This window comes from Burkholderia sp. 22PA0099 (genome assembly GCF_047497165.1).
Taxonomy (GTDB): Bacteria; Pseudomonadota; Gammaproteobacteria; order Burkholderiales; family Burkholderiaceae; genus Burkholderia.
On the sequence record NZ_CP163165.1, the window covers coordinates 741,419 to 969,942 of the forward strand.

The following is a 228,524-nucleotide window of genomic DNA, read 5'->3' on the forward strand; positions in this document are numbered from 1 at the left end:
GCATCCGCCCGGTGATGTTATTTATTAACACGGACCCATTCTGCCATTGATCCGATGAATGCCGATTCACGCGACGACGCCCGCGATTTCGCTGCGCCGCACCATGCCGCCGAGCCCCTCGCGGCCGAACCCGCTGCGCCGGCCACGGCCCAGCTCGCGTTCGATATCGTGGCACGGATCGCCGAGTGCGCGCCCGCGCTGCGCGACGCCGAACGCAAGGTGGCCGCGCGCATCCTCGACGACCTGACCGCCGCCGCGCATGCCAGCATCGGCGAGATCGCCGCGCAGGCCGAGGTCAGTGTGGCCACCGTCACGCGGTTCGCCAAGGCGGTCGGCTGTCGCGACGTGCGCGAACTGAAGCTGCGGCTCGCGCAGGCTGCCGCGGTGGGCCGGCGTTTCCTCGCGCCGCCCGGCGAGGGCGACGCCGCCGATGCGCGCGACGGCCTGCCGGCCTCGGGCGTCTCGCGCGTGTACGACGACGTGCGCGTGACGCTCGAACATCATCACGCGCTGCTGCGGCAAACCGCGTTCGACGCGCCGTCCGAGGCGCTGGCGCGCGCGCGGATGATCTACGTGTTCGGGCAGGGCGGCGGCTCCACGGCGCTGGCCGACGAACTGCGCTTCCGGCTGGTGCGCTTCGGCCGCCCCGTCGCCAGCTACCAGGACGCGCTGCTGCAGCGCATGGTGGCCAGCACGGTCGACGAGGCCTGCGTGGTAGTGGCGCTGTCGGTCACCGGCCGCGTGCCCGAGCTGCTCGAAAGCTGCGCGCTGGCCAAGCGCTATGGCGCGCGCATCGTGGCGTTGACCGCGCCGGCCTCGCCGCTCGCGCAACTGGCCGACGACCTGATCCCGGTGGTCGCGTTCGAAACCGATTTCATCTTCAAGCCGTCCACCTCGCGTTACGCGATGATGATGGCGCTCGACGTGCTCGTCACCGAGGTCGCGCTGCGGCTCGGCGACGGCTGCCGCGAGACGCTGCGCCGCATGAAGCACGCGCTCGACGTGCATCGTGGCGGCGGCGACCGACAACCCCTCGGAGACTGACATGCATTCCCATCCCGAACTCGCGGATACGCTGATCGTCGATGCCGTGCTGATCGACGGCACCGGCGCGCCGCCCGCGCAGCGCGACGTGGCGATCCGCGACGGCCGCATCGTGGCGATCGGCAATTTGTCGAGCTGGCTGGCCGAGGACGTGATCGAAGCGAACGGCCGCGTGCTCGCGCCGGGCTTCGTCGACGTCCATACGCACGACGACACGCACGTGATCCGGGCGCCGCAGATGCTGCCGAAGATCTCGCAGGGCGTGACGACGGTGGTGGTCGGCAATTGCGGGATCAGTGCGTCGCCGGTGGCGCTGCGCGGCGATCCGCCCGATCCGATGAACCTGCTCGGCGATCGCGAGGCGTTTCGGTATCCGACCTTCGCGGCCTATGCCGAGGCCGTCGACCAGGCGCAGCCGGCCGTCAACGTGGCCGCGCTGGTGGGCCACACGGCGCTGCGCAACAACCAGATGGACCGGCTCGACCGCGCGGCCAGCAGCGAGGAAATCGCCGCGATGCGCGTGCAGCTCGAGGAGGCGCTGCTGAACGGCGCGCTCGGCCTGAGTTCGGGCCTGGCTTACGGCTCGGCGTTCGCCGCGCCGGTGGAGGAAGTCATGGCGCTGGCCGAGCCGCTCGCGCTGGCCGGCGCGCTGTACACCACGCACATGCGCACCGAATTCGACGCGATCCTCGACGCGATGGAAGAGGCGTATCGCGTCGGCCGCCATGCGCGCGTGCCGGTGGTGATTTCGCATCTGAAGTGCGCCGGGCCGTCGAACTGGGGGCGCAGCGCCGAGGTGCTGGCCTCGCTCGACCGGGCGCGCCGCATCCAGCCGGTCGGCTGCGACTGCTACCCGTACAGCCGCAGCTCGTCGACGCTCGACGTCAAGCAGGTCACCGGCGACATCGAGATCACCATCACGTGGTCCGAGCCGCATCCCGAAATGGCCGGCAAGAAGATCGCCGCGATCGCCGCCGAATGGGGCATCCCCGAGCAGGACGCGGCACGCCGCCTGCAGCCGGCCGGCGCGGTGTATCACAACATGTCCGAGGACGACGTGCGCCGGATCCTGTCGCATCCGTCGACGATGGTCGGCTCCGACGGCCTGCCCAACGATCCGCTGCCGCATCCGCGGCTCTGGGGCGCGTTTCCGCGCGTGCTCGGCCATTACGCGCGCGACGAGAAGCTGCTGCCGCTGGAGGAAGCGGTGCGCAAGATGACCTCGCTGGCGGCGCGCCGCCTCGGCCTCGACAAGCGCGGCGAGGTGCAGATCGGCTATCACGCCGATCTGGTGCTGTTCGATCCTGCCACCGTGATCGACGTCGCCTCGTTCGAAGCGCCGCAGCAACCGGCGCGCGGCATCGACGCCGTGTGGGTCAACGGCGTGCTGTCCTGGCGCGATGGCGCGCCCACCGGCACGCGCGCCGGCCGCTTCGTGAAGCGCGGCACGCGCGCGCTCAGCGACGCGGCGTTCTGAACCACCGAATCCGGCCGGGCGCGCCGCTGCCTGCGGGCGGCGCCCGGCCGAACCGAAATGGCCGGCGCATTGCGTGCGCCGGGCGAACCGGCCGCGCGGCGAACGCGCGGCCCGAACCAGCAAACCGAAGGAGAAAACGATGAAGCGTTACGGTGTGGGCGATGCGAAGGGAACCGGCGGCCAGGTGATGCCGTTCGCGAAGGCGGTGGAGGCCGACGGCTGGCTGTACGTGTCGGGCCAGACGCCGATGGTCAACGGCGAGGTGGTGGAAGGCGGCATCGTCACGCAGTCGAAGCAGACGATCGAGAACGTGATCGCGATCCTCAAGGAAGCGGGCTACGGCCTCGAACACGTCGTGCGCTGCGGCGTGTGGCTCGACGACGCGCGCGATTTCGCGTCGTTCAACAAGGTGTTCATCTCGTACTTCGGCGAGCATCCGCCGGCACGCGCCTGCGTGCAGTCGAGCATGGTCATCGACTGCAAGGTCGAGGTGGATTGCATCGCCTACAAGCCGCCCGTCAAGTAAGCCGGGCAGCATGAAAAAACGCGGCAGCGCGGGCCTCGAAGGCTCGCGCTGCCGCGTTTTGCTTGGGTGCTCGTTTACTGGCGCGCGGTGCGCGCGTTGTCGGGCATCGGCTGGTTGAAGTTGGTGCGGAACGGGTTGATGTCCAGGCCGCCGCGGCGCGTGTAGCGTGCGTACACGGCCAGCTTCACGGGGCGGCATTCGCGCAGGATGTCGACGAAGATCCGCTCGACGCACTGTTCGTGAAAGCCGGTGTGATTGCGGAACGAGATCAGGTAGCGCAGCAGCCCGGCCTGGTCGATCGGCGCGCCCACGTAATGCACCTGCACGCTGCCCCAGTCGGGTTGGCCCGTGACCGGGCAGTTCGACTTGAGCAGGTCCGATACCAGCGTTTCCTCCACCGGCGATTCGTCGTGCGAGGCCGACAGCAGCGACGGGTCCGGATGGTAGATGTCGGTATCGAGATCGAGGCGGTCGAGCGACTGGCCGTCGAGTTCCTCGAGCTTCAGCTTGGCGAACGCCGACGGCGAGGCCAGTTGCACCGACACCGTCGCGCCGCAGGCGGCCGAGACGTCGCGCTTGAGCGTGTCGCGCACGGCGTCGACCGAGTCGAACGCCGTTTGCGCGAACGAGCCGAGGTAGAGCTTGAACGATTTCGATTCGACGATGTTCGGCGATTCGGCCGGCACGAAGAACGTGGCCACGGCGATCTGCGGCTTGCCGCGCGCGTTGACCCACGACAGTTCGTAGGCGTTCCAGATGTCGGTGCCGAAGAACGGCAGCGCCGCGCCGATGCCAATCTGCTCGCGCGCGCCGGCACGCGGGATCGGAAACAGCAGCGAGGCGTCGTAGGCGGTGGTGTAGGCCGAGGCCTTGCCGAGGGGGGAGTGTTCGGGAGTCATCGATCGTCTCGCGGCGGTCAGGCCAGGAACAGCCGGTAGGCCGGGTTCGCGGTTTCTTCGTGGGAGGGATAGCCGAGCGTGGCCAGGAAGCGGTCGAACGCTTCGTGATCGGCGGCCGGCACCTGCAGGCCGACCAGGATCGAGCTGGTGTCGGCGCCCTGGTTGCGGTAATGGAACAGGCTGATGTTCCAGTTCGGCGCCATCGCCGACAGGAACTTCATCAGCGCGCCCGGCCGCTCCGGGAATTCGAAGCGGAACAGTCGCTCGTCGTGCGACAGCGGCGAACGGCCGCCGACCATGTAGCGGATGTGGTCCTTCGACAGTTCGTCGCCGGTCAGGTCGGCGGTGACGAAGCCGTGCGCGTCGAAGTTGGCGGCGATCTCGGCCGATTCGCCGCGGCGGCGCGTCTGCACCCCCACGAAAATGTGCGCCGAGCGTGCGTCTGCGATCCGGTAATTGAATTCGGTCACGCTGCGCTCGCCCACCAGCTCGCAGAAGCGCCGGAAGCTGCCGCGTTCCTCGGGAATCGTCACCGCGAACACCGCTTCGCGCGCCTCGCCCACCTCAGCGCGCTCGGCCACGAAGCGCATGCGGTCGAAGTTCATGTTCGCGCCGGAGGTGATCGCCACCAGCGTTTCGCCTTCGATGCCGGCTTGCTCGGCGTAGCGCTTGGCGCCCGCCACGGCCAGTGCGCCGGCCGGCTCCAGCACGCTGCGGGTGTCCTGGAACACGTCCTTGATCGCGGCGCACAGCGCGTCGGTATCCACGGTGATCACGTCGTCGAGCAGTTCGCGGCACAGCCGGAACGTTTCCTCGCCGACCAGCTTGACCGCCGTGCCGTCCGAGAACAGGCCGACTTCGGCCAGCGTCACGCGCTCGCCGGCGCGGATCGACTGCGCCATCGCGCAGGAATCGTCGGTCTGCACGCCGATCACGCGGATTTCGGGCCGGATCGCCTTCACGTAAGCGGCCACGCCGGCAGCCAGGCCGCCGCCGCCGATCGGCACGAAGATCGCGTGGATCGGCCCCTGATGCTGGCGCAGCACTTCCATCGCCACCGTGCCCTGGCCGGCGATCACATAGGGATCGTCGAACGGGTGCACGAAGGTCAGGCCGCGTTCGTTCTGCACCTGCACGGCGTGCGCGTAGGCGTCGCTGTACGATTCGCCGAACTGGATCACCTCGACGGTCGCGCCGCCGTGGGCCCGCACCGCGTCCACCTTGACCTGCGGGGTGGTGACCGGCACCACGATCACGGCCTTCACGCCGAGCCGGGCCGCCGAGAATGCCACGCCCTGCGCATGATTGCCGGCCGAGGCCGTGATCACGCCGCGCTCGCGGGCTTCGGTCGACAGGTGTGCCATGCGGTTGTAGGCGCCGCGCAGCTTGAACGAGAACACCGGCTGGTTGTCCTCGCGCTTGAGGAGCACGCGGTTGCGCACGCGGGCGGACAGGTTGCGGGCCGGTTCGAGGGCGGTTTCGACCGCCACGTCGTAGACGCGGGCGGTAAGGATTTTCTTCAGGTAGTCGTGAGCAGCCATGACGGTCGCGCGGGTATCGGCCGGCGCGGCAAAAGCGGGGAAAGCCGGGATTTTAGCCCCAACCCCGCTCGGGCGGGCCTGTGAGCCTCACGACCGACCGGACGGGTGGGCAATTCCCGGCCCGCGCCGCCGGGCCGGGAATTGCGGCCGATTCAGGCGTCCACGCTCGCGCCGATCATGGGTTAGAATTCCGTTTTGAATCAAGGACCGGAAGATGAAAAGGCAGTATCGGACCGCCCATTTGAAGCCGTCTCCGCGGGCAGCCTGTCCCTCGGCGGCTCGGCACGCGCACTGCGCGCGATCGTGCTGATGGCTCCGAGTGCCGCCAGGTATCGGCCGGCCGGGGCCTAGCGTACAGACGCTTGGCACGGGCCCCGCGCATAGTTGCTAGCCTGGTAACAGAAGATTTTCCCCAGATCCGCGCTCCACGCGCATGCCTCAGCCGTGCCCAGACCGCACGGCCGGCCCTCCGACTCGTCCGAACATGAACGCACCACAAGTTTTCGATCCGCATGGCGCGGCAATCGCCGTCGCAGCCGACCTGACGCCGCGCCTGCGCGAAATCCCGTACAACTACACGTCGTTCTCCGACCGTGAGATCGTCATCCGCCTGCTCGGCGAGGACGCCTGGTCGGCGCTTGCCGACCTGCGCGGCGAGCGCCGCACCGGCCGCTCGGCGCGGATGCTGTACGAAGTGCTCGGCGACATCTGGGTGGTGCGCCGCAATCCTTACCTGCAGGACGACCTGCTCGACAACCCGAAGCGCCGCCAGATGCTGATCGACGCGCTCGGCCACCGCCTGGCCGAGATCGACAAGCGCCGTCAGGCCGACCTGTCCGAGCACGGCGACGAAGCGGCCCGCGAGCGTGCCTCGCGCGTCGCGATGCTGACGGTCGCCGCACGTGGCGCGGTCGACGCGTTCGCGCGCGAGTTCGAGCAGATGGCCGACCTGCGCCGCCGCGCCACCAAGGCGCTGGGCCGCTGCACGCAGAAGGACAACATCCGCTTCGACGGCCTCGCGCGCGTTTCACACGTGACCGACGCCACCGATTGGCGCGTCGAATATCCGTTCGTGATCCTCACGCCCGACACCGAAGCCGAAATTGCCGGGATGGTGAAGGCCTGCTTCGAACTCGGCCTGACCGTGATCCCGCGCGGGGGCGGCACCGGCTACACGGGCGGCGCCGTGCCGCTCACGCCGTTTTCGGCCGTGATCAACACCGAAAAGCTCGAACAACTGGGCGCGGTCGAGCAGACCGAACTGCCGGGCGTCGCGCACAAGGTGGCCACCATCTTCTCGGGCGCCGGCGTCGTCACGCGCCGCGTGACCGAGGCGGCCGAAGCGGCCGGCTACGTGTTTGCGGTCGATCCGACCTCGCTCGATGCATCCTGCGTCGGCGGCAACGTTGCGATGAACGCCGGCGGCAAGAAGGCCGTGCTGTGGGGCACCGCGCTCGACAACCTGGCCTGGTGGCGGATGGTCGACCCGGACGGCAACTGGCTCGAAGTCACGCGCCACGATCACAACCAGGGCAAGATCCACGACATCGCCGTGGCCCGCTTCGAACTGAAGTGGTTCGACGGCGCTTACGCGCCGGGCGAGAAGCTGCTGCGCAGCGAAATGCTTGACATCGAAGGCAAGCGCTTCCGCAAGGAAGGCCTCGGCAAGGACGTCACCGACAAATTCCTGGCCGGCCTGCCGGGCGTGCAGAAGGAAGGGTGCGACGGCCTGATCACGTCGGCGCGCTGGATACTGCACAAGATGCCGGCCCATACGCGCACGGTCTGCCTCGAATTTTTCGGCCAGGCGCGCGAAGCGATCCCGAGCATCGTCGAAATCAAGGATTACCTGTTCGAAACGTCGAAGCAGGGCGGCGCGATCCTGGCCGGCCTGGAGCATCTCGACGAACGCTACCTGCGCGCGGTCGGCTACGCCACCAAGAGCAAGCGCAACGCGTTCCCGAAGATGGTGCTGATCGGCGACATCGTCGGCGACGACGCCGACGCGGTGGCGGCCGCCACCTCGGAAGTGGTCCGCATGGCCAACGGCAAGAGCGGCGAGGGCTTCGTGGCCGTCAGCGCCGAGGCGCGCAAGCGCTTCTGGCTCGACCGCAGCCGTACCGCCGCGATCGCGAAGCACACCAACGCGTTCAAGATCAACGAAGACGTGGTGATCCCGCTCAACCGCATGGGCGAGTACACCGATGCGATCGAGCGCATCAACATCGAGCTGTCGCTGAAGAACAAGCTGCAAATTCTCGATGCGCTCGAAGCGTTCTTCCGTACCGGCGACCTGCCGCTCGGCAAGAGCGACGACGCCAACGAGATCCCCAGCGCCGAACTGCTCGAAGATCGCGTGCAACAGGCGCTCGACCTGTTCAAGCAGGTGCGCTCGCGCTGGGAATTCCTGCGCGACCGGCTCGACATGCCGCTGCGCGAGGCCCAGCACTACCTCGTGCAACTGGGTTATGAAAAGCTTGGCGACACCTTCGCCGCGCGCGCCGATGCCCAGCCCGACGCCAACGTGTTCCACGTCACGCAGGACCGCACCGTGCGCGTGTCGTGGAAGCAGGAGCTGCGCGCCGAACTGCGCAACATCTTCAACGGCGGCGCGTTCAAGCCGATCCTCGACGAGGCGCAGGCGATCCACAAGCGCGTGCTGCGCGGGCGCGTGTTCGTCGCGCTGCACATGCACGCGGGCGACGGCAACGTCCACACCAACCTGCCGGTCAACTCGGATAATTATGAGATGCTGCAGGACGCCCATGCGGCGGTCGCGCGCATCATGGACATCGCGCGCTCGCTCGACGGCGTGATTTCCGGCGAGCACGGCATCGGCATCACCAAGCTCGAATTCCTGACCGACGACGAGCTGAAGGATTTCCGCGCCTACAAGCAGCGCGTCGATCCGCACGACCGCTTCAACAAGGGCAAGCTGATGCAGGGCGCGGATCTGCGCAACGCGTATACGCCGAGCTTCGGGCTGATGGGCTATGAATCGCTGATCATGCAGCAGTCCGACATCGGCGCGATCGCCGAATCGGTCAAGGATTGCCTGCGCTGCGGCAAGTGCAAGCCGGTGTGCGCAACCCATGTGCCGCGCGCGAACCTGCTCTACAGCCCGCGCAACAAGATCCTCGCCACCTCGCTGCTGGTCGAGGCATTCCTGTACGAGGAGCAGACGCGCCGCGGCGTGTCGATCAAGCACTGGGACGAGTTCAACGACGTGGCCGACCATTGCACGGTCTGCCACAAGTGCGTCACGCCGTGCCCGGTCAAGATCGACTTCGGCGACGTGACGATGAACATGCGCAACCTGCTGCGCAAGATGGGCAAGAAGAAGTTCAATCCGGGCCAGGCCGCCGGCATGTTCTTCCTGAACGCCACCAATCCGCAAACCATCAACGCCGCGCGCGGCGTGATGATGGGCGTCGGCTACAAGGCGCAGCGCTTCGCCAACGACGTGCTCAAGAAGGTCACGAAGAAGCAGACGGCGCGCCCGCCCGCCACCACCGGCAAGCCGCCGATGGTGGAGCAGGTGATCCACTTCGTGAACAAGAAGATGCCGGGCAACCTGCCGAAGAAGACGGCGCGCGCGTTGCTCGACATCGAGGACAACAAGATCGTGCCGATCATCCGCAACCCCAAGACCACCACGGTCGATTCGGAAGCGGTGTTCTACTTCCCGGGCTGCGGTTCCGAGCGGCTGTTCTCGCAGGTCGGCCTGGCCACGCAGGCGATGCTGTGGGAAACGGGTGTGCAGACCGTGTTGCCGCCGGGCTACCTGTGCTGCGGCTATCCGCAGCGCGGTTCGGGCCAGTACGACAAGGCCGAGCAGATCGTCACCGACAACCGCGTGCTGTTCCACCGCATGGCCAACACGCTGAACTACCTCGACATCAAGACGGTGGTGGTGTCGTGCGGCACCTGCTACGACCAGTTGGCCGGCTATGAATTCGAGAAGATCTTCCCGGGCTGCCGGATCATCGACATCCACGAGTTCCTGCTCGAAAAGGGCATGAAGCTCGAAGGCGTGGCCGGCACGCGCTACATGTATCACGACCCGTGCCACACGCCGATCAAGACGATGGACCCGGTCAAGCTCGTCAACGAATTGATGGGCGCCGAGAAAGACGGCTACACGATCACCAAGAACGATCGCTGCTGCGGCGAATCGGGCACGCTGGCCGTGACGCGGCCGGACATCTCCACGCAGATCCGCTTCCGCAAGGAAGAAGAGATCCGCAAGGGTGCGGCGCGTCTGCGCAACATCCCGGTGGTGTCGGGCGACGGCGTGAGCGCCGCTGCCGCGGCGCCTGCGCCGGCCGGCGAGACGCAGGTCAAGATCCTGACCAGCTGCCCGTCGTGCCTGCAAGGCCTGTCGCGCTACAACGAGGACGCCAACATCGAATCCGATTACATCGTGGTTGAAATCGCCCGCAACGTGCTCGGCGAGAACTGGATGGCCGACTACGTGAGCCACGCGAACAACGGCGGCATCGAGCGGGTCCTGGTGTAAAGTCGGGGCGTCCGATCAGCAAGGAACTGACGATGGATTGCGTATTCTGCCGGGAAGACGGCGGCGAGCTGTTGTGGAAGGACGATGCGCTGCGCGTCGTGCTGGCGTCCGGCGAAACCGATTACCCCGGTTTTTGCCGCGTGATCTGGCACGCGCATGTCGCCGAGTTCTCCGATCTCACCGCGGCCGAGCGCGCACACCTGATGCTGGTGGTCGCGGCGGTCGAGCGCGCGGTGCGGCGCGTGATGCAGCCCACCAAGGTCAATCTGGCGAGCCTCGGCAATCAGGTGCCGCATCAGCACTGGCACGTGATTCCGCGCTTCTCGAACGATGCGCACTTTCCGCAGCCGGTGTGGGCGCCGCGCCAGCGCTCGGTGTCGGACGCGCTGCTGCGCTTGCGCACGGCACAGGCCACGCTGCTGCACAATGCGGTGCACGAGGAAATCGAACAGGTTTTGAACGCGAGGGATTCATGAGCGGCTTGACGCCGACCACGCCGGTACCGTCCGGCGTCGTCGTGCACGCGGTGTCGCGCGTGCTCGAATTGCAGTATCCGAATGGCGACAGCTACCGCATCCCATTCGAATTGATGCGCGTGTTTTCGCCGTCGGCGGAAGTGCGCGGGCACGGCCCCGGCCAGGAAACGCTGCAAACCGGCAAGCGCACCGTGACGATCACGGCGCTCGAAGGCGTCGGCAACTACGCGTTGCAGCCGACCTTCTCGGACGGCCATTCCACCGGCATCTATTCGTGGGATCTGCTGTACGAGCTGGCCACGCGCCAGGACGCGCTCTGGCGCGAGTATTTCGACAAGTTGCAGGCGGCGGGCGTCGAACGCGATGCCCCGATGCCGCAGGCAGGCGCCTCGCGCGGCCACTGCCACTGACCATCACCGACTGAACCGACGGCGCCGCATCCGGCGCCGTCTTGCCATTTCCAGAGGATTCACGCGATGAGCAAAACCCATTTCGGCTTCGAAACCGTCGACGAGGGCGACAAGGCGAAAAAGGTGGCGGGGGTGTTCCACTCGGTCGCGAGCAACTACGACCTGATGAACGACCTGATGTCGGCCGGCATGCACCGCGCCTGGAAGGCGTTCACGATCGCGCAGGCGAACGTGCGCCCCGGCCACAAGGTGCTCGATATCGCCGCCGGCACGGGTGACCTGACCAAGGCGTTCGCGAAGGCGGCCGGCCCGACCGGCGAAGTCTGGCATACCGACATCAACGAATCGATGCTGCGCGTGGGCCGCGACCGCCTGCTCGACAAGGGCGTGGTGACGCCGTCGCTGTTGTGTGACGCCGAGAAAATTCCGTTTCCGGACAACCACTTCGATCTGGTGACGGTGGCCTTCGGGTTGCGCAACATGACGCACAAGGACGCCGCGCTGGCCGAGATGCGCCGTGTGGCGAAGCCGGGCGGCCGCGTGATGGTGCTGGAATTCTCGAAAGTCTGGGAGCCGTTGAAAAAAGCCTACGACGTATATTCTTTCAAAGTATTACCGTGGCTTGGCGACAAGTTCGCGAAAGATGCTGAAAGTTACCGGTACCTTGCTGAATCTATCCGGATGCACCCGGATCAAGACACCCTGAAGACGATGATGGAACAGGCCGGCCTCGATGCTGTCAAATATTACAATTTGTCAGGTGGCGTGGTAGCGTTACACCTGGGAACCAAGTATTAAGGGGTTCTATCCATACAATTGTCTTTCAATCTGGAGATGGTGATGTCTGATTCCCGTTCGTTCAACAACCGCAGCAAGCAGCCGGGGCCGTGGGCACGACGGATCGGCACGCTGTTCATGGTCGGCCTGCTGATGGCCGGCACATTCGCGTCGCTCGATGCCGAAGCCCGGCGGATGGGCGGCGGGCGCAGCATGGGTCGCCAATCCCAGATGGTCCAGCAACGTCAGGCCACGCCGCCGGCGCAGCAGCCGATGCAACAGGCCGCGCCGGCCCAGCGCGGCGCGCAGCCGACTCCGGCCGCGCAGCCGAACCGCTCGCGCTGGCTCGGGCCGATCGCCGGCCTGGCCGCCGGCCTCGGCATCGCGGCGCTGCTGTCGCACTTCGGTCTGGGCGGCGCGTTCGCCAGCATGATGGCGAACGTGATTATCATCGCTTTGCTTGCCTTCATCGGTATCTGGATCGTGCGTAAGATCATGAATCGCAACCGCAAGCCGGAACCGGCCTACGCGGGCGCGGGTTCGTCGATGAACCGCGGCGGCTACGGCACCGGTTCCTCGAACGCGAACGGCGGCCAAGCCAGCCCGAGCTACTCGGCGCAGCCCCAACCGGCCTCGTCGAGCAGCTATGCGAACGAGGCGGCCGGCGTGTTCGGCGGTGCGTCGGCAGGCGCGGCGGCGGGCGCGATGGCGGCACCGTCGGTGCCGGCCGGTTTCGACACCGAAGCGTTCGTGCGCAATGCCAAGGTCTACTTCATTCGCCTGCAGGCGGCCTGGGACGAAGGCAACATGGCCGACATCCGCGAATTCACCACGCCGGAAATGTTCGCCGAGGTGAAGGTCGATCTGTCCTCGCGTGGTGCGGGCAAGAACCAGACGGATGTGGTGCAGCTCGATGCCGAATTGCTCAATGCCGAGCAGAACGGCAGCCAGTCCGAAGCCAGCGTGCGCTTCCACGGCCTGATTCGCGAATCGGCCAACGCCGGTCCGGAGCCGTTCGAGGAAGTGTGGAACCTGACGAAATCGGGCAACGAAGGCTGGCTGTTGGCCGGTATCCAGCAGATCAACCTGCACTGAGCACTGCGGATTTCCGGCTTCGCTCGATCCGGCGCGAAGCTGGAGCGGGGCAGAGCCGATCCGACGTTACAATAGAAACCCGCGTGGGCACCCTGCCTGCGCGGGTTTCTTTACTCAGTCCGATGACCTTTGCCGCCAAGTCTGTCGCTGCTGCTGTCAACCATCTGCTCGCCCGCGAATCCTGGGCGCGCGATCGCCTGATTCCCTACGCAGGGAAAACCGCCAGACTTGAATTTTCCCCCGTCACGCTCGTGCTGCTGGTGCAGCCCGACGGGTATTTCGCGGCCGTCGAGGCGCACGAGGCGCCGCAGGTCGATGTTTCGATCGCGCTCGGTGGCGCGCAGCGCTCGCCGTTCGATGCCGTCACGGCCTTCGTGCAGGGCGGCCAGGCCGCCGTCATGAAGCACGTCAAGCTCGAAGGCGATGCCGAATTCGCCACGCAACTGGCCAAGCTCGCCGAACATCTGCGCTGGGAGCCCGAAGAAGATCTCGCGCGCGTGGTGGGCGACGCGGCCGCCTACCGGATCGCCACGCTGGTGCGCTCGGCCGGCGATCAGGCCCGCCGTACCGGCCGCAATCTGCTCGGCTCGCTGACCGAATATTTCCTCGACGAGGATCCCCAGGTCGTGCGGCGTGCCGCGCTGACCGAATTCGATGCCGAACTGGCGCGGGCCCGCGATGCGCTGGCCCGTGTCGAGAAGCGGGTCGAACGACTCGAACAAGGATTGGGCGCACGGGCGGGCAACAACTCGCGCGGCGCGCACTGAAGGACCGTCACGCATGCGCATTTTTCGTTTCATCAAAATCGTCTACACGCTGATCCGTTTCGGTCTCGACGAGGTCATGCTGTCGCGCATCGACGATCGCCGCGTCAAGCTGCTGTTGCGCATCACCACCATCGGCCGCCGCTTCTCCGACCCGCCCGCGGTGCGCCTGCGCCACGCGCTCGAAAGCCTCGGGCCGATCTTCGTCAAGTTCGGGCAGGTGCTGTCCACGCGGCGCGACCTGCTGCCGCCCGATTTCGCGATCGAGCTGGCGCGGCTGCAGGATCAGGTGCCGCCGTTCGATTCGGCGCTGGCCATGTCGCTGGTCGAGAAATCGCTCGGCGCGCCGATCAGCGCGGTGTTCGACGAATTCGATCCGGTGCCGATCGCGAGCGCGTCGATCGCCCAGGTCCATTTCGCCAAGCTGAAGGAAGGCGAGCACGCCGGCAAGGAAGTGGCCGTCAAGGTGCTGCGGCCGAACATGCTGCCGGTGATCGATTCCGACATGGCGCTGCTGCGCGACATCGCGATCTGGGCCGAACGGCTCTGGCCCGATGGCCGGCGTCTCAAGCCGCGCGAGGTGGTGGCCGAATTCGACAAGTACCTGCACGACGAACTCGACCTGATGCGCGAGGCCGCCAACGGCAGCCAGTTGCGCCGCAATTTCGCCGGGCTCGACCTGTTGCTGGTGCCCGAGATGTTCTGGGATTACAGCTCGAACTCGGTGCTCGTGATGGAGCGCATGAACGGCGTGCCGATCAGCCAGGTCGAGGTGCTGCGCGCGGCCGGCGTCGATATTCCGAAGCTGGCGCGCGAAGGCGTGGAGATCTTCTTCACGCAGGTGTTCCGCGACGGCTTTTTCCACGCCGACATGCACCCGGGCAACATCTTCGTGAGCCTCGATCCGAAGCAGCTCGGGCGGTACATCGCGCTCGATTTCGGCATCGTTGGCGCGCTGTCCGATTTCGACAAGAACTACCTCGCGCAGAATTTCCTCGCGTTCTTCAAGCGCGACTATCACCGTGTCGCCACGTTGCATCTCGAATCGGGCTGGGTGCCGCCCAATACGCGCGTCGAGGAGCTGGAAAGCGCGATTCGCGCCGTCTGCGAGCCGTATTTCGATCGCGCGCTGAAGGACATCTCGCTCGGCCAGGTGCTGATGCGCCTGTTCTCCACCTCGCGCCGCTTCAACGTCGAGATCCAGCCGCAATTGGTGCTGCTGCAGAAAACCATGCTGAACGTCGAGGGCCTGGGCCGCTCGCTGGACCCGGAACTCGATCTCTGGAAGACTGCGAAGCCGTATCTGGAGCGCTGGATGACCGAGCAGATCGGGCTGCGCGGCTGGTACGAGCGCTTCAAGGTCGAGGCGCCGCAGTGGAGCAAGACGCTGCCGCAATTGCCGCGCCTGATCCACCACGCGCTGTCCGAGCGGCACGACTCGCCGCGCTCGGCCAATGACGAACTGATGCAGCAGATCCTGCTCGAGCAGAAGCGCACCAACCGGCTGTTGCAGGCGCTGCTCGTGTTCGGCATCGCAGTGGGCGTTGGCGCGATCGCTGCACGCGTGCTGATTCTGCTGGCGGCCGGCGCCTGACGCGCGGCCGGCACGGCGTCCGATGCCACGGAGCGATCCGGGCTTTCGGATATAATTCAAGGTTTTGCAAGACGTTTCTAGTTTCCGCGGGAAAAGATCATGCCGATTTACGCCTACCGTTGCGATGCGTGCGGTTTCGCGAAGGACGTGCTCCAGAAGATGAGCGACGCGCCGTTGTCCGTGTGCCCTGAGTGCGGGAAGGATGCTTTCCGCAAGCAGGTCACGGCCGCCGGCTTCCAATTGAAGGGTTCGGGCTGGTACGTGACCGACTTCCGGGGCGGCTCGGGCGGCGCCAGCGCGCCGGCTGCCGGCGCGGCAAGCGGCGAGTCGTCGGGCAGCAGCGAGGCGGCCAAGCCGGCCGATGGCGCGGCGGCTCCTGCTGCGGCGCCCGCCGCGGCAGCGCCCTCCGCGGCCGCGAGCGCGGCCCCGGCCAGCGCCGCGCCGGCTGCCTCCAGCGACACCTGATCATCCGCCGCCCGGCGCGGGCGGCGGCCAGTTCGTGCCGGCAGCGGCGCGCTTTACCTGACGGCAGATGATGAAGAAGACGACCCTCAAAACCGTATTCCTGACCGGCCTGCTGGTCCTCGTCCCGCTCGCGATCACGCTGTGGGTGCTCGGGTCGGTGATCGGCATCATGGATCAGACGCTGCTGCTGCTGCCGGAATCGTGGCAACCCGAGCGCCTGCTGGGCTTCCATCTGCCGGGCATCGGCGCGGTGCTGACGCTGGCTTTCATCTTCGTCGTCGGTCTGGCCACGCAGAACTTCATCGGCCAGAAGCTCGTCACCTGGTGGAACGCCGTGGTGCGTCACATCCCGGTGGTCGGGCCGATCTACACCAGCGTCAAGCAGGTGTCGGACACGCTGCTGTCGAGCAGCGGCAATGCGTTCCGCAAGGCGCTGCTGATCGAGTACCCGCGGCGCGGCTCCTACACGATCGCGTTTCTGACCGGTGCGCCGGGCGGCGACGTGGTCAATCACCTGAAGGAAGAGTACGTGAGCGTCTACGTGCCGACCACGCCGAACCCCACGTCCGGCTTCTTCCTGATGGTGCCGAAAAGCGAAGTCGTCGAACTCGACATGTCGGTCGACGCCGCGCTGAAGTACATCGTCTCGATGGGTGTCGTCGCGCCGTCGGTGCCCGTGCCCGCACCCGCGCGTCCGCCCGTCGAACCTCCGCTGTAATGCCCGGGCGCGCGTTGCGCCCCGTTGATCAAACCGAACGAAAGCAAACATCATGTCGATGCGAACTGAATACTGCGGTCTCGTGACCGAACACCTGCTGGGTCAAACCGTGTCGCTGTGCGGCTGGGTGCATCGCCGCCGCGATCACGGCGGTGTGATCTTCATCGACCTGCGCGATCGCGAAGGCCTCGTGCAGGTGGTGTGCGATCCGGATCGCGCGGAGATGTTCGCGGCGGCCGAAGGCGTGCGCAACGAGTTCTGTATTCAGATCAAGGGCCTCGTGCGCGGCCGTCCGGACGGCACGATCAACGCCGGCCTCAAGAGCGGCAAGATCGAGGTGCTGTGCCAGGAACTGACGGTGCTGAACCCGTCGATCACGCCGCCGTTCCAGCTCGACGACGACAACCTGTCGGAAACCACGCGCCTGACGCATCGCGTGCTCGACCTGCGCCGCCCGCACATGCAGAACAACCTGCGCTTGCGCTACCGCGTGGCGATCGAAGTGCGCAAGTACCTCGACGCGCAAGGCTTCATCGACATCGAAACGCCGATGCTGACCAAGAGCACGCCGGAAGGCGCGCGCGACTACCTGGTGCCGTCGCGTACCAACGCCGGCCAGTTCTTTGCGCTGCCGCAGTCGCCGCAGTTGTTCAAGCAGTTGCTGATGGTCGCGAACTTCGATCGTTACTACCAGATCACCAAGTGTTTCCGCGACGAAGACCTCCGTGCCGACCGCCAACCCGAGTTCACGCAGATCGACTGCGAAACCTCGTTCCTCGGCGAGCAGGAAATCCGCGATCTGTTCGAGGAAATGATCCGTCACGTCTTCAAGACGACGATCGGCGCCGAACTGGCCGCCACGTTCCCGGTCATGCCGTATTCGGAAGCGATGGCGCGTTTCGGCTCGGACAAGCCGGACCTGCGCGTGAAGCTCGAATTCACCGAGCTGACCGACGCGATGAAGGACGTCGAGTTCAAGGTGTTCAGCGCACCGGCCAACACGAAGGACGGCCGCGTCGCGGCGCTGCGCGTGCCGAAGGGCAGCGAACTGACGCGCGGCGACATCGACGGCTATACCGAATTCGTGCGCATCTACGGCGCGAAGGGCCTGGCCTGGATCAAGGTCAATGAAAAGGCCAAGGGTCGCGATGGCCTGCAAAGCCCGATCGTCAAGAACCTGCACGACGCCTCGATTGCCGCGATCCTCGAGCGCACCGGCGCGCAAGACGGCGACATCATCTTCTTTGCGGCCGACCGCGCGAAGGTCGTCAACGACAGCCTCGGCGCACTGCGCCTGAAGATCGGCCATTCGGAATTCGGCAAGGCCAACGGCCTCGTCGAATCGGGCTGGAAGCCGCTGTGGGTGGTCGATTTCCCGATGTTCGAGTACGACGAGGACGACGCGCGCTACGTGGCCGCTCACCACCCGTTCACGAGCCCGAAGGACGAGCACCTCGAATACCTCGAAACCGACCCGGGCCGCTGCCTGGCGAAGGCCTACGACATGGTGCTGAACGGCTGGGAAATCGGCGGCGGTTCGGTGCGGATCTTCCAGGAAGCCGTGCAGAGCAAGGTGTTCCGCGCACTGAAGATCGGCCCGGAAGAAGCGCAGGCGAAGTTCGGCTTCCTGCTCGACGCGCTGCAATACGGCGCGCCGCCGCATGGCGGTATCGCGTTCGGCCTGGACCGCATCGTCACGATGATGGCCGGCGCCGATTCGATCCGCGACGTGATCGCGTTCCCGAAGACCCAGCGCGCGCAGGATCTGCTGACGCAGGCGCCGAGCCCGGTCGACGAGCGTCAACTGAAGGAACTGCATATCCGTCTGCGCCAGCCGGAACAGCCGAAGGCCTGAGTGCCGTGCGCCGCGTGAAGCGCGGCGCCGCAAGACAAAAACCCTGCCGGTGGCAACGCCGGCAGGGTTTTTTATTGCTGCCGCCGATCGTCCTCGCCGATTGCTGCGGGCAGGGTGCGGGCGCTCAGGCGAGCGCGAGAAAGCGTGCGAGGCACGGGTTGCGGTTCGACGGCGACCACACCAGCGCCTGCTCGATGGTCGGCGCGTCGACGAGCGGGCGGAACACCACGCCGGCCCATTGCGCGCGCTGCATCGAGGCCGGCACCAGCGCCACGCCCACGCCTTCGTCCACCAGCCCCAGCACGGTCTGCTGCAACTGCACTTCGAGGCGGATGTTCGGCTCGAAGCCACCCAGTTGCCGGCAATGATCGACGATCGCCGCCCGCAGCGTGGGCGACACGATCTCGACGGCCGCCACGAACGGCTCGTCGGCGAGTTCGGCGATCCGCAGCTTGCGCGCCCGGGCGCGCGGATGGTCACGCGACAGCGCGACGCACAGCGGTTCGGTCACCACCGTGCGCTGTTCGAGGCCCGCGAGCGGCGAGCCGGGAAACAGGATGGCGGCATCGATATGACCGTTCAGCACCTGTTCGGCCAGATCGTTCGAGACGGTTTCGCGCAGGTGCAGCGCCACCTCGGGCCAGGCCGCGCCGAATTCGCGCGCGTAGCGCGGCACCACGCTGTAGGCGGCGCACATCGTGAAGCCGATCGTCAGCTTGCCGGCCGCGCCCGAGGCGGCGGCGCGCGCGTGATGCGCGGCGCGCTCGATCGACGCGAGGATTGCCTTCGCGTCGTCGCGGAAGCGCTCACCGGCCGGCGTCAGCGTGACGCCGCGCGGCCCGCGCTCGACCAGCGTGACGCCCAGCGAGGCTTCGAGCGCCGCGATCTGGCGCGACAGCGGTGGCTGCGACAGGTTCAGCCGTGTCGCGGCGCGGCCGAAATGGCCGGTCTCGGCGAGCACGACGAAGTAACGAAGCGGCTTGATATCGATCACGATGCAGAAAAGGTATGGAATCGACCTAAAAATCGCATTGGATTGTATCAAGTTGGCGAGTTACCCTCGCGGCTTTCCGGCCCGCCGGGTGCCGTCGTGTGCCCGTGTCGCGTTGTGTGCCGGCCAGTTTTCGTTTATCTCGTCGAGTCTTGCCGTGTTCGCCACGCTGCCCATCCTGCTTCCCATCTTTGCGTTGATTCTCGCCGGCTTCCTGTGCCGTCGGCGCGGCCTGCTCGGCCCGACCGCCGCGTCGGAATTGAACCGCTTCGTCGTCTGGCTCGCGCTGCCGGCGCTGCTGTTCGACGTGATGGCGCATGCGACCTGGGCGCAGCTCGACCAGCCACGCTTCATCGCCGCGTTCTCGATTGCCTGCGCGGCTTTGTTCCTCGTGGTGCTGGCGGTGCGGCTCTGGCGCGGCCGGCCGCTCGCCGACGCCAGCGTCGACGCGATCGCGGCCGCCTATCCGAACACCGGCTACATCGGCTTTCCTCTGTGCCTGCTGGTGTTCGGTCCGGCCAGCCTGATGCCGACCACGATCGCCACGATCATCGTTGCCTGCGTGTTGTTCGGCTTTGCGATCGTGCTGATCGAGGTGGGCCTGCAAAGCGAGCGCGCGCCGCACCGGCTCGCGCTGAAGGTGCTCGGTTCGCTCGGCCGCAATCCGCTGATCGTTTCGCCGATCGTCGGCGCGCTCGTGTCGGCCGCGCATGTCGTGCCGCCGGCCAGCGTCGAGACGTTCCTCAAGTTGCTCGGCGGCGCGGCCAGCCCGTGCGCGCTGGTGAGCCTCGGGCTGTTCCTCGCCGAGAAGCGTCCCGCGCACGGCGTGCTGCCCGACGCCTTGCTGCTGACCGTGATCAAGCTGGTGAGGCAGCCGGCGCTGACTTGGTGGCTAGCCGCGCGCGTGTTCGATCTGCCGCCGGTGATGGTGTCGATGTCGGTGGTGCTGGCGGCGCTGCCGACCGGCACGGGGCCGTTCATGTTGGCCGAGTTCTACCGTCGCGAGCCGCAGGTGACCTCGCGCACGATCCTGATCTCGACGATCGCATCGATCGTCACGCTGACGGTGCTGCTGACGGTCGTGCCGCGCGCCTGATCGAGTGCATCGGTGAGTGCGTGACCGGCTGAAGAGACGGACGCCCGAACGGCCTCGCAATCGGGCAGGGTGCTTCAGATCCGCGGCTTGCCGATGCCTACACGCCCGCACCGCCGCCTTGCGATGCGGCAAGCGCCTGCCCGCCGCGCCGCTGGTTCGACACGCGGCGGCCACCGTTTTGCGGTACAGTCTGCCGGTTCCGAAGCCCCCGCCTGGCCGCCGCCCGTACTCGACGCGCGTTGGCCGAAGCCCCGCAAGTCATGACGAAGCCGCCAAAAATCCCCGAATCCGTTCTGGTCGTGATCCACACCGCCGCGCTCGACGTGCTGATCATCAAGCGCGCCGATCAACCCGGTTTCTGGCAGTCGGTGACAGGCGCGAAAGACTGGCTCGACGAACCGCTTGGCGCCACCGCCGCGCGCGAGGTAGGCGAGGAGACGGGCATCGTGGTCGGCAGCGCCGCCGTGCCGGCCGAGGCGCTTTACGACTGGCGCCACCAGATCGACTACGCGATCTATCCGCACTATCTCCACCGCTACGCGCCGGGCGTCACGCGCAACACCGAGCACTGGTTCAGCCTCGAAGTGCCGGCCGGGATTGCCGTCACGCTGTCGCCGCGCGAGCACACCGATTACGTCTGGCTGCCGTATCGCGAGGCGGCCGAGCGCTGCTACTCGCCATCCAACGCCGAAGCGATCCTGCAGTTGCCCGAGCGTCTCGCGGCGCGCGAGGCATGAGCGGCAGCCAGCGGCTGCGTCTGGCCCAGTTGCGGGACCTGTTCCTGCAGGAGCGCGGCTCGTCGTCGCGGCTCGCGTTTTCCTCCGGCAACACCGTCACGCTCTGCACGGGGGGCGCGGAGTTTTTCCCGCTGCTGGTGCGCCGTATCGATGCCGCCTCGCAGTCGGTACTGCTCGAAACCTATATCTTTTGCGACGATCCTGCCGGCCGCCTGGTGTCCGACGCGCTGCTGCGCGCCGCCGCGCGCGGCGTGCACGTGCGCGTGATCACCGACGGCATCGGCACGGCGCGTCTGCCGCTGTTCGAGCAATGGGCCGAGGCCGGCATCGAGCACCGGATCTACAACCGTTACCTGTTCGGCCGCTTCGGCTTCTCGCGGACGCACCGCAAGCTGGCCTGCGTCGACGATGCCTACGTGTTCTGCGGCGGCATCAATATCGTCGACGATTTCGACCAGAACGGCGAGACGCTGCCGTTCGCGCGCTGGGATTTCGCCGTGGAGCTGGCCGGGCCGGCCGTGGCCGACATTCGCGCCGCGTTCGAGGTGCAGTGGTATCGCGTGCGGATGGGCCACAAGCGCTACGCGCAATACGCGCCGCCGGTGGTGACCAGCGAGGCGTTCGCGGCGCGCTTCCGGCGCTGGATGCGCAGCCACCGCTGGATCAAGGCGGGGGCGCTGCGCCATATCACCGAGCCGAGCGTCGCGTTCGTGGCGCGCGACAACGTGCTGAACCGGCGCGCGATCGAGAAGGCCTACCTCGCCGCGATCGGCCGTGCGCGGCAATCGGTGGTGCTGGCGAACCCGTATTTCATGCCCGGCCGCAAGCTGCGCCGGGCGCTGACCAATGCGGCGCGGCGCGGCATCGAGGTGCGCGTGCTGATCGGGCGCAAGGAATTTGCCGCGCTCGATACCGCGGTGCCGTTCCTTTATCATGCGTTGTTGCGCGCCGGCGTGCGGGTGGCCGAGTACGACAAGACCATGCTGCACGGCAAGGTGGCGGTGGTCGACGACAACTGGGCCACGGTCGGTTCGTCGAATCTCGATGCATTGAGCCTGATGCTCAACAACGAAGCGAACGTGGTGCTGGTGAAGCACGACGACGAGATTCGTGCGCTGCGCGAGGCGATCGATGCGGCCTTTGCCGACGGTCGCGAAATCGATCCGGCCCGATTTGCGGCGCGCCCGGTGGGCGAGCGGATGTTGAACTGGCTGGCGTACAACGCGTACCGCTGGTCGATGAAGCTGCTGACGGTGGGCAGCTACGACTAGCCGCCAGCCGGCCATCGCGCCGCCGCCAGGCCCGTTCGTTGCGTGACGGGCGGCTTGTAATGCGGCTGTCGGCAAGCCCCCGGCAGGGGCGGACAAGCCCTGCTTCCGGTTGCGCCCGAACCTGACAACAATAGCCGGGCGGTTAGACACCGGTTTCTAATTAATTCCTTGTTTGAACGACGGCCGCACTCAATAATAGTACGGCCGTTCGATTTTCTGGATCACCCGTGAACGGTTTAGACATCAAGCTTATGCGAAAAGGCGAACAGACGCGTGCCGCGATACTCGAAGCAGCTTTGGACCTCGCCAGCCGTGACGGGCTGGAAGGTCTGACGATCGGCCTGTTGGCCGAGCGCATGCAGATGAGCAAGAGCGGCGTGTTCGCGCATTTCGGATCGCGCGAGGACCTGCAGGTGGAGGTCGTGCGCGAGTATCACCGCCGCTTCGAGAGCGAGGTGTTCTTTCCGAGCCTGCGCGAGCCGCGTGGCCTGCCGCGTCTGCGTGCGATGCTGGCCCGCTGGATCGAGAAGCGCATCCAGGAAGTGACGACCGGATGCATCTACATCAGCGGCGCGGTGGAGTACGACGACCGGCCGGACAGCCCGGTGCGCGAGCAGTTGATCGCGAGCGTGACGGCCTGGCGTGCGGCGCTGCTGCGCGCGATTTCGCAGGCGAAGGACGAAGGCCATCTGCGCCCGGATACCGATCCGGACGTGATGCTCTTCGAGTTGTACAGCTTCACGCTCGGCCTGCATCACGACGCCCGTTTCCTGCATCTGCCGGACGGTGTTCGCCTGACTTGGGCCGCGCTGGAAAAGACGATCGTTTCGTATCAGAGCGAGAGCCGGTAGCGGCGCAGTGACGCCGCGCGAGGCTCGAGCCATTGCCCTATCTTTGGAGAGAGTCATGGGACAGTACGTTGCCCCGCTGCGCGACATGCAATTCGTGCTGCACGAGTTGCTGAACGTCGAAGCCGAACTGAAGCAGATGCCGAAACACGCGGATCTCGACGCGGACACCATCAATCAGGTGCTCGAAGAGGCCGGCAAGTTCTGCGCCGAGGTGCTGTTCCCGCTCAACCAGGTGGGCGACCGCGAAGGCTGCAAATATGAAGGCGACGGCGTGGTCAAGACACCGACCGGCTTCAAGGAAGCGTACGCGCAGTACATCGAGGCGGGCTGGCCCGCGCTCGGTTGCGATCCGGACTACGGCGGCCAGGGCTTGCCGGCGTTCGTGAACAACGCGCTCTACGAAATGATGAATTCCGCGAACCAGGCCTGGACCATGTACCCCGGCCTGTCGCACGGCGCCTACGAATGCCTGCATGCGCACGGCGCCCCCGAACTCCAGCAGCAATACCTGCCGAAACTCGTCTCGGGCGAATGGACCGGCACGATGTGCCTGACCGAGCCGCATTGCGGCACCGATCTCGGCATCCTGCGCTCGAAGGCCGAACCCACCAGCGACGGCGCCTACGTGATCTCCGGCACGAAAATCTTCATTTCGAGCGGCGAGCACGACATGTCGAAGAACATCGTCCACCTCGTGCTGGCGCGCCTGCCGGACGCCCCCCAGGGCACCAAGGGCATCTCGTTGTTCATCGTGCCGAAGTTCATCCCCGATGCATCGGGCGAACCGGGCGAGCGCAACGGCATCAAGTGCGGCTCGATCGAGCACAAGATGGGCATTCACGGCAACGCCACCTGCGTGATGAACCTCGACAACGCGAAGGGCTGGCTCGTCGGCGAGCCGAACAAGGGCCTCAACGCGATGTTCGTGATGATGAACGCGGCGCGCCTCGGCGTGGGCATGCAGGGCCTGGGCCTGACCGAAATCGCCTATCAGAACTCGCTGACCTACGCGAAGGAACGCCTGCAGATGCGTTCGCTGACCGGCCCGAAGGCGCCCGAGAAGGCGGCCGACCCGATCATCGTCCACCCGGACGTGCGCCGCATGCTGCTCACGCAGAAGGCCTACGCCGAAGGCGCGCGCGCCTTCACGTACTGGTCGGCGCTGCAGATCGACAAGGAGCTGTCGCACGGCGACGAAGCGGCCCGCAAGGAAGCCGCCGATCTGGTCGCGCTGCTCACGCCGATCATCAAGGCGTTCCTGACCGACAACGCGTTCGAGTGCACCAACCACGGCATGCAGATCTACGGCGGCCACGGCTTCATCGCCGAGTGGGGCATGGAGCAGTACGTGCGCGACGCCCGCATCAACATGATCTACGAAGGCACCAACTCGATTCAGGCGCTCGACCTGCTGGGCCGCAAGGTGCTCGGCGACATGGGCGCGAAGCTGAAGAAGTTCGGTGCGATCGTCGCCGAGTTCGTCGAAGCCGAAGGCGTCAAGCCGGAAATGGCCGAGTTCGTCAATCCGCTCGCCGACATCGGTGAAAAGCTGCAGAAGCTCACCATGGAAATCGGCATGAAGGCGATGCAGAACCCCGACGAAGTCGGTGCCGCCGCGGTGCCCTACCTGCGTACGGCCGGCCACCTGGTGTTCTCGTACTTCTGGGCGCGCATGGCGCGTCTCGCGCTCGACAAGGAAGCGTCGGGCGATCCGTTCTACAAGTCGAAGCTGGCCACGGCGCGCTTCTACTTCGCGCGTCTGCTGCCCGAAACGGCGGCCACGATCCGCGCCGCGCGCGCCGGCTCGAAGACGCTGATGGAAGTCGACGAAGCGCTGTTCTGATGCCCGGCCCATGGCGGCGGCGCAAGTCATGCGCCGCCGCCATGGGCGCACCTCGCACTCTCATACGCCGCGTCGTCCGACTCCAAGCCCGCCGGGCACGACGCGCGTTTCCATCCGGAGGAATCCCGTGAGCAATTTCATCATTCGCAAGGTCGCCGTGCTCGGCGCCGGCGTGATGGGCGCGCAGATCGCCGCGCATCTCGTCAACGCGCGCGTCCCGGTGCTGCTGTTCGATCTGCCGGCCAAGGAAGGCCCGAAGAACGGCATCGCGCTGAAGGCGATCGAGAATCTCAAGAAGCTGTCGCCCGCGCCGTTCGGTGTGAAGGACGACGCGAAATACCTCGAACCGGCCAACTACGAAGACGACATCGCCAAGCTCGCGGAGTGCGATCTCGTGATCGAGGCCATCGCCGAGCGCATGGACTGGAAGCACGACCTCTACAAGAAGGTTGCGCCGCACCTCGGGCCGAACGCGATCTTCGCGTCGAACACCTCGGGCCTGTCGATCACCGCGCTGTCGGATGGCTTTGCCGACGAGCTGAAGGCCCGCTTCTGCGGCGTGCACTTCTTCAATCCGCCGCGCTACATGCACCTCGTCGAACTGATCCCGACCGCCCACACGCGGCCCGAGATCCTCGACCAGCTCGAAACCTTCCTGACCAGCGTGGTCGGCAAGGGCGTGGTGCACGCCAAGGACACGCCGAACTTCATCGCGAACCGCGTCGGCATCTTCTCGATCCTGGCGGTGATCACCGAGGCCGCCAAGTTCGGCCTGCGCTTCGACGAAGTGGACGACCTGACCGGCGCGCGCCTGGGCCGCGCCAAGTCGGCCACGTTCCGCACCGCCGACGTGGTGGGCCTCGACACGATGGCGCACGTCATCAAGACGATGCAGGACAACCTCGCCGACGATCCGTTCTTCCCCGTGTACGAAACGCCGCCGGTGCTCGCCGAACTGGTCAAGCAGGGTGCGCTCGGTCAGAAGACGGGCGCGGGCTTCTACAAGAAGGAAGGCAAGGCGATCAAGGTGCTCGATCCGAAATCGGGCAGCTACGTGGACGGCGGCGCGAAGGCCGACGAAACCGTGGGCCGCATCCTCAAGCGCCCGCCGGCCGAGCGCCTGAAGCTGCTGCGCGAGTCCACACATCCGCAGGCGCAGTTCCTGTGGTCGGTGTTCCGCGACGTGTTCCATTACATCGGCTATCACCTCGAATCGATCGCGGACAACGCGCGCGACGTCGACCTCGCGATCCGCTGGGGCTTCGGCTGGAGCGAGGGCCCGTTCGAAGGCTGGCAGGCGGCCGGCTGGAAGCAGATCGCCGAATGGGTGCAGGAAGACATCGCAGCCGGCAAGGCGCTCGCCAACGTGCCGCTGCCGTCGTGGGTGCTCGAAGGCGCGGTGGCCGAGAAGGGCGGCGTGCATACCGACGAAGGCTCGTGGTCGCCGGCCGCCGGCAAATTCGTGCCGCGCTCGACGCTGCCCGTGTATGAGCGCCAGGTGTTCCGCGCACCGCTGATCGGAGAGGCCGGACGCGATCCGAAAACGTGGGGCAAGACGCTGATCGAAACCGATTCGGTGCGTGCCTGGGTGGACGAGCGCGCCGGCCAGGACGACGTGGTGATCGTCTCGTTCAAGTCGAAGATGAACACCATCGGCCCGGGCGTGATCGACGGGCTGGTGCAGGCGATCGAGCTGGCCGAGAAGGACTACAAGGCCGTGGTGATCTGGCAGCCGACCTCGCTGAAGCTCGGCACGCCGGGCGGCCCGTTCTCCGCGGGTGCGAATCTCGAGGAGGCGATGCCCGCGTTCATGATGGGCGGCGCGAAGGGCATCGAGCCGTTCGTGAAGAAGTTCCAGGAAGGCATGCTGCGCGTGAAGTACGCGAACGTGCCGGTGGTGGTGGCCGTGTCGGGCATCGCGCTCGGCGGCGGTTGCGAGCTGATGCTGCACAGCGCCAAGCGCGTGGTGCACGTCGAGAGCTACGTCGGCCTGGTGGAAGTGGGCGTGGGCCTGGTGCCGGCGGGCGGCGGCCTCAAGGAAGCGGCGCTGCGTGCGGCCGAAGCCGCCACGGCGGCCGGTGCCACCACCGACATCCTGAAGTTCGTCACCAAGTCGTTCGAGAACGCGGCGATGGCGAAGGTGTCGGCCTCGGCGCACGATGCGCGTGCGATGGGCTACGTGAAGCCGTCGGACACCATCGTGTTCAACGTGTTCGAACTGCTCGACGTGGCGCGCAAGGAAGCGCGCGCGCTGGCCGATGCCGGCTACCGCGCGCCACTGAAGGCCCGTGAAATTCCGGTGGCGGGCCGCTCGGCGATCTCGACCATCAAGGCGCAGCTCGTCAACATGCGCGACGGCCGCTTCATCAGCGAGCACGACTACCGCATCGCCAGCCGCATCGCGGAAGCGGTGTGCGGCGGCGACGTCGAAGCCGGCAGCACGGTGGACGAGGAATGGCTGCTCGCGCTGGAGCGCCGCGCCTTCGTCGAACTGCTCGGCACGCAGAAGACGCAGGAACGGATCATGGGCATGTTGCAGACCGGCAAGCCGGTGCGTAACTGAGCGACCTAAGGAGCTTCAAATGAGCAAACAACTGCAAGACGCCTATATTGTCGCCGCGAGCCGCACGCCGATCGGCAAGGCCCCGCGCGGCGCGTTCAAGAACACGCGCCCCGACGAGTTGCTGGTGCATGCGATCAAGGCGGCCGTCGCCCAGGTGCCCGGCCTCGATACCAAGCTGATCGAGGATGCCATCATCGGCTGCGCGATCCCCGAAGCCGAGCAGGGCCTGAACGTGGCGCGCATGGGTGCGCTGCTGGCCGGCCTGCCGAACACGGTCGGCGGCGTGACCGTCAACCGCTTCTGCGCATCGGGCATCACCGCGCTGGCGATGGCGGCAGACCGGATTCGCGTGGGCGAATCCGACGCGCTGATCGCAGGCGGCTGCGAATCGATGAGCATGGTGCCGATGATGGGCAACAAGCCGTCGCTGTCGCCGCACATCTTCGATCGCAACGAGGATGTCGGCATCGCCTACGGCATGGGCCTGACGGCCGAGCGCGTGGCCGAGCAGTGGAAGGTGAGCCGCGAGGATCAGGACGCGTTCTCGGTCGAATCGCACCGCAAGGCGTTCGCCGCGCAGCAGGCCGGCGAGTTCGGCGACGAGATCGCGCCGTACCTCATCACCGAGCGTTTCCCGAACCTCTCCACCGGTGAAATCGACGTGCTGACGCGCGAGCTCAAGCTCGACGAAGGCCCGCGCGCCGACACCTCGCCGGAAGGCCTGGCCAAGCTGCGCACCGTGTTCGCCAACAAGGGTTCGGTCACGGCCGGCAACAGCTCGCAGACGTCGGACGGCGCCGGTGCGCTGATCGTCGTGTCGGAGAAGGTGCTCAAGGAATTCAACCTGACGCCGCTGGCGCGCTTCGTCAGCTTCGCAGTGCGCGGCGTGCCGCCGGAAATCATGGGCATCGGCCCGAAGGAAGCGATTCCGGCCGCGCTGAAGGCCGCCGGCCTCAAACAGGACGATCTCGACTGGATCGAACTGAACGAGGCGTTCGCGGCGCAATCGCTGGCCGTGATCCGCGACCTGGGCCTCGATCCGTCGAAGGTCAACCCGATGGGCGGCGCGATCGCACTGGGCCACCCGCTCGGCGCGACCGGCGCGATCCGCGCGGCCACCGTGGTGCACGCGCTGCGCCGCCGCAACCTGAAGTACGGGATGGTCACGATGTGCGTCGGCACCGGCATGGGTGCCGCCGGCATCATCGAACGGCTGTAAGCGGGCTTCGCAGCCGATCACGGCGGTGCGCGGGCAAACGCTCGCGCACCGCTTTTTTACGCACGAGATTTTTACGCACGAGATACGAGGAGACGGTGAGATGGATATCCAGACCGACGTCGCGGACGGCGTCCTGACGATCACGATCGCGCGCCCCGCGAAGAAGAACGCGATCACGGCGGCGATGTATCAGGCGATGGCCGATGCGCTGGCCGGCGCGCAGGACGACAGCGCGGTGCGCGTGATCCTGATTCGCGGCAGCGACGGCAATTTCAGCGCCGGCAACGACCTCGAGGATTTCATGAAGTCGCCGCCGAACACACCCGACGCGCCGGTGTTCCAGTTCCTGGACCGGATCAGCACGGCGGCCAAGCCGATCGTCGCGGCGGTGCCGGGCATCGCGGTGGGCGTGGGCGTGACGATGCTGCTGCATTGCGATCTGGTGTACGCGGCCGATACGGCCAAGCTGTCGCTGCCGTTCACGCAGTTGGGGCTGTGCCCGGAAGCGGCGTCGAGCCTGCTGCTGACGCGCCTGACGGGCCATCAGATCGCCGCCGAGAAGCTGATGCTCGGCGAGCCGTTCGACGCGCTCGAAGCGCACCGCATCGGCATCGTCAATCGCGTGCTGCCGGCCGCCGAACTCGACGCGTTCGCGGCGCGGCAGGCCGCGAAGCTGGCGGCGTTGCCGGCTTCGTCGTTGCGCGTGACCAAGGCGCTGATCAAGCGCACCGGCAGCTCGATCGAGGTGGCGCAGCGCATGGACGAGGAAGCGCGCCATTTCGGCGAGATGCTGCGCGGGCCGGAAGCGCGCGAGGCGATCAGCGCGTTCTTCGAGAAGCGCAAGCCCGATTTCCGTCAGTTCGACTGAACGCGTCGCAGGCGATCGACGATAACGGCCCGGCCATGATTGGCCGGCTCGTACCCGCGCGCGCGACGTCAGGCCGTGCCGTAATCCACGTAGCCCGATTCGCGGCAGAAGCTGACGAGCCGCAGGCCCGCTTCGCGCGCGATCGCGATCGCCAGCGACGACGGCGCCGAAATCGTCGCCACCAGCGGAATGCCGACGCGCGCGGCCTTGCGCACCAGCTCGTAGCTGGCGCGGCTCGACAGGAATACGAAGCCGTCGGTCAGATCGGCGCGCGCGAGCACCAGATGGCCGATCAGCTTGTCGAGCGCGTTGTGGCGGCCGACGTCCTCGAACGCGCAGCGGATCGCGCCCGTGGCGTCGCACCAGGCGGCGGCGTGCAGGCCGCCCGTCAGTTTGGTCAGCGCCTGATGCTCGGGCAGCGCGCGTGCCGCCTGCGCCAGCGCGTCGGGCGCCAGGCGATCGAGAAAGCCGGTCACGGGCACGCGTTCGGGGGCCAGGTCGAGCAGGTCGATGCTCTCGACGCCGCACACGCCGCAGCCGGTGCGCCCGGCCAGCGCCCGGCGCCGGTCCTTCAGCGCGAGAAACGCCTGCTGAATCACGTCGAGCTGGATTTCCGCGTGGGGAATGGCCGCGTCGGTGCGCAGCGTCACTTCGATATCCTTGATGTCGGCGCCGCGCGAGACGATCCCTTCCGAGATCGAGAAGCCCACCGCGAACGCTTCCAGGTCGCGCGGCGTGCACATCATCACCGCGTGCGAGATGCCGTTGTACACCAGCGCGACGGGCCATTCCTGGCCGACGTGATCGGCGGTGCCGGCGATCTCGTCGCCGCGATGACGCGAGATCGCGACTTCGACGGCGCCGTTCGGTTCGAGGGATTCGGGGGATGGGTTCAACGGAGGCTCCAGCGGGGGGCAGCGGGTTCTGCAGATTCATGGTGTGCCGGCACGACGCATGCACGGGCAAGCGCGGCCGCGCGGACGGGTTCTACAATACCGGATCGCGGCGAATCCCGTCGCCCGCCACTCGGCCTTTCACTACCGGAATACGCATGGAACTGAGCGACGCGCCGTTGCTGTTCGGCTTCGAAATCGATTCGTCGGAGGATTTCACCTACATCCCGATGATCGTGCGCTTTCACCTGGACCGTTGCGGGCTGCGGATCTCGCTCGATCAGTGGCAGCGGCTGCCGCTCGACGCGCGCAAGCGGCTGGCGCGGTTTCCGGTGGCGGCCGGCGCCGGCCCGGACATCGCTCCCGACAGGGAAAATCCCGAGCCCGATGTGCGCTTTGGCGAGGCACTCGCGGGGCTGTTGCTAGCGCAGGGCGTCGAGGCCGCCGAAACGTTCGAGCCGGAGCCCGCACCCGGCTGGGCGAATCGGGCGGCAGTGCCTTCGGCGCTGGTTTCACAGTGCGCGCTGGCCGGGCTGACGGCGCCGTCGCCGGCGCAATGGGCCGCGCTGGGGGCCTTCGAGCGCTACGTGCTGGCCAAGCTGTCGCGCAAGCCTAAGCTCAACCACGATTTCATCCCGGCCATGCGCGAGTTCGCGCTGGCGCCGGCCTGAGCCGGCAGCCGGCGATCGGCAGCCAGGTCAGGCGACCGGCGGCAACGCGCGCGGGCGGCGCTCCGAATCGGTCGCCACGTAGGTCAGCGTGGCCTCGGTCACCTTCACCACCTCGCCGGCCAGCCCCATGCGCTGCGCATACACTTCCACGCCGATCGTGATCGAGGTGTTGCCGGTCTTGACGATCTGCGCGTAGAAGCTGACCAGATCGCCGACGAACACCGGCTGCTTGAACACGAAGGAGTTGACCGCCACCGTCGCCACGCGGCCGTTGGCGCGGCGGCTGGCCGGGATCGAGCCGGCGATGTCGACCTGCGACATGATCCAGCCGCCGAACACGTCGCCGTGGACGTTCGCCTCGGACGGTTGCGGGACGACGCGCAGCGCGGGCTGCTGTTGCGGGAGTTGCGGCGACGATTCGGTCATGACGGGGGTTCCACTCGGTGATGGCCGGCGCGGCGCGACCGGAGGGCAGCGACGCGAATCGGCTTCTGCGACAATGCAGGCTTCCGAAATTGTACGAGAAAGCGCGTGTCCGGCCTTGCGCCGACGGCATGCGCACCGTCCCCCCATGCGTCGCTTCCCCGCTTCCTCCGAACCTGCGCCGGCCGCCACCGGGCCGCGCAACGACTGGCAGACGATTCGTTCGCTGCTGCCCTACCTGACCACCTACAAGGGGCGGGTGCTGCTCGCGCTGTCGTGCCTGATCGGCGCGAAGCTGGCCAACCTCGGCGTGCCGATCGTCATGAAGCGGATCGTCGACGGCCTCGCGCCGGTCCAGCATCTGCAGGCGCTCGGCCGCGCCGAACACTCGGCGCCGATCGTGCTGGCGGGCGGCATCGGCCTGCTGGTGGTGGCGTATGCGCTGGTGCGGCTGTCCACCTCGCTGTTTACCGAGCTGCGCGAGATGCTGTTCGCCAAGGTGACCGAGAGCGCGGTGCGCCAGCTTGCGTTGCAGGTGTTCCGGCATCTGCACGGGCTGTCGCTGCGCTTTCATCTCGACCGGCAGACGGGCGGCATGTCGCGCGACATCGAACGCGGCACGCGCGGCATCCAGCAACTGATTTCCTATTCGCTCTACAGCATCCTGCCGACGCTGATCGAGGTCGGGCTGGTGCTCGGCTTCTTCGTCGTGAAATACGACGCGTGGTACGCGATCATCACGCTCGGCGCGCTGGCCGGCTACGTGGTGTTCACGATCAAGGTCACGGAATGGCGCACGCACTATCGCCGCACCATGAACGAGCTCGATTCGCGAGCCAGTTCGCGCGCGATCGATTCGTTGATCAACTACGAAACGGTCAAGTATTTCAGCAACGAGGAATGGGAAGCGCGGCGCTACGACGAGAACCTGCAACGCTACCGGCAGGCCGCGATCCGTTCGCAGCGCTCGCTGTCGCTGCTCAATTTCGGGCAGCAGGCGATCATCGGCGTGGGCCTCGTGCTGATTCTCTGGCGCGCCACGCAGGGCGTGCTGGCCGGGCACCTGACGCTCGGCGATCTGGTGCTGATCAACACGTTCATGTTGCAGCTCTACATCCCGCTGAATTTCCTCGGCATCGTCTATCGCGAACTGAAGCAGAGCCTGACCGACATGGATCGCATGTTCGGGCTGTTGTCCGCGCCGCAGGAGGTGGCCGATGCGCCGGATGCGCCGGCGCTGGCGGTGAGTGGCGCGGCGGTGCGCTTCGAGCATGTCAACTTCTCGTACGAGCCGGCGCGGCAGATCCTCCACGATGTCAGCTTCACGATCGCGGCCGGCACGACCACGGCCGTGGTCGGTCACAGCGGCTCGGGCAAGTCGACGCTGTCGCGCCTGCTGTTCCGCTTCTACGATCTGCCGCGCGGCCCCGGCGGCGCGATCACGATCGACGGGCAGGACCTGCGCGACGTCACGCAGGCGTCGCTGCGCGCCTCGATCGGCATCGTGCCGCAGGACACCGTGCTGTTCAACGACACGATCCACTACAACATCGCCTACGGGCGGCCCGAAGCGACGCGCGAGGAAGTGATCGCGGCCGCGCGCGCCGCGCACATCCATGCGTTCGTGGAGGGGCTGCCGAAGGGCTATGACACGACCGTCGGCGAGCGCGGCCTGAAGCTGTCGGGCGGCGAGAAGCAGCGCGTGGCGATCGCGCGCACGATCCTCAAGAACCCGCCGGTGCTGGTGTTCGACGAGGCCACCTCGGCGCTCGATTCGCGCTCGGAGCGCGCGATCCAGCAGGAGCTGGAGCAGATCGCGCGGCATCGCACGACGCTCGTGATCGCGCACCGGCTGTCGACCGTGGTGCACGCCGCACAGATCATCGTGATGGATCGCGGGCGGATCGTGGAGCGCGGCACGCACGACGAGCTGGTGCGCGCGGGCGGCCACTATGCCCAGATGTGGGCGCTGCAACAGCAGCAGCGCGAGGTGCTGCCCGAGGTGCCCGGGGCTTGAGGGCTCAGGCGGTAGGCTTGCCGCGGCCGCGCAGCCGCGCGTCGAGCTCGGCGAGCTGCGCCGGCGTGCCGACGTTCTCCCACAGGCCGTCGTAGTGCTCGCCGGTCGCGCGGCCGGCGGCGATGGTGTCGCGGTAATAGGGCGTCAGCGCGCGGCGCGTGCCGTGCGGCAGGTCGGCGAACATGCGCAGGTCGTAGAGCCCGATGTTGCCGAACGTGAGGCGCGTTGCGTCGGTATCGGCGGCGTCGAGCGATAGCCGGCCGTGGCCGTCGAGCGCGAAATCGCCATCCGGATGGAAGGCCGGATTCGGCACCATCACCAAGTGCAGGCCCGGCGCATCGAGCGCGGCCATCGCGGCGGCGCGCTCGCGCAGCGAGGCGTAATCGAATTCACAGAACACGTCGCCGCTGACGGCCACGAAGATCGGCGACGGCCCGTCGAGCAGCGGCCGCGCCTGGGCGATGCCGCCGGCCGTCTCCAGCGCCTCGCCTTCGGGCGAATAGCGCAGTTGCACGCCCCAGCGCGAGCCGTCGCCGAGCGCGGCCTCGATCTGTTCGCCGAGCCAAGCGTGGTTGATCACGATGGTGGTGAAGCCGGCCGCGGCGAGCCGCTCGATCTGCCAGACGATCAGCGGTTTGCCGCCGGCTTCGAGCAGCGGTTTCGGGCAGTGGTCGGTGAGCGGGCGCATCCGTTCGCCGCGTCCGGCGGCGAAGATCATCGCGGTATCGAGCTTGACGGTCATCGGGGCAAGGGCTGGAAGGCTGGAGCGGAAATCGGAAGCGGGGTGCGCGTCGGAACGGTCAGAACGTATAGCCGACCTCGACGGATGCCTGCCCCTCGAGTTCGTCGAGCAGCTTCGCGAACGGCGCGAGCGGCCGGTAGCGCTGCGCAACCTTGCGCGCATAGCCGAGGAAGCGCGGCAGATCGTCGAGGTAGTGCGGCTTGCCGTCGCGATAGTGGATGCGCGGGAACAGCCCGAGCACCTTGATGTGGCGTTGCAGGCCCGTCCATTCGAGCTGGCGGTAGAACTCGCCGAAATCGGCATCGACTGGCAGGCCGGCCTTGCGGGCGCGTTCCCAGTAGTAGACGAAGCAGTCGAGCTCGAATTCCTCGTCCCAACTGATGAACGCGTCGCGCAGCAGCGAGACGACGTCGTACGACAGCGGCCCCCACACGGCATCCTGGAAATCGAGCACGCCGGGATTCGGCTCGGCGATCATCAGGTTGCGCGGCATGAAGTCGCGCAGCATAAAGCCTTGCGGCTGCGACAAGCCGTTCGCCACCAGCAGCGCGAAGGTGCGGTCGAGCACGCCGCGCTGGCGCTCGTCGAGCGCCCGGCCCAGATGGCGGCCGACGAACCATTCCGGCATCAGTTCCATCTCGCGGCGCAGGAACGCCTCGTCGAAGGCCGGCAGCACGCCCTCGCGCGAGGCGAGTTGCCAGCGGATCAGCGCGTCGAGCGCGTCGCGCAGCAGCGGCTTCGCGGCGGCGGTGTCGGCCGGGTCGAGCGCGCCGATGTAGGTGGCCGTGCCGAGATCGGTGACCAGCATGAAGCCCGCCTCGAAATCGTGTTCGAGCACCCGGGGTGCATGCAGGCCGGCCGCCTCGAGCAGGCCGGCGATCTGCACGAACTCGCGGCATTTCTCGGGCGGCGGCGCGTCGACCGCGATGACCGTGCCGCCGGCCGCCGTGCCGCTCGCGAGCCGGAAATAGCGCCGGAAGCTCGCATCGGCCGAGGCCGGCGCGAGCGTGGCGAGATCCAGCGCGTAACGGCTGCCGAAGCCGGCCAGCCAGGCGAGCAGTTGGTCGCGGCGCGGGTCGGTGCTGTCGGGAGTGGGCGAGGCGGGGGCGGTGGAAGGGAGCGTCATCGAACGAAACGGAAACTCGGGGGAGGGGGGAACGTCTTGCCATATAATACCCCACGACTTTTTTGACGCGTCCCGTGTCAATCCCCCGCCGGTTGCGGGGCCGCAGCCCGCCTGCGGCCCGTCGAGCTGCCCGCCGATCGCCCCCTTCGTGTGCGTCCGACGCAGTCACGGTTCGATTGCGCGGGGGGCTCGACGTGCGAACGCAGGGGTCTCCCGGGGCCGACTCGCCCGATATCGATGCCGCCTAAACCGATTTTCCCGTTTGTCACCCGCAGCGAGCCCGCGACGCGCAAACGGCGCCTCGCGGTTGCCCTGATCGCCGTACCCGGCTTCGTGCCCGTGGTCGCGCAGGCGCAGCTCGTGGGTTCGGCCGCGGTGCCGCAGCCGCTCGGCGCGTCGCCGTGGGATTTGCGCCTCGTGCCGCAGCTCGAGGAGCATCCGCTGCGCACCGGCAGCAAGCCGGCCGGCTTCGTGCTGGCCGACCACACGAACGGCACCACCGATCAGGATCTCGCCGCCAAGGGTTCGGCCGAGCTGCGGCGCGGCACGACCATCGTGAAGGCCGACGCGCTGCACTACGATCAGGACACCGACATGGCCGATGCCTACGGCAAGGTCACGGTGTCGGGCAACGGATCGACGTTCTACGGCCCGGAAGCGCACCTGAAGGTCGAGGCGAACCAGGGCACCATGAGCACGCCGAAGTACCGCTTCACGAGCTCCGGCGGCTCGGGCAGCGCGGCCAAGGGCGAGTTGCTCGACAGCGAGCGCTCGGTGCTGACCGACGCCACCTATTCGGCCTGCAACTGCGACAACCCGGCCTGGTACATCAAGGGCAGCCGTTTCGAATTCGACACCGGCGCCGACGAAGGCGTGGCGCGCGACGGCGTGCTGTTCTTCCAGGGCGTGCCGATCTTCGCCAGCCCGTGGCTGACGTTCCCGCTGTCGGGCGAGCGTCGCAGCGGCTTCCTGCCGCCCACGGTTTCGGTGAGCTCGACCAACGGCTTCGAGCTGGCCACGCCGTATTACTTCAACATCGCACCGAACCGCGACCTGACGCTGACGCCGGAGCTCATTTCCAAGCGCGGCTTCTTCACGCGCGCCGAGTTCCGCTATCTGTCGCCGAACTACGCCGGCTCGCTGACGGGCGAATACCTGCCCGACGACCACCTGACGCACCGCAACCGCTACGCGATCTACTGGCAGCACCAGCAGAACTTCGGCGGCGGTTTCGGCGGCTACATCTACTACAACAAGGTCTCGGACAGCACCTATCCGGAAGACCTCGGTTCGACGAACCAGTTCGCCAACGGCACGCAAACCCTGTATCAACAGGAAGCGGGCCTGACGTACAACAACGGCCCGTGGGCCGTGCTGGCGCGCTATCAGCACTGGCAGACGCTGCCGCCGTCGATCGCGCCGTACGGCCGCGAGCCGCAGTTGAACGTCAAGTACACGAAGTACGACGTCGGCGGCTTCGATTTCGGCGCGGAAGCCGATTACTCGCGGTTCCGCATCACCACCGCGGATCAGCCGGAAGGCGACCGCGTGATGTTCAACCCGTACGTGTCGTACGGCGTCTACGGCCCCGGCTACTTCTTCGTGCCGAAGGCGCAGATGCACATCGCATCCTACGACCTGACCACCACGACGGGCGGCATTCCGGGCCAGCCGAAGCGCTTCACCTACTCGATTCCGACGCTCTCGCTCGACAGCGGGCTGGTGTTCGACCGTTCGGTGCGGCTGTTCGGGCAGGACTTCATCCAGACGCTCGAACCGCGCCTGTTCTACGTCTACACGCCGTACCGCAACCAGCTCAACGCGCCGCTGTTCGACACGGCCGAATCGGATTTCGGGCTGGCCGAGATCTTCACGACGAACACGTTCGTCGGCAACGACCGGATCGCCGACGAAAACCGCCTGACGGCCGCGATCACCACGCGTTTCCTGAACCCGGCCACGGGCGACGAGCGCGCGCGCTTCGTGATCGCCCAGCAGTACTACTTCACCGATCAGCGCGTCACGCTCGGCCAGACCCAGGCCGCCACCCAGGCCCGCCATTCGGACCTGATCGTCGGCGCGTCGATCAAGCTGGGCGCGAATTTCGCGTCGGAAACGGCGTTCCAGTACAACGCGGACAACAACCAGCTCGTGAAATCGAGCGTGGGCTTCGGCTGGAGCCCGGCCGAGCGCCGCGTGATCAACGTTGCCTACCGCTACACGCGCGCCAACACCACGCTGGACAACGAACCGATCAACCAGGTGCTGATCTCGGGCCAGTGGCCGCTCACGCGCCGCCTCTACGCGGTCGGCCGGTTCAACTACGATCTGGCCAGCAAGCGCGTGGTCGACGGTCTACTTGGCTTCCAGTACGATGCCGACTGCTGGGCGCTCGGCGTCGGCATCCAGCGCATCGCGAACGGCGTGAACACGTCGGGGCAGCAGAACTCCGCGACGCGCTTCATGGCCCAACTGACGCTCAAGGGGCTCACGAGCGTCGACAACGGCCTCGTCGCCGCCTTCAAGGAAGGCGTCCCGGGCTACACGCCGCTGCCGCCGCAGGCGCCGCCGCTGGCCCGATTCAGCAACTATGACTAAAGCGTCCGCATCCGCTGCGGCGCGAGCCCAGCCTGCTTTCAATGGAGTTTCCGTGGCAATGAAGAAATCCCTTCGCTTCGCAGCAATCGTGTCCGGTCTGGTTGCCGTCATGTCGCTGCTGTCCGTCACCCCGGCGGTCGCGCAGGCGCTCGGCGCGCAAGGCGCGACGCTGGCCGACGAAGTCGTGGCGGTCGTCAACGACGGCGTGATCACGGGCCGCGAGCTCGATCAGCGCGTCAGCCTGATCTCGCGCCGCCTGCAACAGCAGAACTCCCCGGTGCCCCCGATGGACGAACTGCGCTCGCAGGTGCTGAACCAGATGGTGGTGGAGCGCATCCAGTTGCAGAAGGCGAAGGAAGACGGCATCACCGTGACCGATGCAACCGTGCAAAGCACGCTGCAACGTCTCGCCGCGGCCAACAACATGACGCTCGACCAGTACCAGGCTCAGCTCGAGAAGCTCGGCGTGCCCTGGAGCACGTTCGTCGGCGATGCGCGCAACGAACTGCTGCTGTCGCGCCTGCGCGAGAAGGAAGTCGACAGCAAGATCACCGTGACCGATTCCGAAGTGGCGGCCTACATCGCCAGCCAGCGCGGCCCGAACGCCGGTTCGCAGCAGGACGTGCGGCTCGAGCATATCTTCGTCGCCGCGCCGCAGAACGCGCCGGAAGCGCAGATCGACACCGCCCAGAAGAAGGCCGACGCGCTGCTCAAGCAGGCGCTCGCCTCGGGCACGAACTTCGAGAAGCTCGCCAAGAGCGATTCGGAAGCGAAGGACGCGAAAACAGGCGGCGATCTCGGCTTCAAGTCGCAAAGCGCGCTGCCGGCCGACGTCGTGCAGGCCGTCGCGCAACTGCGTCCCGGCCAGGTCAATCCGGCCCTGATCCGTGTGCCGGACGGCTTCGAAATCGTGCGTCTGGTCGACCGTCGCCCGGCGGCGGGCACCGCGGGCGCGTCGCCGAAGATCGTGCAAACCCACGTGCGCCACATCCTGCTGCGCGTCGGCGACGGCAAGTCCGAAGCCCAGGCACGCCAGCAACTGATCGACATTCGTAACCAGGTCGCGGCCGGCGGCGATTTCGCCAACTTCGCGCGTACCTATTCGCAAGACGGTTCGGCCTCGCAAGGCGGCGACCTCGGCTGGATCAGCCCGGGCGAGACGGTGCCGGAATTCGAACGCGCCATGAACCAGCTTCAGGACGGCCAGGTCAGCCAGCCGGTGCGCAGCGAATACGGTTACCACTTGATCCAGGTGCTGGGCCGCCGCGATGCGGAAGGTTCGGTGCAGAAGCAGATGGATATCGCCCGTCAGGCGATCGGCCAGCGCAAGGCCGAGCAGGCATATGCCGACTGGCTGCGCGAGCTGCGCGATTCGTCCTACGTGCAGATCAAGAACGCGCCGCTGGCGAACTGAGCCGTACCGCCATGTCCGACGCCCCGCTGCGCATCGCGATCACCACCGGCGAGCCGGCCGGCGTCGGTCCCGAGCTGTGCGCGCGGGCGCTGACGGAAGCGGCCACCCGCTGGCCCGACGCGCATTTCGCGGTGTTGTGCGACGCGGCCCTGTTCGCCGAGCGCGCGCAGGCCGCCGGCGTTGATCCCGCGGTGCTCGGCATCGGCGGCGGCGTCGACATCGTGCACCGGCCGCTGGCCGTGCCGTCGCAGGCAGGCCGGCTCGATGCGGCCAACGGCCTGTATGTGCTCGGCCTGCTCGACGCCGCGATCGATGGCGCCACGGCTGGCGAGTACGACGCGATCGTCACCGCGCCGCTGCAGAAAAGCACCATCAACGATGCCGGCGTGCCGTTCACCGGCCATACCGAATACCTGGCCGAGCGTACCGGCACCGCGCGCGTCGTCATGATGCTGGCGGGCACCGGCGAACGGCCGCTGCGCGTCGCGCTGGCCACCACGCACCTGCCGCTCAAGGACGTATCCGCCGCGCTGACCATCGACGGGCTGGTCGACACGCTGGCCATCATCGATCGCGACCTGCGCCGTCATTTCGGCCTCGCCGCGCCACGCATCCTCGTGACCGGCCTGAACCCGCACGCGGGCGAGAACGGTTATCTGGGCCGCGAGGAAATCGACGTGATCTCGCCGGCGCTCGCGCAGGCCCAGGCGCGCGGCATCGATGCGCGCGGCCCGTATCCGGCCGACACCTTGTTCCAGCCACGCCATCTCGAACACGCCGATTGCGTGCTCGCGATGTTTCATGACCAGGGCCTGCCGGTCCTGAAGTACGCGACGTTCGGCGAAGGCATCAACGTCACGCTCGGCCTGCCGATCGTGCGGACCTCGGTCGATCACGGCACCGCGCTCGATCTGGCCGGCACCGGCCGCGCCGATTGCGGCAGCCTGATCGCCGCGCTCGATACCGCCGTGGCGATGGCACGTCACCGTCGCGCCGGCTGAAGCAGCCGTCACACCTTTTTCGTTTTTTTCGTTTTCGATGTCGAACAGCAGACAGCACCAGGGACACTTCGCGCGCAAGCGCTTCGGGCAGAACTTTCTCGTCGATCACGGCGTGATCGATTCGATCGTCAGGACGATTCGTCCCGTGCGAGGCGAGCGCATGGTCGAAATCGGGCCGGGCCTCGGTGCACTCACCGGCCCCGTGATCGAATGCCTCGCCACCGCCGAATCGCCGCTGCATGCGGTCGAACTCGATCGCGACCTGATCGGCCGCCTCAAGCAGCGCTTCGGCGAGCTGCTCGAACTGCACGCCGGCGATGCGCTGGCGTTCGACTTCGGCGCGCTGGCGCTGCCCGGCGACAAGCCCACGCTGCGCATCATCGGCAACCTGCCGTACAACATCTCCAGCCCGCTGCTGTTCCATCTGATGACGTTTGCCGAACGCGTCGTCGATCAGCACTTCATGTTGCAGAACGAGGTGGTCGAGCGGATGGTGGCCGAGCCGGGCTCGAAGGCGTTCAGCCGCTTGTCCGTGATGCTGCAATACCGCTACGTGATGGACAAGATGCTCGACGTGCCGCCCGAGTCGTTCCAGCCGCCGCCGAAGGTCGATTCGGCGATCGTGCGGATGATTCCGTACGCGCCGCACGAAATCGCGCCGGTCGATGTCGAGGTGCTCGGCGAGGTGGTCACGGCCGCGTTCTCGCAGCGCCGCAAGATGTTGCGCAACACGCTGCATGGGTATCGCGACACGGTGGATTTCGATGCGCTCGGTTTCGATCTGGCGCGTCGCGCCGAGGATGTCGGCGTGGCCGAATACGTCGATCTGGCGCAACGCGTGGCGGCCGCGCGCGCATAAGGTGTTCGCGGCGCGCCCGGCGAACATCGGCCGGGTCTGGTAAATTCGGCCGTTCCCAAAAAACAGTCCCCACGGAGTCCCTCATCATGCGAATGCTGCACACCATGCTGCGCGTCGGCGATCTCGACCGCTCGATCAAGTTCTATACGGAACTGCTCGGAATGAAGCTGCTGCGCCGCCACGACTACCCGGAAGGCAAGTTCACGCTGGCCTTCGTCGGTTACGAGGACGAAACCACGGGCACGGTGCTCGAGCTGACCCATAACTGGGATACCTCGTCGTACGAGCTCGGCACCGGCTACGGCCACATCGCCCTCGAAGTCGACGATGCCTACGCGGCCTGCGACGCCATCAAGGCGCAGGGCGGCAAGGTCACGCGCGAGGCCGGCCCGATGAAGCACGGCAAGACCGTGATCGCCTTCGTCGAAGATCCGGACGGCTACAAGATCGAGTTCATCCAGGCCGGCACGCGCGGCTCGCGCGACTGAACGGTTGGCCGGCAGTTGCCCATGAAAAAAGCGCCCCGCGGGGCGCTTTTTCGTTGTGGGGTGCGTGAGCGGGCGCCTACAGCGCCGGCAGCAACTCGGGCGGATGGTTCTTGAGCGTGTGCCGCGCCTCGCGGAATTCCGGGAAGATCGATTCGACCGTTTGCCAGAACGCCGGGCTGTGGTTCATCTCGCGCAGATGCGAAAGCTCGTGCGCCACCACGTAATCGATGATCGAGATCGGGAAGTGCACGAGCCGCCAGTTCAGGCGGATCTTGCCGTCGCTCGAACAACTGCCCCAGCGCGTGGAGGCCGACGACAGCGCGTAGGCGCTGTAGCTGACGCCGAGCTTTTCGGCGTACACCACGAGCCGCTCGCCGAACACGCGCTTCGCCTCGCCCTGCAGCCAGCCCTGCACGCGATCCTTGATCTGCTGCGCGTCGGCATGCGCGGGCAGCCCCAGCGCGAGCACCGCGCGTTCGGCGTGGTAGGTGAGCGTGCCGTCGGCCGAGGCCAGGGCGATTTCCACCGGCTTGCCGAGGTACGGAAGGCGCGCGCCGTCCTTCCAGTCGATCTGCGGCAGCGCGCGTTGCTCGATGCGGGTTTGCCATTCGGCCAGCTTGGCGAAGATCCAGCGGCGCTTCTCGGCGATCGCCGCCTCGACGTCGGCCAGCGTGACCCAGCGCGGCGCCGTGATGGTGAGGCCGCTGCCGTCGATCGCAAAGCCGATCGTGCGGCGTGCGGAGCGCCGCAACCGGTATTCGAGCACGCGCCCGTCGAGCGTCAGCTTGCGCAGCGAGCGGTCGCGCTCCGGCGACGGCGATGCGGACGGCGAGGGCGGCGGGCCGTCGAACAGCGGCAGATCGAGTTGGTGATGATCGAGTGCGACCACGGCGGGCCGCGGCCTGGGACGCTTGGGCATCAGATCGATTCGTTTGGCAGTACGCAATATGAATGAAACCTTGAATCAGGATCGTGCGGCGTGTGCCGGAGGTGTACCGCCGTCCGCGCCACCGCTTTCGTGGCGGTAGGCTTCGGGATCGATGCGGCGCATTTCCGCTTCGATCCATTGCTCGACGCGCGTGTTCAACTCGTCGGGGCTCAGGCCGCGCGAATCGATCGGCTTGCCGATCGACACCGTGACTATACCCGGATACTTGGTGAACGAATTACGTGGCCAGACGCGTCCCGCGTTGTGGGCGATCGGCACGACCGGGGCGCCTGCGCCCACCGCGAAGCGGGCGCCGCCCGTCTTGTATTTGCCCTGGCGGCCGGTGGGCGTGCGCGTGCCTTCGGGGAACATGATCACCCACGCGCCTTCCGAGAGCCGCTTCTTGCCCTGGCGGATCACCGAATCGAAGGCGTACTTGCCTTCCTTGCGGTTGATGTTGACCATGTGCAGCAGGCCGAGCGCCCAGCCGAAGAACGGCACGTAGAGCAGCTCGCGCTTGAACACGTAACAGAGCGGGCGCGGCATCAGCGCCGGGAAGGCCAGCGTTTCCCAGGCCGATTGATGCTTCGAGAGCAGCACGGCGGGGCCGTCCGGCAGGTTTTCCATGCCCTCGATGCGGTAGCGGATGCCGTTCAGCACGCGCACCACGAAGAGCGTCGAACGGCACCAGCCGGCCGCCATCCAGTAGCGTGCGTCGGGGCGCAGGAACGGGAACGCGATGAAGCACGCGGTCGCATACGGCACCGTGTACAGCACGAGATAGAGAAGCAGCAACAGCGAACGGATGATGAGCATCGGCTTGGTTCGGACGTAGGCGAAACAGCGGAAACGACGGGAACGGAGGAGCGGGTGGCGCGCCGTCAGATCAGCCCGGCTCCCGTGACAGGAAATCGAGCGCGAACGCGCGCAGGTCGTCGTGCACGCGCGTGCCCTCGGGCAGGTTGCCGGCCGCGAGCGTTTTGCGGCCCTTGCCCGTGAGCACCAGATGCGGCCGGAAGCCGACCGCGACGCCGGCTTGCAGGTCGCGCAGCGAATCGCCGACGATCGGCGTTTCGTCCGCGTCGATCTCGAAGCGCTCCGAGATCATCGTCATCATGCCCGGCTTCGGCTTGCGGCAATCGCAGTTGTCGTTGGCCGTGTGCGGGCAGTAGAACACCGCGTCGATGCGCGCGCCGACCGTGGCGGCAGCCTTGTGCATCTTCAGATGCATGGCGTTGAGCGCCGCCATGTCGAACAGCCCGCGGCCGATGCCCGACTGGTTGGTCGCGACCACCACGCGGTAGCCCGCGTGGTTGAGCCGTGCGATCGCTTCGAGGCTGCCGGGCAGCGCGATCCACTCGTCGGGCGTCTTGATGAACGCATCCGAATCGACGTTGATGACGCCGTCCCGGTCGAGGACGACGAGCTTGCGGTGGGGCATGACGTTCTCCTGGCGCGCGTGACGTGGGGCGTGCCGCTTACGCGGCGAGCTTCGAGATGTCGGCGACGCAGTTCATCTGCTGATGCAGCGCCGACAGCAGCGCGAGGCGGTTCGCGCGCAGCGCGGGGTCCTCGGCGTTGACCATCACGTCGTTGAAGAAGGTATCGACCGGCGCGCGCAGCGCGGCGAGCGCCGACAGCGCGCCCGTGTAGTCGCGTGCGGCCAGTTGCGACTGCACGCGCGGCGTGACTTCCGCCAGTTGCGCGGCGAGCGCCTGTTCGGCCGGCTCGGCCAGCAGGGCCGGTTGAACTTCGCCCGGCGCACCGCCTTCCGACTTCTTCAGGATGTTCGAGATCCGCTTGTTGGCCGCGGCGAGCGCTTCCGCTTCGGCCAGACGCGTGAACTCGCGCACCGCATCGAGGCGGGCGATCAGGTCGTCGACGCGCGTCGGTTCGAGGCCGAGCACGGCTTCGATCTCGCCCGTCGAGTAGCCGCGCTCGCGCAGGATGCCGCGCAGGCGGTCGAGGAAGAACGCGTAGATCGCGGCGGTCGAATCGGCCACGCCGTCGATGCCGGCGAAGCTCGCGTAGGCCGTGCGCAGCAGTTCGACGAGGTCGAGCGGCAACTGCTTTTCGAGCAGCAGGCGCAGCACGCCGAGCGCGTGACGGCGCAGCGCGAACGGGTCCTTCTCGCCCGTGGGCGCGAGGCCGATGCCCCAGATGCCGACGATGGTTTCGAGCTTGTCGGCCAGCGCAACCGCCGTGCTGACCGGCGCGGCCGGCAGCGTGTCGCCGGAGAAGCGCGGCTGGTAATGCTCGGTGCAGGCGACGGCGACTTCGTCCGGCTCGCCGTCGTGGCGCGCGTAGTAGGTGCCCATCGTGCCTTGCAGCTCGGGGAACTCGCCCACCATGTCGGTCAGCAGGTCGGCCTTGGCGAGGCGCGCGGCGCGTTGCGCGAGTGCGGCATCGGCGCCGACGGCCGGTGCGATTTGCGCGGCGATCGATTCGATCCGCTCGACGCGCGCGAGCTGCGAGCCGAGCTTGTTGTGATAGACGACGTTGGCCAGGCGCGGCACGCGATCGGCGAGGCGGGTCTTTTTATCGGTCTCGAAGAAGAACTTCGCATCGGCCAGGCGCGGGCGCACCACGCGCTCGTTGCCTTCGACGATGTCGCCCGGCGTGGGCGTCTCGATGTTCGAGACGATCAGGAAGCGCGAGCGCAGCTTGCCGGCGGCATCGGTCAGCGCGAAATACTTCTGGTTGGTCTGCATCGTCAGGATCAGGCATTCCTGAGGCACGTCCAGGAATTCGTCCTCGAAGTTGCAGGCATACACCACCGGCCATTCGACCAGCGCGTTGACCTCGTCGAGCAGCGCTTCGGGCATCACCACCGTGTCGCTTTCGGCATGGGCAGCGAGCGCCGTGCGGATCGATTCGCGGCGGTCGACGAAGTGCGCGATCACGCGGCCCTTCTCGCGCAGCGTATCGGCATAGGTTTCAGCCGAGCGGATCGCGACGGCGCCCGTCGACAGGAAGCGGTGGCCGAGCGTGGTGTCGCCGGCGTCGATGCCGAACGCGGTGACCGGCACGACCTGCGTGTCGTGCAGCACGGTCAGGCGCAGCACCGGGCGCACGAAGCGCACGTCGGTGCCGTCCGGGCGTTGATACGTCATCACCTTCGGGATCGGCAGCTTGGCGAGCGTGTCGTCGAGCGCGGCCTGCAGGCCGTCGGCCAGTTGCGCGCCGGGCGCCGAGTAGTTGATGAAGAACGCTTCGGCCTTGCCGTCCTGGGCGCGTTCGAGCGAATCGATGGCGAGGTCGGGGTGGCCGAGCGCCGCGAGCTTCTTCGCGAGCGGCGGGGTGGGCTTGCCTTCGGCGTCGAGCGCGACCGACACGGGCAGCACTTTCTCGCGAACCTGGCGATCCGGCGCGACGGCGCGCACGTTGCGGATCACCACGGCCAGGCGGCGCGGCGTGGCGTAGCGTTCGAACACGGGTTCGCCGTCGGTCAGGTCGCGCGCGGCGAGGCGCTGCGCGAGGCCTTCGGCAAAGGCGTCGCCGAGGCGGGCGAGCGCCTTCGGCGGCAGTTCCTCGGTCAGCAGTTCGACGAGGAGGGGAGCGGTATGGGTGTGCGTCATGGTGGGAGGAATCTCGTCAGTCCTTGTCGATCTTGCGTTCGGCCTTCAGGGGCGGAACCCAGCCCGGCTGGGCCGCGTCGGCGGCCGTGGCGAGGCCCGGCACGCCGCGCACCGGATTGCCGATCATCGGGAAGCCGAGCGCCTCGCGCGATTCGTAGTAGGACTGCGCCACGAGCCGCGACAGCGCGCGAATCCGGCCGATGTAGGCCGCGCGCTCGGTGACCGAGATCGCGCCGCGTGCGTCGAGCAGGTTGAACGTGTGGCCGGCCTTCAACACGAGTTCGTAGGCGGGCAGCGCGAGCTTCGCCTCGATCATCCGTTTCGCTTCGGCTTCGTAGCTGTTGAAGAACGTGAACAGCAGATCGACGTTGGCGTGCTCGAAGTTGTAGGTCGATTGCTCGACTTCGTTCTGGTGATACACGTCGCCGTAGGTCAGGCGGCGCAGTTCCGGGCCGTTCGGGCCGAGTTCTTCCCACTCCGTCCAGATCAGGTCGTAGACGTTTTCCACCTTCTGCAGATACATCGCGAGGCGTTCGAGCCCGTACGTGATCTCGCCGAGCACCGGCTTGCAATCGAGGCCGCCGGCCTGCTGGAAATACGTGAACTGCGTGACTTCCATGCCGTTCAGCCAGACTTCCCAGCCGAGGCCCCAGGCGCCGAGCGTGGGGTTCTCCCAGTCGTCCTCGACGAAGCGCACGTCGTTCTGCTTCAGGTCGAAGCCGAGCGCTTCAAGCGAGCCGAGGTAGAGATCGAGGATGTTCTCCGGGGCCGGCTTCATCACCACCTGATACTGGTAGTAGTGCTGCAGGCGGTTCGGGTTCGCGCCGTAGCGGCCGTCCTTCGGGCGGCGCGACGGTTGCACGTAGGCGGCGCGCCACGGCTCGGGGCCGATCGCGCGCAGGAACGTGTGAACGTGCGAGGTGCCTGCGCCGACTTCCATGTCGATGGGCTGGAGCAGGGCACAACCCTGTTTGTCCCAGTAGGACTGGAGCGTCAGGATGATTTGTTGAAACGTGAGCATGAGGGGCCTTCGTAGGCGCTGGGCGTTCCGACGGGGGCTGGCGCGAGGCGACTCGGACCGGCGCTCCAGTCCGGTGCGCGGCTTGGATGGGCGTAAAACGCGTAATTTTACCGGATCGGCGCGACCGTGACGCCGGAACGGCCGGCACGCGTGTCGAGGCGCGAATCTTGCGCGGTATGGCGGCGCGCCGCACGGATGCGCGACGCGTTCGCGCGAGGCGGCGAGCGTGCCTCGTGAGCGTGTCGCGAGCGCATGCGCGATACAGCGGGCAGGCGTCGCGCACGTCGCTGTCGATGCGGCATAACAGCGCGGTAAGATGCATTCCATTGCCCTGTCCGCCGATGCCCGGCCCCCATGCCCGCCATGTTCAGACCGCCCGTCGATTCGCAGTTCCCGCTCTATCCGTCCTTGCTCGAATTCCTCCGCGAAGCCGTGGCGGCGACCGAATCCGGCCGCACCGAGGCGCGCGCCTTATGGCTCGACGCGGCCTCGCGGCTGCATGCGCTCGATTACGAATCGCTCGCGCGGCTCACCGTCACGCTGCTCGAACAGCAGCGCTACGGCGATGCGGCCGAGTTCGCGGCCTGCGTGTGGCGCATCGAGCCGGAGGTGGCCGCGCTGGCGTTCAATTGCGGCTATGCGCTGCAGATGGGCGGCCGTCACGCCGAGGCGATCGTGCCGTACCGGCGCGTGCTCGAACTGATGCCCGACTGGCCGTCGCTGCGCAACAACCTGGCGATCGCGGTGCGGATCACGGGCGGCGATCCGGCCGAGGAGCTGGCCTTGCTGGAGCAGGCCGTCGCGGCCAACCCGCGCGACGAGCAGGCCTGGATCAACCTGGTGGTGTCCTACCGCGCGCGTTACGACCTCGAACGTTCGGTGGCCGCGGCCGAACGCGCGCTGGAACTGGCGCCGGACAGCGCGCTGGCCCAGAACAACGCGTCGTGCGCCTACAAGGAAGCGCAGCGCTGGGACGACGCCGAGCGCTGCGCGCAGCGCGCGCTGGCGCTGTCGCCCGACGATGAAACATTCCGCTTCAATCTCGGCATCATCCAGCTCGTGCGCGGCAATTTCGCCGACGGCTGGTTTGGCCACGAATCGCGCTGGCACGGTTCGAGCGAGTTGCGCGGCACGCGCCCGACCATGGCCGCGCCGCGCTGGCATGGCGAATCGCTGGCCGGCAAGACCTTGCTGGTGTGGGGCGAACAGGGCATGGGCGACCTGCTGCAACTGGCGCGCACGATTCCGCTGCTGGCCGCGCGCGTGCATCGCGAGGGCGGGCGGCTGGTGTGGAATTCGTTCGCGCAGATGGGCGCGCTGCTCTCGCGCAGCCTCGGCCAGCATGTCGAGCTGTACAGCAACGACGGCGCGATCGAGCATCTGCCCGCCGCCGATTACCAAGTGCCGATCGGCAGCGTGCCCTGGCAGCTCGGTCTGCCCGATGCGGCGGCCGGCGCCAACGTGCCGTATCTGATGGCCGACCCGGGCGCCGTCGATGCATGGCGCACCCGCTTCGAGGCCGAGGCGCCGCCCGGCGAACGGCTGCGCGTCGGCCTCGCGTGGACGGGCAGCCCGTCGCATCAGCGCAATCCGTTCCGGCGCGTCGGCATCGAGCGTTACGCGGCCGCGTTCGCGGGCGTCGAGGGCGTGACGTTTCATTCGCTGCAGCCGGGCCTCGGCGCGGAGGTGGAGACGGCGCGCGCGGCGGGTTTGCCGATCGTCGATCACAGCGCCGAATGGCGGAATTTCGACGACACGGCCGCCTACGTCGGCGCGCTCGATCTGGTGATCACATGCTGCACGTCGATGGCGCACCTGAGCGGCGCGGTGGGACAGGCGACCTGGGTGCTGCTCGACGTGAATCCGCATTGGGTGTGGCAACTGGAGCGGCGCGACAGCCCGCTCTATCCGTCGGCCACGCTGTATCGCCAGCCGGCGTTCCTGCAATGGGCGCCGGTGCTCGACGCGGTCGCGCAGGACCTGCGCGCGCTGGCCGGGGCCGGCAGCGCGTGGTCGGATGCGGCCGATGCAGGCCGCTGACGCGTGAGCGGGTGGGTGGCGGGAGCGGCTACGCGTGCGTTCAGCCGCGCGCGCCGCGGCGCAGGCGCGGCCCGATCGCGAAGGCGAGCGCGAGCAGCACGAGCGCCACGCCCAGCACGATGGCATTGCCGTTCGCGACGAACGGCGTGATGCCCTGGGTGCCTTCCACGGTGACGTCGATCGCGCCGATCGTGAACGGCTTGAGCTGGTCGAGCACGCGGCCGTGCGCGTCGATCGCGGCCGTCATGCCGGTGTTGGTCGCGCGCAGCATCGGCCGGCCCGTTTCGAGCGAGCGCATCCGCGCGATCTGCAGATGCTGGTCGAGCGCGATGGTGTCGCCGAACCAGGCGAGGTTGGTCACGTTCACGAGGATGCCCGGCGACGGCGCGTTTTCGCGCACGGTTGCGGCAATGCCCTCACCGAACAGATCCTCGTAGCATATGTCGGCCATCACCGGCTGGTTGTGGACCAGGAACGGCTTCTGCACCAGCGCGCCGCGCGCGAAATCGCCGAGCGGCATCTTCATCAGGTTGACGAACCAGTGGAAGCCCCACGGGATGAACTCGCCGAACGGCACCAGGTGGTGCTTGTCGTAGTGGTAGATGTCCATCGAGCCGGGCGTCACGCCATACAGGCTGTTGGTGTAGTCGACGACGCTGCCGTCGGGCAGGATCGTGTCGCCCACCGCGCCGAACAGCACCGAGGTGCCGGTCTTGTCGACGAAGCTGCGCACCGCCTTGGCGAACGGCAGCGGCAGATCCTGGATCATCACCGCGATCGCCGTTTCGGGCGTGACCACCAGGTCGGCCGGCCGCTCGGTGATCATCTTCGTGTACATCTTGATGGCGGCGTCGATGCCGGCCTGCTCGAACTTGACGTCCTGCTTGACGTTGCCTTGCAGCAGCCGCACGTGCAGCGGTTGATTCTCGGGCTTGGTCCACGGCACCATCGGCAGCAGCAGGCCGATCGCGACCAGCGCCACGGCCAGCGTGGCCGGCGCGAGCGGGCCGCTCAAGGCCGTGCCGCGCCCGCGGCGCGCGCTGACGACCGCGTTGATCACCAGCGCCGCGAACAGCGCGAGCACCCAGCCCACGCCGTATACGCCGGCCACCGGCGCGTAGCCGGCGAACGGGCCGTCGACCTGCGCATAGCCGCTCGCGAGCCACGGAAAGCCGGTGAACACGGTGCCGCGCGCCCATTCGCCGAGCGCCCAGGCGCTGGCGAACGCCAACGCGCCGTGCCAGCTCGGCGCGAACGTGCGGCCCGCGCCCCGGCCCGAGGCAAGCGCCCAGATCAGCGCGGACAGCGCCGGATACACGCACAGGTACAAGCAGAACAGCGCGAGCGCGCCGCCCGCGATCCAGGCCGCCATCTCGCCATACACGTGCATGCTGATATAGAGCCACCAGATGCCGGTCAGGAAGTTGCCGAAGCCGAACGCCGCGCCGGTCAGCGTGGCCTGCCAGCGCGTGCCGGTGCGCGCGAGCTGCGCAAAGAACCACACGAACACCAGCAGTTGCAGCCAGCCGCCGTGCGGCGTGGGCGCGAAGCTCAGCGTGTTGGCCGCGCCGGCCAGCAGGGCCGCCGGGAAGTGCCAACGGGGCAGCGCGCGGCGGTCCGCCGCGAAGGTGGCGGCGCGCGGCGCGCGGGGCGTGAACGATTCGGCCATGGGGTCGAGCAGGGGTATTGACGGGGCGGCCGGACGATCAGTCGTCGGCCAATTCGTTGCGGCGGCCGGCGAGCGGATCGCGGCGCACCAGCAGCACGTGGATCTGGCGCGCATCGCCGCGCTGGATCTCGAAGATCAGCTTGTCGAGCCGCAGCTTTTCGCCGCGATGCGGCACGCGGCCGAAGTGATGGGTGATCAGCCCGCCGATGGTGTCGACTTCCTCGTCGGAGAAATCGGTGCCGAAGTGTTCGTTGAACTGGGCGATCTCGGTGAGCGCGCGCACGCGGAAGCGGCCGTCGGGCGCCGAGATGATGTTGCCGGCTTCCTCGTCGAAGTCGTATTCGTCCTCGATGTCGCCGACGATCTGCTCCAGCACATCCTCGATGGTGATCAGGCCGGCCACGCCGCCGTATTCGTCGACCACGATCGCGAGGTGGTTGCGGTTCACGCGGAAATCGTGGAGCAGCACGTTCAGGCGCTTCGATTCCGGGATGAACACGGCCGGGCGCAGCATGCCGCGCACGTCGAATTCGTCTTCCGCGTAAAAGCGCAGCAGGTCTTTCGCGAGCAGCACGCCGATCACGTTGTCGCGGTTTTCTTCGTAGACCGGGTAGCGCGAGTGGGCCTTTTCAAGCACGAACGGGATGAAATCCTCGGGCTTGTCGGCGATGTTGAGGGCGTCCATCTGGGCGCGGGGCACCATGATGTCGCGCGCGCAGAGGTCGGAGACCTGGAACACGCCTTCGATCATCGACAGCGAATCGGCGTCGATCAGGTTGCGCTCGTGCGCGTCCTGCAGGATTTCGAGCAGCTCGCCGCGGGATTCGGGCTCGGGCGAGATGAAATCGGTCAGGCGCTCCAGCAGCGAGCGCTTTTCGGGAGGTTTGTCGGTGGACTTTCGACTGGGATACGAATCGTTCATGGTGGTGCGCCCGGGCGGACCGCAGGCGCGTTGTCACGGAGTTGGCAAGGATACACCAAGGCCACGGCGCTTCCGTGTCGGCCAAATGGCCGACGCGACGGCCTGCCTGGCGGCGTGGACCCATCCTAACCCGGAATCGGTGCAGCGCCCATCCCGGGAAAAAATGCCGTGAGCGCGCGCGCGACCCGGCTCAGGCGCAGCGGGCCAGCAGCGATTCGAGCGAGCGGTCGGGGATGCCGCTTTCGCGCAGCGCGGCCACGGTGCGGGTGACGTAGTCGAGCGTGGTGCCGTAGCGGCCTTCGGCGCAAGCGAACACGGCGCGCACCACCTCGTCGGTCAGCTTGCCGGTGTAGGTGGGCGCGTCGCGGCGCATCACGAACGCCAGCGCGCGCACGCGTTCGCCGCTGGCGAGCGTGCACGGCAGCCAGGCGGGCCGGTACGAGCCCATCGGCATTTCGCGTTTCCAGAGCGTTTCGAGATGCGGCATGGCGGTGGGGCCGGCGATGCGGAACGCCACGCCGCTGCACGAGCCGCCGCGATCGAGCGCCAGCACGAGCCCGGGCCGTTCGGCCGAGCCGCGATTGACGCGCGACCACAGATACAGCCCGCGATGGTAGCCGTGCACGCGGCCGTGCAACTGCTCGGCCACCGGCAGGCCCGGATTCCAGATCAGCGAGCCATAGCCGAACAGCCAGAGATCGGAGCGGCGGTCCCAGTCGCTCAACGACGCGTCGAGCGAAACGGCCAGCTCGTCGTCGGTCAGCAGCCTGCCGTTGCCGATCGGCGGCGGATACGCAGAGGGAACGGGGATCGGTGTGCTCACGGCCGGGCGCGGAGAAGGTGAAGGGTGGGGGCGCTTATTCGTAGGGATTCGCGAAACCGAGCTTGGCCAGCATGTCGATTTCGAGCGCTTCCATCTCGGTCGCGTCTTCCTCGCTGCGCTCATGATCGTAGCCCTGCGCATGCAGCGCGCCGTGCACCAGCAGATGCGCGTAATGCGATTGCAGCGGCTTGTTCTGCTCGGCCGCTTCCTTCTCGACCACCGGGCAGCACAGCACCAGATCGCCGATGGTCGTGCCGTCGGGCGCTTGCTCGTAGGCGAAGGTCAGCACGTTGGTGGGGTAATCCTTCTTGCGGTAGCCGCCGTTCAGCTCGCGGCCTTCCTTTTCACCGACGAAGCGCACCGTGAGCTGGGCGTCCGAGGACAGCGTGGTGGCGAGCCATTCGGCGATCAGCTTGCGCTTGGGCAAGGTCTTGCGTACTTGCGCCGTGATTTCGTCGCCGTACTGCACCACCAGTTCTAGCTCGGGCTCGACCGCCGGCTCGGATTCGTCGTCCGAGTCGCCGTCATCGTCATCGTCATCGCCTTCCGGTGCGGCTTCGGCACCGACCGACAGCGTCAGGCTGTCGTAGTGCTCGGGGCGCAGCGTCAGGATGGCGCGCTGCGAGATGTCCGCGTGCTGCGCGACGATCGCGACCGAGGCTTCGCCGGAACTGCCGGACAGATCGAACATCAGCGAACGGCCGTCGGGGAAATCGATGCGCAGGGCTTGCGCGTCGACCGTCTTGACCTTGCCACGCTCGTCGAACAGCGATACGCGCGGCGCGCTCGGGTGGGAGGCTGGATTGGCTTTGCGGGAGGATTTCATGTGGACGGCGTCGAGGGCAACCGCACGAGGATACACCAAACGGCCAGGCGTTTTGGCCGGCGCGGCGCGTGCCGGCGCGTGCGTTTTTGCGGTTCCGCAGCGCTCGCGCGGGCCGTGGCGGTGCGTGCCGACCGGTGCTGGAGCGGCCGCACCGGCAGGGCCGCGGCGGACCGACGCGCGGCTGCCTGCCTCATGGGCATCGCACGGCTCGCCCGCTGCCGGGGCGCCGGCGGCAGGCCTGCGCAGGTCGCTCAGGCGTCCTTGTGCTGGGCGTGGAACTCGTCGTAGGCCTCGACGATTCGCGCGACCAGCGGGTGACGCACCACGTCGACGCTGGTGAAGCGCGTGAGCGCGATCCCGCGCACCTGCGTCAGCACCTGCTGCGCTTCGACCAGGCCGCTCTTGTGGCCGCGCGGCAGGTCGATCTGGGTGGTGTCGCCGGTGACGACGGCCTTCGAGCCGAAACCGATCCGCGTCAGGAACATCTTCATCTGCTCGGGCGTGGTGTTCTGCGCCTCGTCGAGGATGATGAACGCGTGGTTCAGCGTCCGGCCGCGCATGTAGGCCAGCGGCGCGATTTCGATCATCTGGCGCTCGAACATCTTGGCCGTCTTGTCGAAACCGAGCAGATCGTAGAGCGCGTCGTAGAGCGGGCGCAGGTACGGATCGATTTTCTGCGACAGATCGCCGGGCAGGAAGCCCAGCCGTTCGCCGGCCTCGACGGCGGGACGCGTCAGCACGATGCGCTTGACCTGATCGCGCTCCAGCGCGTCGACGGCGCAGGCCACGGCCAGGTAGGTCTTGCCGGTGCCGGCCGGCCCGACGCCGAACGTCACGTCGTGCGCGAGGATCTGCTTCAGGTACTCGCGTTGCGCCGGGGTGCGGCCGCGCAGGTCGGCGCGGCGCGTGTAGAGCTTGGGCGTCGGCTCCTCGCCGGGGGCGTCGGCATCGGCGGCCAGCGCGGGCGCGTCGTCGAACGGACGGTCGGGATCGCCGCGAAAGCGCACGTCCGGCGCGCTGTCCGCCGCGCCGTTGCCGAGGTGGCGCGTCTCGACCAGAGCGAGCTGGATGTCGTCGAGCGACAGCGGATCGCGCGCGCGGTTGTAGAAGTTCTCGAGCGCGGCGAGCGCGAGCTTCGCACCACGGCCGCGGATCGAGATCCGGTGGCCGCGCCGCTGCAGCGTCACGTCGAGCGCCTGCTCGATCTGGCGCAGGTTTTCGTCCAGCGGGCCGCAAAGGTTGGCGAGGCGCGCGTTGTCATCGCGCGGGGCGGTGAATTCCAGGGCTTGGGTCGGCTTCAAGGTAGCGTGGGCTTCCTTCGGTTGGGCGCTCGGTTCAGTGGGTGGCGCGGCTGGCTTCGTCGTGGGCGAGCACGAGCTCGCCGCGCAGCGAATGCGGGTACGCGTGGTTGATCCGCACGTCGATCATCTGGCCGATCAGGCGCGGATGCGAGGCGACCGGCGCGGGGAAATTCACCACGCGGTTGTTCTCGGTACGGCCGGCCAGCTCGTTCGGATCCTTGCGCGACGGCCCTTCGACGAGAATCCGCTCGACCCGCCCGACCATCGACGCGCTGATCCGCGCGACGTTTTCCTCGATGGTGGCCTGCAGATGTTGCAGGCGTTTGAGCTTGACCTCGCGCGGCGTGTCGTCGTGCAGATTGGCGGCCGGCGTGCCGGGGCGCGGGCTGTAGATGAACGAGAAGCTGGTGTCGTAGCTCATGTCGTGCACGAGCTGCATGGTCTTCTCGAAATCGTCCTCGGTTTCGCCGGGGAAGCCGATGATGATGTCGGTCGACAGCGACAGATCGGGCCGGATCGCGCGCAGCTTGCGGATCAGCGATTTGTATTCGAGCACCGTGTAGCCGCGCTTCATCCCCATCAGGATGCGGTCGGAGCCGTGCTGCACGGGCAGGTGCAGGTGATTGACGAGCTTCGGCACGCGTGCGTACACGTCGAGCAGGCGCTGCGTGAATTCCTTCGGATGCGAGGTGGTGTAGCGGATTCGCTCGATGCCGGGCAGGTCGGCCACGTATTCGATCAGCGTGGCGAAATCGGCAATGTCGGGCGAGCCCTGGGTGAGCGCGCCGCGGTAGGCGTTGACGTTCTGGCCGAGCAGCGTGACTTCGCGCACGCCCTGGTCGGCCAGGCCGGCGATTTCGGTCAGCACGTCGTCGAGCGGGCGCGAGACTTCGTCGCCGCGCGTGTAGGGCACCACGCAGTAGCTGCAGTACTTGCTGCAGCCTTCCATGATCGACACGAACGCGCTCGGGCCATCGACGCGCGCCGGCGGCAGGTGGTCGAATTTCTCGATTTCGGGGAACGTGATGTCGACCTGCGAGCGGCCGCTCGCGCGGCGCGCGTCGATCATCTGCGGCAGGCGGTGCAGGGTTTGCGGGCCGAACACGACATCCACGTACGGTGCGCGCGCCACGATCGCCTCGCCTTCCTGGCTGGCGACGCAGCCGCCTACGCCGATGATCAGGTTCGGGTTCGCTTCCTTGAGCTCGCGCACCCGGCCGAGATCCGAGAACACTTTTTCCTGCGCCTTCTCGCGCACCGAGCAGGTGTTGAACAGGATCACGTCGGCGTCTTCGGGCCGATCGGTTTTCACGAGGCCTTCGGAAGCGTTGAGCACGTCGGCCATCTTGTCCGAGTCGTACTCGTTCATCTGGCAGCCGAACGTCTTGATGTAGATTTTTTTCGTCATGGGGTTCGCCGTTCGCAGTGGTTGACCTGGGGGCGTCAATGCGGGTGAGTCGGGACGGTCGGTTCCGGGCCGCCGCCTGTTGCCCGGGCGGCGCGCGAGGCGCGGCAGGCGGCAAGGGCGAGGCGGCGGGCGGCCGCGGCAGGCGCCTCGGGCGCCGGTGGATCTACCGTCGGGGAAAGCTTTCCATTATAGCTTTTGGAATTCCGGGCCGTCGCAGGTGCGCGCCGGGCGGCGGCGGCGCGGTTGCGCCGACGCGACGGCTGGCGGTAACCGGCGGCGGCTGGCGAAGCGCGATCCGGCCCTGTTACGGCGATGGAATCCGGGCGGCGCGATCGGCCGGCCAAGCCGGCCGCATACGGCTTGCCGGCACTGACGATTCCTCTGCGATGCTGATAACAGTGTGAAGATAACTTCGTTTGCCGCCCCCAACCCCGATGCTAGTCTTGCCTCCAATCAAGTTCGCTGCGCGCATCCTGCGCGCTGGAGGCTAACCATGCATTCATCCCTCGCGCTGGTGCGCGACCGCGAAGCCGCCGATCGTGCGGCCACGCCGGCGCCTGGCGCCCCGCAGGAATCGTTCGACGCGCTGGAGCGCCAGGTCGGCGTCAATCTGGCCCGGCTGCGTGCCGAGCGGCAACTGTCGCTGGATGCGCTGGCACGCCTGTCCGGCGTGTCGCGGGCGATGCTCGCGCAGATCGAATCGGCCCGCAGCGTGCCGTCCATCAAGGTGCTCTGCAAGGTGGCGGCGGCGCTGAAGGTGTCGGTGGCCGCGTTCCTGCGCCGTCACGCGGTGCTCGGCTTCGAGCATCTGCCGGCCGAGCGCGCGGTGCGCGTGATCGGCTCGAACGGCCGTTTCTCGTCGCGGGCGCTCTATCCGGAAGGCGAGCCGGCCACGGCGGAATTCCACGAGCTGCGCGTCGCGCCGCTGCATACCGAAACCGGCGTGCGCCGCGCGCCGGGCACCTCGATCAACCTGGTGGTGAGCGAAGGCACGCTCGAAGTGGCCGTCAACGACCGTCGCCAGTTGCTGGCGACCGGCGACGCGATCGTGTTCGACGCCGACCAGCCCTACACGCTGCGCAATCCCGGCGATTCGGAAGCGCGCGCGTTTCGCGTGACGATCAACGCGGAAACGCCGCCGCGCTGGGATCTGCCGCAGTAAGCGCGTTTTTGCATGTGGCCGACGCGCATCGCGCTTCGGCCGCATGCCGTTCGATCTCGACGTGCAGGGCACGCCGCCGCCAGCCGGGTAACCGGCGCGGCGGCGTTGTCGTTTTTGGGCGGGGAGATGAAGCGAGGAAATCGCCCCAAGCAGGCGATTGGCCGTCGCGGCGCCCGAGGCGGAACGCCGAAGGCGGGGGCTGAAAGCGAAGAAAGCCGAACAAGGCAGGTTCGCGGCGCGGGCCGACCGATGCCCCCGCCCGCGCCGCGAACCGGGCGCTCAGTGCGTCTGATGCAGCGCCAGATACAGCCAGGCCGCCGCCGCTCCGCCGGCCAGCGGCCCGAGCACCGGAATCCACGCATAGCGCCAGTCGCTGTCGCGCTTGCCCGGAATCGGCAGCAGCGCGTGCATGATGCGCGGCGACAGATCGCGCGCCGGGCTCATCGCATAGCCGGTCGGGCCGCCCAGCGAGATGCCGATGCCGAGCACCAGCAAGCCCACCGGCAACGCGTCGAGCGCGCCGAGCCCCACCTGCGGCGCGGCCAGATACAGCACGCCGAGAATCAGCACGAACGTGCAGATCGCCTCGGTCAGCACGTTGTGCGCGACGCTGCGGATCGCCGGCGCGGTGCAGAACACCGCGAGCTTGAGATCGGGATCGACCTCCTTGGCGAAGTGCTGCCGATAGGCGAGCCAGACCAGCAGCGCGCCCGCCATCCCGCCGAGCATCTGCGCGGCCACGTAGCCGGCCACCTTCGACCAGGCGAACTTGCCCGCCAGCGCGAGGCTGATGGTGACGATCGGGTTGAGGTGCGCGCCGCTGAACTTCGCTGTGACGTAGACGGCGACGAACACCGCCATCGCCCAGCCCATCACGATGACGATCAGGTCCGCGCCGCGGCCCTTGGTCTTCGCGAGGAGCACGTTGGCAACGGCGCCGTTGCCGAGCAGCACGAGGATCGCCGTGCCGATGAACTCCGCAATATAAGGTGACATGTCGAGTGTCTCTCTACCAATGCGGCGGACTCGCGCGTTGCACGGTCCGCCTGCTCGTTATGAAGGGTGGCTGCTTGTATCGCCCGCCGCGCGGGCCTGGTGCACGCGGCGGCGGGCGCGCAGTTTACCGCCTGTCGTCGGCCCAGGTCTTGGCGGCGCGCACCGCACGCTGCCAGCCGGCCAGCGCGGTGCTCACCTGATCGGCGGGCATCGACGGCGAGAAGCGCCGGTCGAGCTGCCACTGGCTGCGCACCGCGTCGAGGTTCTCCCAGTAGCCGGTCGCCAGGCCCGCCAGGTAGGCGGCGCCGAGCGCGGTGGTTTCGGTGATCTGCGGACGCACCGCGTCCACGCCGAGCAGGTCGGCCTGGAACTGCATCAGCAGGTTGTTGGCGCTCGCGCCGCCGTCCACGCGCAGCTCGCCGATGCTGAGGCCCGAATCGGCTTCCATGGCGGCCAGCACGTCGAGCGACTGGTAGGCGATCGCGTCGAGCGCGGCGCGTGCCAGATGCGCATCGGTGGTGCCGCGCGTGACGCCGAACAGCGAGCCGCGCGCGCGGGCGTTCCAGTGCGGCGCGCCGAGGCCGGCGAACGCCGGCACGAGATACACGCCATCGGTGTGCGGCACGCTGGCCGCGAGCTTTTCGATCTCGGTGGCGGACTTGATGATGCCGAGCCCGTCGCGCAGCCACTGCACCACCGCGCCGGCGATGAAGATGCTGCCTTCGAGCGCGTAGTTGACCTGATCGCCGATCTGCCAGGCGATCGTGGTGACCAGGTTGTTCTTCGATTCGATCGGCTTCTCGCCGGTGTTCATCATCAGGAAGCAGCCGGTGCCGTAGGTGTTCTTCACCATCCCCGAGCTGGTGCACATCTGGCCGAACAGGGCCGCGTGCTGATCGCCCGCGATGCCGGCCAGCGGCAGCTTCGACGCGAACACGGTGGTCTTGGTGTGACCGTAGACTTCCGACGACGCCTTGACCTCGGGCAGCATGCTGCGCGGGATGTCGAGCGCGGCCAGCAGCTCGTCGTCCCATTCGCGCGTGTGGATGTTGAACAGCATGGTGCGCGACGCGTTGGTCACGTCGGTCACATGCAGCTCGCCCTTCGTGAAGTTCCACACCAGCCAGCTGTCGACCGTGCCGAACGCGAGCTTGCCTTGCTTCGCCTTCTCGCGCGCGCCTTCGACGTTGTCGAGAATCCAGCGGATCTTGGTGCCGGAGAAGTATGAATCGATCGGCAGGCCGGTCTTGGTGCGCACCATCGCCTCCAGGCCGTCCTTCTTCAGCGAATCGCAGAAATCGGCGGTGCGGCGGTCCTGCCAGACGATCGCGTTGTAGATCGGCTGGCCCGTTTCGCGATCCCAGACGATGGTCGTCTCGCGCTGGTTGGTGATGCCGATCGCGGCGATCGACGTGCCGTTCAGGCCCGCGCGCGTGACGGCCTCGGCGGCCACGCCGGCCTGCGTCGACCAGATTTCGCGCGGGTCGTGCTCGACCCATCCCGGCTGCGGATAGATTTGCTCGAACTCCTTCTGGGCAATCGACTTGATGTTGCCCTGGCGATCGAACAGCATCGCGCGCGAGCTGGTCGTGCCTTGATCGAGTGCGAGGATGTATTGATCCTGCATCTGTCTCATCTCCATTCGTCAGTAATTTTGTTTCGCGCCGGCCTCGTCGCGGCGCGTGCTGCGGTCGATCCCGCGCGGCGGCTGGTTGGCGCGCCGCGCGTTGCTGCCTTCGGTGTTGCCGGTGCGTCAGTGAACCGGGCGGACCTGCGCCGGTTCGGCGGCCAGCGCGCGGGTGGCCGTGAACCAGGCCGCCACCGCCGCCGTGACCGCGTCGAGCGTGCCGGGCGCGACATGCAGCCCCAGCTTCGAGCGGCGCCAGAGCACGTCCTCGGCGCAGGTCGCCCATTCGTGATCGCGCAGGTAACGCAGTTCCGCTTCGTACAGGCCCGGCGCGATCGCCGCGCCCAGCCCGTCGACCGATCGGGCGCCGGCCACCACGCGCTCGGCGCGGGTGCCGTAGGCGCGCGCGTAGCGGCGCGCGAGCGCGGCCGGCAGCCAGGCATGGCGCTGCGCGAACGCATCGGCGAACGGCGCGAAGCGCGCGTCGGCGATGTCGCCGCCCGGCAGCGGCTGGCCTGCTGTCCAGGCCGGCGCGGGCGAGCCGAGCGCTTCGCCGAGCAGGCCGGCCGCATCCTCGGCCAGCTTGCGGAAGGTGGTGATCTTGCCGCCGAACACCGACAGCAGCGGCGCGCCCCGGCCCGGGTCCATCTCGAGCCGGTAGTCGCGCGTGACGGCCGACGGGTTGTCGGCGTTTTCATCCTCGAGCAGCGGGCGCACGCCGGAGTAGGTCCAGTGCACGTCGGCCGGCGAGATCTTCTGCTTGAAATAGCGGTTGATCGAGTCGCACAGGTATTGCGTCTCGTCGCCGTCGATCGCCACCTTCGACGGATCGTCGTGGTATTCCACGTCGGTCGTGCCGATCAGCGTGAAATCGTGTTCGTACGGAATCGCGAAGATGATCCGCTTGTCCGGGTTCTGGAAGATGTAGGCGTGATCGTGCTCGAACAGGCGCTTCGTGATGATATGGCTGCCCTTGACGAGCCGCACGCTGTGGCGCGCGTCGCGGCCGAGCGCGCCGTGCAGCACCGAGCCGACCCACGGGCCGGCCGCGTTGGCGATCGCGCGGGCGCGCACCTCGAACGTCGAGCCGTCGGCGCGTTGCAGGCGCGCGAGCCATTCGCCGTCGGCGCGTTCGGCCGAGATCAGCCGGGTGCGCGTCAGGATGGTGGCGCCGCGCTCGCGTGCGTCCATCGCGTTGAGCACCACGAGGCGCGCGTCGTCCACCCAGCCGTCGGAATAGACGAAGCCGCGCTTGATCGAATCGATCAGCGGGCCGCCGGCCGCGTGACGGGCCATCGTGATGCCGTGCGAGCCGGGCAGCAGTTCGCGGCGGGCGAGGTGATCGTAGAGGAACAGGCCGACGCGGATCAGCCAGGCCGGGCGCAGGTTCGGCATGTGCGGCATGACGAAGCGCAGCGGCCACATGATGTGGGGCGCGGCGCGCAGCAGCGTTTCGCGCTCCTGCAGCGCCTTGCGCACCAGCCCGAATTCCTTGTATTCGAGATAGCGCAGGCCGCCGTGGATCAGCTTGGTGCTGGACGAGGACGTGTGCGAGGCGAGGTCGTCCTGTTCGCAAAGAAGTACCGACCAACCGCGCCCGGCCGCGTCGCGCGCGATGCCCGCGCCGTTGATGCCGCCGCCGATCACGAGTACGTCGTAGTGCGTCTGTTCGGTCACTGCTGCCCTTTGTCCCATAGTCGAACTCGATATTTTCGAATTCGAAATTTAATGAACAAAAGCGAAAAAGTAAAGTTCGTTTAAGAGGGTCGGTAGCGCGCGCCTTCATCCCGGACGATACTGGCGGGATTGTCTTCATCGAGGAGGAAACATGCGTCAGATCATGGTGGCCGGCGCGCTCGCGCTGCTCGCGGGCTGCTCGACGGCGTTGCTGCCCGGCGGCTGGGGTGCGCAGCCGAGCTTCGACACGCTGCAGCGGGCCTGCGGCGAGCCGCACGATTACGGCCGCGATCGTGCATCCGTCTACTCGGCGCTGGGCGACGCGTGGGTGGCGAAGCGGCACGGCCGCTTGAGCGAGGCGGATTTCTGCGCGTTTTCGAACGGGCTGGCCGCGCATCACGCGGCGCTCGGCGCGCAGCCCGACGCGGCGGCGCGCACCGGCTGGATCGACTATCTGAACACGATGCGCGCGCAGGCCGTCACTTGGCGCTCGAAGGCCGATCCGACGCTGCGCGGCGGCTGAGGGCCGGGCGCGGGCGTGCATCGGGCCGCCCACGCGGCGCGGCTGCGCTCGAATGAAAACGAACCCGAAAACGAACGCCGCAACTAAAACGGCCGTCGTCCGGAGACGGCGGCCGCGATGTTGGCGGAACCGGTGTGGCGTTCAGGAATAGCGGACCTTGATCGACCTGAGCGCGGCGTCGCCGCTCTCGGTCACGCAGTAGCGGCGGCCCGAACCGAGGGCCTCCAGCCGAACCAGTTGCTGCTCCAGCAGCGCGTCCAGTTCGTCGCGTTCCATTTCGGCCTGATCGGGCGCGTCCTTGACGAGCAACAGGGTGGCGAATTCATGCGGACTCAGCATCGTTCTCTCCAGACAAACCGTACTTCTCACGGCCGGACAGCATCCGGGGCGCGTTACCCAGCAGGGAAGGCTCGGGGGGAAATGCTCACGACAGCGTTCGCGGTGCATGAACGCCGGGGATTGGGAGTGTAGTCAACGGTTTCGGGAACCCCAAATGCGGCCCCAAAAATAATTCGATTGACAATTCGTCACAATTCCAACGGCCGGCTCGACGCGGCAACTTCTTGATTTCACTTGAAGTTTGCGCTGCGATGCAGCACGGGGCGCGAGGTTTGGGGTGGTGGTGAAACGCATCGGAGGGGCTTGCCGGGAGAGGGCACGCGCGATGCGAGCGCCGCCCGCGCGGCGCAACGGTTCGACTCAATCGGCCACGTACACCTGCGTGCCGGCCGCGGCGATGGTTTCGGTCATGTCCTCGGGCAGCGGCTTGTCGGTGAACAGCGCATGCACCTGCGACAGGTGGCCCTGACGGACCAGCGCCGGGCGGCCGAACTTCGAATGATCCGTCACCAGATACACGGTGCGCGCGTGCTGGATGATCGCCTCGGCCACACGCACCTCGCGCGTGTCGAAATCGCGCATCGTGCCGTCGGTCTCGATCGCCGAGGTGCCGATGATCGCGTAGTCCACCTTGAACTGACGGATGAAATCGATCGCCAGCTCGCCGACGATGCCCTTGTCCCACGGTCGCACGATGCCGCCCGTGATCAGCACCTCGCACTCCGGATAGCCGCTCATCATGCTCGCGACGTTCAGGTTGTTGGTGATCACGCGCAGGCCGCGATGGCGGTTCAGCGCGCGCGCCACCTCCTCGGTGGTGGTGCCGAGGTTGATGAACAGCGAGGCCTGATCGGGGATATGCGAGGCCGCGAGCGCCGCGATGCGTCGTTTCTCGTCGTGGAACATGCGCTGACGCGCGCTGTAGGAGACGTTCTCGGAGCTGGTCGGCAGGCTCGCGCCGCCGTGGTAGCGGCGCAGCAGGTTCAGATCGGCGAGCCAGTTGACGTCGCGGCGGATGGTTTGCGGCGTGACGTCGAAATGGTTGGCCAGATCGTCGACGGTCACGAAGCCGTCGCGTTGCACCCAGTCGAGCAGTTCCTGCTGGCGGGCATTGAGCGAAAGGCGCGGGTCGCGGGTCGTCATGGTTCGTTCGAAGGCAAGTGAAACGGATGTCCATTGTAAGCAAGCACGCGAACGAACATTTCGTTTTCGCGACGCGAGCGTGCCGGCTTGCTCCGCGCGCGCATTCGCGTTGGAATGGCAGTTTGCGCGCGCGGCCAATGGCCGCATTGGTGCGCCGAGCCCCGCTTTTCCCTTTTTCTCCAGGAGCCGTTGCATGACCCGCTTCAACTGGCAGAACCCCTATCCGTCCGTCCGACAGCCCGTGTTCGCGCGCAATGTCGTTTCGACCTCGCACCCGCTGGCCGCCCAGGCCGGGCTGCGGATGCTCTGGAAGGGCGGCAACGCCGTCGATGCGGCGATCGCCGCCGCCGCCGCGATCACGGTGGTCGAGCCGGTGTCGTGCGGGCTCGGCGGCGATGCGTTCGCGCTGGTCTGGGACGGCGCGAAGCTGCACGGCCTGAACGCCTCGGGCGTGGCGCCGGCCGCGTGGAACCCCGACTATTTCCGCCGTCGCCACGGCGAGGACGCCAACGGCCTGGCGCGCCAGCCGCAGCGCGGCTGGGACACCGTCACGGTGCCCGGCGTGATCGCCGGCTGGGAGGCGTTGCACGCGCGCTTCGGCTCGCTGCCGTTCGCCGACCTGCTGGAGCCGGCCATCGAGCTGGCCGAACGCGGCCATTCGGTGGCCTCGATCGTCGCCGCCAAGTGGGCCGCCGCGGTGCCCGCGCTGCGCGACCAGCCGGGCTTCGCCGAGACCTTCCTGCCGCACGGCCGCGCGCCCGAGGTGGGCGAGCGCGTGGTGCTGGCCGGCCACGCGCACACGCTGAAGACGCTGGCCCGCGAAGGCGCGCGCGCGTTCTACGAGGGCGCGCCGGGCGAGGCGCTGGCCGCGTTCGCGCGCGACACCGGCGGCGCGATGACGGCCGAGGATCTGCGCGCGTACCGCCCCGAATGGGTCGAGCCGATCGGCAAGTCGTTTCGCGGCCACACGGTTCATGAAATCCCGCCGAACGGGCAGGGCATCGCGGCGCTGATCGCGCTGGGGATCGTCGAGCGCTTCGATATCGAATCGATGCCGGTGGATTCGATCGAATCGCAGCATCTGCAGATCGAGGCGATGAAGCTGGCCTTCGCCGATGTTTACCGCTACGTGGCCGATCCGCGCTCGATGGACGTGACGCCCGAGCAGATGCTCGACGACGCCTACCTGGCCGAGCGCGCCAAGCTGATCGATCCGGCCCGCGCCACGCACTTCGCGCCGGGCATGCCGCGCTCGGGCGGCACGATCTACCTGTCGGCGGCCGACGAGCGCGGCATGATGATCAGCTTCATCCAGTCGAACTACATGGGCTTCGGCTCGGGGCTGGTGGTGCCGGGCCACGGCATCGCGTTGCAGAACCGCGGCTGCGGCTTCTCGATGGACCCCGCCTCGCCGAACGTGGTGGCGGGCGGCAAGCGGCCGTTTCATACGATCATTCCGGCGTTCCTCACGCGCGAGCGCGATGGCCGCCAGGAAGCCGTCATGAGCTTCGGCGTGATGGGCGGCGACATGCAGCCGCAAGGGCACCTGCAGACCATCGTGCGGATGCTCGCCTACGGCCAGCAGCCGCAGGCCGCCTGCTGCGCGCCTCGCTGGAAGGTCAACCGCGATTTCACGCTCGACCTGGAAGCCACGCTCGACCGCGAGGTGGCGGCCGGGCTTCAGGCGCGCGGCCACCGCATGCAGTCGATCGACGATCCGTATATGGATTTCGGCTCGGGCCAGTTCATCTGGCGTCTCGACGCCGACGATCCCGAGCGCGGCTACGTGGCCGCCAGCGACAGCCGCCGAGACGGCCTGGCCGCCGGTTTCTGACGGTCGGCGCGGGCACCGGCGATGCGCGTCGCAGGTGCCCGCCAGCATGGAGAGGACGCCAAAATACCGCGCCATCACGCGCTTTCGCAGATTCGAATTGAATTGCAAGCGACTTTCGAATTAATTGCCTGATGCGGCGCAATAGGCAGCGCGGAACTGCGTGTCGCGGGAGAGGTCTGTGACTGAAGGCACATTCGAGAAGTTCCGGCTAAGATAAGCGGATCCAGATCGAAATAATTCATTCATATCCGCTTTGTCCGACAGGCCGTGCGGCCGCTGGGCCGGCTTCGCCGCCGTGCCGCAGCCGGCCGCGCCATCGGGGCAAAGTGCTTGGGAGCGCTACGATGCTGGCCGAAACGAAGCATGTGATGCCCTGGCGCATCGAAGACATCGACCTCACGCGGATCGACCGCACGAAGGCCGCCGCCAATGAAGACTTGCTGCTGCTGCTGTGCGCGGCGTCGTTCATCGAGAGCGGCTCCGATCTCTACACGAGCAATTTGAGCCAGTTTTTCGGTGAGGACCCCGAAGTAGCCGACTGGCTCAACGAGCAGTGGGAACACGAGGAGCTGCAGCACGGCCGAGCGTTGAAGGCCTATATCGGCTACGTGTGGCCCGAGTTCGACTGGGATCTCGCATTCCACAATTTCTTCGACGAATACTCGAAAACCTGCTCGCTCGAAGCGTTCGAGAAAACGCGCGCGCTGGAGATGGTGGCGCGCTGCGTGGTCGAAACCGGCACCGCCACGCTCTACCGCGCGATCAACGAATGCTCGGACGAGCCGGTGCTGAAGGAAATCACCAACAACATCCGTTCGGACGAAGTGCGCCACTACAAGCACTTCCTCAAGTATTTCAAGAAGTACAACGCGGTCGAGGGCAATGGCCGGATGGCCGTGCTCGGCGCGCTGCTGCGTCGCCTGCTTGAAATCCGCAACGAGGATTCCGAGATCGCGCTGCGCCACGTGTTCGCGATTCGCTATCCCGAGAAGGTGCGCGATACGGCCTACAACCGCGAGCGCGTGGTGCGGGTCAACCGGCTGGTGCGCCGCCATCTGTCGGCCGACATGTGCGTGAAGATGCTGCTCAAGCCGCTCGATCTGCCGTCGCGCATTCAGCCCGGCTTGCAATATCCGCTGACCAAGCTGACCCAGCACGTGTTCTTCCGTTGATCCCCGCCCTGGTCCCGGGCGCGCTCGCGCCCTTCCTTCGGAGCCCGGCATGAGCGCGGCCGATCGCGCCGCGCTCGATCGCTGGACGTTCGACGCGTGGCCGCCCGCCTGCCTCGCGCTGTTCGACGGCACGGCGCTTGACGGCAAGCTGCCGTTTACGGCCTCGCTGGTGATCGTCGATCGGGAGGTCGAGCCGCCCGATGCGCGCACCACGTTGTTGAGCGTCGGCGAGCTGTACGCGCCCGATGCCGGTTCGCTGTATCTCGCGCTGTGGCCACGTTCGCGCGGTGCGCAATTGCTGGTGCGCGAGCGCGCTGCGGTGCTGAGTTTCGTGGCCGACGGCGCGTTTTACCAGGCGCGGCTGCGCGTCGAGCCGGCCGGCGCGACGGGCGACCGCCCGGCCGACGACGGCACCGGCGTGGCGGGCCTGGCCTGCTTCCGCGCGACGCTCGCCAACGGCGACGCGCAGCGCGTCGGCTATGCGCGGCTGACTTCGGGCATTACGTTCGAACTCGATGAAAAGCGCGACGCCGTGGTCGCGCGCTGGGCGCGCCAGATCGAGCAGATCCGGCTGATTGCGGCCGCCGCGCCGCGTTGACGCGCGGCTGAAACGGCCTGTTGGACGGGAAGCGGCACGCGCCTTGCGCTCGTGCCGTTCGGCTTCCCGCCCGTCACTTCCGGCTATCGAAACAGAAACAGCCTGACGGCACACGGCGGCGCGGCTTGCGTAGCGCCGCCGTGCACTGCCGCCTGACGCGGCTTGGCGCCGATCAGTTGCCGCGCGAACCGCTGCGCGAGGTGCGGCTGCGGTTGGCGTGCCCGGCGTTGCCGTTACCGCTGCCGGCCGGGCGTGCGCCGCCCGGTTGTGCCGCACGCGGCTTGGCTGCCGGCTTGTTGCCGCCGGCATTGCCCGCACCTTGCGCGGCCTTGACCGGCTTTGCGGCGGGCTTGGCTGCCGGCTTGCTGCCCGCCGGTTTTGCCGAGGGCTGGCCGCCACGTGCCGTCTGCGCGCGGCCCTGGCCGCCGCCCTGCGGCTGGCGATTGCCACCACCGCCGCCACCGCCACCGCCACGTTGCGGCTGCTGCCCGCTGCGGCGCTGGATCGGCTCCGGCTTGGCGTTCGGATCGGGTTCGAAGCCGGCGATCACTTCCTGCGGAATCTCGCGCTTGATCAGGCGTTCGATGTCGCGCAGCAATTGCTTTTCGTCGACGCACACCAGTGACACGGCTTCGCCCGTCGCGCCCGCGCGGCCGGTGCGGCCGATGCGGTGCACGTAATCTTCCGGCACGTTCGGCAGCTCGTAGTTGACGACGTGCGGCAGTTGGTCGATGTCGATGCCGCGCGCGGCGATGTCGGTGGCGACCAGCACCTGCAGCGTATTCGCCTTGAATTCCGTGAGCGCGCGCGTGCGGGCCGACTGGCTCTTGTTGCCGTGGATCGCCAGCGCGCTGATGTCGTCCTTCGCCAGTTGCTCGGCCAGGCGGTTCGCGCCGTGCTTGGTGCGCGTGAACACCAGCACCTGGAACCAGTTGTGTTCGCGGATCAGGTGCGTGAGCAGCTCGCGCTTGCGGTCGCGGTCCACCGGGTAGATCTTCTGAGCGATCGATTCGGCCGTGGTGTTGCGGCGCGCCACTTCGATCAGCGCGGGCGAATCGAGCAGGTTGTCGGCGAGCGTCTTGATCTCGTCGGAGAAGGTGGCCGAGAACAGCAGGTTCTGGCGCTTGGCCGGCAGCTTGGCCAGCACGCGCTTGATGTCGTGGATGAAGCCCATGTCGAGCATGCGGTCGGCTTCGTCGAGCACGAGGATGTCGAGCTGCGACACGTCGATCGTCTTCTGCTGCATGTGGTCGAGCAGGCGGCCCGGCGTGGCCACCACGATATCGACGCCGCGCTTGAGCGCATCGATCTGCGGATTGATGCTGACGCCGCCGAACATCACGGTGGAGCGCAGCTTCAGGTACTTGCCGTAGGCGCGCACGCTTTCCTCGACCTGCGCGGCCAGCTCGCGCGTGGGCGTGAGGATCAGCGCGCGCACCGGGCGCTTCGCGCCGGCTTGCGGGGCCGGCATGTCGTTCAGACGTTGCAGGATCGGCAGCGTGAAGCCGGCCGTCTTGCCGGTGCCGGTTTGCGCGCCGGCGAGCAGGTCGCCGCCGCCGAGCACGGCGGGAATCGCCTGGGATTGAATCGGAGTGGGTTCGCTGTAGCCGAGTTCGTTGACGGCTCGCACGAGGGGTTCGGCGAGGCCGAGGGAAGCAAAAGACATAAACTCTCTTGGGGTTCGGAAAGACGCCGCCGCGGCGCCGGTAGGCACCGCGAGGCATCGTCATACAAAAAAAGCAAAAAGGGCGTGGCCGCGGTGTCGCGCGGCCACGCCCCCGTGTTCATGAACCGTCCGTCAGTCGAGCGGCGCCGAACGCAAATCGCTCACTTGTTGCGGCGAAATCGGCGAACCTTTGTTGCCCCAGGCCGATCGGATATACGACACGACGGCGGCAACCTCTTGATTCGAAAGGGCTTGTGCGAACGGAGGCATCCCGTAAGGACGCGGATTCCGGAACGTGCTGGGCGGGTATCCGCCGTTCAGCACCATCCGGATCGGGTTCACTGCAGACTCCATCATAATCGAATGGTTCTGCGCGAGCGGCGGATAGGCCGGCGGCTTGCCCTGTCCGACCGGTCCGTGGCACGTCGCGCAGTTGTCCGCGTAGATCTTTCGGCCCTGTTCGAGCAGCTGATTGCCGAACTGCTGCGAGGGTTCGTATTGCAGGTTGGTCGGCGCGTCGCCCTTCTGCGGAATCGACTTCAGATACACCGACATCGCACGCGCATCGTCGTCGCTCAGGTATTGCAGGCTGTTGTGGACCACGTCCGCCATCGGCCCGAACACCGCGCCGCGATTCGATACGCCGGCCTGCAGCAGATCGGTCAGCTCCTGCACGTGCCAGTCGCCCAGGCCGAACTCGGTGTCGTTGGTCAGCGACGGCGCGTACCAGTTCTGCATCGGGATCAGGCCACCGGCGAACGCCGACGAGCTGCGCGGCGCGCCCATCAGGTTGATCGAGGTGTGGCACATGCTGCAATGCCCGAGCCCTTCCACCAGGTAGGCGCCACGGTTCCATTCGACCGACTTGGCCGGATCGGGCTTGAAATCGCCTTCCTTGAAGAACAGCGTGCGCCAGCCGATCAGCAGGTTGCGGTTGTTGAACGGAAATTTCAGCTCGTGGGCGCGGCTTGCCGCGTGGATCGGTGGGACCGAGCGCAGGTAGGCGTAGATCGCGTCGGAATCGGCGCGCGTCACCTTGGTGTAGCTCGTGAACGGGAAGCCGGGGTAGAGCAGGCTGCCGTCCTTCGAGCGGCCGGCGTGCATCGCCCGATAGAAGTCGTCGGCGCTCCATGTGCCGATGCCGTATTGGTTGTCGGGCGTGATGTTCGGCGTGTAGAGCGTGCCGAACGGGGTCGGCATCGGCAGGCCGCCGCCGAACGGCTGGCCGCCGCGCACCGTGTGGCAGGCCACGCAGTCGCCGATCCGGGAAAGATATTCGCCCTTCTTCACGAGCGCCGCGTTGCCGGCAGCGGCGGCCGGCGGCGCGGCGTGGGCGAGTTCGCTGGACCAGCGCGCGACGCCGGGCCAGAGGGCGGTGCCGAGCGTCGCGGCCGCGACCAGCAGGAGGGCGGAGCAGGCATACAGGGACTGGCGTTTCATGGCGTCTGTCTCCTGGTTCTTATTGCGGTTCGCTGCCGCAGGCGAGCGGCAGCTTCGACGATCCGGCCGGCGCGGGCACCGGGTTGGCCGGCGCCGGTTGCGCGGCGAGCCAGGCGGTCACGGCGGTCACGTCCTCGTCGGTCAGGTGCGCGGCGATCTCGCGCATGCAGTCGGGCGCCTTGGCGCGCCGGTTGCCGGAGCGCCAGGCGCCGATCTGCGCGCTCAGGTAATCGCTGTGCAGGCCGACCAGGCCCGGAATGGCCGGCTGCATGCCGGTCAGTTGCGCGCCGTGGCAGGCGATGCAGGCGGGGATCTTGCGGGCCGGATCGCCACGCGTGGCGAGCGCCTGCCCGCGCGCGACCACATCGGCGGACACGTTCGGCTGCGTGGGCGGCGGGTAAGGTGGATGCTCGTTCGAGAAGTGGACGGCGATCTCGTGCAGATAGTCGTCGCCGAGATACGTGAGCAGGTAATTCATCGGCGGATACTTGCGCCGCCCGTCACGGAAATTCATCAACTGGTTGTACAGATACTCGGCGGGCTTGCCGGCCAGGCGCGGGAAGTAGTCGTTGGCGGTGCCCTGGCCGTGCACGCCGTGGCAGGCGGTGCAGCCGCGCACGCGTTCGGCCATCGTGTCGGGCGCCTTGAGCGGCGCGGGCGTGGCGTTCGATGCGGCCCCGGAGGCGGGGGTGGGCGTTGCGGGAGCCTGGGCCTGCGAGGCCACCGGCAAGCATGCGGCGCCGATCGCCAGCGCGGCGAGCAGGGGGCGGAATACACGTATTGAAGACACGCGAGGCTCCAATTTTTTATTCGTCGGGGACCTGGCCGGCTCATGTCGGCTCGGGCTTTGACTACACGTGTTTCGGCAGCCCTGGTTGTCTCCTGGCGGCTGCGCTGCGAAGTTTGGCATCGGCGCCTGGCCGCCATGCACCGCGAGACAGGCCTCGATACCGCGCATTCAATGCGCATCGGCCGCCGCGAAACCACGGCGACCCATGCGGGAATCCTACGCTTTTTGATGAACCCGCGTGCCTCTATTGCGTCGAAGGCCGTACACTCGCTGCTCGCGCATGGCCGAGGCGCCCTATCGGCGTTTTATGTCGTTTTGAGCCGTACTGCAAGATCGTTTCCACTCCGAAATACCGACGAAACCCCCACCTCACTTGCCGATGTCCTCGATCTCCTCGATGTCCCCGCTGCTCCCGTTGCCTCCGTTGCGTTTTGCGTCAGACGATTGCCGTCTCGCGGCGTCGGTGTTTTCCCTCGCAGCCGGCCCGTTGCCGCAGCGCGCCATGACGGCGCGAGGCGGCGCGCGATGATGCCGAAAATCGACAGCCTCTGGCTCGGCCAGGTCGCGATGGCCTCGCTCGCGCAGATCGCGTTCGCGGTGGCGGTCGGCTCGCTGCTGTTCGGCGCATGGCTCGCCGCGGAAGGCGCGAGCGTCAAGCTGTCGCCCGCGCATCTGGCCTGGCGGCGCGCGCGCGGTTCGTTGACGGCCGCCGCGCTGGTGTTCGTGCTGGCGGAGGCGGGCTGGATCGTCTACGAGGCGGCGTCGATGAGCGGCGCCGGGCTGGGCGGCGCGTTCGGTGCGCTCGGCACGGTGTTGCAGATGACGCACGTCGGCCACGCCTGGGGCCTGCTGTTCGGCGGCGCGCTGGCGCTGCTGGTGCTGGCCTTGCTGCGGCCCGGCGGCGCGGCGGGCGATGCGCTGCTGTGGCTCGCAATCCTGGTGGTGGAGGCCGGCAATGCCTCGATCGGCCATGCGGCGGACGCGGGCGCGTTCTCGCCGGCGGTCGGCGTGCAGATGCTGCATCTGCTTGCCACGGCGGTGTGGGGCGGCATTGTGCTGGCGGGCGGCCTGGTGGTGGTGCCGGCGCTCGGCGCATCGATCGCGCGCGGCGTGCTGATTCGCGTGGCGCAGCGCGTGTCGCGGCTGTCGATGGTGTCGGTGGTGCTGGTGCTGGCGACCGGCGCGTTCAACGGCTATCGCGGCACGGGTGGTGATCTGGCAGTGCTGGACGCAAGCACCTGGGGCCACGTGCTGCTGCTGAAGCTGGCGCTGGTGGCGCTCGCGCTGGTGCTGGGCGGCCTGAACCGCTTCTCGGCGCTGCCGCGCCTGCGCCGCACGGCGGCCACCGAGGATGCGCGCACGTTCGCCAACGTGCTGAATCTGGAGTCGATCGCGATGATCGGGGTGTTCGTGGCGGCGGCCGTGCTCGCATTCAGCGTGCCCGGCGCGGCGGCGATCGTTCAGTAAGGACTGCAAAACCGGCGCAGGCGCGCGCCGGTTTCAGCGGGCCGATGCGCGCCGGTTTGCGGCGGCGCATCGGTATCGGATCGGCGGCGCGAACCGGCGCCGATCCGTGGGGGCGTAGACAACCCCGGCAATTCAGCCGATCACCACTCCGCCACGCTGCCGTCCGCGTGACGCCACACCGGATTGCGCCAGCGGTGGCCGACCTTCGCCATCTCGCGCACCTTCTCCTCGTTGACCTCGATGCCCAGGCCCGGCCCTTGCGGGATCGACACGAAGCCGTCCTCGTAGCGAAACACTTCAGGATTGCGAATGTAATCGAGCAGGTCGTTGCCCTGGTTGTAGTGAATGCCGAGGCTCTGTTCCTGGATGAACGCGTTGTAGCTGACCGCGTCGATCTGCAGGCAGGCGGCCAGCGCGATCGGGCCGAGCGGGCAATGCAGCGCCAGCGCCACGTCGTAGGCCTCGGCCAGCGACGCGATCTTGCGGCATTCGGTGATGCCGCCCGCGTGCGACGCATCGGGCTGGATGATGTCCACGTAGCCGCCCGCGATCACATGCTTGAAATCCCAGCGCGAATAGAGCCGCTCGCCCAGCGCGATCGGCGTGTCCGTCTGGTTGACGATGTCGCGCAGCGCCTCGGCGTTTTCCGACAGCACCGGCTCCTCGATGAACATCAGGCGGTACGGATCGAGTTCCTTGGCGAGCACCTTGGCCATCGGCTTGTGCACGCGGCCATGGAAATCCACGCCGATCCCCACGTGCGGCCCCACCGCCTCGCGCACGGCCGCCACATTGGCGATCACCTTCTCGACCTTGTCGTAGGTGTCGACGATCTGCAATTCTTCCGAGCCGTTCATCTTGACGGCCTTGAAGCCGCGATCGACCACCGCCCGGGCGTTGCTGGCCACGTCGCTCGGGCGGTCGCCGCCGATCCACGAATAGACCTTGATGCGGTCGCGCACCTGGCCGCCGAGCAGCGCGTGCACGGGGGCGTTGTGGTACTTGCCCTTGATGTCCCAGAGCGCCTGGTCGACGCCCGCGATCGCGCTCATCGTGACCGGACCGCCGCGATAGAATCCGGCGCGATACATGACCTGCCAGTGATCCTCGATCAGCAGCGGATCGCGGCCGACCAGGTAATCGGACAGCTCCTGCACCGCCGCCTCGACCGTGTGTGCGCGCCCCTCGACGATCGGCTCGCCCCAGCCGACGATGCCCTCGTCGGTCTCGATCTTCAGGAACAGCCAGCGCGGCGGGACGACGAACGTTTCGAGGCGGGTGATCTTCATGGGTGTCTCCGTGAGATGGACGCGTCAGGGCAGCGTCGATGGCGACGATCCTACACGATGTCGCCAAAAAGTAGTATTAATAGCACTATTGCGCACATAGTGATGCGGCCCCGCTATTCGGGGCCGCGCCGACCGGGAGAAATGTGATTCAACGCGATCTGCATGGAAAAACCGCCTTCACGCTGGCCACGGCGATCCTGCGCGGCGACTACGCGCCGGATTCGATCCTGCCGCGCGAGGCGGAGCTGATGCTGGCGTTCGGCGTGAGTCGCACGGTGCTGCGCGAGGCGCTGCGCACGCTGACCTCGAAGGGCCTGATCGAATCGCGGCCGAAGGTCGGCACGCGCGTGCGGCCGCGCGAGGCGTGGAACCTGCTCGACGCGGAATTGCTCGACTGGTATTCGCAGGTCGCGCCGCCGCTGGCGTTCGCGATGAAGCTGCAGGAAATGCGCGAGATGGTGGAGCCGTACGCGGCGGGGCTGGCCGCGCACGCGCAGACGCCGGCCACGTTCGCGGCGATCGAGCGCGCACACGCGGAGATGTGCGCGGCGCGTCACGTGGACGAATGGGTGCGCGCCGATCTGCGCTTTCACCTCGGCGTGCTGGCCGCCGGCGGCAACGAACTGCTGATGCCGCTCGGCGCGCTGATCGCACGGACGCTCGAGGCGCAACTGCATCTGAACGCGAAGCGCGCCGACGTGTACAACGCTTCGCTGGCCGAACATACGCGCGTGGTGGAGGCGATCCGCGCGCGCGATGCGCGAGCCGCGCGCGACGCGATGGCGGCGCTGCTCGGCACCACGCGCGAGCGGATCGAGCGCTGACCGAGCGCGGCGGGCCGGATCAGCTTGCCGGTTTCGCGTCGGCGGGCTTGGCCGTGCTGGTTGCGCTCGTCGCGTTCGTCGCGCTGGCCGGCTGCGTGCCGGCGTCGGCCGCCGCCTCGGTCTGCCAACCCAATCCCAGGCTCTTCTGCAGCGACACGTAATCCTTGATCAGCTCGGCTTGCCCGGCGATCACGTTCTGCTGCGCCGACAGCGATTCGCGCTGCGTGTCGAGCAGATCGATCATCGACGAAACCCCGGCGCGGTAGCGCTGATCCATCAACGTGGCCGAATGCGTGGCCGAGGTTTCCACCTTGGCCAGCGTGACGACGTGATCGCGCTGGTGCCCGTAGCGCGACAGTGCCGTGTTCGCATCCTGCAACGCGCCGAGCACCGACTTCGTGTAGTTCGCCTCGGCTTCGTCGCGCGAGGCCTCGGCGGCCCGCACCGCGCCGCGCGTGCGGCCGAAATCGAAGATGTTCCATTGCAGGTACGGCGCGCCGACCCACGAGTAGTTCTGCTTGCGGAACAGGTGGCCCGGGTCGCCCGCGCTGAAACCGATGTCGCCGAGCAGCGTGACCTTCGGGAAGTAATCGGCGATGTGCTCGCCGATCTGCGCGTTGCTCGACGCGAGCCGCCGCTCGGCCGCGCGCACGTCGGGCCGCTGCTTGAGCAGCGCGGCCGGATCGCCGATCGGCACCGAGGCGGGCAGCGTCGGCAGCGCGGCCGTCTCGCTGGCCAGTTGCGCGTCGAGCGCGCCCGGCGCGCGGCCGGTCAGGGTCGCGAGCCGGTCGAGCGATTCGGTCACCTGAGCATCGAGCGGGATCAGCGTGGCGCGGGTGTTTTCCACTTGGGTGGTCAGGCGTTCCACATCGGCATCGGCCGCCACGCCGCGCGCGCGGCGTTGCAGCGTCAGATCGAGCTGGTTCTGTTGCAGATCGGCCGTGCGGTGCGACAGCGCGAGGCGCTGCTGCTGGTCGCGCAAGTCGATGTAGGCGTTGGCGACTTCGGCCGCGATCGACACCTGCGTGTCGGCCAGGTCGGCCGTGACCGCCTCGGCCTGCGCCGAGGCGGCTTCGATCGCGCGCCGCGTGCCGCCGAACAGGTCGATTTCCCAGGTCGCGTCGAAGCTGGCCGAATAGAGCTGGATCGGCCCGCTGCCGGCCGTCGAGCTGCCGGAACTGCCCGAGCCATTGCTCGAATTGTTCGAGCCGGTCAGCGCCGACAGCGCGTTCATGTCGGGCGAGCGGGTGCGGATCGCGGCCAGGTCGGCGGTGGTTTTCGGCAGCGCGTTGGCGCGCTGCTGGCTCAACTGGGCGCGCGCTTCGCGCAGGCGCGCCTGCGCCGCGTGCAGATCGGGATTGTGGGCCAGCGCGGCGGCGATCAGTTCGTTGAGCTGAGGATCGCCGAGCGCTTCCCACCAGGCGCTCGGAGTGGGCGCGTTGGCGTCCACACCGGCTTGCGGCGCACGCACGAAGGTGGCGGCGCTCGGCGCGGCCGGCGCGCCGTGGTAGTTCGGGCCGACCGTGCAGCCGGCGAGCAGGCTCGCGGCGGCGATCAGCGTCAGGGCAGGGCGGCGGGGCAAGGAGAAGGACGTCATCGAATCAATCGGTTCAGTGGCCGGACGAGTTGGGCGGCGGGGCGCCTCGGCGCGGCGGCGTGCGCAACAGCAGCGCGAGCGGCACGCAGGCGATCAGCGCCAGTCCGAGCAGGTAGAAGGTTTCCGAATAGGTCATCACGGTGGCCTGCACGCTGATCTGCTGCGCCAGTTGCCCGAGCGCGCGCATCTTCGCGTAGGCCATGTCGCCCGTGTACGAGAACCAGTTCGACGCGTATTGCGAAATGCGATCCTGGCCGATCAGCGAGTTGTTGCTGACCGATTCGCGGATCACGGCCGTGTGATAGGTGGTGCGGCGGTCGATGATGGTGCCGATGATCGCCAGGCCGATCGAGCCGCCGAGGTTGCGGGCCATGTTGTAGAGCCCGGCCGCATCGCCCGATTCCTCGCGCGAGACGGCGGCCATCGAGGCCTGGTTCAGCGGCATCATCGCCAACATTTGCGCGACGCCGCGAATCAGTTGCGACCACACGAAATCGTGGCCGACGCTTTGCGCCGTCAGCGAGATGTCGAGCATGCAACTGAGGAAGAACAGCAGCAGCCCGGTGATCACGAGGATGCGGAAATCGACCTTGCCGAGCAGCCTGGGCAGGATCGGCATCATCAGGAACGCGGGCAGGCCCGACAGCAGCATGATCTCGCCGGCCTGCTCGGCGTTGTAGCCCGAGACGATCGCGAGGAACTGCGGCAGCAGGTACGAAATGCCGTACAGCCCGGCACCCACCGCGGCCACGATCACGATCACGCTGGCATAGCGCGGGTTGCGCATCAGCGAGAGCCGCAGCATCGGCCGCTTCGCCGTGAACTGCGAGATCGCGATCAGCACGAAGCCCGCGAACGTCACCCAACTGAGCGCGACGATCATGCTCGATTCGAACCAGCGCTCGCGCTGGCCTTCTTCCAGCACCACCGTCAGCGACGACAGGCCGACCGACAGCCCGGCGATGCCCACCCAGTCGGCGCTGAAGAACTGCGGCCATTGCGGCTTGTCGGACGGCAGGCCCAGCACCAGCAGCGCGATCAGGATCAGGCAGACGGGCAGGTTGATGAAGAAGCACCAGCTCCAGCTGACGTTCTCGGCCAGCCAGCCGCCGAGCACCGGCCCGAACAGCGGCCCGAGCAGCACGATCAGGCCGAACAGCGTCATGCCGACCGGCAACTGCGAGGTGGGCAGCCGGGTGCGGATGATGGTCTGCGCGGTGGGAATCATCGCGCCGCCGGTGAAGCCCTGGCCGATCCGGCCGACGATCATCAGCGCGAGCGTGTTCGACCAGCCGCACATCATCGAGAACGCGATGAACAGCACCGCCGACACCAGCAGGAAATTTCGCAGTCCGAACACGCGCGTGAGCCACGCGGCGAGCGGGATCATGACGATTTCCGACATCAGGTAGCCGGTGGAGATCCAGGTGCCTTCGGTGCCGGTGGCGCCGATTTCACCTTGAATTTGCGGCAGCGCCGAGTTGGTGATCGAGATGTCGAGCGTGGCCATCAGCGCGCCGAGCGAGCCGGCCGCAACCGCGATCCAATCGGTGGCGCTGGCGCGTTCCTCGGCGTGTGGCGCGGGCGACGGCGCGCCGGCGGGCGGCGTGACGGCTTCAGCCATGGTGCTGCCCGTCGTCGCGCGTATCGACGTTCACGTCCACCGACAGGCCCGGCAGCAGCACGCGGCGCGTTTCGTCGTTGGCCTGCACGTGGATGCGCACCGGCACGCGTTGCACGATCTTCGTGAAGTTGCCGGTGGCGTTGTCGGCCGGCAGCAGCGCGAACTGCGAGCCGGTGCCCGGCGAGAAGCTTTCCACCGTGCCGTGCAACTCCTGGCCCGACAGTGCGTCGACGCTGAGCGTGACCGGCTGGCCCACGCGCATGCGGCCGACCTGGGTTTCCTTGAAGTTCGCGACCAGGTAGATGTCCTGCACCGGCACCACCGTCAAGAGGCGCGTGCCGGGCTGCACGTATTGGCCGACGCGCACCGTGCGATCGCCGACGCGGCCGTCGAGCGTGCTGCGCACCACGGTGTTGTCGAGATCGAGCTGCGACTGCGCGGCGCTGGCCTGAGCGGCTTCGAGCTGGGCCTGCGCCTGTTGCAACTGCGCCGTGCTCGAGGCGATTTGCGTGCGGGCCGCCGCGATCGATGCGTTGTTCGCCGCGAGCGTGGCCTGCGCCTGATCGCGGGTGTTCTTCAGGTCGGCGATGCGTTCGTGCGTTTCCGCGCCGGTGGCCGCCAGCGGCGCGTAGCGCGTGTATTCCTCGCTCGCGTGGCGCAGGTTGATGCTCGACACCTGGGCCTGGGCTTGCGCCTGTTCGAGGTTGGCGCGCTGCTGGCCGATGTCGGCCTGGGCGCGCGCAATGTCGGCGCGACGCGAATCGACGGTGGCCTGCGAGTTCTGCAGCGACACCTGGTACTGGCGCGTGTCGAGCTTCACGAGCGGATCGCCGGCCTTGACCGTCTGATTGTCACGAACGTAAACATCGGTGATGTAGCCGGACACCTTTGGCGCGGCCGTCATGCTGTCTGCCTGCAGATAGGCATCGTTGGTGTTTTCGATGAAGCGGCCGACGGTCCACCAATGGACGAGCCAGATAGCCCCGCCGATCAGCGCGACCACGGCGATTGCGATCAGGACGATCCGACGCGATGGGCGCTTCGCGGCGGGTTCTAAGGGTTCCTGACGATTGCCTTTCGGCGGTTCTTGAAGGGTCGACGACATTCGGGTATCCAAATTATTCCGAGCGGAAGAATTATTCCACTTGGAAAAATTGTGTCAAGTAGAATGTCGCAAGTACGAATGTGAGGGGTCTATGACGGACGCGAAGAAACTGCGTCGCACGTCGGCATGTGGTTATGCGCGGGGCGACGAAACACGCGGGCGGATCATCGAAGCCGCCATCGAATTGTTCGGCGAGCGCGGCTTCGCCGGCGCATCGACGCGGGACATCGCCGCGCGCGCGGGCGTGAATGCGCCTGCTTTGCAGTACTACTTCGAGAACAAGGAAGGCGTGTTGCGCGCCTGCGTCGAGGCGATCGGCGATCACGCGAGCGAATCGTTCGGCCCGGCCGTCGAGCACGCGCGCGCGATGCTCGCCCAGGATGCCGACCTCGACACGCTGATCGACGCGTTCGTGGGCGTCATGCAGGTGATCGCGTCGAAGATGTTCGACACGCCGAAAACCGTGCACCAGCGCATGTTCTTCGCGCGCGAGCAGGCCGGCCTGGAGCCGGCCTTCGCCAGCGAGATGCTGATGGAGCGCGTGCGCCGCCCGGTGAATGCGATCTGCGCCGAGCTGGTCGGGCGCATCTCGGGCACCGACCCGAAGCAGCCGCTCACGCAACTGCGCGCGTTCAGCCTGCTCGGGCAACTGACCGTGTTCCATATGGCGCCGCGCTCGGCGCTGGCGTTGCTGGGCTGGGACGCGTTTACCGGCGAGAACGGCGAGCTGCTGAAATCGACCGTCTATTCGCAGACGCGGCAACTGCTGCAGATGTGGCATGCGGAGCGCACGCCGGCGGCCAAGCCGGCTTTGAGGTCCGCTGCGAAGCCGGGCTCGAAGCTCACGGCGAAACCGATCTCCAAACCGACCTCCAAACCGGCCTCCAAGCCCGCGTCGAAGCGGGTGGCGAAGCCCGCCGCGCCGTCCACGCAAGCGGCCCAACCCGCTGCCGCTCGCCCCGTTGCAGCGAAGCGCAGTCGCGCCGCCGCCGGCAAAACCTCCTCGCACTGAGCGGCGAGTACGTTCCACCCCGCGCCGGCTCCCGCCGGCGCGTCTGTCCGCCTCCCCACCGAAGCCCGCCGGAATTACCGGTGAAATCCTCGGTAATCCTGATCATCGCCGGCCCCTTACCGTGCCGTCTTTCGGAAAGGTTTCGCTCGCGGCCGATGACATGCGGGTGTCACGATTGCCGGTCTATCGTCGCGATCCGAGACGGTGATTGCGCGTTGCGCGCGTCGCCGCGTGCCCCCCGTCGCGAACCATAAGATCGGAGCGAACCGATGTCGAAACCGAATCATCCCGAAACGCCCGAGGCCGGCCAGCATGCGCCGGTCTCGCGCCGCGGCTTCCTGAAGCTGGCCGGCGTGTCCGGCCTGGCGACCGCGAGCGGCCTGGCCGCCACGCGCGCGTCGGCGGCGTCCACGCCGGACGGCACGCCCGAACAGATCCACCTGACCTGGGGCGACGATCCGTCGTCCGAAGTGACCGTGTCGTGGGCGTCGCTTACGCCGGCCGCGAACCCGCGCGTGCGCGTGTCGAGCGACTACGGCCGGCCGTTCTCGGTGCACGCGGTGCAGCGCACCTACACCGACGGCCTGAACGGCGCCGTGGTGTTCACCTATCACGCACGCCTGCACGGGCTGCGCCCCGGCGCGACGTTCCGCTACGAGGTGACGGCCGACAACGACGCGAACGCCGCCCACCCGTTCTCGGCCAGCTTCCAGACCGCGCCGCGCGGCCGCACGCCGTTTCGCTGGACCAGCTACGGCGATCTCGCCACGCCGAACACGGGCTGGGTGCTGTCGTCGCCGCAAAGCCGCTTCGCGGTGCAGGCGGTGGAGCGCTTCCAGCCACTGTTCCACCTGCTCAACGGCGATCTCTGCTACGCGAACCTGAACCCGGCGCATCAGCCGGACGTGTGGCGCGACTTCGGCAACAACAACCAGACCTCGGCCGCGAACCGCCCGTGGATGCCGTGCCCCGGCAATCACGAGATCGAGTTCAACAACGGCCCGCAGGGCTACGATTCGTATCTCGCGCGCTACGTGCTGCCCGAGAACGGCACGCGTTTTCCGGGCCGCTGGTACAGCTTCCGGGTTGGGGCGGTGCTGTTCGTCTCGCTCGACGCCGACGACGTGGTGTACCAGGACGCCGCCGCGTTCGTGGCCGGCCCCGCGCCGCTGGTGCCGGCGCCGAGCACCGGCAACCAGCCGATCCAGCCGGGCACCTCGTTCTACGTGCGCGGCTACAGCCGTGGCGAGCAGACGCGCTGGCTCGAAGCGGTGTTGCGCCATGCTTCGCATGACGAAGCCGTGGATTGGATCGTGGTGCAGATGCACCAGGACGCGCTCAGTTCGTCGAAGTCGGGCAACGGCTCGGACAAGGGCATTCGCGAGGCGTGGCTGCCGCTGTTCGACCGCTACGGCGTGGATCTGGTGCTGTGCGGCCACGATCACGATTACGAGCGCAGCTTCCCGGTGCGCGGCTGCCGCCATCATGCGGGCGTGGATGCGTCCACCGGATCGGTGGTCGATACGTTGCAGCCGCAACCGGTGGTGACGTCCGACCCGGAAGACCGCACGTTCGACACGCGCCACGGCACGATCCACCTGATCCTCGGCGGCGGCGGCACCAGCGCGCCCACCGATACCTATGGCGACGACACGGCCACCGGCTTGCCGCAGGCGATGGTGTTCACCAAGCCCAACCGCCCGGTGCCGGGCACGACGACCGGCGTGTTCGCGCGGCCCGGCCCCGATGCGCGCGAGGATGCGATCTGGTCGGCGCGGCGCGATGCCGGCAATGCCTACGGGATCGCGGTGTTCGACTACGACCCGGGCGAGGCGGGCAAGCACACGTCGATCACCGTCAACTACTACCACGCCACCGGCGGCGATACGCCGAGCAGCGAGTACGTGCTGTTCGAGACGATCGTGCTGAGCAAGCCGCATCGCGGCTGATCCGGCAAGCCGAAGCACAGCGCGGGGCGGCGGTCCTTGACGGGCCGCCGCCCCGCGCGCGTTTCGGGTTCCGGATTCGTTCGATTCAGCCGTGCTTCGCCGTGGCCACCGTGGCGGTTTCGGCCGCCGCGGCCGGCGAAGCCTGCGGCTTGCCGGCCTGCGTCGGCTTCGCTCCCGCCTCGCGCGTTCCGGCCGGCGTATCGACCAGCGGTTGCAGCGCCGGCGCCAGCGACTTCAGCAACTGCACCGCCAGCGCGCTGGTGTATTCGTAGCGCGCCGCATACGGCTCGTGCGCATTGGCTGTCAGGACCCCGAAGAACCGGTCGCCGATGCCGAACACGAACGTCGCGCTGCGGTTCACCTTGCGCGATTCGATCAGCCGCGCGCCGGGCGCGTACACGTTGAAGCGCTGGTCGCCGGTGCCGGTCTTGCCGTAGACGTCGAGCGTCTTGCCGTCGGGGAAGCTCAGGCCCTGCGCGAGCCGCTTGGCCGTGCCGTTCGCCACCACGTCGCGCAGCATCGGCTGCACGGCGGCGGCGATTTCGGGCGATACCAGTTGATGCGGCGGCGTGCCCGTATGCACGAAGCGCGTTTCGTACGGCGTGTCCTTGGCGAAGTCGAGCCGCACGATGCTCTCGGTCGGCATCTGCGCGCCGTGGTTGCCGATCAGGCCGATCAGGCGTGCCAACGAATCGGGTTGGTCGCCCGACGCGCCGATCGCCGCCGCGTACGACGGCGTGAGCGCGGCGAACGGATAACCGAGCGCCTGCCACGACTTGCCGATCGCATCGTAGGCGCGCAGCTCGACCATGCGGCGAATCCGGCGATCCTGGGTGGCGTGGTATTTCGTCTTGTAGAGCCAGGCGTAGGACGCGATGCGCACGTCGTGGCTGGCCGTCTGCACCGTGTCGAGCGGCGCGTCGGGATGCGCGCGCAGGTAGGCCAGCGTCCAGAGCGCCAGCGGATGCACGCTCGCGATATAGCCGCGATCGTTGAGGCTGAAGCGGTCGGCGCCGTATTTCGCGTAGAGCGTGGCCAGGTCGTCGTCGGACAGCCCGGCGGCCGGCGTGCCCTTCAGCGTCGTGCGCATGGTGGCGTCGAACCACGGGCGCGGCGCGTCGGGCGCCACGCTGCGCAGCACGGTGGCCACCTTGGGCGGCGACTTGCGTACCGTCTTCAGCATCAGCGCGAGCGCGTCGTCGGGCGGCTTGCCGGCGTATTTCGTATAGAAGCGCTTCACGTACACGCGGCTTTCCTGGTCGACGAATTGCCCGAGGTAGTGCGCGCGCAGTTCGGGATCGTTGAGCCATTGCGCGGAAACGCCAGTCGTCCTGACCATTTCGTAGCGGACGATGTCGCGCATCAGGCGCACGAACACCAGGTTCACCGAGTTGCGGAACGCGAGGCGCAGCGTCAGGATCTGGCCGTTTTCGCTCTTGTCGAAATTGGTGAAGGTTTGCGCGCCGCCGCCGGTGTAGAACGTCTCGCCGGCCGAGGCCGAATACTTGCGCTCCAGCGCGGCGTCGAGCATGGCCGGCAGCGAGCGGTCGCGCGCGGCGATCAGATAGTCGAGCGCCCAGCGCGACAGCGCGTCCTGCGGGTCGGGCTGCACGCGCTTGAGCGCCTCGGTGGGCTGGTCGGCGTAATCGCGATGCAGTTGCGACACGATCTGCAGGTAGGTCACCACCGTGCGCAGCTTGGCCGTGGAGCCGAGGTTCAGGCGCGCGCCGCGATTGACGTCGAACGGCTGATCGACGCTGTCGGTCTGCACGCGCAGCAGGTTCGCGCCGCCCTGGCGTTCGTAGAGCGTGAAGCTGTAGGCGATCTTCGACGGATCGTCGCCGGGCCGCAGCATCTGGAAGCCGATCAGGCCGGCCTCGCGCGCGCCGTCGCGGGTGGTGATGGCGGCGAGCTTGTCGGCCACCGCCTGCTGCACCGCGTTGTCGAGCGTGACGGTGGCGTCGAGGTCGAGCCGGTCGAGCTGATAGACGCTCGACAGCCCGAGCGCGCCGATCAGCCGCGAGCGCGTGGAGGTGATCGCCTTGCGCGTGACGTAGGACGTTTCGGCCGGCAGCGCGGGCGGCGGATGCTTGTCGATCTGCGCGGCCAGCGCGGCGTCGCGCAGCGCCGGCGTGATCGCGCCTTCGGTGGCGAGCAGGCGCAGGTAGCTGTCGGTCAGTTTTTGCAGGTCGGCGTAGCCGCGGTTCAGGAAGAACGACGGCGCGCGCTGCGCGATCAGCAGCGACAGCACCTCGCGATAGGCTTCGGCCTGCTCGGGCAGGTTCGCGGCCGTGCTCGGCGCGGAGAGGATCCGGTTCACGTCGGTGAAATCGCGGCCGTACCAGGCGGCGAGGCCGTCGCCGATGCCGGTCACCTCGCCCATGTGGGCGCGCGCCGCGAGCGGCACCGAGTTCAGATAGCGCACCACGATCTGGCGGCGAGCGGGCAAGGTTTGCGGGCCGTCGAGGTAGGCGCGCACCGAGGCCGAGGCGATCTGCCGGAGCTTTTCGGTGGGCTTGGCGGTGCGGCCGTCAGGCGAGTGGCGGAATTTTTCGATCTGCGTGGCGAGCGTGCTGCCGCCCGGCGCTGCCTGATGCGGATTGACGAAGCGCAGCGCCTGATCGGACAGCGCGCGGCCGAAGCGCCGCCAGTCGATCGCGGGGTTGCGGTTCGGTGCGTCGGGGTCGAGCAGGTAGCGATCCTCGATGAACAGCAGCGAGCGCACGATCAGCGGCGGGATCGCATCGAAATCGCGGTAGACGCGGTGCGGGAAGGTGGCGTCGAAGATCGGCGCGCCGGTGGCGTCGCGCAGCGTGAGGCCGGCCTGGTCTTTTTCGTCGTACGGCGGGAACAGGCCCTGGTCGGCCAGCGCGAGCAGGCGCTCGGAGCCGCGCGCCTGCGCCTCGATGGCGTAGCCGCGCGCCGCGAGCCGTTGCTCGATGGACGGCAGCAGCGCGTAGCCGAGGCGGGTGTCGTAGGGGCCGTTCAGCGGATAGCGGATGCTGTCGCTCGGGCCGTCGCCGACCGTGTAGCCGACGTCGCTCGCCACCGAGGAAAGGTAGCGGGCCTGCCAGCGCGAGGTCGCGAATTCGATCTGGAAAAGCCGTATCACCACGACCAGTGCGATCAGCACGGCCGCGATGAGCAACCATTTGACGCGTTTCCACACCGGTACGGGTGCGGAGTCGCGCAGCGAGATCCGGATCACGGGCCGATTCATGGCATCTCCCCGCGGCGCAAATCGTCCGACCCCCGAGCGCCGCACTGGATGCAGTGTAGTCCTGAATGATGCGCGTCGTGGCACAGAAAATCGGCGACTGTGACGCCGATGCAACCGGCCGATCGTTACGAAGAACTTGACGTGCGAACGCGCGTCTGGCGGGTAGCCCGAGCGGGCAATTGGGGGCGGATTTAGCGTGCCGCGAGGCGTTTCGTCGGATCAGTGCGGCGCTTCGGTGGCGGCGTGCCGATAGGCAGACACGCCGTGCCCGCGCCCGCCGATCCTCAGCAGTCCGAGAAGGTCGAGCAGACGATCCGCACGTCGAACAATTGCGCGATGTGGGTCAGCGCCTGAAGCAGTGCGAACGAATGGCGATCCGCATAGGGCAGCGACGGCTGGAACGCGCTGCCGTGGCGCTGCCATTCCGAATCGGCCTCGGTGTCGCGATGCGGGCGGTCGAAGATCGCCTCGATTTCATAGCCGCCCGGCCCGCGCGCCGGGATGCCGACGTTCAGCGCGAAGCCGGCCAGCCGGTCGAGCGGAAAGCGGAAGCTGTCGCGGCCGAGCCGGAAGCCGGCCCATTCGGCGTCGCGGCTGCGAAACGCGACGAACAGCGTGTCGTCGGCGCGATGCCGCGCGTTGAAGTGTTCGGGCAGGTCGTCGAGCGGCGCGATCTCGGGCGAGGCTTCGGCGACGTTCGATTCGACCTCGATGTGCTGCTCGCACACGCCGCGCAGGCCGTCGTACAACTGGCGGAACACGACGGCGGCCGAAGTGGCGCGCGCGTCGGTGTCGATGAAGATGCGCTGATAGCAGGCGTAGGCGCCGAGATAGCCGGGCAGCCATTGGCCGTCGTCGAGTTGCGGCCAGGCCGAGCGGGCGCCGAGCGGGGCGGGCAGCAGGTCGATCGGGCGCGTGCGATCGCCGAAGCGGCGTGCGCGGAACGCGGTGAGCTGGTTGGGTGGCGGGGCGTCGGTCGGGTAGGCGGCGTTCGCTTCGGCGGCGTGGGCGTGCGGGGCGGGGTTGGTCGCGTTGTCGGCGGACGCCGCCGAGGCCTCCGGCAACGGGCCGTTTTCGGCCTCGCGCAGCGCGGCAGCGGCCTGCCGTTTCGTCTCGCGCCGTTTCGCGACCACGCCGGCGATGAACAACAGCAGCAATTCGAGGACGGTCGCGGCCGCCCCGGCGGCCAGACCCGACAACACGCCGTCCCGGGCGCCGGCAATCAGGCCGGCAAGGAGCGGTATCAGCAACAGGAGCGCGAGCATCGATGGTCGAATATGGGTGTGGCGGCGCGCCTGAGCGGCGCGGCGGGTTTCGCACGATGATAAGCGCGCGGCGGCCCGCCGAACAAGTGGAGAACGCAGGCGTGGCGTGCGTCCGACGCCGGCGCGTTCAGGCCTCGCCGCGCGCGTGGCGCAGGAACGCGCGCACCGCCTGCGAGCGCTCGTGGCGGCGGAACAGCAGCGCGATCTCGGAGGCCACCGGCTTGCCGACCAGCGGGCGGCAGACCACGCCCGGCAGGCGCACGCAGTCGAACACGGCGCGCGGCACGATGCCGACCGTGTCGCCGAGCGAGACGCGCGCGATCACCTCCACCAGCCGCCCCGGCCGCGATTCGATCTGCGGCGCGAAGCGCCCGCGCCGTGCGACTTCCAGCGTGCCGCCTTCCTGCTCGGGCACGGTGAAGCGCGCGTCGCGCAACTGGCGCGGCGCGATCCGCTCGAACGCGGCCAGCGGCGAATGCTCGGGCAGCGCCACCACGAACTCGTCGGCGTGCACGCGCACCGCCTGCAGGCCGTCGGGGCAGGCCACCGGCGGGCGCACGTAGGCGAGGTCGAGCCGGCCGTCGTCGAGCATGGCGGGGATCGTGTCGAGCGGCTGTTCGGTCACCTGAACGTCGAGCAGCGGATGGAGCGTGCGAAAGCCGATCACGGCCTGCTGCATGACGCCCGTGAACGCCGCCGAGCCGACGTAACCGATCCGAATCCGGCCGATTTCGCCGCGCTCGGCGCGCTGACCCAGCTCGTGGGCGCGCGCCAGTGCGGCCAGCGCACGGGCCGCTTCGGGCAGATAGGCGCTGCCGGCCGCCGTCAGCGCCACCGAGCGGCGCGTGCGGTGGAACAGCCGGAACTGCAACATGCTTTCGGCTTCCTGAACCAGCTTGGTCAGCGAGGGCGGCGCGATGCCGAGCGACTCGGCCGCGCGCGCGAAGTGCAGATGCTCGGCGACGGCCAGCACGCTGCGGATATGACGGAGTTCGAGCTTCACGGCGGCTGTTAACAAATTCGTGAATGAAGTTGCGATTTTATGGCATCGACTGGAAATACGGGCGTCGCTAGCATTTCGACCGTCAGTAACCCGAATCAAGGAGCGATGCGATGGGCAGGCAGCAGGCAGCGGACAGTTCGACTCAGCCCGGAGGCGCGGCGGCGGCCGGCGCGCGTGTATCGGAGCCGCCGCCGCGTCGCGTGTCGCCCGGCTTCCTGCTGGCCACCGCCTCGGCCACCTGCGCGCTGATCACGCTCGACACCAATATCGTCGCGGTGTCGCTGCCGTCGATCGCGCGCGCGTTCCATGCCGGCTTCGCCGACGCCGAATGGGTGGTCAGCGCCTACATGGTGTCGTTCGCGTCGTGCCTGCTGCCGATGGGCGCGCTGGCCGACCGCTACGGCCGCAAGCGCATGATGCTGCTCGGCCTGCTGGCGTTCGCGGCGGCTTCGCTGGCGTGCGGGCTGGCGCCTACGGTGCTGTTCCTGAACCTGGCGCGGGCCGCCAAGGGCGTCGGCGCGGCGATGCTGCTCACGGCGGCGCTGGCCGTGATCGCCAACGCGTTCCCGCAGCCGAAGGAGCGCGCGCGGGCCTGGGCGATCTGGGGCATGACGATGGGCATCGCGGCCACTGTCGCGCCCCTGGTGGGCGGCGTGATCTCGCAGTGGATCGGCTGGCGCTGGATCTTCCTGCTGAACCTGCCGGTGTGCGCGGTGCTGTTGATGTGCGCGTGGCGCGCGGTGGGCGAATCGCGCCATGCGCAGGCCAAGCGCGTGGACGCGCTCGGCAGCGCGCTGTTCGGCGGCGGCCTGGCGAGCGGGATCTGGGCGCTGATCGGCACCCAGGACGACGGCTGGGCCAGCACGGCCACGCTGCTGCGCGCCGCGATTTGCGTGCTGCTGCTGGTGGTGTTCGTGCGGGTCGAGCGCCGCCGCGATCACGCGATGATCGATCTCGCGCTGTTCGCGCAGCCGCGCTTCGTGGCCGCCGTGCTCGGCATGGCCGGCTATGCGGCCTGCGCGCAGGTGATGATGACGTTCCTGCCGCTCTACCTGCAGAACGCGTTCGGCTGGCCGGCGGTGCGGGCCGGCGTCGGCATGCTGCCGTTCGCGGTGGCGATGGTGGCCGGGCCGTACCTCGGCGCGTGGCTCGCGCGGCGTCGTGCCGGCTCGCCGATGCTGGCGGCGGGGCTGGTGCTGGTCGGCGCGGGCAATCTGCTGACGGCGGCGGTGGCCCCGGCGGCCGGCTATGGCTGGGTGGCGCTCGGCATGATCGTCACCGGCCTCGGCGCGGGCGTGCTGAACGGCGACACGCAGAAGGCGATCATGGCCTGCGTGCCGGCCGAACGCACCGGCATGGCCTCGGGCATCAGCACCACCACGCGCTTCGCGGCGATCGTCACGTCGATCGGCGTGCTCGGCGCGGTGCTGGCCGCGCGCACCCATACGGCGCTGGCTGGCGCGCTCGCCGCGCATCCGGCCGCGCTGCCGCATCTCGACGCCGGTTTCATGTCCGACCTGCTGGCCGGCGATCCGGCCCATGCGATCGCCGGTTTGCCGGCCGGGTTGCGCGACGCGGTGGCGGCCGCCGCGCCGGGCGGTTTCGCGAGCGGGTTCGCGGCGGCGCTGGCCGTGGCGGGGGGGCTGGCGATCGCGGTGGCGGCGGCGGTGGGGTGGCTGGGCGCGCGTGAGCCGGTTCATGCGGGCGAGCCGGGGCTGGCTGTTTCGGCCTCGGCTTCCGGGCAGCGCGAGCGCGTCTAGCCTAGCTGCTGACCTGCAGGCAGCCGTCGATCACGGCGATGCGCGCGCCGCTGTTCGACAGCGCGGCGCTCGCGTGCCGGAACGGATGCTCGGGCGCGTCGGTCGGCCGCCAGGCGTAGCGGCGCAGCAGTTCGAGGTATCCGCCGCGAATCACGAAGCCGCCGCACTTCTCGGCGTAGGCCGCCTGGCGCATCCGGTAGGCGCGCGGCAGGTCGAACCACGGCAGGCCCGGCAGGTCGTGATGGACGAGGTGGTAGTTGTTGTTGAGGAACAGCAGGCGCATCGCGAAGCCGGCCTCGTTGATCACGATGCGCGCCTTCGGATGCACGGCCGCGCGGTGCTCGTACAGCGAGCGCACCATCGCCAGCGACAGCGCCGGCCAGCTCACGGCCAGCAGATACGCCCACCACGCGATGCCGGTGGCCCACTGCACGGCGGCCAGCAGCGCCGCCACCGCCACGCCGTGCGCAAGCCACATGCGCAGCGTGGCGCGGTCGCCGCGGCGGATCTTGCGGAACGCGTCGAGTGCCATCGCCGCCACGCTCATCGGCGGCCCGATCACGAGCCGGCCGAGGAACGTCTTGCGCAGCACCCACAGCGCCTTGAGCCAGCGCGGCAGCGCCGCCCACTGGCCGCGCGGGATGTAGTTGCCTTCCGGGTCCACGCCGGGCACGGTCAGATCCTCGTCGCGGTGATGGGCCAGATGCGTATCGCGATAGAGCGGATACGGATACCAGATCGCCAGCGGCGGGCTGGCGAGCAGCCGGTTCAGCCAGTCGATGCGGGTGGGGTGGCCGTGCATCAGTTCGTGCTGCAGCGACATCTGCCAGGTGACGATCGGCACCAGCAGCGGCACGGCCGCCGCGAACGGCAGCGTGCCGATGCGCACCCCCTCCAGCACCGCGAGCCAGCCGCCGTAGATCGTCGCGATCAGCAGCCAGGTCGGCCACTCGGTGCGCGCGTTCAGACGCGTTCCGAGCGCGCGGATCGCGTTGGCGTGGTCTACGTCGAAATATTCGGCCATGGTGCGGGGGGCGGCGATGCCTGTTCAAGCAAAAACTCTAACGAAGCAGAGGCCGCGCGCCAATCAATGGATTCGCATTTGCTTATCAGGCGGTGCGTGGCTTGCTTCGCTGATCAGGCCTCCTTATAGTCGGTGCGGCGGGCGCTCTTGGCCCGCGTTGTCGTCATTGACCCTATGGGGAGCTGCATCGCATGGATCGTCGCGTCGCCGGATTGCCGATGTACAACGTCACGCCTCGCCTTGGCGCGCTCTGGCGCGGGTTGCTGGCCGATGCGCTCGACGCGTTCGCGCGCGCGGGCGGCACGCGCGAGGTGACGCTGCTCGACGAACCGTTCGGCGAGTTGATGCCGCTGTGGCGGCGCGATGATCTGCTGCTGTCGCAAACCTGCGGCTACCCGTTTCGCATGCTCGGACTGAACGCCGTGACGCAGGCGATCGCCACGCCGGTGTTCGACGTCGAAGGCTGTACCGGCGCGCAGTATTCGAGCGTGCTGATCGTGTCGGCCGCCGCGCATGCGGCCGGCGCGACGACGCTGGCCGATTGCCGTGGCCTGCGTGCGGCCTACAACGGCGACGATTCGCACAGTGGCATGAACGCGCTGCGGCACGCCGTGGCGCCGTTCGCGCGCGACGGCCGCTTCTTCGCGTCGGCCACGCCGTTCGGCGCGCACCGCCTCGCGCTGGCCGCTGTGGCCGACGGGCGGGCCGATTGCGCGGCGATCGATTGCGTGACGTTTTCGTATCTGCGCGACGCGCAGCCCGAGCAGGTTGCGACCGTGCGCGTGATCGGCGCGACGGCCAGTGCGCCGGGCTTGCCGCTGATCGCGTCGAATACGCTCGACGCGCGCCAGGCCGGGTGGCTGCGCGATGCGCTCGATTGGGCGCTGGCGGCTGACTCGGCGCGGGCGCAGGCGTTGCGGCTGCGGCGCTTCGAAACGCTGCCGGTCGGTGCTTACGACGCGATCGCGCGGTTTGCCGACGAGGCTGTGGCGCTTGGGTATCCGAAACTGGCTTGAGGCGCGCTAAAAGGGAAGCCGTCCGGACCTGTCCGCATCGCGGCCCCGGCGCTGCGGTTATCCACACAGGCCCGGCTTGCCGATTCGATTTCGCCCTGTCTGGTGTGCGAGCCATCGCGGCTTGTCCACAGCCGTTGGTCGCTCGCGCCCTGTGATCCGCCCCGCGCCAACCATCCGCCCACCAGCCCACCAGCCCACCAGCCGCGTCCGCACCCGCACCCGCACCCGCACCGCCCCCCACCACCTACGTCACAATCCCACCGTCCACCCGCACCGCCGTCCGATCTCGCCCCGCGCCGAGGGTAAATACCGAGAAAACTCCGGAATCGCAGAAGGGAATCAGAAGGCGTCGGATTTCTATACTTGGCAACGTTGACGCGGCACCTGCCCGCCACGGCCCGGCACGACACTGCCAGCCGTCCGGCAAGGATGCCGCGAGAAGGAGACAGATCCCGATGCATTCCCTGGTCCGCCCGCTCAGTCGTCCGCTTGGACGCCTGCTGCTGCTCGCCGCGCTCGTCGGCGTGGCCGCGCCCGCCAGCGCCGAGCCGATCGAATTGATGGTCGGCGGGATGTCCAAGATCGTCTACATGCCCGCCATGCTCGCCTCGCAGCTCGGCTATTTCCGCGACGAGGGGCTCGACGTGCGCGTGCTGTCGGTGCCGGCCGGCATCGATACCTCGACCGAACTGATCGCCGGCGCGGTGCAGGGCGCAGTGGGTTTCTACGATCACACGATCGATCTGCAGAGCCGCGGGCAGGACGTGCTGTCGGTGATCACGTTCGTGCGCGCCGCCGGCCTGGCCGAGCTGGCCACCACACGCCCCAAAACGGGCGAGCCGATGCGCTCGATCGACGACGCGCGCGGCCGCCGCTTCGGCGTGACCGGCTTCGGCGCGTCGACCTGGGCGCTGACGCGCTACCTCACGACGCGCGCCGGCATCGCGCCGGGCGAATACACCGTGGTGCCGCTGGCCGCCGATACGCGCTTCGTCGACGAGATCACGCACGGCACGATCGACGCCGGCATGGTCGAGGAGCCGACCGCCACACGCCTGCTGTCGAGCGGCGCGGCGCGCGTGCTGGTCGATCTGCGCAGCGTGGAAGGCACGCGCGCGCAACTGGGCGGCACCTACGTCGGCGCGTGTCTGTACATGCGCCGCAGTTGGGTGCTGGCGCATCGCGACGAAACCGAGCGGATGGTGCGGGCGCTCGCGCGCACGCTGCGCTTCATCGCCGGCCACGACGCGCGGCAGATCGCCGATGCGCTGCCCGACAGCGCGGTGGGCGCCGATCGCGCGGCCTACGTGAAGGCGCTGACGCTGGCGAAGCCGTCGTTTTCGCCGGACGGGCGCATGCCCGACGACGCGCCGGCGACGGTGCTCAAGGTTCTGGTGTCGAACGGGAGCGGGCTGATGGCCCGGCACGTCGACTTGTCGCGTACCTACACGAATGCGTTCGTCGACGGCACGCAGCGCGACACGTTCCACTGACCGCTCAAACAGCGGCAGCCGGCGCGGCGCGGATGATTGAGGAGTGAAGGCGGGCATGAGAGCGATTCGAATCGAACGACACGGCGGACCGGAAGTGCTGCAGCGTGTGGAGCTGGCGGTGCCGGAACCGGGCGCCGGCGAGGTGCTGGTGAAGGTCGCCTATGCCGGCATCAACTTCATGGATGTCCACACGCGCCAGGGCAAGTATCGCGATTCGCGCACGTACCCGGTGCGGATTCCGTGCACGCTCGGCATGGAAGGCTCGGGCGAGGTCGTGAAGGCCGGCGCGGGCGTGACGGGCTTCGCGCCGGGCCAGCGCGTGGCCTGGTGCATCGCCTGGGGCGCCTACGCCGAATACGCGGTGGTGCCGGCCGCGCGGCTTGCGAAGCTGCCCGATGCGATCGCACTCGACGTGGCCGCCGCCGCGATCTTCCAGGGCTCGACCGCGCATTACCTGCTCGACGACGTGGCCGATATCGGCGCGGGCAGCACCTGCCTGGTTCACGCGGCCTCGGGCGGCATCGGCCAGTTGCTGGTGCAGCTCGCCAAACGGCGCGGCGCGACGGTGTTCGCCACCACCAGCACCGACGAGAAAGCCGCCGTGGCCAGGGCGCACGGCGCCGATCACGTGATGCTCTACGAAGACGGCCGCTTCGCCGACCGGGTGCGCGAGCTGACCAATGGGCGTGGCGTGGACGTGGTGTTCGACGCCGTGGGCCGCCCGACGCTGCGCGACAGCTTCCGCGCCACCCGCGTGCGCGGGCTGGTGGTGAATTACGGCGCGGTGGCCGGCTCGCTGAACGATCTCGATCCGTACGAGTTGGGCGAGGCCGGTTCGCTGTTCCTGACGCGCCCGCGCCTGGCCGATCACCTGGCCGACGGCGACACCGTGCAACGCCGCGCCGACGAGATCTTCGCGGCGCTGGCCGAAGGCGCGCTGACCATCGAGATCAACGGGCGCTACACGCTCGACGACGTCGAACTGGCGCATGCCTCGCTCGAGGAGCGCCGCCAGCTCGGCAAATCGGTGATGCGGATTCATTGAAGACGGGCCGTGCGCGGCCCGTCCGAGTTCAGATAGATACAACGCCGCAATGGTGGCCCGCCGGGCCGCCGCGGCACGATGCGACGCAGTCGCGAGGATGTTCCCACCATGTCAGCCACTCCTGTCGTCGAACGCCGCGATTCGCGGGCGCGTTCGGTGTTTCGCGCCGTCAGCGGCAACTTCCTGGAAATGTACGACTTCACCGTGTACGGCTATTACGCCGCCGCGATCGGGGCGACGTTCTTTCCGGCCGGCAACGAGTTCGTCTCGCTGATGCTGGCGTTCTCGGTGTTCGGCGCGGGCTTCCTGATGCGTCCGATCGGCGCGATCGTGCTCGGCGCCTACATGGACCGTCACGGCCGCCGCAAGGGCCTGATCCTGTCGCTGTCGCTGATGGCGGTCGGCACCATGTGCGTGGCCTTCGTGCCGAGCTATCACGCGATCGGCCTGATCGCGCCGGCCATCGTGCTGTTCGGGCGGCTGCTGCAGGGCTTCTCGGCCGGCGCGGAACTGGGCGGCGTGTCGGTCTATCTGGCCGAGATCGCCACCAAGGGCAATCGCGGCTTCTTCTGCTCGTGGCAATCGGCCAGCCAGCAGGTGGCGGTGGTGTTCGCCGCCTCGCTCGGCGTGCTGCTCAACGCGTTCGTGCCCGCGCAGGAGATGACCAGCTGGGGCTGGCGCGTGCCGTTCGTGATCGGCTGCCTGATCGTGCCGTTCCTGTTCTACATCCGCCGCACCCTGCAGGAGTCCGATGAATTCGTCGCCCGCAAGCATCATCCGGGCATCGGCGAGATCACGCGCGCGATTCTGGCCAACTTCGGCCTGATCGTGGCCGGCATGGGCCTGGTGATCATGACCACCACCTCGTTCTACCTGATCACCGCGTACACGCCCACCTTCGGCAAGGTCGTGCTGAAGATGTCGTCGTTCGACGCGCTGCTGGTGACGGCCTGCGTCGGCATCTCGAACTTCATCTGGCTGCCGATCTCGGGCGCCGTGTCGGACCGCTTCGGCCGCCGCCCGGTGATGCTCGCGTTCACGCTGCTGACCGTGTTCACCGCGTATCCCGCGATGCAGTGGCTGGTCGGCTCGCCGTCGTTCGGCAAGCTGCTGGCCGTCGAGCTGTGGCTCTCGCTGCTCTACGCGTGGTACAACGGCGCGATGGTCGTCGCGCTGACGGAACTGATGCCGGTGAACGTTCGCACCACCGGCTTCTCGATGGCCTATAGTCTCGCCACGATGGTCGGCGGCTTCACGCCGGCCATTTCGACCTGGCTGATCCACGCGACGGGCGACAAGGCCGCGCCGGGTGCGTGGATGGGTGTGGCCGCCGTGTGCGGCTTGATTGCGACGCTGCTGCTGTACCGGACGAAGACCGCACGGGAACAGTACAAGCTCGCGTAGTGGCAAGTTCGGAGGGATGCGTGAGGCTGTTGCTCGTCGAGGACAATGAGGAGCTGGCGCACTGGCTGGCCAAGACGCTGACGGACGACGGCTTCGCGCTCGATCGCGTCGGCGGCGGCGAAACGGCCGAGGATGCGCTGCGCGCGTCGACCTACGACGTGGTGCTGCTCGACCTGAACCTGCCCGGCATCTCCGGCAAGACCGTGCTGCGCCGCATGCGCGAGCGCGGCGACGCCACCCCGGTGCTGATCCTCACGGCCACCGGCGCGGTCGACGAGAAGGTGATCTGCCTGGGCGCCGGCGCCGACGACTACATCGTCAAGCCGTTCGATGCGCGCGAGCTGGTGGCGCGCATCAAGGTGCTGGCGCGGCGCCAGGCGCCGTCGCGCTCGAACCGGCTGCGCTGCGGCAACCTCGTCTACGACATGGATCGCCTGCAGTTCGCGATCGACGATCTGCCGCTGGTGCTCACGCCGCGCGAACACGCGGTGCTCGAAGCGCTGATCCTGCGCGCCAAGAAAACCGTCTCCAAGACCACCCTGGCCGAATCGGTCAGCGCCGCCGACGCGCCCACCAGCGAGGACGCGATCGAGATCTACGTGTCGCGCCTGCGCAAGAAGCTCGAAGGCAGCACCGCCACCATCATCACGCTGCGCGGCCTCGGCTATCTGCTCGAGGACGGCGCGTCCGATGAATAGCCTGCGCGTCAGGCTGCTGCTGTGGCTCGCGTTGCCGATGACGGTGTTCATCGTCGCGGCCGGGCTGATCACGCGCAGCAACGCGTGGCATACCGCGAATCTTCTGCAGGACGAAGTATTGCTGTCGGCCGCGCGCGTGATGGCCGGCAACGTGGGCTGGGACGGCAAGGACCTGAGCGCGTCGATTTCGCCGAGCGCGATCGAGATTCTCGGCACGCCGCGCGCCGATCAGGTGTTCTTCCGCGTGCAGGAGATCGGCGGCCCGATGATCGCCGGCACCTCCGATTTTCCGCAGAGCGTGCCCAAGGTGTCGCCGACCTGGTACGACGCGGTGGTCAACGGCGAGCCGGTGCGCGCCGTGTCGGTGATCCGGCCGATGTACGACGCGGGCGTGACGCGCCGCGTGGTGATCTCGGTCGGGCGCACGCTCCGGCAGCGCGACGCGCTGGTGCTCGCGCTGTGGCGCCCGCAGATGTTCTATTTCTCCGCCATCCTGACGATCGCCGTGGTGCTGGTGTGCCTCGGGCTGACGCTCGAACTGCGGCCGCTGGCACGGCTCGCGCGGCGCATGCCCGAGCGTGTGCAGACCTCGTCGGTACGCCTGAGCGTCGAGCCGCTGCGCAGCGAGCTGCGTCCGATCGTGCGCGCGTTCAACCAGTGCCTCGAAATCATCGAGAAGCAGACCGCCATGCAGCGGCGCTTCATCGCCGACGCCGCGCACCAGTTGCGCACGCCGCTCACCCTGCTCGGCACGCAGTTGCAGTACGCACGCCGGCAGAACGATCCCGAGCAGGTGCACGACACGCTCAAGGCGATGGATCGCAGCAATCGCCTGCTGGTCGCGCTGACCAACCAGTTGCTCACGCTCGCGCAGGCCGAGGCGGCCGATTACGCGCAGTACGCGGGCGTGCGCGTGGACCTGCGGGAAATCGCCACCGGCACCATCGAGCAGCTGGCCTTGCTGGCGCAGCGCCGCCGCGTCGAGCTGGTCGCGACGCTGGCCGATGCCGACGCGGTGTCCGTGTCGGGCAACGAGCAGTTGCTGTCGGTGCTGGTGTTCAATCTGGTCGACAACGCGATCCGCTATTCGCCCGAAGGCGGCACCGTGACCGTTGCGATCGAGGCCGGCGAGACGATTCGGCTGCGCGTCAGCGACGAGGGCGAGGGCATCGAGGCCGCGCTGCGCGAGAAGGTGTTCGAGCCGTTCTTCCGCGCCTCGCCGCAGCCGGGCAGCGGGCTCGGGCTGGCGATCGTGCGCGAGATCGCGCGGGCGCATCGCGCCACGCTGCGGCTCGACGACGGGGCGAACGGGCGCGGCTTGACGGTGACCGCGGAGTTTCCGCGCGCTTGAGATCGGGGCGGTTTTTCTCCGCGTTTTATTGCCCTGTTTTTCGTCGCGGTCTTCCCGCCGCGTATCGACCTCCGCCGTTCCCCCTGTTTTTCAGCCGTGCGCGCCGGGCGTCCAGTCCAGCACCTGCCGTGCTTTCCGGTTGGTCACCTCGCCGTTGTCGTCGACGATGTTGAACGCGCCCGCTGCCTCGGTGCGCAGCGCGAGCAGGGCGGCGCGCGCCGCATCGTCGACATGCACTGCCGGCGCGGCCGGCGGCGTGTCGGCGCCGGTGCCGGGGCCGTACAGCCGGCCGTAGCGCAGCACCGCGCCGCGCAGCGGCGGCGTGTTCAGCACCGCTTGTTCGAGCGCGGCCACACCGCCCACCGAAATGCGCCGGCCGCCCTCGGCATTCAGATCGAGCGGATGATCCTCGTCATATGGTTGCGCGCCGGGCGCATAGGCCCAGGCGATGCTCTGCGCGACCATGCGCCGGCAGCCCGCCGCCAGCGCGGCCTGCACCAGGCTCAGCGTGCCTTCGCTGCGCAAGCGGGCGTTATTGGCGATCGCCTGCGCCATCTGCGCCGGATCGAGGCCCGCGGGCAGGTCGGTCAATTGATGGATCACGGCGTCGGGCGCGATGCGTTCCAGCTCGCGCGTCAACCTTGCCTGATCGAACACGTCGACAATCACCGGCTGCGCGCCGAGCTGCGCGATCTGCCCGGCTCGCTCGGCCCGGCGCGTCGCGCCATGCACGGCGTAGCCTGCCTCCACCAGCAACGGCACCAGCACGCGGCCGATCACGCCGCTTGCGCCGGCCACGAATACGGTCTGACTCATGAGAAACACTCCCGATGGCGTTCGTTGAGGCCGTGGCGGTGCGCCACGGCACAGGGATGACGCCAGCGTAGCGGTGTCGATGTCCCGTGCGATAGAGCCAAATTTTCGTCAATCGGCTGGGACATCGGGCGCGGCCGGTTCGTTGCCTGCCGCCGGCCCTTGTGCGAAGCTTGGCGCCCCGGGCGCGGCGGCTTCGCGCGCGCCGTCATCGAGCCAGGAGTTCACCGAATGCGCCATTCATGCCGAATCGCGACCAAGCTGCCGCAAAGCGGCATTTCCGTGTTTTCGAGCATCGCCGAGCTGGCCGCTCGACACGAGGCCGTGAATCTCTGGCAGGGCGCGCCGTCGTTTCCGACCGATCCGGCGTTGATCGCTCACGCCGGGCAGGCCATGCAGGCCGGCCTCAACCAGTACGCACCGATGGCCGGCTACGGGCCACTGAAGGCCGCGATTGCCGAGAAAACCGAGCAGTTGCACGGCGCACGCTACCACCCCGACAGCGAGATCACCGTGACCGCCGGGGCGAGCGAGGCGATCTATTCGGCCATCGCCGCGCTCGTGCATGCCGGCGACGAGGTGATCTTCTTCGAGCCCGCGTTCGAGGTGTACGAGCCGTCGATCCGCCTGCAGGGCGCCACGCCCGTGGCGATCGGCATCCGGCTCGACACGTTGCGGATCGACTGGGACGAAGTCGCCGCCGCCGTCACGCCGCGCACCCGGATGATCATCGTCAACACGCCGCACAACCCCACCGGCATGTCGTTCGACGCCGACGACATCGCACGCCTGACCGCCATCACGCGCGGCACCGACATCGTGATTTTGTCGGACGAGGTGTACGAGCACATGGTGTACGACGGGCGCGAGCACCTGAGCCTCGCGCGCTACCCCGAGCTGGCCGAGCGCAGCGTGATCGCACTGTCGCTCGGCAAGACGTATCACGCCACCGGCTGGCGCGTCGGCTATTGCCTCGCGCCGGCCGAACTGAGCACCGAGATCCGCAAGGTGCATCAGTACGTGGTGTTCTCCGCGCCGGCGCCGCTGCAGGCCGCGCTCGCGCAAATGCTCGCCGCGCCGCGCAGCTATCTCGACCTGGCCGCGTTCTATCAGGCCAAGCGCGACCTGCTGACCGAATCGATGGCCGGCACGCGGCTGTCGCTGCTGCCGTGCGGCGGCAGCTTCTTCATGCTCGCGCGCTTCGACGGCCTCTCCACGCTCGACGACAACGCGTTCGTGTTCGACCTGCTGAAAACGCATGGCGTCGGCGCGATTCCGCTGGCGAGCTTCTACCAGGACCGCCGCAATACCGGCATCGTCCGGCTTGCATTCTGCAAGGATGACGCGACGCTGCGCGAAGGCGGGCGGCGGTTGGCGCGGGTGTAGGCGCGGGCGATGGCACGGTGTGCCGGTCGTGCCGGAAGCGGCGTGGCGGCACTTGCGTGGTGCGCCGCGCGCACCATTCGCGGGCCTGCGAGCCGCCGGCCTGAGGCGCGCAACGCGCCTGGCGCGATGCGGTGGTGGCCCCGCTGTTCTTTCGGCGCGCCGCCGATTCCAACATTTCCTATGTAAATACAATCCTGTAGCGACGCCGCGCGCGTTTCACCCGTGGTCATGCGAGATCGAATTGTGCAAATTGGTCTGTTGTTTGCTTAAAACCGACAGCAGCACACGCAAGGCAACACAAAACATACGGGTGACACACATGGCCAATCCACGCGCAATCGTCGACCTGACGCATGAAGTCCGCAGGCTTGCCACCGGCAAGATCGGGGACATCAACGACATCAACCGCGAGACCACCTTTCTCGCCCTCAACGCGCTGATCGAGGCCGCGCGGGCCGGCGAGGCGGGCAAGGGCTTCGCCGTCGTGGCCAATCAGGTCAAGCATGTGTCCAAGCGCATCGGCGAGATCACCGACATTCTCAACAAGGAGCTGGCCGGCTCGCTGACGCGGCTGACCGAGCTCGGCGACACCATGATCGACCGCATGCACGCGCACGACGGCCAGCGTTGCGCCGATCTCGCGCTGAACATGATCGACATCGTCGACCGCAACCTCTACGAGCGATCCTGCGACGTGCGCTGGTGGGCCACCGATTCGGCGCTGGTCGATTGCGTGACCTACGACAGCGACGAGTTGAGCCGGCATGCGAGCGAGCGGCTGTCGGTGATTCTCGACAGCTACACCGTCTACAAGGATTTGTGGGTGGTGGACGCCGAGGGCACCGTGGTGGCCAACGGCCGCGCCTCGACCTACCCGGTGGCCGGGCAGAAGGTGAACGGCGCGCGCTGGTTCCAGGCCGCGATGGGCACCGCGAGCGGCGCCGATTACGTGGCGTTCGACGTCGAGACGATGCCGCAATTGCAGAACGCGCAGGTCGCGTCGTACGCCACCGCGATCCGCGAGGGCGGGCAGGCCGACGGGCGCGTGCTCGGTGCGCTGGTGATCTTCTTCGACTGGGCGCCGCAGGCGCTGGCGGTGGTGAAGGGCGTGCGGTTCAGCGACGAGGAGTGGTCGCGCACGCGCTGCATGATCGTGGACGCGTCGTTTCGGGTGATCGCCAGCTCGGACGGGCAGGGCGTGCTGCAGGAGACGTTCCGGCTGCGCACCAACGGCGCGGCGGCGGGGTTTTACCAGGAGAGCGACCGTACGACGGTGTCGTTCGCGGCCACGCCGGGGTATGAAACTTATAAGGGGTTGGGGTGGTATGGGGTGATTTGTCAGAAGCCGGCGGCCGCTGACGCCAAGGCAGTCGCCGCGCACTGAGGCGGGCTCGTCCCGCAAGCGTCCTGCTTTCCCGCGAGCCAGCCTCGCCGTGCGTCGGGCGAGCCGCTTCGCGGCGTGGGATGTGCCACCGCAGCCTCGCCCGTCGTCGACGGCGCCAGGCATGATCGAATGCCTCGCCGTAACCGAACCATGCTGAACCACGCGGGATTCACGCGGCCGTCCTGCGCGAATCCCGGGCCTTGCCGCGTTCAGTTCGTTGCTCGCCCCTTCCTCACCGCCCCCGCCCCGGTGCTCGCTGCATTCAGCCGGCGTCCCCCTTTAGCTTCTATTGAGATTTCTCGCGGCGCCGCCTGCCGCTCGACACAATCGCCCCCCTGACGACCACATCCCCAGGGGGACCCTGCATGAACGCCGACCTGACGAGCCCGATGCTCGACGCGATCCGCGCGCCCCGAGCCCTCGCGCCCGAGCCGCTCGACATTGCCGCGAACGGCGCATCCGCCGACGGCACGGGGGCCGGCTTCGCGTCCGCCATCAAGGATGCAGTCACGCACGTCGACGGCCAGCAGCAGGCGGCCGATGAACGGCTCGCCGCCGTCGATGCCGGCGACAGCGACGATCTGGTCGGCGCGATGCTGACCAGCCAGCAGGCCAGCCTGTCGTTCTCGATGATGATCCAGGTCCGCAACAAGATGATGAATGCGTTCGACGACATCATCAAAATGCCGGTCTGACGGCGGACCGGCCCGTGCTAGATACCCTCAAGTCCCTCCTGTCGCGCGTGCTGCCGGTCGGCCGCGTGCGCTGGCCGTCGGTCGCCTCGCTGACGAAGCTGACGCCGCTCGTGATCCTCGCGATCTGCCTCAGCGCGCTCGCGATGATGGTGATGCAGCACCGCGACGCGCGCTTCCGGCCGCTGTTCGGCGCGCAGGAATCGATCCCCGTGGCCGACATGATCGCGGCGCTCGACACCGACGCGATCCGCTACCGCATTCACCCGACCACGGGCCAGGTCATGGTGGAAGAGGATCAGCTCGGCGCGGCGCGCATGCTGCTTGCCGCCAAAGGCGTCGTCGCCCGTTCGCCGGCCGGCCTCGAACAGGTCGACCGCAACGATCCGCTCGGCGTCAGCCAGTTCGTGCAGGACGTCCGCTTTCGCCGCGGTCTGGAGGGCGAACTCACGCAGAGCATCACGACGCTCGATCCGGTGGCCGCCGCTCGTGTGCACCTGTCGATCGCGAAATCGTCGTCGTTCATTCTGGGCGACGGCGACAAGAGCACCGCGTCGGTGATGCTGACGCTCAAGCCCGGCCGCACGCTCACGAAGGAACAGATTTCGGCGATCGTCGCACTGGTCGCCGGCAGCGTCGCGAATCTCGATCCCGCGCACGTCGCGGTGGTCGATCAGCGCGGCGATTACCTGTCGGCGCGGATCGACCCGTCGCTCGGCGGCACGGCGCTCGACAACGAGGTCGGCAACCGGGTGCGCGACGACACGCTGCGCAGCATCCGCGAACTCCTGCTGCCGACGCTCGGCGAGAACAACTTCCGCGCGAGCGTCACGCCCGAGGTGGACAACGATCGCGTGGAGGAAACCCGCGAGCAGTACGGCGAGGCGCCGAAGGTCACGCAGGAGGCGGTGCGCGAGGAAAGCGACACCGGCCGCAGCGCGCTCGGCGTGCCGGGGTCGCTGTCGAATCGCCCGGCGCCGCCGTCGGCCGCAAGCGCCGCGCAGGACGCGCCGCGTTCCGCGAGAAACGCGAAGACGCGTCAGTACGCCTACGACCGCAATGTCGTGCAGATCCGCCGCAGCCCGAGCCGGCTGAAGAAGCTCAACGTCGCCGTGGTGCTGAACAACGCGGCCGCGCCGGGTGGCGCGAAAACGTGGAGCCCCGAACAGATCGCGAACATCGAACGCCTGCTGCGCAACGGCCTCGGCATCGATGCGCAGCGCTCGGACAGCCTTGTGGTGTCCGCGCTCGATTTCCGCGCCGTGCCGCGGGCGCCCGAGGTGCCGTGGTGGAAGGAGCCGGACACCCTCGTCTCGGCCGGCACCTGGGCCGCGTATGCGCTCGGCGCGCTGCTGGCGTTCCTCTTCGTGTTCCGCCCGCTGCTGAAGCTGGCCCGCCAGTGGGCCGACAACGGCCGTCGCGACGATCGCCCGGGCGATGGTGACGGCACTGCGAATCCGCCGCCCGCCCCCGGCCTGCTCGACCGTGGCCGGCCGGCGACGGCAGGCGGCGCGCCGATGCCGCTGCTCGCCGCGCATCCCGACCTGCCGCCCGCCGGCTCCGACGTCGACGTACTGATCGACCATCTGCGCCTGCTGTCGGGCCAGGACCCGGAGCGCGTCGCCGAAGTGATCAAACCGTGGATCAGGAACCATGACCAAGCGGAATAAAGCGCCGGCTGCCGGCACGAACCTGGTGGACGCCTCCCGCGGCGCGGCAGCGACCGATGCTACCGGTGCGCTTGCCGTGCCCGCCGTGTCGGCGGCCAGCCCGACCCCGCTGTCGCCGGTCGAGCGCGCGGCGGTGATCCTCCTCAGCATGGGTGAGGAAGCGGCTGCCGGCGTGCTGCGCTGCCTGTCGCGCGAGGAACTGCTCGGCGTGACGCTCGTGATGTCGCGCATGAACGGCGTGAAGGTCGAGGCCGTGCAGCAGACGATCCACCGCTTCTTCGACGCGTTTCGCGCGCAGAGCAGCGTGCGCGGCGCGTCGCGCTCGTTCCTGCAGCGCTCGCTCGACATGGCGCTCGGCGAAGTGGTGTCGAGCAGCGTGCTGAACCGCATCTACGGGGACGTGATCGGCCCGAAGATCGCGCGGCTCCAGTGGGCGCAGCCGCAATGGCTCGCCGATCGTCTCGGCCGCGAGCACGAGCGGATGCAGGCGATGTTTCTCGCGTTCCTGCCGCCCGAGCAGGCGAGCCAGGTGATTCATGCGCTGCCCGCCGACGCGCGCGAAACCGTGCTGCTGCATATCGGCCGGCTCAAGGAGATCGACTTCGAGGTGCTGCGCGATCTGGAATCGGTCGTCGATGCGTGCATCGCGAATCTGGATACGCAAAGCACCGCCGTTGAAGGCACGCGGCAGGCGGCCGAGATCATCAACCGCTTGCCGGGCGATCGCGCGCAACTGATCGAACTGCTGCGCGCGCACGATCCGGCGCTGGTGGCCGAGGTCGAGGCGCGGATCTACGACTTCTCGATCCTCGCGCGCCAGAGCGACGCGACCATCGCCGCGATCCTCGAGGCAATCGGGCTCGAACCGTGGGGCGTCGCGTTGCGCGGCGCCGAGCAGAGTTTGCTCGATGCGCTGCTGCACTCGATGCCGCGCCGTTCGGTGCAGGCCTTCGAGGAGATGCTCAAGCGCACCGGCCCGGTGCCGGCCAGCCGCGTCGCGCAGGCACGTCGCGACATCATGGCTCGCGTGAAGGAACTCTCGGACGACGGCGATATCGAGTTGCAACTCGTCGCCGAGGATGCCGCGTGATGCAGCGTTATCGCCGTCATGTGTTTCCGTCGCTTGCGCGCCGGGCCGAACCGTCGGGCGGCTCGAGCGATACCGGGAGCGCGCCGCTCGGCGGCATGCCGGGTCGCGCGTGCGAGGCCGGTGAACCGGACGCGCGGGTTGCCGCCGAGGCGCTCGATGCCGCGCGCCGCGCGGGGTTTGCCGAAGGTCGCGAGGCCGGCTACGCCGAAGGCGAGCAGGCCGGCGCGGCTGCCGCGCAGCGGGCGGCACGCGACGCGCTGGATGCGCTCGCGCAGCCGCTCGCGTCACTCGTGGCGGGCTTCACGGAGGCGCAGCATGCGTCGCGGGCGGCGGTGCGCGAGCAGATCGCGCAACTGGTCGAACAGGCGGCGCGGCAGGTGATTCGCGGTGAACTGGAGGTGCGCCCCGAGCGTCTGCTCGCCTGCGTCGACGAGGCGCTGACGTTGCTGCCGCAGGTGCCGGAAGCGGTCGCCGTGCGGCTGAATCCGGACGAATACCGCCGCATCGTCGCGGTGTTGCCCGAGCACGCGGCACGCTGGACGTTGACGCCCGATCCGTCGCTCGATGGGGGCGAGTGCCGCGTCAGCGCGGGCGGCCAGGAACTCGACGCGGGCTGCGCGCAGCGCCTCGCGGCCTGTATCGAGCGGATCGGTGCGCATCTGGCCGCGCCGGAGATGGCGATGGCGACGAAGGTGGAGATGCCGGTGGCTGACGCATTCACGACGGCGCCGCCGTCCGTGGCCGCCACATCGGCGACGCCGTCGAGCACGCCGGTGCCGGAGCCGACCCCGGAGCCGACAGCCGCCCCAACGCCGGAATCGAATCTCGCGCGGAGCCCCGAGCCAACGCCGAAGCCGCCAGCGCAACCCGGCGCCCAAGGGGCACATGCAACCGTGCACGCAGCCGATCGCGCGGCGCCCGGCCCCCACCCCGCCATCGCCCCCGATCCGGATCGCCCATGACCCGCACGCCCTCTGCGCCCTTCGCCCCGTTCACGCTCGGCGACATTCCGGTCGCCCGGCCGGTCGGCCGCCTGAGCGCCGTGTCCGGGATGATGCTCGAAGCTACCGGCTACGCGTTCGAGACCGGCCGGCGCGCGCGGATCGAAACCACCGGCGGCGGCTGGCTCGACGCGCGGGTGGTCGGCTTTCGCGAGAACACGTCGTATCTGATGCCGTTTCGCCGCGCGAGCGGCCTCGTTGCCGGCGCCCGGGTGATCGCGGACGCCGAGGAACGCACGCTGGCGATCGGCCCCGCATGGTGCGGTCGGGTGATCGACGGCGTGGGCGAGCCGCTCGACGGCCTCGGCGCGCTGACCGGCGACGCCATGCTGCCGCCCAGCGCGCCGCGTGTGAACCCGATGCGCAAGCGCCCGGTGGCGGGCGTCCTGGATGTCGGCGTGCGCGCGATCGATGCGCTGCTGACGCTCGGGCGCGGCCAGCGCGTCGGGCTGTTCGCGGGCAGCGGCGTCGGCAAGAGCGTGCTGCTCGGCATGATCACCCGGCACACCGCGGCGGATGTCGTGGTGGTCGGCCTGATCGGCGAGCGGGGCCGCGAGGTGCGCGAGTTCGTCGAGCACGCGCTCGGCCCCGACGGCCTGAAGAAGGCGATCGTGGTGGTCGCGCCCGCCGACGAATCGGCGGCGATGCGGATGGCCGCGACCGAGCTGTGCCACGCGATCGCCGCGCATTTCCGCGACGCGGGGCAGCACGTGCTGCTGCTGGTCGATTCGCTCACCCGCTATGCGATGGCCCAGCGCGAGATGGCGCTGGCGCTCGGCGAGCCGCCGGCCACGCGCGGCTATCCGCCGTCGGTGTTCGGCCTGCTGCCGCAACTGGTCGAGACGGCCGGCAACGGTGAGGGCGCCGGCACGATGAGCGCGATCTACACGGTGCTCGCGGAAGGCGACGACGAGCAGGACCCGGTCGTCGATACCGCGCGCGCGATTCTCGACGGCCACATCATGCTGTCGCGCGATCTCGCGACCGACGGGCATTTTCCGGCGATCGACGTCACGCGTTCGGTCAGCCGCTGCATGTCGCTGGTCGCCTGCGACGCGCAGCGCGACGCCGCGCGCGACGTGAGCGCGATGCTCTCGCGCTATGCGCAGATCCGCGACCTGATCCCGCTCGGCGGCTACGTCGCGGGTGCCGATCCGCTGACCGACCGCGCGGTCGAGCGTTATCCGCGGATCGCCGATTTCCTGCGGCAGCGTCCCGACGAGCGCGGCACCCATGCCGACACGCTGGCGCGGCTCGCGGCGCTCGTCGCATGAGCACCGGACGCACCGTCGCCAGCCTCGCGCGGCTCGTCGCGCTGCGCGATCGCGAGGTCGAGCGCCTGCGCCGCGAGCTGGCCGACCAGGAAGCGCTGCGCGAGCGGTACCGGCGCAACCTGGCGAGCATGGAGCACCTGCTCGCCGACGCCGCGGCGAGCGGGCACGCCGGCCTCGGCGCGGCGCACGCGGCGCTCGCGCTCAACGGCGCGAACTACCGGATGCAACTGATCACGATGGTCCACGCCCATGCCGACGACCTCATGCGTCACGAAGCCACGCTCGACGCGCACCGCGCCGCGCTGACCGGTGCGCTGCTGAAACACCGTCGGCTGACGCACGTGCTGGCGTCCAAGCGCGCGGCGCTGCGCGAAGACGCGCAGCGCAAGCAACAGAAGCAGCAGGACCAGCTCGCCACGCAGGCGGCACTGCGCCGGCACGTCACATCCACTCCTTTTTCCTGACAGGAAGCCTCATGCTCGATCTCGGAAATCCCATCGATACGGCCAAGAGTCTCGCCGACATCACGATGTCGCATGCGACGAGCCGTCTGAAGAACCAGCAGGCGCGCAACGCGGCCACCCGCGCCGCGCTGACCAAGCTGCAGACGGCCCTGACGACGTTCCAGGGCGCGATGAAAGGCCTGGCCGGCACCGCCGGGATGCAGAAGCACGCGGCGGCGCTGTCGGATTCGGCGGCCGGCAGCGTGTCGGTCGCGGCCGGCGCGCGGCCGGGGTCGCACGCGTTCTTCGTCGAGCAACTGGCGTCGGCACATCAGGTGGCGTTCGCCGGCATGCAGCCGGTCGCGGCGGCGGGTGCCGGCACGCTCGGCGTGTCGCTCGCCGACGGCACGACGTTCGATGTGGATCTGTCCGCCGCGAAGGCCGACGCGTCCGGCAACCTCAGCCCCGCCGAGATCGCCCGCGCGATCAATACCGCGGCCGGCAACGACGGCCGGGTCAGCGCGTCGATTCTCACCCTGAACGGCACGCAGCAGCTGGTGCTGAACGCCGGCCAGACTGGTGCCGGGGGGCGCATCACGCTCGATACGTCGGGGCTCGGCGACGCCGGGCTGGCGGCGTCGCTGAACGCGCCGTCCGAACTCGCCGCCGCGCGCGACGCGATCATCTGGTACGGCGGCAAGGCCAGCGGCACGCGCGTGCAGCAGGCATCGAACACCTTCACCGGCATCGAGGGCGTGAGCGTCACGTTCACCCGTGCGATGCGCGACGGCGAAGCACCGCTCGGGCTCGAGATCAAGGCCGATGCCGACGGCACCGCCGAGAACGTGCAGGCGTTCGTCGACGCCTATAACGCGCTGATGAGCGAGATCTCGGCGCTGTCGAAGAACGGCGGCGAGACGGGCGAGGCAGGGCCGTTCGCGGGCGATGCCGGCGTGCGCGCGTTGCAGCAGCGGATGAATGCCCTGCTGCGCGGCGATGTCGACGGTGTGCGCCTGCTCGACTACGGCATCTCGGCGGATCGCAACGGCACGCTGTCGCTCGATCGCAAGCAGCTCGATGCGATGCTCGCGAAGCAGCCGCAGGGGCTCGATGCGCTGTTCTCGGACGATACCGACGGCCTCGCGCGGCGCATGGACGATTACCTGAAGACCTGGACCTCGGCCACCGATGGCCATATCCACAGCCGCCAGACGTCGATGCAGGAGATTGAGAAATCGTTGAGCAAGAAGGCGGTGTCGCTCGAGGATCAATACATTCGTGTCTACAACCGCTATCTCGCGCAGTTCACGCGCGTCGAAACGTTGCAGACCAACATGAAGAACACGCTGGCGATCCTCGAAAGCCTGCCGTCGTTCAGCGGGGGCAAATCGTGATGAGCGCGATCGGCTACGGTGGTTATCACACGGCGGATCTGGACGCGCGCACGGCGAGCGCTTCGCCGGTGCAACTCGTGATCGTGCTGATGGACGGCCTGCTCGACGAAATGGCGCGCGTGCGCGGCCATATCGAAGGGCGCCGCTTCGAGGCGAAGGGCGCCGGCATCGCCAAATGCATCGGCATGCTCAACGGCCTGACGAGCGCGCTCGATTTCGACTCCGGCAGCGACGTCGTGCGCGATCTCGCGCGGCTCTATGAATTCTGCTCGTGGCGGCTGAACGAAGCCGGCCTGACGCTGAACACGGCGCTCGTCGACGAAGTCAGCGTGCTCGTCACCACCTTGCGCGACGCGTGGGCCGGCGTCGACCGACATTATGGATAACACCATGGACGACACCCGAAATCTGCTGGAACTCGCCGCGCGCGTGCGCGCCGCGACCGAGCGTTGTGACATTGCCGCGCTGACGATACTCGATCGGCAGGCGCGCGATGTCGCGAGCGGCATGGCTTCGCGCTCGCGCGTGAACGTGACCGAACACCGCGCGGTTGCGCTGTTGCGCATCGCGCACCGCGACGCGATCGACATGCTCGACATCGAATCGGCGCGGCTCGCGCACGACCTCGCCGCGCTCGGCATGCGCCGCGCCGGGTGGCACGCGTATGCACACGGCGGCGTCGGCAACGACAGCGGCGAGCGGGTGGCGCGGTCATGATCGCGCTGAATGCGATGCCGGGTGCGATGCGCGGCGATGGCGTGGCGGGGTGCGGCACGTCGGCGTCGAAGCCGGGTTCGCGCGTGGCGCAGGCGTCGTCGCCGACGCCGGCACGCACCTGCGATGGTGCGGCGCTCGCGAGCGCTCGCGTGGCGTTCCGCGCGCCGGGCCGCGAGTCGATCGACGCTGCCGATGTGCCGGCCGACACAGCGCTCGACGCGCATGACGTTGCGCAGGATGGCGACCTTGCCGACCTGCCGGGAGATGCGGCTGCTGACGTCGCGGATCGCGCAGGGTTGCCGATGCCGTCGATCGGCGCCGCGTTTGCCGGCATCGCGCCGGCGCTTGCGATGGCGCTCGACGCGGGATCGGCTGCCGGCGGCGAGCCGGCCGCGATGGCCGCGATGGCCGACCCCGATGTGATCGCGCCCTCGCCGGCAGGTCGCGCGCCGGTGTCGCTCGCGGATGTCGTGCATCGGATGGTGGACGCGCAGGCCGACGTCATGGGGCGCGCGTCGTCGGCTTTGCGCTCGCGTGCAGGGCAAGGGATGGCCGATGCCGCGCTGCAAGCCGCACCCGCCGCGCCCGCCGTGTCACCGCTGCGGCCCGCGCAATCTGTCATGTCGGCCGAGACGGCGTTGCCGGCCGCGTTCGCACCGGCGGCGCCGAGCGCGCTCGCCAGCCAACTGCCGGCCGAGCCCGCGTCGTTCGCCGTGCGCCGGCAGCCTGCGGCCATTGCGGGCGATGCACCGTCGGATGCTGCGCCGCGCCTGCCGACGGGCACCGTCGACGTGTCGCCGACGCAACCCGCCACACCGGCGGGTGTCATCGCCGCGCCCGTTACGAACGCGCCTATCGCAGCCTCCGCGTCGACGGCGGCATTCGTTGCGAAAGCCGATGCCGCGTCGCCGGACGCGTCCGAGCGCGCGCTGCTGAGCGCGCTCGGCGATCGCATCCATATGCAGGCCGCGCAGGGCGTACAGCGCGCGGTGATCCGGCTCGATCCGCATCTGGCCGGCAGCGTGGTGATCGATCTGCGTCACGAGGCGGGCGCGGTCAGCGTGCAGTTGTCCGCGAGCCACGCGGATGTCGCGCGACAGTTGCAGACGATGTCCGAAAGCCTGCGGCAGGACCTCGCGAGCCGTCAGTACACCGAGGTCAGCGTGCAGGTCGCGCCGCATCGCGGCACCGGTCGTGAGCCGGGCGCCGGCTCTGGCGGCCCGGGCGAAGGCCGCGATCCGCAGCAGCGCGACACACGCCGGCCAGGCAGGGCGCTTGGCGAGGCCGATGCCGCCCACGCATTCGAATTCGCATCGCGCTGAGCGATGCACGAGGAGTCACCGGAATGAAACGGAAACTGATTGTGATCGCGATCGTGCTCGTCGCGGCCATCGCAGCGGGCGTGGCGACGGCCGTGCTCGGCGGCATCTGGTCGCCCGGTGCGTCGCGTGCGAAGGCGCCGGGCACTGCGGCGGTCAGCAAGGCCGCGGCCCCCGCCGCGACGATCCGGCCGCACTACGTGACGCTGGAACGGCTGATCGTGATGCTGCGCGATCGCGTGCCGGCCGCGCATCCGCATTACCTGTCACTCGATCTGGTGTTCGGCGCGGCCGATACCAAGCAGGAAAAGCGGCTGCGCGAGCAACAGCCGATGCTACGTGCGCTCGCGTACCGCACGCTCGCCGGCTACGACGTCGACCAGGTGCGGCAGATGCCGGTCGACACGCTCGCCGCAAAGCTGAAGGCCGGCTACCTGGCGGCCTACGGCACGACCGAGGCGCTGCCGTTCGCGGACGTGCTGATCAGCAAGATGATGGTCGACTGAGCACCGGCCATGAACGTGTCGACCATCCTCGAATACCGGAGCGTGCAGCGCGCGGATTCACTCCAGCAACGCGACGACGAGCAGCGCTGGCTGCTGCGTTACACGCCGCTCGTCACGCGCATCGCGCGCCGGCTGAGCCTGCATGCCGGCGGCACGATGGAGCGCGCGGATCTCGAACAGCTCGGCTTGATCGGTCTGCTCGAAGCGCTGCGGCGCTACGGCGAGCCCGACGGCGATTTCGAGCACTTCGCGGCCGTGCGCGTGCGCGGCGCGATGCTCGACGAGCTGCGGCGCCAGGACTGGCGGCCGCGCGGCGCGCGCCAGGGTGCGCACCGGTTGCGTGCCGCCGAGCGCGAATTGCGGGCGTCGCTGGGTCGCGACCCGTCGGAAGCGGAGCTTGGCGAGGCGCTCGACGCCGACGCGGACACCATCGCGCGCTGGCAGCGCGACGATTGCGCGGACGCGTTCCTGAGCTTCGACGAACTGTTCGAGCAGCAGGGCGACACGTTCGCGCACGACGGCGCCGAAACGCAGGTGCAGAACCGGATCGACCTGACTCACGCGCTGCTTGCACTCGATCCGCGCGAGCAGCGCGTGGTTCAACTTCACTACGCATTCGAGCTCGGGCTCGCGGAAATCGCCGCGGTGCTCGATCTCACGGCGGCGCGCGTCTGCCAGATCAACAAGGCGGCATTGCGAAAGATGCGCGCCCATCTGATGCCGCGCTGATGCGGCGCGACTGACAAGGAACGGATCATGCAACAGATAGGCGGCATTCTCATCGTGCTGGCCTGCGTTTTTGGCGGCTTCACGCTCATGGGCGGCGAGTTCGCCAAGCTCTGGCAGCCGGTCGAACTGCTGGTCATCGTCGGTGCGGCGGTGGGCGCGCTGGTGCTCGGCAACCCGCGCCACGTGCTCACGGAAATGCTGATCCAGCTTCGCAAGATGGTCACGCTGCGCAAGCGCACGGCGGGCAAGGCGTTCCAGCGCCAGTTGCTGTGCCTGATGTATGAATTGCTGCTGGTCGGCCGCGATCTGAAGGCGCTCGACGAGCACGTCGAGGCGCCGCAGGACAGCCCGTTGTTCCAGCGTTATCCGATGGTGCTCGCGGAGCCGAAGCTGCTGGCGTTCATCGTCGACAACTTCCGGATCATGGCGATGGGCAAGATCAGTGCGCACGAGCTGGAAGGCGTGCTCGAACAGGAGCTCGAAGCGGTGGAGAACGATCTCGAACAGCCGTCGCGCTCGATGAAGAAGATCTCCGATGCGATGCCGGGCTTCGGGATCGTCGCGGCGGTGCTCGGCATCGTGATCGCGATGAACAGCGTGAGCGCAGGCGCCACCGCCGGCGAGATCGCCGAGAAGGTGGGCGCCGCGATGGTCGGCACGTTCATCGGCATCTTCTTCTGCTACGGCGTGCTCGATCCGCTCGCCAACATGATCAAGCAGATCGTGACCGCCGAGATTTCCGACATGGAATGCGTGAAGGTCGCGCTCGTCGCGTATGCGGGCGGCAAGCCGCCGCTGCTTGCGATCGACGCCGGCCGCCGGCTCGTGCAGTTGACCAACAAGCCCAGCTTCGCGCAGCTCGAGGAATGGATCAACGAGATCGAGGCGACGACATGAGCGGCGTGCGCGACGAAGGCCGGCGCCGTGGCGGCGACCGTCACGACACGATCGTCAAACGTGTCGTGCGTGCGAATCACGACGACGATCATGGCGGCACCTGGAAGGTTGCGTTCGCGGATTTCTGTCTCGCGCTGATGTGCCTGTTCCTGGTGATGTGGGTGCTCGGCGCACGCGACGAGGAATCGACGCGCGCGAAGCTCGACCAGATCGAGAAGAGTATCGAGAGCCCGGGGTCGGTGCGCTTCTTCGACGGCGCGAGCGCATCGCTCGACCGCGCGATCGAACTCGATACGCCAACCCCGAAAGCCGCGTCGCACGGGTTTCAGACCGCGGGCGATGCAGGTTCCGGTGCCGATGCCGCGGCGCTTGCGGCAACCAACGACGAGCTGCTCGAACTTGCGCAGCGGATCGACGCGCTCGGCCGCGCCGCGCATCTGGAGCCGCACATCGGCACGGTGATCACGCCGTTCGGCTTGCGCGTGATGCTGCACGACACCGACGAGCGAGGCCTGTTCGAGCGCGGCAGCGCGCGCGTCGCGGCGCCGTTCGACCGGCTGCTGACCGATATCGCCGGGCTGTTTCGCACGGTCGGCAATCCGCTGCTCGTGATCGGCCATACCGACGCGGTGCCGTATCGCGGCACCGACGCGGCCTCGCGCTCGAACTGGGATCTGTCCGCCGATCGTGCGATGAGCGCGCAGCGGATGCTGCGTCGCGGCGGGCTGCCGGCCGGACAGATCCTGCAGGTGATCGGGATGGGCGATCGGGCGCCGATTGCACGCGATGCGCACGATGCCTCGAATCGTCGCATCGAGCTGCTGATCGTCACGCCCGCCCATGCGCGGATGCTTGCCGCAATGTTCGGTGCGCCGCGTGCGGCCACGCCGATCGCGGACGGCGTCGATGCGGTGTCGTCGCAACATACGACCGATCGCAGCCTGCTCGCGGCGCAGGTCGCGCGGGCCGCGCGGGCATTCACCGAGGCGCTGTCGCCGGCGCTGCAATCGGGCGCGGAATCCGGGGCGCGACCGGCGCCGCAATCGGGGCCGCAATCGGGGCCAAACGGCGCCGACGGGCAGGCGAAGTCGCCCACGATTTAATCGACGCAGGGTTCCGGTCGTTCAATGAGGACGATGCGGTTCCGGTAATCAGGCAGCCCTTAGGGGCAAAGGGCAATCATGCGAATCACACCTAGCGCGGGGCATTCCGCGACCGACGACGTGGCCGCCACGGCGCGCGACGCGCGGCCGGCACTCGCACCCGCTGCGCGCGGCGGCGTGCAGCGAACCGAGGCGCACGAGCTGCGCGATGCCGGCCTGATGAAGGCCGCGCATGCGGCGCAGCGCGCGATGCCGGCTATCGATACCGCACGCGTCGAGCAGATCCGCGCGGCACTCGCGGCAGGCGAGATGCCGTTCGACGCGGGGCGTCTCGCGGCGGTGATCTCCCGCTTTCACGGCGGCTCGCGATGAGCGACACACAACGGGCCGCGCGCCTGCTTGCCGATCTCGCCGCGGACCTGAGCGCGTATCGCGAGCTTGCGCGGCTGCTCGACGAGCAGCACACGATCGCGCTGCGCTTCGACGGCGGCCGGCTCGCGCAGCTCGCGACCGTGATCGGCGATCAGATCGCGCAGATCGACGCGCGCCGTCGCACGCGTGCCAGCGAGCTCGGCCCGGCACAGGGCAGCCTGGCGCGATTGCAGGCGTGCGTGTTCGGCGATGGCGGCACCGTGGCGCAACGGCGCGAATTGCAGCGGCACTGCGCGGAGCTGGAAGCGCGCGTCGCCCACTGCGCGAAGCTGGCCACGCGCAACGGCAATCTGCTGGCCGCGCAGGTCGAGTCGGTGCAGCGGGTCCTGTTCGGAGAGCGACACACCTATGCACCCGCCTGAGTTCGCTTCATGGTCCACGCTGGGCGCCGGCGGCCGGTTTGGTGCGTTCGCGCCGGCAGCCGCGACGGTGCCGTCCAGGCCGATGGCACCGTCGCGGCCGAGCGTGCCGATGGCGTCGATCGCATCGATGGGTGCGCCGGCACCATCCGGCTCGCCGGCATCGACTTCATCGGCGGGCGAGCAGGCAAGCAGTGGTTTTGCGTCGGTGTTCTCATCACTGACGCGGGACATCGAAGGCACGCTCGCGAACGGCTTCGGCCCGTCGGCTTCGTCCGAGGTCGATTCCGGCGTGGCAGCGGCGGCCATCGCGTTCGCGCGCAGCCGTGCCGATCGCGCATCGGCCGAGGCGGCGATGCCGGGCGGCATCCGCGCGGGCGAGGCCCGGCTGACCGGGCTTGCGCTCGCGGGTTCGCTGGATGCGCAGCGTCAAGCGTTTCTTGACGAGATCATGCCGTTCGCGGCCGATGCGGCGAAAGCGCTCGGCACGTCGCCGCGGCTGGTCGCGGCCCATGCGGCGCTCGAATCCGGATGGGGCAGCAAACCGCTGACCACGGCCACCGGTGCGACTACGCACAACCTGTTCGGCATCAAGGCGACGGGGGGCTGGCAGGGCGCGTCGAGCGACGCGATCACGACCGAACACGTGAACGGCCATGACGTGAAGACCACCGGCCGGTTCCGTGCGTATCCGGATTACGCGAGCGCGTTCCGCGACTACGCGGGGATGCTGGCCGGCTCGTCGCGTTATGCGGGCGTGGTCGGCGCTGGCGATGACGCGCGCTCGTTCGCGCGTGCGCTGAGCCGAGGCGGCTATGCGACCGATCCTGCCTACGAGGAAAAGCTGGTCCGCATCGCGCGTCAGATCGACGGGATCGCCCGATAAGTCGCGAGAGGCGGCCGGTGCGACGATCCGCGCGAATCACCACACCGATCGGCTGATCTACGCCTCGCCTTCCCCGCTCATCGCACCGGTTCGACGACATCCGGCGCGACGATGCGTGCCGCAATGACCTTGCCCGTTGTCACGTTGCGAACGCGGATCGTGTCGCTCTGCGCGCCGTTTTGCAACGCGGTGCCGGTCGTGCTGACTTCGATGCCGGCGGCGCGCGAGACGATCCGCACCGCCTGGCCGCGCCGCACCGCGTCCGCGCCTTTCAGCGCACGCGTCTGAATCATCTGGCCTGCCTTCAGCGCGCGGCGGCTGATGCGTCCCGCGAGCGCGGCCGGGTCGGTCAGGGCATCGGGTGCGCCGGCAAGATCGCGCGACGCGAGCGTCGCGTCGGCCGCGCTCAGTTGCGTGCCGGCGGGGATCGCGGCGGTGGTGACGAGCACGTCCGCGCGCAGCGTCGCGCGCACCTGATAGACGGTTGCGCGCGCCTGGCCGGGGCAGCGCACCGCGAAGCGCAGCCGGTCGGGCCGGCTCGCGTCGGCAGCCGCGATCTCGTACGGACGATCGCAGGCGGGCGCGGCGCGGTGGTTCGGCAGCAGCGCGACGGTCACCTCGGCGTGCCGCAGATCGCGTCGTTGCACGTAACTGTCGAGCCACGCGCGTGCCTGCCGCAGCACCTGCGTATCGACGTCGGTGTCGCCATTGGCGTTTTTATTGCTGCCGTCGTGCACCGACGCGTTGGCGGCATCGCTGCCGTGCGTGGCCATGTCTGCTGCGGCTACCGCGAAGCTGCCATGCATCGCGCAACTCATCGCGATGACCGTGGCCAGCATGCAGCTCGATGCGGTACGGGGAAATGTCATGGTGTGGATGCGCTCGTGTGCCGGGGTGGCGATGCTTCGCATTATAGGGAGCGCGTCGCCCTGTCTGCGCGGGCGATTCGCGAACGTGCTGCCGCATTCAGAAACCATTCAGATTGTTCGCCGCCCGCGCGGCGAGTCCTTACGCTTGCATTTGACGATCGGCCGCCGGCTTCGCGTCGCGTGCATTGCGCGCGTTCGCGGGCGGGCGCTACCAACAGGAAGGGTGACACGATGGGACTCAATCTGGACCACGCGCTCGGCGTGCATCCCGCTGCACTGAAAGTGCGGGCGGAGCGCACGCGGATTCTCGCGTCGAACATCGCGAACGAGAGCGTGCCGCACTACCAGGCGCGCGATCTCGATTTTCGCGCGGCGCTCGAGGCCGAGCGCTCGGACGCCACCTTCGGCGCCGCGCTTGCATTCGGGGGCGACACGGCGCGCTATCGCATGCCGAGCAGCCCGTCGCAGGACGGCAACACGGTCGAGCTGGGCGTCGAGCAGGCGGAATTCTCGCAGAACAGCGCGGATTTCCAGGCCAGCCTGACGTTTCTGAACCTGAAGTTGAAGGGCTTGCACGCTGCGATCACAGGGAACGGCTGACCATGGGCTTCAAGGATATTTCGCGCATCGCCGGCTCGGCGATGGCCGCGCAAACCGTGCGCCTGAACACCATCGCGAGCAATCTCGCGAACGCCGGCACGACGGGCACCGAGGACACCGCGTATCGCGCGCGCAAGCCGGTGTTCGCGTCGATCTTCGAGCAGGGCGGCGACGTCGCGCGCGTGCAGGTGCTCGATGTCGTGACGAACGACGATCCGCTGCCGATGCGTCACGAGCCGGGCAACCCGCTCGCCGACGAGAACGGCATGGTGTACGACACCAACGTCAGCGCGGTCGAGGAGATGACCGACATGATGGACGCATCGCGCGCGTTCTCGACGAACGCCGAGGTGCTGGCCCGCGTGAAGAGCATGCAGCACGACCTGCTGAAGCTGGGCGAGGGCTGACATGAACGGCATCCCGAACGACTTCACGCGCGGCACCGGCGCGCTCGGCGGTACGCGGGGCGTCAATGGCGCCGGCCGCGCCGCCGGTGATCAAGGCGCCGCGCCACCCGCCCCGGCCGCCGATGATGCAGGCGGCCTGTCGCAGATGTTTACGCAGTTGCTCGTCGCGCAGATCCGCAACCAGGACCCACTCGCGCCGATGGAGCCGGGCCAGTTCGTCACGCAGTTCGCGCAGATGAGCCAGGTCGAGGCGATGCAGTCGCTCGCGAGCCTGGGCGCCGCGAACGCCGCCATGCAGGAAAGCATGCTGGTCGTCACGCTCGGCGCGCAGGTGGGCTCGGACGTGATGGTCGCGACCGATTCCGTCGAGCTGGCCGACGCGCCGGTCGACGGCGCGTTCACGCTGGCGTCGTCGGCCGCGGACGTCTCGCTGCGCGTGAGCGGTGCGGACGGCGTCGAGCACACCATCCCGCTCGGCCCGCAGCAGGCGGGCAATGTCGGTTTCACGTTCGATCCGGCCGAGCATGGGCTGCCGCCGGGCCACTACACCGTGCGTGTGGCGACCGACACCGGCGAGGCGCCGCGCGTCGAGGTGAAGGGCGTGTTGCAGGGCGTGCGGCTCGGCGCGGACGGCCGCGTGGTGTTGAGCGTCGCCGGCGTCGGCGAGCGCGATACCGCCGATATCACCCGCTTTCTCGGACGGCCCGATCTGGCCGGCCCGACCTCGTTCACTCGAAAGGACATCGCTTCATGAGTTCCAACATCGCGCTCTCGGGCATCAACGCGATCAACGGCCAGCTCGGCCAGATCAGCAACAACATCGCGAACAGCGGCACCTACGGCTTCAAGTCGGGCCGCGAGAATTTCGCGTCCAGCTACATCAACGCGCAGCCGGGCGGTGTGACGATCGGTTCGACGTCGCAATCGATCGACATCGGCGGCAATTTCCTCTCGACCGGCCGCGGCATGGACGTCGCGATCCAGGGGCGCGGCTTCTTCGTGTCGCGCGAGGCCGACGGCTCGACCGTGTACTCGCGCGCCGGCATCTTCGGCACCGATCAGGACGGCCATCTGGTCGACTTCATGAAGCGCCGCGTGCAGGGTTACAGCGGCGGTGGCGGCCAGCTCGGCGACCTGACGGTGCCGACCGGTGCGATTCCCGCGCAGGCAAGCCGCGCGCTCGATTACGCGGGCAACCTGTCCGCCGACTGGGAACCGCCGGCGGTCGCGACCTTCGACAAGAGCGATCCGAAGTCGTACAACCACATGTCGGTGGCGACGGTGCACGATTCGCTCGGCCGCGAGCACAGCGTCACGCAGTATTTCGTGAAGGGCGCGGGCAACGAGCTGGAAGTGCATTACACGATGGACGGCGCCGATGTCGGCGCGCCGACGCAACTGAGCTTCGACACCAACGGCGCGCTGATCGGGCCGAGCGGCACCGTCGCGCTCGATCTCGGCACGCCCGATGGCGCGTCGGCGATGTCGCTCGATGTCGACTACACCGGCACGACGCTGTTCGGCGGCGCGCAGACCACCACCAAGAACCGTGCGGATGGCTATGCCGCCGGCACGTTCACCGGCGTGACGCTGACCGAGAACGGCTCGATCGAGGTGCAATACACCAACGGCCAGAAGCAGATCGCCGGGCAGCTTGCGCTGGCGACCTTCGCGAACGAGCAGGGGCTCGTGCCGGCCGAAGGCTCGGCGTGGCGTGCGACGACGGACACCGGCGAGCCGCTGTTCGCCGCCGCGGGCACCGGCACCGCCGGGCGTCTCGCGGTGGGCGGGCTGGAGGAATCGAATGTCGACATGACGGCCGAGCTCGTGCATCTGATGTCGGCGCAACAGGATTACCAGGCGAACTCGAAGGTGCTGTCGACCGAGAACGAGATGATGCGCACGCTGATCCAGACGCTGTGACGCCATGGATTCCCTGATCTACACCACGATGACCGGCGCGGGCAACGCGCTGCGTGCGCTCGAAGTGCGGGCGAACAACCTCGCGAACGTGCAGACGGCGGGCTTTCGCGCCGATCTCGCACGCGCGCAGACCCGGCCGGTGGACGGCTACGGCTACGACTCGCGCCACGCGGCCGATCTGCCGGAGACGGTCGTCGATCACACGCCGGGGCGGCTTACCGATACCGGCCGCGTGCTCGATGTCGCGATCGAGGGCGCCGGCTATCTGGCGGTCGCGACCGACGACGGCGAGGCCTATCTGCGCGCCGGCAGCCTGACGCTCGACGGTGAGGGCGCGTTGCGTGTCGGTGGGCGCGCCGTGCTCGGCGAGGGTGGCCCGCTCGTGGTGCCCGAGCACGAGCAACTGACGATCGGTGCGGACGGCACGATCTCCGCCAAGATCGCCGACACCGCCGAGGTGCAGGACGTCGGCCGCCTGAAGCTCGTGAATCCCGATCCGGCCGATCTGCGCAAGGACGTGAACGGCCTGCTGATCTCGCGCTCCGGCGCATCGTATCCGGCCGACGATCAGGTGACGGTGAAGGGCGGCCATCTGGAGGGCAGCAACGTTTCGGCGATCGACGAGATGATGCAGACCATGTCGCTGACGCGCTCGTTCGAGATGCAGATGCGGCTTTTCAAGGTCGCGGACGAGATGGCCGATTCCGGCAATCGCCTGGTTCGCGCATAACGTCAGGATAACGACATGAATCATGCTTTGTGGATCAGCAAGACCGGCATCCAGGCACAGGACGCGAAGCTGCAGACCATCGCGAACAATCTCGCGAACGTGAACACGGTGGGCTTCAAGCGCGATCGCGCGATGTTCGAGGACCTTTTCTATCGGCAGGATCGCCTGCCGGGCAGCCAGGTTTCCGATAACGCGACCGGCCCCGGCGTACAGATCGGCAACGGCACGCGCCTCGTCGGCACGCAGAAGGTGTTCACCAACGGCAACGTGCAGACCACCAGCCAGCAGCTCGATGTCGCGATCGTCGGCAACGGCTTCCTGCAGATCGAAATGCCGAACGGCGAGACGGGCTATACCCGCGCCGGCCAGTTGCGACTGAACGACGAAGGCCGGCTGACGAATGCCCAAGGGCTGCCGGTCCTGCCCGCGATCACGATCCCGCCCGAGGCGATCGGCGTGACGATCGGCGAGAACGGTGTGGTCTCGGTGCAGACCGCGAACGAGGCCGCGCTGTCCGAGGTGGGGCAGTTGCAGGTGGCGAACTTCGTCAATCCGGCCGGCCTGCAGGCGCTCGGCGACAATCTGTTCGCCGAAACCACCGCGAGCGGGCCGCCGACCGAAGGCGAGCCGGGCATCGACGGGCTGGGCCGGCTCAAGCAAGGCGCGCTGGAAGCATCGAACGTGCAGGCCGTCGAGGAGATGGTCGAGATGATCGCCGCGCAGCGCACCTATGAAATGAACACGAAGGTGCTGTCCGCCGCGGACAACATGATGCAGTACCTGTCACAGGCGGCCCGCTGATGCGTGCGTGGCTGCCGTCGTGTTCGCGCGCGGCGCTCGTCTGCGCGCTCGCGCTCGCGTGCGGCGCCTGTGCGACGATCGGCATCGGCCCGCAGCCGGGGCCGGACGACGACATGCCCGACGCCGCGTGGGAGGTCGATCGCGGTACGGCGGGCGGCGTGTTCGTGTCGTCCCAGGGGTGGTCGCTGACCTCGGACAGCCGCGCGTTCCGCGCCGGCGACGTGCTGACGGTCGAGCTGCTGGAATCGACCCAGGCGAGCAAGAAGAGCGGCACGCAAGTCGGCAAGACCAGCAGCGTGTCGCTGCCGAAGCCGAGCGTGTTCGGCGCGACGTTGCCGATCGACGCGGAGGCCGGCGCGAAACGCCGCTTCGACGGCACCGGCGCCAGCTCGCAGCAGAACACGCTGCGCGGCTCGGTCACGGTGATCGTGCAGCGTGTCATGCCGAACGGCCTGCTGCAGGTGCGCGGCGAGAAGCGTCTCGTGCTGAATCAGGGCGAGGAAACCGTGCGGCTGTCGGGCTATGTGCGCGCGCCGGACATCGATTCGAACAACCGCGTGTCGTCGCAGCGTGTCGCGAATGCGCGTATCCGCTATTCCGGCCGGGGCTCGCTCGCGGATGCGAACGCGCCCGGCTGGCTTACCCGTTTCTTCAACAGCCCGTGGATGCCGTTCTGACGCGCGGCCGGCGTATCGTCGGCTGCCGCGCGGGCGCCTTGCACGGGCGCGACGGCACACGCGTGCCGTCGCCTCGACCGGAGTTCCCATGACTTTCCCCGCTAGCCGGACGATCCGGCTGCCCGCTGCCCGGCTCATGCACGCGGCAACCGGCGTGCTGCTCGCGATCGCGCTGCTGCTCGCCGGGCCCGCGCCTGGCCGCGCGCGGACGATCGGCAGCCTCGTCAGCGTCGAGGGCATGCGCGAGAACGCGCTGGTCGGCTACGGCATCGTCGTGGGCTTGCCCGGCAGCGGCGACGGCACGCAGGCGAAATACACCACGCAGTCGATCGCGAACATGCTCAAGCAGTTCGGCACCCGGCTGCCCGAAGGCATGAGCCTGCGCGCGCGCAATGCGGCGGCGGTGATGGTCAGCGCGACGTTTCCGCCCGGCTATCGCAAGGGGCAGACGATCGACGTGACCGTGTCGTCGCTCGGCGATGCGAAGAGCCTGCGCGGCGGCACGCTGCTGATGACGCCGCTGCGCGCGGCCGACGGCGAGACCTACGCGCTCGCGCAGGGCAATCTGGTGATACCGGGGCTCGCCGCGCAAGGCCGCAGCGGCTCCAGCATTGCGATCAACACGCCGACCGCCGGCCGGATTCCGGCAGGCGCCACGATCGAGCGCGAGATCGCCACCGATTTCGCCGCCACGCCCACCATTCGCCTGAACCTGAAGCGCCCGGATTTCCAGACTGCGTCGAATATCGTCGATGCGATCAATCGCGCGATCGGCTCGAACGTCGCGCGCACCGCGGATGCCACGTCGGTCGATGTCGATGCGCCGGAGGATGGAACCGGGCGCGTCGCGTTCGTCGCTCGGTTGACGGCCGTCAGTGTCGAGCAGGGGCGGTCGGTGCCGCGCGTCGTGCTGAATTCGCGCACCGGCACCGTCGTGATCAGCCAGGGCGTGACCGTCAAGCCGGCCGTCGTGTCGCACGGCGCGCTCAGGGTGACGATCGCCGAGGGCACCGCGGTCAGCCAGCCGAACGCGTTCGGCGATGGCGACACGGTGGCCGCGCCCATCAGCGAGCTGAACGTGTCGCAGCCGGGCGGCAATGCGTTCCAGTGGAAATCGGGCACCAGCCTGCAGGCGATCGTCGATACGATCAACGCGACCGGCGCGTCGCCGGACGACTTGATGGCGATCCTGCAGGCGCTTGCCGAGGCGGGCGCGTTGTCCGCCGAGCTGGTTGTGATTTGAGGCCCGGCCGATGAACGACTTCCCACTTTTGACGCGTTCGCTGGCGCGATCGTTACCGGCGGCGGCACCCGCGCCGGCGGCATCGCAATCGGCATTGTCGTCGCCACCGGCGTCGCCGTTACGTGCGCCGGCGCCGCCCGCCGGCAATGCCGCCGACGCGCGCGAACGCGCGGCACTCGAACACGCGGCCGTGCAGTTCGAGGGCATGTTCATCGCGCAGATGCTCGGCGCGATGCGCCAGGCGACCGCGACGCTGGGCGCCGCCAACGGCGAGCGCGACGACACGGCCGGCGCGCTGCTCGACCACGCGTATCGCGAGGTGGCCAACGGCATCGCGACGCAGCGCGCGTTCGGCATTGCCGACACGCTGATCGCGCAGATGCTGCCGGCCGCTAGCACGCCGAGCGAACCCGTTCACCCATCGACCAAGGAGCAGGGATCATGAGAATCAGCCAGATCGGCTTGTCCGGCACGCACGCCGCGCAGGCGGCGCTGGGCATGTCGGCACGCAACACCGCGAATCTGATGACGACCGGCTATACGCGCCAGGGCGTGTTGCTGACGCCGCGCATCGGCGGCGGCGTGACCGTGCAGTCGCTGATCCGTTTCGCGGACGACGCGCGCACGCAGCAGATGTGGCAAAGCCACTCGGCGCTGGGCCGTCACGCGGCCGGTGAATCGTATTTCAATCAGCTCGAACAGGTGATGGGCCTCGAGGACGGCAGCGTGAAGTCCGGCCTCGACGGCCTGTTCGCCGCGCTCGACGAGGCGAGCGTCGAGCCGATGTCGGCGCCGCTGCGCCAGCAGGTGATCACGTCGGCGGATGCGTTCGCCAAGAGCATCAACGGCCTGCTGCAAACCCAGGGCCGCCAGCTCGACACGCTGCGCCAGCAGGCCGGCGCGACGGCGCAGCAGATCAATGCGCTGTCGGGCACCGTCGCCGACCTGAATCGGCGCATCGCCGAGGGGCAGGCGAGCGGCAATGCGCCGTCCGAGTTGATCGATCAACGCGATCAGGCGCTCGACGCGCTGGCCGGCCTCGCGGATATCCGCACGCTGCGGCAGCCCGACGGCACCGTCGACGTGTCGCTCGCCGCCGGGCCGCCGCTGGTGGCCGGGCGTCAGGTCGCCACCCTCGACGTGCGCACCCGCGGCGACGGCACGTTCTCGCTCGCGGCGGACCTGGGCGGCACCACCTATCCGCTCGACGGCGAGGCGACGGGCGGCTCGCTCGGCGGCCTGTTCGCGTTCGTGGACGACGTGTTGATGCCGCAGATGGCCGGCGTGAAGTCGCTGGCGGGCGAGCTGGCGCAGCGCATGAACGCGCAGCTCGCGGCCGGCTTCGGCACCGACGGCCAGCCCGGCGAGCCGCTGTTCGACATCGACGCGGCCAGCGGCATGCTGCACGTGCGCGCGGGTGTGACGCCCGACCGGCTGGGTTTTTCCTCCGATCCGGCGACGCCCGGCGACAGCGGCAACCTGCTGGCCATGATCGCGCTGCGGCAGGAACGGATCGACGTGCCGGGCCTGGGCGAGACCGCGATCAACGACGTGTACACGATGCTGGTGGGCCGCCTCGGCTCGCAGAGCCGGCAGAACCAGGCCTCGCTCGCGACGGCGGACCAACTGCGCACGCAAGCCGAGCAGGCGTGGCAGTCGGTGAGCGGCGTCAGCATGGACGAAGAGGCGGTCAACATCTCCGAAACCATGCAGATCTACAACGCGAACATGAAGGTCATTTCGGTGGCGAACGATCTGTTCGACGCCACGATCCACAGTTTTTGAGGAGCACGACGATGCGTATCGCCAGTCAGTCCTTTGGCAACTCGATGGTTTCCACGCTGCGCGGCTCGAGCGCGAAGATCGTGGATCTGACCGCGCGGCTTGCGAGCGGCCAGCGGATTCACGTCGCGTCGGACGATCCCGTCGGTGCGGTACGGCTGATGCGGCTCGAACGCGATTCCGCGATGCTCGCGCAATATCGCCGCAACATCGGCACGCTGAACGGCCAGTTGCAGAAGAACGAGCTGCATCTCGACAGCATGCAGACGCAACTCGGTGCCGCACGCGAGACGATGCTGCGTGCGATGGACGGCACGAACTCGGCGGACGATCTGCAGGCGCTGGCGGGCTCGCTGCGTTCGCTGCGCGACGATCTCGTGGCTTCGGCGAATGCCAAGGACAGCGAAGGACAGTACCTGTTCTCCGGCACGCTGACGGCAAACGAGACGGTCCGTTTCGATGCTGCCGCGCCGGCGGGGTCGCGCTATGCGTTCGGCGGCAATCTCGAGCAGCGTCAGGTCGTGGTCGGCAACGGGATGACGCAGGCGGCGAATGTCGGCGTCGACGATCTCGCCGATACGCTGAACCAGTTGGATATCGCGCTCGAGCATCTGGCGGCGAGCGACGCCAATGCGAGCGACCCGGCCACGCGCGCCGCGATGAGCACCGCGCTCGACGCGCTGGGCGCGAGCTTCGATGCGGCCGGCAACCGGATCGCGGGGCTCGGCGGGGCGCAGCGCACGCTCGATCTGCTCGACGACAACCACGAGGCGATGCTCGTCGCGAACGGCCAGGCGGCGGATCTCGTCGGCGGGCTCGATTACGCCGAAGCGACCGATGCGCTGAACAACTATCTGGTGGCGGTGAAGGGCTCGTATCAGATCTATGCGCGCGTGCGGCAGCTTTCGCTGTTCGACGTGCTGTAACGCGGGCCGGCGATGAACGTGCAGGCTTCCGGAATCGGGCGCGAACACCTCGGGCCGGTGCGCTCCGACGATGTCGTGCGGGCGGCGCGTGGCGCGGCGTCGGCGCCGGTCGCGCGTTCGGCGCAGGCGGCGTCGCCTGCCGCGGTCGCGACGTACGCCGAACGCGGATGCGTGGCGCGGGTCGGCTTCGTCGCGCGTCAGGCCGCGCTCAATGTGACGGTGACCGGCGCGCAGCGCGCGGCCGGGTTTCTCGACACGGCGCGCACGCGGCTCGGCGAGCTGAAGGCGACGCTCGCTGCGAGCGCGGCGGGCCGTCCGCTGCCCGACGGCATGCTCGATGCCTCGCTCGCGCGGGTGCGCGCGCAATGGAATGCGCGGCCGGCCGTGACGGGCGGCGCGCTCGATGCGTCGCTTGCGTTTCACGCGGCGGGCGACGCGCGGCAGTCCTTCCGGTTGCGCGCGCTGGATGCCGAGACCCTGAGCGCGGGCGGCACGGAGATGCTGACGTTTCATCCGAACGGGCTCGGCAAGGCGTGTGCGTCGGTGACGTTCGACGATGAGGCACTGGCCGGCGACGGGCTGGTCGATGACGAGGTGGCGGGCGGCGCGACGCTATCCACTGCGGTGCGAGCCGGCAATGGCCCCGAGGGCGCCCGGCGGCCCGCTGAACGGCGTGCCCATGACGCAATCGCCCGGCGGCTCGATCGTGCGCTTGCACCGGTCGGGATTCGCGTGGCGTGTGACGACGCGAACGGCCTGACGTTCACCACGCCGGAATCGAACTGGCCCGCCGTGCGCGATCGGATGATGATCCAGGGCGGCGGCAAGCGGTTCCCCGGTGGCCGCCCGAGCCGCGCGCAGGCCGATGCGTTGCCGGCCGGCGTCGATCCGGCGTCGTGGTGTGTCGACGGCCCTGCCGCGCGACACGCCACCCTGCGCGAGGTGGTGCGCACGCTCGACGAGGTGAAGCGTGCGCGGGCCGACGTGCAGCGCACGCTCGATCGCGCGAAGGCGGACGTTGGCGATGCGGTGTCTGCGCGTGGCGAGGCGCGCGAGGTACGTGAGTCGGCGGGGTCGATCGCCGCGGCGTTCGGACAGGATCGCGCGTTCGGCGTGTTCGCGTCGGTTGCCTCTACCGTGAAGGGGATGAGCCGCGCGCGGGTCGCGGCGCTGCTGACGCGCGCGTGATGCCTTCGCGGCTTGCGCGTGTCGATCCCGTTCAGGGCGGCCCGCAACGACATGACGAATTTTTTTGTCGTTGCACTTAATCGATGGCGAGGTCGGGTCGTTCAGCTTTCTCGTAGCCGGTACGGAAACCGACGGCAACAGCGAGTCCACCCATCCTGACATCAAGGAACAATCATTATGTTGAGCCTGCACACCAACTCGGCAGCGATGTCGATCCAGAAGACCCTCGGCAACACGCAAACCGACCTCAGCACGTCGATGACGCGCCTCGGTACCGGCTATCGCATCAACTCGGCCAAGGACGACGCGGCCGGCCTGCAGATCGCCACGCGTCTGTCCGCGCAAACTCGCGGCATGAACGTCGCCATGCAGAACACGCAGAACGCATCGTCGATGCTGCAAACCGCCGACGGCGCATTCGGCGAAGTGTCCAACGTGCTGCTGCGCATGAAGGATCTCGCAACCCAGGCCGCCGATGCTTCCTCGAGCGACGACGACAAGACGGCGATGCAAGCCGAATACGACGCGCTCGGCAAGGAACTCGCGAACGTGATGGCGAACACCTCGTACGGCGGCTCGAAGCTGCTGAACGGCGGCAAGCTGGCCGCCGAACTGACGTTCCAGATCGGCGCGGCCTCGGCCGAAACCATGACGGTCGATTTCAGCACGCAACTGACGTCTGTCGATACTTCGCTGACGGCCGTCAGCGGCGCGTACAAGACCCCGGCCACGCCGGGCACCGAACTGACGACCGACGCGAACGCGCAGATCGACCTGCTCAGCAAAGCACTGAAGGATGTCGGCTCGCTGCGTTCGTCGCTGGGCGCGTCGGAAAACCGCCTCGAGCACGTGTTCAACAACCTCGGCAACATGTCGACCAACACCGGCGATGCGGAAGGCCGGATCATGGACGTCGACTACGCGTCGGAAAGCGCGAACATGACCTCGAAGCAGATCCTGATGCAGGCCGGCACGGCAATGCTCAAGCAAAGCTCGAGCATGACGCAGATGGTGATGTCGCTGATCCAGTAAGGGTCGTATCGCAACAATGTTGCATCCCCGCCGGCTGCCGCGCTCTCCGCGCGGTGTTCCGGCCGGCCGGGTCACCCACGTGCCACGTTGAGACTTCCTTGAGAGTACTCGCGTGGCCGTGTCTCCATCCCGAAAATGGCGTCATTCGCCTATCGGGACTCCATCTTGTCCACGCATTCCTCCTCAGCCCGTCGATCGACCGATAAGCGCCTGCCTGTTGTGCTGGATTCCTGCACGCTCGGCCGGCCGTTTCATTTGCTCGATACGTTTCATCAGGCCTTGCAGCGGCGGCTCGCTCGCTACCTGCATGCGCGTTTCAACCGTCGCCATGGTGCCGCGCTCGACGTAACCGGCGTCTCGGCCGTCGCGGCTGCGGCGATCTCGGACGATGCGCCGTGGCGAGCGTTCGTGGCGGCGCGCGATGCGCATGGGGGCCTGCCGGGCGGCACGTCTGGCGATGACGCGGGCGATGGCCGGATAGCGGTACGGATCGAACGCGGCCTGCTGATCGCGCTGCTCGCGTGGCATTACGGCGACCAGCCGGCCGCTGCGTCCGCCGGCCTGCCTGCGGAAACCGAAACCGAGCAGCGCTTCGGCGCCGCACTCGCGCTCGCGCTGGCCGACGAATTCGCCGCGTGCGTCGCGCCGCTGGCGGCGCCGGGCTGCATGCCGTGTCCGTCGGCGTTGCCGGCGCGTCCCGCGCGCGGCGCGCATGTCGTGCGCGTGAACATCGTGAATCGCGCACACCAGCCGCCCGTGGCGCACGAGGCAGGCACGCCGGACGCGATGCCCAAGGTGCCCGACACCCTCGACAGCGCGGCAGGCACCGACCGCTCGACCGATCCCGACCCCGTAGCCAAGCCTGCACCATCCCCCCCCATTGCCGGCGCGATCGAATTCGCGCTGGACGATCGCTGGCTCGCCCGGCTGTTCGCGTCCGTGGCACCGCGGCGCGGGCCGCCGGCGAAGGCCGCCGCGGCCGGCGCCGACACGGCGCTCGAGAGCCGTATCCCGATCCGCGTGACCGCCCGGATGCTGACCCGCGATGTGTCGCTCGACGACGTGATGCGCCTTGCGCCCGGCGACGTGATGCCGGTGCGCCTACCCGACACCGCCGACGTGCTGGTCGAAGGCGTGTGCCTGTACCGGGCCGTCGTCGCGGAGCACGGCGGCACGCTTTGTCTCACCGCATTCGAAGAAATGGAGTAACCGATGAGCACGAACCCCGAACTCGATGTCGACGCGATGCTGGCCGATCTCGGCGACCACTCCGCCGGCCTGTCCCCCGACCCGGCTGCCGCACTCGCGCCGCGCCGCGCGTCGCCCGGCTTGTTGCGCAAGATCTCCGTGCGCCTGACGCTGGAGGTCGGCGGCGCGACGTTGCCGCTGTCCGAACTCGCCGCGCTCGGGCCGGGCTCGATCGTCGATCTCGACCGGCTGGCCGGCGAGCCGCTCGTGATGAAGGTGAACGGCGAGGCGATCGGCACCGCCGAGGTCGTGGTGGCCGGCGAGCACTATGGCCTGCGGATCGTCTCGCTCGACGATCTGACGGCGCTCGCGCGATGACGGGGGGCGATCCCTCGCCGGCGTGCGCGCACGCGTGCTCGCGGCTGGCGTCGCGCTCGCGCTGTGCACGCTCGCGTCGCCCGCCTGGGCGGACGCGCTGACGCTGGTGAGTGGCGCCACGAACGGCCAGCCGTTCACGGTGAAGACGCAGATCCTCGTACTGATGACGCTGCTCGGCCTGCTGCCGGCGCTGCTGATGACGATGACGAGTTTCCTGCGCTACGTGATCGTGCTGTCGCTGCTGCGGCAAGCGCTCGGGTTGCAGCAGGGGCTGCCTGCGAGAATCGTGACCGGCGTTGCCCTGGTGCTGACGATGCTGACCATGCGCCCGGTCGGCGAGGCCATCTGGAAGGACGCATTCGTGCCGTACGACCAGGATCGCATTTCGCTGCAGCAGGCGCTGCACAAGGCCGAGCAGCCGTTGTCGCGCTTCATGCTCGCGCAAACGAACAAGGCTTCGCTCGCGCAGATGGCGACGCTGTCCGGCTCCGCCGACGTCGCCAAGGCCGAGGATCAGCCGTTTGTCGTGAAGCTGTCCGCGTTCGTGCTGAGCGAGCTGAAAACAGCCTTCCAGATCGGCGCGATGCTGTTCATCCCGTTCCTCGTGATCGACATCATCGTGGCGTCGGTGCTGATGGCGATGGGCATGATGATGCTGTCGCCGCTGGTGATTTCGCTGCCGCTGAAGCTGCTGCTGTTCGTGCTGGTCGACGGCTGGGCGCTGACCGTGACGACCTTGATCACCAGCGTGAGGAGCGTCTGATGCTCACGCCCGACATTGCGGCCGATCTCGCAACCGATGCGCTGCGGCTCGTGCTCGTGGTGCTGCTCGTGCTGATCACGCCGGGGCTGATCACCGGCATTCTGGTCGCGCTGTTTCAGGCCGCCACGCAGATCAACGAGCAGACCATGAGCTTCCTGCCGCGCCTGGTCGTCACGCTGATCGCGCTCGCGCTGGCCGGCCCGTGGGTGGCGGATCGCGTGATGCACTACACGGTGGCGATCTTCCAGCGCGCGGCGCAGCTCGCCGGCTGAGATGGAGATCGTCCTCGACAGGCTGCTGCCGTTCGGCGTCGCGCTGCTCTGGCCGTTCTGCCGGATCTTCGCGGCGCTCGCGACCACGCCGGTGCTGGGCGAGGCCATGGTGCCGATGCGCGCCCGCGCGCTCGCCGCGCTGCTGCTCGCGTTGGTCGTGCAGCCCGCGCTGCCGCCGATGCCGACGCTCGATCCGTTTTCGTTCGCCGGCATCGGTGTGGTCGCCGAACAGATCCTGATCGGCGGCCTGCTCGGCTTCGTGCTGCATCTGGTGCTCGCGGCGATGCTGATGTTCGGCACGCTGCTGTCGTCGCAGATGGGCCTGTCGATGGCCGCGATCAACGACCCGGTAAGCGGCCAGACGGCGGACGTGCTGTCGAGCGTGATGATGGTCGTATTCATGCTGCTGTTCTTTTCGATCGATGGGCACCTGATGCTCGTGCAGGTGCTCGCGCGCAGCTTCACTGCGTGGCCGGTGGGCGCGTTCGCGTTCGATACGGACGCGCTCAGGCAGCTCGTGTTCGCGGTCGGCTGGATGTTTTCCGCCGCGCTCGCGCTGGCGCTGCCGGTGGTGTTCGCGACGCTCGTGGTGCAGGTCGGGCTGGGGCTGCTGAATCGCGCGGCGCCGTCGCTGAACCTGTTTTCGCTCGGTTTCTCGGTCACGACGATGTTCGGGCTGCTGCTCGTCACGTTGCTGATGCCGTCGCTGCCCGACCACTACGGCCGCATGATCGCCCACGCGCTCGACCTGTACGACCGGCTCGCGCCGGCCGCCGGAGCCGTGCGGTGAGCGCGCAGCCGGGCAGCGGCGACAAGACCGAGAAGGCCACCCCGCGCAAGCTCAGAAAGGCGAAGCAGGAAGGGCAGGCGGTGCGCTCGCGCGATCTCGCGACGGCGATCGGCGTGCTGGTGTCGATGAAGCTGATGATCGCGCTGCTGCCGGGATGGGTTGGCGACCTGCGTGCGCTGTTCGCGCTGTCGATGGCGGATCTGTCGCGGCCCGACGCGCTGCCCGATGCGGCATCGATGCTGTTCCCCGCCACGCTGCTGCTGATCGGCAAGATGCTTGCGCCGCTCGCGGCGGTGCCGGTCTGCATCGTGCTCGGCTCGCTGTTTCCCGGCGGCTGGGTGATCAGCGCGAAGAACGTGATGCCGAAGGCGAGCCGCTTGAGCCCGGCGGCCAACCTGAAGCGGCTCGTGTCCGGCCGCCATTACGTGCAGCTTGCCACCACGGTCGCGAAGGCCGCGGCGCTGATTGCCGTGCTGGTGCTCGTCTGCCGCGCGAATCTCGATCGCTTCCTGCAGTTGCGCGCGGCGCCGCTCGCGGATGTGCTGTCGAGCGGCGCCGCGATGTTCGTCGATTCGACGCTGACGCTGTGCGCGGTGCTCGCCGCGTTCGCGCTGATCGATGCGCCGCTGCAGCGCATGCTGTTCCTGCGCGGCCAGCGGATGAGCAAGCGCGACATCAAGGACGAGATGAAGCAGACGGAAGGCAAGCCCGAGGTGAAGAGCCGCATCCGTCAACTGCAGCGGCAAATGGCGCGGCAGGGCATTCGCAAGACGGTGCCCGGCGCCGACGTGGTGATCGTCAACCCCACCCATTACGCGGTCGCGCTGAAATACGACGAAACGCGTGCACAGGCGCCGTTCGTCGTCGCGAAAGGCGTGGATGAAGCGGCGCTGTTCATCCGCGAGATCGCCAACCGGCACGGTATCGAGGTGCTGGAGCTGCCGCCGCTCGCCCGCGCGATCTATCGCACCAGCCAGGTCAATCAGCAGATTCCGGCCGCGCTGTATCGCGCGGTGGCGCAGGTGCTGACCTACGTATTGCAGATTCAGGCGTTTCGCCGCGGCGTGCGCCCATCGCGGCCCGCGCTGCCGGCCGGCCTCGACATTCCCGAGCCTCTGACGGAGATTCCATCGTGACGACTTCCCCCGCGCGGTTGCGCGCGAACCTGAAACGGATCCGGGTGGCCGCGCCGCTTGCGCTGCTGATGCTGCTCGTGATGATCATCCTGCCGCTGCCGCCGGTGGTGCTGGACATGCTGTTCACGTTCAACATCGTGCTGTCGATCGTGGTGATCATGGTGGCCGTCACGGTGAAGCGGCCGCTCGATTTCTCGGCGTTCCCCACGGTGATTCTCGCCGCGACGCTGATGCGGCTCACGCTGAACGTCGCCTCCACGCGCGTCGTGCTGCTCCACGGGCACACCGGCACGCATGCGGCCGGGCAAGTGGTCGAGGCGTTCGGCAACGTGGTGATCGGCGGCAATTTCGTGGTCGGGCTGGTGGTGTTCGTGATCCTGATGATCATCAACTTCGTGGTGGTCACGAAGGGTGCCGAACGGATCTCGGAAGTGTCCGCGCGCTTCACGCTCGATGCGCTGCCGGGCAAGCAGATGGCGATCGATGCCGACCTGAACGCGGGCGTGATCACGCAGGAACAGGCGCAGGTGCGGCGCCGCGAAGTTTCTTCCGAAGCCGACTTTTACGGCGCGATGGACGGCGCGTCGAAGTTCGTGCGCGGCGACGCGATCGCCGGCATTCTGGTGCTGGTGATCAACCTGATCGGTGGCCTCGCAATCGGCGTGATGATGCACGACCTGTCGATGGCCGATGCGCTGCATCAGTATGGATTGCTGACGATCGGCGACGGTCTGGTCGCGCAGATTCCCGGCCTGCTGCTGTCGGCGGCGGCGGCGGTGATCGTCACGCGGATCAGCGACGCACGCGATTTCCAGGAGCAGGTCGCGCAGCAGTTGCTTGCGTCGCCGGTGGTGCTGTACAGCGCCGCCGCGCTGATGGCGATGCTCGGCTTGATCCCCGGCATGCCGACCTTCACGTTCCTGTTGTTCGCCGTGATTCTCGGCTTTGCCGGCTGGCGGATGGCGCAGCGGCCGTCCGCCGCCGCGGCCGAGCAGATCCGCGAGGCGAACGAATCGGTGGGCGCCGCGCTGCTTGCCGCGCCGTCGGACGCGCTCGACTGGCGCAGCCTGCCGTATGTGGAGCCGCTGTCGGTGTCGCTCGGCTACAAGCTCGTCGCGATGGTCGACGAGAGCCAGGGGGCGCCGCTCGTGAAGCGGATTCGCGGCACGCGGCGCAGCCTGTCCGAGGCGCTCGGCTTTCTGGTGCCGCCGATCGGCACGCGCGACGATCTCGGCTTGCAGCCGTCGCAATACGCGATCGTGCTGAACGGCACCGCGGTCGCGCGCGCGCAGATCCACGCCGACCGGCTGATGGCGATTCCGTCGTCGACGGTGTACGGGGAACTCGACGGCATTCCGGGCGTCGATCCCGCGTACGACATGCTCGTCACGTGGATCGAGCCCGCGCAGAAGGCGCACGCGCTCGGCCTGGGTTACCAGGTGGTCGACGGCGCGACGGTGGTCGCGACCCACGTTGCGAAGGTGGTGCGCGACGCGCTGCCCGAGCTGTTCAGCTACGACAACGTGACCGCGCTGCTGGAGCGGCTGGCGGGGATCGCGCCGGTGGTGAGCGATGCGCTCGGCAAGAGCCTGACGCACGGCCAGTTGCGTCGCGTGTTTCGCCTGTTGCTGGCGGAGAGCGTATCGCTGAAGGATATCGAGACGATCGCCGCGACGCTCGTCGAGGCGGCGGACAGCACGAAGGATCCGATCCTGCTCGCGGCCGAAGTGCGCTGCGCGCTGCGTCGCCAGATCGTTGCGGATCTGACGGGCACGCAGCCCGAGATTCGCGGCTTCAGCCTGACGGGCGAGCTGGAAAGCCTGCTGCTCGGCTCGCTGGCCCGCTCCGAACAGGCCGGCGGCCGGGTGCCGCTCGACGATTTCGCGGTCGATCCGAACGTGCTCACGCAATTGCAGACGACGATGCCGGGCGTGCGCGATCAGATGAAGCAGGCGGGTGCGACGCCGGTGCTGCTGGTGATTCCGCGCTTGCGGCCGATTCTGGTGCGTTATGCGCGCTTGTTCGCGCCGGGGCTTGCGGTGTTGTCGTACAACGAGGTGCCGGAGGCGAGGGAGGTCAGTATCGTCGGCACGCTCGGATGAGCGTGGGCGTTGCGTGCCGCGCCCATTCAGTCGTCGACGATATCGATCGCGATCCGCTTCAGCCGGATGGTAAACCGGCTGCCGGCGCCGGGCGTCGACTGCACGTCGATCGTGCCGCCGTGCCGCTCGACAACCGCCTTCACGAACGGCAGCCCGAGCCCCACGCCCTGGCTCGCGTCCTTCGCGTCGTTGCCGACCTGGAAGAACGGCTCGAACAGATGCGGCAACGCGGTGCGCTCGATGCCGATGCCGTGATCCTCGATGCGCACCGCCGCGCTGTCGTCGTCGGCATCGATCCAGACCTCCACCGACGTGCCCGGTGCCGAATACTTGATTGCGTTGTCGAGCAGGTTCACCAGCGCGCGCAGCAGCATGTCCTGATTGCCCAGCACGAACAGGTCCGGCCCTTCGTGATGCGGCCCGTTCAACTGTATCCGCTTCGCGGTCGCGCCGTGCCATACCTGATCGATCGCTTCCGCCGCCAGGTCGTTCAGCGACAGCGGCGTGCCCGCCTGCGGGTCGAAATGTTCGGCGCGCGAAAGCTGCATGAAATCCTGCGAGACGCGCAGGCTGTAGTTCACCAGCCGTTGCAGATCCGCGAGGAACGCGGGATCGGCTGTCGAGCTCGTGCGGCCGCGCGCCTCGACGAGTGCGAGGATCGACGAGAGCGGATTGCGCAAGTCGTGCGCCATGTGGCGCAGCGTCTGCCGATCGCTCGCCACCGCTTCCTTCAGCGCGTGGACATCGACGAAACAGATCATGCTCGCGGTGCCCGCCGCGTCGTCGAACGGCGTGACCATCATCAGGTGATCGCGCTGCCGGAGCGTCATTTCGGCGGAGCGGATCTTGCCGGTGGCGTGCGCCTGCACGATCTCGTCATGCGCCAGGGCGAGGATGGCGGCGTCGCGCGCAGCGCCGTCCGGCTGCGGGTCGAGTGCCGCCAGCATCGCCGCGCCGCGCTCGTTGCGCAGGATCAGCCGGCCTTCGCGTTCCACGAAGACGGGGTACGGCAAGGTCTGGATCACGTCGACGTAGGTGGTCTGCCACGCGCGGATCTGACGCATCGCGTGCTGGAGCGTCGGCGGGCCGGCGCTGGCCTGCCCGACCAGCGGCGAGCTGGCGGATCGTTCGTTCAGCGAATGGAACTCGCCGAGCAGGAAGCCGCGAATGCGGTTCGCGTGCCGCCAGCCATACACCGCGAAGATGATCGCGCAGACCTGCACCGTCGGCCCGATCGGAACCAGGTAGTGCCGATCGATCAGCAGCAGCGTGGCGATGCCGATGTAGAGCGCGATCCAGGCGAGCGCGCAGCCGTACATGCGCCGGCCCGGCACGAATGCGCAGATCGCCAGCATGCCCAGCGCCGTTGCGAGACAGACGACGAGCTGCAGGCTTCGCGACGTGCGCTTGAGCACCTGGCCGTCGAGCAGGGCTTCCGCCACCAGCGCGTCGATCTGCACGCGCCGCAGCGGCTTGCTGACCGACGACAGGTTGAAGTCGCCCGACAGATCCGCCGTGATGTCGCCGACGAATACGATCCTGCCCGCGAATTCGGACGGGCTCACGCGGCCCTTCAGGACATCCACGTACGAGTACTGATCGAGATCGAAGTGCTGCGGGAACGCGAGCGCGAGGCTGTCCGGCACGATCCGGCCCATGGTCGCGACGTGATTCTGCAGATACGGGTGCAGATCGCCGACCGCCGGCTGCAGGCCGGCGACGCGCAGCGCCTCGAGCACCACGTGCGGGCGCCGCTCGCCGTGCGGACCGTCCGGGATGAACGGCACGATGCCGTACACCTGGTTATCCGCGCCGATCACGAAACTGCGCGGGCCGGTGGCGGCCGCCGCACTCGCGAGCGCGGGGGCGGGCGGAAGCTGGCTGCCCGGCGCGTAGCGCGCGTTCGATGCCGCCAGCGTCGGCAGCACCACGTGGCCCTGCTTGCGCATCGCCCGCGCCAGTACGGCATCGTCGGGCCGGCTGTCGGACAGCATGAAGTCGATCACCACTGCCGACGCCTCCGACAGCCGATCGAGCAGTTGCGCGTGCACCGTGCGCGAGAAGCTCGGGCCGGCGCCGAGTTCGGCCAGCGTGCGCTGGTCGACACCGATGACCGCGATTTCGTGATGGATGTGGTTGCGTGTTTGCTTCGCGACGAGATCGTCATACAGCCGGTCGAGCGGCGCGAATATCGATTCCGCCGTCGGCGTGGCCGCGAGCGCCGCGAGCACCAGCATGCCGGCGGCGAGCAGACTGCTGCGCCATTGCCGGACCGGCGCGGCGCTTCGGAGGGGCGTGAGCCATCGGCGCATGGTGGAGACAGGGTGAGGTCGGGACGGTCGGGGGTTCTGGCCTGCCCCGCTGCGCGAGACAGGCGCGGGGCGTGGTGTATCGCGTATCGGGAAGGGCCTGTCGATCATAGAGCAAGCGTGAGGCAGTCCGCCATCGGGGAATGGCGCCTTCAGGACTGCGATTTATCCGATTCGGCGGGCGGGCGTTGACAGTCTTTCAATAAGCTATCAATACGGGATTCGCGTTGATCCTCTGTTGAGGAATATAGGTATGCTGACGAATTGGCGAATAATATTCGGCTTGCGGGGGACGCAGCCGATGGCTTGGCTGCGTGCCTGTTCTGATCACGCAATCAACCATGGATGGATCATGATCGTCGGAATACTCGAGGACGTCGTCGCGCAGGCGAACACGGTTGCCGGCTGGCTGGAGAAGGCGGGCTACGAGGCGCTCGTGCGCCATGACGGCGACAGCTTCATCGAGGCCGTTCAGGCGCAGCGTGTCGATGTGCTGCTGCTCGACTGGGACGTACCCGGCAAATCCGGGATCGAGGTGCTGCGCTGGGTACGCGAGACGTTCGCGGCTGCCCAGCCGGTCATCATGATGACGCAGCACGACGGCGAGAACGACATCGTGTTCGGGCTGAACAGCGGCGCCGACGATTATCTGGTGAAGCCGCTGCGCGAACGTGAGCTGCTTGCGCGGCTCGGTGCGCAGGTGCGCAAGTACTACCCCGAACTGCAAGCACCAAAAGTGATCCGCCTTGGCCGGGTCGTGCTGGATGTCGGCGCGCGTGCCGCGGCGGTGGACGATCGGCCGGTCGAGCTGTCGCAACGCGAATTCGATCTGGCGACGCTGCTGTTCGAGAACGTCGGGCGGATCGTGTCGAAGGACGTAATGAGCAAGCGGATTTGGGGCGCGGTGGATCGCAAGTACGACGCGACGCTCGCGACCTATGTGAGCAAGCTGCGAACGAATCTGGGGCTCAGGCCGAAGAACGGCGTGGTGATCTCGACGGTGTACAACTTCGGGTACCGGCTGGAGCGTAGCGGGGAGGAGTAAAGGCGCTGGAGCGGTTGGCTGGCGGTGGCGAATGGGCTGAACCCGTCCACCTGCCATCCGGAGTTGCAAAAGGAAAAGCCCGCAACACTTTCGCGTTGCGGGCTTTTGAATTTGGTGGCGAATCAGGGATTCGAACCCCGGACCTGCGGATTATGATTCCGTCGCTCTAACCGACTGAGCTAATTCGCCAACAGAAAATCGATTATGAAGAAGTGGCCGAGGCCTGTCAACACCTTTCTGGAAAAATCTTCATCCGGCCCCGAACCACCTCTTCTCGCTTCGGCCTCCGCCGCCCGAGTCGTCGGTGCGCTCAGTCTTGCGCGTAGATATTCGTCCCCTTCGTCTCCTTGACGAACAGCAGCCCGATCACGAACGTCGCCAGCGCGATCACGATCGGATACCAGAGCCCCGAATAGATGTTGCCCTTCGCCGCCACGATCGCGAACGCAGTGGCCGGCAGGAAACCGCCGAACCAGCCGTTGCCGATGTGATACGGCAGCGACATCGACGTGTAGCGGATTCGCGTCGGGAACATCTCCACCAGCATCGCGGCGATCGGCCCGTACACCATGGTCACGAAGATCACCAGGATCGTCAGCACCACGATCGTCATCGGCCAGTTGATCTGCGACGGATCGGCCTTGGCCGGGTAGCCCGCGCCTTTCAGCGTGGCCGCCAGCGTCTTGTCGAACGCGCCGCCCTTGGCCTTGGCATCGCCGGACTTGCCGTCGTAGGTGTCCACCGCCGTGTCGCCCACCTTGATCTGCGCGAGCGTGCCGGCCGGTGCCGCCACGTTCTCGTAGTTCAGGCCGGCCTTGGAGAGCGCCGCCTTGGCGATGTCGCACGAGGAGGTGAACTTCGCCGTGCCGACCGGGTTGAACTGGAACGAGCACTCGTCGGGGTTCGCGATCACCGTGATCGGCGCCTTCTGCGTGGCGGCTTCCATCGCCGGGTTGGCGTAATGCGTCAGCGCCTTGAACAGCGGGAAGTAGGTCAGCGCCGCAATCAGGCAGCCGGCCAGGATGATCGGCTTGCGGCCGATCCGGTCCGACAGCGAGCCGAAGAACAGGAAGAACGGCGTGCCGATCAGCAGCGCCGCGGCGATCAGGATGTTGGCGGTGGTGCCGTCGACCTTCAGCGTCTGCGTCAGGAAGAACAGCGCGTAGAACTGCCCCGTGTACCAGACCACGGCCTGGCCGGCGGTCAGCCCGATCAGCGCGAGGATCACGATCTTCAGGTTCTTCCACTGGCCGAACGCTTCCGTGAGCGGCGCCTTCGAGGTCTTGCCCTCGGCCTTGATGCGCAGGAACACCGGCGATTCGTTCAACTGCATGCGAATCCACACCGACACGGCCAGCAGCAGGATCGACGCGACGAACGGCACGCGCCAGCCCCAGGCGCCGAACGTTTCCTCGCCCACCGCGGTGCGCACGCCGACGATCACGAGCAGCGACAGGAACAGGCCGAGCGTGGCGGTGGTCTGGATCCAGGCGGTGTAGAAACCGCGCCGGTTGGCGGGGGCATGTTCGGCCACGTAGGTGGCCGCGCCGCCGTATTCGCCGCCGAGCGCGAGGCCCTGCAGCAGCCGCATCGCGATGAAGATCACCGGTGCCGCGATGCCGATCGTGGCGTAGCCGGGCAGGAAGCCCACCACGAACGTCGATACGCCCATGATCACGATCGTGACGAGGAACGTGTACTTGCGGCCGACCATGTCGCCGAGCCGCCCGAACACAATGGCACCGAACGGGCGCACCGCGAAGCCGGCGGCGAAGCCGAGCAGCGTGAAGATGAACGCTGCGGTGGGATTGACGCCCGAGAAGAAGCTCTTGCTGATGTAGGCCGCGAGCGAGCCGGCCAGATAAAAGTCGTACCACTCGAACACGGTGCCGAGCGAGGACGCGAAGATCACGCGTTTCTCGTCGCTCGTCATCGGCGAATGCGCGATGTGCCCGCCTACTGTCGCCATGAGTCGTCTCCAGTTCTTGATATCGGTATCAGTTCGCCATCCTGACGAACTTGCGACGATTATTGGCGGCCAAACTTACGGTGTTCTGACTGGAAAGCCGATCAGGGTTTATTGGGAGCGTCGGGCGAGAATGCAGTGAAATTGCGTCAATGTCGCCCATCGATACTCGATGTTCGCGTATTTCTGCGCATGGTTCGCAGCGCCGTCGTGCGGCTCAGGGTTATTCCGGGGCGGCCTGGCGCAGCGCGAAGCTGACGCGCACCAGCGTGCCGGCCAGGCGGGGGGCGGCCTGATAGACGTGGTCGTCGATCGCGATCTCGCCGCCGTGCTGCGTGACGATCTCGCGCACGATCGCCAGGCCCAGCCCGCTGCCCTCGCCATCGCGGCCGAGGATGCGATAGAAGCGTTCGAGCACGCGCCCGCGTTCGTGCGCGGGAATGCCGGGGCCGGTGTCTTCCACATCGATGTGCACCACCCCGGTGGCGGGGCGGTGGGCGTGATGGGCGTCGTCGGCCAGCGTCGCGGTGGGGGCGATGGCCACGCGCACCGTGATCCGCCCGCCTTCCGGTGTGTAGCGGATCGCGTTGTCGATCAGGTTGCCGAGCATCTCGCGCAGCATCACGGGGTTGCCGTCGATGAGCGCAGGCGGCGAAGGCAGTGCGTTGCCGGCCGGTGGTTCGTCGGGCGGCTCGCTGTTTTCGGCGTCCGGCATGTCGTCCGGCCCTTCGTAGCCGAGATCCATGCGTTTCGCGAACGCAGCCTGTACCCAGTCGCGCACGGTCACGCGCGCCAGCGCCAGCGGATCGACCGGCTCGAACGTCAGCCCGCTCGCGCGATTCTCGGCGCGCGCCAGCGCCAGCAATTGCGTGACGAGCCGCGCGGCCTGCTCGGAGCTGGCCGCGATCTGTTCGAGCGAGTGCCCGACCTCGGCCGAAACCTCGTGACGCAGTGCGAATTCGGCCTGGGTGCGCAACCCGGCCAGCGGCGTCTTCATCTGATGGGCGGCGTCGGCGATGAAGCGCTTTTGCAGCGCGATGTTCTGTTCGAGTCGGGCGAGCAGATCGTTGAACGAGGTGACGAGCGGCTCGATTTCGGGCGGCGCGCGTTGCGCATCGACGGGCGAGAGATCGTCGGGGCGGCGGTTGCGGATGTGCGCCTGCAGGGCGGTCAGCGGCGCGAGGCCGCGCGACAGCCCGAACCACACCAGCACGATTGCCAGCGGCAGGATCACGAACTGCGGCAGGATCACGCCCTTGATGATGTCGTTGGCGAGCGCGTTGCGCTTGTCGAGCGTCTCGCTGACCTGCACCAGCACCGGTTGCGCACCGCTCGCGCCGGGCAGCGCGACGGTGGTGTAGGCGACGCGGATGTCGTTGCCGCGCAGCAGGTCGTTGCGGAACAGCACGAGGCCGGGCGGCGGGCGGTCGTCGTCGCGCGGCAGCGGCAGGTCGGCCTCGCCGGCCACCAGTTCGCCGCGCGTGCCGAGCACCTGGAAGTAGACGCTGTCGACGTTGTCGGTGCGCAGCAGGTCGAGCGTGGCCTTGGGCAGCACCAGCTCGGCCACGCCGTTGACGGGCGTGATCTGCCGCGCGAGCACGTAGGCGTCGGTTTCGAGCGCACGGTCGAACGGGCCGTCGGCGATGGTTTTCGCCACCAGATAGGTGACGGCGATGCTCATCGGCCAGAGCAGCAAGAGCGGCGCCAGCATCCAGTCGAGGATTTCGCCGAACAGCGAGCGCGGCCGGCCGGTATCGGTGGATTCGCCCTCGTCGGGCGGCGCGAACGGGTTCTCGTAGCGCGCGTCGCGTTCGGCGTCGTGCGGATCTTGCGGCCGAGGCTTGGGCCGGGCGCGCGGCGGGCGGAACGGCGTGGCCATCGCGGGGCGCGGCGGCCCGTCAGCGCAGCGGCGGGAGCGCCGCCGGTGCTTCCGACGTGGCCGCGGTGGCCGTGGCCACACTTGCGGCCGGTTCGGCCGCCGCTTTCTCCATGCAGTAGCCGAGCCCGCGCACGGTCAGGATGCGCACGCCGCTCGGCTCGATCTTCTTGCGCAGCCGGTGCACATAGACCTCGATCGCGTTGTTGCTGACTTCCTCGCCCCATTCGCACAGGTGATCGACGAGCTGCTCCTTCGAGACGAGCCGGCCGATCCGTTGCAACAGCACTTCGAGCAGGCCGAGCTCGCGCGCCGACAAATCGAGCACGCGTTCGTTGGCGTAGGCGAGCCGGCCCACCTGGTCGAAGCTCAACGAGCCATGGCGGATCACCGTCGGGCCACCGCCGGCGCCGCGCCGCGTGAGGGCGCGTACGCGCGCTTCGAGTTCGTTCAGCGCGAAGGGCTTGGCCATGTAGTCGTCGGCGCCGAGGTCGAGGCCCTTGACGCGTTCGTCGACGCTGTCCGCGGCGGTCAGTATCAGCACCGGCAAGACCGAGTTGCGTGCGCGCAGGCGCCGCAACACGTCGAGACCGGGCATTTTCGGCAGGCCGAGATCGAGAATCAGGAGGTCGAACGTCTGCATCGACAGCGCGGTATCGGCCTCGACGCCGTTCGCGACGTGATCGACGGCATAGCCCGATTGGCGGAGTGATCGGGTCAAACCGTCCGCGAGTATGCTGTCATCTTCGGCAATCAGGATTCGCATGGTGCGTGGCCGCGGCGCGCGAGGCGGCGTGCGGGCGCCTGCGCGGGTGTCTCCGGAGGGTCGGGATGAGTCGTGCGGAACCCGCAATTCGGGCTTGCACAAACTACTGTTTTTTTATACAGTGTCTGCATTCGTGCACCTAACGGCTTGTCGCCCGGTGTGCCCCAATCAGACGCTGCTCATCATAGCAAAGGACGATTCATGGAAGATAGTAAGAAAGGCGCCGGGCTGACCGCGGAAAAGAGCAAGGCGCTGGCGGCAGCGCTGGCCCAGATCGAGAAGCAGTTCGGCAAGGGCTCGATCATGAAGCTCGGCGATGCCGAGGCCATGGAAGACATCCAGGTCGTCTCCACCGGTTCGCTCGGTCTCGATATCGCGCTCGGCGTCGGTGGCTTGCCGCGCGGCCGCGTCGTCGAAATCTACGGCCCGGAATCGTCGGGTAAAACCACCCTCACGCTGCAAGTGATTGCCGAAATGCAAAAGCTCGGCGGCACGGCGGCATTCATCGACGCGGAACACGCGCTCGACGTCCAGTACGCCTCGAAGCTCGGCGTCAACGTGCCGGAGCTGCTGATCTCGCAGCCGGACACGGGCGAGCAGGCACTGGAAATCACCGATGCGCTGGTGCGTTCGGGCTCGATCGACATGATCGTGATCGACTCGGTCGCGGCGCTGGTGCCGAAGGCCGAAATCGAAGGCGAAATGGGCGATTCGCTGCCGGGCCTGCAGGCTCGCCTGATGTCGCAGGCGCTGCGCAAGCTCACGGGCACGATCAAGCGCACGAACTGCCTGGTGATCTTCATCAACCAGATCCGCATGAAGATCGGCGTGATGTTCGGCAACCCGGAAACCACCACGGGCGGCAATGCGCTGAAGTTCTACGCGTCGGTGCGTCTCGACATCCGCCGGATCGGCTCGATCAAGAAGAACGACGAGGTGATCGGCAACGAAACGCGCGTCAAGGTCGTCAAGAACAAGGTCGCGCCGCCGTTCCGCGAGGCGATCTTCGATATCTTGTATGGCGAAGGCATTTCGCGTCAGGGCGAAATCATCGATCTCGGCGTGCAGGCGAAGATCGTCGACAAGGCCGGCGCCTGGTACAGCTACAACGGCGAGAAGATCGGCCAGGGCAAGGACAACGCGCGTGAATTCCTGCGCGAGAACAGCGATGTCGCTCGCGAGATCGAGAATCGTATCCGCGAATCGCTCGGTGTGGTGGCCATGCCGCAAGGCGGCGTGGTCGCGGGCGCCGGCGCTGCCGAGGACGAGATCCTCGACGAAGAAGAGTGATGCGTCGCAGCCGGGAGCGCTCGGACGATTCGTCGGCCACGTCGTCGCGCGAGGATCGCGCGGCCGACGAACGGCAAACGAGCCGCCCGGTGCGCTCCGGTGCTGCGCAATCGCAGGAGGGGCGGCCGGATGGCCGCTCCGCAACGAGGGCATCCGACGATGCCCTCGTTGCGTTTCAGCGCGGGGTCGGCGCGCCCGGTGATCCTGCCGACCTGTTCGATCCCGACGAATCGTTCGACGCACACGATACGGCGCGCGGCATCCGCAGCCGTACCGTGCGCAACGGTGCGGGCCGGGCCGCCTCCACCGGCCTGTCGCGGGCGGGCGGCTCGTTTACCCCGGCAACCGGGGCATTACAACCGCAGGCGTCGCGTCGCGAAGCGCCGGCGTCCGAACCGTTCGAGCCGGCTGCTCGCGCTCCAGCCCGGCAGGGCCGCTTCGAAAATGCCGACGGCGATCAATATTCGCGCACCAGCGAGCAGGCCACGCGCCGCACGCGGCGGCGCACCAGCAGCCCGTTCGAGGCGCGAAGCGGCCGCGGCGAACGCGGCGAAGCCACGTCATCCGCCGATTCTTCCTCCGCTCGCGAAGCATCCGTGCCCGAGAACGACACGCGCCGCGCCGCGCCCGCGCGCCCGGCGCGCTCGCTGAAGGGCCGGGCGCTCGGCTATCTCTCGCGCCGCGAATACAGCCGCAGCGAACTGGCGCGCAAGCTCGCGCCGTACGTGGAGGAGGGCGACGATCCCGAGGCCTTGCTCGATGCGCTCGAGCGCGAGAACTGGCTGTCCGATGCCCGGTTTACCGAAAGCCTCGTGCATCGGCGCGCGTCGCGCCTCGGTACGGCCCGCATCCTGGGCGAACTGAAGCGTCATTCGGTCGATGGCGAACTGGTCGAATCGGTGACCGAGCAGCTTCGCGAAACCGAGTTCAGCCGTGCGCAGGCCGTCTGGCGCAAGAAGTTCGGCAGCCTGCCGGGCTCGCCGGCCGAGCGAGCCAAGCAGGCGCGCTTCCTGGCGTCGCGCGGCTTTTCCAGCAGCACGATCGTCAAGATCCTGAAGGGCGGCGAGGACGAGTTCGAGGGTGCCTAAACCCTTGTTTCGTGCTCTCTTTTTAGCCGGGTCCGGCCCTCGATGCTGCACTGCATCCTGTTGCCAATAAGGGTCTAACCGGATATTCGTGGCGATGCGGCAAACCCTCGATAATGCTAAGATCGTGCGGTTTTCCTTATCGGCTTCAACCTTGCGCATGCCGTCATCCAAGCCCGTGTCACGCCCGTCGCGCTTCTGGCGCGCCGTTCCGGCGTTCACCGACCGACGGGGTGGCGTGTGGGGCAGCGTCATCGATCCATCGGTCCTGTCGCATTGCGCGGCGGCGATCAAGGTGATGCAGCCGAGTGGACAGCCGATCCATGAACCCAGGCCCAGCATGCGCTCCGATCGCGAACCCCGTGTCGCCGGCGCCGCCGCGTCGTCCGGCCGGAATTGCCGTTCCGATCGCAGCAGCCAAGCCGTCATCCCCGCCTGCCGAGCACGCATCGCTCACCGCCTCTCTGTTTTTTCCGCTGTTCCCTGCCCCGTTTTCTCCCGCCGCTTCCCGCTTCGTTCCACCGTTCGATTCGCCGTTACCGGTTCGTGCCTTGCGCAACCGGCTGGGCGTCGTGCGGCGGAATCGGGCGCCGCGGCGCGACGGCGCGGTACGGCAGGGCGCGCGATGCGACGCACGGCCGACCGGGTGCTCACTCCGACATGGTCCGGCGTGGGCCGCCTTGCACTGGATGGTGCGGGCGGCTCGCACGAATAATCGGAAACTATTAGTAGAAAGAAGCGACGGTCAATCGACTTTTAATCCAACTCTCCAGACTGAAGGAATCACGCATGAAGATTCACGAGTACCAGGGTAAGGAAATCCTGCGGAAATTCGGTGTCGCGGTCCCGCGCGGCAAGCCGGCGTTCTCGGTGGACGAGGCGCTGAAGGTGGCGGAAGAGCTGGGCGGCCCGGTATGGGTCGTCAAGGCGCAGATTCACGCAGGCGGCCGTGGCAAGGGCGGCGGCGTGAAGGTCGCCAAGTCGCTCGAGCAGGTTCGTGAATACGCCGAACAGATCCTCGGCATGCAGCTCGTCACGCACCAGACCGGTCCGGAAGGCCAGAAGGTCAACCGTCTGATGATCGAAGAAGGCGCGGACATCAAGCAGGAACTGTATGTCAGCCTCGTCGTCGATCGCGTGTCGCAAAAGATCGTTCTGATGGGTTCGAGCGAAGGCGGCATGGACATCGAGGAAGTTGCCGAAAAGCATCCGGAACTGATCCACCACGTCATCGTCGAGCCGTCGACGGGCCTGCTCGACGAACAGGCCGACGACCTCGCCGCGAAGATCGGCGTGCCGGCTGCTTCGATTCCGCAAGCACGCGCGATCCTGCAAGGCCTGTACAAGGCATTCTGGGAAACCGACGCATCGCTGGCCGAAATCAACCCGCTGAACGTGTCCGGCGACGGCAAGGTGATCGCGCTCGACGCCAAGTTCAACTTCGATTCGAACGCGCTGTTCCGCCATCCGGAAATCGTCGCGTATCGCGATCTGGCCGAAGAAGATCCGGCTGAAATCGAAGCGTCGAAGTTCGATCTGGCCTACATCTCGCTCGACGGCGACATCGGCTGTCTCGTGAACGGCGCCGGCCTGGCGATGGCCACGATGGACACCATCAAGCTGTTCGGCGGCGAACCGGCGAACTTCCTGGACGTCGGCGGTGGCGCGACGACCGAGAAGGTCACGGAAGCGTTCAAGCTGATGCTGAAGAACCCGGACCTGAAGGCGATCCTCGTCAACATCTTCGGCGGCATCATGCGTTGCGACGTGATCGCGGAAGGCGTGATCGCAGGCTCGAAGGCCGTGAACCTCGGCGTGCCGCTGGTGGTGCGCATGAAGGGCACGAACGAAGACCTGGGCAAGAAGATGCTCGCCGAATCCGGCCTGCCGATCATCTCGGCTGACAGCATGGAAGAAGCTGCGCAGAAGGTTGTTGCAGCGGCCGCCGGCAAGTAAGCATCGTTGCATTGAACACGCATGGCGGCGCGCAGACGCGACGCCGATCGAACAGAGGTCAATACATGTCGATTCTGATCAACAAAGATACGAAGGTCATCACGCAGGGCATCACCGGCAAGACTGGCCAGTTTCACACGCGCGCTTGCCGCGAGTACGCGAACGGCCGCGAAGCCTACGTCGCGGGCGTGAACCCGAAGAAGGCCGGCGAAGATTTCGAAGGCATTCCGATCTACGCCAGCGTCAAGGAAGCAAAGGCCGAAACGGGCGCAACCGTGTCGGTCATCTACGTGCCGCCGGCAGGCGCGGCGGCCGCGATCTGGGAAGCCGTCGAGGCCGACCTCGATCTCGCGATCTGCATCACGGAAGGCATTCCGGTTCGCGACATGATCGAAGTGAAGGACCGCATGCGTCGCGAAGGCCGCAAGACGCTGCTGCTCGGGCCGAACTGCCCGGGCACGATCACGCCGGACGAGCTGAAGATCGGCATCATGCCGGGTCACATCCACCGCAAGGGCCGCATCGGCGTCGTGTCGCGTTCGGGCACGCTGACGTATGAAGCCGTTGCACAGCTGACGGCGCTGGGCCTCGGCCAATCGTCGGCAGTCGGCATCGGCGGCGATCCGATCAACGGCCTGAAGCACATCGACGTCATGCAGATGTTCAACGACGATCCGGATACGGATGCGGTCGTCATGATCGGCGAAATCGGCGGCCCGGACGAAGCAACGGCAGCCGAGTGGATCAAGTCGAACATGAAGAAGCCGGTCGTCGGCTTCATCGCGGGCGTCACGGCGCCCCCGGGCAAGCGCATGGGCCACGCCGGCGCGCTGATCTCGGGCGGTGCCGATACGGCCGAAGCGAAGCTGGAAATCATGGATGCGTGCGGCATCAAGGTCACGCGCAATCCGTCGGAAATGGGTCGCCTGCTCAAGGCAGCGATCTAAGCGCGCTCGCGGGCTCGTCCCGCGGCATTGCGTGCTTCGCCAGAACGCCGGCCTCGTGCCGGCGTTTTTTATGCGCGCGCAATGCGAACGTGCCGATGCGACGGGCCGCTACGCACCGCGCATAGGCCATCCGGCCGACTGTCCGGCGCGAGGCCTGCTGGCTACGATCGATCTGTCTGCCCTGTCGGCAGGCCTGTTTCGTTTCCGGAGCCCGTCATGTTCGAAGCGTTGTCCGTCACCCTGTTCCATCAATTCTCAAGGCGCCTGCGTCATGCGCCGGCCGGCATGTGCCGCTCGTGCCGCGTGCGTTTCGTGCCGCGTCTGCCTCGCGTGCGGCCGCGCGAGCCGTGCGGCTTCACGTTGATCGAACTGATGATCGTGCTGGCGATTGTCGGCGTGGTGGCGGCCTATGCGATTCCGGCCTATCAGGATTACCTCGCGCGCAGCCGGGTGGGCGAGGGCATGGCGCTGGCCGCATCGGCGCGGCTTGCGGTGGCCGAGAACGCCGCGAGCGGCACGGCCATGTCAGGCGGCTATGTGTCGCCGCCGGCCACGCGCAACGTCGAATCGATCACGGTGAACAACGATACCGGCCAGATCCGCATCGCCTACACCACGCGGGTCGCGCCGAGCGGTGCCAACACGCTGGTGCTGATGCCGTCGGCGCCCGACAACGCCGAAGCACCCACCGCGCGCGTGGCGCTCCAGCAGGGCCAACTGCAGGCCGGCTCGATCACCTGGGAATGTTTCGCGGCCGGCAAGACGGCCTCGTCGCTGCCGCCGCCCGGCTCCGGGCCGGTGCCGTCCGAAGCGCCGACGCTGGCCGGCAAGCTGTCGCCGCCCGAGTGCCGCACCTAGCCTGGCGTGGCGGCCACGAGCGCATGAATCGGGGGCAGACCGTGGCGTAACCGGCGATTTACTGTCGATGAGCCGACAGAACGGCACACGAGCGACTCAGCACCGGAAATTTTTTGTATAGTGCGCCGGTTGCTGACATCCGGTTCGCTCATGCCTTCTTCCGTTCTGCGTTCGTTATCGCTGATTGCGCTTGCTGTTGCCCTGATCCTGCCTTACGCGGTCACCAATCACACCTATCCGATCCCGACGTTCTATTCCGAATTCACGGCATTCGGCCTGTATGCGCTGCTCGGCGGGCTGGTGGTGCTGCTCGTGCGCGGCGAGCGAGCGGCGCAGCCGTTCGCCGCGCCGCTCGGCTGGGCCACCCCGCTCGCGTTCGGCGCGGTGCTGATCGTGCAGACGCTGGTGCTGCCGCTCGCGCAGCCCGCGATGAACTGGCTGGCCATCGGCTACCTGCTGGCGGCGCTGATCGCGATGCAGTCGGGCTATATGCTCGGCCGGGTGCATTCGGTCGAAACCGTCACGCGGATGATGGCGGGCGCGATGGTCGTCGGCGGCGTGTTCGCGGTGGCTTGCCAGGTCGTGCAGCTGCTGCATCTCGAACACACGTTCTCGCCGTTCGTCGTGAACTACGGCGTGACGGTCGAGCGCCGCCCGTACGGGAACATGGCGCAGGCGAATCACCTCGCCACCTACATCGCGTTCGCGCTTGCCAGCACGCTGTATCTGGCGCAGGCGCGCCGGCTGCCCGTGTGGGGCTGGCTGCCGCTGTCGGTCGTGTTGTCGGCGGGGCTGGCCTTCACGGTGTCGCGCGGCCCGTGGCTGCAGGTGGCGGTGATGGTCGTCGCCGGGCTCTGGACGGCGCTGGCCGCGGCGCGGCGCGGCCGCAGCCATCGTGCGGCATGGTTGTATCCGCTGGCGCTGGCGGTGGTGTTCGTCGTGGTCAATATCGTGGTGCGTTGGGCCAACCTGCGCTACCACCTCGGGCTGGCCGAATCGGCGGCCGAGCGCATGCGCGACGCCGGGCAGATCGCGCCGCGCCTCGCGCTGTGGAAGTACGGGCTGACGATGTTCCGCGAGCATCCGTGGCTCGGCGTGGGCTGGGGTGAATTCCCGCTGCATCAGTTCGAGCTGGTGCGCGCGCTGGGCGGCGTGGAAATCGCCAACAACTCGCACGACATCTTCATCGACCTGCTCGCCAAGTCGGGCGTGCTGGGCCTGGGCGCGCTGCTGGTCACGCTGGCGTTCTGGTTCGTGCGCGTGTTGCGGGTGCCGCACACGGGCGAGCGCCTGTTCGGCCTGGCGCTGCTCGGCGTGCTGCTGATGCACGCGCTCGTCGAGTATCCGCAGCAGTACACGTTCTTCACGCTGCCGGCGATGTTCGTGATCGGGCTGCTCGAAACACGGCCGATGCGCGTGCTGCCGGGGCGGATGGCCTATGGCGTGTTCGCGGTCGTGTCGGTCGCGGCGCTGCTGGCGCTGTATCCGATCCTGCGCGATTACCAGCGCGCCGAGGTGCTGTATTACGGTTCGAATCCGGCCGAGCAGTATCGCGAGTCGCCGTCGTTCCTGTTCGGCTCGTGGGGCGAATACGGGGCGGCCACGCTGATGCCGATCTCGCGAGACGACCTGCCGGCCAAGCTCGCCGCGCATCAGCATGCCATTGCGCTGCTGCCCGGCGAAACCGTGTTGCGTCGCTATGCCGTGCTCGAGGCGCTCGATGGCCGCGAGGGCGATGCGCTCGATACGGTCGCGCGCCTGAAGATCTTCGCGCAGGAGCTGCACGACTGGCCCGTGCAGCTTGCCGCGCTCTACAAGCTCCTGGATGCGCAGCCTTCGTTGGCCGGGTTCCGTCAATCGCTGGTGACGCGCTACGGCAAACCGGCCGGTGCGGCAAGCAGCGACGAAGACGACGACAGCGACGATTCCGACGACTGATCGGCTGGCTGTCTTGTCATGGCGCCGCGGCAGTCTCGCCGCGGTGCGTCGATGGCTGACGCAGTCACCCGCACCTACGCGCACCACGTCGGCGCGATGCAACGATCCGGTCGCCCACCGCCCACCGCCCACCGCCCATTCCGTCAAACATCGTCAATCCCGGCCTCGATCCGCGACTCGCGAGGCGCTTCGGTTATGCTGGCTGCCGGCATTCCGGCACATCGTGAATGCCGCCGTCATCTCGTAACCTGGGAGGATCATGATGAAGATTCGTACTGGCCGGGCGATTGCAGCCGGCGCCCTGATCGGCCTGTCGCTAACGGCGACCGGTGCCTACGCTCAACTCGGCGACATGCTGAAACAGGCCGGCAGCGGTGCCACGCAGAATTCCGGCGGCCTTGCCGGCAACCTCGGCGGCTTGAGTGGCCTGGGCGGCGCACTGGGCGGAGGCGGTTCGTCGTTGATGCCGTCGAGCCTCGGCAACGTCGCGGGCGTGCTGCAGTTCTGCATCCAGAACCAATACCTGGGCGGCGGCAGCGCCGGCTCGGTCAAGGATCAACTGTTGGGCAAGCTCGGCGGCAACCCGCAGTCGGACAGCGGGTTCACGAGCGGCAGCAGCGGCATCCTCGACGCCGGCAACGGCAAGACGCTCGACCTGAGCGGTGCGGGCGTCAAGCAACAACTGACCAAGCAGGTGTGCGACAAGGTGCTGACGCAGGCGAAGTCGCTGCTGTAAGCTGCGAACTCGGCAGCACACGAAAAAACGCTCATTACCCGCCACGCGGCGCCGAGACGCGCGATGCTCCGCCCAGCCGGGCGTCATCGCGCTCCCCGGCGCCGTTTGGCCATCGCGCCTGACCAACGCGACGTTCATACCCTGGGGAAGCCTCGTCATGATTCGCCACGCGAAGTATTTCGCCTTGCCGCTCGTTGCCGCGCAACTGGCCGGCTGCGCCATGTTCCTGCCGCACGAAAATACCTTGTCCTGCAAGATTCCCGTGGCCGTCTATCCCGACGATGCACGTCCGCTGGACCGTCAGGTCACGGTGCTGGTGCGCGCGCTGATCACCGCGGCGGGCGAACCCGAAAACGTGACGATCACGACCAGCAGCCGCAATCCCGCCGCCGACCGCGCGGCCGTGGCGGCGATGTCGCATGCCCATTGCACGCAGCAGGGCGCCTACGGTGCCACGCCCTCGCCGTTCACGCTGACGCAGCCGTTCGTGTTCGAGCCGAAAGGCGCGACGCAGAAATGACGCGACGCGCCGGGTGTGCGCCCGGCGCGTTGCCGTTCGATATTGCTGTGTATTTATCGATATTCGCTGCGTTAATCGATAAGCGCAGTCAATTTTCATTGTCGGGTTTTGCATTGAAAAGCCCCCGCGCCTTAAGCGCTCGGGCGCGGCAAGCCACGCCCTGAATCGCGTGATTGGCAAGCTGTTGCGCAACGGCGACACCGGTAATCGTGACGAAAGCTCATTTCTCTAGAATCCCGTTCGCCATATTCATGAAGCGCGCCACCAAACCATTAACCATGCGTGCGCTTCACTCCTTGGGGAAATCATGAGAATCGCAAAATCGCTGATCCCGGCGTTACTGGCCGTTTCCGCGGGCACGGCGTATGCACAGAGCAGTGTCACGTTGTATGGCACGATCGATGAAGGTTTCGATTACATCAGTAATCAGGCAGGGCATTCGAATTACGTGCTCGCCAGCAATCTCCGGCAACTCGGCGACCGCTGGGGCATAAAGGGCAGCGAGGATCTCGGCAGCGGTCTGCACGCGATTTTCCGGCTCGAAAACAACTTCAGCGTCAGCACCGGCCAATTGGCGGATAGCGGCGAGATGTTCGGCCGCCAAGCCTACGTCGGGCTGTCGTCGGACCGCTTCGGCACGGTCACGCTCGGCCGCCAGTACGATTCGGTGGTCGACTATGTCGCGCCCCTGAGCGCGGCCGGCAGTTGGGGCGGCGGCCTGTTCGGCCATCCGTTCGACGCCGACAACCTCGACGAATCGTTCCGCATCAACAACGCGGTGAAATACACGAGCGCGGAAATCTCGGGCGTGCAGTTCGGCGGCCTGTACGGCTTCAGCAATCAGGCCGGCCAGTTCGCGACCAACCGCGCCTGGAGCGTCGGTGCGCGCTACGACGGCGGCCCGCTGACGGCTGCCGCGGCGTACATGAACGCGGGCGGCGAGGATCAGAACACCTCGGGCGCGGTGGTCGGCTCGCCGTATCACGCGGGCACGCAGCGCGTGGCGGCGGCCGGCGTGAGCTACGTGCTCGGCTCGGCCACCCTCGGCCTGGTCTACACGCACACGATCCTCGATGCGGCGCCGCTGGCCGGCGTCCTGCGCAACGTGAAGTTCGACAACGTCGAAGTCAACGCGAAGTACGACTTCACGTCGGCGTTCTATGTTGGCGCGATGTATCTCTATACGAACTCGTCGGTGAAGATCGCGGGGCGCAGCAACGATCCGCATTACAACGAGATCGGCGCGACGGCCGGTTATCACCTGTCGCGCCGCACCGAGGTATATGCGCAGGCGCTGTATCAGCATACGTCGGGGAATCAGTTTGCCTCGATCGGCAGCCTGGGCGAGTCGTCCTCGCATAATCAGACGGTCACGCGCGTCGGGATTCGCACGGCGTTCTGATTGGCGCAGCGAGTGCTTGAAGAACCGGGCGGCATGTATCGCACATGCCGCCCGGTTTTATTTTGATATAAAAATTCGGCATTGAACGATGGCGATTTTCAAATGAATTGGATAGGCCTCATGTAGCGAATGCGCTATCGCCGTACGAATGTTCACGCTGAATACGTTTTTAGTGCCTTGCCTTTCATTCCCGTCTGTGTAAAATTCGCGAACACATATTTACAACGGCACTACGGGGGGATTAATGGCGCATTCCGCAATCATATTCAAGCATCCGACGTTCGGCTCGATCAAGAAAGCCCCGGTCGGCTTTTCCTGGACGACCTTGTTTTTCGGCTTCTTCCCGGCGCTGTTTCGCGGCGATTTCAAGTGGGCCGCCATCATCTTCGGCGCGACCTGCGCCATTTCGCTGGTCACGATGGGGATCGGCGCGATCGTCCCCGGCATCGTTTTCGCGGTGATTTACAACAAGATGTATATCCGCGATCTGGTGGCGAAGGGTTTTGAAGTGGAGCGCATCGAATCGTCGTTCACGATCGATCAACTGCAGTCGCAACTGGAAACCAAGCTCTCGTCGGCGCAAATCGCCTGAGTCGCGCAATACGGGTACGAGCCGCATCAGATAACCAGGCCGCTTCGGTATCGACGAAGCGGCCTTGGTTTTTTGTCAGGCGAGGCGGCGTTGTCTCACGCCTCGGCTTTCCAGTCGCCCGATTTTCCACCGCGCTTCTCGGCCACGCCCACGTCGGTGATGATCATCCCGCGATCGACGGCCTTGCACATGTCGTACACGGTCAGCAGCCCGACCTGCACGGCGGTCAGCGCTTCCATCTCCACGCCGGTGCGGCCAAGCGTCTCGACCTGTGCCGTGCAGCGCACGCCGGGCAGCGCGTCGTCGAACTCGAAATCCACGGCGACGCGCGTCAGGGCGAGCGGGTGGCAAAGCGGGATCAGGTCGGCGGTGCGCTTCGCGCCCTGGATCGCCGCGATGCGCGCGATGCCGATCACGTCGCCTTTCTTCGCACGGCCGTCGCGGATCAGCGCAAGCGTGTCGGGCAGCATGCGGATCGCGCCGCGCGCCACGGCGATGCGCCGTGTCTCCTGCTTGTCGCCGACATCCACCATGTGCGCGTGGCCGGCCGCATCGAAGTGAGTAAGTCCTGACATGATTCGCTCCTGAGATGGGCGCTCATCATAGCAGCGCCCCGCCATTACAATGGCAGCCGTTGCCGCCAGCCGGGCCTCGGCGCGCTCTGCCCGAGGCTCGGCCGGCGTATCGATCGTTGCCGTTCGCTTCCGATCCGCTTCCGCGTCCGATGCCGCTCATGCGTATCTCGTTCCGTATCTCGTCCCGTATCCCGTCGTCGCTGCTCGCCGTCTCGCTGTCGATCGCGATGGCCGTGCCGCCCGGCAGCCCGGCGCATGCGGCCACGTCCGACCCGCGCACGCCATCCACGCCCGGCGCGCCGCTGCCGCGCCTGCTCGACGGCCTCTCCAGTGCGCCCGAGATTCCCGACGCGATCGCCCCCGGCGTGTTCGGCACCTATGGCGGCGAGCGCGCGCGGCTGTCGGGCACGCCGGCCTCGACGCCGAGCCTGCGCCGCCCGTTGCAGACGCAGCAGTTGCCCGACCTCGGCGACGGCTCCGGCGGCGCGCTGACGCCGCAGGCCGAGCGCCGGCTCGGCGAGCGCGTGATGCGCGAGGTGCGGCGCGATCCCGACTATCTCGACGACTGGCTCGTGCGCGACTATCTCGACACGGTCGCGGCGAAGCTGTCGGCCGCCGCGGCCGCGCAGTTCATCGGCGGCGAGCGTCCCGATTTCGACCTGTTCCCGATGCGCGATCCGCAGATCAACGCGTTCTCGCTGCCCGGCGGTTTCATCGGCGTGAACAGCGGCCTGGTGATCATGACGCGCACCGAATCCGAGCTGGCCTCGGTGCTCGGCCACGAGATGGGCCACGTGTTGCAGCGGCATATCGCGCGGATGATCGGTGCGAACGAGAAATCCGGCTACGCGGCGCTGGCCTCGATGTTGGTGGGGGTGCTGGCCGGCGTGCTCGCGCGCAGCGGCGACCTCGGCAGCGCGATCGCGCTGGGCGGCCAGGCCTACCTCGTCGACAACCAACTGCGCTTCTCGCGCGGCGCGGAGCGCGAGGCCGATCGCGTCGGCTTCCAGTTGCTGGCCGGTGCGGGCTACGACCCGTACGGCATGCCCGGTTTCTTCGAGCGGCTTGACCGCTCGACGATGGGCGACGCCGGCGTGCCCGAATACGTGCGCACGCACCCGCTGACCACCGACCGCATCGCCGACATGGACGACCGCGCGCGTCGTGCGCCGTATCGGCAGCCGCGCCAGTCTGCCGAGTACGCGTTGGTGCGCGCGCGGCTGCGGATTTTGCAACCGCATACGCCGTCCGATATCGCCGCCGAGGTGCGCCGCATGCGCGGCGAGCTCGACGACCGCGTCGCACCGAACGTGGCCGCGAACTGGTACGGCATCGCGCTGGGCCAGATGCTGCTCGGCAATCTCGACGATGCCGACCGGGCGCTGGCGGCCGCGCGCGAGCGCTTCGAGACCGTACAGCGCGACGAGGGCGCGGTGGCGGCCGCTATGCCTAATTCATCGAGCGCGTCGAATGCATCGAATGCCCCGAGCACCCCGAGCCTCGACGTGCTGGCCGCCGAGATCGCGCGCCGCGCGGGCCGCACCGTCGACGCGGTGCGTCTGGCGCAACGCGCGCAGCAGCGCTGGCCGGGCTCGCACGCGGCGATCGTCGTGCATCTGCAGGCACTGGTGGCGGCGAAGCGGTTTGGCGAGGCGCAGGCGCTCGCGCAGCGGCAGGCCGATGCCGATCCGCGTCAGCCCGACTGGTGGGCCTGGCTCGCGCAGGCGGCGCAGGGCAACGGCGATGCGATCCTGCGGCGGCGCGCGCAGGCCGAAAAGCTCGCGCTGGACGGCGCCTGGCCGTCGGCGATCCGCCAACTGCGCGAGGCGCGCGACGACAAGGCGGTCAGTTTCTACGAGCAATCGATCATCACGGCGCGGCTGCACGATTTCGAGCGGCGCTACAAGGAAGAGCAGGACGACAAGGACGACGAGCGCGGCTGAGGCCGAGGCCGAGGCGATCCGCCGGGGACGAGATCAGCGCGCGGGCGGGGCGGCCTCGGCCTTTGCCTTTTCGGCCGGGCTGGCGACGAACGCGAAGTGCGCCGCCACCGCGTCGCGGCGAATTTCGGCGAGCGCGAGATCGACGCCGGGCCGCCAGTGGAAGCAGCCGCCGGTGCCGTCGTCGTCGAGCGTGGCGTGATCGGCGAACAGGTCGAGATCGTGGTCGTGCAGCGCGGCCACGCGCGGCGGATCGGCCGCGTCGGAGAACAGCACCCCGCCCGCGTCGTCAAGCCATGCGCAGGCCGGCTCGAACGGCTGGCCGGCCTGATCGGTGAGCGTCAGCGCGCCGTCCACGGCCGCGAGCCGCACGATCCACGGCGTGTAGGCCAGCTCCACGTACACGCGCTGCGGGCCGTTCTGGAAATACCACTGGCCTTGCGCGTCGCGCTCGTAGTTGCGCGCGATGAACGCGATCAGCGCCATGTGGCGGATCGGCGTGCCCGGTTCATGGGCGGCCTGCGCGGCCTCGTCGCGCATGCGCCAGTCGCCGCGGCGGTCGAGCAGCAGCCAGCCGGTGCAGTGCGGGACGTTGGGCCACTTCGCGATGGCCTGGCGAACGATCTCATCCATGGTCGAGAAACCGGGAAACGAAACCGAACACGCGCTGCGGCAGCCAGTCGTCCTGGCCGGGAAAGCGGCCGGACGTGAAGCCGACGTGGCCGCCGTGTTCGGGTTGATCGAGCTCGACGGCGGGCGACACGTCGCCGGGCCCCGGCAAGGCGGTGGCCGGCAGGAACGGGTCGTTGCGCGCGTTGAGGATCAGGGTGGGCGTGTCGATGGCGCGCAGCAGCGGGCGCACGGTCGCGCGGGTCCAGTAGTCGTCGGCGCTGCTGAAGCCGTGCAGCGGCGCGGTCACCACGTCGTCGTATTCATACATGTTGCGCGCGGCCAGCGCCGCGCGTTTGTCGAACAGGCCCGGGTGCTGTTCGAGCTTGACCAGCGCCTTGACCTTCAGCGTCTTGAGGAACGCGCGCGTGTAGACCATCGAAAAGCCGGTCGAGATCGCGCGGCCGCCCGCATGCACGTCGAGCGGGGTGGACACGGCCGCGGCGGCCGCGACGATGTCGCGCCCGCCGCGCTGCTGGCCGAGCCAGTGCAGCAGCACGTTGCCGCCGAGCGACACGCCGATCGCGAACACCGGCCCACGATGGCCGGCCGCGAGGCGGTGCAGGATCCAGTCGAGTTCGTCGGCGTCGGCCAGATGATAGAAGCGCGGCTGGCGGTTCATCTCTCCGCTGCAACTGCGGAAATGGGGCACCACGCCGTGCCAGCCCTGTGCCTGGGCCGCCGCCATCAGCAGGCGCGCGTAGCGCGAATCGGAGCTGCCTTCGAGGCCGTGGAACACCACCATCAGCGGTGCGTCGGGCGCTGGCTCCAGGCCGGGCGGCGGCGCGATCCAGTCGAGATCGATGAAATCGGCGTCGGGCGTGTCCCAGCGCTCGCGCCGGTAGCGCACCTCGGGCCGGCGGCCGAACAGCGCGGGGAAGATCGTCTGGGCGTGATTGGTCGGCAGCCAGCGCGGCGCCACGTAACGCAGCAGCTCGGCCGGCGTGGCCGGCACCACGGACGGCGAAGGCGATTGCGGCGGGGAGGGGCAGGCGGAACTCATGGCGCGTATCCGAGGCGAGGTGCCGAAGGCGCGAGGCCGTGTGTCAGTGCAGGGGCCCTTGGCCGTGGCGGATCTTGGCGGCGAACTGGCTGGCCGCCTGATCGGGAATCGGGCTGGCGTGGATGTGTGCGACCCGCCATTCGCCGCGCTCGTGGATCATCACGTAGGTGGTGAACACCATGTCCGGCTCGGTGCCCGCATCGGCGTACTGATGGGCTTCCGCCACCGTGTAGACGACCGTGCCGAGGCTGTCGTACACGCGGATATCGAGCGGCTCGATGGTGACGGGGCGTGCGGTCATCCGTTGCGCGAAGCCGCTGCGGATCTGCTCCAGCCCGTGCAGGTGCGAGCCGTCGGACCAGATGCAGCTCGCGAAATCCTCGTCGATCCACAGGACCATCAGGGCGTCGAGGTTGGCGTCGGCGATCGACTGGTAATAGGCGTTCAGCGTGTCGGCGGCGGCTTCGAAGAGGCGGGCAAAACGTGGCATCGGGATTATCTCTCGCGCGCAAACGCGCTGTTACAAGGCAGCGGCCGCGAGGCCGCCTTCGCAAGTACCGCAATGTCGCACTCGATCGCACGCCGGGCCCGGCCCGCCGCGCTTCAGCGCTGTCCGACCAGCATCCCGCGCAAGTCGCCGAATACCTGTTCCGGGCCGAGCTCGCGCAGGCAGTTCAGATGGCCGAGCGGGCATTCGCGCTCAAAGCAGGGGCTGCATTCGAGGTGGAGCCATTGTACCTTTGCCTGCTCCGACAGCGGGGGGGTATGGCGCGGGTCGGTCGAACCGTAGAGCGCCACCAGCGGGCGGCGCAGCGCGGCCGCCACGTGCATCAGGCCGGAATCGTTGGTGACCACCGCGTTGGCGCGCGCGATCAGCGCGCACGCTTCGGACAACGAAGTCTGGCCGCAGAGGTTGCGCACGCCGGGCGCCGCGTCGGCGATCGCCTGCGCGACCGGCGCATCCTTCGGCGAACCGAGCGCGATGATCTGCGTATACGGGAACGACTGGTTGACGATGCGTGCGAGCGCCGCGAAATGCTCGGGCGGCCAGCGCTTGGCCGGGCCGTATTCGGCGCCGGGGCAGAACACGATCAGCGGCTTGCGGGTGTCGAGATGGAAGCGCGTGGACACGCGCGCCGTTTCGTTGAGGTCGGCGTCGAGGCGCGGCATCGGCAGCGCCTTGAGCTGCTCGTCGAGCTTCGCGCCGGGCGTGTAGGCCAGCGACGCGTAGAACGGCACCATCGGCGGGCGCGCATCGCGCGCCTTCGGCGGGTTCGCGTGGCGCACGTTCAGCAGCCCGTAGCGCGACTCGCCGGTATAGCCGATGCGCAGCGGAATGCCGGCCAGCCAGGGGATCAGCGCCGACTTGAACGAATTCGGCAGCACGTAGGCCGCGTCGTAGCCGACATCGCGCAGGTCGCTCGCCAGTTGCCAGCGGCGCACCATCTGCAGCTTGCCGTGCGCGAGGTCGGTCGCGTGCACGTCGTGGATTTCCGGCATCCGTTCGAGCACCGGCGCGACCCAGGTGGGCGCGACCGCGTCGATCACGATGCGCGGATGCAGTTTCTTCAGCAGCGCGAAAAGCGGCTGCGCCATCAATGCGTCACCGATCCAGTTCGGTGCGATTACCAACGCGCGACGCATCAGGTGGAGTCCGGTGTCGTAATGAAACGCGGCGCCAGGGCGCCGCGCTCGGGTTGCGGGGAATAAGGGGCGGTTCGCCGGCCTGTTTGCCGATCGCCATGGGCGGGGCCGGCTCGACCGGGGCCGGGCGGCAGGCCGCCCGATGCGCGCTCAGTGGCCGTGGACGACTTCGCCCGCGCGCAGCGTGTAACGCGTGCCGCAGTAGGGGCAGCGCGCCTCGCCGTGGGTGACGTCGATGAACACGCGCGGATGCGCGCTCCAGCGCGTCATCGCCGGGTTCGGGCAGTAGGCCGGCAGATCCTTGGCCGACAGTTCGACGAGCGGTCGTTCCTTGATTTCACTCATGGGGCGGTCTCTTGTTGCAATAGGGGGACGGCGGCGCTGTGTGCCGCCGTTGCCCGACACGATAACGAAAAACCTCGTTCGCGGCACGCTCGCGGCCGTGCACGCCTGTGCGCAGCAGCAGGCCGGGGCGGCATCGAGGCCCGCCGGGCGGCGCGCTGGCGCGCTGCACAGGCCGCGCCGGTCGTGCATTTTAGCGTCTTTTCCCGGTGCGACGATCTGTCCAGCGGGGTCCGGCGCTATAATCGCGCCACCATTTCAACGAAAACACGACGGGAGGCACTGCGCGAGGCGCGTCCGCCCGGTTTTCCGTGCCGCGCGGCCCCCTCCCATGCTCGCTCGTCTGTCCGCCACCGATCGCTTCGCCTTGATTCAAGGGGCGCGCGATTACGCGCCGACGCTCACCGCCATCCTGTCCTGGGGCCTCGTCACCGGCATCGCGATGAGCAAATCGGTGATGACCACCGACCAGGCGGTCTGGATGACGCTCCTCGTCTACGCCGGTTCTTCCCAGCTTGCCGTGCTGCCGCTGCTGGCGGCCAAGCTGCCGATCTGGACCATCCTGCTGACGGCCGCGATGGTCAACCTGCGCTTCGTGATCTTCAGCGCGGGGCTGGCCCCCCATTTCTCCTATCTGTCACCGTGGCGGCGCATCGCGATCGGCTATTTCAACGGCGACGTGATCTACCTGCTGTTCATCAAGCAGGGCTTCGCGAACGGCTACGTACCGGGCAAGGAAGCCTATTTCTGGGGGATGGCGCTGGCGAGCTGGCTGTCGTGGCAGGTGTCGTCGCTGGCCGGCATCGCGTTGGCCAGCGTGGTGCCCGACCAATGGGGCCTCGGGCTTGCCGGCACGTTGGCGCTGATTCCGATCATGGTGTCGGCGGTGGCGAACCGCTCGACGCTGGCCGCCGTCGCGGTGGCCGGCATCGCGGCACTGCTGGCCGTGGATCTGCCTTACCGGCTCGGGCTGCCGATCGCCGTGTTCGCGGCGCTCGCGGCCGGCACGCTGGCCGACCTGGTGATCGAGCGGGCCGACTGGCGCCGCCTGCGCGCCGAGGTCCGGCCGCGCGATGCGATCGATCCGGCCGACGCCGGGCGCGATGGCGAAGGCGGCGCGCGATGAGCGAGAACGCGACGATCTGGTGGACGATCGCCTGCATGACGGTGGTCACGGCGGTCACGCGCGCGCTGTTCCTGATCGGCGGCGAACGCACCATCCTGCCCGAGCGCGCCCAGCGCGCGCTGCGTTACGCGCCGGCCGCGGCGCTGGTCGCGGTGGTGCTGCCCGACGTGCTCGATACCCCCGCCGGCCTCTCGTTCGCCCTCTCCAATCATGATTTCTACGCCGCCGCGGCCGGCCTCGGCTGGTTTTTATGGCGACGCAGCATGATCGGCACGATCCTGATCGGGATGGTGGTGTTCACGCTGTTGCGCCTGATCACCTGAGCGTTCGCCGCCCCGCGCGGCGCGGGTTGGTCATGCTGCGTTGCAGCATCGAAAGCCTCGCGCCAAATAAAGGGAATTCGCCGCGCGGCGGGGCAGGCCGCGGGGCCGATCGGCTAGAATGAGTTTTTCCCGAAATTTCGTGCGCGTCGCACGGCCCAGCCCGGCCGTCCGGCGCCGTCGTCGGCAGCCCGCGCGCGATCTTTCCGCAACGCCTTCCTTCATCAACCTTCAATCTGTCCCATGAGCCAAGTTAAGCGTCTTACCGACCTGATCGCCGAGGGGAAAGTCTCCGGCAAACGTGTCTTTATCCGCGCCGACCTGAACGTGCCGCAGGACGATCACGGCAACATCACCGAAGACACCCGCGTGCGTGCGTCGGTCCCGGCGATCCGCGCGGCGCTCGACGCCGGCGCCGCCGTGATGGTTACCTCGCACCTGGGCCGTCCGACGGAAGGCGAATTCAAGCCCGAGGATTCGCTCGCTCCCGTCGCCGCGCGCCTGGCCGAGCTGCTGGGCCGTGAGGTGCCGCTGGTCGCGAACTGGGTCGAGAACGGCGTGAAGGTCGCGCCGGGCGACGTCGTGCTGCTCGAAAATTGCCGCGTCAACAAGGGCGAGAAGAAGAACGACGACGCGCTGGCGCAGAAAATGGCCGCCCTGTGCGACATCTACGTCAACGACGCGTTCGGCACTTCCCACCGCGCCGAAGCCACCACCCACGGCATCGCCAAGCACGCCGGCATCGCCTGCGCAGGCCCGCTGCTTGCTGCGGAACTCGACGCGCTCGGCAAGGCGCTCGGCAACCCGAAGCGCCCGCTGGTGGCGATCGTGGCCGGCTCGAAGGTCTCGACCAAGCTGACGATCCTGAAGTCGCTGGCCGAGAAGGTCGATCAACTGATCGTCGGCGGCGGCATCGCCAACACGTTCATGCTGGCTGCCGGCCTGTCGATCGGCAAGTCGCTGGCCGAGCCGGACCTGGTGGCCGAAGCCAAGGTCATCATCGACGCGGCCCGCGAGCGCGGCGCCTCGGTGCCGATCCCGTCGGACGTGGTGACGGCCAAGGAATTCGCGCCCACCGCCGTGGCGACGGTCAAGAAGGTCAGCGAGATCGAAGCCGACGACCTGATCCTCGACATCGGCCCGGACACCGCCCGCGCGCTGGCCGGCCAGCTCGAAAAGGCCGGCACGATCGTCTGGAACGGCCCGGTGGGCGTATTCGAGTTCGATCAGTTCGGCAACGGCACCAAGACGCTCGCCGAGGCGATCGCCAACTCGCCGGCGTTCTCGATCGCCGGTGGCGGCGACACGCTCGCGGCCATCGCCAAGTACGGCATTCACGACAAGATCAGCTACATCTCGACGGGCGGCGGCGCCTTCCTCGAATTCCTGGAAGGCAAGACGCTGCCGGCCGTGGAAGTGCTCGAGACGCGCGGCGCGGCCTGAGGATGACGCGCGGTCGCGCGTGGAGCGCGCCGGAAGGCGACGGGGCGGCGCGGGCACGCCCCGGTTCGCGCACCGGCGGGCGGCAAGGCCGAAAGGCCGGCCGCCCGGCCGCGATGCACACGGATTACAGACAGAACAAAGCGACGCAGGCCGACGATGCCCGCGCGCACACCGGAGCACCGGCCGCTGGGCCGGCGGGTTCCGGCTCTCGTAGCAGTCTCTCCAGCGCATTCAACCCGACCCTCAAGAGGAGTTTCATGTTTCGCGCCACCAAGATAGTCGCCACGATCGGCCCTGCCTCCAGCTCGCCCGAGATTTTGCTGCAGATGATTCAGGCGGGGCTCGACGTCGTACGACTCAATTTTTCGCACGGCACGGCTGACGATCACCGCCAGCGCGCCGAGATGGTTCGCGAGGCCGCTCGCAAGGTCGGCCGGGAAATCGCGATCATGGCCGACCTGCAGGGTCCGAAGATCCGCGTCGGCAAGTTCGAGAACGGCAAGATCCAGCTCGAACCGGGCCAGCCGTTCATCCTCGACGCCGGCTGCGAGCTCGGCAACGACGAGCGCGTGGGCCTCGACTACAAGGATCTGCCGCGCGACCTGAAAGCCGGCGACCTGCTGCTGCTCAACGACGGCCTGATCGTGCTGACCGTCGAGCGCGTGCTCGGCGAGGAGATCCACACGACGGTCAAGGTGGGCGGCGAGCTGTCGAACAACAAGGGCATCAATCGCCAGGGCGGCGGCCTGTCGGCACCGGCCTTGACCGCCAAGGACATGGAAGATATCCGCACGGCGATGTCGCTCGGCGCGGACATGGTGGCGGTGTCGTTCCCGAAGAACGCCACCGACATGGAAATGGCGCGCCAGCTCGCGAACATCGCGGGCGCGCCCTACGGCATCAAGCCGAAGATGATCGCCAAGATCGAGCGCGCGGAAGCGATTCCCGCGCTGCAGGACATCCTCGATGCCTCGGACGGCATCATGGTCGCGCGCGGCGACCTGGCCGTCGAAGTGGGCAACGCGGCCGTGCCGGCGCTGCAAAAGCGCATGATCCGCATGGCGCGCGAGTCGAACAAGCTCGTCATCACCGCCACCCAGATGATGGAATCGATGATCCACGCCCCGGTGCCTACCCGCGCCGAAGTGTCGGACGTCGCCAACGCCGTGCTCGACGGCACCGACGCGGTGATGCTGTCGGCCGAATCGGCCGCGGGCAAGTACCCGGTGGTCACGATCGAGACGATGGCGACGATCTGCGTCGAGGCCGAGAAATCGGAGGCCGTCGAGCTTGACAAGGATTTCCTCGATCGCACGTTCACGCGGATCGACCAGTCGATCGCGATGGGCGCGCTGTTTACGGCCCACCATCTCGGCGCGAAGGCCATCATCGCGCTGACCGAATCGGGCTCGACGGCGCTGTGGATGTCGCGTCACATCACCCACGTGCCGATCTTCGCGCTGACGCCGCGCGTCGGCAGCGAGCGCGCGATGGCGCTGTTCCGCAACGTCGTGCCGCTGCACGTCGACTTCAACAGCGACCGCGATGCGGCGCTCCAGGCGGCGCTCGAGATCGTGATCCGCCAGGGTTACGTGGTGCGCGGCGACATGGTGGTGCTCACCGTCGGCGAGCCGATGGGGCAGGCGGGCGGCACCAATACGCTGAAGATCGTGCGGGTCGGCGACGCATTCTGAACCGGCTCGGCCCGGTTCGCCGGGCCACGAAAAAGCCGCGTGGGGGTCGGATCACCCCGCGCGGCTTTTTTTCGTTTTTTTTCGTGGTACACCGAACGAAAGCGGTTGCGATTTCCGTGATACACGAGACGGAAGTCGTAACAAATTGCGGAATCCGCCCGTAATCCGGACTAAACGCGGGACGCTTCGCGATAAAATGGCGCCCATTCGACGCTCGGCCGCGTGCGCCGCCCCCATGATTTTCTCCGGGGCAGGCAGCGCGCCGCCAACCAGGGCGCGCCGGTTTTCATTCCATGGAGTACCACAATGCCTCTCGTATCAATGCGTCAACTGCTGGACCACGCAGCGGAACACGGCTACGGCCTGCCGGCATTCAACGTGAACAACCTGGAGCAGGTGCAGGCGATCATGGCGGCGGCCGACGAAGTCGGCGCGCCCGTGATCATGCAGGCCTCGGCCGGCGCCCGGAAGTACGCGGGCGAAGCGTTCCTGCGCCATCTGATCGAATCGGCGGTCGAATCGTATCCGCACATTCCGGTCGTGATGCACCAGGATCACGGCCAGTCGCCGGCGGTCTGCCTGGCGGCGATCCGCAGCGGCTTCACCAGCGTCATGATGGACGGTTCGCTGGAAGCCGACGGCAAGTCGGTGGCGTCGTACGAATACAACGTCGACGTGTCGCGTCGCGTGGTGGAAATGGCCCACTCGATCGGCGTGACGGTCGAGGCCGAACTCGGCGTGCTCGGCTCGCTCGAAACCATGAAGGGCGACAAGGAAGACGGCCACGGCGCCGACGGCACGATGACGCGCGAGCAGTTGCTGACCGATCCGGAGCAGGCTGCCGACTTCGTCAAGCAGACCCAGTGCGACGCGCTCGCCATCGCGATCGGCACCTCGCACGGCGCCTACAAGTTCTCGAAGAAGCCGACGGGCGATATCCTGTCGATCCAGCGCATCAAGGAAATCCACGCGCGCATCCCGAACACCCATCTGGTGATGCACGGCTCGTCGTCGGTGCCGCAGGAGCTGCTCGCGGAAATCCGCGAATTCGGCGGCGACATGAAGGAGACCTACGGCGTGCCGGTCGAGGAAATCCAGGAAGGCATCAAGCACGGCGTGCGCAAGATCAACATCGACACCGACCTGCGTCTGGCGATCACCGGCGCGATCCGCCGCTACTTCGTCGAGAACCCGGGCAAGTTCGATCCGCGCGACTACCTGAAGCCGGCGCGCGAAGCCGCGAAGAAGGTGTGCGTGGCGCGTTATCTCGCTTTTGGTTGCGAAGGTCAGGCCGGCAAGATCAAGCCGGTGTCGCTCGACAAGATCGCCGAGCGATACAAGGCGGGCGAACTCGCCCAGCTCGTGCGCTAACATATCGGTTTTGCCGCCTGGTCGATCCGGGCGGCGCCGGCCGGAAATTCAGCCGCCGTTCCCGCCTGTCCGCGGGGAACGGCGTTTCCCTTTTTGTTTGGCCCCATTTTCTGCGAAGACGACGATGTCTACCCTTTACGAATCCACGCTCCGTTCGCTGCCGCTCCTCGGTCGCGGCAAGGTCCGCGACAACTACGCGGTCGGCACCGACAAGCTCCTGATCGTCACGACCGACCGCCTGTCGGCATTCGACGTGGTGATGGGCGAGCCGATTCCGAACAAGGGGCGCGTGCTGAACCAGATGGCGAATTTCTGGTTCGACAAGCTCGCGGGCATCGTCCCGAACCACCTGACGGGCGACACCCCGGAATCGGTGGTGGCCGCCGACGAAGTGGCGCAGGTCGAGGGTCGCGGCGTGGTGGTCAAGCGTCTCGAGCCGATCATGATCGAGGCCGTGGTGCGCGGCTATCTGGCCGGCAGCGGCTGGAAGGACTACCAGGCGACCGGCGCGGTGTGCGGCGTGGAACTGCCGGCGGGCCTGCAAAATGCGCAGAAGCTGCCCGAGCCGATCTTCACGCCGGCCGCCAAGGCCGAAATGGGTCATCACGACGAAAACATCTCGTACGACGAATGCGAGCGCCGCATCGGCACCGAGTTGAGCGCGACGATCCGCGACATCTCGATCCGCCTGTACAAGGAAGCGGCCGATTACGCGGCCACGCGCGGCATCATCATCGCCGACACCAAGTTCGAATTCGGTCTCGACCAGCACGGCAAGCTGTTCCTGATGGACGAGGCGCTGACGGCCGATTCGTCGCGCTTCTGGCCGGCCGACCAGTACGAAGTGGGCACCAACCCGCCGTCGTTCGACAAGCAGTTCGTGCGCGACTGGCTCGAAACCCAGGATTGGGGCAAGACCGCGCCGGCGCCGAAGCTGCCGGACGACGTGGTCGCCCGCACCAGCGCCAAGTACCAGGAAGCGCTCGAGCGCATCACCGGCCAGACGCTCGCGTAAGCGGCGCCCCGCAGCGGATAACGAAGGAAACGTCGCACGATGAGTGAAGTCCAGATCGCCCACACGCACAGCGCGCCGCTGATCGGCGTGCTGATGGGTTCCAGTTCCGATTGGGACGTGATGAAGCAGGCCGTCGCGATCCTGCAGGAGTTCGACGTGCCTTACGAGGCCAAGGTCGTCTCCGCGCACCGAATGCCCGACGAGATGTTCGACTACGCCGAGAAGGCGCGCGAGCGCGGGCTGCGGGCGATCATCGCCGGCGCCGGCGGCGCGGCGCACCTGCCCGGCATGCTGGCTGCCAAGACCACCGTGCCGGTGCTCGGCGTGCCGGTCGCGAGCAAGTACCTGAAGGGCGTGGATTCGCTGCACTCGATCGTGCAGATGCCCAAGGGCGTGCCGGTCGCGACGTTCGCGATCGGCGAGGCCGGCGCGGCCAACGCGGCGTTGTTCGCCGTGTCGCTGCTGGCCGGCACCTCGGTCGAGTACGCGAACCGGCTCGCCGCATTCCGCGTGCGCCAGAACGAAGCCGCGCACGCGATGGTGCTGCCGCCGCTGTAAGCGGCGCGGCTCCGAACGATGTCCCCCCGGCGGCGCGCCATGCCTTCACGATGGCCGCCGCGACCGATCACTGACATGACTGCACACTCCACTCCGGTTTCATCGATCCTGCCCGGCGCCTGGCTCGGCATGGTCGGCGGCGGCCAGCTCGGCCGCATGTTCTGCTTCGCGGCCCAATCGATGGGCTATCGCGTCGCCGTGCTCGACCCCGACGCGGCGAGCCCCGCCGGCGCCGTGGCCGATCGCCACCTGCGCGCCGCCTACGACGACCAGGCCGCGCTGGCCGAACTCGCGGCGCTGTGCGAAGCCGTCTCGACCGAGTTCGAGAACGTGCCGGCCGCGAGCCTCGATTTCCTCGCGCAAACCACCTTCGTCGCGCCCGCCGGGCGCTGCGTGGCGATCGCGCAGGACCGGATCGCGGAGAAGCGCTTCATCGCCGCCTCGGGCGTGCCGGTCGCGTCGCATGTGGTGATCGAATCGGCCGAGGCGCTGGCCGCGCTCGACGACGCCGAGCTCGACGCGGTGCTGCCCGGCATTCTCAAGACGGCCCGCATGGGCTACGACGGCAAGGGCCAGGTGCGCGTGGCGAATGCCGCCGAGGCGCGCGCCGCGTTCGGCGCGCTGCGCGGCGTGCCCTGCGTGCTGGAAAAGCGCCTGCCGCTCAAATACGAAGTGTCGGCGCTGATCGCGCGCGGCGCGGATGGCCGGTCCGCCGTGTTCCCGCTCGCGCAGAACACCCATGTGGACGGCATCCTCGCGCTGACCGTGGTGCCCGCGCCGGCCGCGGACGCCACGCTCGCGGCCACCGCGCAGCAGGCGGCGGTGCGCATCGCCGATTCGCTCGATTACGTCGGCGTGCTGTGCGTCGAATTCTTCGTGCTGGAAGACGGCTCGCTGGTCGCCAACGAAATGGCGCCGCGTCCGCACAATTCCGGCCATTACACCGTGGATGCCTGCGCGGCCAGCCAGTTCGAGCAGCAGGTGCGCGCGATGGCGCGGCTGCCGCTCGGCAACCCGCGCCAGCATTCGCCGGCCACCATGGTCAACGTGCTCGGCGACGTGTGGTTCGCCGATGGCGCCGGGGCTGAGGCTGACGCTGACGCGGTTACGCCGCCGTGGGATCAGGTTGCCGCGATGGCGTCGGCGCATCTGCATCTGTACGGCAAGGAAGACGCGCGCGTCGGCCGCAAGATGGGCCACGTGAACTTCACGGCGGAAACGCTCGGCGAAGCGGTCGAGGCCGCCGAGGCGTGCGCGCGCCTGCTGCGCATTCCGCTCGCGTAAGGGGCGCGCCACCATGCGTTCCGACGCCCGTCTGACTTCCGCGTTGTCTTCGCTGCCTCACCTGCACGTGCCGCAGGTGGCGATCGACGAGGCCGCCGCGAAGCTCGCGGCGGGCGAACTCGTCGCGTTCCCGACCGAAACCGTCTACGGGCTCGGTGCCGATGCGGCCAGCCCCGAGGCGGTGGCGAGGATCTACGCGGCGAAGGGCCGGCCGTCGAATCATCCGGTGATCGTCCATCTGCCGCCCGGCGGCGACCCGGCTTACTGGGTGCAGACGCTGCCCGGCGACGCACGCAAGCTGATCGAGGCGTTCTGGCCCGGCCCGCTCACGCTGATCCTCAAGCGCGCCGCGCATATTCCCGATGCGGTCAGCGGCGGCCAGGATTCGGTGGCGCTGCGCTGCCCGTCGCATCCGGTCGCGCAGGCGCTGCTGGCCGCGTTCAGCGCGTTGCGCGGCGGGCATGGCGGGGTGGCCGGGCCGTCCGCGAACCGCTTCGGCCACGTCAGCCCGACCACCGCGCAGCACGTGCGCGACGAGTTCGGCACGAGCGTGCATGTGCTCGATGGCGGGGCGGCCGAAGTCGGCATCGAATCGACGATTCTCGATTTGTCGCGCGGTTTTCCGGCGCTGCTGCGCCCGGGCCACGTCACGCCGCAGCAGATCGCGGACGTGCTCGGTACGGTGGTGCGCCTGCCCGACGGCAGCGACGCCAGTGCGCCGCGCGCCTCCGGCACGCTGAAGGCGCATTACGCGCCGCGCACGCCGCTCGCGCTGCTGCCGTTCGACCGGCTCGAATTGCTGCTCGACGCGGCCGCCGAGGCCGGCGAGCCGGTGGCGCTGGTGGCACGCGCTTCCAGCGCGCGCGATTGGGCCACCGCGCCCGGCGTGCATTTCGTGGTAGCGCCCGAAGATCCCCAGGCCTACGCGCGCGAGCTATATAGCCTGCTGCGCGCGCTCGATCGCGCCGACGTGGCGCGCATCCTGGTCGAGCAATTGCCCGATACGCCCGACTGGGTGGCCGTCAACGACCGGCTTGGCCGGGCCGCGGCGGCGTTCGAGCAGGGTGCCGACAGCGCGCACTGACGCGCAACGTGCCGCCGGTTCCTGGCGCACCCGAATAAAAAACGCCCGGCATTTGCCGGGCGTTGTCATTTCCGCTTCCGCATTCGGGCAAGGCCCGCCGGCTTACTTGCCGACGCCGGCCGCCGCGATCTGCTGCTCGACGAACTGCGCGAACAGCGCGTGCAGGTGCGTGGTCGGGTGGACCGTATCCGCGAACATGTAGGTCTGGTCGGCGTTCGCCACCGTGTAGGTTTGCGGCGAACAGAACAGCGACGAGGCGAACCCGCTCGGGTTGGCCACGCCGGCCTTGGCGGCGGCGGTGGCCATCGCGGTCAGGTTGCAGGCCGTGCCGGTGTTGCCGACCGTGAAGCCGTTGGCCTGAAAGTTCGCGCCGATGCCGTCCTGCCAGGTGAACGCGTCCATCACCTTGACCTTGGTGGTGTCGACCTGGAGCGCCGTGAGCGTGGCCGTCAGCGTCTGGTTGAACAGCGCCGAGAGCTGGGTCAGCGCGGCTTGCGTGGCGGCGCCGCCGGCCAGCGCGAGCGGCGTCGTGCCGATGTCGGGCATGTTCGAGACGAACACGTGGGTCGCGCCGTTGGCCGGGATCTGCGCGATCGCCGCGCCCAGTTGCTGCGCGGCGAGGCCCACGGCCTGCGCGGCGGCGAGCTGCGCGGCCGGCGTGTTGCCGGCCGCCTGCGCGACTTGCGCCTGGAACAGGATGTCGTTGGCGCCGCCGTTGATCAGCACGAGCTGGTTCGCGTTGAAGCTGCCGTGCGCCTGCAGGTATTGCTGGAGCTGGGTGGCGATCGGCGTGGTGGTGGCCTGCGCGTAGTCGGCGTTGGCGACCGACGCGTCGGCGTGGCCGATACCCGGCTGCAGCGTCACGCGCGAGCCGCCCTGCGCGTAGCCGAGGCCGCCGGTGGCCTGCAGCGGCACGCCGAACCCGCCTTCGTACGCGGGCTTCAACGTATCGCCGTAGAACTCGGCGACCTTCTGCGTCCACACTTCGCCGGGGTTGGTCGTGAAGCGGCCGCCGCCGAAGCCGAGCAGGATCTGCGGCGAATAGGTGCCGACGTCGGACAGGCTGTCGCCGAACGACACCACCTGCATCTTCACGCTCGCCGAAGCGTTGGGCGCGGGGCTGTTGTCGTCACCGCCGCCGCAGGCGGCGAGCAGCGCCAGCGCCGCGCTCGCGATGGCGAGCTGGGCGGTGCGCTTCAGACCGCTGGGTGGACGGCGCGTCGCGGTGGTGTTCGGCTTCATGCAGTATCTCCTCGTTGATATGGCCAGATTGTCTATGCGTCGTCCGACGCGTGTTGCCCGATGTCCGGCGGCACGACGGCGGGTCGCCGCGTGTCGTCGGTTTCCCCTCGGGACGCGGCCGTTGCGGGTCGCAACGTGCCGGTAACTTGCAAATGATAAGCGCTCGCCCACTCGGGCGGCCCGAAAATCGCGCGCCACTTGTTGCGCGCGCCGTCGACGCGAAACGCGTCGGCGGCCATCGAGCGCCACTCGTGAAAGGTCGCGATCAGCGGGTTGTTCGAGCCGAGCGGCTCGACGATGCCGTAGACGGGCGGATCGCGCGGATCCTCCTCCACGAAGCTGCCGAACAGCCGATCCCAGATCACCAGCACGCCCGCGTAATTGCGGTCGATGTAGCGCGGGTTGCGTGCGTGATGCGCGCGGTGGATCGACGGCGTGTTGAGCACGTGTTCGAGCCAGCCGAGCTTCGGGATCGCCTGGGTATGCACGAAGAACTGGAACGCCAGGTTGATCAGCACGATGCCGACGATCTGCTGCGGCGGGAAGCCGAGAAACGCCAGCGGCAGCCAGAACGCCCACATGCCGGCGATCGGGTACATCAGGCTCTGGCGGAACGCGGTCGAGAAATTGAGCCGTTCGGACGAGTGATGCACCACATGCGCGGCCCACAGCCAGCGCACGCGATGGCTCGCGCGATGAAACCCGTAATAGAGCAGATCCTGCGCGACGAACAGCACGAAGAACGCGACCCAGCTCGACGGCCAGGTGAACAGCCGATAGTGGTCGTAGCAGTACGCGTAGAGCGGAATCACCACCAGCCACGCGAGCTTGTCGGCGCCCTGGTGCATCAGCGCGAGCGCGGCGTTGCAGAGCGTGTCGCGCCAGGCATAGAGATGGTCCTGCGGGCGTGTGCGGGCGAGGTGCCACGCTTCCCAGCCGATGCAGAGCAGGAACACGGGCGCCAGCGCGAGCAACAGCAATTCGACATTGAATTGCATGGGCGTCTCCCCCTTTTTTCGAATCTGGCCAGCCATCGCCCCGGCGTCCTGGTCAGGCCGGGTGGGATGCGAAGCCAAAGCGTACGCAATCGCCGCGGGTGGCGCGACAAGTTCCGTAGAGGGAGTGTTCGGGGGAGGGTTTGCCCGCAAGGCGGGGCGGGCGACGGCGTCGCGCCGCCCGTTTCAAACGCCGCGGCGGCTCAGTGCGGGCCGTCGTAGACCCATTCGAGCAGCGCGTCGTGCGCGGCGCGCGCGGCGCTGGCGCGCGGGTCGTTGATGAAGCTGACCACCACGTAGCTGTTGCCGTCGGCCGAGGCCACGTAGCCGGCGATCGCGCGCACGTCGCGCAGCGTGCCCGTCTTGATGTGCGCGTTGCCGAGCACCGGCTGGTTGGTCAGGCGGCGCGCCATGGTGCCGTCCACGCCCACCACCGGCAGCGATTCGACGAACGGCTGCGCGACCGGGCTGGCGTTGGCCGCCTGCAGCAGCGCGGCGAGCGAACGCGCGCTGACGTGCTCGTCGCGCGACAGGCCGGAGCCGTTGTCGAGCGCGAGTTCCGGCATCGCGATGCCGCTGCGCTGCAGGAACGCATGGATCACGCTCGACGATTGTTCGGGCGTGGCCGGCGGCTTGCCCTGGATCGCGCCGATCGCCAGGAACAGGTTGCGCGCCATCGTGTTGTTGCTGTTCTTGTTGATGTCGTACACGACGCTCGACAGCACCGGCCCGCGATGCACGGCCACCGGGCGCGCCGTGGTCGGCACCTTGCCTTCGAGGATCTGGCCGTTGAACGTGCCGCCCGTCGAGCGCCACAGCGCGAGGAAGCCCTGCGAGAAGAACTGCGAGTGATCGAGCACCGCCACGTTGCTCGTGATCGGCCCGCAGTTGAGCGGGAAGCGGCCCGCGAAGGTGGCCGTCAGCGCGCCGTTCGGGCCGGTCGCCAGTTGCGGGCGCGCGGCGGCGGCGGCCGATGCGCACGAGGTGCCGCTCTCGCTGATTTCGTTATCGATCGTCAGGTTCGCGAGCGGCGGCAGCACGTCGATCGCGACGCTGCCGCCGTCGGTCGGCGTGACCGTAAACGACAGCGACTTGAACGCGTACAGCAGCGGATCGGGGCCGACGTTGTACGGCGCGAGTACGTCGTCGTCGAAGGCCGGCAGGTCGCGCGTGGACGGTGCGAAGAAGGTCTTGTCGAGCACCAGCGCGCCGTCGACGTTGACGATGCCGGCGCGGCGGATCTTGTCGACCAGGTCGATCAGTTCCTCGGGCACCAGCTTCGGATCGCCGGTGCCCTTGATGTACAGGTTGCCGTGCAGCGTGCCGGCGGGGTCGACCGTGCCGTCCGCGTAGGCGGTGGTGCGGAAGCGGTAGTCGGCACCGAGCATCGCGAGGCCCGACCAGGTCGTGACGAGCTTCATGGTGGAGGCCGGCAGCATCGGCCGCTGGCCATTCCAGTCGACGGTCGGCGCGCGCGCGCCGATCTTCTCGATCACCACGCTGATGCTGGACGCGGGCACATGCGCGCGTTGCAGGCCGGCCAGCACCGACGGCGGCAGGATGCCGCGCGCGGCGGCCACGCTGGCGGCGGGCGCGGCGGATACCGTGGCGGCATGACGGCCCGCGCGCGGTTTCTTGCGTGCGTCGGCGGGGGCGGCGGCGGCCAGCGCGGCGCAGGCGGCCAGGACGAAAGCGGTGCGGCGCAGGCGCCGGGAAGGGCTGAAAGATTGGGTCGGGGCGGGCGTGTGGGTCATCGACAGGCAAGAAGTGCGGGCCGGCGGACGGCGCGGAAACGCACATTGTAGAGACAAGCCCTGCCGCCGGGATGACGAATTACATCTCGAATCGCTTCGCGAATTGCACGACGCGGGGCGCTACAATGGCCGGCATCGAATTCCCGCATACAAGGTTGGCCGCATGCGAATACTGCTGGTCGAAGACGACACGATGATTGCCGAGGGCGTGCGCAAGGCGCTGAAGTCCGACGGCTTCGCGGTGGATTGGGTCGAGGACGGCGAGGCCGCCCTCACCGCGATCGGCGGCGAAACCTACGACCTGATGCTGCTCGATCTCGGCTTGCCCAAGCGCGACGGCGTGGACGTGCTGCGCACGTTGCGCTCGCGCGGCCATGCGTTGCCGGTGCTGATCATCACCGCGCGCGATGCGATCTCCGATCGCGTCAAGGGCCTCGACGCCGGCGCCGACGATTACCTCGTCAAGCCGTTCGATCTCGACGAACTCGGCGCCCGCATGCGCGCGCTGATCCGCCGCCAGTCGGGCCGCAGCGAATCGCTGATCCGCCACGGCGCGCTCACGCTCGATCCCGCCTCTCACCAGGTCACGCTCGACGGCTCGCCGGTGGCGTTGTCGGCGCGCGAGTTCGCACTGCTGGAAGCGCTGCTGGCGCGGCCCGGCGCGGTGCTGTCCAAGAGCCAGCTGGAAGAAAAGATGTACGGCTGGGGCGAGGAGATCGGCAGCAATACCGTCGAGGTCTACATTCACGCGCTGCGCAAGAAGCTCGGCTCGGACCTGATCCGCAACGTGCGCGGGCTCGGCTACATGGTTGTCAAGGAATCGTAACGCGTGAGGTCGATTCGCCATCAATTGCTGATCTGGCTGCTCGCGATCCTGGTTGCGGGCGTGGGCGCCGCAGGCTGGCTGATCTACCGCCAGGCGCTCGCCGAAGCGAACGAACTGTTCGACTACCAGCTTCAGGAAATCGCGGCCGCGCTGCCGTCGGAGCCGTTCTCGCAGGTGTTCGGTTCGCGCACCAACGTCGGCGACGAAGGCATCGTGATCCAGATCTGGAACCGCAACGGCGGCCTGATGTATTTCTCGCATCCGCGTGCGCCGATCGCGCCGCGCGCCGAGCTCGGCTTCTCCACCGAACACACCGATCGCGGCGAATGGCGCGTGTACGGCGCGATCGTCGGCGATAACGTGGTGCAGCTCGCGCAGCCGGTGTCGGTGCGCAACCGGCTCGCGGCCAGCGTCGCGCTGCGCACCGTGTGGCCGATGATCCTGCTGCTGCCGTTTCTCGGTGCGGCCGTCTGGATGATCGTCGGGCGCGGCATGCGGCCGTTGCGGCGCGTCACGCGGGCGGTCGAATCGCGCCGGCCCGAGGCGCTCGACCCGCTGCCCGACACGCGGTTGCCGCAGGAAGTGCAGCCGCTCGTGCATGCGCTGAATGGGCTGCTCGCGCGGCTGGCCGCCGCGCTCGACACGCAGAAGGCGTTCGTGGCCGATGCGGCTCACGAGCTGCGCACGCCGCTCGCGGCCGTGCAGATCCAGACGCAACTGGTGGCGCGCGCGCAGGACGACGAAACGCGCCGCGAGGCGCTCGCCGATCTGCAGAGCGGCGTCACGCGCGCCACGAGGCTGGCCGAGCAACTGCTCGCGCTGGCGCGCTCCGAACCCGACGGCGCGACTGTGCGCGAGCCGGTGTCGCTGACCGAGGTGCTCGCGCATTGCGTCAGCGCGCATGCGGTGGTTGCGCAACGGCGCAATATCGACCTGGGCATCGAGGAGGCGCAACGGGCCACCGTCGACGCCGATATCGGCGCGCTGCGCGTGCTGTTCAGCAACGTGCTCGACAACGCCGTCAAGTACACGCCCGAAGGTGGCCGCGTGGATGTCACGCTGAGCCTCGACGCAGCCGGCCGCGCGGTGGTGCGGGTGGCCGACAGCGGCCCCGGCATTCCGCCCGGCGAGCGCGAGCGCGTGTTCGATCGCTTCTACCGCGACACGTCGGCGCGGGCACGCACCGACGTATCGGGCAGCGGGCTGGGCCTGGCGATCGTCAAGCGCGTCGCCGCGCAGCAGAACGCCACCGTCCTGCTTGGCGAATCGGCGGCGGGCGGCCTGCTCGTCGAGATCGCGTTTGCTGCCGCGCGCCCGGCATGAAAGCCTTTTGAAGGCCGGTTGGCGCGGCTCTCCGGTCTGTCCCCGCTTCGGTTAAGCCTCCTTTAAGACAGTCCCTTTACGCTGCGAACCATCAACGAGGAGGTAGCACGATGAACACCCGTTTCCTGGCGCGCAGCGCCATTGTCGTGGCCGTAGCGGCTGCATTGTCCGCAACGTACGTCGCCGGCACGCATCACGCCGCGCCGCCCCAGATCATCTCGCCGGCGCAGGCCGCCGCGCTGATGCCGGCCGAGGCGGCCGCGAAGACGGGCATTCCCGATTTCTCGGGCCTGGTCGAAACCTACGGCCCGGCCGTCGTGAACATCAGCGCCAAGCACGTGGTGAAGACCTCGGCGCGGCGCGGCGGTGGCGGCGGCGCGCAGCAGTTGCCGATCGATCCGAGCGATCCGTTCTACCAGTTCTTCAAGCACTTTTACGGCCAGGTGCCGGGCATGGGCGGTGGCGGCGGTGGCGGCCAGGATCAGGACCAACCGAGCACGAGCCTCGGTTCGGGCTTCATCGTCAGCCCCGACGGCTACATCCTGACCAACGCGCACGTGATCGACGGCGCCAACGTCGTCACCGTCAAGCTGACCGACAAGCGCGAATACCGCGCCAAGGTGATCGGTGCCGACAAGCAATCCGACGTCGCGGTGCTGAAGATCGACGCGTCGAACCTGCCGGTGGTCAAGATCGGCGATCCGCAGCAGAGCAAGGTCGGCCAGTGGGTGGTGGCGATCGGCTCGCCGTACGGCTTCGACAACACCGTGACGTCGGGCATCATCAGCGCTAAGTCGCGCGCGCTGCCGGACGAGAACTACACGCCGTTCATCCAGACCGACGTGCCGGTCAACCCCGGCAACTCGGGCGGCCCGTTGTTCAACCTGCAAGGCGAGGTGATCGGCATCAACTCGATGATCTATTCGCAGACGGGCGGCTTCCAGGGCCTGTCGTTCGCGATTCCGATCAACGAGGCGATCAAGGTCAAGGACGAACTGGTGCAGACCGGCCATGTGAGCCGCGGCCGTCTCGGCGTGGCCGTGCAGGGCCTCGACCAGACGCTCGCCAGCTCGTTCGGGTTGCAGAAGCCCGACGGCGCGCTGGTCAGCTCGGTCGATCCGAAGGGGCCGGCCGCCAAGGCGGGCCTGCAGCCGGGCGACGTGATCCTGTCGGTGAACGGCACGCCGGTGCAGGATTCGACGATGCTGCCCGGCCAGATCGCCAGCCTGAAGCCGGGCACCAAGGCCGATCTGCAGATCTGGCGCGACAAGTCGCGCAAGGATGTCACGGTCACGCTCGCTTCTCTGACGGATAGCCAGCAAACCGCCAGCAACGACGAACCGGCCGAACAGGGGCGCCTCGGCGTGGCGGTGCGGCAGTTGAGCCCGCAGGAGCGCGCCGGCACTTCGCTCACGCACGGCCTGATGGTGCAGCAGGCCAGCGGGCCGGCCGCCAACGCCGGCGTGCAGCCGGGCGACGTGATCCTCGCGGTCAACGGCCGGCCGGTCACGAGCCCCGAGCAGTTGCGCGATGCGGTCAAGAGCGCGGGCAACAGCCTGGCGCTGTTGATCCAGCGCGACAACGCGCAGATTTTCGTGCCGGTCGATCTGAGCTGACCGGGCGAGGCAAGCATCTGGCGCGATTTTTGCTGGTATAGCGCCCGATCGGGTAAAAGGCCCGGATTCACGGTGGTGCCCGGGGCGCCACCATTCCTTTTTTGCAAGGAAGGAGACTAACCATGCAACAACAACACATTTCGAAGTTCCTGCTCGTCGCCGCACTGTCCTTCGGCCTCGTCGGCGGCGCTTATGCGCAGTCCGCGCTGCCTGACGCGCAGCAGCAGGGCGATGTCAGCTACGTGTCGGGTGGCGTCGGCCTCGACGAATCCCATGCGTTTCAGCAGGCCGAGCATCAATGGCCGCTGTCGATGCGCTTCACGGGCGCGGGCGGCGAATTCCTGTCGGGTGTGCACGTCTCGATTTCGGGCCATGGCGGCGAGGCCCTGAAGGCCGACACGCGCGGCCCGTACATGCTGGTTCGCCTGAAGCCGGGTTCGTACAAGGTGACGGCCGATTACAACGGCAAGGTGCAGACTCACAGCGTCACCGTGCCGGCCAAGGGTGGCGCCAAGACGGCCTTCACCTGGGCCGCGCAGTAAGCGCGTCGCGCGCGCAACAGCGGCGGCGGCCTGCGCACAATTGCCGCAGATACTAGATAATGAAAACCACGGCTCGGGCCGTGGTTTTTTTTCGACCGTCGCCGGCACGACGGCATCGCAGGGTGGCGCGGCGCGACCGCGAAATCGGGGAGAGGCATGGAGCTGAACGACGCGCTGCGCATTCCGCTTGCGCCGTCGGACGTTTGGGCGGCGTTGCAGGATCTCGCGCTGCTGCGGGCGAGCGCCGAGCATTGCGACGCGTTGACCCGGCTCTCCGCCGACGACTACTCGCTCAAGCTGACCGTGCCGTTCGGTCCACTGCGCGCGCGCTACACGGTGCGCGTGCATCTTCAGCCTCCGGCGGCCGGCCATCGGCCACGCCGCACGCTGCTGTTCATTGCCCGCACCGACGGCGGCGGCGTGTTGCGCGGCCAGCTCGAGGTGCGCCTCGGCACCCATCGAAACGGCGAGGCCGTCTCCACCCGCATCCATTACGCCATCCGCGCGACCGCGGCCGGCCCGCTGGCCGAACTGCGCTACCGGCAGATCGAAGAGGGCCTGCTGCGCTTCGCCGACGATTTCTTCAACGAATTCAGCGCCACCCTGCTGGCCCGGCACGGTCTCGCGCCGAACCTCGCCACGGCCGGGCTGCGCCGTCGGCATGTGTTCCGGCGGCCCGACGGGCTGTCGGCCGCGTTGCGGCGCGCACGGGCGCAATCGGGATTCGGCGGTGCGTTATCCGGGCGCGGGACATTGTCGCCCGAGCCCGGCTCCGGTCTCGGCGTGATCGTGCCGCCGTGGGTATGGCTCGCGGTGGTGGCGGTGGTGATCGTGGCGCTCGCGTTGGCGCACTGGCTGGACTAGCGCACCGGGCAGGCAGCCGCATCGCGATGCGGCGTTTTCATCGAGGCGGGAACGGCAGGGCTGCGCCGCCGGTTTCGGCGGACGTCAGGCGGACGGCGGGCGCCGCAGCGAGGGGCTGAGTCGAAGCATGTCGAACACGCCGTCGACCAGCGGCTCGGCGTGCTGCTCGGCATCGATTTCGTCGGGCAACATCAGCATGTCGCGCACGAAGCCGCTGACCAGCGTGTGCAGCATCAGCGTCGCGCGCCAGGTGTCGAGATCGGCCGGCAATTCGCCGTTGGCGACGGCCTGCTTCAGGTCACCCTCGATGTTGTGCAGGGCCTCCGACATGCCGGCGCGATTGCGCTGCAGCAGCGGTTCGAGATCGGCCACGTACTCGCATTTCATGAACAGGATGCTGAACACGCGCCGCAGTTGCGAATCGCGCGCCACGCCGAGCAGACACCACACCAGGATTTTGCGGATGCGCCCGAGCGGATCGGCGCGCGGCTTGTCGGAGGTCGCCTTCAACTCGTCGATCGGCAGGAACACACGGTCGAACATCGCATCGAACAACTCGCTCTTGTTGGCGAAGTGCCAGTAGATCGCGCCGCGCGTCACGCCCGCATGCTGGGCGATATCGGCCAGCGTCGTGTGCGAGACGCCTTTTTCGAAAAAAACCTGTTCGGCGGCGTCGAGGATGCCGTTGCGGGTCGCAAGCGCGTCCTCTTTGGTACGTCTGACCATGGCGGGTGCCTGTATGGGATGTCGGCGCTGACGACCTCACCCGGCGAGAGGAGTCGGGTGTGAACTTACGTTCGTAATCGTCGGTAATTTGTAAGAATTTGTATCGTTCATGAACGTCTTTTACATACATACACGAACGTATATACAATACCACCCACGATCGAAGGACCCAAGCAGTAGATCGAATACCCGCGTGGCAATCAGTTAATATCCCTTTCTGCTGATTTCCCTTCCGTATCGCGCCGCGTTCGCTGCGGCGTCTCCCGGCACGGCGGCCTGCGTGCCGTTGTCGTCGTTGTCGTATTCGTAGTCCTGCATTTCTGGTGTGTTCGATCGGCGCCTCACGGCGCATTCGTGTCGCGGCCCCAGGCCAAGCACTTACTTCTTTTGTTACAAATGAGGTCGTTCCATGCGCGTCGAACGGGTTCCATACCGCTTAATCAGTGTCGCTGCGGCAGCAGTCTTCCTTGCCGCCTGCGGACAAAAACAATCGGCCCCGCCTCAGCAGACACCGGAAGTCGGCGTCGTGACGGTCCAGCCGCAATCCGTGCCGGTCGTCTCCGAACTGCCGGGCCGTACCAATGCCTTCCTGGTTGCCCAAGTGCGGGCACGGGTCGACGGCATCGTGCTGCGCCGCGAGTTCACCGAAGGGGGTGATGTGAAGGCAGGTCAGCGTCTTTACAAGATCGATCCCGCCCCGTATATCGCCACGTTGAACAGCGCCAAGGCCACGCTCGCCAAGGCCCAGGCCAACCTGGCCTCGACCAACGCGCAGGCCGCGCGCTTCAAGGTGCTGGTGGCCGCGAACGCGGTCAGCAAGCAGGATTACGACAACGCCGTGGCCTCGGCCGGCCAGGCCGCCGCCGACGTCGCGTCGGGCAAGGCCGCCGTGGATACCGCGCAGATCAACCTCGGCTACACCGATGTGCTCTCGCCCATCACCGGCCGCATCGGCATCTCGCAAGTGACGCCGGGCGCTTACGTGCAGGCCAGCGCGGCCACGCTGCTGTCGACCATCCAGCAGATCGATCCGATGTATGTGGACCTGACGCAATCGAGCCTCGACGGCCTGAAGCTGCGCCAGGACATCCAGAGCGGCCGGATCAAGACGGCCGGCCCGAACGCGGCCAAGGTCAAGCTGGTGCTGGAAGACGGCAAGACCTACCCGCTCGAAGGCAAGCTGCAATTTACCGATGTGACGGTCGACCAGACCACCGGCTCGGTCACGATCCGCGCGATCTTCCCGAATCCGAACCGCGTGCTGCTGCCCGGCATGTTCGTGCGCGCTCGCATCGAGGAAGGCACCAACGACAACGCGTACCTGGTGCCGCAGATCGGCGTCCAGCACGATCCGAAGGGCCAGCCGACGGCATTGGTGGTCGGCGCGGACAACAAGATCGTCTCGCGCGTGCTGACGACCTCGGGCACCTACGGTCAGGATTGGGTGGTCGAGGGTGGCCTGCAAACGGGCGACCGCGTGATCGTGCAGGGCGTGGGCAAGGTCCAGCCGGGCATGACGGTCAAGCCGGTCGCGGCGCAACTGCCGCCGAACCAGAACGCCGGTACCGATCCGAGCAGCCAGCCGAGTTCGGCATCCGACCAGGGTGTCGCGGCATCGGGTGCGTCGGGTGCCTCGGCCGCTACGCCGGCCAGCGCGGCGGCAGGTTCGGCAGCGAGTGCGACCGCGGCTTCGGGCGCGTAACCACAGGGAGCCTGTTTCATGGCAAAGTTTTTTATCGATCGCCCGATCTTCGCGTGGGTGATCGCCATCATCCTGATGCTCGCGGGTATCGCGTCGATCTTCACGTTGCCGATCGCGCAGTATCCGACGATCGCGCCGCCGTCCATCCAGATCTCCGCGACGTACCCGGGCGCTTCGGCGAAGACGGTCGAGGACACGGTCACGCAGGTGATCGAGCAGCAGATGAGCGGTCTCGACAACTTCCTGTACATGTCCTCCACGAGTGACGATTCGGGTACGTCGACCATCACGCTGACGTTCGCGGCCGGTACCAATCCGGACATCGCGCAGGTGCAGGTGCAGAACAAGCTGTCGCTCGCGACGCCGATTCTGCCGCAGGTCGTGCAGCAGCTCGGTCTGAAGGTCACGAAGTCGAGCAGCAGCTTCTTGCTGGTGCTCGCCTTCACGTCCGAAGACGGCAGCATGAACAAGTACGACCTCGCCAACTACGTGGCTTCGCACGTGGAGGATCCGGTCAGCCGTCTGAACGGCGTCGGTACCGTCACGCTGTTCGGCTCGCAGTACGCGATGCGGATCTGGCTCGATCCGACCAAGCTCACCAACTACAGCCTCACGCCGGTCGATGTGACCAGCGCGATCACCGCGCAGAACGTGCAGATCGCGGGCGGCCAGATCGGCGGCACGCCGGCGGTGCCGGGCACGGTGCTGCAGGCCACCATCACCGAGCAAACCTTGCTGCAGACGCCGGAGCAGTTCGGCAACATCCTGCTGAAGGTCAATCAGGATGGTTCGCAGGTTCGGCTGAAGGACGTCGCGAAGCTGAGCCTCGGCGGCGAGAACTACAACTTCGACACGAAGTACAACGGCCAGCCGACGGCCGGTCTCGGCATCCAGCTCGCGACCAACGCCAACGCGCTGCAAACAGCCAACGCGGTGCGCGCGAAGATCGACGAACTGTCGAAATACTTCCCGCACGGCCTGACCGTCAAGTACCCGTACGACACCACGCCGTTCGTGCGCCTGTCGATCGAGGAAGTGGTCAAGACGCTGCTGGAAGGCATCGTGCTGGTGTTCCTCGTGATGTATCTGTTCCTGCAGAACCTGCGGGCCACGATCATCCCGACGATCGCCGTGCCGGTGGTGCTGCTCGGCACGTTCGCGATCATGTCGGCGGTGGGCTTCTCGATCAACACGCTGTCGATGTTCGGCCTGGTGCTCGCGATCGGCTTGCTGGTGGACGATGCGATCGTGGTGGTGGAGAACGTCGAGCGCGTGATGTCGGAGGAGGGGCTCTCGCCGAAGGAGGCCACCAAGAAGGCGATGGGCCAGATCACCGGCGCGCTGGTGGGCGTGGCGCTGGTGCTGTCGGCCGTGTTCGTGCCGGTGGCATTCTCGGGCGGCTCGGTCGGCGCGATCTATCGTCAGTTCTCGCTGACGATCGTGTCGGCGATGGTGCTGTCGGTGCTGGTGGCGTTGATCCTGACGCCGGCCTTGTGCGCGACGCTGCTCAAGCCGATTCCGCAGGGCCATCACGAAGAGAAGAAGGGCTTCTTCGGCTGGTTCAACCGCAACTTCAACAACAGCCGCGACAAGTACCACAAGGGCGTGCATCACGTGATCAAGCGCTCGGGCCGCTGGCTGATCATCTATCTGGCGGTGATCATCGGCGTGGGCTTCCTGTTCGTGCGCCTGCCGAAGTCGTTCCTGCCCGATGAAGATCAGGGCCTGATGTTCGTGATCGTGCAAACGCCGTCGGGTTCCACCCAGGAAACCACGGCGCGCACGCTGAAGAACATTTCCGATTACGTGCTCAACGACGAGAAGGACATCGTCGAATCGGCGTTCACCGTGAACGGCTTCAGCTTCGCCGGCCGCGGCCAGAACTCCGGTCTCGTGTTCGTCAAGCTGAAGGATTATTCGGCGCGTCAGAGCTCGAACCAGAAGGTGCAGGCGCTGATCGGGCGGATGTTCGCACGCTACAGCGGCTACAAGGACGCGATCGTCATTCCGTTCAACCCGCCGTCGATTCCCGAACTGGGCACGGCAGCCGGCTTCGACTTCGAGCTGACCGACAACGCGGGCCTCGGCCACGACGCGTTGATGGCGGCACGCAACCAGTTGCTCGGCATGGCCGCCAAGGACCCGACGCTGCAAGGCGTGCGCCCGAACGGCCTGAACGACACGCCGCAGTACAAGATCGATATCGATCGCGAGAAAGCCAACGCGCTCGGCGTGACGGCGGCTTCGATCGACCAGACCTTCTCGATCGCGTGGGCGTCGCAATACGTCAACAACTTCCTCGATACGGATGGTCGTATCAAGAAGGTGTACGTGATGGCCGACGCGCCGTTCCGCGCCACGCCGGAAGATCTGAACATCTGGTACGTGCGCAACGGCTCGGGCGGGATGGTGCCGTTCGGTGCGTTCGCCTCCGGTCACTGGACGTATGGTTCGCCGAAGCTCGAGCGCTACAACGGGATTTCGTCGATGGAAATCCAGGGTCAGGCGTCGGCGGGCAAGAGTACCGGCCAGGCAATGACGGCGATGTCGAACCTCGCGACCAAGCTGCCGAACGGTATCGGCTACTCGTGGACGGGGCTGTCGTTCCAGGAACTGCAATCGGGTTCGCAGGCGCCGATCCTTTACGCGATCTCGATCCTGGTGGTGTTCCTGTGTCTGGCGGCGCTGTACGAAAGCTGGTCGATCCCGTTCTCGGTGATCATGGTGGTGCCGCTCGGCGTGATCGGCGCACTGCTGGCGGCCACGCTGCGCGGCCTCGAGAACGACGTGTTCTTCCAGGTCGGCTTGTTGACCACGGTGGGGCTGTCGGCGAAGAACGCGATTCTGATCGTGGAGTTCGCGCGTGAATTGCAGCTCAGCGAGAAGATGGGGCCGGTCGAGGCGGCGCTGGAAGCGGCGCGGCTGCGGCTGCGTCCGATTCTGATGACGTCGCTGGCGTTCATTCTCGGCGTGCTGCCGCTCGCGATCAGCAACGGCGCGGGTTCGGCCAGCCAGCACGCGATCGGCACGGGCGTGATCGGCGGGATGGTGACCGCGACCTTCCTCGCGATCTTCATGATCCCGATGTTCTTCGTGAAGGTGCGTTCGATCTTCGGTGGTGAAAAGGAAGATCCGGACGAGGCACTGCGTCTCGCGCAGGAGCACGCGCATCGCACGCAAGAAGGCGGCAACCAGGAACATTGATGACCATGCGAAAAATCGTTTTGACGGCTATGACGTTTGCGCTCGTCGCTTCGGGCTGCACGATGGCGCCGCATTACAAGCGCCCGGATGCGCCCGTGTCGAGTTCGTTCCCGTCCGACGGCGTCTACGCGACGCAGCCGGGCGCGAGCGACGCACGCAGCGCCCAAGACCAGGCGGCGCCGGACATCGGCTGGCGCAACTTCTTCGCCGATCCGCGCTTGCAGCAACTGATCGAATTGGCGCTGAAGAACAACCGCGACCTGCGTGTCTCGGTGCTCAACATCGAGGCGGCGCGCGCGCAGTACCAGATCACGCGCGCCGAACTGCTGCCGACGCTCGGCGGCACCGGTACGGGTTCGATCCAGCGGTTGCCGGCCGGCGTGTCGACCACTGGCGCTCCGCTGATTACGCGTACCTATAACGTCGGCTTGTCGGCGTCGTGGGAGCTGGACCTGTTCGGCCGAATCCAGAGCCTGAAGGATCAGGCGCTGGCGCAATATCTGTCGACGGCACAGGCCCGCAAGGCGCAGGAAATCTCGCTCGTCTCGCAGGTGGCGGATCAGTATCTGACGCTGCAATCGACCGACGACCTGCTGAAGGTCACGGAAGACACGCTGAAGAACGCGCAATCGTCGTACAACCTGACGAAGCTGCAGTTCGACAACGGCACCGGTTCGGAACTGGACCTGCGCCAGGCGCAGACGGTGGTCGAGCAGGCGCTGGCCAATCAGCAGGCGCAAGCCCGGGCACGCGCGCAAGCCGTGAACGCGCTGGTGCTGCTGGTCGGCGAGCCGCTGCCCGACGATCTGCCGGCCGGTTTGCCGCTGAACAACCAGAACCTGCTGACGGATATTCCGGCCGGCTTGCCGTCGGATCTGCTGACGCGCCGCCCCGACATCATGGAGGCCGAGCAAACATTGCGCGCGGCCAACGCGAACATCGGCGCGGCCCGTGCGGCGTTCTTCCCGAAGATCTCGCTGACGGCCGCGTTCGGCACCGCGAGCCCGACGCTGGGCGGCCTGTTCAAGGCTGGCACGGCGGCGTGGTCGTTCGCGCCGAACATCGCGCTGCCGATTTTCGAGGGCGGCTCGAACATCGCGAACCTCGATCTGGCGCATGTGGAAAAGCGCATCGAGATCGCGAACTACGAGAAGGCGATCCAGTCGGCGTTCAGCGAAGTGTCGAACGGCCTGGCGGCGCGCGGCACCTACGATCAGCAGATCGCGGCGCTGGCACGCAACGAAGAGGCGCAGCAGCGCCGTTACGATCTGTCCGACCTGCGCTACCGCAACGGTGTGGACAGTTATCTGACGGTGCTGACGGCGCAAACCGACCTGTACACGGCGCAAACCACGCTGATCTCGGCACGCCTCGCGCGCTGGACCAACCTGGTGGACCTGTACCGTGCACTGGGCGGTGGCTGGATCGAGCAGACCGGCGATCAGCCGCGCGAAGCCGATGCGCCGGTGGATTACGGCAAGCAGGCGGCGCCGGCTGCACCGGCCTCGCAAGCCACGGCAGGCTGAACGCGGCGCCCGGCGCCGCGATCCGCTCGCAACTCGCTTGCAACAAAAAAACGCCCCGGAAGCCTCACGGCCTCCGGGGCGTTTTTCATGGCGGTGCCGCGCCGAACTCCACCCATGAAAACGCCCGGCAAAAGCCGGGCGTTTTCGTTCGAGCCGCCAACGCTTGGCGCGATCAGTGCAGGTCGGCCGTGCGCCGTTCGAGATCCTTGCCGGCACGGCGAATTTCGCATTCGGCCTGCTTCTCGCTGCGCACGCCGTTGAACATCACATTGAGGATCACGGCCGACACCGACGCGAGCAGGATGCCGCTGTGCAGGATCGGCGCGAGCGCGCTCGGCAGCTTCGCGAAGAAGTGCGGCGACACCACCGGCACGAGCCCCAGCCCGATGCTGACGGCGACGATGAACAGGTTGTTGTGGTTGCCGACGAAATCGACGCGCGACAGCGTCTTCACGCCGTTGGCGGCCACCATCCCGAACATCACGATGCCGGCGCCGCCGAGCACGAAGGCCGGCACCGAGGCGACGATCTGCGCCATCTTCGGGAACAGCCCGAGCAGCACCAGGATCACGCCGCCCGTCACGCACACGAAGCGGCTCTTCACGCCCGTCACGCCGACCAGCCCGACGTTCTGCGAGAACGAGGTGTGCGGGAACGAGTTGAAGATGCCGCCGATCAGCGTGCCGAGGCCGTCCACGCGCAGGCCGCGCACCAGCGCCTGCTGATCGACCGGCCGGTCGACCATGTCGCCGACCGCGAGGAACATGCCGGTCGATTCGATGAACGTGACGAACATCACGATCACCATGGTCGCGATCGAGAGCGTGTCGAAGTGCGGCATGCCGAAGTGGAACGGCATCACGAAGCCGACCCACGGCGCCGCCGTCACGCCGTCGAGATCCACCCGGCCGAGCGCCAGCGCGATCCCGAAGCCGGCCACGATGCCGAGCAGCACCGCGATGTTCGAGACGAAGCCGCGGCCGAACTTGTTGATCAGCAGGATCAGCACGAGCACCAGCAGCGACAGGCCGAGGAACAGCGGGTTGCCGTATTCGGGGTTGCCCACGCCGCCGGCCGCCCAGTTGATGCCGACGCCCATCAGCGACAGCCCGATCACGGCGATCACCGTGCCGACCACCACCGGCGGGAAGAACCGCAGCAGCTTGCCGATCACCGGCGCGATCACGATACCGATCACGCCGGCCGCGATGGTCGAGCCGAACACGTCGAGGATGCCGAGGCTCGGATTGGTGCCGATCGCCACCAGCGGGCCGACCGAGGCGAACGTGCAGCCCATGATGACGGGCAGGCGGATGCCGAAGATCCACACGCCGAGCGTTTGAATCAGCGTCGCGATGCCGCATGCGAACAGATCGGCGCTGATCAGGAACGCCACCTGATCCTTCGGCAACTTCAGGGCGCTGCCGATGATGAGCGGCACGGCGACGGCGCCGGCGTACATCACCAGAACGTGTTGCAGACCCAGCGTGACGAGCTTGCCGGCAGGCAGGATTTCGTCGCACGGATGGACCGTGTTGGATTGCATCTGTCTCACTCCATGATCGTGTAATCGGTGTGGTGTGACGTTATGCGGATCGCCGGACGCCAACAAGAGCACTGGGCGCTATTCCACGATTTGCAGGCGGAATATGCGATTTTCGCTAGAGGATGCGTGGAAATCATGATGGATGGGCGACAGGTGTGGGATTCACGGAATTTATATCCAGTCAAAAACCGCGTGACGCTGTCGCCAAATATCGCCATGGTTATGGTCTGTATCGCGCGTGACGAATAGAGGTTTTTTGCACCGTCGCAATGGCCGGATGGGTAAACCCCAGCCGGCGCGGATTTTCATGGGGCCGGATCGTTTCGAGGCACGGCTTGCCGGCGTGCTTTTTCCTCGCCGTTTTCGACGCCGGCATGCGACGCGGCGCGACATCGATTCGTCGCGTGACGCCATGCCGGTTTTGGCAATGGGCGTTTACACTTCCGGCTGGTTCCGGCCGTGCCGCGGGGTGTACGCGTGCCGCGCCCGGACAAGGAATCCCAGTTGCCGCCCGTTGCGCGCAACACCACCGACAAGGAGCATCAACGATGAAGACGAAAGCCGCGATTGCATGGAAGGCCGGTGCGCCGCTGACGATCGAGGAAGTGGATCTGGCCGGCCCGCGCGCCGGCGAGGTGCTGATCGAGGTGAAGGCGACGGGGATCTGCCACACCGATTACTACACGATGTCGGGCGCCGATCCGGAAGGCATCTTCCCGGCGATCCTCGGCCATGAGGGCGCGGGCGTGGTGGTGGATGTCGGCCCCGGCGTGGGCACGGTGCGCAAGGGCGATCACGTGATCCCGCTCTACACGCCGGAATGCCGCGAGTGCAAGTTCTGCCTGTCGCGCAAGACCAACCTGTGCCAGAAGATCCGCGCCACCCAGGGCAAGGGCCTGATGCCCGACGCCACGTCGCGCTTCTCGATCGACGGCAAGCCGATCTTCCATTACATGGGCACCTCCACGTTCTCGAACTACATCGTCGTGCCGGAAATCGCCGTGGCGAAGATCCGCGAGGACGCCCCGTTCGACAAGGTCTGCTACATCGGCTGCGGCGTGACCACCGGGGTGGGCGCGGTGGTCTACTCGGCCAAGGTGGAAGCGGGCGCCAACGTGGTGGTGTTCGGCCTGGGCGGCATCGGCCTGAACGTGATCCAGGGCGCGAAGATGGTGGGCGCCGACAAGATCATCGGCGTGGACATCAACCCGGCGCGCGTCGAGCTGGCGAAGAAGTTCGGCATGACGCACTTCATCAACCCGAAGGACGTGGAGAACGTGGTCGATCACATCGTCCAGTTGACCGACGGCGGCGCGGATTACTCGTTCGAGTGCATCGGCAACGTCACGACCATGCGCCAGGCGCTCGAGTGCACGCACAAGGGCTGGGGCCAGTCGTTCATCATCGGCGTGGCGGCGGCCGGCCAGGAAATCAGCACGCGTCCGTTCCAGCTCGTCACGGGCCGCGAATGGAAGGGCTCGGCGTTCGGCGGCGCGCGCGGCCGCACCGACGTGCCGAAGATCGTCGACTGGTACATGGAAGGCAAGCTCAATATCGACGACCTGATCACGCACACGATGCCGCTCGAGAAGATCAACGAGGGCTTCGACCTGATGAAGAAGGGCGAGTCGATCCGCTCCGTCGTGCTGTACTGACCCGCGAGGCCGAGACCATGTTCGAGATCGTTTCGTCGCATGCCGCCTTCGGCGGCGAGCAGCGCTTCTATCGCCACGATTCCTCCACCATCGGCCTGCCGATGAAGTTCTCGGTGTACCTGCCGCCGTCGGCGGTGCACGACGAGACGCGCGTGCCGGCGCTGTTCTTCCTCGCGGGCCTGACCTGCACCGAGGAAACCTTCATGATCAAGGCCGGCGCGCAGCGCTTCGCGGCCGAGCACGGCATCGCGCTGATCACGCCCGATACCAGCCCGCGCGGTGCGGGCGTGCCGGGCGAGGCCGATGCGTGGGATTTCGGCGTGGGCGCGAGTTTCTATCTCGACGCCACCGCCGAGCCGTGGGCCAGGCATTACCGGATGGAGAGCTACATCGTCGACGAGTTGCGCGCGCTGGTGCTCGGCGCGCTGCCGATCGACGGCACGCGGCTCGGCATCTTCGGCCATTCGATGGGCGGCCACGGCGCGCTGACGCTGGCGCTGCGCCATCCGGGCGTGTGGCGTTCGGTGTCGGCGTTCGCGCCGATCGTCGCGCCGACGCGCTGCCCGTGGGGCGAGAAGGCGTTCGCCGGTTATCTCGGCGACGATCGCGAGGCGTGGAAGGAGCACGACGCCACCGAGCTGGTCGCGCGCCGCGATGCGCCGCGCTACGCCGACGGCATCCTGATCGATCAGGGCCTGGCCGATCAGTTCCTCGCCAAGCAGCTCAATCCGGATCTGTTCGAGGCGGCCTGCCGCGAGGCCGATCAGCCGGTCACGCTGCGCAGCCACGAAGGCTACGATCACGGCTACTACTTCATCTCGACGTTCATCGCCGATCACATCGCGCATCACGCGAAGACGCTGCTGGCCGAATAAGCTAAATCAGCCGGTACGCAGAAAGGACAAAGCCCGCGGCACGAGCGATCGTGCCGCGGGCTTTTTCATGCACCGCGCGGCGAGGGCGGCGCGGGATTCAGGCGTTCAGTTCAGTGCGGCTGCCGGCTGGCCGCGTCACGCGACGGCGCGATGCCGTCCGGCCAGGCTCGCCGCATAGGCCAGCGCCGACAGCGCCGTGATCCAGAAGCTGGTCGGCCAGTCGGTGTAGTAGGCCAGCGTCACGCCGAACCACGCTTCGCCGAGCGCGAACAGCGCCGCGAGCGCGACGCCGGTGGACAGCCGCGTGCTGAGGTTCTGCGCGGCGGCGGCCGGGCCGACCAGCAGCGTGAACACCAGCAGCACGCCGACGATCTGCGTGCAGGCCGCGACGGCCAGCGCGCAGATCGCCAGGAACAGCACCGACACGAGCCGCAGCGACACGCCCTTGGCTTCGGCCAGCTCGGGCTGCAGCGAGGCGAACACCAGCGGGCGCAGGATCGCGGCCAGCGCGATCAGGCTGACCGCGCCGATGCCGGCCAGCACCATCAGCGTGCCGTGGCTCACGCCGAGCACGTTGCCGAACAGCAGTGCCGTGACCTGGGTGGCGTAGCTCGTATAGAAATGCAGGAACAGCAGCCCCGCGCCGAGCGCGAGCGACAGCGTCACGCCGATCGCCACGTCGCGGCCCGCGAGCCGCTCGCCGAGCGCGCCCATCGCGATGCCGGCCGCGAGCGTGAAGCCCACCATGCCCCAGATCGGCGACACGCCGAGCAGCACCGCGCCGGTCGCACCGGTGAAGCCGACGTGCGAGAGCGCGTGGCCGGCGAAGGTCTGCCCGCGCATCACGAGGAAATAGCCCACCACGCCGGCCAGCACCGCGACGATGCCCGACGCGATGAACGCGTTGACCATGAATTCGTATTCAAACATCGTGCTGGTGTCCGCCGTGCGAGTGACCGGGGTGGCTGGAGTGGCCGTGGCCGCCATGCGAGTGCGAATGACCGTGCCCGCCGTCGTCCTCGTGTTCGTGATCGTGTTTTTCCACTTCGACATCGCCCGACATCACGAAGATGCGGCCGTTCACGCGCATCACGTCGATCGGCGAGCCGTACAGGCGCGACAGCACCGGCTTGGTGATCACTTCGTCCACCGTGCCGAGCGCGGCCGTGCCGTTGCCGAGATAGAGCACGCGGTCGAGCGCGTTGAGCAGCGGATTCAGTTCGTGCGCGGAGAACAGCACGGTAATGCCGAGCTCCTGCTGCACGCGTCGCACCAGCTCGACCACGCCGCGCTGATGGTGCGGGTCGAGGCTGATCAGCGGCTCGTCGAGCAGCAGCAGCTTTGGTGAGCCGAGCAGGCATTGCGCGAGCAGCAGGCGTTGGCGTTCGCCGCCCGACAGCTCGAACAGCGGGCGCCGGGCCAGCGCCGTGGCGCCCACCAGTTCGAGCACGCGCGCGACGTCGGCGCGGGTTTCGCGGTTGACGCTCGGCAGGCCCCAGCGATGGCCGTCGGCCGCCATCGCGACGAAATCGTAGCCGCGCACGCGGCGCCCGGCCAGCGCGCTGCGGATCTGCGGCATGTAGCCGATGGCGGGATTGCCGCGCGCCACCGGCGCGCCGGCCACCGAGATGGCGCCCTGCGCGGCCGGCACGAGGCCGAGCACGGCGCGCATCAGGGTGGTCTTGCCGGCGCCGTTCGGACCGAGCACGCCGACGAATTCGCCGGCGTCCAGGGTCAGGCTCACGTCGCGCAGGATCGTGCGTCCGCCCAGTTCGAGCGTGACGCGATCGAGTGCGAGCGCGGGTTGGGATGCGGTCATGGAATCAATGTTTGGCCAGCGCGGCGCTCAGCGCATCGAGCTGCGTGAGCATCCACTGCTGGAAGTTCTTGCCGGCCGGTTCCGTCTCGGTGACGCTGAAGGTGGGCACCGAGGCGTCCTTCGCGATCTTCAGCATCCGCTTCGTCATCGGCTCCTCGGCCTGGCTGTTGTAGATGAGCGCCTTCACCTTGCGGTTGCGCAGGTCGCTCTCGAACGCGGCGATGTCCGACGCGCTGGCTTCCGTGTCGTTCATGGTGGCGAGCTGGAAGCTCAGGTTGCGCATCTCGAGGCCGATCGCATCCGACATGTAGCCGAACACCGGCTCGGTGGCCGTGACCGGCACGCCCTTGTACTGCGCGCGCAGCGCGGCGACCTTCGCGTCGATCGGCTTGAGCGAGGCGAGGAAGCCGGCGAGGTTCGCGTCGTACTGGGCCTTGTGGGCCGGATCGGCTTCGGACAGCGCCGCGCCGATCGCCTTCGCGGCAGCCGGCATGGTGGCGGGATCGTACCAGAGATGCGGGTTGTCGCCGGGCTTCTTGCCGACCAGATCGGCCACCACGATGGCCTTGCGCGTGGCGTTCTTCGAGGCGGACAGCAGCTTGCCCATCCACGGGTCGTAATCGGCGCCGTTGTAGACCACCAGGTTCGCGTGCTGGAGTGCGCGCGCGGTTTTCGGGCTGGCTTCGAACAGGTGCGGGTCCTGATCGGGATTGCTGAGGATGCTGGACACGGCGACGTTCGCTCCGCCGATCTGCTTGACCACGTCGCCGTAGAAATTCTCGGCGGCCACCACCTGCACCTTGGCGGTCTGGGCGAGGGCCGGCACGGCCGGTGCGGCGAGCGAGAGCGCGGCGCAGCCGGCGGCGAGCCAGCGGGTCAGACGGAAACGGGCGCGCAGCGGCGCGCGCGACGAGGCGGCGAAGGTCATGCTTGGTCCTTGACGGGATGGGCAAACCGCACGCCCGGACGGGCGCGCGGCGGGGCGGGTCACGCGTGGGGCGTGCCCTTCGGATGGGTCTTGCATTCGCCGCACAGGCCGGTCAGCTCGACCACCTGGCGATGCATCTCGAAGCCGTGAGCCGATTCGCAGGACGAGAGCTGGTGCGCCAGGTCGGCGCCCGGAATCTCGACCGTGTCGCCGCACGAGTCGCAGATCAGGAACTGGCCTTGATGGGGCGGTCCGATCTCGCAGCAGGCGAGGAAGGCATTCTTCGATTCGATGCGATGGATGAAACCGTGCTCGACAAGAAAGTCGAGCGCGCGATAGACGGTGGTGGGCGGCATCCGGCCGCGCTCGGGCGCCAGTTCGCCGATCAGGTCGTAGGCGCCGATCGGCCGCTGGGCGGCCAGCACCTTTTCATACACCTGGCGGCGCAACGGGGTCCACGTCAGCCCGTGTTCGGCGGCAAACGCATCGGCGCGGGCGAGGCGGGCTTGCAGGGGTGAGGTCGAGGCCATGGCAGGGCACCAGTCGGGACGATGAAAAGCGAATGATATAACGTATCTCGCGAATCTGCATGAAGTGCGGCAACAAGCGGCTGCGCGCGATGCGGCAGCGCATCATCGAAAGCGGCGTTTTCGCCTTGACAGCACCGGCCCGGTATCCGATTATTCGATCGCAATCTGAGCAAATGATCATTCGGTGGGCGTTAGCTCGCTGAATGCCAAATGAAACGACGAATAACGATATCGGAGACACTCGTGAGATTGCAGGACAAGGTCGCGATTTTGACGGGCGCCGCGAGCGGCATCGGCGAGGCAGTCGCCCAGCGCTATCTGGACGAGGGCGCACGTTGCCTGCTCGTCGACCTGAAGCCGGCGAGCGGTTCGCTCGCGGCGTTGATCGAGGCGCATCCCGAGCGCGCCGTCGCCATCACGGCCGACGTGACGCAGCGCGAGGACATCGCGCGGATCGTCGCCAGCGCCGTGGAGCGCTTCGGCGGTGTCGACATCCTGTTCAACAACGCGGCGCTGTTCGACATGCGCCCGCTGCTCGACGAATCCTGGGACGTGTACGACCGCGTGTTCGCGGTCAACGTGAAGGGCCTGTTCTTCCTGATGCAGGCCGTGGCGCAGCGGATGGTGGAGCAGGGCCGCGGCGGCAAGATCGTCAACATGTCGTCGCAGGCGGGCCGCCGTGGCGAGGCACTCGTTTCGCACTACTGCGCAAGCAAGGCGGCCGTGCTCAGTTACACACAATCGGCCGCGCTGGCGCTCGCGCCGCACCGGATCAACGTCAACGGCATCGCGCCGGGCGTGGTGGATACCCCGATGTGGGAGCAGGTCGATGCGCTGTTCGCGCGCTACGAAAATCGTCCGCTCGGCGAGAAGAAGCGCCTGGTGGGCGAGGCGGTGCCGCTCGGCCGCATGGGCCTGCCCGCCGACCTGACCGGCGCGGCGCTGTTCCTCGCGTCGGCCGATGCCGATTACATCACCGCCCAGACGCTCAATGTCGACGGCGGCAACTGGATGAGCTGACGCCATGGCCGAGATCGTCGTCGCCGGCGAGCTGCTCGCCGAATTCGTGGCCCTGAAGCGCGGCCAGGGTTTTGCGGAGCCCGGTGAGTTCGTCGGCCCGTTCCCGAGCGGCGCGCCGGCCATCTTCGCCGATCAGGCGGCCCGGCTCGGCGCCTCGGTGGCCTACGCGGGCTGCGTGGGGCGCGACGCGTTCGGCGATGCGATCGTCGCGCGGCTCGAATCGCACGGCGTCGAATCGCGCGCGATCCGGCGCGTGGCGCGGCCCACCGGCCTGGCGTTCGTCGCCTATCGCGACGATGGCAGCCGCCAGTTCGTCTACAGCATCGACGGCAGCGCCTCGGCCATGCTCGAGGCCGCCGACGTGACGGCCGAGATGTTCGAGGGCTGCCGCTATTACCACGTGATGGGCTCGTCGCTGACCAGCGAGAACGCGATCGCCGCGATCAAGCACGGCGTGATCGAGGCGGCGCGGGTAGGCGCGAAGATCTCGTTCGATCCGAACGTGCGCCCCGAAATGCTGTCGTTCAAGCCGATGCGCGCCGCGCTCGAAGCCTTGCTCGATGCCTGCCACCTGTTCCTGCCGAGCGAAGCCGACCTGCCGTTCTTCTGCGGCCCGCAGGCGCCCGAGCGCGCGATCGCCGGACTGCTCGCCACGCGGCCGCTGCTGGAGCGCGTGGTGCTCAAGCGTGGCGCGGCCGGCAGCACCTCGTATGACCGCCAGGGGCAGATCGAAGTGGGCGGCTACGACACCACCGAGGTCGATCCGACCGGCGCCGGCGATTGTTTCGGCGGCACGCTGGTGGCGAGCCTGATCCAGGGCTGGCCGATCGACGCGGCGCTGTCGCGCGCCAACGCGGCCGGTGCGCTGGCGGTGGCCAAGGTCGGCCCGATGGAGGGCAACAGCTCGCCTGCCGACATCGTCGCGTTCCTGACCCAGCGAGGTGTCGCATGTCCGGCCTGAGCTCCGTGGCGACACCGCGCGCGACCGCCGATGCGGGCCGCACGCTCGGCGCGATCTTCGACGCGAACCGCGCGGGCGCGGTGCGCGGCATCTATTCGGTCTGCAGCGCCCATACGCTGGTGCTCGAGGCGGCGTTCGAGGCCGCGCGCGACGACGGCTCGCCGCTGCTGATCGAGGCCACCTGCAACCAGGTCAATCATCACGGCGGCTACACCGGCCTCACGCCGGCCGATTTCCGCCGCGAGGTCGAGGCGCTGGCGCGGCGCACCGGCTTCCCCGTCGAGCGGCTCGTGCTCGGCGGCGATCACCTCGGCCCGAACCCGTGGCGGCACCTGCACGCGAAAGACGCGATGCAGGAAGCCGCGACCATGGTGGCCGGCTACGTGGCCGCCGGTTTCACGAAGATCCATCTCGACGCCAGCATGGCCTGCGCCGACGACGTCGCGCCGCTGTCCGACACCGTGGTGGCCGAGCGCGCCGCGCGCTTGTGCGCCGCCGCCGAGGCCGCGGCCGAAGCGGCCGGCACCGCGCCGGTGTACGTGGTGGGCACCGAAGTGCCGGTGCCGGGCGGCGAAACCGCCGGCGAGGGCGATGCCGCCGCCGGCCCGATGTCGCACATCAAGGTGACGCGCGCCGACGCCGTACGCGTGACGCTCGACGCCCATCGCGACGCGTTCGCGCGCTACGGGCTCGACGCCGCGTGGTCGCGCACGGTGGCGGTGGTCGCGCAGCCGGGCGTGGATTTCGACGATCGCCAGGTGCTCGACTACGCGCCGACGAAAGCGGCCGAGCTGGCCGCCAGCATTCTCGACACGCCGCGCTTCGTGTTCGAGGCGCATTCCACCGATTACCAGACCGAGGCCGCGCTCGCGGCGCTGGTGCGCGATCACTTCGCGATCCTGAAGGTCGGCCCGGGCCTCACGTTCGCATTGCGCGAGGCGCTGTTCGCGTTGTCGTACATCGAGGACGCGCTGGTGAACGATACTGCCCGCTCGCGGTTGCGCGACGTGGTGGACGACGCGATGCGCGCACGCCCCGAACACTGGGCGCCGTACTACCGTGGCGACGAAGCCGCGCAGCGCCTCGCGCGCCAGTTCAGCTACAGCGACCGGATCCGCTATTACTGGCTGCAGCCCGCCGTGGCCGCCGCGGTGGAGCGCCTGTTCGCGAACCTCGCGCGGCACGCGCCGCCCGAGACGCTGGTGGCGCAATGGCTGCCGGATGTCTACGAGGCGCGCCGTTCGCACGCGCTCGGCGACGATGCCGCCGCCTGGGTCCGATTCCGGATCCGCCAGACGATTGCCCGCTACGCTCGCGCGTGCGGGATGCAGCAAGACGGGTGAGGCCACGCGCCTGCTCGATCGACGACAGACCGTAGACGACAATCGATAACACAGACACAGGAGACATGCCATGCAAGGACAGACGCTCATCGCCGCCGCCGTGCGACTTCTCGCCGGCGCCGCGCTCGCCTCGTCGGCGCTCGCCGCGCAGGCGGCGACGCTGACCATCGCGACGCTGAACAACCCCGACATGATCGAGTTGAAGAAGCTGTCGCCGGCGTTCGAGAAAGCGAACCCCGACATCAAGCTCAACTGGGTGATCCTCGAAGAGAACGTGCTGCGTCAGCGCGCGACCACCGACATCACCACCGGCAGCGGCCAGTTCGACGTGATGGCGATCGGCACCTACGAGGCGCCGCAATGGGGCAAGCGCGGCTGGCTCTCGCCGATGACGGGCCTGGCCGCCGACTACGATCTGAACGACGTGGTGAAGACGGCGCGCGATTCGCTGTCGTACAACGGCCAGCTCTACGCGCTGCCGTTCTACGTCGAAAGCTCGATGACCTACTACCGCAAGGATCTGTTCGCGGCCAAGGGCCTCAAGATGCCCGACCAGCCGACCTACGACCAGATCGAGCAGTTCGCCGACAAGCTGACCGACAAGGCCAACGGCACCTACGGCATCTGCCTGCGCGGCAAGGCCGGCTGGGGCGAGAACATGGCCTACGTGTCGACGCTCGTGAACACCTACGGCGGCCGCTGGTTCGACGAGAACTGGAACGCGCAGATCACCTCGCCGGAATGGAAGAAGGCGATCACGTTCTACGTGAACCTGCTGAAGAAGGACGGCCCTCCGGGCGCCAGCTCGAACGGCTTCAACGAGAACCTGACGCTGACCGCCTCGGGCAAGTGCGCGATGTGGATCGACGCGACGGTCGCGGCCGGCATGCTCTACAACAAGCAGCAGTCGCAGGTGGCCGACAAGATCGGCTTCGCGGCCGCGCCGGTGGCCGTCACGCCGAAGGGCTCGCACTGGCTGTGGGCCTGGGCGCTGGCGATCCCGAAGACGTCGAAGCAACAGGACGCCGCCAAGAAGTTCATCACCTGGGCGACCTCGAAGCAGTACGTGGAAGCGGTGGGCAAGGACGAAGGCTGGGCCTCGGTGCCGCCGGGCACGCGTCAGTCGACCTACGCACGCCCCGAGTACAAGGCCGCCGCGCCGTTCTCGGATTTCGTGCTGAAGGCGATCGAGACGGCCGACGTCAACGATCCGTCGCTGAAGAAGGTGCCGTACACGGGCGTGCAATACGTCGGGATTCCTGAATTCCAGTCGTTCGGCACGGTGGTGGGCCAGTCGATCGCGGGTGCGGTGGCGGGCCAGATGACGGTCGATCAGGCGCTGGCTGCCGGCCAGGCCGCCGCCGACCGCGCGGTGCGTCAGGCCGGCCTGAAGAAGTAAGGCCGCCTCGCTGCCGTCATGCGCGATCCGGCCGCGGCCGGATCGCAACGCTGCGGCGCGCGCCGGGCCTCGCCCGGCCGCCCGCACGAGATTCGAGAGGTCCGAGCATGCGACACCTACGTCTTCCCTTTCATTCCACGGCGCCCATGACCGATACGTCTCCCGCTTCCTCCGAGTCCGCGCGCGGCAAGCCCGCCCGCTGGCTCGTCACGCCGTCGGTGGCGGTGCTGCTGCTGTGGATGTCGATTCCGCTGGCGATGACGATCTGGTATTCGTTCACGCGCTACAACCTGCTGAACCCCGATGAAAAGGGTTTCGCCGGCCTCGACAACTACCATTACCTCGCCACCGATCCGTCGTTCCTGCCGGCGATCTGGCACACGCTGGTGCTGATCGTGGCGGTGCTGGCGATCACGGTGATCGGCGGCGTGCTGATGGCCGTGCTGTTCGACCGCAAGTTCTACGGGCAGGGCATCGCGCGCCTGCTCGCCATCGCGCCGTTCTTCGTGATGCCGACCGTCTCGGCGCTGATCTGGAAGAACATGATCCTGAACCCGGTGTACGGGCTGATCGCGCACGTGATGCGCGCGTTCGGCATGGCGCCGATCGACTGGTTCGCCGAGTACCCGCTGGCCGCCGTGGTGATGATCGTCGCGTGGCAATGGCTGCCGTTCGCATTCCTGATCCTGTTCACGGCGATCCAGTCGCTCGACCAGGAACAGAAGGAAGCCGCGCGCATCGACGGCGCCGGCCCGATCGCGATGTTCTTCTACATCACGCTGCCGCACCTGAAGCGCGCGATCGCCGTAGTGGTGATGATGGAAACCATCTTCCTGCTGTCGATCTTCGCCGAAATCTACACGACGACGGGCGGTGGCCCGGGCAACGCCACCACCAACCTGTCCTACCTGATCTATGCGCTGGGCCTGCAGCAGTTCGACGTCGGTCTCGCTTCCGCCGGCGGCATTCTGGCCGTGGTGCTGGCGAACGTGGTGTCGTTCTTCCTGGTGCGGATGCTCGCCAAGAACCTCAAAGGGGAGTACGAAGCATGAGCGACCTGAGCGTAACCCAAGCCGCGGCGGCCGCGCCGCGCAAGACCGGCGGCGGTCTCGACAAGCTCGGCCGCGCGATTCCCGGCGTGCTGGCCTGGCTGATCGCGCTGCTGCTGTTCTTCCCGATCTTCTGGATGGCGATCACCGCGTTCAAGACCGAGCAGCAGGCGTATTCGATGTCGCTGATCTTCACGCCGACGCTCGACAGCTTCCGCGAGGTGTTCGCGCGCAGCAACTACTTCGGCTTCGCCTGGAACTCGATCCTGGTGTCGGTGGGCGTGACCGTGTTGTGCCTGCTGCTGGCGGTGCCGGCGGCCTATGCGATGGCGTTCTTCCCGACCAAGCGCACGCAGAAGGTTCTGCTGTGGATGCTGTCGACCAAGATGATGCCGTCGGTGGGCGTGCTGGTGCCGATCTACCTGCTCTGGAAAAACTCGGGACTCCTCGATACCGTCAGCGGCCTGGTGATCGTCTACACGCTGATCAATCTGCCGATCGCGGTGTGGATGACGTTCACGTATTTCGCCGAGATTCCGCGCGACATCCTCGAAGCGGGCCGTATCGACGGCGCCACCACCTGGCAGGAGATCGTCTACCTGCTGATGCCGATGTCGCTGCCGGGCCTGGCGTCCACCTCGCTGCTGCTGGTGATCCTGTCGTGGAACGAGGCGTTCTGGAGCATCAACCTGACCAGCTCCAACGCCGCGCCGCTGACCGTGTTCATCGCGTCGTACTCCAGCCCCGAAGGCCTGTTCTGGGCCAAGCTGTCGGCGGCCTCGTTGCTGGCGGTCGCGCCGATCCTGATCGTCGGCTGGCTGTCGCAGAAGCAACTGGTGCGCGGCCTCACGTTCGGGGCGGTCAAATGAGCGTGCCGACCCACATGAACGGAACCGGCGGCCGCGACCGCCTGCTGATCTGCGATTGCGACGGTGTCCTGATCGACAGCGAAGCGGTGGCGGCCGGCGTGCTGGTGCGCGAGCTGGAAGCGCGCTGGCCCGGCGTCGAGGTGCGGCCGATCGTGATGCCGCTGCTCGGCCTGCGCACCGAGCGCGTGCTCGAAAGCGCGGCCGCGCAGGCCGGGCGCACGCTCGACGCGAACGAGGTGGCGGCGATCCGCACGGCCGTCGAGCGCGCCGCGGTGCTGGCGCCGGCGGTGGACGGCATCGACGCCGCGCTCGACGCCATCGCGCTGCCGATCGCCTGCGCGAGCAACAGCAACCGCGCCTACGTGGAAGCGGCGCTCACGCGCACCGGCCTGAAGCGGCACTTCGGCGAGCGGCTGTTCTGCGCCGACAGCGTCGAGCGGCCGAAGCCCGCGCCGGACGTCTATCTGGCCGCCGCGCACACGCTCGGCTTCGCGCCGGCGCACTGCCTGGTGGTGGAGGACAGCGCCACGGGCATCACGGCCGCGGCCGCGGCCGGCATGACGGTGATCGGCTTCATCGGCGGCGGGCACGCCTCGTCGTCGCAGGTCGATGCGTTGCGCGCGATCGGCGCGCGCCACGTGTTCGACCGCATGGATGCGCTGCCGGAGCTGGTCGCGCAATGGATCGCGACGGGCACCGTGCCGGCGCAATGAATGCAGGGACGTGCGCGGGCGACACCGCCGCGCACGTCGAACCGGCCGCACCGCTCACGGGCGGCCGTCAATGGAGCGGAGACAAATCATGGCAAGCGTGCTTCTGCGCAATATCGGCAAGCGCTACGACGAGAACGAAGTGCTGAGCAATGTGAACCTCGACATCGCCGATGGCGAGTTCGTGGTGTTCGTCGGCCCGAGCGGCTGCGGCAAATCCACGCTGATGCGGATGATCGCGGGGCTGGAGGATATTTCCGGCGGCGACCTGATGATCGACGGCGTGCGCGTGAACGAGATGCCCAGCGCCAAGCGCGGCATCGCGATGGTGTTCCAGTCCTACGCGCTCTATCCGCACATGACGCTGTACGACAACATGGCGTTCGGCCTGAAGCTGGCCGGCGCGAAGAAGCCCGAGATCGATGCGGCCGTGCGCAACGCGGCGAAGATCCTGCACATCGATCACCTGCTGGAGCGCAAGCCCAAGCAACTGTCGGGCGGCCAGCGCCAGCGCGTCGCGATCGGCCGCGCGATCACGCGCAAGCCGAAGGTGTTCCTGTTCGACGAACCGCTGTCGAACCTCGATGCCGCGCTGCGCGTGAAGATGCGCCTCGAATTCGCGCGCCTGCACGACGAGCTGAAGACCACCATGATCTACGTGACTCACGATCAGGTCGAGGCGATGACGCTGGCCGACAAGATCGTGGTGCTGTCGGGCGGCAACGTGCAGCAGGTCGGCAGCCCGAACACGCTGTATCACGCGCCGGCCAACCGCTTCGTGGCGGGCTTCATCGGCTCGCCGAAGATGAACTTCCTCGAAGGCGTGGCGCAGGCAGTGTCGGCCGACGAAGTGACGGTGCGCTTCGAATCGGGCGAGACGCAGCGCGCGGCGGTGCGCACCGGCACGCTGAAGACGGGCGACAAGGTCACGGTCGGCATTCGCCCCGAGCATCTGCAGGTCGGCGTGGCCGAGGGCGCGGGCGTGGCGGTCAAGACCATGGCCGTGGAGTCGCTCGGCGATTCGGCCTACCTGTATGCCGAATCGGCGGTCGCGCCGGACGGCATGATCGCGCGCATTCCGCCGCTCGAAACGCATCGTCCGGGCACGATCCTGCGCGTGCAGACCGCGCCCGAGCATTGCCATCTGTTCGACGCGCAAGGGCTGGCGTTCGAGCGCTGTTCGCCGCACGCGAAGGCCGCGTAATACTCGGTGAGTGGCGAGGCCGGGGTTCCGGTTCCGTCATGCCAACGACAGGGCCGCGCGAGGGTTGCGCGGCCCTGTCGTTGGTGCGGCCTGTCGGGCGTGGGGGTGGGCATGAGCGAGCGCACATGAAGAAACGGCGGCCACGTCGATGACGTGTGCCGCCGTTCTCGTCAGTGCCGCCGGTGCTTCGAACCGGCCGTGGCCGCCATCGGCCCGATTCAGTCCGCCAGCGCCGCCCGCGCGCAGCTTTCGTCGGTCACGATGCCCGACAGCCAGCCGCCGCGCAGCGCGGCCAGCACCGCCGCCTGCTTGCGCGGGCCGCCCGCGAAACCGATGGTCGGCCGGCGCGGCGGCGCGTCGAGCGGCACGCTCGTCACGCGCGCGGTGGACGGCGTGATGACGCGCGCGCCGCGCGCATCCATCGGCAGCCCGACCATCTCGGCCACCGAGCCGTATTCCATCATCTCGTTCAGCTCGTCGGCCGTGATGAAGCCGTCGACGTGCAGCGGACAATCGACGCCCACGTTGCCGATCCCGACGAAGGCCACGTCGGCGTCGGCCGTCAGTTGCTCGACGATCCGGTACAGCCGGTGATTGCACCACTGCGCGCGCTCGGCCTCGTTGTCGGCGATCAGCGGCGCGGGCAGCAGGAAGTGCTTGCCGCCGGTCTTCTCGGAGATGTGCTGCGCGACGTCGTACGGGTTCGACGAGCCGTCCTGCGCGATCGCGCCGACCATCGACACGAGCCGGTGCTGCGGCCGCTCGATCTGCGCGATCTGCGCCACGGCCGCCTTCAGCGTACGGCCGCTGCTGACCGCGATCACCATCGGCCGTTCCTCGTTGATGTAGCGCTCCATGACCTGCGCGCCGGCCACGGCCAGCTTGCGGTCGATCGAATCGGGCGTGTCCGCGTCGATCGGCACCACCTCGCAGAGCGACAGGCCGTAGCGCTTCGACAATTGCGCGGCCAGATCGAGGCAGTCGGCCACGCGGTGATCGACGCGCACGCGGATCAGGTTCTTCTCGACCGCGAACGCCACCAGCCGCTGCGCGACCGGCCGCGACACCTGCAACTTCTCGGCGATCTCGTTCTGCGTGTCGCCGGCCACGTAGTAGAGCCATGCGGCACGCGTGGCGAGATCGAGTTTTTCGGATGACTTGGACACGGTGCGAGGTCGCTCGGAACGGGGGCGGGCGGAAAAGGTAGCGATCCTATCGCAATCGGCGTCAGGCGAGACGCGGGCGCGACGGTTCGAACAGCGGCCGGACGTGGCGGTACAGCGCGCGGTAGGTCTCGAGCCGCTCGCGCAGCCGCGCGTGGCGGGCCGCATCGGGGGCGTACTCGGCCGACAGCGGCGGCTTGGTCAGCACTTGCGACGGATCGCCGCCGTCCGCCAGCCAGCCCAGCCGCGCCGCGCCGAGCGCCGCGCCGGTCGCACCGCCGCCGAGCTGGTGGGTGCGCACGTCGAGCGCGTCGGCCACCAGTTGCGCCCAGTACGCGCTGCGCGCGCCGCCGCCGATCAGCGCCAGCGAGCCGGTTTCGGAGCCGGCCGCCACCAGCGCGTCGTGGCCGTCGGCGATCGCCAGCGTCACGCCTTCGAGCACCGCGTAGCCGAGCCGCGCGCGGTCGGTGCCGTGCGTCATGCCGTAGAACACGCCCTGCGCGTACGGATCGTTGTGCGGCGTGCGCTCGCCCGACAGGTAGGGCAGGAAGATCGGCGCGTCGGCCAGTTCGGCCGGATCGAGCGCGGCCACCTCGGCGATCAGCGTGGGCTCGTCGGTCGAGGTCAGCTTGCAGACCCAGCGCAGGCAACTGGCGGCCGACAGCACCACGCTCATCTGTTGCCAGCGGTTCGGGATCGCGTGGCAGAACGCGTGCACGGCGCGTTCGGGATAGGGCATGAAGCGGTCGCCGACGATGCTGAGCACGCCCGAGGTGCCGAGCGAGACGAAGCCGTCGCCGGGCTGGGTCGCGCCGATGCCGAGCGCGCTGGTGGCGTTGTCGCCGCCGCCGCCCGCCACCACGATGCCGTCCTTCAAACCCAGTTCACGCGCGACGTCGCCGCGCAGCGTGCCCGATGGCGCGTTGCCCTCGATCACGCGCGGCATCTGATCGCGCGTCATGCCGCCGGCCTCCAGCAGCGTGTCGGACCAGTCGCGGCGCGCCACGTCGAGCCACAGCGTGCCGGCCGCGTCCGACGGGTCGGACACGCGGTTGCCGGTCAGCCGCAGCCGCAGGTAATCCTTCGGCAGCAGCACGCAGGCGATGCGGCGGAACACGTCCGGTTCGTGACGGGCTACCCACATCAGCTTCGGCGCCGTGAAACCGGGCATCGCGAGGTTGCCGGCGAGCCGGTGCAAGTCGGGCGCGCGTTCGGTCAGCGCGGTGCATTCCTCGTCGCTGCGCATGTCGTTCCACAGGATCGCGGGCCGCAGCACGCGATCCTCGCGATCGAGCAGCACCGCGCCGTGCATCTGGCCCGACAGGCCGATGCCGCGCACCTGCGCGTACTCGGATGGGTGACGCTCGCGCAGCGCGGCCAGCGCCGCGCAGGTGCCGTCCCACCAATCCTCGGGCTGTTGCTCGGCCCAGCGCGGATGCGCGCGCGTGACGGTAAACGGCGTACCCGCCGTGCCGACGACGGTGCCGTCGGGGGAAAGCAGCAGCACCTTGACTTCCGAGGTGCCGAGATCGATGCCGAGATACATGATGGGCGGAAGCAGTCCGTCGTCAGAGAGTCGCTACTGTAGCCGCGCGCCGTGGCCGGTGCCAATGCCGGATGACCCGGACACGGCGCCGGCCGCCGGGGCTGCCCGTGCCGGTTCGGCATGCGGGCAACGGCGACGGGGCGTGGGGTAATGCGGGGTCAATGCAGGATCAGGATGCGGCGCGCCACGCGTCGACGCGCGCCAGCCCGGCGCGCAGCGCGTGCAGCAGGCGCGCGTCGCCCGCCAGCGACCCCCACAGCCCGCGATCGGCGGCCAGCGCGGCCACCGGATCGTCGGCCGCGACGATCGCGCGCGCCACGCCCGGGTCCATCACGCCGTCCTGGTATGCGTACGGCAGCAGGTCCTGTGCCCAGCGTTCGAGGAAGCGCAGGAACAGCGTGGGCAGTACGGCGGTCGACACCGGGTCGGCGCCGCGTGCGAAGCAGTCGACGAAGGTCGGCGCGATGAAGCCGGGGATCTTCGAGAAGCCGTCGGCGGCCACGCGCTGGTTGGTGTCGAGGATGTACGGATTGCCGAAGCGCTCCAGCACCACGTCGCGGTAGCGCGCCAGATCGAGCGGGCTCGGCGTGAGCGACGGGATCACGTCGTCGCTCACGTAGGCGTGCGCGAGCGCGCGGATCGCCGGGTCGTGGGTGCCTTCGTGGATATACGACAGGCCCGCCAGCGTGCCGGCCCAGGCGATGCAGCTGTGGGTGGCGTTGAGGATGCGGATCTTCGCTTCCTCGTACGGATGCACGTCGTCCACCATTTCCGCGCCGGCCTTCTCCCAGGCCGGGCGGCCGGCCACGAAGCGATCCTCGATCACCCACTGGATGAACGATTCGCCCATCACCGGGCAGGCGTCGTCCATGCCGGTGGCGGCCTTCACGCGCTCGGCCACGTCGGGCGTGGGGCGCGGCGTGATGCGATCGACCATCGCGCTCGGGCACGACACGTTCGCGTCGAACCAGGCCAGCAGGTCGGTCAGGCCGCGCCGTTCGAGGAATTCGCGCATGCCGGCCTCGAAGCGCGCGCCGTTGCTGCGCAGGTTGTCGCAGCTTTGCAGCGTGACCGGGCCGCCCGCGCGCGCCTGCCGTTCGGCCAGCAGCGCGGCCAGCGCACCGTAGATGGTGGTGCGCGCGCCTTGCAGGTCGGCGGCCAGATCGGGGTTGCCGGCGTCGAGCCGGTTGTGTTCGTCGAGGTAGTAGCCGCCTTCGGTCACCGTGAACGAGACGATCCGGCAGGACGGGTCCGCGCCGGCCTCGATCAGCGCGCGCAGGTCGATCGACCAGGGCAGCACGCGCGAGATCGAGCGGATCGCCTCGTAGGTGCGCTCGCCGGCCGGCGTCACGGTTTCGAGCGTGTAGACGCCCTGCTGCGCGGCCAGCGCGTCCATCGTCGCCTGCATGTCGTCGCGGATGTTGGCGACCGCGAGCGACCAGCGCTCGTGCGGTGCGGCGGCTTCGTTGACGCGGTGCAGATACCAGGCCTGATGGGCGCGGTGAAAGGACCCGGCGCCGATGTGGAGGATCACAGGCGCGGCGGTCGGCGAAGGATTCATCCGTTGTCTCCTTGTGGCCGGTCACGGCCTTGTTAAGATCATTTGCTCGCTTTGTGAACGAATGATCATGTTCGGGCCTGCGAAAGTCAAGGCGGAACGCGCGGATTTCGATGCTGCGCTGCGGCGTGAGGCGAGATGTGAGGCGAGATGTGAAGCGGGATGTGAAGCGGGGCGGGAGCGGCGGGACGGGAGAAGCGGCGGGCGGCGCGGGCAGGGCGCCCGCGCGATCGGCTTGCGATGCGTGCCGCGCGGGCACGCCGGTGGAGCGTTACAGCGTGGTGCGCACGTGCCACAGCTCGGGGAACAGCACCACGTCGAGCATCTTGCGCAGATACGGCGCGCCGTTGGTGCCACCGGTGCCCTGCTTGAAGCCGATGATGCGCTCGACCGTGGTGACGTGACGGAAGCGCCATTGGCGGAACGCATCTTCCAGGTCGACCAGTTCCTCGGCCATTTCGTACAACTGCCAGTGCGCCGACGGATCGCGATACACCGCCAGCCAGGCCGCCTCGACCGACGTGTCGTGCTCGGTCGGCCCGCGCCAGTCGCGATCGAGCCGCTCGGGCGCGATCGCGAAGCCGCGCCGCGCGAGCAGGCGCACCACCTCGTCGTACAGCGACGGCGCGTCGAGCGTGGCCTCGACTTCCGCGAGGATGTCGGGGCGGTGCGCGTGCGGCTTGAGCATCTGCGCGTTCTTGTTGCCGAGCAGGAATTCGAGCTGGCGATACTGGTACGACTGGAAGCCCGACGACGCGCCCAGATACGGCCGCATCGCCGAATACTCCGACGGCGTCATGGTGGCCAGCACGTTCCAGGCTTGCACCAGTTGTTCGAGGATTCGCGAGACGCGCGCCAGCATCTTGAAAGCCGGCGGCAGCGCGTCGCCGCGAATCGAATCGAGCGCGCCGCGCAATTCGTACAGCGCGAGCTTCATCCACAGCTCGCTGGTCTGATGCTGGATGATGAACAGCATCTCGTTGTGGTCGGGCGAGAGCGGGTGCTGCGCGTTGAGGATCGGCGTCAGCGACAGGTAATCGCCGTAGCTCATCGACTTCGAGAAGTCGAGCTGGGCCTCGTGCCAGCCTTCGCCGTGGGCGGCGGGCTCGGCCGGCGCGCCCGAGAACGGGCAGCGCGGCGGGGCGCCGGCCCCGGCTCCGTTCGGGGCCGATTGATCAGGATTCACGATGAAATGCTCCAGAGGGCGATAGGGTTCGATTCGGTGCGATTCGGTGCGGCTCACCGGCTCAGGTCACGTCGGTGCGCGCCGCGAATTCGGGCGCCTGCCAGGCGCGCGTGACGAGCACCTCGCGCAGCGTCTCCACGGCATCCCACACGTCGACGAAGCGCGTATAGAGCGGCGTGAAGCCGAAGCGCAGGATGCGCGGCTCGCGGTAGTCGCCGATCACGCCGCGCGCGATCAGCGCGCGCATCACCTCATAGCCGTGCGGATGCTCGAAGCTGGCCTGCGAGCCGCGCCGGGCCGCCTCGCGCGGCGTGACGAGCGTCAGGTCGAGGCCGGCGCAGCGCGTTTCCACCAGCGCGATGAACGCGTCGGCCAGCGCCAGCGATTTGCGGCGGATCGCGGCCATGTTCGTTTCGTGGAAGATGTCGAGGCCGCATTCGATCATCGACATCGACACGATCGGCTGCGTGCCGCACAAGAAGCGCGAGATGCTCGCATCGGGCTGGAAGCCAGGCTCCATCGCGAACGGCGCGCGGTGGCTCCACCAGCCCGACAGCGGTTGCTCGAAGCTGGCCTGATGGCGCTTCGGCACCCACACGAAAGCCGGCGAACCGGGGCCGCCGTTCAGGTATTTGTAGGTGCAGCCCACCGCGCCGTCCGCGCCCGCGCCGTTCAGGTCCACCGGCACCGCGCCGGCCGAATGCGCGAGATCCCACAGCATCAGCGCGCCGGCCTGCTGCGCGTGGCGCGTCAGCGCGGCCATGTCGTGCATGTAGCCGCTGCGGTAGTTCACATGCGTGATCATCGCCACCGCGCAGTGTTCGTCGATGGCCGCCTCGAGCTCGGACGCATCGTCCACCAGGCGCAGCTCGTAGCCGCGATCGAGCTGGGCGATCAGGCCCTGCGCGATATACAGATCCGACGGGAAATTCGAGCGCTCCGAAACGATCACGCGGCGCGCCGGCGCGCGCTTCGCCTGCTCGCGCAGCATCGCGGCCAGCAGCTTGAACAGGTTGACGGAGATGGTGTCGGTGATCACCACTTCGGCGTCGGCCGCGCCGATCAGCGGCGCGAGGCGATCGCCCAGGCGGCGCGGCAGTGCGAACCAGCCCGCCGTGTTCCAACTGCGGATCAGGTCGTGGCCCCATTCGGCCTCGATCACTGCACGGGCGCGTTCGGCCGAGGCCTTCGGGCGCGCGCCGAGCGAGTTGCCGTCGAGGTAGATGGTGTCGTCGGGCAGGGCAAAGCGCTCGCGCAGCGGGGCGATCGGATCGTCGCGGTCGAGGGCGAGCGCGTCTTCGCGGGTAGTCATGGCGTCGAATCTCATGGAATTAAGGGCGGCGGCGCGGGGCGCCGGATCGGTTGGCGCGCTCAGGCCGTGCCGGGCAGCGCGCGCAATACGGCGCGCACCGGGCTGGCGTCGAGCGTGGCGAATTTCAGCGGCAGCGCGATCAATTCGTAATCGCCGGCCGGCACCGCGTCGAGCACCAGCCCTTCGAGGATCGCCATGCCGTGCGCGCGGATGCGTCCGTGCGAGGTCATCGTTTTCGATTCCTGCGGGTCGAGCGAGGGCGTATCGATGCCGACCAGCCGCACGCCGTGCGCGGCCAGCAGGTCGATCGCGGCCGGGGCGACGGCGCAGAACGCGCTGTTCCAGGCGTCTTGCGGCGCGACGGCGTAGGTGCGCAGCAGCACGCGCGGCGGCGCGCCGGCCAGCGCACCGGCGAGCTGTTCAGGCGTGACGAGCGGCTTCGTGCCGCGGCAGTCGATCACGCGGCACGGGCCGAGATAGGCGTCGAGCGATACCGCACCGATCGGCGCGCCATCGGCGTCGTAATGTAGGGGCCCATCGGCGTGGGCGCCGGTGTGCGGCGACAGCGTCAGCCGCGCGACATTGACCGGCGAGCCGGCCTCGATGCGCCAGACGCGCTCGACCGACACCGGCGTGTCGCCCGGCCAGACAGGCGTGGCGGGAGAAAGGGAGGGGGAAATGTCCCAGAGCGTGTCCATCGTCGTTGAGCAAGTTCCGATCCGTCGAATGATAAGCAAACGACATTGAAAGGTGCTTGCGAAATAAACATGGACATTCCGCAAATATCGCAGATAATTTGAACGATAGCCAAAACGGGGACCAGAAATGCATGCAATCTCGCTCGACGCTACCGATTGCCGTATTCTCGCCGTATTGCAGCAGGAGGGCCGGATCAGCAACCTCGATCTGGCCGAGCGCATCTCGCTGTCGCCATCCGCCTGCCTGAGGCGAATGCGGCTGCTGGAGGAGCAGGGCGTGATCGAATGCTATCGCGCCTGCCTGAGCCGTGAAAAATTGGGGTTTGAACTGGAAGCGTTCGTGCAGGTGTCGATGCGCAACGACCAGGAGCAATGGCACGAGCGCTTCGCCGAGGCAATCAAGGCCTGGCCGGAGGTGGCGTCGGCGTTCGTGGTGACGGGCGAAACGCATTACTTGCTGCGCGTGCTGGCCCACAACCTGAAGCACTACTCCGATTTCGTGCTGAACCAGCTCTACAAGGCACCGGGCGTGATGGACATCCGCTCGAACATCGTCCTGCAGACGCTCAAGGACGAGGCGGGGCCGCCCGTCTCGCTGGCGCGCACGGGCGCGCTCAAAGCCGAGTGAGGTCGTGGAACGCGCCGCCGTGGAACACCAGCGGCGCGAGCGAGCCGGCATCGGGATGCAGGCCGCAGCGTTCGACCTCGCCCACGAAGATCACGTGGTCGCCTTCGTCGTAGCGGCTGCGGTTATGGCATTCGAACCAGGCCAGCGCGCCGTCGAGCACCGGCATGCCCGACTGGCCGGCCTCGTGCGACACCCCTTCGAAGCGGTCGCCCTTGGCGGTCGCGAAGCGCTTGCACAAGTCGAGCTGCGACGCCGCCAGCACATTGATCACATAATGGCTGTTGCCGCGAAACACCGGCAGCGACGCCGAGCGCGTGGCCAGGCTCCACAGCACGAGGGGCGGATCGAGCGATACCGAATTGAACGAACTGGCGGTCATGCCGATCAACTGGCCGGACGGCGCGCGCGTGGTGATGACCGTCACGCCGGTGGCGAACTGGCCGAGCGCCTGGCGGAACGCGGCGACGTCGAAATCGGGCGGCGTGGCGCGCAGCGTCATCGCGAGACCGCCTTCGGGTAGCTGGAAAACACGAAAAGTGACGTCATCTGGAAATCCGGGAAATTGTCCCGATTTTAGCGGAATCGGTGGCCGCCCGACCCGGCGGCCCGCAACGGTCCGGCCGAACCGCGGCCGGATCTTCTGTCAGGAGCGAACATGAATCAGGCAGTGCAGGACGTCGCCATCGTCGGCGGCGGGTGTTTCTGGTGCACCGAAGCGGTGTTCCTCGATGTGGAAGGCGTGCTCGCGGTGGAATCGGGCTACGCGGGCGGCCAGACGCGCAACCCGACATACCGGGCCGTGTGCGAGGGCGATACGGGCCACGCCGAGGTCGTCAAGGTGACGTTCGATCCGGCGCGCATCAGCTACCGCGAAGTCCTTGAAATCTTCTTCGCCACGCACGATCCGACGCAGTTGAATCGGCAGGGCGCCGACGTCGGCACGCAATATCGTTCGATCGTGTTCGCCGATTCGGACGCGCAGCGCGAGGCCGCACTCGACGTGATCGCCACGCTGGGCCGCGAGCAGATCTTCGGTGCGCCGATCGTCACGGTGGTCGAGCCGCTCGACGGCAATTACTGGCCGGCCGAGGAATATCACCAGGATTACTTCGCGCGCAATCCGCAGCAGGGCTATTGCGCGGCCGTGATCGGCCCGAAGATCGCGAAATTCCGCCAGAAGTTCGCGCACCGGCTCAAATCGCGCGGCGTGTGAATGTGTCCGCCCGGGCTCGGGCGGGCGGATAGGCCGAAACGGCGGGGTCGATCGCGACGCCGCCGTTTTTTTGTGCGGCTGTCGTCGTGCTTGTCGCTGCCGGTCAGCCCGGCTCGGTGCGGTGCCGTTCGACCGATTCGGCGATCGCCTTCGCCAGTTCGATGCACGACAGCGGCGCGGAGCCTTCGGCCTTGTTGTTGATGGTGATCAGCACCGGCTGGCCGGCCAGCACGTAGCGCGCGGCCAGCTCGGCGAGCGCCTCGCGCGTGTGCGGGTCCTCGTCGACGAGCCGGTCGAACGGGTCGTACTTGGCCTTGGCCTGCTCGTATTTGAAGCCGCCGTGCAGGCTCCAGCGCACCACCAGCGGCCCGGGCGTGTCGCCGTCGAGCAGCGCCAGCGCCGCGGCCTGCCGCAGCGGGTCGGGCATCCGCGCATGGAGGCCGACGCAATAGCGCACGCCCGAGGCGGCCAGCGCGCGGATGAAGCGCGGCGTGAGCAGGATCGAATCGCGGATCTCGATCGCGTAGCGCGGGCTGTCCGGCTCGGCCGGCAGCGGCGGCAGCGCTGCGAAGAACGCGGCCAGCCGCTCGATCAGGCCGGCCGGATCGGCCAGCAGCGCGTCGGGCAGCGGCGAGAACTGGAACACCAGCGCGCCGGCCTTGCGGCCGAGGCCGTCGAGGCACGGCCGCACGAATTCGTCGATGGCGATGCGCGTGTCGAGGAACGCCGGGTTCGGGCCGGCGGGCTCGCCGCGCGAGCCGCGCACCACGGCGTCGGTCACCGAGGCGGGCGCCTTCACGACGAAGCGGAAATCGTCGGGCACCTGCTGCGCGTAGCGCAGGTAGTCGGCGATCGACAGCGGCGCGTAGAACGAACGGTCGATGCTGACGCTCTTGAGCAGCGGATGCGCGCCATAGGCGTCGAGGCCGTCGCGCGAGAGTTTTTGCGGCGAGTAGTCGTCGCCGTAGACGATGCCGTTCCAGCCCGGGAACGACCAGGTCGAGGTGCCGAGCCGCACGTTGGGCGGCAGCGCCGCCGCCGTGGCGGCCACCGCATCGCTGATCGGGGCCGGCGTCACACCGCGCTTGCCCGAGCGGCGGGTGCGCGCGGGCTTGGCGTCGGTGGCGGGTGCGTGGGTTTCGGCGGCCAGGTCATCGTCGCCGAACAGGGAGGCCGTGGCGTCGGATGGCGCGGGTTCCGATTCGTTCTCGCGGGACGGCGCGACGCCGTCGCGAAGCGGTGCGGCAGCGGGTTCTTCAGACAAGGCGGGGGGCGACGCAACGACCAAGCGCCGCGCGCGAGCGGATGCGCCGGCGTCGGATTGGCCAGCGGGTGCGGCAGGCAGCGGTTCGCCGAACAGATCGAACTGCGCGGCGTCGTCCGGCGAATCGTCCTGCTTCGTGGTTCGCGCGGTATCGCGCCGCGTGCTGCCGTCACCCATGCATCGTGGTCGTTTGCGTCAGGCTGCCTCAGCGCGGCAGCGGGTTCTCGTACATGTAGCGCCGCGACCACGGCAGCGTTTTCGCGCTGCGGCCGGCCTTGCGGCAGACGAGCTGATAGATCGACACGTCGTCGTTCTCGAAGGCATACGCGCAGCCGGCGAGATACACGCGCCAGATCCGGAACTTCTCGTCGTCGACGAGCTGGCGGGCCTGTTCGGCGTGCGCCTCGAAGTTCTCGGTCCAGATGTCGAGCGTGCGCGCATAGTGCCGACGCAGGCTTTCGACGTCAACCACTTCGAGGCCGCCGCGCTGCGCCGCTTCGAGCGCGAGGCTCACGTGCGGCAGTTCGCCGTCCGGGAACACGTAGCGATCGATGAATTCGCCGCCGCCGAGCGAGGTTTCGCCGCTGTCGGCGTCCGACGAGGTGATGCCGTGGTTCATCGCCACGCCGTCGTCGGCCAGCAGCTCGCGCACCTTGGTGAAGTAGCCCGGCAGGTTCTTGCGGCCGACGTGCTCGAACATGCCGACGCTCGTGATCCGGTCGAACTGGCCTTCGACGTCGCGGTAATCCTGCAGGCGGATCTCGATCTGGTTCTCGAGGCCGGCCTGACGCACGCGTTCGGTGGCCAGGTCGAACTGGTTCTGCGAGAGCGTGACGCCCACGCAGTGCGCGCCGAACTTCTGCGCGGCGCGCAGCACCAGCGCGCCCCAGCCGCAGCCGATGTCGAGCAGGCGCTGGCCCGGCTGGAGCTGGATCTTGGTCAGGATGTGATCGATCTTCTTGAGCTGCGCGGTGGCCAGATCCTCGTCGCCGTTCTCGAAGTAGGCGCACGAATACAGCATGTTCTCGTCGAGCCAGAGCTTGTAGAAATCGTTCGAGACGTCGTAGTGATACTGGATCGCCTTCTTGTCCGAGTTCTTCGTGTGCGTGAAGTAACGCGTGACGCGCGCCAGCTTGCTCGCATTGGTGACGGTGCTGCGCGCGAGCGAGTAGCCGATGTCGATGACGTCGGGCAGGCGGCCCTCGATGTCGATCTTGCCCTTGACGTACGCCTCGCCGAGATTGTCGAGGCTCGGGTCGAGCAGCAGCGGCAGCGCTGATGCGTGATTGACCTTCAGCGTCACGGCCGGCGCGCTGAAGCTGCCGAAATCGTGTTGATCGCCATTCCAGAGCACCAGCCGCGCCGGAATATTGGCTTTTTCTCGTACTTCGTCTGCCCACTGTGCCAGCTTCTTTTCCCAGAACATAAGAATTCTCCGTTGTCTGTTGAAACGAATACAGCCAAGCCATCTTTTCGGTCCGCCGCGTCGAGGCGGCGGGCCGTCATGCAAATCCGAGATACGAGAGGGCGCTGCGGGGGTGACTCGCGGCGCGCGTGGCGTTACGGCGAGAGGCGCTCGATCGTCCACGGCGTATGGGACGCCGCGTCGCGCGTGTAGCGCAGCCGATCGTGCAGCCGTGAGGGCCGGCCCTGCCAGAATTCGATGGCGTCCGGCACGAGCCGGTAACCGCCCCAGTGCGGCGGACGCGGCGGATGCTCGCCATAGCGTTCGCTGAATTCGCGTTCGCGCGCTTCGAGCACGCCGCGGTTCGCGATGACCGCGCTTTGTTCCGAGGCCCAGGCGCCGATGCGCGAGCCGGCCGGACGCGACGCGAAATAGGCGTCGCTCTGTGCCGCGCTGGTTTTTTCGATGCGGCCTTCGATGCGCACCTGGCGCTCGAGCTCGATCCAGTAGAACAGCAGTGCGGCGTTCGGGTTGTGCGCGAGCTCGCGGCCCTTGCGGCTTTCATAGTTGGTGAAGAACACGAAGCCGTGTTCGTCCACGCCCTTGATCAGCACGATGCGCGCGGACGGCCGGCCTTCGGCGTTCACGGTGGCGAGCGTCATGGTGTTCGGTTCGGGCAGTTGCGCGTCGAGCGCTTCGTTGAACCACTTCTCGAATTGCCGGACGGGATCGGGCGCGACGTCGGCTTCGTCGAGCGAGGCGCGCGAATAGTTGATGCGGAGGTCGGCAAGAGTGGACATTTTTTTCTGCGAACGCTTCAATCTGAGGCGAGTATAGCCAAGGAAACAAATTCCTGCGTTGGCGTGCCGCGCCCGGTCGGCATGGCGTCGATCAGGCAAAATAAGCGCTTTCGCGGCTGTTCCGCTTTCATTTCGCTTACCTAACGTATGTCTCGTATCGACGCCGTCACCACGCAGGACGATCTTACTCCGAGCCCGCCAAATCAGCTTGGCGACGCCGACCGCGCGCGGCGCTTCGGCGGCGTCGGCCGGCTTTACGGCCCGGCCGCGCTGGCGGCCTTCGAGCACGCGCACGTGGCCGTGATCGGCATCGGCGGGGTGGGCTCGTGGGCAGCCGAGGCGCTCGCACGCAGCGCGATCGGGCGGCTCACGCTGATCGATCTCGACAACATCGCCGAAAGCAACACCAACCGCCAGATCCACGCGCTCGACGGCAACTACGGCAAGGCCAAGGTCGACGCGATGGCCGAGCGCATCGCGCTGATCGATCCGGCCTGCCGGGTCGATCGCATCGAGGAGTTCGCCGAGCCCGACAACTTCGAGGCGCTGCTCGGCGGCGGCTTCGATTTCGTGATCGACGCGATCGACAGCGTGCGCACCAAGGTCGCGCTGATCGCGTGGTGCGTCGCGCGCGGCCAGCCGCTCGTGACGGTGGGGGGCGCGGGCGGCCAGTTGGACCCGACGCGCATTCGCATCGACGACCTGGCGCTGACCATTCAGGATCCCCTGCTGTCGAAGGTGCGCGCGCAACTACGCAAGCAGCACGGCTTTCCGCGCGGGCCGAAGGCGAAGTTCAAGGTCAGCGCCGTGTATTCGGACGAGCCGCTGATCTACCCCGAAGCCGCCGCCGGCGAGATCGACGAGGATGGCGCGGCGGACGTGGCGCAGGCCGGGCCGGCCGGGCTGAACTGCGCGGGTTTCGGTTCGAGCGTGTGCGTGACGGCCAGCTTCGGGTTCGCGGCCGCCGCGCATGTGTTGCGGGCGATCGCTGCGCGCGCGTGACGCATGACGTGATGCGGCCTGGCTGCAAGGCGACTTCGAAGGCAATTTGAAAGCATGTCAACGGCTTCGCGCGAAACCAGGGAATTTGCCGCTCAGGTCTGACTATTTCGTGTTTTCGAGGCTGTTTTCGGCCGATTTTTTGATATTCGGCAGCCCAAAACGAAACGAGCGCGAGCCCTTGCGGCCCGCGCCCGTTTTTTCATCGCCGGATGGCGGCGATGCGTGCCGCGATCAATACAGCGCGGCGCTGAGCTTGCGGCGCCATGCCGCGATCAGGTTCGGCTGGTCGGACGCGAGTTCGAACACCGACACCATCGTCTTGCGGCCCACGTCGTCCTTGAACGCGCGGTCGCGCTGGACGATTTCGAGCAGTTGTTCGAGCGCGCCTTCGTACAGGCGGTGCGCGATCAGCATCTGCGCCAGATCGAAGCGCGCTTCCAGGTCGCCCGCATCGGCGGCGATGCGGGCCTCGAGCGCGTCGGTGGGCGGCAGCTCGACCGCCGCGTCGATCGCCTCGAAGCGCGTCATGATCGCCTGGTAGCGCGGATCGACGCCGTTCACGGTTTGCGGCGAGAGCCGGGTGGCTTCGTCGCGCGCGGCTTCGACGCGGTTCACGGCCAGCAGCAGTTCGATCAGGTCGAGGCGGATGTCGTCGTCGCCCGGGTTCAGCGCGAGGGCCGCCTGCAGATGCCGGGCGGCATCTTCATAGCGTTCCTCGGCGATGGCGACCTGCGCGGCGTGGCGTTCGGCTTCCTCGGCCGACGGCAGCAGCCGGTCGATGAATTCGCGCAACTGGCCTTCCGGCAGCACGCCCACGAATTGATCGACGGCGCGGCCCTCGGCGAACGCGATCACGTGCGGGATGCTGCGCGTCTGGAAGTGCGCGGCCAGCTCCGGGTTCTCGTCGACGTTGACCTTGACGAGCTTCCAGCGCCCGGCGTAATCGGCTTCGAGCCGTTCGAGCATCGGGCCGAGCGTCTTGCACGGACCGCACCAGGGCGCCCAGAAATCGACGAGTACCGGTGCGTCGAGCGATGCTTCGATGACGTCGCGTTCGAAGGTGGCGAGCGTGGTGTCCATGAGGTCCTCGTGAGTCGGAAAGATCGTGTAGTTGGGGCCGAAACCCCGCGTTTCAATGTTGCGGCTTGCGTTCGGGCAGCGGGATCCAGTCCGTCTCGCCGGGCACCGTGCCCATCTTCTGGGCGGTCCAGTCGAGCTTGGCCTGCTCGATCGCCTCGCGCGTGCTGGCCACGAAATTCCATTCGATGAAGCGTTCGCCGGCCAGCTTCGCGCCGCCGAGCAGCATCACGCGTGCGCCGCCCCGGCTCGCCAGCGCGACCGTTGCACCCGGCGTCAGCACCGCCATGGTGGCGGCGTCGAGCGGCGTGCCGTCGATCGTCAGGTCGCCGTCGACCAGGTAGACGCCGCGTTCCTCGTGATCGGCGTCGAGCGTGAGCGTCGCGCCGGCCGCGAATTCGGCGGCCACGTACAGCGTGCGCGAGAACGTGGTGGCCGGCGAGCGCAGGCCGAACGCGTCGCCGACGATTACCGTCAGCGCCACGCCGTCGCGCGTCAGCTTCGGCAGCGAGGCGGCCGGATGATGCTCGAACGAGGGCTCGGTGGTTTCGTGCTCGACGGGTAGCGCCACCCAGGTCTGGATGCCGTGGATCGTCTGGCCGCGCTGGCGGACGTCCTCGGGCGTGCGCTCCGAGTGCACGATGCCGCGCCCGGCCGTCATCCAGTTGACGTCGCCGGGCACGATGGTCTGCAGCGAGCCGAGGCTGTCGCGATGCAGGATCGCGCCGTCGAACAGGTAGGTGACGGTGGCCAGGCCGATATGCGGATGCGGGCGCACGTCGAGGCCGCTGCCGGGCGGCAGCTCGGCCGGGCCCATGTGGTCGAAGAAGATGAACGGGCCGACGAGGCGTGCGGCCATCGCGGGCAGCGTGCGGCGCACCTGCAGGTTGCCGATGTCGCGCACGTGCGGCTTCAGGACCGCTTTGATCGATTCGCTCATGGTCGGAATGGGACGCGGGGTGGGGAGGCTGCCCATTGTATCGGGCCTCGGCGACGTTCGCGCGTTGCGGCGGCGGCCGGTAGACTGCTGCCTTTGCGCATGCAATCACGGAGGAAACGTCGCGATGATGGCCATGAAGGATCTGTTGCTGGCGCTGGTGGTGATCGTCGCTTGGGGCGTCAACTTCGTCGTGATCAAGATGGGGCTGCACGGCGTGCCGCCGATGCTGCTCGGCGCGCTGCGCTTCACGCTGGCGGCGGTGCCGGCGGTGTTGTTCGTGCCGCGTCCGCGCATCGCCTGGCGCATGCTGCTGCTGTACGGCGGCACGATCCTGCTCGGGCAATTCGTTTTCCTGTTTACCGCGATGTATGTCGGCATGCCGGCCGGGGTGGCCTCGCTCGTGCTGCAGTCGCAGGCGTTCTTCACGCTCGGCTTTGCGCGCGTGTTCCTCGGCGAGCGCGTGCGCGCCTGGAACCTGATCGGCCTCGTGATCGCGGCGGCCGGCCTGGCCGCGATCGCGGCGCAGAGCGGCGGCGCGATGACGCTGGCCGGCTTCGCGCTGACGATCTGCGCCGGCGTGTGCTGGGCGCTCGGCAACGTCGTCACCAAGAAGATCGGGCCGGTCGAGCTGGTGCCGCTGGTGGTGTGGGGCAGCCTGGTGCCGCCGATTCCGTTCTTCGCGGCGTCGCTGGCCTTCGAGGGGCCGGCGCGCATCGAGACGGCGCTGGCCTCGATCTCGGGCGCGTCGATCTTCGCGATCGTCTATCTGGCCTTCGTCGCCACGCTGCTCGGCTATGGCATCTGGGGCCGGCTGCTCGGGCGCTATCCGGCCGGGCAGGTCGCGCCGTTCTCGCTGCTGGTGCCGGTGATCGGCATCGCGTCGTCGGCGTTTTTTCTCGGCGAGCAGATGAGCACGGCCGAATTCGCCGGTGCGGCGCTGGTGATGGCCGGGCTCGTGATCAACGTGTTCGGCGGGCGCTGGATGCGGCGCGTGGCGTGAGGTGCACGGCGCGCCAATGAACAACGCCTCGCGCGAAGGCGAGGCGTTTTGTGGGGGCCGCGGCCCGACCGATGGCCGCCGATGGCCGAAACTCAGGCCATCCGGTTCTTGGCCAGCGGCGGGTTGGCCGCGAAATAGCGCTTGATGCCGCGGAAGATCGCGTCGGCCATCTGCTCGCGATAGGCGTCGTCGTTCAGGCGGCGCTCTTCGTCGGGATTACTGATGAACGCCGTTTCCACCAGGATCGACGGAATGTCGGGCGCCTTCAGCACGGCGAAGCCGGCCTGTTCGACCGAGCCCTTGTGCAGCTTGTTGATGCCGCCCACCTCGCGCAGCACGAAGTTGCCGTAACGCAGCGAATCGCGGATCTGCGCCGTGGTCGACATGTCGAACAGCGCGCGGTTGACCGACACGTCCTGCGTCTTCACGTTGATCCCGCCGATGTTGTCCGACGAGTTTTCCTTGTTCGCCATCCAGCGCGCGGCCGCGCTCGTCGCGCCGTGATCGGACAGCGCGAACACCGACGAGCCGTGCGCCTCCGGCGTGGTGAACGCATCGGCGTGGATCGACACGAACAGATCCGCGCCCACGCGCCGCGCCTTCTGCACGCGCACGTTCAGCGGGACGAAGAAATCGTTGTCGCGCGTCATCATCGCGCGCATGTTCGGCGCGCCGTCGATCTTCGCGCGCAGCTTCTTGGCGATGTCGAGCGCGACGTGCTTCTCGTAGGTGCCCCCGCCGCCGATCGCGCCCGGATCCTCGCCGCCGTGGCCCGGATCGATCGCCACCGTCAGCAGGCGCACCGTGCCGTTCTTGCCGCTTTTCGGCGTGGTGAACGCGTAGGTGTCGGGGATGCCGTCGTCATCGTCCTTCTTCGCGGCCACCGGCGGCGGCTTGATCGCGGGCCTGGCGGGCGAGGTGGGGGTGGCCGGTGACGCGGCCTGCGGCGTGTTTTGCGCGAACTGCTGGAAGAACGCGTCGCTGTTGTCGTGCGCGCCGGGCGGCGGCGTGCCGGGGCCGTTCAGCGCGGCCTGCGGCGGTTGCGCCTGTTGGGCCTGCTGGGTGCGCACGTCGTCGTTGAGCTGGCGTTCCTTGTGCTCGGTCTGCGTGATCAGGTCCGACAGCAGATCGGGCGCGACCGCCGGATACAGGTCGAACACCAGCCGGTAGCGATAGGTGCCGACCGGCGGCAGCGTGAACATCTGCGGCTTCACCGAACCTTTCAGATCGAACACCATGCGCACCACATGCGGCTGGTACTGACCGACGCGCACGGATTGGATCTGCGGATCGTTCGGCGCGATCTTCGACACCAGGTCGCGCAGCGCCTGGTCGAGATCGAGGCCGTCGAGATCGACGACCAGCCGATCCGGGCCTTGCAGCAGTTGCTGCGCCGCCTGCAGCGGCTGATCGGATTCGATCGTCACGCGCGTGTAATCGCGCGCGGGCCAGACCCGCACGCCGAGCACCGACGAGGCGAGTGCCATGCGCGGCGCGACCAGCCCGAGCACGAGCGTCGACGCGCCGGCAACCAGCACCTTGCGGCGGCGCCAGTTGTGGGTGGTGGTGGCGGCCGACTCGATCGAGCGGAACGGTTTGATCAACATCTTTCGAGACATGCGTTTCCTGAAACACTGTAGGCCCGCGCCACGAGACGGCGGCCTTCGCCGTCGACGTCGAGCGCGAACACGAGATCCGGCACGCCGAGCAGCGTACCCGCCTGCTGCGGCCATTCGACCAGGCAAATCGCACCGGCGTTGAAATATTCGCGAAAGCCTGCGTCCGCCCATTCGGCCGGATCACTGAATCGATAGAGATCGAAGTGATGCACCGCGAGTTCCCCATCTTCGCGCGGCAGGGCATACGGTTCGACGAGCGTGTAGGTCGGGCTCTTCACGCGGCCGGCGTGGCCGAGGCCGCGAAGCACGGCGCGCACCAGGGTGGTCTTGCCCGCGCCGAGATCGCCGACGAGCTGGATTTGCAGGCCGGAGAAGCCCGGTTGCGTGCGCACCGCGTCGATCGCGTGCGCGAAGCGCGTGCCGAACGCGGCGGTCGCGGCCTCGTCGGGCAGCGCGAAGACGCGCTCGGCGAGCGGGGCGGACGCGACGATCGCGGCGATCGGATGGCTGGGCTGCGCGGGCATTCTCGTAAAATAGCGCGATGAACCGTAAACCGGAACTCGACGTGATGGACGCACCCTCGACGCAAGCCGAGGGCGCTGCGTCGCGCCGCCTCGACGATGCCGCGCTGGATGCGCTCGCATCGCGCATCAAGGACTGGGGGCGCGAACTGGGTTTCGGGGCGATCGGTATCAGCGATATCGACCTCTCGGATGCCGAGGCGGGGCTTGCCGCCTGGCTGGAAGCCGGTTGCCACGGCGAGATGGATTATATGGCGAAACACGGCATGAAACGCGCGCGGCCGGCCGAACTTGTGGCCGGTACACGACGCGTGATTTCGGCCCGTCTCGCCTATCTGCCGGCCGACACGGTGGCGGCCGGCGCGGCCTCCGACGCGGGCGGCTGGCGGGCGCACGAGCATGCGCGGCTCGACGATCCGGCCGCCGCCGTGGTGTCGATCTATGCGCGCGGCCGCGATTATCACAAGGTACTGCGCAACCGCTTGCAGACGCTGGCCGATCGCATCGAGGCCGAGATCGGCCCGTTCGGCTATCGCGTGTTCACCGATTCGGCGCCGGTGCTCGAAGTCGAACTCGCGCAGAAGGCCGGCACCGGCTGGCGCGGCAAGCACACCCTGCTGTTGCAGCGCGACGCCGGCTCGCTGTTCTTTCTCGGTGAAATCTTCGTGGACGTGCCGCTGCCCACCGACGCGCAAACCCACCCCGATGCCGCGCCCGAAACGCCGGGCGCGCATTGCGGCAGTTGCACGCGCTGCCTCGACGCCTGCCCGACCGGCGCGATCACCGAGCCGTATCGCGTCGATGCGCGGCTGTGCATTTCGTATCTGACCATCGAATTGAAAGGCAGCATCCCCGAGCCGCTGCGCCCGCTGATCGGCAATCGCGTGTATGGCTGCGACGACTGCCAGCTCGTGTGCCCGTGGAACAAGTTCGCGCAGGCCGCGCCGGTCGCCGATTTCGATGTGCGGCACGGGCTCGATCGCGCCTCGCTGACCGAGCTGTTCGCGTGGAGCGCCGCCGAATTCGACGAGCGCATGCAAGGCAGCGCGATCCGGCGCATCGGTTACGAGCGGTGGCTGCGCAATCTCGCGGTAGGGCTGGGCAATGCGCTGCGCGCGCCGGCCGGGCAGTTGGCCGGGCAGTTGCCCAGCGAAGCGCGCGCGGCAATCGTCGCGGCGCTGGCCGCGCGTGCCGACGATGCCTCGGCGCTGGTTCGCGAGCATGTCGAATGGGCGCTGCGGGCGGCCTAGGCAGCGTACAGTGACGGTTTCGGCGCGGGCGGCATCCAGGAGCGGGCCATGTTCAATGCAGTGATCGACGCGCCGTTCGGCAAGGTCGGGATTCGCACCGAGGGCGCGTGCGTGCGCGAGATCGTCTATCTGCCCGAATTGGTGCGCAGCGTCGAACCCGACAATGCGCTTGCACGGCGCGCCGCCAAGCAGATGGAACGTTATTTTGCGCGCGCGTCGGCGGGTTTCGACCTGCCGCTGGCCGAGGTCGGCTCGGCGTTCCAGCGGCGCGTCTGGCAGGCGATCGGCGAGCTGCCGCCCGGCACCGTCGCTACCTACGGACAGATCGCCCGGCGCATCGGCAGCGCGCCGCGCGCGGTCGGCCAGGCGTGCGGCGCGAACTGGTTCCCGCTCGTGATTCCATGCCATCGCGTTGTCGCGGCCGGCGGTATCGGCGGGTTCTCCAATCACGCCGGCGACGGCTACTACCTGACGGTCAAGCGCTGGCTGCTCGCGCACGAAGGGATTCAATACTGATGGCATCGATGGCGGGGAAGACGGAAGCGGGCGTGGGCGAAGCCGTGGCGGACGAAGGTGGCGCGGCGGAGGCCGCCGGCGCGAAAAAGCCGCGCGCGAAGCGCAGGGCCGAAGCAGCCAAAGTGACGGGTTCAAGCCGCAAGCCGCGTGCAGGCTCGGCGCCTCGCGTTGTGCGCGCCCGGCGTGGCGCCGGTGCCGATGCAGACGGTGGCGCGCAGGCGCTCGGCGGCTCGCCCGAACGCGAGGCGAGCCGTACCTCGATCGACCTGTTCTGCGATGCGCTCTGGCTCGAACACGGCCTGTCGCAAAACACGCTCGACGCCTATCGACGCGACCTGAGCCTGTTCGCGCAATGGTTGTCGGCCACGCATGGCGCGAGCGTCGATGCGGTCAACGAGGAAATGCTGACCGGCTATATCGCCGCGCGCAGCGACGGCAAGGCGGCCTCGTCGAACCGGCGGCTGTCGGTGTTCCGGCGCTACTACGGCTGGGCCTTGCGCGAGCACCGCGCGAGCGCCGATCCAACGCTGCGGATATTGTCGGCGAAGCAGCCGGCGCGGTTCCCGTCGACGCTGTCCGAGGCGCAGGTCGAGGCGCTGCTCGGCGCGCCCGATGTGGCGACGCCGCTCGGGCTGCGCGACCGCACGATGCTCGAACTGATGTATGCGAGCGGGTTGCGCGTCAGCGAGCTCGTCACGCTGAAGACGGTCGAGGTGGGCCTCAACGAAGGCGTGGTGCGCGTGATGGGCAAGGGCGCGAAGGAGCGGCTCGTGCCGTTCGGCGAGGTGGCGCACGGCTGGATCGAGCGCTACCTGCGCGAATCGCGGCCGGCGCTGCTCGGCGCGCGGGTGGCCGATGCGCTGTTCGTGACCACGCGCGGCGATGGCATGACGCGCCAGCAATTCTGGAACATCATCAAGCGCCACGCGGCCAGCGCCGACGTGCGCGCGCACCTTTCACCGCACACGCTGCGCCACGCATTCGCGACGCATCTGCTCAATCACGGCGCCGACCTGCGCGTCGTGCAACTGCTGCTCGGGCACAGCGATATTTCGACCACGCAGATCTACACCCACGTCGCGCGCGAGCGCCTGCGCACGCTGCACGCCGAGCATCACCCGCGCGGGTGAGCACGTGGCGGCTCCGGTTCAGCCGCCCTGATAGCCGCGATGGTCGCGCAGCCGGTGCTTGAGCACCTTGCCGGTGGAGGCGGCCGGCAACGCATCGACCGGCACGATCCGCGCGGGTCGTTTGTAAGGCGCGAGCCGCGCCGCGCACCAGGCGTCGAGTTCTTCAGCGGCCAGCGCCGTGCCCGGCATCAATTCGACGAACGCGATCACTTCCTCGTTGCCCTCCACGGCCCGCCCGATCACGGCCGACTGCACGACGGCCGGGTGCGCGTTCAGCACATGCTCGACCTCGGCCGGATACACATTGAAGCCCGAACGGATGATCAATTCCTTGCTGCGCCCGGCAATGGTCAGCGCGCCGTCGGGCGCCGCGCGCGCGAGGTCGCCGGTGCGCAGCCAGCCGTCGGCCGACACGGCCGCGCGCGTGGCTTCCGGGTTGCGGTAATAACCGAGCATCACGTTCGGACCGCGCACGATCATCTCGCCGACCTCGCCGGCCGGCACGTCCTGCCCGGCGAGATCGACGAGACGCACCTCGATGCCGGGAATCGGCGTGCCGACCGAGCAATCGCTGCGCGGTGCATCGAGTGGCGTTTGCGCGACGGTGGGGCTGCTCTCGGTCATGCCGTAGCCGTTGTGCAGCGGCAGCCCATAGATGCGTTCGACGCGCGCCTTGAGATCGGCGTCGAGCGGCGAGCCGCCCGAGTAGACGAAGCGCAGGTGCGGCGCGTGCCACGGATGGCCGTGCGTGTGCAGATGCTCGAGCAGCTTGGCGTGCATGACGGGCACGCCCTGGAAGATCGTGACCTGCTCGTCGGCCAGCGCGCGGCGCACGGCTTCGGGCACGAAGCGCGGCACGAGGCGCAGCGTCGCGCCGGCGTACAGGCTGCCGAGACACACCGAGGCCAGCCCGTAGACATGCGAGACCGGCAGCACCGTATAAACGACATCCTGCGGGCCGACGCGTCGCAGCGTGCTCGACACGGCCGCCACGAACAGCAGGTTGCGGTGCGACAGCATCACGCCCTTCGGCGTGCCGGTGGTGCCGGTGGTGTAGATCAGCGCCGCGCATTGGCGCGCGCCGTCGGCCTCGACCGCTTCGGTATTGACGGTGGGATCGAGCGCGATGGCCCAGCCGCCGATGTCGGGCGCGATGGCGGCGGCCGGCTCGGCGTGATGGCGGGCGGCATGCGCGACGGCGTCGGGCGAGGTGGCGGTGACGAAGGCCAGCGCGCGCGGGCGGGCATGGGCCGCGATCGCGTCGAGCTCGGCATCCGACAGGCGGGCGTTGACGAGCAGCGCCCAGGCATCGAGCGCGGCCGTGGCGAACAGCAGGACGATCTGCGCGATGCTGTTCTCGGCCACGATCATGACGCGATCGCCGCCGCTCACGCCGAGCGCACGCAATTGCGCGGCGGCCGCGTCGATCGCCGCGACCAGTTGCGCATAGGTGAGCCGGTGCGCGTCCTCGATCAGCGCCGGGTGATCGGGCGTGCGGGCGGCAATGCGGCGCGGCACGTGATCGATGCGCGCGGGCAGCGCGGCGAGCAGGGCATCGACATCGAGGCGGGCGGTGGCAGGCGAGGCGGGCGAGGTTGGCATCGTGGCTCCGGAAACAGGCCGGGCGGCATGGCCTTACATCGAGAAGGCTCCGATCGTGCCATGTGCACCGCCCTGGGGCAATCGGCCGAACGGACAATAGTGCTTCAACGCGGCCGCAATTAAAATGCGCCCATGAGCAAATCCCGACATGTATCCGAAACGCCGGCCACGCAGTGGCTGCGCCGTCATGGCGTCGCCTTCGGCGAGCACACCTACGACTATGTCGAGCACGGCGGCACCGGCGAATCGGCGCGCCAGCTCGGCGTGGACGAGCACCAGGTGGTGAAGACGCTGGTGATGGAAGACGAGCACGCCAAGCCGCTCGTGATCCTGATGCACGGCGACCGCACCGTCTCCACCAAGAACCTCGCGCGGCAGATCGGCGCGAAGCGCGTCGAGCCGTGCAAGCCCGAGGTGGCGAACCGCCATTCCGGCTATCTGGTCGGCGGCACCTCGCCATTCGGCACGAAGAAGGCGATGCCCGTGTATGTCGAGGCGTCGGTGCTCGACCTGCCGTTGATCCTCGTCAATGGCGGCAAGCGCGGCTACCTCGTCAGCCTCGCGCCGGCGGTGCTGGTCGAGGTACTCGCGGCCAAGCCGGTGCAATGTGCGAGCGTCGATTGAGGGTTTCACCGGGAACGCCGGCCGGCGCGCTTCGGTAGAATGAGCGCCGCCGCGCAGCCGCAACCGGTGCGCGGCATGGCCGCAGCGCAACATCGAGGCGCGGCGCGCCGTCCTTTCATCATTCGTGGAAACACACCATCGTCATGCAGATTCTGATCGCTACCGTCGCTGCCTACCTGATCGGCTCGGTGTCGTTCGCCGTCGTCGTCAGCGCATTGATGGGCCTCGCCGATCCGCGCTCCTACGGCTCGAAGAACCCCGGCGCGACCAACGTGCTGCGCAGCGGCAACCGCAAGGCCGCGGTCCTCACGCTGCTCGGCGACGCCTTCAAGGGCTGGCTCGCGGTGTGGCTGGTGCGTCATTTCGGCATCGGCGGCGAGATCGGCGTGGCGCTGGCCGCGATCGCCGTGTTCCTTGGCCACCTGTATCCGATCTTCTTCCGCTTCCAGGGCGGCAAGGGCGTGGCCACGGCGGCCGGCGTGCTGCTGGCCATCTCGCCCGCGCTCGGCATCGCCACGCTGCTGAGCTGGCTCGTGATCGCGTTCTGCTTTCGCTATTCGTCGCTCGCCGCGCTGGTGGCGGCCGTGTTCGCGCCGATCTTCGACGTGTACCTGTTCGGCACGCAGGGCAACCCGGTGGCCTGGGCAGTGCTGGCGATGAGCGTGCTGCTGATCTGGCGGCACCGCGCCAATATCTCGAAGCTGCTGAACGGGCAGGAAAGCCGGATCGGCGCAAAGAAGACGCCGGCGGCCGAATGAAAAACGGCGCGCGGCAACGGGGTTGACCCGTGCCGCGCGCCGCCATGTGCTGCCGGGGCAGCGCTGCGATCAGTCGCGGAAGTTGTTGAAATCGAGCGGCGTGTCGGCAATTTCCTTGCGCAGCAGCGCGATCACGCTTTGCAGATCGTCGCGCTTGGTGCCCGTCACGCGCACCGAATCGCCCTGGATGCTGGCCTGCACCTTGATCTTGCTGTCCTTCACGGTGCGCACCACGCGCTTGGCCAGATCGCCCGACACGCCCTTCTTGATCGTGACCACCTGCTTGAGCTTGTCGCCGCCGATCTTCTCGACCTTGCCGTAATCGAGGAAGCGCACGTCCACGTTGCGCTTGGCCATCTTGTTGATCAGCACGTCCTTGACCTGGCCGAGCTTGAAATCGTCGTCGGCAAACAGCGTCAGTTCGTTTTCCTTGTGGTCGACGCGCGCGTCGGACCCTTTGAAGTCGAAGCGCGTCGAAATTTCCTTGTTCGACTGCTCGACTGCATTCTTCACTTCGATCATGTTCGCTTCGGAAACGACGTCGAACGATGGCATGCTGTTCTCCCTGTAAAACATCCGGGCCGCGCGATGGGTGCGCGGCCACTCGCTATAATTGCAGACCGGCTGCCATTTTACCGATGCCCCCGCGTTTTGCCCAAGGCCGCACGCCGCCTTCTTTCAGGCCGGCCGCGCCCGCCAACCCGCCTGCACCGCGCTCGTACCGCACCCGTACCGCCCATTCTCCGCCGATGTCCGATTCCGCTCTCCCGATTTCCTCCCCGTCCCCGTCCGCGCCCGCGCCCGAGTTGACGCCCGACTATTCGCTGCGCGCACACAACAGCTTCGGCTTCGACGTGCGCGCCCGTCTCGCGGCGACGATCGACACGCCGGCCGGGTTCGCGGCCGCCCTACGCGACCCGCGTGCGGCGGGGCTGCCCGTGCTGGTGCTGGGCGGCGGCAGCAACGTGGTGTTCACCGGCGATGTCGAGGCGCTGGTGCTGATCAACCGCGTGCATGGCCGCGCGCGGGTGCGCGAGGATGACGAGGCCTGGTACGTCGAGGCGGGGGGCGGCGAGAACTGGCACGAATTCGTGGCCTGGACGCTCGACGCCGGCATGCCCGGGCTCGAGAACCTGGCGCTGATTCCGGGCACGGTCGGCGCGGCGCCGATCCAGAACATCGGCGCCTACGGCATCGAGATGCGCGAGCGATTCGCGTCGCTGAAGGCGGTGGAGCTGGCCACGGGCGAGATCGTCGAATTCGACGCGGCGGCCTGTGCGTTCGGCTATCGCGACAGCGTGTTCAAGCAGGCGGCGCGCGAGCGTTTCGCGATCGTGTCGGTGTGCTTCCGCCTGCCGAAGCAGTGGCAGCCGCGCATGAACTATGCCGATGTCGAGCGCGAGTTCGCCGCGCGGGGCATCGAGGCCGCAGCCGCCACGCCGCGCGACGTGTTCGACGCCGTGGTGGCGATCCGGCGCGCCAAGCTGCCCGATCCGGCCGTGCTCGGCAATGCCGGCAGCTTTTTCAAGAACCCCGTGATCGACGCGGCGCAGTGCGCGGCGTTGCGCGAACGCGAGCCGGAGCTGGTGGCCTATGCGCAGCCCGACGGGCGCATGAAGCTCGCGGCCGGCTGGCTGATCGACCGCTGCGGCTGGAAGGGGCGCGCGCTGGGCGCGGCGGCCGTGCACGACCGTCAGGCGCTGGTGCTGGTCAATCGCGGCGGCGCGTCGGGTGCCGACGTGCTGGCGCTGGCGCGGGCGATCCAGGC

Annotated in this window: 205 protein-coding genes and 1 tRNA gene (1 of these 206 cut by a window edge); 134 read left to right on the plus strand and 72 right to left on the minus strand. The window is 67.9% G+C overall.

Features of this window, described 5'->3' with window-relative positions:
* The first annotated feature begins 54 nt into the window (after window positions 1-54).
* From AB4851_RS18610 to AB4851_RS18620, 3 genes are all read left to right on the plus strand, one after another.
* Window positions 55-1,044, plus strand: coding sequence for a MurR/RpiR family transcriptional regulator (locus AB4851_RS18610; RefSeq protein WP_414450990.1), 990 nt, complete (start codon window positions 55-57; stop codon window positions 1,042-1,044).
* 1 nt (window position 1,045) lies between these two features.
* Window positions 1,046-2,521, plus strand: a complete 1,476-nt coding sequence (locus AB4851_RS18615; protein ID WP_414450991.1) for an N-acyl-D-amino-acid deacylase family protein — start codon at window positions 1,046-1,048, stop codon at window positions 2,519-2,521.
* A gap of 139 nt (window positions 2,522-2,660) precedes the next feature.
* Window positions 2,661-3,047, plus strand: coding sequence for a RidA family protein (locus AB4851_RS18620; protein ID WP_206131149.1), 387 nt, complete (start codon window positions 2,661-2,663; stop codon window positions 3,045-3,047).
* A gap of 74 nt (window positions 3,048-3,121) precedes the next feature.
* Here AB4851_RS18620 and queF read toward each other — a convergent pair whose 3' ends face one another.
* Both queF and ilvA read right to left on the minus strand, forming a co-directional pair.
* Complete coding sequence (queF, locus tag AB4851_RS18625; RefSeq protein ID WP_414450992.1) at window positions 3,122-3,946, minus strand: NADPH-dependent 7-cyano-7-deazaguanine reductase QueF; 825 nt, start codon at window positions 3,944-3,946, stop codon at window positions 3,122-3,124.
* Between the two features lie 17 nt (window positions 3,947-3,963).
* A complete protein-coding gene (ilvA, locus tag AB4851_RS18630) occupies window positions 3,964-5,487 on the minus strand; it encodes a threonine ammonia-lyase, biosynthetic (protein ID WP_414450993.1) in 1,524 nt (507 codons plus the stop codon).
* Between the two features lie 484 nt (window positions 5,488-5,971).
* On the opposite strand from ilvA, the gene AB4851_RS18635 reads away from it, so the two are divergent.
* From AB4851_RS18635 to aspS, 10 genes are all read left to right on the plus strand, one after another.
* Entirely contained in the window at window positions 5,972-10,006 is a 4,035-nt protein-coding gene (locus AB4851_RS18635) for a DUF3683 domain-containing protein (RefSeq protein WP_414450994.1), read from the plus strand.
* A 32-nt stretch (window positions 10,007-10,038) separates the two neighbouring features.
* Window positions 10,039-10,482 (plus strand): HIT family protein, encoded by a 444-nt coding sequence (locus AB4851_RS18640; RefSeq protein ID WP_414443075.1) that lies wholly within the window; start codon window positions 10,039-10,041, stop codon window positions 10,480-10,482.
* Complete coding sequence (locus tag AB4851_RS18645; RefSeq protein WP_414450995.1) at window positions 10,479-10,892, plus strand: gamma-butyrobetaine hydroxylase-like domain-containing protein; 414 nt, start codon at window positions 10,479-10,481, stop codon at window positions 10,890-10,892. Before AB4851_RS18640 ends, AB4851_RS18645 begins: the two co-directional genes overlap by 4 nt.
* A gap of 66 nt (window positions 10,893-10,958) precedes the next feature.
* Window positions 10,959-11,690: a bifunctional demethylmenaquinone methyltransferase/2-methoxy-6-polyprenyl-1,4-benzoquinol methylase UbiE gene (ubiE, locus tag AB4851_RS18650; RefSeq protein WP_414443073.1), complete on the plus strand. Its 732-nt coding sequence runs from the start codon at window positions 10,959-10,961 to the stop codon at window positions 11,688-11,690.
* Between the two features lie 42 nt (window positions 11,691-11,732).
* Window positions 11,733-12,764, plus strand: coding sequence for a TIM44-like domain-containing protein (locus AB4851_RS18655; protein ID WP_414450996.1), 1,032 nt, complete (start codon window positions 11,733-11,735; stop codon window positions 12,762-12,764).
* 122 nt (window positions 12,765-12,886) lie between these two features.
* Window positions 12,887-13,531 carry an SCP2 domain-containing protein gene (locus AB4851_RS18660; RefSeq protein ID WP_414450997.1) on the plus strand — a complete coding sequence of 215 codons (645 nt, stop codon included), beginning with the start codon at window positions 12,887-12,889 and terminating at the stop codon, window positions 13,529-13,531.
* Between the two features lie 13 nt (window positions 13,532-13,544).
* Window positions 13,545-15,122 (plus strand): ubiquinone biosynthesis regulatory protein kinase UbiB, encoded by a 1,578-nt coding sequence (gene ubiB / locus AB4851_RS18665; protein ID WP_414443070.1) that lies wholly within the window; start codon window positions 13,545-13,547, stop codon window positions 15,120-15,122.
* Between the two features lie 99 nt (window positions 15,123-15,221).
* Window positions 15,222-15,587 (plus strand): FmdB family zinc ribbon protein, encoded by a 366-nt coding sequence (locus tag AB4851_RS18670; RefSeq protein WP_414450998.1) that lies wholly within the window; start codon window positions 15,222-15,224, stop codon window positions 15,585-15,587.
* A gap of 67 nt (window positions 15,588-15,654) precedes the next feature.
* A complete protein-coding gene (locus AB4851_RS18675) occupies window positions 15,655-16,305 on the plus strand; it encodes a DUF502 domain-containing protein (RefSeq protein ID WP_414450999.1) in 651 nt (216 codons plus the stop codon).
* A 52-nt stretch (window positions 16,306-16,357) separates the two neighbouring features.
* Window positions 16,358-18,160, plus strand: coding sequence for an aspartate--tRNA ligase (gene aspS / locus AB4851_RS18680; protein ID WP_414451000.1), 1,803 nt, complete (start codon window positions 16,358-16,360; stop codon window positions 18,158-18,160).
* Window positions 18,161-18,284: 124 nt separating this feature from the next.
* On the opposite strand, the gene AB4851_RS18685 is transcribed toward aspS, so the two are convergent.
* On the minus strand, window positions 18,285-19,154 hold the full coding sequence (locus AB4851_RS18685; protein ID WP_414451001.1) for a LysR family transcriptional regulator: 870 nt from the start codon (window positions 19,152-19,154) through the stop codon (window positions 18,285-18,287).
* A 154-nt stretch (window positions 19,155-19,308) separates the two neighbouring features.
* Here AB4851_RS18685 and AB4851_RS18690 point away from each other — a divergent pair, with 154 nt between their 5' ends.
* The 8 genes from AB4851_RS18690 (at window position 19,309) to AB4851_RS18725 (ending at window position 29,599) form a co-directional block, all read left to right on the plus strand.
* The gene (locus AB4851_RS18690) at window positions 19,309-20,247 is read left to right on the plus strand and encodes an AEC family transporter (protein WP_414451002.1); all 939 of its coding nucleotides are present in this window, start codon (window positions 19,309-19,311) and stop codon (window positions 20,245-20,247) included.
* Between the two features lie 260 nt (window positions 20,248-20,507).
* Window positions 20,508-20,984, plus strand: coding sequence for a dihydroneopterin triphosphate diphosphatase (gene nudB, locus AB4851_RS18695; RefSeq protein ID WP_414443064.1), 477 nt, complete (start codon window positions 20,508-20,510; stop codon window positions 20,982-20,984).
* Entirely contained in the window at window positions 20,981-22,255 is a 1,275-nt protein-coding gene (gene clsB, locus AB4851_RS18700; RefSeq protein WP_414443063.1) for a cardiolipin synthase ClsB, read from the plus strand. The genes nudB and clsB overlap by 4 nt, the downstream gene beginning before the upstream one ends.
* Before the next feature lie 251 nt (window positions 22,256-22,506).
* Window positions 22,507-23,106 carry a TetR/AcrR family transcriptional regulator gene (locus tag AB4851_RS18705; RefSeq protein ID WP_013699351.1) on the plus strand — a complete coding sequence of 200 codons (600 nt, stop codon included), beginning with the start codon at window positions 22,507-22,509 and terminating at the stop codon, window positions 23,104-23,106.
* 55 nt (window positions 23,107-23,161) lie between these two features.
* Entirely contained in the window at window positions 23,162-24,949 is a 1,788-nt protein-coding gene (locus AB4851_RS18710) for an acyl-CoA dehydrogenase C-terminal domain-containing protein (protein WP_414443061.1), read from the plus strand.
* Between the two features lie 127 nt (window positions 24,950-25,076).
* Window positions 25,077-27,512, plus strand: a complete 2,436-nt coding sequence (locus tag AB4851_RS18715; RefSeq protein ID WP_414451003.1) for a 3-hydroxyacyl-CoA dehydrogenase/enoyl-CoA hydratase family protein — start codon at window positions 25,077-25,079, stop codon at window positions 27,510-27,512.
* 19 nt (window positions 27,513-27,531) lie between these two features.
* Window positions 27,532-28,731, plus strand: coding sequence for an acetyl-CoA C-acyltransferase (locus tag AB4851_RS18720; protein WP_414443059.1), 1,200 nt, complete (start codon window positions 27,532-27,534; stop codon window positions 28,729-28,731).
* 100 nt (window positions 28,732-28,831) lie between these two features.
* Complete coding sequence (locus tag AB4851_RS18725) at window positions 28,832-29,599, plus strand: enoyl-CoA hydratase (protein WP_414451004.1); 768 nt, start codon at window positions 28,832-28,834, stop codon at window positions 29,597-29,599.
* A 68-nt stretch (window positions 29,600-29,667) separates the two neighbouring features.
* On the opposite strand, the gene fdhD is transcribed toward AB4851_RS18725, so the two are convergent.
* Window positions 29,668-30,495, minus strand: a complete 828-nt coding sequence (gene fdhD / locus AB4851_RS18730; protein ID WP_414451005.1) for a formate dehydrogenase accessory sulfurtransferase FdhD — start codon at window positions 30,493-30,495, stop codon at window positions 29,668-29,670.
* Between the two features lie 155 nt (window positions 30,496-30,650).
* Here fdhD and AB4851_RS18735 point away from each other — a divergent pair, with 155 nt between their 5' ends.
* Window positions 30,651-31,163, plus strand: coding sequence for a nitrate reductase associated protein (locus AB4851_RS18735; protein ID WP_414451006.1), 513 nt, complete (start codon window positions 30,651-30,653; stop codon window positions 31,161-31,163).
* Window positions 31,164-31,190: 27 nt separating this feature from the next.
* Here AB4851_RS18735 and AB4851_RS18740 read toward each other — a convergent pair whose 3' ends face one another.
* Window positions 31,191-31,589 (minus strand): acyl-CoA thioesterase, encoded by a 399-nt coding sequence (locus AB4851_RS18740; RefSeq protein WP_414443055.1) that lies wholly within the window; start codon window positions 31,587-31,589, stop codon window positions 31,191-31,193.
* Between the two features lie 145 nt (window positions 31,590-31,734).
* Between AB4851_RS18740 and AB4851_RS18745 the strand changes: the two genes are divergently transcribed.
* Window positions 31,735-33,603: an ABCB family ABC transporter ATP-binding protein/permease gene (locus tag AB4851_RS18745; RefSeq protein ID WP_414451007.1), complete on the plus strand. Its 1,869-nt coding sequence runs from the start codon at window positions 31,735-31,737 to the stop codon at window positions 33,601-33,603.
* Between the two features lie 4 nt (window positions 33,604-33,607).
* Here AB4851_RS18745 and murU read toward each other — a convergent pair whose 3' ends face one another.
* Together murU and AB4851_RS18755 are read right to left on the minus strand one after the other, a co-directional pair.
* A complete protein-coding gene (murU, locus tag AB4851_RS18750) occupies window positions 33,608-34,345 on the minus strand; it encodes an N-acetylmuramate alpha-1-phosphate uridylyltransferase MurU (RefSeq protein ID WP_414451008.1) in 738 nt (245 codons plus the stop codon).
* A gap of 58 nt (window positions 34,346-34,403) precedes the next feature.
* Entirely contained in the window at window positions 34,404-35,471 is a 1,068-nt protein-coding gene (locus AB4851_RS18755) for an aminoglycoside phosphotransferase family protein (RefSeq protein WP_414451009.1), read from the minus strand.
* A 237-nt stretch (window positions 35,472-35,708) separates the two neighbouring features.
* Between AB4851_RS18755 and AB4851_RS18760 the strand changes: the two genes are divergently transcribed.
* From AB4851_RS18760 to gloA, 5 genes are all read left to right on the plus strand, one after another.
* Window positions 35,709-38,069 carry an LPS-assembly protein LptD gene (locus AB4851_RS18760; RefSeq protein ID WP_414451010.1) on the plus strand — a complete coding sequence of 787 codons (2,361 nt, stop codon included), beginning with the start codon at window positions 35,709-35,711 and terminating at the stop codon, window positions 38,067-38,069.
* Between the two features lie 58 nt (window positions 38,070-38,127).
* Window positions 38,128-39,483, plus strand: coding sequence for a peptidylprolyl isomerase (locus tag AB4851_RS18765; RefSeq protein WP_414451011.1), 1,356 nt, complete (start codon window positions 38,128-38,130; stop codon window positions 39,481-39,483).
* A gap of 11 nt (window positions 39,484-39,494) precedes the next feature.
* On the plus strand, window positions 39,495-40,484 hold the full coding sequence (pdxA, locus tag AB4851_RS18770) for a 4-hydroxythreonine-4-phosphate dehydrogenase PdxA (RefSeq protein ID WP_414451012.1): 990 nt from the start codon (window positions 39,495-39,497) through the stop codon (window positions 40,482-40,484).
* Window positions 40,485-40,521: 37 nt separating this feature from the next.
* Complete coding sequence (gene rsmA, locus AB4851_RS18775) at window positions 40,522-41,343, plus strand: 16S rRNA (adenine(1518)-N(6)/adenine(1519)-N(6))-dimethyltransferase RsmA (protein ID WP_414443048.1); 822 nt, start codon at window positions 40,522-40,524, stop codon at window positions 41,341-41,343.
* Window positions 41,344-41,429: 86 nt separating this feature from the next.
* Window positions 41,430-41,831: a lactoylglutathione lyase gene (gene gloA, locus AB4851_RS18780; protein WP_414443047.1), complete on the plus strand. Its 402-nt coding sequence runs from the start codon at window positions 41,430-41,432 to the stop codon at window positions 41,829-41,831.
* 76 nt (window positions 41,832-41,907) lie between these two features.
* On the opposite strand, the gene AB4851_RS18785 is transcribed toward gloA, so the two are convergent.
* The 5 genes from AB4851_RS18785 to glyQ all read right to left on the minus strand — a co-directional run bounded on the left by AB4851_RS18785 (window position 41,908) and on the right by glyQ (window position 47,358).
* A complete protein-coding gene (locus AB4851_RS18785; RefSeq protein WP_414451013.1) occupies window positions 41,908-42,750 on the minus strand; it encodes a M48 family metallopeptidase in 843 nt (280 codons plus the stop codon).
* Between the two features lie 45 nt (window positions 42,751-42,795).
* Entirely contained in the window at window positions 42,796-43,575 is a 780-nt protein-coding gene (locus AB4851_RS18790) for a lysophospholipid acyltransferase family protein (protein WP_414451014.1), read from the minus strand.
* A gap of 70 nt (window positions 43,576-43,645) precedes the next feature.
* Window positions 43,646-44,200 (minus strand): D-glycero-beta-D-manno-heptose 1,7-bisphosphate 7-phosphatase, encoded by a 555-nt coding sequence (gmhB, locus tag AB4851_RS18795; RefSeq protein ID WP_414443044.1) that lies wholly within the window; start codon window positions 44,198-44,200, stop codon window positions 43,646-43,648.
* A 37-nt stretch (window positions 44,201-44,237) separates the two neighbouring features.
* Window positions 44,238-46,337 carry a glycine--tRNA ligase subunit beta gene (gene glyS, locus AB4851_RS18800; protein WP_414451015.1) on the minus strand — a complete coding sequence of 700 codons (2,100 nt, stop codon included), beginning with the start codon at window positions 46,335-46,337 and terminating at the stop codon, window positions 44,238-44,240.
* 16 nt (window positions 46,338-46,353) lie between these two features.
* Window positions 46,354-47,358: a glycine--tRNA ligase subunit alpha gene (gene glyQ, locus AB4851_RS18805; protein ID WP_414443042.1), complete on the minus strand. Its 1,005-nt coding sequence runs from the start codon at window positions 47,356-47,358 to the stop codon at window positions 46,354-46,356.
* Window positions 47,359-47,721: 363 nt separating this feature from the next.
* Here glyQ and AB4851_RS18810 point away from each other — a divergent pair, with 363 nt between their 5' ends.
* On the plus strand, window positions 47,722-49,398 hold the full coding sequence (locus tag AB4851_RS18810; RefSeq protein ID WP_414451016.1) for a tetratricopeptide repeat protein: 1,677 nt from the start codon (window positions 47,722-47,724) through the stop codon (window positions 49,396-49,398).
* Between the two features lie 40 nt (window positions 49,399-49,438).
* On the opposite strand, the gene lnt is transcribed toward AB4851_RS18810, so the two are convergent.
* The 6 genes from lnt to miaB form a co-directional block, all read right to left on the minus strand.
* On the minus strand, window positions 49,439-51,067 hold the full coding sequence (gene lnt / locus AB4851_RS18815) for an apolipoprotein N-acyltransferase (RefSeq protein ID WP_414451017.1): 1,629 nt from the start codon (window positions 51,065-51,067) through the stop codon (window positions 49,439-49,441).
* A gap of 37 nt (window positions 51,068-51,104) precedes the next feature.
* Window positions 51,105-51,989: an HlyC/CorC family transporter gene (locus AB4851_RS18820; protein ID WP_414451018.1), complete on the minus strand. Its 885-nt coding sequence runs from the start codon at window positions 51,987-51,989 to the stop codon at window positions 51,105-51,107.
* A gap of 190 nt (window positions 51,990-52,179) precedes the next feature.
* Complete coding sequence (locus tag AB4851_RS18825) at window positions 52,180-52,812, minus strand: gamma-glutamylcyclotransferase (protein WP_414451019.1); 633 nt, start codon at window positions 52,810-52,812, stop codon at window positions 52,180-52,182.
* Between the two features lie 34 nt (window positions 52,813-52,846).
* A complete protein-coding gene (gene ybeY / locus AB4851_RS18830) occupies window positions 52,847-53,638 on the minus strand; it encodes an rRNA maturation RNase YbeY (protein ID WP_414451020.1) in 792 nt (263 codons plus the stop codon).
* A 251-nt stretch (window positions 53,639-53,889) separates the two neighbouring features.
* On the minus strand, window positions 53,890-54,939 hold the full coding sequence (locus AB4851_RS18835; RefSeq protein ID WP_414443037.1) for a PhoH family protein: 1,050 nt from the start codon (window positions 54,937-54,939) through the stop codon (window positions 53,890-53,892).
* 34 nt (window positions 54,940-54,973) lie between these two features.
* Complete coding sequence (gene miaB, locus AB4851_RS18840; RefSeq protein WP_414451021.1) at window positions 54,974-56,347, minus strand: tRNA (N6-isopentenyl adenosine(37)-C2)-methylthiotransferase MiaB; 1,374 nt, start codon at window positions 56,345-56,347, stop codon at window positions 54,974-54,976.
* Window positions 56,348-56,840: 493 nt separating this feature from the next.
* Between miaB and AB4851_RS18845 the strand changes: the two genes are divergently transcribed.
* Window positions 56,841-57,509 (plus strand): helix-turn-helix domain-containing protein, encoded by a 669-nt coding sequence (locus AB4851_RS18845; protein ID WP_414443035.1) that lies wholly within the window; start codon window positions 56,841-56,843, stop codon window positions 57,507-57,509.
* A 279-nt stretch (window positions 57,510-57,788) separates the two neighbouring features.
* Here the strand turns inward: AB4851_RS18845 and AB4851_RS18850 are convergent, their stop codons facing one another.
* The 3 genes from AB4851_RS18850 to glpD form a co-directional block, all read right to left on the minus strand.
* Entirely contained in the window at window positions 57,789-58,505 is a 717-nt protein-coding gene (locus AB4851_RS18850; RefSeq protein WP_414443034.1) for an MIP/aquaporin family protein, read from the minus strand.
* 124 nt (window positions 58,506-58,629) lie between these two features.
* The gene (glpK, locus tag AB4851_RS18855) at window positions 58,630-60,132 is read right to left on the minus strand and encodes a glycerol kinase GlpK (RefSeq protein WP_414451887.1); all 1,503 of its coding nucleotides are present in this window, start codon (window positions 60,130-60,132) and stop codon (window positions 58,630-58,632) included.
* Window positions 60,133-60,258: 126 nt separating this feature from the next.
* A complete protein-coding gene (glpD, locus tag AB4851_RS18860) occupies window positions 60,259-61,809 on the minus strand; it encodes a glycerol-3-phosphate dehydrogenase (protein ID WP_414451022.1) in 1,551 nt (516 codons plus the stop codon).
* A 151-nt stretch (window positions 61,810-61,960) separates the two neighbouring features.
* Between glpD and AB4851_RS18865 the strand changes: the two genes are divergently transcribed.
* Window positions 61,961-62,332, plus strand: a complete 372-nt coding sequence (locus AB4851_RS18865) for a hypothetical protein (protein WP_414451023.1) — start codon at window positions 61,961-61,963, stop codon at window positions 62,330-62,332.
* A gap of 141 nt (window positions 62,333-62,473) precedes the next feature.
* Here the strand turns inward: AB4851_RS18865 and AB4851_RS18870 are convergent, their stop codons facing one another.
* The gene (locus tag AB4851_RS18870) at window positions 62,474-62,671 is read right to left on the minus strand and encodes a phage tail assembly chaperone (protein WP_013699317.1); all 198 of its coding nucleotides are present in this window, start codon (window positions 62,669-62,671) and stop codon (window positions 62,474-62,476) included.
* 360 nt (window positions 62,672-63,031) lie between these two features.
* Entirely contained in the window at window positions 63,032-63,814 is a 783-nt protein-coding gene (locus AB4851_RS18875; RefSeq protein WP_414443032.1) for a DeoR/GlpR family DNA-binding transcription regulator, read from the minus strand.
* 193 nt (window positions 63,815-64,007) lie between these two features.
* On the opposite strand from AB4851_RS18875, the gene AB4851_RS18880 reads away from it, so the two are divergent.
* From AB4851_RS18880 to AB4851_RS18890, 3 genes are all read left to right on the plus strand, one after another.
* A complete protein-coding gene (locus AB4851_RS18880) occupies window positions 64,008-65,648 on the plus strand; it encodes a gamma-glutamyltransferase family protein (protein WP_414451024.1) in 1,641 nt (546 codons plus the stop codon).
* Between the two features lie 344 nt (window positions 65,649-65,992).
* A complete protein-coding gene (locus AB4851_RS18885; protein ID WP_414443030.1) occupies window positions 65,993-66,820 on the plus strand; it encodes a ferritin-like domain-containing protein in 828 nt (275 codons plus the stop codon).
* 49 nt (window positions 66,821-66,869) lie between these two features.
* On the plus strand, window positions 66,870-67,418 hold the full coding sequence (locus tag AB4851_RS18890) for a hypothetical protein (protein WP_414451025.1): 549 nt from the start codon (window positions 66,870-66,872) through the stop codon (window positions 67,416-67,418).
* A 172-nt stretch (window positions 67,419-67,590) separates the two neighbouring features.
* Here AB4851_RS18890 and AB4851_RS18895 read toward each other — a convergent pair whose 3' ends face one another.
* The 3 genes from AB4851_RS18895 to AB4851_RS18905 all read right to left on the minus strand — a co-directional run bounded on the left by AB4851_RS18895 (window position 67,591) and on the right by AB4851_RS18905 (window position 71,326).
* The gene (locus AB4851_RS18895; protein ID WP_414451026.1) at window positions 67,591-69,084 is read right to left on the minus strand and encodes a DEAD/DEAH box helicase; all 1,494 of its coding nucleotides are present in this window, start codon (window positions 69,082-69,084) and stop codon (window positions 67,591-67,593) included.
* A 132-nt stretch (window positions 69,085-69,216) separates the two neighbouring features.
* On the minus strand, window positions 69,217-70,524 hold the full coding sequence (locus tag AB4851_RS18900) for a cytochrome c (RefSeq protein ID WP_414451027.1): 1,308 nt from the start codon (window positions 70,522-70,524) through the stop codon (window positions 69,217-69,219).
* A gap of 19 nt (window positions 70,525-70,543) precedes the next feature.
* Window positions 70,544-71,326, minus strand: coding sequence for a c-type cytochrome (locus tag AB4851_RS18905; protein ID WP_414451028.1), 783 nt, complete (start codon window positions 71,324-71,326; stop codon window positions 70,544-70,546).
* Between the two features lie 516 nt (window positions 71,327-71,842).
* Here AB4851_RS18905 and AB4851_RS18910 point away from each other — a divergent pair.
* Window positions 71,843-72,781: a CopD family protein gene (locus tag AB4851_RS18910; protein ID WP_414451888.1), complete on the plus strand. Its 939-nt coding sequence runs from the start codon at window positions 71,843-71,845 to the stop codon at window positions 72,779-72,781.
* A 140-nt stretch (window positions 72,782-72,921) separates the two neighbouring features.
* Here AB4851_RS18910 and dgoD read toward each other — a convergent pair whose 3' ends face one another.
* On the minus strand, window positions 72,922-74,070 hold the full coding sequence (gene dgoD / locus AB4851_RS18915; RefSeq protein WP_414451029.1) for a galactonate dehydratase: 1,149 nt from the start codon (window positions 74,068-74,070) through the stop codon (window positions 72,922-72,924).
* A gap of 143 nt (window positions 74,071-74,213) precedes the next feature.
* Between dgoD and AB4851_RS18920 the strand changes: the two genes are divergently transcribed.
* Window positions 74,214-74,894, plus strand: a complete 681-nt coding sequence (locus AB4851_RS18920) for a FadR/GntR family transcriptional regulator (RefSeq protein ID WP_414451030.1) — start codon at window positions 74,214-74,216, stop codon at window positions 74,892-74,894.
* A gap of 19 nt (window positions 74,895-74,913) precedes the next feature.
* Here the strand turns inward: AB4851_RS18920 and AB4851_RS18925 are convergent, their stop codons facing one another.
* Genes AB4851_RS18925 through AB4851_RS18935 form a run of 3 tightly spaced genes read right to left on the minus strand, consistent with a single transcriptional unit; the run spans window position 74,914 to window position 79,220 of the window.
* Window positions 74,914-76,491: an efflux transporter outer membrane subunit gene (locus tag AB4851_RS18925; RefSeq protein WP_414451031.1), complete on the minus strand. Its 1,578-nt coding sequence runs from the start codon at window positions 76,489-76,491 to the stop codon at window positions 74,914-74,916.
* A gap of 13 nt (window positions 76,492-76,504) precedes the next feature.
* The gene (locus AB4851_RS18930; RefSeq protein WP_414451032.1) at window positions 76,505-78,115 is read right to left on the minus strand and encodes a DHA2 family efflux MFS transporter permease subunit; all 1,611 of its coding nucleotides are present in this window, start codon (window positions 78,113-78,115) and stop codon (window positions 76,505-76,507) included.
* Window positions 78,108-79,220 carry an HlyD family secretion protein gene (locus tag AB4851_RS18935; RefSeq protein ID WP_414451033.1) on the minus strand — a complete coding sequence of 371 codons (1,113 nt, stop codon included), beginning with the start codon at window positions 79,218-79,220 and terminating at the stop codon, window positions 78,108-78,110. Before AB4851_RS18935 ends, AB4851_RS18930 begins: the two co-directional genes overlap by 8 nt.
* Before the next feature lie 91 nt (window positions 79,221-79,311).
* Between AB4851_RS18935 and AB4851_RS18940 the strand changes: the two genes are divergently transcribed.
* Together AB4851_RS18940 and AB4851_RS18945 are read left to right on the plus strand one after the other, a co-directional pair.
* The gene (locus AB4851_RS18940) at window positions 79,312-80,232 is read left to right on the plus strand and encodes a CerR family C-terminal domain-containing protein (protein ID WP_414451034.1); all 921 of its coding nucleotides are present in this window, start codon (window positions 79,312-79,314) and stop codon (window positions 80,230-80,232) included.
* Window positions 80,233-80,501: 269 nt separating this feature from the next.
* Window positions 80,502-82,181 (plus strand): purple acid phosphatase family protein, encoded by a 1,680-nt coding sequence (locus AB4851_RS18945; protein ID WP_414451035.1) that lies wholly within the window; start codon window positions 80,502-80,504, stop codon window positions 82,179-82,181.
* Window positions 82,182-82,266: 85 nt separating this feature from the next.
* Here AB4851_RS18945 and AB4851_RS18950 read toward each other — a convergent pair whose 3' ends face one another.
* The 3 genes from AB4851_RS18950 to AB4851_RS18960 form a co-directional block, all read right to left on the minus strand.
* Window positions 82,267-85,401 (minus strand): transglycosylase domain-containing protein, encoded by a 3,135-nt coding sequence (locus AB4851_RS18950; protein ID WP_414451036.1) that lies wholly within the window; start codon window positions 85,399-85,401, stop codon window positions 82,267-82,269.
* A 284-nt stretch (window positions 85,402-85,685) separates the two neighbouring features.
* Complete coding sequence (locus AB4851_RS18955; protein ID WP_414451037.1) at window positions 85,686-86,666, minus strand: hypothetical protein; 981 nt, start codon at window positions 86,664-86,666, stop codon at window positions 85,686-85,688.
* 127 nt (window positions 86,667-86,793) lie between these two features.
* The gene (locus AB4851_RS18960) at window positions 86,794-87,669 is read right to left on the minus strand and encodes a LysR family transcriptional regulator (RefSeq protein ID WP_414451038.1); all 876 of its coding nucleotides are present in this window, start codon (window positions 87,667-87,669) and stop codon (window positions 86,794-86,796) included.
* Window positions 87,670-87,779: 110 nt separating this feature from the next.
* On the opposite strand from AB4851_RS18960, the gene AB4851_RS18965 reads away from it, so the two are divergent.
* On the plus strand, window positions 87,780-89,429 hold the full coding sequence (locus AB4851_RS18965; RefSeq protein ID WP_414451039.1) for an MFS transporter: 1,650 nt from the start codon (window positions 87,780-87,782) through the stop codon (window positions 89,427-89,429).
* Window position 89,430: 1 nt separating this feature from the next.
* Here AB4851_RS18965 and AB4851_RS18970 read toward each other — a convergent pair whose 3' ends face one another.
* Window positions 89,431-90,453: a fatty acid desaturase gene (locus AB4851_RS18970; RefSeq protein ID WP_414451040.1), complete on the minus strand. Its 1,023-nt coding sequence runs from the start codon at window positions 90,451-90,453 to the stop codon at window positions 89,431-89,433.
* Window positions 90,454-90,644: 191 nt separating this feature from the next.
* Between AB4851_RS18970 and AB4851_RS18975 the strand changes: the two genes are divergently transcribed.
* The 6 genes from AB4851_RS18975 to AB4851_RS19000 all read left to right on the plus strand — a co-directional run bounded on the left by AB4851_RS18975 (window position 90,645) and on the right by AB4851_RS19000 (window position 97,460).
* Window positions 90,645-91,469, plus strand: a complete 825-nt coding sequence (locus AB4851_RS18975) for a phosphate/phosphite/phosphonate ABC transporter substrate-binding protein (RefSeq protein WP_414451041.1) — start codon at window positions 90,645-90,647, stop codon at window positions 91,467-91,469.
* A 455-nt stretch (window positions 91,470-91,924) separates the two neighbouring features.
* Window positions 91,925-92,962, plus strand: coding sequence for an ABC transporter substrate-binding protein (locus AB4851_RS18980; protein ID WP_414451042.1), 1,038 nt, complete (start codon window positions 91,925-91,927; stop codon window positions 92,960-92,962).
* 55 nt (window positions 92,963-93,017) lie between these two features.
* On the plus strand, window positions 93,018-94,007 hold the full coding sequence (locus AB4851_RS18985; protein ID WP_414451043.1) for a quinone oxidoreductase family protein: 990 nt from the start codon (window positions 93,018-93,020) through the stop codon (window positions 94,005-94,007).
* A 108-nt stretch (window positions 94,008-94,115) separates the two neighbouring features.
* Window positions 94,116-95,411, plus strand: a complete 1,296-nt coding sequence (locus AB4851_RS18990; protein ID WP_414451044.1) for an MFS transporter — start codon at window positions 94,116-94,118, stop codon at window positions 95,409-95,411.
* A gap of 20 nt (window positions 95,412-95,431) precedes the next feature.
* On the plus strand, window positions 95,432-96,109 hold the full coding sequence (locus AB4851_RS18995) for a response regulator (protein ID WP_414443010.1): 678 nt from the start codon (window positions 95,432-95,434) through the stop codon (window positions 96,107-96,109).
* Window positions 96,102-97,460, plus strand: coding sequence for a sensor histidine kinase (locus AB4851_RS19000; protein ID WP_414451045.1), 1,359 nt, complete (start codon window positions 96,102-96,104; stop codon window positions 97,458-97,460). The genes AB4851_RS18995 and AB4851_RS19000 overlap by 8 nt, the downstream gene beginning before the upstream one ends.
* 90 nt (window positions 97,461-97,550) lie before the next feature.
* Here AB4851_RS19000 and AB4851_RS19005 read toward each other — a convergent pair whose 3' ends face one another.
* Window positions 97,551-98,276 carry an NAD-dependent epimerase/dehydratase family protein gene (locus AB4851_RS19005; RefSeq protein WP_414451046.1) on the minus strand — a complete coding sequence of 242 codons (726 nt, stop codon included), beginning with the start codon at window positions 98,274-98,276 and terminating at the stop codon, window positions 97,551-97,553.
* A 228-nt stretch (window positions 98,277-98,504) separates the two neighbouring features.
* Here AB4851_RS19005 and AB4851_RS19010 point away from each other — a divergent pair, with 228 nt between their 5' ends.
* From AB4851_RS19010 to AB4851_RS19100, 19 genes are all read left to right on the plus strand, one after another.
* On the plus strand, window positions 98,505-99,659 hold the full coding sequence (locus AB4851_RS19010; protein WP_414451047.1) for a methionine aminotransferase: 1,155 nt from the start codon (window positions 98,505-98,507) through the stop codon (window positions 99,657-99,659).
* A 319-nt stretch (window positions 99,660-99,978) separates the two neighbouring features.
* Window positions 99,979-101,043 (plus strand): methyl-accepting chemotaxis protein, encoded by a 1,065-nt coding sequence (locus AB4851_RS19015; RefSeq protein ID WP_414451048.1) that lies wholly within the window; start codon window positions 99,979-99,981, stop codon window positions 101,041-101,043.
* A 365-nt stretch (window positions 101,044-101,408) separates the two neighbouring features.
* Window positions 101,409-101,738, plus strand: coding sequence for a flagellar hook-basal body complex protein FliE (gene fliE, locus AB4851_RS19020; RefSeq protein WP_414451049.1), 330 nt, complete (start codon window positions 101,409-101,411; stop codon window positions 101,736-101,738).
* Window positions 101,739-101,752: 14 nt separating this feature from the next.
* Entirely contained in the window at window positions 101,753-103,405 is a 1,653-nt protein-coding gene (gene fliF / locus AB4851_RS19025) for a flagellar basal-body MS-ring/collar protein FliF (protein WP_414451050.1), read from the plus strand.
* Window positions 103,389-104,495 carry a FliG C-terminal domain-containing protein gene (locus AB4851_RS19030; protein ID WP_414451051.1) on the plus strand — a complete coding sequence of 369 codons (1,107 nt, stop codon included), beginning with the start codon at window positions 103,389-103,391 and terminating at the stop codon, window positions 104,493-104,495. Before fliF ends, AB4851_RS19030 begins: the two co-directional genes overlap by 17 nt.
* Window positions 104,495-105,457: a FliH/SctL family protein gene (locus tag AB4851_RS19035; protein ID WP_414451052.1), complete on the plus strand. Its 963-nt coding sequence runs from the start codon at window positions 104,495-104,497 to the stop codon at window positions 105,455-105,457. The genes AB4851_RS19030 and AB4851_RS19035 overlap by 1 nt, the downstream gene beginning before the upstream one ends.
* A complete protein-coding gene (locus AB4851_RS19040) occupies window positions 105,454-106,770 on the plus strand; it encodes a FliI/YscN family ATPase (protein WP_414451053.1) in 1,317 nt (438 codons plus the stop codon). Before AB4851_RS19035 ends, AB4851_RS19040 begins: the two co-directional genes overlap by 4 nt.
* A complete protein-coding gene (locus AB4851_RS19045; protein WP_414451054.1) occupies window positions 106,767-107,234 on the plus strand; it encodes a hypothetical protein in 468 nt (155 codons plus the stop codon). Before AB4851_RS19040 ends, AB4851_RS19045 begins: the two co-directional genes overlap by 4 nt.
* A gap of 11 nt (window positions 107,235-107,245) precedes the next feature.
* Window positions 107,246-108,607, plus strand: coding sequence for a flagellar filament capping protein FliD (gene fliD, locus AB4851_RS19050; RefSeq protein ID WP_414451055.1), 1,362 nt, complete (start codon window positions 107,246-107,248; stop codon window positions 108,605-108,607).
* Complete coding sequence (gene fliS / locus AB4851_RS19055) at window positions 108,607-108,993, plus strand: flagellar export chaperone FliS (protein WP_414451056.1); 387 nt, start codon at window positions 108,607-108,609, stop codon at window positions 108,991-108,993. The genes fliD and fliS overlap by 1 nt, the downstream gene beginning before the upstream one ends.
* Window positions 108,994-108,997: 4 nt before the next feature.
* A complete protein-coding gene (locus AB4851_RS19060) occupies window positions 108,998-109,324 on the plus strand; it encodes a hypothetical protein (protein WP_414451057.1) in 327 nt (108 codons plus the stop codon).
* Window positions 109,321-110,646 (plus strand): flagellar hook-length control protein FliK, encoded by a 1,326-nt coding sequence (locus tag AB4851_RS19065; RefSeq protein ID WP_414451058.1) that lies wholly within the window; start codon window positions 109,321-109,323, stop codon window positions 110,644-110,646. Before AB4851_RS19060 ends, AB4851_RS19065 begins: the two co-directional genes overlap by 4 nt.
* Before the next feature lie 23 nt (window positions 110,647-110,669).
* Complete coding sequence (locus tag AB4851_RS19070; protein ID WP_414451059.1) at window positions 110,670-111,149, plus strand: flagellar basal body-associated FliL family protein; 480 nt, start codon at window positions 110,670-110,672, stop codon at window positions 111,147-111,149.
* Window positions 111,150-111,158: 9 nt separating this feature from the next.
* Window positions 111,159-111,878, plus strand: a complete 720-nt coding sequence (locus AB4851_RS19075; protein WP_414451060.1) for a FliA/WhiG family RNA polymerase sigma factor — start codon at window positions 111,159-111,161, stop codon at window positions 111,876-111,878.
* 27 nt (window positions 111,879-111,905) lie between these two features.
* Window positions 111,906-112,775: a flagellar motor stator protein MotA gene (gene motA, locus AB4851_RS19080; protein WP_414451061.1), complete on the plus strand. Its 870-nt coding sequence runs from the start codon at window positions 111,906-111,908 to the stop codon at window positions 112,773-112,775.
* Window positions 112,745-113,878, plus strand: coding sequence for an OmpA family protein (locus AB4851_RS19085; RefSeq protein WP_414451062.1), 1,134 nt, complete (start codon window positions 112,745-112,747; stop codon window positions 113,876-113,878). The genes motA and AB4851_RS19085 overlap by 31 nt, the downstream gene beginning before the upstream one ends.
* Before the next feature lie 78 nt (window positions 113,879-113,956).
* On the plus strand, window positions 113,957-114,250 hold the full coding sequence (gene flgM, locus AB4851_RS19090; protein ID WP_414451063.1) for a flagellar biosynthesis anti-sigma factor FlgM: 294 nt from the start codon (window positions 113,957-113,959) through the stop codon (window positions 114,248-114,250).
* Complete coding sequence (gene flgN / locus AB4851_RS19095) at window positions 114,247-114,672, plus strand: flagellar export chaperone FlgN (RefSeq protein ID WP_414451064.1); 426 nt, start codon at window positions 114,247-114,249, stop codon at window positions 114,670-114,672. Before flgM ends, flgN begins: the two co-directional genes overlap by 4 nt.
* Window positions 114,673-114,877: 205 nt before the next feature.
* Window positions 114,878-115,555 (plus strand): glycoside hydrolase family 73 protein, encoded by a 678-nt coding sequence (locus AB4851_RS19100; RefSeq protein ID WP_414451889.1) that lies wholly within the window; start codon window positions 114,878-114,880, stop codon window positions 115,553-115,555.
* Window positions 115,556-115,632: 77 nt separating this feature from the next.
* Here AB4851_RS19100 and flgA read toward each other — a convergent pair whose 3' ends face one another.
* Entirely contained in the window at window positions 115,633-116,532 is a 900-nt protein-coding gene (gene flgA, locus AB4851_RS19105) for a flagellar basal body P-ring formation chaperone FlgA (protein WP_414451065.1), read from the minus strand.
* Between the two features lie 123 nt (window positions 116,533-116,655).
* Between flgA and flgB the strand changes: the two genes are divergently transcribed.
* From flgB to AB4851_RS19205, 20 genes are all read left to right on the plus strand, one after another.
* Window positions 116,656-117,024 (plus strand): flagellar basal body rod protein FlgB, encoded by a 369-nt coding sequence (flgB, locus tag AB4851_RS19110; protein WP_414451066.1) that lies wholly within the window; start codon window positions 116,656-116,658, stop codon window positions 117,022-117,024.
* Between the two features lie 2 nt (window positions 117,025-117,026).
* On the plus strand, window positions 117,027-117,431 hold the full coding sequence (gene flgC, locus AB4851_RS19115; RefSeq protein ID WP_414451067.1) for a flagellar basal body rod protein FlgC: 405 nt from the start codon (window positions 117,027-117,029) through the stop codon (window positions 117,429-117,431).
* A gap of 1 nt (window position 117,432) precedes the next feature.
* Window positions 117,433-118,185: a flagellar hook capping FlgD N-terminal domain-containing protein gene (locus tag AB4851_RS19120; protein ID WP_414451068.1), complete on the plus strand. Its 753-nt coding sequence runs from the start codon at window positions 117,433-117,435 to the stop codon at window positions 118,183-118,185.
* On the plus strand, window positions 118,182-119,354 hold the full coding sequence (locus AB4851_RS19125) for a flagellar hook-basal body complex protein (protein ID WP_414451069.1): 1,173 nt from the start codon (window positions 118,182-118,184) through the stop codon (window positions 119,352-119,354). Before AB4851_RS19120 ends, AB4851_RS19125 begins: the two co-directional genes overlap by 4 nt.
* A 4-nt stretch (window positions 119,355-119,358) precedes the next feature.
* Window positions 119,359-120,084, plus strand: a complete 726-nt coding sequence (locus AB4851_RS19130) for a flagellar basal body rod protein FlgF (protein ID WP_414451070.1) — start codon at window positions 119,359-119,361, stop codon at window positions 120,082-120,084.
* Between the two features lie 15 nt (window positions 120,085-120,099).
* Window positions 120,100-120,885, plus strand: a complete 786-nt coding sequence (gene flgG, locus AB4851_RS19135; protein WP_414451071.1) for a flagellar basal-body rod protein FlgG — start codon at window positions 120,100-120,102, stop codon at window positions 120,883-120,885.
* Entirely contained in the window at window positions 120,885-121,562 is a 678-nt protein-coding gene (flgH, locus tag AB4851_RS19140) for a flagellar basal body L-ring protein FlgH (RefSeq protein ID WP_414451072.1), read from the plus strand. The genes flgG and flgH overlap by 1 nt, the downstream gene beginning before the upstream one ends.
* 136 nt (window positions 121,563-121,698) lie before the next feature.
* Window positions 121,699-122,805 (plus strand): flagellar basal body P-ring protein FlgI, encoded by a 1,107-nt coding sequence (locus AB4851_RS19145; RefSeq protein WP_414451890.1) that lies wholly within the window; start codon window positions 121,699-121,701, stop codon window positions 122,803-122,805.
* A gap of 94 nt (window positions 122,806-122,899) precedes the next feature.
* A complete protein-coding gene (locus AB4851_RS19150; RefSeq protein ID WP_414451073.1) occupies window positions 122,900-123,250 on the plus strand; it encodes a flagellar biosynthesis protein FlgJ in 351 nt (116 codons plus the stop codon).
* A complete protein-coding gene (flgK, locus tag AB4851_RS19155) occupies window positions 123,247-124,590 on the plus strand; it encodes a flagellar hook-associated protein FlgK (protein ID WP_414451074.1) in 1,344 nt (447 codons plus the stop codon). The genes AB4851_RS19150 and flgK overlap by 4 nt, the downstream gene beginning before the upstream one ends.
* Window positions 124,591-124,601: 11 nt before the next feature.
* Entirely contained in the window at window positions 124,602-125,513 is a 912-nt protein-coding gene (gene flgL, locus AB4851_RS19160; protein WP_414451075.1) for a flagellar hook-associated protein FlgL, read from the plus strand.
* 18 nt (window positions 125,514-125,531) lie between these two features.
* Window positions 125,532-126,701, plus strand: coding sequence for a hypothetical protein (locus tag AB4851_RS19165; protein WP_414451076.1), 1,170 nt, complete (start codon window positions 125,532-125,534; stop codon window positions 126,699-126,701).
* A gap of 177 nt (window positions 126,702-126,878) precedes the next feature.
* Window positions 126,879-127,733, plus strand: a complete 855-nt coding sequence (locus AB4851_RS19170) for a flagellin (RefSeq protein ID WP_414451077.1) — start codon at window positions 126,879-126,881, stop codon at window positions 127,731-127,733.
* A 165-nt stretch (window positions 127,734-127,898) separates the two neighbouring features.
* Window positions 127,899-128,942, plus strand: coding sequence for a FliM/FliN family flagellar motor switch protein (locus AB4851_RS19175; RefSeq protein ID WP_414451078.1), 1,044 nt, complete (start codon window positions 127,899-127,901; stop codon window positions 128,940-128,942).
* A gap of 3 nt (window positions 128,943-128,945) precedes the next feature.
* On the plus strand, window positions 128,946-129,299 hold the full coding sequence (locus AB4851_RS19180) for a FliM/FliN family flagellar motor switch protein (RefSeq protein WP_414451079.1): 354 nt from the start codon (window positions 128,946-128,948) through the stop codon (window positions 129,297-129,299).
* A 22-nt stretch (window positions 129,300-129,321) separates the two neighbouring features.
* Window positions 129,322-130,062: a flagellar type III secretion system pore protein FliP gene (gene fliP, locus AB4851_RS19185; protein WP_414451080.1), complete on the plus strand. Its 741-nt coding sequence runs from the start codon at window positions 129,322-129,324 to the stop codon at window positions 130,060-130,062.
* The gene (locus tag AB4851_RS19190; protein ID WP_414451081.1) at window positions 130,062-130,334 is read left to right on the plus strand and encodes a flagellar biosynthetic protein FliQ; all 273 of its coding nucleotides are present in this window, start codon (window positions 130,062-130,064) and stop codon (window positions 130,332-130,334) included. The genes fliP and AB4851_RS19190 overlap by 1 nt, the downstream gene beginning before the upstream one ends.
* A 1-nt stretch (window position 130,335) precedes the next feature.
* Window positions 130,336-131,124 (plus strand): flagellar biosynthetic protein FliR, encoded by a 789-nt coding sequence (fliR, locus tag AB4851_RS19195; protein ID WP_414451082.1) that lies wholly within the window; start codon window positions 130,336-130,338, stop codon window positions 131,122-131,124.
* Window positions 131,121-132,260, plus strand: a complete 1,140-nt coding sequence (gene flhB / locus AB4851_RS19200; protein WP_414451083.1) for a flagellar type III secretion system protein FlhB — start codon at window positions 131,121-131,123, stop codon at window positions 132,258-132,260. The genes fliR and flhB overlap by 4 nt, the downstream gene beginning before the upstream one ends.
* A 68-nt stretch (window positions 132,261-132,328) precedes the next feature.
* Window positions 132,329-134,362 (plus strand): flagellar biosynthesis protein FlhA, encoded by a 2,034-nt coding sequence (locus AB4851_RS19205; RefSeq protein ID WP_414451891.1) that lies wholly within the window; start codon window positions 132,329-132,331, stop codon window positions 134,360-134,362.
* Between the two features lie 26 nt (window positions 134,363-134,388).
* On the opposite strand, the gene AB4851_RS19210 is transcribed toward AB4851_RS19205, so the two are convergent.
* Entirely contained in the window at window positions 134,389-136,674 is a 2,286-nt protein-coding gene (locus AB4851_RS19210) for an ATP-binding protein (RefSeq protein WP_414451084.1), read from the minus strand.
* A 349-nt stretch (window positions 136,675-137,023) separates the two neighbouring features.
* Between AB4851_RS19210 and AB4851_RS19215 the strand changes: the two genes are divergently transcribed.
* The gene (locus tag AB4851_RS19215; protein ID WP_414451892.1) at window positions 137,024-137,716 is read left to right on the plus strand and encodes a response regulator transcription factor; all 693 of its coding nucleotides are present in this window, start codon (window positions 137,024-137,026) and stop codon (window positions 137,714-137,716) included.
* A gap of 112 nt (window positions 137,717-137,828) precedes the next feature.
* Here the strand turns inward: AB4851_RS19215 and AB4851_RS19220 are convergent.
* The 4 genes from AB4851_RS19220 to AB4851_RS19235 all read right to left on the minus strand — a co-directional run bounded on the left by AB4851_RS19220 (window position 137,829) and on the right by AB4851_RS19235 (window position 142,324).
* Window positions 137,829-137,905: transfer RNA gene (locus tag AB4851_RS19220), tRNA-Met, on the minus strand.
* A 121-nt stretch (window positions 137,906-138,026) separates the two neighbouring features.
* Window positions 138,027-139,685, minus strand: coding sequence for an MFS transporter (locus AB4851_RS19225; protein ID WP_414451085.1), 1,659 nt, complete (start codon window positions 139,683-139,685; stop codon window positions 138,027-138,029).
* 220 nt (window positions 139,686-139,905) lie between these two features.
* On the minus strand, window positions 139,906-141,561 hold the full coding sequence (locus tag AB4851_RS19230) for a sensor histidine kinase (RefSeq protein ID WP_414451086.1): 1,656 nt from the start codon (window positions 141,559-141,561) through the stop codon (window positions 139,906-139,908).
* A gap of 19 nt (window positions 141,562-141,580) precedes the next feature.
* Window positions 141,581-142,324, minus strand: a complete 744-nt coding sequence (locus AB4851_RS19235) for a response regulator (protein WP_414451087.1) — start codon at window positions 142,322-142,324, stop codon at window positions 141,581-141,583.
* A gap of 201 nt (window positions 142,325-142,525) precedes the next feature.
* Between AB4851_RS19235 and recA the strand changes: the two genes are divergently transcribed.
* The 11 genes from recA (at window position 142,526) to AB4851_RS19290 (ending at window position 153,648) form a co-directional block, all read left to right on the plus strand.
* Window positions 142,526-143,614 (plus strand): recombinase RecA, encoded by a 1,089-nt coding sequence (gene recA, locus AB4851_RS19240; protein WP_414451088.1) that lies wholly within the window; start codon window positions 142,526-142,528, stop codon window positions 143,612-143,614.
* A complete protein-coding gene (gene recX / locus AB4851_RS19245; RefSeq protein ID WP_414451089.1) occupies window positions 143,614-144,702 on the plus strand; it encodes a recombination regulator RecX in 1,089 nt (362 codons plus the stop codon). The genes recA and recX overlap by 1 nt, the downstream gene beginning before the upstream one ends.
* Before the next feature lie 94 nt (window positions 144,703-144,796).
* A complete protein-coding gene (locus AB4851_RS19250) occupies window positions 144,797-145,414 on the plus strand; it encodes a hypothetical protein (protein WP_414451090.1) in 618 nt (205 codons plus the stop codon).
* 59 nt (window positions 145,415-145,473) lie between these two features.
* Complete coding sequence (gene sucC / locus AB4851_RS19255) at window positions 145,474-146,655, plus strand: ADP-forming succinate--CoA ligase subunit beta (protein WP_414451893.1); 1,182 nt, start codon at window positions 145,474-145,476, stop codon at window positions 146,653-146,655.
* A 65-nt stretch (window positions 146,656-146,720) separates the two neighbouring features.
* Window positions 146,721-147,602 carry a succinate--CoA ligase subunit alpha gene (gene sucD, locus AB4851_RS19260; protein WP_206129369.1) on the plus strand — a complete coding sequence of 294 codons (882 nt, stop codon included), beginning with the start codon at window positions 146,721-146,723 and terminating at the stop codon, window positions 147,600-147,602.
* A gap of 216 nt (window positions 147,603-147,818) precedes the next feature.
* Entirely contained in the window at window positions 147,819-148,460 is a 642-nt protein-coding gene (locus AB4851_RS19265; RefSeq protein WP_414451091.1) for a pilin, read from the plus strand.
* Window positions 148,461-148,610: 150 nt separating this feature from the next.
* Complete coding sequence (locus AB4851_RS19270) at window positions 148,611-150,398, plus strand: PglL family O-oligosaccharyltransferase (protein WP_414451092.1); 1,788 nt, start codon at window positions 148,611-148,613, stop codon at window positions 150,396-150,398.
* Window positions 150,399-150,660: 262 nt separating this feature from the next.
* On the plus strand, window positions 150,661-151,134 hold the full coding sequence (locus tag AB4851_RS19275; RefSeq protein WP_414451894.1) for a DUF2501 domain-containing protein: 474 nt from the start codon (window positions 150,661-150,663) through the stop codon (window positions 151,132-151,134).
* A gap of 157 nt (window positions 151,135-151,291) precedes the next feature.
* Entirely contained in the window at window positions 151,292-151,654 is a 363-nt protein-coding gene (locus AB4851_RS19280) for a TonB family protein (protein WP_414451093.1), read from the plus strand.
* A gap of 307 nt (window positions 151,655-151,961) precedes the next feature.
* A complete protein-coding gene (locus AB4851_RS19285; RefSeq protein WP_414442989.1) occupies window positions 151,962-153,056 on the plus strand; it encodes a porin in 1,095 nt (364 codons plus the stop codon).
* A 244-nt stretch (window positions 153,057-153,300) separates the two neighbouring features.
* Window positions 153,301-153,648 carry a hypothetical protein gene (locus AB4851_RS19290; RefSeq protein WP_414451094.1) on the plus strand — a complete coding sequence of 116 codons (348 nt, stop codon included), beginning with the start codon at window positions 153,301-153,303 and terminating at the stop codon, window positions 153,646-153,648.
* 95 nt (window positions 153,649-153,743) lie between these two features.
* Here the strand turns inward: AB4851_RS19290 and moaC are convergent, their stop codons facing one another.
* On the minus strand, window positions 153,744-154,223 hold the full coding sequence (moaC, locus tag AB4851_RS19295; protein WP_414451095.1) for a cyclic pyranopterin monophosphate synthase MoaC: 480 nt from the start codon (window positions 154,221-154,223) through the stop codon (window positions 153,744-153,746).
* A 149-nt stretch (window positions 154,224-154,372) separates the two neighbouring features.
* Between moaC and AB4851_RS19300 the strand changes: the two genes are divergently transcribed.
* On the plus strand, window positions 154,373-156,166 hold the full coding sequence (locus AB4851_RS19300; RefSeq protein ID WP_414451096.1) for a M48 family metalloprotease: 1,794 nt from the start codon (window positions 154,373-154,375) through the stop codon (window positions 156,164-156,166).
* A gap of 33 nt (window positions 156,167-156,199) precedes the next feature.
* On the opposite strand, the gene AB4851_RS19305 is transcribed toward AB4851_RS19300, so the two are convergent.
* From AB4851_RS19305 to AB4851_RS19325, 5 genes are all read right to left on the minus strand, one after another.
* Complete coding sequence (locus tag AB4851_RS19305) at window positions 156,200-156,796, minus strand: DUF2946 family protein (RefSeq protein WP_414451097.1); 597 nt, start codon at window positions 156,794-156,796, stop codon at window positions 156,200-156,202.
* Complete coding sequence (locus tag AB4851_RS19310; RefSeq protein ID WP_414451098.1) at window positions 156,789-157,835, minus strand: hydrolase; 1,047 nt, start codon at window positions 157,833-157,835, stop codon at window positions 156,789-156,791. Before AB4851_RS19310 ends, AB4851_RS19305 begins: the two co-directional genes overlap by 8 nt.
* A 43-nt stretch (window positions 157,836-157,878) precedes the next feature.
* Window positions 157,879-158,325 carry a nuclear transport factor 2 family protein gene (locus AB4851_RS19315; protein ID WP_414442983.1) on the minus strand — a complete coding sequence of 149 codons (447 nt, stop codon included), beginning with the start codon at window positions 158,323-158,325 and terminating at the stop codon, window positions 157,879-157,881.
* Between the two features lie 113 nt (window positions 158,326-158,438).
* A complete protein-coding gene (gene waaF / locus AB4851_RS19320; protein WP_414442982.1) occupies window positions 158,439-159,479 on the minus strand; it encodes a lipopolysaccharide heptosyltransferase II in 1,041 nt (346 codons plus the stop codon).
* 150 nt (window positions 159,480-159,629) lie between these two features.
* On the minus strand, window positions 159,630-159,824 hold the full coding sequence (locus tag AB4851_RS19325) for a zinc-finger domain-containing protein (protein ID WP_414442981.1): 195 nt from the start codon (window positions 159,822-159,824) through the stop codon (window positions 159,630-159,632).
* A gap of 328 nt (window positions 159,825-160,152) precedes the next feature.
* Between AB4851_RS19325 and AB4851_RS19330 the strand changes: the two genes are divergently transcribed.
* From AB4851_RS19330 to AB4851_RS19370, 9 genes are all read left to right on the plus strand, one after another.
* Window positions 160,153-160,947, plus strand: coding sequence for an AzlC family ABC transporter permease (locus AB4851_RS19330; protein WP_414451099.1), 795 nt, complete (start codon window positions 160,153-160,155; stop codon window positions 160,945-160,947).
* Complete coding sequence (locus tag AB4851_RS19335) at window positions 160,944-161,270, plus strand: AzlD domain-containing protein (protein ID WP_414442979.1); 327 nt, start codon at window positions 160,944-160,946, stop codon at window positions 161,268-161,270. The genes AB4851_RS19330 and AB4851_RS19335 overlap by 4 nt, the downstream gene beginning before the upstream one ends.
* 240 nt (window positions 161,271-161,510) lie before the next feature.
* Window positions 161,511-162,710, plus strand: coding sequence for a phosphoglycerate kinase (locus tag AB4851_RS19340; RefSeq protein ID WP_414442978.1), 1,200 nt, complete (start codon window positions 161,511-161,513; stop codon window positions 162,708-162,710).
* 257 nt (window positions 162,711-162,967) lie between these two features.
* Window positions 162,968-164,404 carry a pyruvate kinase gene (gene pyk, locus AB4851_RS19345; RefSeq protein WP_414442977.1) on the plus strand — a complete coding sequence of 479 codons (1,437 nt, stop codon included), beginning with the start codon at window positions 162,968-162,970 and terminating at the stop codon, window positions 164,402-164,404.
* A 306-nt stretch (window positions 164,405-164,710) separates the two neighbouring features.
* Window positions 164,711-165,775, plus strand: coding sequence for a class II fructose-bisphosphate aldolase (gene fba / locus AB4851_RS19350; protein ID WP_414442976.1), 1,065 nt, complete (start codon window positions 164,711-164,713; stop codon window positions 165,773-165,775).
* A 124-nt stretch (window positions 165,776-165,899) separates the two neighbouring features.
* Window positions 165,900-166,790 carry a phosphoribosylaminoimidazolesuccinocarboxamide synthase gene (locus AB4851_RS19355; RefSeq protein WP_414442975.1) on the plus strand — a complete coding sequence of 297 codons (891 nt, stop codon included), beginning with the start codon at window positions 165,900-165,902 and terminating at the stop codon, window positions 166,788-166,790.
* 39 nt (window positions 166,791-166,829) lie between these two features.
* On the plus strand, window positions 166,830-167,348 hold the full coding sequence (gene purE, locus AB4851_RS19360) for a 5-(carboxyamino)imidazole ribonucleotide mutase (RefSeq protein WP_414451100.1): 519 nt from the start codon (window positions 166,830-166,832) through the stop codon (window positions 167,346-167,348).
* A 75-nt stretch (window positions 167,349-167,423) separates the two neighbouring features.
* Window positions 167,424-168,632 (plus strand): 5-(carboxyamino)imidazole ribonucleotide synthase, encoded by a 1,209-nt coding sequence (locus tag AB4851_RS19365; RefSeq protein WP_414451101.1) that lies wholly within the window; start codon window positions 167,424-167,426, stop codon window positions 168,630-168,632.
* A 13-nt stretch (window positions 168,633-168,645) separates the two neighbouring features.
* On the plus strand, window positions 168,646-169,716 hold the full coding sequence (locus tag AB4851_RS19370) for an L-threonylcarbamoyladenylate synthase (RefSeq protein ID WP_414451102.1): 1,071 nt from the start codon (window positions 168,646-168,648) through the stop codon (window positions 169,714-169,716).
* A gap of 102 nt (window positions 169,717-169,818) precedes the next feature.
* Here AB4851_RS19370 and AB4851_RS19375 read toward each other — a convergent pair whose 3' ends face one another.
* The 3 genes from AB4851_RS19375 to dacB all read right to left on the minus strand — a co-directional run bounded on the left by AB4851_RS19375 (window position 169,819) and on the right by dacB (window position 173,707).
* A complete protein-coding gene (locus AB4851_RS19375) occupies window positions 169,819-170,958 on the minus strand; it encodes an SGNH/GDSL hydrolase family protein (protein ID WP_414451103.1) in 1,140 nt (379 codons plus the stop codon).
* Between the two features lie 32 nt (window positions 170,959-170,990).
* On the minus strand, window positions 170,991-171,956 hold the full coding sequence (locus tag AB4851_RS19380) for a sterol desaturase family protein (RefSeq protein WP_414442970.1): 966 nt from the start codon (window positions 171,954-171,956) through the stop codon (window positions 170,991-170,993).
* Window positions 171,957-172,156: 200 nt separating this feature from the next.
* Complete coding sequence (dacB, locus tag AB4851_RS19385) at window positions 172,157-173,707, minus strand: D-alanyl-D-alanine carboxypeptidase/D-alanyl-D-alanine-endopeptidase (protein WP_414451104.1); 1,551 nt, start codon at window positions 173,705-173,707, stop codon at window positions 172,157-172,159.
* A 163-nt stretch (window positions 173,708-173,870) separates the two neighbouring features.
* On the opposite strand from dacB, the gene AB4851_RS19390 reads away from it, so the two are divergent.
* From AB4851_RS19390 to AB4851_RS19410, 5 genes are all read left to right on the plus strand, one after another.
* Entirely contained in the window at window positions 173,871-174,533 is a 663-nt protein-coding gene (locus AB4851_RS19390) for a response regulator (RefSeq protein ID WP_414442968.1), read from the plus strand.
* Window positions 174,534-174,536: 3 nt separating this feature from the next.
* The gene (locus AB4851_RS19395; RefSeq protein WP_414442967.1) at window positions 174,537-175,856 is read left to right on the plus strand and encodes an ATP-binding protein; all 1,320 of its coding nucleotides are present in this window, start codon (window positions 174,537-174,539) and stop codon (window positions 175,854-175,856) included.
* Window positions 175,857-175,966: 110 nt separating this feature from the next.
* On the plus strand, window positions 175,967-177,472 hold the full coding sequence (locus AB4851_RS19400; RefSeq protein ID WP_414451105.1) for a DegQ family serine endoprotease: 1,506 nt from the start codon (window positions 175,967-175,969) through the stop codon (window positions 177,470-177,472).
* 122 nt (window positions 177,473-177,594) lie between these two features.
* Window positions 177,595-178,014 (plus strand): carboxypeptidase regulatory-like domain-containing protein, encoded by a 420-nt coding sequence (locus tag AB4851_RS19405; protein ID WP_414451106.1) that lies wholly within the window; start codon window positions 177,595-177,597, stop codon window positions 178,012-178,014.
* Window positions 178,015-178,170: 156 nt separating this feature from the next.
* The gene (locus AB4851_RS19410; RefSeq protein ID WP_414442964.1) at window positions 178,171-178,878 is read left to right on the plus strand and encodes a CoxG family protein; all 708 of its coding nucleotides are present in this window, start codon (window positions 178,171-178,173) and stop codon (window positions 178,876-178,878) included.
* Between the two features lie 84 nt (window positions 178,879-178,962).
* Here AB4851_RS19410 and AB4851_RS19415 read toward each other — a convergent pair whose 3' ends face one another.
* Window positions 178,963-179,604, minus strand: a complete 642-nt coding sequence (locus tag AB4851_RS19415; RefSeq protein ID WP_414442963.1) for a TetR family transcriptional regulator — start codon at window positions 179,602-179,604, stop codon at window positions 178,963-178,965.
* 409 nt (window positions 179,605-180,013) lie between these two features.
* Between AB4851_RS19415 and AB4851_RS19420 the strand changes: the two genes are divergently transcribed.
* The 3 genes from AB4851_RS19420 to AB4851_RS19430 are packed head-to-tail and all read left to right on the plus strand — an operon-like array spanning window position 180,014 to window position 186,036.
* Window positions 180,014-181,306: an efflux RND transporter periplasmic adaptor subunit gene (locus AB4851_RS19420; protein ID WP_414451107.1), complete on the plus strand. Its 1,293-nt coding sequence runs from the start codon at window positions 180,014-180,016 to the stop codon at window positions 181,304-181,306.
* Between the two features lie 18 nt (window positions 181,307-181,324).
* Complete coding sequence (locus AB4851_RS19425) at window positions 181,325-184,510, plus strand: efflux RND transporter permease subunit (RefSeq protein WP_414451108.1); 3,186 nt, start codon at window positions 181,325-181,327, stop codon at window positions 184,508-184,510.
* Between the two features lie 5 nt (window positions 184,511-184,515).
* Window positions 184,516-186,036, plus strand: coding sequence for an efflux transporter outer membrane subunit (locus AB4851_RS19430; protein WP_414451109.1), 1,521 nt, complete (start codon window positions 184,516-184,518; stop codon window positions 186,034-186,036).
* A 172-nt stretch (window positions 186,037-186,208) separates the two neighbouring features.
* Here the strand turns inward: AB4851_RS19430 and AB4851_RS19435 are convergent, their stop codons facing one another.
* On the minus strand, window positions 186,209-187,582 hold the full coding sequence (locus AB4851_RS19435; RefSeq protein ID WP_414451110.1) for a nucleobase:cation symporter-2 family protein: 1,374 nt from the start codon (window positions 187,580-187,582) through the stop codon (window positions 186,209-186,211).
* Window positions 187,583-188,130: 548 nt separating this feature from the next.
* Here AB4851_RS19435 and AB4851_RS19440 point away from each other — a divergent pair.
* On the plus strand, window positions 188,131-189,237 hold the full coding sequence (locus AB4851_RS19440; RefSeq protein ID WP_414442958.1) for an S-(hydroxymethyl)glutathione dehydrogenase/class III alcohol dehydrogenase: 1,107 nt from the start codon (window positions 188,131-188,133) through the stop codon (window positions 189,235-189,237).
* 17 nt (window positions 189,238-189,254) lie between these two features.
* Complete coding sequence (gene fghA / locus AB4851_RS19445; RefSeq protein ID WP_414451111.1) at window positions 189,255-190,112, plus strand: S-formylglutathione hydrolase; 858 nt, start codon at window positions 189,255-189,257, stop codon at window positions 190,110-190,112.
* 135 nt (window positions 190,113-190,247) lie between these two features.
* Here fghA and AB4851_RS19450 read toward each other — a convergent pair whose 3' ends face one another.
* From AB4851_RS19450 to AB4851_RS19465, 4 genes are read right to left on the minus strand one after another with little or no spacing between them, the layout of a single operon-like run.
* Window positions 190,248-191,042, minus strand: coding sequence for a metal ABC transporter permease (locus AB4851_RS19450; protein WP_414442956.1), 795 nt, complete (start codon window positions 191,040-191,042; stop codon window positions 190,248-190,250).
* A complete protein-coding gene (locus AB4851_RS19455) occupies window positions 191,035-191,931 on the minus strand; it encodes an ABC transporter ATP-binding protein (RefSeq protein WP_414451112.1) in 897 nt (298 codons plus the stop codon). Before AB4851_RS19455 ends, AB4851_RS19450 begins: the two co-directional genes overlap by 8 nt.
* 4 nt (window positions 191,932-191,935) lie before the next feature.
* Entirely contained in the window at window positions 191,936-192,859 is a 924-nt protein-coding gene (locus AB4851_RS19460; RefSeq protein WP_414451113.1) for a metal ABC transporter solute-binding protein, Zn/Mn family, read from the minus strand.
* 59 nt (window positions 192,860-192,918) lie between these two features.
* Window positions 192,919-193,389, minus strand: a complete 471-nt coding sequence (locus AB4851_RS19465) for a Fur family transcriptional regulator (RefSeq protein ID WP_414442953.1) — start codon at window positions 193,387-193,389, stop codon at window positions 192,919-192,921.
* Window positions 193,390-193,632: 243 nt separating this feature from the next.
* Between AB4851_RS19465 and AB4851_RS19470 the strand changes: the two genes are divergently transcribed.
* The 8 genes from AB4851_RS19470 to AB4851_RS19505 all read left to right on the plus strand — a co-directional run bounded on the left by AB4851_RS19470 (window position 193,633) and on the right by AB4851_RS19505 (window position 201,944).
* Window positions 193,633-194,409 carry an L-iditol 2-dehydrogenase gene (locus AB4851_RS19470; RefSeq protein ID WP_414451114.1) on the plus strand — a complete coding sequence of 259 codons (777 nt, stop codon included), beginning with the start codon at window positions 193,633-193,635 and terminating at the stop codon, window positions 194,407-194,409.
* A 4-nt stretch (window positions 194,410-194,413) separates the two neighbouring features.
* Window positions 194,414-195,370, plus strand: a complete 957-nt coding sequence (locus tag AB4851_RS19475) for a sugar kinase (protein ID WP_414451115.1) — start codon at window positions 194,414-194,416, stop codon at window positions 195,368-195,370.
* Window positions 195,358-196,713 carry a D-tagatose-bisphosphate aldolase, class II, non-catalytic subunit gene (locus AB4851_RS19480; RefSeq protein ID WP_414451116.1) on the plus strand — a complete coding sequence of 452 codons (1,356 nt, stop codon included), beginning with the start codon at window positions 195,358-195,360 and terminating at the stop codon, window positions 196,711-196,713. The genes AB4851_RS19475 and AB4851_RS19480 overlap by 13 nt, the downstream gene beginning before the upstream one ends.
* 70 nt (window positions 196,714-196,783) lie before the next feature.
* On the plus strand, window positions 196,784-198,112 hold the full coding sequence (locus AB4851_RS19485) for an ABC transporter substrate-binding protein (protein ID WP_414442949.1): 1,329 nt from the start codon (window positions 196,784-196,786) through the stop codon (window positions 198,110-198,112).
* A gap of 107 nt (window positions 198,113-198,219) precedes the next feature.
* A complete protein-coding gene (locus tag AB4851_RS19490) occupies window positions 198,220-199,164 on the plus strand; it encodes a carbohydrate ABC transporter permease (protein WP_414451117.1) in 945 nt (314 codons plus the stop codon).
* Window positions 199,161-200,030, plus strand: coding sequence for a carbohydrate ABC transporter permease (locus AB4851_RS19495; RefSeq protein ID WP_414442947.1), 870 nt, complete (start codon window positions 199,161-199,163; stop codon window positions 200,028-200,030). The genes AB4851_RS19490 and AB4851_RS19495 overlap by 4 nt, the downstream gene beginning before the upstream one ends.
* A complete protein-coding gene (locus AB4851_RS19500; protein WP_414451118.1) occupies window positions 200,027-200,743 on the plus strand; it encodes an HAD family hydrolase in 717 nt (238 codons plus the stop codon). Before AB4851_RS19495 ends, AB4851_RS19500 begins: the two co-directional genes overlap by 4 nt.
* An 88-nt stretch (window positions 200,744-200,831) precedes the next feature.
* Window positions 200,832-201,944, plus strand: a complete 1,113-nt coding sequence (locus AB4851_RS19505) for an ABC transporter ATP-binding protein (RefSeq protein WP_414451119.1) — start codon at window positions 200,832-200,834, stop codon at window positions 201,942-201,944.
* 218 nt (window positions 201,945-202,162) lie between these two features.
* Here AB4851_RS19505 and AB4851_RS19510 read toward each other — a convergent pair whose 3' ends face one another.
* From AB4851_RS19510 to kynB, 6 genes are all read right to left on the minus strand, one after another.
* Window positions 202,163-203,110 (minus strand): sugar-binding transcriptional regulator, encoded by a 948-nt coding sequence (locus tag AB4851_RS19510; protein WP_414451120.1) that lies wholly within the window; start codon window positions 203,108-203,110, stop codon window positions 202,163-202,165.
* Between the two features lie 61 nt (window positions 203,111-203,171).
* Complete coding sequence (gene xylB, locus AB4851_RS19515; protein ID WP_414451121.1) at window positions 203,172-204,653, minus strand: xylulokinase; 1,482 nt, start codon at window positions 204,651-204,653, stop codon at window positions 203,172-203,174.
* Between the two features lie 169 nt (window positions 204,654-204,822).
* Complete coding sequence (gene dalD, locus AB4851_RS19520; RefSeq protein WP_414451122.1) at window positions 204,823-206,214, minus strand: D-arabinitol 4-dehydrogenase; 1,392 nt, start codon at window positions 206,212-206,214, stop codon at window positions 204,823-204,825.
* 268 nt (window positions 206,215-206,482) lie between these two features.
* A complete protein-coding gene (kynA, locus tag AB4851_RS19525; RefSeq protein WP_414451123.1) occupies window positions 206,483-207,397 on the minus strand; it encodes a tryptophan 2,3-dioxygenase in 915 nt (304 codons plus the stop codon).
* A 61-nt stretch (window positions 207,398-207,458) separates the two neighbouring features.
* Complete coding sequence (gene kynU / locus AB4851_RS19530) at window positions 207,459-208,709, minus strand: kynureninase (RefSeq protein WP_414451124.1); 1,251 nt, start codon at window positions 208,707-208,709, stop codon at window positions 207,459-207,461.
* A gap of 59 nt (window positions 208,710-208,768) precedes the next feature.
* Entirely contained in the window at window positions 208,769-209,407 is a 639-nt protein-coding gene (gene kynB / locus AB4851_RS19535; protein WP_414451125.1) for an arylformamidase, read from the minus strand.
* Between the two features lie 127 nt (window positions 209,408-209,534).
* Between kynB and AB4851_RS19540 the strand changes: the two genes are divergently transcribed.
* Window positions 209,535-210,035, plus strand: coding sequence for an Lrp/AsnC family transcriptional regulator (locus AB4851_RS19540; RefSeq protein ID WP_414442938.1), 501 nt, complete (start codon window positions 209,535-209,537; stop codon window positions 210,033-210,035).
* Here the strand turns inward: AB4851_RS19540 and AB4851_RS19545 are convergent.
* On the minus strand, window positions 210,022-210,534 hold the full coding sequence (locus tag AB4851_RS19545) for a flavin reductase family protein (protein WP_414442937.1): 513 nt from the start codon (window positions 210,532-210,534) through the stop codon (window positions 210,022-210,024). The genes AB4851_RS19540 and AB4851_RS19545 overlap by 14 nt on opposite strands.
* 156 nt (window positions 210,535-210,690) lie before the next feature.
* On the opposite strand from AB4851_RS19545, the gene msrA reads away from it, so the two are divergent.
* A complete protein-coding gene (msrA, locus tag AB4851_RS19550; RefSeq protein ID WP_414442936.1) occupies window positions 210,691-211,248 on the plus strand; it encodes a peptide-methionine (S)-S-oxide reductase MsrA in 558 nt (185 codons plus the stop codon).
* 103 nt (window positions 211,249-211,351) lie between these two features.
* On the opposite strand, the gene AB4851_RS19555 is transcribed toward msrA, so the two are convergent.
* From AB4851_RS19555 to pdxH, 3 genes are all read right to left on the minus strand, one after another.
* Window positions 211,352-212,689: a DUF72 domain-containing protein gene (locus tag AB4851_RS19555; RefSeq protein WP_414451126.1), complete on the minus strand. Its 1,338-nt coding sequence runs from the start codon at window positions 212,687-212,689 to the stop codon at window positions 211,352-211,354.
* 28 nt (window positions 212,690-212,717) lie between these two features.
* Window positions 212,718-213,938 carry a class I SAM-dependent methyltransferase gene (locus AB4851_RS19560; protein WP_414442934.1) on the minus strand — a complete coding sequence of 407 codons (1,221 nt, stop codon included), beginning with the start codon at window positions 213,936-213,938 and terminating at the stop codon, window positions 212,718-212,720.
* Between the two features lie 134 nt (window positions 213,939-214,072).
* Window positions 214,073-214,717, minus strand: a complete 645-nt coding sequence (pdxH, locus tag AB4851_RS19565; RefSeq protein WP_414442933.1) for a pyridoxamine 5'-phosphate oxidase — start codon at window positions 214,715-214,717, stop codon at window positions 214,073-214,075.
* 147 nt (window positions 214,718-214,864) lie between these two features.
* Between pdxH and AB4851_RS19570 the strand changes: the two genes are divergently transcribed.
* Entirely contained in the window at window positions 214,865-215,719 is an 855-nt protein-coding gene (locus tag AB4851_RS19570) for a ThiF family adenylyltransferase (protein ID WP_414451127.1), read from the plus strand.
* A gap of 231 nt (window positions 215,720-215,950) precedes the next feature.
* Here AB4851_RS19570 and trxA read toward each other — a convergent pair whose 3' ends face one another.
* Both trxA and AB4851_RS19580 read right to left on the minus strand, forming a co-directional pair.
* Window positions 215,951-216,799, minus strand: a complete 849-nt coding sequence (trxA, locus tag AB4851_RS19575) for a thioredoxin (RefSeq protein WP_414442931.1) — start codon at window positions 216,797-216,799, stop codon at window positions 215,951-215,953.
* A gap of 52 nt (window positions 216,800-216,851) precedes the next feature.
* A complete protein-coding gene (locus tag AB4851_RS19580) occupies window positions 216,852-217,736 on the minus strand; it encodes a pirin family protein (RefSeq protein WP_414451128.1) in 885 nt (294 codons plus the stop codon).
* A gap of 127 nt (window positions 217,737-217,863) precedes the next feature.
* On the opposite strand from AB4851_RS19580, the gene AB4851_RS19585 reads away from it, so the two are divergent.
* Window positions 217,864-218,736 (plus strand): EamA family transporter, encoded by an 873-nt coding sequence (locus AB4851_RS19585; RefSeq protein ID WP_414451895.1) that lies wholly within the window; start codon window positions 217,864-217,866, stop codon window positions 218,734-218,736.
* Window positions 218,737-218,828: 92 nt separating this feature from the next.
* Here AB4851_RS19585 and AB4851_RS19590 read toward each other — a convergent pair whose 3' ends face one another.
* Entirely contained in the window at window positions 218,829-220,355 is a 1,527-nt protein-coding gene (locus AB4851_RS19590) for an N-acetylmuramoyl-L-alanine amidase (protein WP_414451129.1), read from the minus strand.
* Window positions 220,337-220,879, minus strand: coding sequence for a tRNA (adenosine(37)-N6)-threonylcarbamoyltransferase complex ATPase subunit type 1 TsaE (tsaE, locus tag AB4851_RS19595; RefSeq protein WP_414451130.1), 543 nt, complete (start codon window positions 220,877-220,879; stop codon window positions 220,337-220,339). The genes AB4851_RS19590 and tsaE overlap by 19 nt, the downstream gene beginning before the upstream one ends.
* A gap of 17 nt (window positions 220,880-220,896) precedes the next feature.
* On the opposite strand from tsaE, the gene queG reads away from it, so the two are divergent.
* Genes queG through xerD form a run of 3 tightly spaced genes read left to right on the plus strand, consistent with a single transcriptional unit; the run spans window position 220,897 to window position 223,772 of the window.
* Complete coding sequence (gene queG, locus AB4851_RS19600; RefSeq protein WP_414451131.1) at window positions 220,897-222,126, plus strand: tRNA epoxyqueuosine(34) reductase QueG; 1,230 nt, start codon at window positions 220,897-220,899, stop codon at window positions 222,124-222,126.
* Window positions 222,127-222,174: 48 nt separating this feature from the next.
* A complete protein-coding gene (locus AB4851_RS19605; protein WP_414451132.1) occupies window positions 222,175-222,642 on the plus strand; it encodes a methylated-DNA--[protein]-cysteine S-methyltransferase in 468 nt (155 codons plus the stop codon).
* A gap of 8 nt (window positions 222,643-222,650) precedes the next feature.
* Window positions 222,651-223,772, plus strand: a complete 1,122-nt coding sequence (gene xerD / locus AB4851_RS19610; protein WP_414451896.1) for a site-specific tyrosine recombinase XerD — start codon at window positions 222,651-222,653, stop codon at window positions 223,770-223,772.
* An 18-nt stretch (window positions 223,773-223,790) separates the two neighbouring features.
* On the opposite strand, the gene AB4851_RS19615 is transcribed toward xerD, so the two are convergent.
* Window positions 223,791-225,374, minus strand: a complete 1,584-nt coding sequence (locus AB4851_RS19615) for a class I adenylate-forming enzyme family protein (protein WP_414451133.1) — start codon at window positions 225,372-225,374, stop codon at window positions 223,791-223,793.
* A gap of 132 nt (window positions 225,375-225,506) precedes the next feature.
* On the opposite strand from AB4851_RS19615, the gene ybaK reads away from it, so the two are divergent.
* Together ybaK and plsY are read left to right on the plus strand one after the other, a co-directional pair.
* A complete protein-coding gene (gene ybaK, locus AB4851_RS19620; protein WP_414451134.1) occupies window positions 225,507-225,998 on the plus strand; it encodes a Cys-tRNA(Pro) deacylase in 492 nt (163 codons plus the stop codon).
* A 143-nt stretch (window positions 225,999-226,141) separates the two neighbouring features.
* Window positions 226,142-226,756: a glycerol-3-phosphate 1-O-acyltransferase PlsY gene (gene plsY / locus AB4851_RS19625; protein WP_414451135.1), complete on the plus strand. Its 615-nt coding sequence runs from the start codon at window positions 226,142-226,144 to the stop codon at window positions 226,754-226,756.
* 69 nt (window positions 226,757-226,825) lie between these two features.
* On the opposite strand, the gene AB4851_RS19630 is transcribed toward plsY, so the two are convergent.
* The gene (locus AB4851_RS19630) at window positions 226,826-227,311 is read right to left on the minus strand and encodes a YajQ family cyclic di-GMP-binding protein (RefSeq protein WP_414442922.1); all 486 of its coding nucleotides are present in this window, start codon (window positions 227,309-227,311) and stop codon (window positions 226,826-226,828) included.
* Between the two features lie 194 nt (window positions 227,312-227,505).
* On the opposite strand from AB4851_RS19630, the gene murB reads away from it, so the two are divergent.
* Window positions 227,506-228,524, plus strand: the 5' portion of a protein-coding gene (gene murB / locus AB4851_RS19635) for a UDP-N-acetylmuramate dehydrogenase (protein WP_414451136.1). The gene runs 55 nt beyond the window's last position; 1,019 of the gene's 1,074 nt are visible here — the first part of the coding sequence; it begins with the start codon at window positions 227,506-227,508; its stop codon lies beyond the right edge, outside the window.

Bases quoted from the DNA above. Each gene is read 5' to 3' on its own strand.
- AB4851_RS18610 (WP_414450990.1), top strand. From the start codon at position 55: ATGAATGCCGATTCACGCGACGACGCCCGCGATTTCGCTGCGCCGCAC.
- AB4851_RS18615 (WP_414450991.1), top strand. From the start codon at position 1,046: ATGCATTCCCATCCCGAACTCGCGGATACGCTGATCGTCGATGCCGTG.
- AB4851_RS18620 (WP_206131149.1), top strand. From the start codon at position 2,661: ATGAAGCGTTACGGTGTGGGCGATGCGAAGGGAACCGGCGGCCAGGTG.
- queF (WP_414450992.1), bottom strand. From the start codon at position 3,946: ATGACTCCCGAACACTCCCCCCTCGGCAAGGCCTCGGCCTACACCACC.
- ilvA (WP_414450993.1), bottom strand. From the start codon at position 5,487: ATGGCTGCTCACGACTACCTGAAGAAAATCCTTACCGCCCGCGTCTAC.
- AB4851_RS18635 (WP_414450994.1), top strand. From the start codon at position 5,972: ATGAACGCACCACAAGTTTTCGATCCGCATGGCGCGGCAATCGCCGTC.
- AB4851_RS18640 (WP_414443075.1), top strand. From the start codon at position 10,039: ATGGATTGCGTATTCTGCCGGGAAGACGGCGGCGAGCTGTTGTGGAAG.
- AB4851_RS18645 (WP_414450995.1), top strand. From the start codon at position 10,479: ATGAGCGGCTTGACGCCGACCACGCCGGTACCGTCCGGCGTCGTCGTG.
- ubiE (WP_414443073.1), top strand. From the start codon at position 10,959: ATGAGCAAAACCCATTTCGGCTTCGAAACCGTCGACGAGGGCGACAAG.
- AB4851_RS18655 (WP_414450996.1), top strand. From the start codon at position 11,733: ATGTCTGATTCCCGTTCGTTCAACAACCGCAGCAAGCAGCCGGGGCCG.
- AB4851_RS18660 (WP_414450997.1), top strand. From the start codon at position 12,887: ATGACCTTTGCCGCCAAGTCTGTCGCTGCTGCTGTCAACCATCTGCTC.
- ubiB (WP_414443070.1), top strand. From the start codon at position 13,545: ATGCGCATTTTTCGTTTCATCAAAATCGTCTACACGCTGATCCGTTTC.
- AB4851_RS18670 (WP_414450998.1), top strand. From the start codon at position 15,222: ATGCCGATTTACGCCTACCGTTGCGATGCGTGCGGTTTCGCGAAGGAC.
- AB4851_RS18675 (WP_414450999.1), top strand. From the start codon at position 15,655: ATGATGAAGAAGACGACCCTCAAAACCGTATTCCTGACCGGCCTGCTG.
- aspS (WP_414451000.1), top strand. From the start codon at position 16,358: ATGTCGATGCGAACTGAATACTGCGGTCTCGTGACCGAACACCTGCTG.
- nudB (WP_414443064.1), top strand. From the start codon at position 20,508: ATGACGAAGCCGCCAAAAATCCCCGAATCCGTTCTGGTCGTGATCCAC.
- clsB (WP_414443063.1), top strand. From the start codon at position 20,981: ATGAGCGGCAGCCAGCGGCTGCGTCTGGCCCAGTTGCGGGACCTGTTC.
- AB4851_RS18705 (WP_013699351.1), top strand. From the start codon at position 22,507: ATGCGAAAAGGCGAACAGACGCGTGCCGCGATACTCGAAGCAGCTTTG.
- AB4851_RS18710 (WP_414443061.1), top strand. From the start codon at position 23,162: ATGGGACAGTACGTTGCCCCGCTGCGCGACATGCAATTCGTGCTGCAC.
- AB4851_RS18720 (WP_414443059.1), top strand. From the start codon at position 27,532: ATGAGCAAACAACTGCAAGACGCCTATATTGTCGCCGCGAGCCGCACG.
- AB4851_RS18725 (WP_414451004.1), top strand. From the start codon at position 28,832: ATGGATATCCAGACCGACGTCGCGGACGGCGTCCTGACGATCACGATC.
- AB4851_RS18735 (WP_414451006.1), top strand. From the start codon at position 30,651: ATGGAACTGAGCGACGCGCCGTTGCTGTTCGGCTTCGAAATCGATTCG.
- AB4851_RS18740 (WP_414443055.1), bottom strand. From the start codon at position 31,589: ATGACCGAATCGTCGCCGCAACTCCCGCAACAGCAGCCCGCGCTGCGC.
- AB4851_RS18745 (WP_414451007.1), top strand. From the start codon at position 31,735: ATGCGTCGCTTCCCCGCTTCCTCCGAACCTGCGCCGGCCGCCACCGGG.
- murU (WP_414451008.1), bottom strand. From the start codon at position 34,345: ATGACCGTCAAGCTCGATACCGCGATGATCTTCGCCGCCGGACGCGGC.
- AB4851_RS18755 (WP_414451009.1), bottom strand. From the start codon at position 35,471: ATGACGCTCCCTTCCACCGCCCCCGCCTCGCCCACTCCCGACAGCACC.
- AB4851_RS18760 (WP_414451010.1), top strand. From the start codon at position 35,709: ATGCCGCCTAAACCGATTTTCCCGTTTGTCACCCGCAGCGAGCCCGCG.
- AB4851_RS18765 (WP_414451011.1), top strand. From the start codon at position 38,128: ATGAAGAAATCCCTTCGCTTCGCAGCAATCGTGTCCGGTCTGGTTGCC.
- pdxA (WP_414451012.1), top strand. From the start codon at position 39,495: ATGTCCGACGCCCCGCTGCGCATCGCGATCACCACCGGCGAGCCGGCC.
- rsmA (WP_414443048.1), top strand. From the start codon at position 40,522: ATGTCGAACAGCAGACAGCACCAGGGACACTTCGCGCGCAAGCGCTTC.
- gloA (WP_414443047.1), top strand. From the start codon at position 41,430: ATGCGAATGCTGCACACCATGCTGCGCGTCGGCGATCTCGACCGCTCG.
- AB4851_RS18785 (WP_414451013.1), bottom strand. From the start codon at position 42,750: ATGCCCAAGCGTCCCAGGCCGCGGCCCGCCGTGGTCGCACTCGATCAT.
- AB4851_RS18790 (WP_414451014.1), bottom strand. From the start codon at position 43,575: ATGCTCATCATCCGTTCGCTGTTGCTGCTTCTCTATCTCGTGCTGTAC.
- gmhB (WP_414443044.1), bottom strand. From the start codon at position 44,200: ATGCCCCACCGCAAGCTCGTCGTCCTCGACCGGGACGGCGTCATCAAC.
- glyS (WP_414451015.1), bottom strand. From the start codon at position 46,337: ATGACGCACACCCATACCGCTCCCCTCCTCGTCGAACTGCTGACCGAG.
- glyQ (WP_414443042.1), bottom strand. From the start codon at position 47,358: ATGCTCACGTTTCAACAAATCATCCTGACGCTCCAGTCCTACTGGGAC.
- AB4851_RS18810 (WP_414451016.1), top strand. From the start codon at position 47,722: ATGTTCAGACCGCCCGTCGATTCGCAGTTCCCGCTCTATCCGTCCTTG.
- lnt (WP_414451017.1), bottom strand. From the start codon at position 51,067: ATGGCCGAATCGTTCACGCCCCGCGCGCCGCGCGCCGCCACCTTCGCG.
- AB4851_RS18820 (WP_414451018.1), bottom strand. From the start codon at position 51,989: ATGAACGATTCGTATCCCAGTCGAAAGTCCACCGACAAACCTCCCGAA.
- ybeY (WP_414451020.1), bottom strand. From the start codon at position 53,638: ATGAAATCCTCCCGCAAAGCCAATCCAGCCTCCCACCCGAGCGCGCCG.
- miaB (WP_414451021.1), bottom strand. From the start codon at position 56,347: ATGACGAAAAAAATCTACATCAAGACGTTCGGCTGCCAGATGAACGAG.
- AB4851_RS18845 (WP_414443035.1), top strand. From the start codon at position 56,841: ATGCATTCATCCCTCGCGCTGGTGCGCGACCGCGAAGCCGCCGATCGT.
- AB4851_RS18850 (WP_414443034.1), bottom strand. From the start codon at position 58,505: ATGTCACCTTATATTGCGGAGTTCATCGGCACGGCGATCCTCGTGCTG.
- glpK (WP_414451887.1), bottom strand. From the start codon at position 60,132: ATGCAGGATCAATACATCCTCGCACTCGATCAAGGCACGACCAGCTCG.
- AB4851_RS18865 (WP_414451023.1), top strand. From the start codon at position 61,961: ATGCGTCAGATCATGGTGGCCGGCGCGCTCGCGCTGCTCGCGGGCTGC.
- AB4851_RS18870 (WP_013699317.1), bottom strand. From the start codon at position 62,671: ATGCTGAGTCCGCATGAATTCGCCACCCTGTTGCTCGTCAAGGACGCG.
- AB4851_RS18875 (WP_414443032.1), bottom strand. From the start codon at position 63,814: ATGACGACCCGCGACCCGCGCCTTTCGCTCAATGCCCGCCAGCAGGAA.
- AB4851_RS18880 (WP_414451024.1), top strand. From the start codon at position 64,008: ATGACCCGCTTCAACTGGCAGAACCCCTATCCGTCCGTCCGACAGCCC.
- AB4851_RS18885 (WP_414443030.1), top strand. From the start codon at position 65,993: ATGCTGGCCGAAACGAAGCATGTGATGCCCTGGCGCATCGAAGACATC.
- AB4851_RS18890 (WP_414451025.1), top strand. From the start codon at position 66,870: ATGAGCGCGGCCGATCGCGCCGCGCTCGATCGCTGGACGTTCGACGCG.
- AB4851_RS18895 (WP_414451026.1), bottom strand. From the start codon at position 69,084: ATGTCTTTTGCTTCCCTCGGCCTCGCCGAACCCCTCGTGCGAGCCGTC.
- AB4851_RS18900 (WP_414451027.1), bottom strand. From the start codon at position 70,524: ATGAAACGCCAGTCCCTGTATGCCTGCTCCGCCCTCCTGCTGGTCGCG.
- AB4851_RS18910 (WP_414451888.1), top strand. From the start codon at position 71,843: ATGCCGAAAATCGACAGCCTCTGGCTCGGCCAGGTCGCGATGGCCTCG.
- dgoD (WP_414451029.1), bottom strand. From the start codon at position 74,070: ATGAAGATCACCCGCCTCGAAACGTTCGTCGTCCCGCCGCGCTGGCTG.
- AB4851_RS18925 (WP_414451031.1), bottom strand. From the start codon at position 76,491: ATGACGTCCTTCTCCTTGCCCCGCCGCCCTGCCCTGACGCTGATCGCC.
- AB4851_RS18930 (WP_414451032.1), bottom strand. From the start codon at position 78,115: ATGGCTGAAGCCGTCACGCCGCCCGCCGGCGCGCCGTCGCCCGCGCCA.
- AB4851_RS18935 (WP_414451033.1), bottom strand. From the start codon at position 79,220: ATGTCGTCGACCCTTCAAGAACCGCCGAAAGGCAATCGTCAGGAACCC.
- AB4851_RS18940 (WP_414451034.1), top strand. From the start codon at position 79,312: ATGACGGACGCGAAGAAACTGCGTCGCACGTCGGCATGTGGTTATGCG.
- AB4851_RS18945 (WP_414451035.1), top strand. From the start codon at position 80,502: ATGTCGAAACCGAATCATCCCGAAACGCCCGAGGCCGGCCAGCATGCG.
- AB4851_RS18950 (WP_414451036.1), bottom strand. From the start codon at position 85,401: ATGAATCGGCCCGTGATCCGGATCTCGCTGCGCGACTCCGCACCCGTA.
- AB4851_RS18955 (WP_414451037.1), bottom strand. From the start codon at position 86,666: ATGCTCGCGCTCCTGTTGCTGATACCGCTCCTTGCCGGCCTGATTGCC.
- AB4851_RS18965 (WP_414451039.1), top strand. From the start codon at position 87,780: ATGGGCAGGCAGCAGGCAGCGGACAGTTCGACTCAGCCCGGAGGCGCG.
- AB4851_RS18970 (WP_414451040.1), bottom strand. From the start codon at position 90,453: ATGGCCGAATATTTCGACGTAGACCACGCCAACGCGATCCGCGCGCTC.
- AB4851_RS18975 (WP_414451041.1), top strand. From the start codon at position 90,645: ATGGATCGTCGCGTCGCCGGATTGCCGATGTACAACGTCACGCCTCGC.
- AB4851_RS18980 (WP_414451042.1), top strand. From the start codon at position 91,925: ATGCATTCCCTGGTCCGCCCGCTCAGTCGTCCGCTTGGACGCCTGCTG.
- AB4851_RS18985 (WP_414451043.1), top strand. From the start codon at position 93,018: ATGAGAGCGATTCGAATCGAACGACACGGCGGACCGGAAGTGCTGCAG.
- AB4851_RS18990 (WP_414451044.1), top strand. From the start codon at position 94,116: ATGTCAGCCACTCCTGTCGTCGAACGCCGCGATTCGCGGGCGCGTTCG.
- AB4851_RS19000 (WP_414451045.1), top strand. From the start codon at position 96,102: ATGAATAGCCTGCGCGTCAGGCTGCTGCTGTGGCTCGCGTTGCCGATG.
- AB4851_RS19005 (WP_414451046.1), bottom strand. From the start codon at position 98,276: ATGAGTCAGACCGTATTCGTGGCCGGCGCAAGCGGCGTGATCGGCCGC.
- AB4851_RS19010 (WP_414451047.1), top strand. From the start codon at position 98,505: ATGCGCCATTCATGCCGAATCGCGACCAAGCTGCCGCAAAGCGGCATT.
- AB4851_RS19015 (WP_414451048.1), top strand. From the start codon at position 99,979: ATGGCCAATCCACGCGCAATCGTCGACCTGACGCATGAAGTCCGCAGG.
- fliE (WP_414451049.1), top strand. From the start codon at position 101,409: ATGAACGCCGACCTGACGAGCCCGATGCTCGACGCGATCCGCGCGCCC.
- AB4851_RS19030 (WP_414451051.1), top strand. From the start codon at position 103,389: ATGACCAAGCGGAATAAAGCGCCGGCTGCCGGCACGAACCTGGTGGAC.
- AB4851_RS19035 (WP_414451052.1), top strand. From the start codon at position 104,495: ATGCAGCGTTATCGCCGTCATGTGTTTCCGTCGCTTGCGCGCCGGGCC.
- AB4851_RS19040 (WP_414451053.1), top strand. From the start codon at position 105,454: ATGACCCGCACGCCCTCTGCGCCCTTCGCCCCGTTCACGCTCGGCGAC.
- AB4851_RS19045 (WP_414451054.1), top strand. From the start codon at position 106,767: ATGAGCACCGGACGCACCGTCGCCAGCCTCGCGCGGCTCGTCGCGCTG.
- fliD (WP_414451055.1), top strand. From the start codon at position 107,246: ATGCTCGATCTCGGAAATCCCATCGATACGGCCAAGAGTCTCGCCGAC.
- fliS (WP_414451056.1), top strand. From the start codon at position 108,607: ATGAGCGCGATCGGCTACGGTGGTTATCACACGGCGGATCTGGACGCG.
- AB4851_RS19060 (WP_414451057.1), top strand. From the start codon at position 108,998: ATGGACGACACCCGAAATCTGCTGGAACTCGCCGCGCGCGTGCGCGCC.
- AB4851_RS19065 (WP_414451058.1), top strand. From the start codon at position 109,321: ATGATCGCGCTGAATGCGATGCCGGGTGCGATGCGCGGCGATGGCGTG.
- AB4851_RS19070 (WP_414451059.1), top strand. From the start codon at position 110,670: ATGAAACGGAAACTGATTGTGATCGCGATCGTGCTCGTCGCGGCCATC.
- AB4851_RS19075 (WP_414451060.1), top strand. From the start codon at position 111,159: ATGAACGTGTCGACCATCCTCGAATACCGGAGCGTGCAGCGCGCGGAT.
- motA (WP_414451061.1), top strand. From the start codon at position 111,906: ATGCAACAGATAGGCGGCATTCTCATCGTGCTGGCCTGCGTTTTTGGC.
- AB4851_RS19085 (WP_414451062.1), top strand. From the start codon at position 112,745: ATGGATCAACGAGATCGAGGCGACGACATGAGCGGCGTGCGCGACGAA.
- flgM (WP_414451063.1), top strand. From the start codon at position 113,957: ATGCGAATCACACCTAGCGCGGGGCATTCCGCGACCGACGACGTGGCC.
- flgN (WP_414451064.1), top strand. From the start codon at position 114,247: ATGAGCGACACACAACGGGCCGCGCGCCTGCTTGCCGATCTCGCCGCG.
- flgA (WP_414451065.1), bottom strand. From the start codon at position 116,532: ATGGTTTCTGAATGCGGCAGCACGTTCGCGAATCGCCCGCGCAGACAG.
- flgB (WP_414451066.1), top strand. From the start codon at position 116,656: ATGGGACTCAATCTGGACCACGCGCTCGGCGTGCATCCCGCTGCACTG.
- flgC (WP_414451067.1), top strand. From the start codon at position 117,027: ATGGGCTTCAAGGATATTTCGCGCATCGCCGGCTCGGCGATGGCCGCG.
- AB4851_RS19120 (WP_414451068.1), top strand. From the start codon at position 117,433: ATGAACGGCATCCCGAACGACTTCACGCGCGGCACCGGCGCGCTCGGC.
- AB4851_RS19125 (WP_414451069.1), top strand. From the start codon at position 118,182: ATGAGTTCCAACATCGCGCTCTCGGGCATCAACGCGATCAACGGCCAG.
- AB4851_RS19130 (WP_414451070.1), top strand. From the start codon at position 119,359: ATGGATTCCCTGATCTACACCACGATGACCGGCGCGGGCAACGCGCTG.
- flgG (WP_414451071.1), top strand. From the start codon at position 120,100: ATGAATCATGCTTTGTGGATCAGCAAGACCGGCATCCAGGCACAGGAC.
- flgH (WP_414451072.1), top strand. From the start codon at position 120,885: ATGCGTGCGTGGCTGCCGTCGTGTTCGCGCGCGGCGCTCGTCTGCGCG.
- AB4851_RS19145 (WP_414451890.1), top strand. From the start codon at position 121,699: ATGCACGCGGCAACCGGCGTGCTGCTCGCGATCGCGCTGCTGCTCGCC.
- flgK (WP_414451074.1), top strand. From the start codon at position 123,247: ATGAGAATCAGCCAGATCGGCTTGTCCGGCACGCACGCCGCGCAGGCG.
- flgL (WP_414451075.1), top strand. From the start codon at position 124,602: ATGCGTATCGCCAGTCAGTCCTTTGGCAACTCGATGGTTTCCACGCTG.
- AB4851_RS19170 (WP_414451077.1), top strand. From the start codon at position 126,879: ATGTTGAGCCTGCACACCAACTCGGCAGCGATGTCGATCCAGAAGACC.
- AB4851_RS19180 (WP_414451079.1), top strand. From the start codon at position 128,946: ATGAGCACGAACCCCGAACTCGATGTCGACGCGATGCTGGCCGATCTC.
- AB4851_RS19190 (WP_414451081.1), top strand. From the start codon at position 130,062: ATGCTCACGCCCGACATTGCGGCCGATCTCGCAACCGATGCGCTGCGG.
- fliR (WP_414451082.1), top strand. From the start codon at position 130,336: ATGGAGATCGTCCTCGACAGGCTGCTGCCGTTCGGCGTCGCGCTGCTC.
- AB4851_RS19205 (WP_414451891.1), top strand. From the start codon at position 132,329: ATGCTGCTCGTGATGATCATCCTGCCGCTGCCGCCGGTGGTGCTGGAC.
- AB4851_RS19210 (WP_414451084.1), bottom strand. From the start codon at position 136,674: ATGCGCCGATGGCTCACGCCCCTCCGAAGCGCCGCGCCGGTCCGGCAA.
- AB4851_RS19215 (WP_414451892.1), top strand. From the start codon at position 137,024: ATGATCGTCGGAATACTCGAGGACGTCGTCGCGCAGGCGAACACGGTT.
- AB4851_RS19225 (WP_414451085.1), bottom strand. From the start codon at position 139,685: ATGGCGACAGTAGGCGGGCACATCGCGCATTCGCCGATGACGAGCGAC.
- AB4851_RS19230 (WP_414451086.1), bottom strand. From the start codon at position 141,561: ATGGCCACGCCGTTCCGCCCGCCGCGCGCCCGGCCCAAGCCTCGGCCG.
- AB4851_RS19235 (WP_414451087.1), bottom strand. From the start codon at position 142,324: ATGCGAATCCTGATTGCCGAAGATGACAGCATACTCGCGGACGGTTTG.
- recA (WP_414451088.1), top strand. From the start codon at position 142,526: ATGGAAGATAGTAAGAAAGGCGCCGGGCTGACCGCGGAAAAGAGCAAG.
- recX (WP_414451089.1), top strand. From the start codon at position 143,614: ATGCGTCGCAGCCGGGAGCGCTCGGACGATTCGTCGGCCACGTCGTCG.
- AB4851_RS19250 (WP_414451090.1), top strand. From the start codon at position 144,797: ATGCGGCAAACCCTCGATAATGCTAAGATCGTGCGGTTTTCCTTATCG.
- sucD (WP_206129369.1), top strand. From the start codon at position 146,721: ATGTCGATTCTGATCAACAAAGATACGAAGGTCATCACGCAGGGCATC.
- AB4851_RS19265 (WP_414451091.1), top strand. From the start codon at position 147,819: ATGTTCGAAGCGTTGTCCGTCACCCTGTTCCATCAATTCTCAAGGCGC.
- AB4851_RS19270 (WP_414451092.1), top strand. From the start codon at position 148,611: ATGCCTTCTTCCGTTCTGCGTTCGTTATCGCTGATTGCGCTTGCTGTT.
- AB4851_RS19275 (WP_414451894.1), top strand. From the start codon at position 150,661: ATGAAGATTCGTACTGGCCGGGCGATTGCAGCCGGCGCCCTGATCGGC.
- AB4851_RS19280 (WP_414451093.1), top strand. From the start codon at position 151,292: ATGATTCGCCACGCGAAGTATTTCGCCTTGCCGCTCGTTGCCGCGCAA.
- AB4851_RS19285 (WP_414442989.1), top strand. From the start codon at position 151,962: ATGAGAATCGCAAAATCGCTGATCCCGGCGTTACTGGCCGTTTCCGCG.
- AB4851_RS19290 (WP_414451094.1), top strand. From the start codon at position 153,301: ATGGCGCATTCCGCAATCATATTCAAGCATCCGACGTTCGGCTCGATC.
- moaC (WP_414451095.1), bottom strand. From the start codon at position 154,223: ATGTCAGGACTTACTCACTTCGATGCGGCCGGCCACGCGCACATGGTG.
- AB4851_RS19300 (WP_414451096.1), top strand. From the start codon at position 154,373: ATGCCGCTCATGCGTATCTCGTTCCGTATCTCGTCCCGTATCCCGTCG.
- AB4851_RS19305 (WP_414451097.1), bottom strand. From the start codon at position 156,796: ATGGATGAGATCGTTCGCCAGGCCATCGCGAAGTGGCCCAACGTCCCG.
- AB4851_RS19310 (WP_414451098.1), bottom strand. From the start codon at position 157,835: ATGAGTTCCGCCTGCCCCTCCCCGCCGCAATCGCCTTCGCCGTCCGTG.
- AB4851_RS19315 (WP_414442983.1), bottom strand. From the start codon at position 158,325: ATGCCACGTTTTGCCCGCCTCTTCGAAGCCGCCGCCGACACGCTGAAC.
- waaF (WP_414442982.1), bottom strand. From the start codon at position 159,479: ATGCGTCGCGCGTTGGTAATCGCACCGAACTGGATCGGTGACGCATTG.
- AB4851_RS19325 (WP_414442981.1), bottom strand. From the start codon at position 159,824: ATGAGTGAAATCAAGGAACGACCGCTCGTCGAACTGTCGGCCAAGGAT.
- AB4851_RS19330 (WP_414451099.1), top strand. From the start codon at position 160,153: ATGCTCGCTCGTCTGTCCGCCACCGATCGCTTCGCCTTGATTCAAGGG.
- AB4851_RS19335 (WP_414442979.1), top strand. From the start codon at position 160,944: ATGAGCGAGAACGCGACGATCTGGTGGACGATCGCCTGCATGACGGTG.
- AB4851_RS19340 (WP_414442978.1), top strand. From the start codon at position 161,511: ATGAGCCAAGTTAAGCGTCTTACCGACCTGATCGCCGAGGGGAAAGTC.
- pyk (WP_414442977.1), top strand. From the start codon at position 162,968: ATGTTTCGCGCCACCAAGATAGTCGCCACGATCGGCCCTGCCTCCAGC.
- fba (WP_414442976.1), top strand. From the start codon at position 164,711: ATGCCTCTCGTATCAATGCGTCAACTGCTGGACCACGCAGCGGAACAC.
- AB4851_RS19355 (WP_414442975.1), top strand. From the start codon at position 165,900: ATGTCTACCCTTTACGAATCCACGCTCCGTTCGCTGCCGCTCCTCGGT.
- purE (WP_414451100.1), top strand. From the start codon at position 166,830: ATGAGTGAAGTCCAGATCGCCCACACGCACAGCGCGCCGCTGATCGGC.
- AB4851_RS19365 (WP_414451101.1), top strand. From the start codon at position 167,424: ATGACTGCACACTCCACTCCGGTTTCATCGATCCTGCCCGGCGCCTGG.
- AB4851_RS19370 (WP_414451102.1), top strand. From the start codon at position 168,646: ATGCGTTCCGACGCCCGTCTGACTTCCGCGTTGTCTTCGCTGCCTCAC.
- AB4851_RS19375 (WP_414451103.1), bottom strand. From the start codon at position 170,958: ATGAAGCCGAACACCACCGCGACGCGCCGTCCACCCAGCGGTCTGAAG.
- AB4851_RS19380 (WP_414442970.1), bottom strand. From the start codon at position 171,956: ATGCAATTCAATGTCGAATTGCTGTTGCTCGCGCTGGCGCCCGTGTTC.
- dacB (WP_414451104.1), bottom strand. From the start codon at position 173,707: ATGACCCACACGCCCGCCCCGACCCAATCTTTCAGCCCTTCCCGGCGC.
- AB4851_RS19390 (WP_414442968.1), top strand. From the start codon at position 173,871: ATGCGAATACTGCTGGTCGAAGACGACACGATGATTGCCGAGGGCGTG.
- AB4851_RS19400 (WP_414451105.1), top strand. From the start codon at position 175,967: ATGAACACCCGTTTCCTGGCGCGCAGCGCCATTGTCGTGGCCGTAGCG.
- AB4851_RS19405 (WP_414451106.1), top strand. From the start codon at position 177,595: ATGCAACAACAACACATTTCGAAGTTCCTGCTCGTCGCCGCACTGTCC.
- AB4851_RS19410 (WP_414442964.1), top strand. From the start codon at position 178,171: ATGGAGCTGAACGACGCGCTGCGCATTCCGCTTGCGCCGTCGGACGTT.
- AB4851_RS19415 (WP_414442963.1), bottom strand. From the start codon at position 179,604: ATGGTCAGACGTACCAAAGAGGACGCGCTTGCGACCCGCAACGGCATC.
- AB4851_RS19420 (WP_414451107.1), top strand. From the start codon at position 180,014: ATGCGCGTCGAACGGGTTCCATACCGCTTAATCAGTGTCGCTGCGGCA.
- AB4851_RS19425 (WP_414451108.1), top strand. From the start codon at position 181,325: ATGGCAAAGTTTTTTATCGATCGCCCGATCTTCGCGTGGGTGATCGCC.
- AB4851_RS19430 (WP_414451109.1), top strand. From the start codon at position 184,516: ATGCGAAAAATCGTTTTGACGGCTATGACGTTTGCGCTCGTCGCTTCG.
- AB4851_RS19435 (WP_414451110.1), bottom strand. From the start codon at position 187,582: ATGCAATCCAACACGGTCCATCCGTGCGACGAAATCCTGCCTGCCGGC.
- AB4851_RS19440 (WP_414442958.1), top strand. From the start codon at position 188,131: ATGAAGACGAAAGCCGCGATTGCATGGAAGGCCGGTGCGCCGCTGACG.
- fghA (WP_414451111.1), top strand. From the start codon at position 189,255: ATGTTCGAGATCGTTTCGTCGCATGCCGCCTTCGGCGGCGAGCAGCGC.
- AB4851_RS19450 (WP_414442956.1), bottom strand. From the start codon at position 191,042: ATGTTTGAATACGAATTCATGGTCAACGCGTTCATCGCGTCGGGCATC.
- AB4851_RS19455 (WP_414451112.1), bottom strand. From the start codon at position 191,931: ATGACCGCATCCCAACCCGCGCTCGCACTCGATCGCGTCACGCTCGAA.
- AB4851_RS19460 (WP_414451113.1), bottom strand. From the start codon at position 192,859: ATGACCTTCGCCGCCTCGTCGCGCGCGCCGCTGCGCGCCCGTTTCCGT.
- AB4851_RS19465 (WP_414442953.1), bottom strand. From the start codon at position 193,389: ATGGCCTCGACCTCACCCCTGCAAGCCCGCCTCGCCCGCGCCGATGCG.
- AB4851_RS19475 (WP_414451115.1), top strand. From the start codon at position 194,414: ATGGCCGAGATCGTCGTCGCCGGCGAGCTGCTCGCCGAATTCGTGGCC.
- AB4851_RS19480 (WP_414451116.1), top strand. From the start codon at position 195,358: ATGTCCGGCCTGAGCTCCGTGGCGACACCGCGCGCGACCGCCGATGCG.
- AB4851_RS19485 (WP_414442949.1), top strand. From the start codon at position 196,784: ATGCAAGGACAGACGCTCATCGCCGCCGCCGTGCGACTTCTCGCCGGC.
- AB4851_RS19490 (WP_414451117.1), top strand. From the start codon at position 198,220: ATGCGACACCTACGTCTTCCCTTTCATTCCACGGCGCCCATGACCGAT.
- AB4851_RS19495 (WP_414442947.1), top strand. From the start codon at position 199,161: ATGAGCGACCTGAGCGTAACCCAAGCCGCGGCGGCCGCGCCGCGCAAG.
- AB4851_RS19500 (WP_414451118.1), top strand. From the start codon at position 200,027: ATGAGCGTGCCGACCCACATGAACGGAACCGGCGGCCGCGACCGCCTG.
- AB4851_RS19505 (WP_414451119.1), top strand. From the start codon at position 200,832: ATGGCAAGCGTGCTTCTGCGCAATATCGGCAAGCGCTACGACGAGAAC.
- xylB (WP_414451121.1), bottom strand. From the start codon at position 204,653: ATGTATCTCGGCATCGATCTCGGCACCTCGGAAGTCAAGGTGCTGCTG.
- dalD (WP_414451122.1), bottom strand. From the start codon at position 206,214: ATGAATCCTTCGCCGACCGCCGCGCCTGTGATCCTCCACATCGGCGCC.
- kynU (WP_414451124.1), bottom strand. From the start codon at position 208,709: ATGACTACCCGCGAAGACGCGCTCGCCCTCGACCGCGACGATCCGATC.
- kynB (WP_414451125.1), bottom strand. From the start codon at position 209,407: ATGGACACGCTCTGGGACATTTCCCCCTCCCTTTCTCCCGCCACGCCT.
- AB4851_RS19540 (WP_414442938.1), top strand. From the start codon at position 209,535: ATGCATGCAATCTCGCTCGACGCTACCGATTGCCGTATTCTCGCCGTA.
- AB4851_RS19545 (WP_414442937.1), bottom strand. From the start codon at position 210,534: ATGACGCTGCGCGCCACGCCGCCCGATTTCGACGTCGCCGCGTTCCGC.
- msrA (WP_414442936.1), top strand. From the start codon at position 210,691: ATGAATCAGGCAGTGCAGGACGTCGCCATCGTCGGCGGCGGGTGTTTC.
- AB4851_RS19555 (WP_414451126.1), bottom strand. From the start codon at position 212,689: ATGGGTGACGGCAGCACGCGGCGCGATACCGCGCGAACCACGAAGCAG.
- AB4851_RS19560 (WP_414442934.1), bottom strand. From the start codon at position 213,938: ATGTTCTGGGAAAAGAAGCTGGCACAGTGGGCAGACGAAGTACGAGAA.
- pdxH (WP_414442933.1), bottom strand. From the start codon at position 214,717: ATGTCCACTCTTGCCGACCTCCGCATCAACTATTCGCGCGCCTCGCTC.
- AB4851_RS19570 (WP_414451127.1), top strand. From the start codon at position 214,865: ATGTCTCGTATCGACGCCGTCACCACGCAGGACGATCTTACTCCGAGC.
- trxA (WP_414442931.1), bottom strand. From the start codon at position 216,799: ATGGACACCACGCTCGCCACCTTCGAACGCGACGTCATCGAAGCATCG.
- AB4851_RS19580 (WP_414451128.1), bottom strand. From the start codon at position 217,736: ATGAGCGAATCGATCAAAGCGGTCCTGAAGCCGCACGTGCGCGACATC.
- AB4851_RS19585 (WP_414451895.1), top strand. From the start codon at position 217,864: ATGGCCATGAAGGATCTGTTGCTGGCGCTGGTGGTGATCGTCGCTTGG.
- AB4851_RS19590 (WP_414451129.1), bottom strand. From the start codon at position 220,355: ATGTCTCGAAAGATGTTGATCAAACCGTTCCGCTCGATCGAGTCGGCC.
- tsaE (WP_414451130.1), bottom strand. From the start codon at position 220,879: ATGCCCGCGCAGCCCAGCCATCCGATCGCCGCGATCGTCGCGTCCGCC.
- queG (WP_414451131.1), top strand. From the start codon at position 220,897: ATGAACCGTAAACCGGAACTCGACGTGATGGACGCACCCTCGACGCAA.
- AB4851_RS19605 (WP_414451132.1), top strand. From the start codon at position 222,175: ATGTTCAATGCAGTGATCGACGCGCCGTTCGGCAAGGTCGGGATTCGC.
- xerD (WP_414451896.1), top strand. From the start codon at position 222,651: ATGGCGGGGAAGACGGAAGCGGGCGTGGGCGAAGCCGTGGCGGACGAA.
- AB4851_RS19615 (WP_414451133.1), bottom strand. From the start codon at position 225,374: ATGCCAACCTCGCCCGCCTCGCCTGCCACCGCCCGCCTCGATGTCGAT.
- ybaK (WP_414451134.1), top strand. From the start codon at position 225,507: ATGAGCAAATCCCGACATGTATCCGAAACGCCGGCCACGCAGTGGCTG.
- plsY (WP_414451135.1), top strand. From the start codon at position 226,142: ATGCAGATTCTGATCGCTACCGTCGCTGCCTACCTGATCGGCTCGGTG.
- AB4851_RS19630 (WP_414442922.1), bottom strand. From the start codon at position 227,311: ATGCCATCGTTCGACGTCGTTTCCGAAGCGAACATGATCGAAGTGAAG.